160 protein-coding genes, 5 tRNA genes and 1 riboswitch (1 of these 166 cut by a window edge) are annotated in these 165,775 nt (G+C 31.9%); of the genes, 82 read left to right on the top strand and 83 right to left on the bottom strand.

Annotated features, from left to right (window positions below):
- Positions 1–703 precede the first annotated feature (703 nt).
- The 6 genes from thrS to ABD730_RS07885 all read left to right on the top strand — a co-directional run bounded on the left by thrS (position 704) and on the right by ABD730_RS07885 (position 8,254).
- Complete coding sequence (gene thrS / locus ABD730_RS07910) at positions 704–2,644, top strand: threonine--tRNA ligase (RefSeq protein ID WP_215925144.1); 1,941 nt, start codon at positions 704–706, stop codon at positions 2,642–2,644.
- Positions 2,645–2,679: 35 nt separating this feature from the next.
- Entirely contained in the window at positions 2,680–3,228 is a 549-nt protein-coding gene (infC, locus tag ABD730_RS07905) for a translation initiation factor IF-3 (protein WP_215925523.1), read from the top strand.
- A 75-nt stretch (positions 3,229–3,303) separates the two neighbouring features.
- Complete coding sequence (gene rpmI / locus ABD730_RS07900) at positions 3,304–3,501, top strand: 50S ribosomal protein L35 (RefSeq protein WP_215925145.1); 198 nt, start codon at positions 3,304–3,306, stop codon at positions 3,499–3,501.
- 101 nt (positions 3,502–3,602) lie between these two features.
- Entirely contained in the window at positions 3,603–3,947 is a 345-nt protein-coding gene (gene rplT / locus ABD730_RS07895) for a 50S ribosomal protein L20 (protein WP_215925146.1), read from the top strand.
- Positions 3,948–4,114: 167 nt separating this feature from the next.
- Complete coding sequence (locus tag ABD730_RS07890) at positions 4,115–7,378, top strand: amidohydrolase family protein (RefSeq protein WP_344713771.1); 3,264 nt, start codon at positions 4,115–4,117, stop codon at positions 7,376–7,378.
- 72 nt (positions 7,379–7,450) lie between these two features.
- A complete protein-coding gene (locus ABD730_RS07885) occupies positions 7,451–8,254 on the top strand; it encodes an HAD family hydrolase (RefSeq protein ID WP_344713769.1) in 804 nt (267 codons plus the stop codon).
- Here the strand turns inward: ABD730_RS07885 and ABD730_RS07880 are convergent.
- The 9 genes from ABD730_RS07880 to tgt form a co-directional block, all read right to left on the bottom strand.
- Positions 8,228–8,650 (bottom strand): secondary thiamine-phosphate synthase enzyme YjbQ, encoded by a 423-nt coding sequence (locus ABD730_RS07880; protein WP_344713767.1) that lies wholly within the window; start codon positions 8,648–8,650, stop codon positions 8,228–8,230. The genes ABD730_RS07885 and ABD730_RS07880 overlap by 27 nt on opposite strands.
- A 17-nt stretch (positions 8,651–8,667) precedes the next feature.
- Positions 8,668–8,946, bottom strand: a complete 279-nt coding sequence (locus ABD730_RS07875) for an EF-hand domain-containing protein (protein WP_115818022.1) — start codon at positions 8,944–8,946, stop codon at positions 8,668–8,670.
- 163 nt (positions 8,947–9,109) lie between these two features.
- Entirely contained in the window at positions 9,110–10,294 is a 1,185-nt protein-coding gene (locus ABD730_RS07870; RefSeq protein ID WP_334471685.1) for an asparagine synthetase B, read from the bottom strand.
- Between the two features lie 203 nt (positions 10,295–10,497).
- Entirely contained in the window at positions 10,498–11,532 is a 1,035-nt protein-coding gene (locus tag ABD730_RS07865) for an AI-2E family transporter (RefSeq protein WP_215925151.1), read from the bottom strand.
- 71 nt (positions 11,533–11,603) lie between these two features.
- Positions 11,604–13,136, bottom strand: coding sequence for a replicative DNA helicase (dnaB, locus tag ABD730_RS07860; RefSeq protein WP_334471672.1), 1,533 nt, complete (start codon positions 13,134–13,136; stop codon positions 11,604–11,606).
- 168 nt (positions 13,137–13,304) lie between these two features.
- Positions 13,305–14,258: an acetyl-CoA carboxylase carboxyltransferase subunit alpha gene (locus tag ABD730_RS07855; RefSeq protein ID WP_334471670.1), complete on the bottom strand. Its 954-nt coding sequence runs from the start codon at positions 14,256–14,258 to the stop codon at positions 13,305–13,307.
- A 143-nt stretch (positions 14,259–14,401) separates the two neighbouring features.
- A complete protein-coding gene (locus ABD730_RS07850) occupies positions 14,402–15,301 on the bottom strand; it encodes a DMT family transporter (protein WP_334471668.1) in 900 nt (299 codons plus the stop codon).
- On the bottom strand, positions 15,288–16,364 hold the full coding sequence (locus ABD730_RS07845) for an LptF/LptG family permease (RefSeq protein WP_344713761.1): 1,077 nt from the start codon (positions 16,362–16,364) through the stop codon (positions 15,288–15,290). Before ABD730_RS07845 ends, ABD730_RS07850 begins: the two co-directional genes overlap by 14 nt.
- Positions 16,365–16,421: 57 nt before the next feature.
- Positions 16,422–17,552, bottom strand: a complete 1,131-nt coding sequence (gene tgt, locus ABD730_RS07840; RefSeq protein ID WP_215925158.1) for a tRNA guanosine(34) transglycosylase Tgt — start codon at positions 17,550–17,552, stop codon at positions 16,422–16,424.
- A gap of 268 nt (positions 17,553–17,820) precedes the next feature.
- Here tgt and ABD730_RS07835 point away from each other — a divergent pair, with 268 nt between their 5' ends.
- Genes ABD730_RS07835 through ABD730_RS07825 form a run of 3 tightly spaced genes read left to right on the top strand, consistent with a single transcriptional unit; the run spans position 17,821 to position 20,319 of the window.
- Positions 17,821–18,666: a transketolase gene (locus ABD730_RS07835; protein ID WP_334471665.1), complete on the top strand. Its 846-nt coding sequence runs from the start codon at positions 17,821–17,823 to the stop codon at positions 18,664–18,666.
- 43 nt (positions 18,667–18,709) lie between these two features.
- Positions 18,710–19,663 (top strand): transketolase family protein, encoded by a 954-nt coding sequence (locus tag ABD730_RS07830; protein ID WP_215925160.1) that lies wholly within the window; start codon positions 18,710–18,712, stop codon positions 19,661–19,663.
- A gap of 56 nt (positions 19,664–19,719) precedes the next feature.
- Positions 19,720–20,319 (top strand): outer membrane beta-barrel protein, encoded by a 600-nt coding sequence (locus tag ABD730_RS07825; protein WP_344713760.1) that lies wholly within the window; start codon positions 19,720–19,722, stop codon positions 20,317–20,319.
- Positions 20,320–20,396: 77 nt separating this feature from the next.
- On the opposite strand, the gene ABD730_RS07820 is transcribed toward ABD730_RS07825, so the two are convergent.
- Positions 20,397–21,458: an FKBP-type peptidyl-prolyl cis-trans isomerase gene (locus ABD730_RS07820; RefSeq protein WP_334471664.1), complete on the bottom strand. Its 1,062-nt coding sequence runs from the start codon at positions 21,456–21,458 to the stop codon at positions 20,397–20,399.
- 137 nt (positions 21,459–21,595) lie between these two features.
- Between ABD730_RS07820 and ABD730_RS07815 the strand changes: the two genes are divergently transcribed.
- From ABD730_RS07815 to ABD730_RS07805, 3 genes are all read left to right on the top strand, one after another.
- The gene (locus ABD730_RS07815) at positions 21,596–21,973 is read left to right on the top strand and encodes an RNA-binding S4 domain-containing protein (protein ID WP_344713758.1); all 378 of its coding nucleotides are present in this window, start codon (positions 21,596–21,598) and stop codon (positions 21,971–21,973) included.
- 17 nt (positions 21,974–21,990) lie between these two features.
- Complete coding sequence (locus tag ABD730_RS07810) at positions 21,991–22,575, top strand: methyltransferase domain-containing protein (RefSeq protein WP_334471661.1); 585 nt, start codon at positions 21,991–21,993, stop codon at positions 22,573–22,575.
- A 93-nt stretch (positions 22,576–22,668) separates the two neighbouring features.
- Positions 22,669–23,172 (top strand): phosphoribosyltransferase family protein, encoded by a 504-nt coding sequence (locus ABD730_RS07805; RefSeq protein ID WP_334471659.1) that lies wholly within the window; start codon positions 22,669–22,671, stop codon positions 23,170–23,172.
- Here ABD730_RS07805 and ABD730_RS07800 read toward each other — a convergent pair.
- The gene (locus ABD730_RS07800; RefSeq protein WP_344713756.1) at positions 23,164–23,685 is read right to left on the bottom strand and encodes a shikimate kinase; all 522 of its coding nucleotides are present in this window, start codon (positions 23,683–23,685) and stop codon (positions 23,164–23,166) included. The two genes, ABD730_RS07805 and ABD730_RS07800, sit on opposite strands and share 9 nt — an antisense overlap.
- A gap of 129 nt (positions 23,686–23,814) precedes the next feature.
- On the opposite strand from ABD730_RS07800, the gene ABD730_RS07795 reads away from it, so the two are divergent.
- The 8 genes from ABD730_RS07795 (at position 23,815) to ABD730_RS07760 (ending at position 28,893) form a co-directional block, all read left to right on the top strand.
- Positions 23,815–23,887 (top strand) — tRNA-Lys (locus tag ABD730_RS07795).
- A 274-nt stretch (positions 23,888–24,161) separates the two neighbouring features.
- Positions 24,162–24,234, top strand: a tRNA-Lys gene (locus ABD730_RS07790).
- A gap of 57 nt (positions 24,235–24,291) precedes the next feature.
- Positions 24,292–24,375: transfer RNA gene (locus ABD730_RS07785), tRNA-Leu, on the top strand.
- A 154-nt stretch (positions 24,376–24,529) separates the two neighbouring features.
- Positions 24,530–25,429, top strand: a complete 900-nt coding sequence (locus tag ABD730_RS07780) for a MerR family transcriptional regulator (protein ID WP_334471269.1) — start codon at positions 24,530–24,532, stop codon at positions 25,427–25,429.
- A gap of 4 nt (positions 25,430–25,433) precedes the next feature.
- On the top strand, positions 25,434–26,888 hold the full coding sequence (locus tag ABD730_RS07775) for a phytoene desaturase family protein (protein WP_334471271.1): 1,455 nt from the start codon (positions 25,434–25,436) through the stop codon (positions 26,886–26,888).
- Between the two features lie 17 nt (positions 26,889–26,905).
- Positions 26,906–27,745: a phytoene/squalene synthase family protein gene (locus tag ABD730_RS07770; protein ID WP_334471272.1), complete on the top strand. Its 840-nt coding sequence runs from the start codon at positions 26,906–26,908 to the stop codon at positions 27,743–27,745.
- A 17-nt stretch (positions 27,746–27,762) separates the two neighbouring features.
- Positions 27,763–28,212, top strand: a complete 450-nt coding sequence (locus tag ABD730_RS07765; RefSeq protein WP_334471274.1) for a sterol desaturase family protein — start codon at positions 27,763–27,765, stop codon at positions 28,210–28,212.
- A 3-nt stretch (positions 28,213–28,215) separates the two neighbouring features.
- On the top strand, positions 28,216–28,893 hold the full coding sequence (locus ABD730_RS07760) for a lycopene cyclase domain-containing protein (protein ID WP_344713752.1): 678 nt from the start codon (positions 28,216–28,218) through the stop codon (positions 28,891–28,893).
- Positions 28,894–28,921: 28 nt separating this feature from the next.
- Here the strand turns inward: ABD730_RS07760 and ABD730_RS07755 are convergent, their stop codons facing one another.
- From ABD730_RS07755 to ABD730_RS07730, 6 genes are all read right to left on the bottom strand, one after another.
- A complete protein-coding gene (locus tag ABD730_RS07755) occupies positions 28,922–29,494 on the bottom strand; it encodes a TlpA family protein disulfide reductase (RefSeq protein ID WP_344713750.1) in 573 nt (190 codons plus the stop codon).
- Positions 29,495–29,573: 79 nt separating this feature from the next.
- The gene (locus ABD730_RS07750; protein ID WP_344713748.1) at positions 29,574–30,452 is read right to left on the bottom strand and encodes an anti-sigma factor; all 879 of its coding nucleotides are present in this window, start codon (positions 30,450–30,452) and stop codon (positions 29,574–29,576) included.
- Positions 30,453–30,524: 72 nt separating this feature from the next.
- Positions 30,525–31,196, bottom strand: coding sequence for a Crp/Fnr family transcriptional regulator (locus ABD730_RS07745; RefSeq protein WP_334471281.1), 672 nt, complete (start codon positions 31,194–31,196; stop codon positions 30,525–30,527).
- A gap of 109 nt (positions 31,197–31,305) precedes the next feature.
- Positions 31,306–33,576 carry a T9SS type A sorting domain-containing protein gene (locus ABD730_RS07740; RefSeq protein ID WP_344713746.1) on the bottom strand — a complete coding sequence of 757 codons (2,271 nt, stop codon included), beginning with the start codon at positions 33,574–33,576 and terminating at the stop codon, positions 31,306–31,308.
- 119 nt (positions 33,577–33,695) lie between these two features.
- Positions 33,696–35,963, bottom strand: a complete 2,268-nt coding sequence (locus ABD730_RS07735; protein WP_334471284.1) for an aconitate hydratase — start codon at positions 35,961–35,963, stop codon at positions 33,696–33,698.
- 274 nt (positions 35,964–36,237) lie between these two features.
- Positions 36,238–37,374 carry an acyltransferase family protein gene (locus ABD730_RS07730; RefSeq protein ID WP_344713744.1) on the bottom strand — a complete coding sequence of 379 codons (1,137 nt, stop codon included), beginning with the start codon at positions 37,372–37,374 and terminating at the stop codon, positions 36,238–36,240.
- 22 nt (positions 37,375–37,396) lie between these two features.
- Between ABD730_RS07730 and ABD730_RS07725 the strand changes: the two genes are divergently transcribed.
- Both ABD730_RS07725 and ABD730_RS07720 read left to right on the top strand, forming a co-directional pair.
- Positions 37,397–38,542 carry a hypothetical protein gene (locus ABD730_RS07725; protein ID WP_344713742.1) on the top strand — a complete coding sequence of 382 codons (1,146 nt, stop codon included), beginning with the start codon at positions 37,397–37,399 and terminating at the stop codon, positions 38,540–38,542.
- Entirely contained in the window at positions 38,542–39,144 is a 603-nt protein-coding gene (locus ABD730_RS07720; protein ID WP_344713740.1) for an SCO family protein, read from the top strand. The genes ABD730_RS07725 and ABD730_RS07720 overlap by 1 nt, the downstream gene beginning before the upstream one ends.
- Before the next feature lie 62 nt (positions 39,145–39,206).
- Here the strand turns inward: ABD730_RS07720 and ABD730_RS07715 are convergent.
- Positions 39,207–39,282 (bottom strand) — tRNA-His (locus ABD730_RS07715).
- A 59-nt stretch (positions 39,283–39,341) separates the two neighbouring features.
- Positions 39,342–40,064, bottom strand: coding sequence for a bacillithiol biosynthesis deacetylase BshB1 (bshB1, locus tag ABD730_RS07710; RefSeq protein ID WP_334471291.1), 723 nt, complete (start codon positions 40,062–40,064; stop codon positions 39,342–39,344).
- A 222-nt stretch (positions 40,065–40,286) separates the two neighbouring features.
- On the opposite strand from bshB1, the gene ABD730_RS07705 reads away from it, so the two are divergent.
- From ABD730_RS07705 to ABD730_RS07695, 3 genes are read left to right on the top strand one after another with little or no spacing between them, the layout of a single operon-like run.
- The gene (locus ABD730_RS07705) at positions 40,287–42,125 is read left to right on the top strand and encodes an SLC13 family permease (protein WP_334471293.1); all 1,839 of its coding nucleotides are present in this window, start codon (positions 40,287–40,289) and stop codon (positions 42,123–42,125) included.
- Positions 42,126–42,182: 57 nt separating this feature from the next.
- Positions 42,183–43,793, top strand: a complete 1,611-nt coding sequence (pckA, locus tag ABD730_RS07700; protein WP_344713736.1) for a phosphoenolpyruvate carboxykinase (ATP) — start codon at positions 42,183–42,185, stop codon at positions 43,791–43,793.
- A 56-nt stretch (positions 43,794–43,849) separates the two neighbouring features.
- Positions 43,850–44,533, top strand: coding sequence for a DUF2490 domain-containing protein (locus ABD730_RS07695; protein ID WP_344713734.1), 684 nt, complete (start codon positions 43,850–43,852; stop codon positions 44,531–44,533).
- Positions 44,534–44,536: 3 nt separating this feature from the next.
- On the opposite strand, the gene ABD730_RS07690 is transcribed toward ABD730_RS07695, so the two are convergent.
- The 4 genes from ABD730_RS07690 to ABD730_RS07675 form a co-directional block, all read right to left on the bottom strand.
- Positions 44,537–45,691, bottom strand: a complete 1,155-nt coding sequence (locus ABD730_RS07690; protein WP_344713733.1) for a trans-sulfuration enzyme family protein — start codon at positions 45,689–45,691, stop codon at positions 44,537–44,539.
- 135 nt (positions 45,692–45,826) lie between these two features.
- Entirely contained in the window at positions 45,827–49,078 is a 3,252-nt protein-coding gene (locus ABD730_RS07685; protein WP_344713731.1) for a cytochrome c biogenesis protein CcsA, read from the bottom strand.
- Positions 49,079–49,180: 102 nt separating this feature from the next.
- Positions 49,181–49,630, bottom strand: coding sequence for a large conductance mechanosensitive channel protein MscL (mscL, locus tag ABD730_RS07680; protein ID WP_334471302.1), 450 nt, complete (start codon positions 49,628–49,630; stop codon positions 49,181–49,183).
- A 54-nt stretch (positions 49,631–49,684) separates the two neighbouring features.
- The gene (locus tag ABD730_RS07675) at positions 49,685–50,074 is read right to left on the bottom strand and encodes a group III truncated hemoglobin (protein ID WP_334471304.1); all 390 of its coding nucleotides are present in this window, start codon (positions 50,072–50,074) and stop codon (positions 49,685–49,687) included.
- 115 nt (positions 50,075–50,189) lie between these two features.
- Here ABD730_RS07675 and ABD730_RS07670 point away from each other — a divergent pair, with 115 nt between their 5' ends.
- The 11 genes from ABD730_RS07670 (at position 50,190) to ABD730_RS07620 (ending at position 62,051) form a co-directional block, all read left to right on the top strand.
- The gene (locus tag ABD730_RS07670) at positions 50,190–50,972 is read left to right on the top strand and encodes a Rossmann-like and DUF2520 domain-containing protein (RefSeq protein WP_344713729.1); all 783 of its coding nucleotides are present in this window, start codon (positions 50,190–50,192) and stop codon (positions 50,970–50,972) included.
- An 8-nt stretch (positions 50,973–50,980) separates the two neighbouring features.
- Positions 50,981–51,514 (top strand): KdsC family phosphatase, encoded by a 534-nt coding sequence (locus ABD730_RS07665; protein ID WP_344713727.1) that lies wholly within the window; start codon positions 50,981–50,983, stop codon positions 51,512–51,514.
- Between the two features lie 7 nt (positions 51,515–51,521).
- Positions 51,522–51,833, top strand: coding sequence for a hypothetical protein (locus ABD730_RS07660; RefSeq protein ID WP_334471307.1), 312 nt, complete (start codon positions 51,522–51,524; stop codon positions 51,831–51,833).
- An 8-nt stretch (positions 51,834–51,841) separates the two neighbouring features.
- The gene (locus tag ABD730_RS07655) at positions 51,842–52,768 is read left to right on the top strand and encodes a geranylgeranylglycerol-phosphate geranylgeranyltransferase (protein WP_215925191.1); all 927 of its coding nucleotides are present in this window, start codon (positions 51,842–51,844) and stop codon (positions 52,766–52,768) included.
- 64 nt (positions 52,769–52,832) lie between these two features.
- Positions 52,833–53,426 carry a Maf-like protein gene (locus ABD730_RS07650; RefSeq protein ID WP_344713724.1) on the top strand — a complete coding sequence of 198 codons (594 nt, stop codon included), beginning with the start codon at positions 52,833–52,835 and terminating at the stop codon, positions 53,424–53,426.
- 73 nt (positions 53,427–53,499) lie between these two features.
- The gene (locus tag ABD730_RS07645) at positions 53,500–54,441 is read left to right on the top strand and encodes a septum formation inhibitor Maf (RefSeq protein WP_425583514.1); all 942 of its coding nucleotides are present in this window, start codon (positions 53,500–53,502) and stop codon (positions 54,439–54,441) included.
- Positions 54,442–54,487: 46 nt separating this feature from the next.
- A complete protein-coding gene (locus ABD730_RS07640; RefSeq protein ID WP_334471314.1) occupies positions 54,488–55,021 on the top strand; it encodes a mechanosensitive ion channel domain-containing protein in 534 nt (177 codons plus the stop codon).
- Between the two features lie 3 nt (positions 55,022–55,024).
- Positions 55,025–56,104, top strand: a complete 1,080-nt coding sequence (gene corA / locus ABD730_RS07635) for a magnesium/cobalt transporter CorA (RefSeq protein ID WP_334471316.1) — start codon at positions 55,025–55,027, stop codon at positions 56,102–56,104.
- A gap of 57 nt (positions 56,105–56,161) precedes the next feature.
- Positions 56,162–57,385 (top strand): DUF4272 domain-containing protein, encoded by a 1,224-nt coding sequence (locus tag ABD730_RS07630; RefSeq protein ID WP_344713719.1) that lies wholly within the window; start codon positions 56,162–56,164, stop codon positions 57,383–57,385.
- Positions 57,386–57,536: 151 nt separating this feature from the next.
- Positions 57,537–60,056 carry a PIG-L family deacetylase gene (locus ABD730_RS07625; RefSeq protein WP_334471320.1) on the top strand — a complete coding sequence of 840 codons (2,520 nt, stop codon included), beginning with the start codon at positions 57,537–57,539 and terminating at the stop codon, positions 60,054–60,056.
- 186 nt (positions 60,057–60,242) lie between these two features.
- Positions 60,243–62,051 carry a sodium:solute symporter family protein gene (locus tag ABD730_RS07620; protein WP_344713716.1) on the top strand — a complete coding sequence of 603 codons (1,809 nt, stop codon included), beginning with the start codon at positions 60,243–60,245 and terminating at the stop codon, positions 62,049–62,051.
- Positions 62,052–62,380: 329 nt separating this feature from the next.
- On the opposite strand, the gene ABD730_RS07615 is transcribed toward ABD730_RS07620, so the two are convergent.
- Complete coding sequence (locus ABD730_RS07615) at positions 62,381–63,226, bottom strand: DUF2911 domain-containing protein (protein WP_344713715.1); 846 nt, start codon at positions 63,224–63,226, stop codon at positions 62,381–62,383.
- A gap of 180 nt (positions 63,227–63,406) precedes the next feature.
- Here ABD730_RS07615 and ABD730_RS07610 point away from each other — a divergent pair, with 180 nt between their 5' ends.
- The 17 genes from ABD730_RS07610 (at position 63,407) to ABD730_RS07530 (ending at position 75,345) form a co-directional block, all read left to right on the top strand.
- A complete protein-coding gene (locus ABD730_RS07610) occupies positions 63,407–63,739 on the top strand; it encodes an ArsR/SmtB family transcription factor (protein ID WP_334471326.1) in 333 nt (110 codons plus the stop codon).
- Between the two features lie 15 nt (positions 63,740–63,754).
- Positions 63,755–64,225, top strand: coding sequence for a DUF6428 family protein (locus ABD730_RS07605; protein WP_344713714.1), 471 nt, complete (start codon positions 63,755–63,757; stop codon positions 64,223–64,225).
- Positions 64,226–64,248: 23 nt separating this feature from the next.
- Positions 64,249–64,863 carry an arsenate-mycothiol transferase ArsC gene (locus ABD730_RS07600; protein WP_344713712.1) on the top strand — a complete coding sequence of 205 codons (615 nt, stop codon included), beginning with the start codon at positions 64,249–64,251 and terminating at the stop codon, positions 64,861–64,863.
- A gap of 5 nt (positions 64,864–64,868) precedes the next feature.
- On the top strand, positions 64,869–65,921 hold the full coding sequence (gene arsB / locus ABD730_RS07595) for an ACR3 family arsenite efflux transporter (RefSeq protein ID WP_334471332.1): 1,053 nt from the start codon (positions 64,869–64,871) through the stop codon (positions 65,919–65,921).
- Between the two features lie 97 nt (positions 65,922–66,018).
- The gene (locus tag ABD730_RS07590; protein ID WP_344713708.1) at positions 66,019–66,675 is read left to right on the top strand and encodes a TetR family transcriptional regulator C-terminal domain-containing protein; all 657 of its coding nucleotides are present in this window, start codon (positions 66,019–66,021) and stop codon (positions 66,673–66,675) included.
- Positions 66,676–67,986 (top strand): ABC1 kinase family protein, encoded by a 1,311-nt coding sequence (locus tag ABD730_RS07585; protein ID WP_344713706.1) that lies wholly within the window; start codon positions 66,676–66,678, stop codon positions 67,984–67,986. It begins immediately after the preceding gene.
- A gap of 29 nt (positions 67,987–68,015) precedes the next feature.
- Positions 68,016–69,437, top strand: a complete 1,422-nt coding sequence (locus ABD730_RS07580; protein WP_344713704.1) for an SDR family oxidoreductase — start codon at positions 68,016–68,018, stop codon at positions 69,435–69,437.
- A gap of 318 nt (positions 69,438–69,755) precedes the next feature.
- Positions 69,756–70,028, top strand: a complete 273-nt coding sequence (locus ABD730_RS07575; protein ID WP_334471340.1) for a TIGR03643 family protein — start codon at positions 69,756–69,758, stop codon at positions 70,026–70,028.
- 55 nt (positions 70,029–70,083) lie between these two features.
- Entirely contained in the window at positions 70,084–70,767 is a 684-nt protein-coding gene (gene folE, locus ABD730_RS07570) for a GTP cyclohydrolase I FolE (RefSeq protein ID WP_344713701.1), read from the top strand.
- A gap of 3 nt (positions 70,768–70,770) precedes the next feature.
- Positions 70,771–70,998: a hypothetical protein gene (locus ABD730_RS07565; RefSeq protein WP_334471343.1), complete on the top strand. Its 228-nt coding sequence runs from the start codon at positions 70,771–70,773 to the stop codon at positions 70,996–70,998.
- Between the two features lie 7 nt (positions 70,999–71,005).
- Positions 71,006–71,692 (top strand): SDR family NAD(P)-dependent oxidoreductase, encoded by a 687-nt coding sequence (locus ABD730_RS07560; RefSeq protein ID WP_344713699.1) that lies wholly within the window; start codon positions 71,006–71,008, stop codon positions 71,690–71,692.
- 45 nt (positions 71,693–71,737) lie between these two features.
- The gene (locus ABD730_RS07555; RefSeq protein ID WP_344713697.1) at positions 71,738–72,226 is read left to right on the top strand and encodes a glutathione peroxidase; all 489 of its coding nucleotides are present in this window, start codon (positions 71,738–71,740) and stop codon (positions 72,224–72,226) included.
- Between the two features lie 6 nt (positions 72,227–72,232).
- Positions 72,233–72,397: a Lacal_2735 family protein gene (locus ABD730_RS07550; protein ID WP_334471348.1), complete on the top strand. Its 165-nt coding sequence runs from the start codon at positions 72,233–72,235 to the stop codon at positions 72,395–72,397.
- Between the two features lie 7 nt (positions 72,398–72,404).
- Positions 72,405–72,869: a TspO/MBR family protein gene (locus tag ABD730_RS07545; protein WP_344713694.1), complete on the top strand. Its 465-nt coding sequence runs from the start codon at positions 72,405–72,407 to the stop codon at positions 72,867–72,869.
- A 68-nt stretch (positions 72,870–72,937) separates the two neighbouring features.
- Positions 72,938–73,405, top strand: a complete 468-nt coding sequence (locus ABD730_RS07540) for an SRPBCC family protein (RefSeq protein WP_334471352.1) — start codon at positions 72,938–72,940, stop codon at positions 73,403–73,405.
- A 67-nt stretch (positions 73,406–73,472) separates the two neighbouring features.
- Positions 73,473–74,777, top strand: a complete 1,305-nt coding sequence (locus ABD730_RS07535; RefSeq protein ID WP_344713692.1) for a cryptochrome/photolyase family protein — start codon at positions 73,473–73,475, stop codon at positions 74,775–74,777.
- 208 nt (positions 74,778–74,985) lie between these two features.
- On the top strand, positions 74,986–75,345 hold the full coding sequence (locus tag ABD730_RS07530; RefSeq protein ID WP_215925216.1) for a nuclear transport factor 2 family protein: 360 nt from the start codon (positions 74,986–74,988) through the stop codon (positions 75,343–75,345).
- Between the two features lie 79 nt (positions 75,346–75,424).
- On the opposite strand, the gene murA is transcribed toward ABD730_RS07530, so the two are convergent.
- The 3 genes from murA to ABD730_RS07515 all read right to left on the bottom strand — a co-directional run bounded on the left by murA (position 75,425) and on the right by ABD730_RS07515 (position 77,793).
- Complete coding sequence (gene murA, locus ABD730_RS07525) at positions 75,425–76,741, bottom strand: UDP-N-acetylglucosamine 1-carboxyvinyltransferase (RefSeq protein ID WP_334471356.1); 1,317 nt, start codon at positions 76,739–76,741, stop codon at positions 75,425–75,427.
- 5 nt (positions 76,742–76,746) lie between these two features.
- Positions 76,747–77,406 (bottom strand): DUF4290 domain-containing protein, encoded by a 660-nt coding sequence (locus ABD730_RS07520; RefSeq protein ID WP_334471358.1) that lies wholly within the window; start codon positions 77,404–77,406, stop codon positions 76,747–76,749.
- Between the two features lie 93 nt (positions 77,407–77,499).
- Complete coding sequence (locus ABD730_RS07515; protein ID WP_334471360.1) at positions 77,500–77,793, bottom strand: DUF493 family protein; 294 nt, start codon at positions 77,791–77,793, stop codon at positions 77,500–77,502.
- A 170-nt stretch (positions 77,794–77,963) separates the two neighbouring features.
- Between ABD730_RS07515 and ABD730_RS07510 the strand changes: the two genes are divergently transcribed.
- The 5 genes from ABD730_RS07510 to ABD730_RS07490 all read left to right on the top strand — a co-directional run bounded on the left by ABD730_RS07510 (position 77,964) and on the right by ABD730_RS07490 (position 82,567).
- Positions 77,964–78,506: an AAA family ATPase gene (locus ABD730_RS07510; protein ID WP_215925220.1), complete on the top strand. Its 543-nt coding sequence runs from the start codon at positions 77,964–77,966 to the stop codon at positions 78,504–78,506.
- Positions 78,506–80,401, top strand: a complete 1,896-nt coding sequence (locus tag ABD730_RS07505; RefSeq protein ID WP_344713687.1) for a RecQ family ATP-dependent DNA helicase — start codon at positions 78,506–78,508, stop codon at positions 80,399–80,401. Before ABD730_RS07510 ends, ABD730_RS07505 begins: the two co-directional genes overlap by 1 nt.
- Positions 80,398–81,357, top strand: coding sequence for a methionyl-tRNA formyltransferase (gene fmt, locus ABD730_RS07500; RefSeq protein WP_344713685.1), 960 nt, complete (start codon positions 80,398–80,400; stop codon positions 81,355–81,357). Before ABD730_RS07505 ends, fmt begins: the two co-directional genes overlap by 4 nt.
- Positions 81,358–81,554: 197 nt before the next feature.
- Complete coding sequence (locus tag ABD730_RS07495) at positions 81,555–81,827, top strand: HU family DNA-binding protein (protein WP_179006479.1); 273 nt, start codon at positions 81,555–81,557, stop codon at positions 81,825–81,827.
- 185 nt (positions 81,828–82,012) lie between these two features.
- Positions 82,013–82,567, top strand: coding sequence for a YqgE/AlgH family protein (locus ABD730_RS07490; RefSeq protein ID WP_215925223.1), 555 nt, complete (start codon positions 82,013–82,015; stop codon positions 82,565–82,567).
- Positions 82,568–83,089: 522 nt separating this feature from the next.
- Here ABD730_RS07490 and ABD730_RS07485 read toward each other — a convergent pair.
- Together ABD730_RS07485 and ABD730_RS07480 are read right to left on the bottom strand one after the other, a co-directional pair.
- Positions 83,090–83,944 carry an aminotransferase class IV gene (locus ABD730_RS07485; protein ID WP_344713680.1) on the bottom strand — a complete coding sequence of 285 codons (855 nt, stop codon included), beginning with the start codon at positions 83,942–83,944 and terminating at the stop codon, positions 83,090–83,092.
- A gap of 66 nt (positions 83,945–84,010) precedes the next feature.
- The gene (locus ABD730_RS07480; RefSeq protein ID WP_215925225.1) at positions 84,011–84,403 is read right to left on the bottom strand and encodes an START-like domain-containing protein; all 393 of its coding nucleotides are present in this window, start codon (positions 84,401–84,403) and stop codon (positions 84,011–84,013) included.
- Positions 84,404–84,584: 181 nt separating this feature from the next.
- Between ABD730_RS07480 and ABD730_RS07475 the strand changes: the two genes are divergently transcribed.
- From ABD730_RS07475 to ABD730_RS07460, 4 genes are all read left to right on the top strand, one after another.
- A tRNA-Met gene (locus ABD730_RS07475) sits at positions 84,585–84,658 on the top strand.
- A gap of 52 nt (positions 84,659–84,710) precedes the next feature.
- Complete coding sequence (locus ABD730_RS07470; protein ID WP_344713677.1) at positions 84,711–86,081, top strand: tyrosine-type recombinase/integrase; 1,371 nt, start codon at positions 84,711–84,713, stop codon at positions 86,079–86,081.
- Complete coding sequence (locus ABD730_RS07465; RefSeq protein ID WP_344713675.1) at positions 86,078–86,734, top strand: hypothetical protein; 657 nt, start codon at positions 86,078–86,080, stop codon at positions 86,732–86,734. The genes ABD730_RS07470 and ABD730_RS07465 overlap by 4 nt, the downstream gene beginning before the upstream one ends.
- 40 nt (positions 86,735–86,774) lie before the next feature.
- Positions 86,775–87,194 (top strand): hypothetical protein, encoded by a 420-nt coding sequence (locus ABD730_RS07460; RefSeq protein ID WP_344713673.1) that lies wholly within the window; start codon positions 86,775–86,777, stop codon positions 87,192–87,194.
- Here ABD730_RS07460 and ABD730_RS07455 read toward each other — a convergent pair.
- The 27 genes from ABD730_RS07455 to ABD730_RS07325 form a co-directional block, all read right to left on the bottom strand.
- Positions 87,191–90,334 carry a type I restriction endonuclease subunit R gene (locus tag ABD730_RS07455; RefSeq protein ID WP_344713671.1) on the bottom strand — a complete coding sequence of 1,048 codons (3,144 nt, stop codon included), beginning with the start codon at positions 90,332–90,334 and terminating at the stop codon, positions 87,191–87,193. The genes ABD730_RS07460 and ABD730_RS07455 overlap by 4 nt on opposite strands.
- 16 nt (positions 90,335–90,350) lie before the next feature.
- The gene (locus tag ABD730_RS07450) at positions 90,351–91,376 is read right to left on the bottom strand and encodes a hypothetical protein (protein ID WP_344713669.1); all 1,026 of its coding nucleotides are present in this window, start codon (positions 91,374–91,376) and stop codon (positions 90,351–90,353) included.
- Between the two features lie 28 nt (positions 91,377–91,404).
- Positions 91,405–93,195 (bottom strand): GmrSD restriction endonuclease domain-containing protein, encoded by a 1,791-nt coding sequence (locus ABD730_RS07445; protein ID WP_344713667.1) that lies wholly within the window; start codon positions 93,193–93,195, stop codon positions 91,405–91,407.
- A gap of 18 nt (positions 93,196–93,213) precedes the next feature.
- On the bottom strand, positions 93,214–94,365 hold the full coding sequence (locus ABD730_RS07440; RefSeq protein WP_344713665.1) for a PD-(D/E)XK nuclease family protein: 1,152 nt from the start codon (positions 94,363–94,365) through the stop codon (positions 93,214–93,216).
- A complete protein-coding gene (locus ABD730_RS07435; protein ID WP_344713663.1) occupies positions 94,359–95,012 on the bottom strand; it encodes a hypothetical protein in 654 nt (217 codons plus the stop codon). Before ABD730_RS07435 ends, ABD730_RS07440 begins: the two co-directional genes overlap by 7 nt.
- Positions 95,013–95,017: 5 nt before the next feature.
- Positions 95,018–95,536, bottom strand: a complete 519-nt coding sequence (locus tag ABD730_RS07430) for a hypothetical protein (protein WP_344713661.1) — start codon at positions 95,534–95,536, stop codon at positions 95,018–95,020.
- Between the two features lie 3 nt (positions 95,537–95,539).
- Positions 95,540–97,357: an ATP-dependent nuclease gene (locus ABD730_RS07425; RefSeq protein WP_344713659.1), complete on the bottom strand. Its 1,818-nt coding sequence runs from the start codon at positions 97,355–97,357 to the stop codon at positions 95,540–95,542.
- A 4-nt stretch (positions 97,358–97,361) separates the two neighbouring features.
- Positions 97,362–98,501, bottom strand: coding sequence for a restriction endonuclease subunit S (locus ABD730_RS07420; protein WP_344713657.1), 1,140 nt, complete (start codon positions 98,499–98,501; stop codon positions 97,362–97,364).
- The gene (locus ABD730_RS07415) at positions 98,485–100,053 is read right to left on the bottom strand and encodes a type I restriction-modification system subunit M (RefSeq protein ID WP_344713655.1); all 1,569 of its coding nucleotides are present in this window, start codon (positions 100,051–100,053) and stop codon (positions 98,485–98,487) included. Before ABD730_RS07415 ends, ABD730_RS07420 begins: the two co-directional genes overlap by 17 nt.
- Positions 100,054–100,098: 45 nt before the next feature.
- On the bottom strand, positions 100,099–101,289 hold the full coding sequence (locus ABD730_RS07410; protein ID WP_215925240.1) for an FtsX-like permease family protein: 1,191 nt from the start codon (positions 101,287–101,289) through the stop codon (positions 100,099–100,101).
- A 2-nt stretch (positions 101,290–101,291) separates the two neighbouring features.
- Entirely contained in the window at positions 101,292–101,885 is a 594-nt protein-coding gene (locus tag ABD730_RS07405; RefSeq protein WP_215925241.1) for an ATP-binding cassette domain-containing protein, read from the bottom strand.
- Between the two features lie 42 nt (positions 101,886–101,927).
- Positions 101,928–103,556: a DUF4836 family protein gene (locus ABD730_RS07400; protein ID WP_215925242.1), complete on the bottom strand. Its 1,629-nt coding sequence runs from the start codon at positions 103,554–103,556 to the stop codon at positions 101,928–101,930.
- Between the two features lie 98 nt (positions 103,557–103,654).
- The gene (locus ABD730_RS07395; protein WP_215925243.1) at positions 103,655–104,032 is read right to left on the bottom strand and encodes a PH domain-containing protein; all 378 of its coding nucleotides are present in this window, start codon (positions 104,030–104,032) and stop codon (positions 103,655–103,657) included.
- A 39-nt stretch (positions 104,033–104,071) separates the two neighbouring features.
- Entirely contained in the window at positions 104,072–104,479 is a 408-nt protein-coding gene (locus ABD730_RS07390; protein ID WP_344713650.1) for a hypothetical protein, read from the bottom strand.
- A gap of 191 nt (positions 104,480–104,670) precedes the next feature.
- Complete coding sequence (locus tag ABD730_RS07385) at positions 104,671–104,898, bottom strand: hypothetical protein (RefSeq protein WP_344713648.1); 228 nt, start codon at positions 104,896–104,898, stop codon at positions 104,671–104,673.
- The gene (locus ABD730_RS07380; protein ID WP_215925246.1) at positions 104,891–105,271 is read right to left on the bottom strand and encodes a hypothetical protein; all 381 of its coding nucleotides are present in this window, start codon (positions 105,269–105,271) and stop codon (positions 104,891–104,893) included. Before ABD730_RS07380 ends, ABD730_RS07385 begins: the two co-directional genes overlap by 8 nt.
- A 100-nt stretch (positions 105,272–105,371) precedes the next feature.
- Positions 105,372–106,346: an endonuclease/exonuclease/phosphatase family protein gene (locus ABD730_RS07375; protein WP_344713645.1), complete on the bottom strand. Its 975-nt coding sequence runs from the start codon at positions 106,344–106,346 to the stop codon at positions 105,372–105,374.
- A 27-nt stretch (positions 106,347–106,373) separates the two neighbouring features.
- The gene (locus tag ABD730_RS07370; protein WP_344713643.1) at positions 106,374–106,883 is read right to left on the bottom strand and encodes a retropepsin-like aspartic protease family protein; all 510 of its coding nucleotides are present in this window, start codon (positions 106,881–106,883) and stop codon (positions 106,374–106,376) included.
- The gene (locus ABD730_RS07365) at positions 106,876–107,553 is read right to left on the bottom strand and encodes a flagellar motor protein MotB (protein ID WP_344713641.1); all 678 of its coding nucleotides are present in this window, start codon (positions 107,551–107,553) and stop codon (positions 106,876–106,878) included. The genes ABD730_RS07370 and ABD730_RS07365 overlap by 8 nt, the downstream gene beginning before the upstream one ends.
- Positions 107,554–108,909, bottom strand: coding sequence for a hypothetical protein (locus ABD730_RS07360; protein ID WP_344713639.1), 1,356 nt, complete (start codon positions 108,907–108,909; stop codon positions 107,554–107,556). It abuts the gene before it with no gap.
- The gene (locus ABD730_RS07355; RefSeq protein ID WP_344713637.1) at positions 108,906–109,262 is read right to left on the bottom strand and encodes a hypothetical protein; all 357 of its coding nucleotides are present in this window, start codon (positions 109,260–109,262) and stop codon (positions 108,906–108,908) included. The genes ABD730_RS07360 and ABD730_RS07355 overlap by 4 nt, the downstream gene beginning before the upstream one ends.
- Positions 109,263–109,273: 11 nt before the next feature.
- Complete coding sequence (locus tag ABD730_RS07350; RefSeq protein WP_344713635.1) at positions 109,274–110,479, bottom strand: hypothetical protein; 1,206 nt, start codon at positions 110,477–110,479, stop codon at positions 109,274–109,276.
- 2 nt (positions 110,480–110,481) lie between these two features.
- Positions 110,482–113,841 (bottom strand): hypothetical protein, encoded by a 3,360-nt coding sequence (locus tag ABD730_RS07345; RefSeq protein WP_344713633.1) that lies wholly within the window; start codon positions 113,839–113,841, stop codon positions 110,482–110,484.
- 6 nt (positions 113,842–113,847) lie between these two features.
- The gene (locus ABD730_RS07340) at positions 113,848–115,239 is read right to left on the bottom strand and encodes a hypothetical protein (RefSeq protein ID WP_344713631.1); all 1,392 of its coding nucleotides are present in this window, start codon (positions 115,237–115,239) and stop codon (positions 113,848–113,850) included.
- A gap of 10 nt (positions 115,240–115,249) precedes the next feature.
- Positions 115,250–115,663, bottom strand: coding sequence for a hypothetical protein (locus tag ABD730_RS07335; RefSeq protein WP_344713629.1), 414 nt, complete (start codon positions 115,661–115,663; stop codon positions 115,250–115,252).
- Positions 115,663–117,132, bottom strand: a complete 1,470-nt coding sequence (locus tag ABD730_RS07330; RefSeq protein WP_344713627.1) for a hypothetical protein — start codon at positions 117,130–117,132, stop codon at positions 115,663–115,665. The genes ABD730_RS07335 and ABD730_RS07330 overlap by 1 nt, the downstream gene beginning before the upstream one ends.
- 334 nt (positions 117,133–117,466) lie before the next feature.
- Positions 117,467–117,628: a hypothetical protein gene (locus ABD730_RS07325; protein WP_215925534.1), complete on the bottom strand. Its 162-nt coding sequence runs from the start codon at positions 117,626–117,628 to the stop codon at positions 117,467–117,469.
- 359 nt (positions 117,629–117,987) lie between these two features.
- Between ABD730_RS07325 and ABD730_RS07320 the strand changes: the two genes are divergently transcribed.
- Positions 117,988–118,659, top strand: a complete 672-nt coding sequence (locus tag ABD730_RS07320) for a hypothetical protein (RefSeq protein WP_344713624.1) — start codon at positions 117,988–117,990, stop codon at positions 118,657–118,659.
- 1,351 nt (positions 118,660–120,010) lie between these two features.
- Complete coding sequence (locus ABD730_RS07315) at positions 120,011–120,454, top strand: hypothetical protein (protein WP_334467417.1); 444 nt, start codon at positions 120,011–120,013, stop codon at positions 120,452–120,454.
- 34 nt (positions 120,455–120,488) lie between these two features.
- Here the strand turns inward: ABD730_RS07315 and ABD730_RS07310 are convergent, their stop codons facing one another.
- The 3 genes from ABD730_RS07310 to ABD730_RS07300 form a co-directional block, all read right to left on the bottom strand.
- On the bottom strand, positions 120,489–120,851 hold the full coding sequence (locus ABD730_RS07310; protein ID WP_344713622.1) for a hypothetical protein: 363 nt from the start codon (positions 120,849–120,851) through the stop codon (positions 120,489–120,491).
- A gap of 216 nt (positions 120,852–121,067) precedes the next feature.
- The gene (locus ABD730_RS07305; protein WP_334467413.1) at positions 121,068–121,733 is read right to left on the bottom strand and encodes a DNA-binding response regulator; all 666 of its coding nucleotides are present in this window, start codon (positions 121,731–121,733) and stop codon (positions 121,068–121,070) included.
- Position 121,734: 1 nt separating this feature from the next.
- Entirely contained in the window at positions 121,735–123,357 is a 1,623-nt protein-coding gene (locus ABD730_RS07300) for a tetratricopeptide repeat-containing sensor histidine kinase (RefSeq protein ID WP_344713620.1), read from the bottom strand.
- 512 nt (positions 123,358–123,869) lie between these two features.
- On the opposite strand from ABD730_RS07300, the gene ABD730_RS07295 reads away from it, so the two are divergent.
- Positions 123,870–126,632 (top strand): LamG-like jellyroll fold domain-containing protein, encoded by a 2,763-nt coding sequence (locus ABD730_RS07295; protein ID WP_344713618.1) that lies wholly within the window; start codon positions 123,870–123,872, stop codon positions 126,630–126,632.
- Between the two features lie 59 nt (positions 126,633–126,691).
- On the opposite strand, the gene hisS is transcribed toward ABD730_RS07295, so the two are convergent.
- A complete protein-coding gene (gene hisS, locus ABD730_RS07290) occupies positions 126,692–128,074 on the bottom strand; it encodes a histidine--tRNA ligase (protein ID WP_344713616.1) in 1,383 nt (460 codons plus the stop codon).
- Positions 128,075–128,307: 233 nt separating this feature from the next.
- Here hisS and ABD730_RS07285 point away from each other — a divergent pair, with 233 nt between their 5' ends.
- Positions 128,308–129,549 (top strand): ABC transporter permease, encoded by a 1,242-nt coding sequence (locus ABD730_RS07285; protein WP_334467408.1) that lies wholly within the window; start codon positions 128,308–128,310, stop codon positions 129,547–129,549.
- 210 nt (positions 129,550–129,759) lie between these two features.
- Here ABD730_RS07285 and ABD730_RS07280 read toward each other — a convergent pair whose 3' ends face one another.
- The 5 genes from ABD730_RS07280 to rpsF all read right to left on the bottom strand — a co-directional run bounded on the left by ABD730_RS07280 (position 129,760) and on the right by rpsF (position 132,452).
- Positions 129,760–130,236 carry a DUF6495 family protein gene (locus ABD730_RS07280; protein ID WP_215925260.1) on the bottom strand — a complete coding sequence of 159 codons (477 nt, stop codon included), beginning with the start codon at positions 130,234–130,236 and terminating at the stop codon, positions 129,760–129,762.
- Positions 130,237–130,342: 106 nt separating this feature from the next.
- A complete protein-coding gene (locus ABD730_RS07275; RefSeq protein WP_344713613.1) occupies positions 130,343–131,215 on the bottom strand; it encodes a glycerophosphodiester phosphodiesterase family protein in 873 nt (290 codons plus the stop codon).
- A 113-nt stretch (positions 131,216–131,328) separates the two neighbouring features.
- On the bottom strand, positions 131,329–131,790 hold the full coding sequence (gene rplI / locus ABD730_RS07270) for a 50S ribosomal protein L9 (RefSeq protein ID WP_215925262.1): 462 nt from the start codon (positions 131,788–131,790) through the stop codon (positions 131,329–131,331).
- Between the two features lie 12 nt (positions 131,791–131,802).
- The gene (gene rpsR, locus ABD730_RS07265) at positions 131,803–132,099 is read right to left on the bottom strand and encodes a 30S ribosomal protein S18 (protein WP_186845850.1); all 297 of its coding nucleotides are present in this window, start codon (positions 132,097–132,099) and stop codon (positions 131,803–131,805) included.
- Between the two features lie 2 nt (positions 132,100–132,101).
- On the bottom strand, positions 132,102–132,452 hold the full coding sequence (gene rpsF, locus ABD730_RS07260; protein ID WP_092443854.1) for a 30S ribosomal protein S6: 351 nt from the start codon (positions 132,450–132,452) through the stop codon (positions 132,102–132,104).
- Between the two features lie 201 nt (positions 132,453–132,653).
- Between rpsF and ABD730_RS07255 the strand changes: the two genes are divergently transcribed.
- Complete coding sequence (locus ABD730_RS07255) at positions 132,654–133,349, top strand: LytR/AlgR family response regulator transcription factor (protein WP_179339550.1); 696 nt, start codon at positions 132,654–132,656, stop codon at positions 133,347–133,349.
- Between the two features lie 276 nt (positions 133,350–133,625).
- Here the strand turns inward: ABD730_RS07255 and priA are convergent, their stop codons facing one another.
- The 7 genes from priA to ABD730_RS07220 form a co-directional block, all read right to left on the bottom strand.
- Positions 133,626–136,079 carry a replication restart helicase PriA gene (priA, locus tag ABD730_RS07250; protein WP_334467406.1) on the bottom strand — a complete coding sequence of 818 codons (2,454 nt, stop codon included), beginning with the start codon at positions 136,077–136,079 and terminating at the stop codon, positions 133,626–133,628.
- A complete protein-coding gene (locus tag ABD730_RS07245) occupies positions 136,079–136,504 on the bottom strand; it encodes a DUF2147 domain-containing protein (protein ID WP_334467405.1) in 426 nt (141 codons plus the stop codon). Before ABD730_RS07245 ends, priA begins: the two co-directional genes overlap by 1 nt.
- Positions 136,505–136,656: 152 nt before the next feature.
- Positions 136,657–137,202: a Riean_0653 family protein gene (locus ABD730_RS07240; RefSeq protein ID WP_344713601.1), complete on the bottom strand. Its 546-nt coding sequence runs from the start codon at positions 137,200–137,202 to the stop codon at positions 136,657–136,659.
- A gap of 37 nt (positions 137,203–137,239) precedes the next feature.
- A complete protein-coding gene (locus ABD730_RS07235; protein ID WP_344713599.1) occupies positions 137,240–138,934 on the bottom strand; it encodes a hypothetical protein in 1,695 nt (564 codons plus the stop codon).
- Positions 138,935–139,044: 110 nt separating this feature from the next.
- Positions 139,045–139,878: a hypothetical protein gene (locus tag ABD730_RS07230; protein ID WP_344713597.1), complete on the bottom strand. Its 834-nt coding sequence runs from the start codon at positions 139,876–139,878 to the stop codon at positions 139,045–139,047.
- Between the two features lie 12 nt (positions 139,879–139,890).
- Positions 139,891–140,322 (bottom strand): hypothetical protein, encoded by a 432-nt coding sequence (locus ABD730_RS07225; protein ID WP_344713595.1) that lies wholly within the window; start codon positions 140,320–140,322, stop codon positions 139,891–139,893.
- A 46-nt stretch (positions 140,323–140,368) separates the two neighbouring features.
- Positions 140,369–140,896 carry a hypothetical protein gene (locus tag ABD730_RS07220; RefSeq protein ID WP_344713593.1) on the bottom strand — a complete coding sequence of 176 codons (528 nt, stop codon included), beginning with the start codon at positions 140,894–140,896 and terminating at the stop codon, positions 140,369–140,371.
- A gap of 168 nt (positions 140,897–141,064) precedes the next feature.
- Here ABD730_RS07220 and ABD730_RS07215 point away from each other — a divergent pair, with 168 nt between their 5' ends.
- Positions 141,065–142,840, top strand: a complete 1,776-nt coding sequence (locus ABD730_RS07215) for a tetratricopeptide repeat-containing sensor histidine kinase (RefSeq protein WP_344713591.1) — start codon at positions 141,065–141,067, stop codon at positions 142,838–142,840.
- 1 nt (position 142,841) lies between these two features.
- The gene (locus ABD730_RS07210) at positions 142,842–143,576 is read left to right on the top strand and encodes a LytR/AlgR family response regulator transcription factor (RefSeq protein WP_344713589.1); all 735 of its coding nucleotides are present in this window, start codon (positions 142,842–142,844) and stop codon (positions 143,574–143,576) included.
- Here ABD730_RS07210 and ABD730_RS07205 read toward each other — a convergent pair.
- Positions 143,569–144,558 (bottom strand): YihY/virulence factor BrkB family protein, encoded by a 990-nt coding sequence (locus tag ABD730_RS07205; RefSeq protein WP_334467392.1) that lies wholly within the window; start codon positions 144,556–144,558, stop codon positions 143,569–143,571. The genes ABD730_RS07210 and ABD730_RS07205 overlap by 8 nt on opposite strands.
- A 73-nt stretch (positions 144,559–144,631) precedes the next feature.
- A complete protein-coding gene (nadC, locus tag ABD730_RS07200; RefSeq protein WP_334467390.1) occupies positions 144,632–145,489 on the bottom strand; it encodes a carboxylating nicotinate-nucleotide diphosphorylase in 858 nt (285 codons plus the stop codon).
- A 198-nt stretch (positions 145,490–145,687) separates the two neighbouring features.
- Here nadC and rlmH point away from each other — a divergent pair, with 198 nt between their 5' ends.
- On the top strand, positions 145,688–146,161 hold the full coding sequence (rlmH, locus tag ABD730_RS07195; protein WP_215925274.1) for a 23S rRNA (pseudouridine(1915)-N(3))-methyltransferase RlmH: 474 nt from the start codon (positions 145,688–145,690) through the stop codon (positions 146,159–146,161).
- A 43-nt stretch (positions 146,162–146,204) separates the two neighbouring features.
- Here the strand turns inward: rlmH and hpf are convergent, their stop codons facing one another.
- Together hpf and ABD730_RS07185 are read right to left on the bottom strand one after the other, a co-directional pair.
- Entirely contained in the window at positions 146,205–146,504 is a 300-nt protein-coding gene (gene hpf, locus ABD730_RS07190) for a ribosome hibernation-promoting factor, HPF/YfiA family (RefSeq protein WP_334467386.1), read from the bottom strand.
- Positions 146,505–146,664: 160 nt separating this feature from the next.
- A complete protein-coding gene (locus ABD730_RS07185; protein WP_334467384.1) occupies positions 146,665–147,624 on the bottom strand; it encodes a DUF4421 family protein in 960 nt (319 codons plus the stop codon).
- Positions 147,625–147,717: 93 nt separating this feature from the next.
- On the opposite strand from ABD730_RS07185, the gene ABD730_RS07180 reads away from it, so the two are divergent.
- The 3 genes from ABD730_RS07180 to ABD730_RS07170 all read left to right on the top strand — a co-directional run bounded on the left by ABD730_RS07180 (position 147,718) and on the right by ABD730_RS07170 (position 151,437).
- Positions 147,718–148,290, top strand: coding sequence for a non-canonical purine NTP diphosphatase (locus ABD730_RS07180; protein ID WP_334467383.1), 573 nt, complete (start codon positions 147,718–147,720; stop codon positions 148,288–148,290).
- Between the two features lie 284 nt (positions 148,291–148,574).
- Complete coding sequence (locus ABD730_RS07175; RefSeq protein ID WP_334467380.1) at positions 148,575–150,458, top strand: DEAD/DEAH box helicase; 1,884 nt, start codon at positions 148,575–148,577, stop codon at positions 150,456–150,458.
- Between the two features lie 178 nt (positions 150,459–150,636).
- Entirely contained in the window at positions 150,637–151,437 is an 801-nt protein-coding gene (locus ABD730_RS07170; protein ID WP_215925279.1) for a carboxypeptidase-like regulatory domain-containing protein, read from the top strand.
- A 154-nt stretch (positions 151,438–151,591) separates the two neighbouring features.
- Here ABD730_RS07170 and ABD730_RS07165 read toward each other — a convergent pair whose 3' ends face one another.
- A complete protein-coding gene (locus tag ABD730_RS07165) occupies positions 151,592–152,251 on the bottom strand; it encodes a TrmH family RNA methyltransferase (RefSeq protein WP_344713582.1) in 660 nt (219 codons plus the stop codon).
- A 151-nt stretch (positions 152,252–152,402) separates the two neighbouring features.
- Here ABD730_RS07165 and ABD730_RS07160 point away from each other — a divergent pair, with 151 nt between their 5' ends.
- From ABD730_RS07160 to ABD730_RS07130, 7 genes are all read left to right on the top strand, one after another.
- Positions 152,403–153,077: an SIR2 family NAD-dependent protein deacylase gene (locus ABD730_RS07160; RefSeq protein WP_344713580.1), complete on the top strand. Its 675-nt coding sequence runs from the start codon at positions 152,403–152,405 to the stop codon at positions 153,075–153,077.
- A gap of 135 nt (positions 153,078–153,212) precedes the next feature.
- A complete protein-coding gene (locus ABD730_RS07155) occupies positions 153,213–153,815 on the top strand; it encodes a TetR/AcrR family transcriptional regulator (RefSeq protein ID WP_334467372.1) in 603 nt (200 codons plus the stop codon).
- A gap of 21 nt (positions 153,816–153,836) precedes the next feature.
- The gene (locus ABD730_RS07150; RefSeq protein WP_344713577.1) at positions 153,837–154,676 is read left to right on the top strand and encodes a haloacid dehalogenase type II; all 840 of its coding nucleotides are present in this window, start codon (positions 153,837–153,839) and stop codon (positions 154,674–154,676) included.
- 7 nt (positions 154,677–154,683) lie between these two features.
- Positions 154,684–155,418, top strand: coding sequence for an SDR family oxidoreductase (locus tag ABD730_RS07145; RefSeq protein ID WP_215925284.1), 735 nt, complete (start codon positions 154,684–154,686; stop codon positions 155,416–155,418).
- Between the two features lie 75 nt (positions 155,419–155,493).
- Positions 155,494–156,333: a hypothetical protein gene (locus tag ABD730_RS07140; RefSeq protein ID WP_344713573.1), complete on the top strand. Its 840-nt coding sequence runs from the start codon at positions 155,494–155,496 to the stop codon at positions 156,331–156,333.
- 328 nt (positions 156,334–156,661) lie between these two features.
- Positions 156,662–156,847 (top strand): hypothetical protein, encoded by a 186-nt coding sequence (locus ABD730_RS07135; RefSeq protein ID WP_344713571.1) that lies wholly within the window; start codon positions 156,662–156,664, stop codon positions 156,845–156,847.
- Between the two features lie 53 nt (positions 156,848–156,900).
- A complete protein-coding gene (locus ABD730_RS07130) occupies positions 156,901–157,770 on the top strand; it encodes an RluA family pseudouridine synthase (protein ID WP_344713781.1) in 870 nt (289 codons plus the stop codon).
- 24 nt (positions 157,771–157,794) lie between these two features.
- Here ABD730_RS07130 and ABD730_RS07125 read toward each other — a convergent pair whose 3' ends face one another.
- Together ABD730_RS07125 and ABD730_RS07120 are read right to left on the bottom strand one after the other, a co-directional pair.
- The gene (locus ABD730_RS07125) at positions 157,795–159,027 is read right to left on the bottom strand and encodes a glycosyltransferase (RefSeq protein ID WP_344713569.1); all 1,233 of its coding nucleotides are present in this window, start codon (positions 159,025–159,027) and stop codon (positions 157,795–157,797) included.
- 73 nt (positions 159,028–159,100) lie between these two features.
- Positions 159,101–159,574, bottom strand: a complete 474-nt coding sequence (locus ABD730_RS07120) for a heme-binding domain-containing protein (protein WP_334467361.1) — start codon at positions 159,572–159,574, stop codon at positions 159,101–159,103.
- Between the two features lie 39 nt (positions 159,575–159,613).
- On the opposite strand from ABD730_RS07120, the gene ABD730_RS07115 reads away from it, so the two are divergent.
- Positions 159,614–160,177 carry an adenylosuccinate lyase gene (locus ABD730_RS07115; RefSeq protein ID WP_344713566.1) on the top strand — a complete coding sequence of 188 codons (564 nt, stop codon included), beginning with the start codon at positions 159,614–159,616 and terminating at the stop codon, positions 160,175–160,177.
- A gap of 58 nt (positions 160,178–160,235) precedes the next feature.
- On the opposite strand, the gene ABD730_RS07110 is transcribed toward ABD730_RS07115, so the two are convergent.
- The 4 genes from ABD730_RS07110 to ABD730_RS07095 all read right to left on the bottom strand — a co-directional run bounded on the left by ABD730_RS07110 (position 160,236) and on the right by ABD730_RS07095 (position 163,925).
- Positions 160,236–161,030: an ABC transporter ATP-binding protein gene (locus tag ABD730_RS07110; RefSeq protein ID WP_334467357.1), complete on the bottom strand. Its 795-nt coding sequence runs from the start codon at positions 161,028–161,030 to the stop codon at positions 160,236–160,238.
- Positions 161,030–161,656 carry a hypothetical protein gene (locus ABD730_RS07105; protein ID WP_344713564.1) on the bottom strand — a complete coding sequence of 209 codons (627 nt, stop codon included), beginning with the start codon at positions 161,654–161,656 and terminating at the stop codon, positions 161,030–161,032. Before ABD730_RS07105 ends, ABD730_RS07110 begins: the two co-directional genes overlap by 1 nt.
- Positions 161,657–161,668: 12 nt before the next feature.
- The gene (locus ABD730_RS07100; RefSeq protein WP_334467354.1) at positions 161,669–162,691 is read right to left on the bottom strand and encodes a FecCD family ABC transporter permease; all 1,023 of its coding nucleotides are present in this window, start codon (positions 162,689–162,691) and stop codon (positions 161,669–161,671) included.
- An 88-nt stretch (positions 162,692–162,779) separates the two neighbouring features.
- Positions 162,780–163,925, bottom strand: coding sequence for an ABC transporter substrate-binding protein (locus tag ABD730_RS07095; protein ID WP_334467352.1), 1,146 nt, complete (start codon positions 163,923–163,925; stop codon positions 162,780–162,782).
- A gap of 190 nt (positions 163,926–164,115) precedes the next feature.
- A riboswitch (cobalamin riboswitch) is annotated at positions 164,116–164,354 on the top strand.
- Positions 164,355–164,384: 30 nt separating this feature from the next.
- On the opposite strand from ABD730_RS07095, the gene ABD730_RS07090 reads away from it, so the two are divergent.
- Positions 164,385–165,775: the 5' portion of a TonB-dependent receptor plug domain-containing protein gene (locus ABD730_RS07090; RefSeq protein ID WP_344713561.1), read on the top strand. The gene runs 460 nt beyond the window's last position; the window shows 1,391 of its 1,851 coding nt (coding positions 1–1,391); the start codon lies at positions 164,385–164,387; its stop codon lies off the right edge, out of view.

Genomic DNA, 165,775 nt, shown 5'->3' with positions numbered 1-165,775 from the left:
GAATTATTCTAGTACTCTAAATGATTTATTCTCTTGTTTGAAAATAGCCGTTTCCAACTATCTTCTTACGCTGTCAATTCAATATGTTAATGAACTTTTCTTTACTTTTACTTAACATTGTTTCGCTAAGCGGGTGCAAATATAAAACCCTTTTTTCATTCTCACAAACTTAATTTGAAAAAATATTATTTATTTTTTCAAAGCTAAATCTGTCTGGAAATGAACGTCTGAAACTTGACTTGTTGTCTTTGTTTCGGGGTGCAAAAATAGAACCCTTTTTCATTCCTACAACACAATTATGCTTTTTATTTTCACTTTTATTTTAAAACCTTAATTTCGTGCAATTTAACAATCTTAAAAAGTTACTGTTTTGTTCTAGCTGATAGCAAACACTAGTCTTTAATGCTAAAAAACGGCTTTTAATAGCACAAGATCTTTTTAAATTACAACTATATTAGCGGTAGAAGCGGCATCCTTTTTTACTTCTATATATAATGACAAGATAAGAACATAGTATATGAGATTAGTATATTCTACTCTAAAGAAACTTAGTAAAAAAGATATAGCGGATGACGCGACACTTTTGCTACTAAAAAGCAAAAGTGAAATACCCTAAAAAAACAATGCAATATTTATAGAAACTTCACTTTGTCTATTCCTTATATAGATATATCTTTGTAGACTAAAATTTATACTATATATAATGATACAAATTACTTTACCAGATGGTTCTGTTAGATCTTTTGAAAAAGATGTAACACCTTATGAAGTGGCTGTAGATATTAGCGAGGGATTTGCTCGCAACGTTATCTCTGCAAAATTCAATGACACAACTGTTGAAACTACCACTCCATTGACCACCGATGGTAATCTTACTTTATATACGTTTAGAGATGATGATGGTAAAAAAGCATTCTGGCATTCTTCTGCCCATGTTTTAGCACAAGCTCTAGAAGAATTATACCCTAATGTAAAGCTTTGGGTTGGTCCTGCTGTTGAGAATGGGTTTTATTATGATGTTGACTTAGGGGAAGGTTCTATTTCTGAGAAAGATTTTAAAACAATTGAGAACAAAATGATTGAAATTGCTAGAGGCAAGCACGACTTTAAAATGCGTGATGTTTCTAAAGCAGAAGCTCTCTCCTATTATAAAGGTAAAAACGATTACAAAGTTGACTTAATTGAAAACCTTGAAGACGGCACTATTAGTTTTTGTGATCATTCTAGTTTCACTGATCTTTGTCGTGGTGGCCATATTCCTAATACAGGAATTATTAAAGCTGTCAAAATTTTAAGTGTTGCTGGCGCCTATTATAAAGGTGACGAAAAGAATAAGCAATTAACAAGAGTTTATGGTATTTCTTTTCCAAAGCAAAAAGAATTAACAGAATACCTACATCTTTTAGAGGAAGCTAAAAAAAGAGATCATAGGAAATTAGGTAAAGAATTAGAGTTGTTTACTTTTTCTCAAAAGGTCGGTCAAGGTTTACCACTTTGGTTACCAAAAGGTGCCGCTCTTAGAGAACGTTTAGAGAATTTCTTAAAAGCAGCTCAAAAGAAAGCGGGTTATGAAATGGTAGTTACACCACATATTGGACAAAAGGAGCTTTATGTCACTTCTGGTCATTATGCAAAATATGGAGAAGACAGTTTCCAACCTATTACAACTCCTTCTGAAGGTGAAGAGTTCCTATTAAAACCAATGAACTGTCCTCATCATTGTGAAATTTATAACGCTAAACCATTTTCATATAAAGAACTTCCAAAACGCTATGCCGAATTTGGAACTGTATACAGATATGAACAAAGTGGCGAGTTACACGGTTTAACAAGAGTTAGAGGGTTTACTCAAGATGATGCTCATATTTTCTGTACTCCTGATCAATTGGACAAAGAGTTTAAGGATGTTATAGACTTAGTATTATATGTTTTTGGGTCTTTAGGTTTTGAAAACTTTACAGCTCAAGTTTCATTAAGAGATCCAGAAAATCCTGAAAAATATATTGGAAGTGATGAAAACTGGCAAAAAGCGGAAGAAGCAATTTTAAACGCAGCAAAAGACAAAGGTTTAAATTATGTTGTTGAAACAGGTGAAGCTGCCTTTTATGGTCCAAAGTTAGACTTTATGGTCAAAGATGCTTTAGGAAGACAATGGCAATTAGGAACAATACAAGTAGATTATAACTTACCTGAGCGTTTCGATTTATCTTATAAAGGTAGTGATAATGAGATGCACAGACCGGTTATGATTCATCGTGCGCCTTTTGGAAGTATGGAGCGTTTTATAGCTATATTACTAGAACATACGGGAGGAAACTTCCCACTTTGGTTAATGCCAGAGCAGGTAATTATACTCTCAATAAGCGAGAAATATGAAAAATACGCAGAAAAAGTTTTAATTTCGCTAGAAAATGACGAAATTCGCGCCCTCACAGACAACAGAAATGAAACTGTAGGTAAGAAAATTCGCGAAGCTGAAATGCAAAAGTTTCCTTATATGATTATCGTCGGTGAGCAAGAAGAAAAGGATAATACAATAACTGTGCGCCAACATGGAGGTGAAGACCTTGGCACAATTAGTGTAGAAGACTTTAAAGAAATAGTAAAAGATAGAATTAGTAAAAGTTTAAAAACTTTTAAATAATATTAAGTTTAATTTAAAATACAGAAGCCATAGCAATACGTAGAAACAGAAAGAATTTTACAAGACGTGTATCTCAAGAAGATAAACACCGTATAAATTCTAAAATCAGATCTGAAGAAGTAAGATTAGTCGGAGATAATGTCGAAATAGGTGTTTATCCTATTAAACAGGCTTTATCCATAGCCGACGAACAAGGTTTAGATCTTGTAGAGATATCGCCAAATGCGAAACCTCCTGTTTGTAAAGTTATGGATTATAAAAAATTCCTTTACGAACAGAAGAAAAGAGAAAAAGCATTAAAGTCTAAAGCGACTAAAGTCGTTGTTAAAGAAATTCGTTTTGGTCCTCAAACAGATGACCATGATTATGAATTCAAAAAGAAACATGCTGAAAAGTTCTTAAAAGATGGAGCGAAGTTAAAAGCGTTCGTATTCTTTAAAGGACGATCTATTGTCTTTAAAGAACAAGGTCAAATTTTATTATTAAAGTTGGCACAAGATCTTGAGGAATATGGGAAGGTAGAACAAATGCCTAAACTTGAAGGAAAGCGAATGATTATGTTCATCGCACCTAAAAAGAATTAAATAAAAAATCACTATAGCTAAAGCTATAAGTGTATTTAAGATAATAAGCGAAACGTAAATTAAAAAGAGGAGAAAATGCCTAAAATGAAAACAAAATCGAGTGCTAAGAAACGTTTCAAACTAACTGGCACTGGTAAGATTAAAAGAAAGCATGCGTTTAAGAGTCACATATTGACAAAAAAATCTAAAAAACGTAAGCTAAAATTGACTCATGATGGTTTAGTACATAAAGCAGATGAGGACAATATTAAAACAATGTTACGTTTAAAGTAATACGGTTTTAATCGGTTAAAACAAATTATAAACCCTGGAGTTAGGCAAAATTATTTAGCAAGTGTCGATTTAGACCGCCTACTACAAAAACAATTAAAGAAATGCCAAGATCAGTAAATTCAGTAGCAAAAAGAGCCCGAAGAAAAAAGGTTCTTAAGCAAGCAAAAGGTTACTTCGGAAGACGTAAAAACGTTTGGACAGTAGCAAAAAATGCGGTTGACAAAGCGATGCAATATTCGTACAGAGACCGTAGAGTAAAAAAGAGAACATTCCGTTCGTTATGGATTATGCGTATTAACGCAGGTGCAAGACAGCATGGAATGAGCTATTCAAAATTTATGGGAGGATTAAAATCTAATAATATCGAATTGAACCGTAAGGTACTTGCCGATTTAGCAATGAATCACCCAGAAGCTTTTGAAGCTATAGTAAACAAAGTAAAGTAGGCTTTTAGCCAAATTAATAACAACATTTCGCTTATAAAATCCGATTCATTTATTTGAATCGGATTTTTTTATGTCTAATTATTAAAAACTAAACTGTTTACATAAGCGCATATGCATACAAAATTCCTTTTTTATTTTTAACTTACGCTTTAATTAAAATCATTTCCATGAAACGTATTCAGTTTATCGCAACCCTTATTCTACTCGTTACTTTTAATACGTATAGTCATAGTCAAGATAAAGAAAAACCCAAACCTTGGGATGTATCTAACCCCGAAGGTAACTGGAATTTTAAAGACCTAAAACTTTCAACCAATGAAGGGACTTGGATGAATTTGGATATAAGTCCTGATGGGAAATCTATTGTCTTTGATTTATTAGGCGATATCTACATCATGAACAGCAATGGTGGTAAAGCAAAAATACTAAGAGAAGGTTTGCCCTTTGAAATTCAACCACGATTTAGCCCTGATGGTAAACAGATTTCATTTACTAGTGATGCTGGTGGTGGTGACAATATATGGGTCATGAATACTGACGGTTCTGATGCTAAGCAAATCACAAAAGAAAATTTCAGATTATTAAACAACGCTATTTGGACACCGGATGGAGATTATCTTATTGCCCGAAAACATTTTACTTCTGGGCGTTCTTTAGGAGCTGGCGAACTATGGCTATATCATAAAACTGGCGGTAGCGGTTTACAGCTTACTAAAAAGAAGAATGACCAACAAGATGTTAACGAACCAACTATCTCTCCAGATGGGAAGTATTTATACTACAGCGAAGATGTTTATCCTGGTGGCTTTTTTCAATACAACAAAGACCCAAACAGTCAAATCTATGTGATCAATCGCTATGATATGAAAACGGGTAAAACAACAAGAATCACCGGTGGTCCAGGTGGTGCTGCACGTCCTCAAATTTCCAGAGATGGAAAAAAACTAGCTTTTGTAAAACGTATTCGTACCAAATCTGTTTTATATATTCATGATTTAGAAACAGGAGAAGAATGGCCTGTTTATGACCAACTAAATAAAGACCAACAAGAAGCATGGGCTATTTTTGGTGTCTATACCAACTTTAATTGGATGCCTAATAATGAAGACATTGTAATTTGGTCTGGCGGAAAAATTAATAAAATCAATATCAATTCGCTTAACGTATCCGACATTCCGTTTGAAGCTAACGCTACTATTAAGATTGCTAAAGCAGTTGAATTTGATACACCTGTAGCACCTGATACTTTTGACGCTAAAGTGATTCGTCATGCGACCACGTCTCCTGATGGAAAATCAATTGTCTTTAATGCGCTTGGTTATTTGTACACACAAAAATTACCAAATGGAAAAGCTAAACGGTTAACGAAAGGCACCGATTTTGAATTTGAACCATCCTTTTCACCTGATGGAAATACCATTACTTATGTAACTTGGAATGATCAAAACTTAGGTGCTATTTATTCAATTCCTTCAACTGGTGGTACTGCCACAAAACTGACTTCAGAAAAAGGCATTTATAGAAATCCGTCGTATTCACATAACGGTAAACATATTGTCTACAGAAAAGAAGGAGGAAACAACGAACAAGGTCGAACATTTTCAAAAAAGCCAGGTTTGTATTTGATGAATAGTGATGGGACAAACACCAAATTTGTAACCAAAGAAGGAGATTTCCCAATGTTTAATGCTGATGATACACGAATTATTTACCAAAATGGCGGACAATTTTTTGGGGCTTTAACTAAAGAATTGAAAAGTGTTGATCTTAATGGTTTTGATGAACGCACACTCGTAAAATCAAAACATGGTAATATTTTGGTACCAAGTCCTGATAGCAACTGGATTGCTTTTGTTCATTTACATAAAGTGTATTTAGCACCAATGCCTAAGTCTGGACATACTTTAGACTTAACTGATAAAAGCAAATATGTTCCAATTACGCAGCTTTCTAAAGATGCTGGGATTAATCTTCATTGGTCTAAAGACAGCAAAACATTACATTGGACATTAGGCAACCAGTATTTTTCAGTTAAAGCTTCTGAAGATGCTAAACTTGTTGAAAAAGGTATAAAAATAAATTTAGAAGCTAAAACCGATAAACCTTCAGGAAGAATTGCTTTAAAAGGAGCGCGACTGATTACTATGGAAGGTGATGAAGTCATAGAAAATGGCACCATCATTATTAATAGCAATATCATTGAATCTATTGGAAATACTTCAGACATCACAATTCCTTCCGATGCAAAAGTCTATGATGTTTCAGGAAAAACAATAATGCCAGGCATGGTGGATGCGCATGCACATATTGGTGGCTTTAGATACGGATTAACCACACAAAAACACTGGCAATTTTACGCGAATTTAGCTTATGGAGTGACGACGTCTCATGATCCATCTGCGCATTCTGAAACTATTTTTGCGCTTTCGGAATTACAAAAAACCGGTGAACTTGTTGGACCACGTCTCTACTCTACAGGATTTATTCTTTATGGAGCTGATGGCGATTTTAAAGCGGTCATCAATAATCTTGAAGATGCGCGTTCATCTATTAGAAGAACCAAAGCTTTCGGTGCCTTATCGGTTAAGAGTTATAACCAACCAAGACGCGAGCAACGACAACAAGTATTACAAGCCGCTAGAGAGGAAGGCATCTTTGTTGTTCCAGAAGGAGGCTCAACATTTTACCACAATATCACTATGGTAATGGATGGCCATACTGGTGTAGAACACAATATTCCTGTGGCACCTGTTTATAAAGATGTTTTAGAACTTTGGGGAAATAGTAATGTGGGTTATACACCAACACTTATTGTAAATTATGGAGGTATGAATAGTGAAGTCTATTGGTACCAAAAAACTAATGTTTGGGAAAATGAAAAGCTTTTAAAGTATACTCCAAGAGGTATTATCGATTCACGTTCTAGACATCGTGTTATGGTTCCGGATGAAGAATATGAGAACGGCCATATTTTGGTTTCTAAAACCACCAAAGCACTTAGTGATGCTGGTGTAAAAGTTAACCTTGGTGCACATGGTCAGTTACAAGGCCTTGGAGCGCACTGGGAGTTATGGTCACTTCAACAAGGAGGCATGGCCAATCATGACGTCTTAAAAGCTGCGACTATAAATGGAGCTAATTATATAGGTGCAGGTAATGATATTGGTTCGCTGAAAAAAGGAAAATTAGCCGATTTAATTGTGATGAATAAAAACCCCTTAGAAGACATTAGAAATTCTGAAAGTATTATTTACACCATGATTAATGGTCGATTATACGACACTGAAACTATGAATGAAATTGGAAATCACCCAAAGGAACGTACCAAATTCTATTGGGAAAACAATAAATATAACCAAGCGTTTCAGTGGCATGAGGAATCGCAAAGTTTTACACGAGAAACCTGCGGTTGCCATGTAGGCGCTCATTAAAACAAAAACCGATTCTATTGTGAATCGGTTTTTTATTTTATTTAATTTGAATACAATTTTTAAGAATACAATATGAAGGACGTTAAAATGGTAGTTACAGATATGGATGGTACTTTACTAAACTCTAATCACGATGTGAGTTCCAAATTCTTTGAGCTATTTAAAGACTTAAAACAACAAAATATCCAATTTGTTGCGGCAAGTGGACGGCCTTATTATAGCATTGTGAAAAAACTTCAACCTATAAAAAATGATATTATAATCGTAGCAGAAAATGGTGGTTTAGTAATTCAAAATCAAAACGTACTGCTTTCTAATCAGCTAAATCCAAATAGAGTATTAGAACTTTATACCTTGGTTTCAACTATTGCAGACGCCTACCCTATTTTCTGTACGCAACATCAAGCTTTTATTCTTAGGGCTTCAGATGATTTGGTAAAGACTTTTTCTGAATATTACTCAGACTATACCATTATTGATTCCTTTGAAGACATCACAGATGATGTCATTAAAATAGCATTGTATCACACCACAAATTCTGAAAAACATATATTTCCCTTTGTGAAACACCTAAAACCAGAACTCAATGTTGTGGTTTCAGGAAATCATTGGGTCGATATTTCTGAAGCTATTACTAATAAAGGAAATGCGCTAAGCTTTTTACAGAGGCAACTCAATATTACTCCTTCTGAAACTATGGTCTTTGGAGATTATAATAATGATTTAGAAATGTTGACATGCGCCAAATATAGTTACGCAATGGCAAATGCACATCCTAATGTTAAAAATGTGGCTAATTTTGAAACAGCATCTAATGATAATAATGGTGTAGAATTGGTTTTAGAACAACTAATTACCGAAAGCCGTAAGCACTAATTGCCTACCGCCTGCTCTATTTCTATGCTCACAAAGATAAATGCCTTGCCAAATCCCGAGATTTAATTGACCATTTGTGATAGGAATTTGAACAGAGGTCCCCATTAATGATGCTTTTATATGGGCAGGCATATCATCAGAACCTTCGTAAGTATGTTGGTAATAAGCCTGATTTTCTGGAACCATTTTATTGATGTGGCTTTCAAAATCTATCCTAACCGTTGGATCTGCATTCTCATTTATAGTTAAACTCGCAGATGTATGTTTAATAAACACTTGTAATTGCCCTACATTAATTTGTTTTAGTTCTGGAATTGCTCGTAAAATATCTGATGTAATCAGATGGAAGCCTCGTGAAAACGCTTGTAGTTTTATTTCTTTTTGAAAAAAATTCATATGGCTATAACATTTTTTTATTTAGATTCCTCTGTAATTTCATCAATAGCAGATTTAAATTCTTTCCAACTGATAAGGTCATCACCATCTTTATCGTAGCCTTCGATTAATTTTGAAGAGACCATACCACGAATAAATCCGGTAATTTCAGCATCCTTTAATAGTTTTACGATTTCAGCTTTATTGAGTTTTCCATCACCATCCTTATCAAAAAAAGCAAAAGCATCTTCAGGGGTTTCAAAGTGATTAGTAATTAAGATTTGAATTTTGTGGAGTATGGTTTCTTTTGATAACATTTGTTTTGAGAGTTTTATTAAATAAGTAATACTACACGTTTAAGTTAATAAAAAAAGGTCACTTTAAAGCGACCTTATAGTTAATGATTATATATTCTAACGTTTTGATTATCCTTATTAAAATTAAAAGTATTTAATATTGATTCACTAAATAAATTTTATATTATGTTTTCTGCTTTTTCTTTTTAGCTGCAGGAAACAATACATTATTCAATATCAATCGGTATCCTGGAGATGTAGGATGTAAATCTAATTCTGTTTTTGGGTCACCTACACGATGTGTATAATCTTCGGGATCGTGACCACCGTAAAAAGTGAAGAAACCTTTTCCTTTAATACCATGTATATATTTAGCCTCACCGTTGGTTCTGTTTTCTCCCATTACCAAAACATTAGATTTAATTTGGTCTCTAGTAAACGATGTAGTTTGTCCCATAAACCCTTTGACCAAAGCAGTATGATTTTGAGTTAACATTGTAGGGATTGGGTCCCATTTTGCAGAATACTCCATTAAAGAAAAATAATCTGTCGTCTTAGGGATTTTACGTTTTTGAGTCATATCTATTGACGAAAACTCATACACATTAGGACTACGTTCTAAAATATAATCTTTAAAAGCAAAGGTCTTACTAAAGTCAATTTTATTTTGATAGCCAGGATCACTCCCATCGCCATCAAACATCGGTTCACAAATATCTACTCCTTCTGCAGAAAGCGCAATATCAAAACTATCTGTTGCAGAACACATGGCAAACATGAAACCACCTCCAACAACATAATCTCTAATTTTAAGTGCTACAGCCAATTTAGCCTCAGACACTTTATCGTAGCCTAACTTTGTGGCTAATTCTTCGGCTTCTTTTTTATCTTCAATGTACCATGCTGCTGAGCGGTAAGCTCTATAAAATTTTCCATATTGCCCTGTAAAATCTTCATGATGTAAATGCAACCAGTCGTAAAGTAATAATTCATCATTTAAAACTTCTTCATCGTAAATGGTTTCGTAAGGAATTTCAGCATAAGTTAACACCATAGTCACCGCATCATCCCAAGGTTTTAAACCTTTTGGTGTATAAACTGCTATTTTAGGTGCTTTTTCTAACACAATAGCTTCTTGATTTACTGCAGGACTTGCAATATCTTCTAATATTTGAGCTGCTTTTGCATCTGAAATCACTTCAAAAGACACGCCTCTAATTTGGCATTCTCGTTGAATAATTTCGGCATCAGGTAATAAAAACGAACCTCCTCTATAATTAAGTAACCATTTTACCTTAAGCTCTCGTTCTAGTGTCCAATAAGTAACACCATAAGCTTTAAGATGATTATTTTGTGTTTCGGCATCCATAGGAATAAGGATATAGGATGCGTAAGCATTTATACTTAAAAATAAAGTAAAGATGATAAGAAATAGATTTTTCAAGTTCATAAATTTAGAACGGAATATAACCAAATTTTAGTCTGTTTAAGTCTTATTTAATAATCTTTTAAGACCTATTGAGTTGAATAAAATCTGAACAATGAATTTCTTTAAAAAAAACACATTTGAATTTAATCTAGCTGAGTCTCATTACCAGAAAGTAAACTAGCAATGACCTTAGTCCCTTCAAACTGCTCTAAGATAATTTTAATAAAAACGGTAATAGGAATAGCCATAATTAAGCCTGGAATGCCCCAAAGAAATCCCCAAAACATCAGCATTACCAATACTGCAATGACATTTATAGAGAAGGATTTTCCCATAAAAATGGGCTCCAAAATGGCACCAAAAGTCACTTGAACCATAGAAATAGCGAAGATAAAAAAGAACAGAGTACTCGTTGGATCCAATTCTACAAACGCAAAAATAGATAATAGAATTACAGAAATAAAAGAGCCTACCATCTGAACAAAATTAATAGCAAAAGCAAATAATCCCCAGAAAATAGGAAAACTCACATCAAAAAACACACACATTAATCCTGTAAACAAACCGGTTAAAGCACTAACTAAAACTTTTACCTTAATAAATTTAATAAGGTCTTTTTCTATTTTCATAAACGTTTTAATAGAAGTATGCTTTTGTTTTAATAGTGTATTATTAAGTAATTTATGAACGTTTATTGATTCTGCCAACCACAATACCACAAAGAATACTGTCATTAATAAAGCTGTTAGAAACGAATTTACAAATCCGAGAGTAGACCCTAGATTTTCTTTTTCAAATAATTGACCAATAAGTCCGTGTTCTTGTTCAATTTCTATTCCGAAGTTATCAAATAAATAGACTTTGAGATCTGCAATTTTTAATTCGGCTTTTGATAAAAATTCGGTATTGTTAGCTAATATTTGTTTGCTAGATAATTGCACCAGTTCTATACCTATTTTAAGACCAATAGAAACGAGTAATAAAACGATAATGATACTAACAATTTTTGGTACTTTTCTACGTCCTAACCATCGCATTAATGGTAGAAATAGCAAGGCTATAAACATTGAAAAAATCAATGGAATAAAAATAAAAGACAGAATCTTTAGTAAGTAAAACACTAAAGGAATTACAATAATTAACAACAAAATGTTTGTTGTACGTCTTTGGTCTAACATGAGGCAATTTGATTTTATCTAAAGCATACAAAGATAGGATAAAAAATAGTGCTCAAATACATAAAAAGCTGTTAAAAAGGTACACCATCATCTTCTGGTCCTCCAAAAGCATCCGAAGGAGATGGGAAATTATCAGGAGTAAATGTATTATCATTAGCAGCTTCATTCATTTTAGAATGAAATTCACCAAATGGTGTATCAAAATCATCTAAATTATCGAACTTACCTAAGTGACCAATAAATTTCAATCTGATGTTTTCTAAACCACCATTTCTGTGTTTAGCAACAATAAATTCACCTTGTCCTTCGGTTGGAGAGCGCTCTTCATCATCCCATTCATCAATCTTATAATATTCTGGTCTGTATATAAACGATACAATATCTGCATCTTGCTCAATCGCTCCAGATTCACGTAAATCGGATAATAAAGGTCTTTTACTTCCTCCACGCGTTTCTACAGCACGTGATAACTGAGATAAGGCAATAACAGGAACACTTAATTCTTTTGCTAAAGCTTTTAAGTTACGGGAAATCATCGAAATTTCTTGTTCACGATTACCTCCTTTTTGGCTTCCTCCTGCTGTCATTAATTGCAAATAGTCAATCATAATCATCTTAATACCGTATTGAGATGCCAAACGACGTGCTTTTGCTCTTAAATCGAAAATTGAAAGTGAAGGGGTATCATCTATAAATAAAGGGGCTTGTTCTAAGGTCTTAACTTTAACGTTAAGTTGCTCCCATTCGTGTTTTTCTAACTTACCTGTTCTTAATTTTTCTGAAGACAAACCTGTTTCACTCGAAATTAAACGTGTAATTAGCTGTACTGAAGACATCTCTAAAGAAAAGAAAGCCACAGGAGTATTACTATTTACAGCCACATTACGAGCCATGGTTAGTGTAAATGCTGTTTTACCCATACCAGGACGTGCAGCTACAATTACTAAATCACTAGGTTGCCAACCAGACGTTAACTTATCTAATTTATCAAAACCAGAAGGAATTCCACTCATACCTTCTTTATTTGAGATCTCTTCAATTTTCTTTTTGGCTTGAATAACTAAACTCTGAGCAGATTCTGTAGATTTTTTAACGTTACCTTGAGTCACCTCATATAATTTGGCTTCAGCGGTATCTAAAAGATCGAAAACGTCTCTGGTTTCGTCGTAAGCTTCTTCTATAATTTCATTTGAAATTTTGATTAAACTTCGTTGAATGTATTTTTGAAGAATAATACGTGCATGAAACTCAATGTGAGCAGAAGAAGACACACGTTGTGTTAATGAAATAAGATAAAAATCGCCACCAATCAAATCTAATTTTTGGTCCTTCTTTAATTGGCTAGAAACGGTTAATAAGTCGACTGGCTCACTATTCTCAAATAATTTAAAAATAGCCTCAAAGATATGCTTGTGCGCCTCTTTATAAAAAGCGTCTGGGCTTAAGATGTCAATTACTTCATCTACACCTTTTTTATCAATCATCATTGCACCAAGCACAACTTCTTCTAAATCAGGTGCTTGAGGCGGTATTTTTCCTTTTTCTAAGTTAATAATTGTGCTTTTATCAACTTTATAGCCTTGTACTGGATTGGGTTGTTTCATAAGTAACAAAAGTAGTCAAATAGTATTGACGATCTGATTATAAGTGGTTTTCAATCTTAACAGTTAGTTAACAATCTAACTGTTAATAACTCTATTTTATTGTTAATAGCGCCAAAAAAAACCGAAGCTTAAACTTCAGTTTTTTTTAGTTTCCTATGTTTAATGGATTCAGTCTTTATAGACTCCCATAGCATCGTATTTTGCCATACGTTGATTCACTAAATCTTTTGGTGATAAGTTTTTAAGCTCTTCATAAGATTTAATAATAGCATCTTTTACGGCAGAAAAAGTCTTATCTCTATCAGTATGTGCTCCACCAAGTGGTTCTTTAATAATAGAATCGACAAGCTTCATACGTTTCATATCTTTTGCTGTTAGTTTTAAGGCCTCTGCAGCTTGTTCTTTATATTCCCAACTTCTCCATAGAATTGAAGAACAAGATTCGGGTGAAATAACAGAATACCATGTGTTTTCTAACATCATTACACGGTCACCTACACCAATACCTAGAGCGCCACCAGAAGCTCCTTCGCCTATAATAATAGTAATAATTGGGACTTTAAGACGTGCCATTTCTAGAATGTTTCTCGCAATAGCCTCTCCTTGTCCTCGCTCCTCTGCTTCTAAACCTGGATAAGCACCTGGCGTATCGATTAAAGTAACGACAGGAATTCCGAATTTTTCGGCAGACTTCATAAGTCGTAATGCTTTACGATAGCCTTCAGGATTAGACATTCCGAAATTACGATACTGTCTGGTTTTGGTATTAAATCCTTTTTGTTGGCCAATAAACATATACGATTGGTCGCCAATTTTACCTAAACCACCAATCATGGCCTTATCGTCCTTTACATTTCTATCTCCATGTAGTTCTAAAAACGTATCTCCACAGAGTGCTTTTATATGATCTAATGTATAAGGTCTGTTTGGGTGCCTAGACAGCTGAACACGTTGCCAAGCTGTAAGGTTTTTATAGATATTCTTTTTAGTTTCAGCTAACTTTTTATCTATCTGTTTACAGGTTTCAGTAACATCTACATCACTTTCTTTTCCTATAATCTGACATTTATCTAGCTGCTCTTCTAATTCTTTTATCGGTAATTCAAACTCTAAATATTCCATACAATTTGAAGTTGTTTTTTGTTTCGTTAGTTTACAAACCTACGGCTTCTAAATTTATTTCTAATCACTAAATTTAAAGTAAGTTTTCTTATTGCGGATACAAAAATACAGATTATATAAGAAAATATAAAGACTTTAATCTGTTATACTTTTAGTTTGCCTTTCCTAATCTTGTAATTTTTAAAAACTGCATCAAATAAAACTGTGATTAACACAAGAATAGCTCCTATATAAAATTGAGGAGACATCTTTTCTGTTTCTGGAAATAAAAATAAAGCTATTGCAATTCCGTATAGCGGTTCTAAGTTATAACTTAAAATAACCGTAAATGGACTTATATAACGCATTACATCTACAGAACCAATAAATGCATATGCTGTACAGATAGATGCTAAAATGAATAAATACATCCAATCTGAATTTGATAATGTAAAGAACTCTGCATTAAATGTTTTACCTGACAATAAAATAAAAACTGTTAAAAAAAGTACGCCACTTATAAACTCGTAAAACGAAATAACTGTGGCATTATGTTTCTCAATAAAACGACCATTTATAACTGCAAATAAAGTAGAAAATAAAGCTGAAAACAGTCCCAAAATAATGCCGTTAACATACCCCATCTCGCTACTGGTGATTAAAACCACTCCCAATACCACTATAATACCAAAGATAATTTCGTAGCCTAAAATACGTCGTTTAAAAAATAAAGGCTCAATGAACGAAGCAAAAAAGGCACCTGAAGAAAACATTGCCAAAGCTATAGAAACGTTAGCTTGATTGATAGCTTCAAAAAAAGTAATCCAATGTAAAGCGATAATAACTCCAGCTGCAGAAAATTGTAAAAATGTAAGTCTAGAAATTTTAACATCTAACCGAATAATTTTGATGTAGATAAACATTAAAATTCCAGCGATAGCCATTCTGTACCATACGAGTTCTAGCGCTCCAATAGTAATTAACTCACCTAATATAGCGGTAAATCCAGCAATTATGACTAGAAAATGTAAATGTAAATAATGCTTAAGTTTAGCGTTTGGCATTTTGCAGCAGATATATAGCTAAAATACCAAATATAACATTAGGAAACCATACAGCTACTAAAGCCGAAAAATTAGACTGCTCTGCCATAACTCCAAAAACCTTATCAAAAAAGACATAAATCATAGCAATAGCAATACCAACAGCAAGATTAACTCCCATACCTCCGCGTCGTTTTACAGAAGATACGGCAACAGCAATAATTGTAAGAATAAATATAGAAACAGGAATACTCCATTTTCTTAATTTCACTACTTCATAACGGCCAATATTAGGAGAGCCTCGTCTTTTTTCTGCCGCAATAAACTTAAGTAAATCCCCATACGATTTTGTTTCTGCGGCATACTGAACAGGAGTCAAATCTTCGAGTTCAAATGGTAAATCCAGTTGTTTTCTATTTTCTCTTTCTACTGTTTCTATACTATTGTTAAAAGAACGCTTCATATAGTTGGTAAGCTGATATGTACTATCTTCTTCTGTGTAGCGAATATTACTTGCGAAAATTTTATACTTCATTTCGTTGCCTTCAAAATGTTCGTAGGTAAAATTCTGACCCGATTTATTTCTTGGTATAAAGTTACTCACATAGATATAATCATTGTCATTAATTTGTTGATAGACATCTCTTGTTTGCTGTACTTTCCGATTCTTTCTTAAATATTTAAATTTAAATTCATTAAACCCTTGGCTGGCTATTGGAGCTAAATACATCCCTAAAAACAGAGCGAAGCTAGCAACAATTGTAGCTCCAATTATATAAGGTCTTAAAAAGCGTGAAAACGAAACTCCTGAACTTAGAAAAGCAACGATTTCTGTATTATTAGCTAGTTTGGATGTAAACCAAATAACAGATAGAAATAAAAATAAAGGAAATAGAAGGTTTGCAAAATAAACCGTAAAATCTAAATAATAATATGCGACTTCTCCAAAAGGCACATCATTTTCTAACATTTTACCTACTTTTTCGGCCAAATCTACTGTAATTCCAATAGGAACAAACAGCAATAGCATCATGAGAAATGTAAGCAAATATCGTTTTAATATGTACCAGTCTAGAATTTTCAATTTTGTTATTTCGTCTTTAATTGTTTCGTTTTACTTATGCTTTTTTAGTTTCAAATACTACAAACGGTTATCCATTTGTTTTACCATTTTATCTTTCCATGTTCTAAAGTCTCCTGCAATAATATGTTTTCTGGCTTCTCTAGTTAACCAAAGATAAAATCCAAGATTATGAATGGTTGCAATTTGTTTCCCTAATAATTCATTAACAGAAAATAAGTGTCTTAAATACGCTTTACTATACTCTGTATCTACAAATGTAATACCCATTTCATCTATTGGCGAAAAATCATCAGCCCATTTTAGATTCTTAATATTAATAGAACCATGAGCCGTAAACAACATGCCGTTTCTAGCATTTCGTGTTGGCATTACACAATCAAACATATCTACACCTAACGCTATATTTTCTAATATATTGATTGGCGTTCCAACTCCCATTAAATAGCGTGGTTTATCTTCAGGTAAAATGCTACACACGACATCTGTCATGGCATACATTTCTTCTGCAGGTTCTCCCACAGAAAGTCCACCAATAGCATTCCCTTCTGCACCAGCATTCGCAATATATTCTGCAGATTGTTGTCTTAAATCTTTATAAGTACTTCCCTGAACAATCGGAAAAAATGTTTGTTCATAATCATATTTAAAAGGGGTCTTTTTTAGATGTGTTAAACAACGCTCTAACCAACGATGCGTCATATGCATAGAACGTTTAGCATAGTTATAATCACACGGATAAGGTGTACACTCATCAAAAGCCATAATGATATCGGCTCCAATACTACGCTGTACTTCCATCACATTTTCTGGCGTAAACACATGGTAGCTACCATCAATATGAGATTTAAACTTTACACCTTCTTCTTTAATCTTTCTATTAGAAGACATGGAATATACTTGATAACCTCCAGAATCTGTTAAAATATTACGATCCCAATTCATAAATTTATGCAAACCTCCAGCTTGTTCTAAAATTGGAGTTTGAGGTCTTAAATAAAGGTGATAGGTATTTCCTAGAATAATATCTGGGTTAATATCATTTTTCAATTCTCTTTGATGCACTCCCTTAACCGAAGCCACTGTGCCTACTGGCATAAAAATAGGAGTTTCTATAGTGCCGTGATCTGTTGTAATAGATCCTGCTCTTGCTTTAGTTTCTTTATCGTTTGCTACTCTTGTAAATTTCATGTGTATGTACTTATTATTTTTCAGTGGACACATGTTGTTTACTATTAATCATTTGTTTAACCAATAATAATTTTAGCATGTTTGTTTCCCGAATTGTAAGTCAGATGGCAAATATAAATAACTCAAAAACATTACTTCTTAATAAAATCCAAATAATCAATTAAAATTGTTAGCAAATCATACAATTCGTTAATAAGTGCACCTTTTCAACTTTTGAAAACCCTTAGTAAAAAGTTACTTTTGTACCATAAAACTTAAGCAATATAACATGCCAAACATTAAAGAATTAACTGATTTAACTACTCAAGTTCGTAGAGATATTTTACGAATGGTACACAAAGTAAACTCTGGCCATCCAGGAGGATCATTAGGTTGTGCCGAATTTTTTGTTTCTCTATACCAAGAGCTCATGGAAACTAAAGATGGTTTTGACATGGACGGAATTGGAGAAGATTTATTTTTTCTTTCCAACGGACATATTTCACCTGTATACTATAGTGTATTGGCAAGGTCTGGCTATTTCCCTGTTGAAGAATTAAATACGTTTAGACTTATAGATTCGCGTTTACAAGGGCATCCAACTACACATGAAGGGCTACCAGGCATCAGAATTGCATCTGGTTCTTTAGGACAAGGCATGTCTGTAGCACTTGGCGCAGCACAAGCAAAGAAATTAAACAATGATAATCACTTAGTATATAGTCTTCATGGTGATGGTGAACTTCAAGAGGGTCAAAACTGGGAAGCCATAATGTATGCTTCGGCTAAAAAAGTGGACAATCTAATTTCTACAATAGATTTAAACCAACAACAAATTGATGGTTCTACAGATGACGTTTTACCAATGGGCAGTCTAAGAGCTAAATTTGAAGCTTTTGGTTGGACTGTTTTAGATATTGAAAAAGGTAACGACATTGAAGCTGTTATAAAAGGTATGAAAGAGGCTAAATCCTTAACAGGAAAAGGGAAACCTGTTTGTGTTTTATTACACACAGTTATGGGTAATGGCGTTGATTTTATGATGCACACACACGCTTGGCATGGTAAAGCACCAAACGATGAGCAACTAGCTAATGGTTTAGCTCAAAACCCTGAAACTTTAGGAGATTACTAAAAAAAGTCTAATTAAACAGATACCCATTTTTATGGGCATTATTATGAAAACATATACATACACAGAAAAAAAAGATACAAGAAGTGGTTTTGGTGCTGGTTTAGCAGAACTTGGAAGAACCAATCCTAATGTTGTAGCACTTTGTGCTGATTTAATTGGATCTTTAAAAATGGACGAATTCATTAAAGAAAATCCAGAACGTTTTTTCCAAATTGGAATAGCAGAAGCTAACATGATGGGAATTGCTGCTGGTTTAACCATTGGTGGAAAAATCCCTTTTACAGGAACTTTTGCTAATTTCTCTACAGGTCGCGTTTATGATCAAATTCGTCAATCTATTGCTTACTCAGGTAAAAATGTAAAAATTTGTGCATCGCACGCTGGTTTAACTCTAGGTGAAGATGGAGCGACACATCAAATTTTAGAAGATATTGGATTAATGAAAATGTTACCTGGAATGGTGGTTATTAATCCATGTGATTACAATCAAACCAAAGCAGCAACTATAGCTATTGCAGACTATGATGGTCCTGTATATTTAAGATTTGGTCGTCCGTCTGTTCCAATTTTTACTCCTGCAGATCAGAAATTTGAAATTGGTAAAGCTATTAAATTTACTGAAGGTACAGATGTAACTATAGTTGCAACTGGGCATTTGGTTTGGGAAGCTCTAGAAGCATCAAAAGCATTACATGAAGCTGGTATTTCTGCCGAAGTGATAAACATTCACACAATAAAACCTTTAGATGATAAAGCTATTTTAGACTCTGTGGCTAAAACAGGTTGTATTGTTACTGCCGAAGAGCACAATTATCTTGGTGGTTTAGGAGAAAGTGTTGCTAGAGTTTTAGCACAACATCATCCAACACCTCAAGAATTTGTAGCTACAAACGATACTTTTGGTGAATCGGGTACTCCAGCGCAACTCATGGAAAAATATGGATTGAATAGTGATGCCATTCAAAATGCTGTTAAAAAAGTATTGAAAAGAAAATAACTTCATTTTGGCAACGTTTTTGATATTACACATGTTTAATCTTAAAAACGAACATTATGAAACATTTGAAAAAATCGGTTACCCTAACTGTAATTTTAGCTTTTATTGGATTTAGCATTAATGCACAAAATGAAAGTTTATTTGGTTTTAAAGGAGGTTTAAATTACAGTGCTAACGGAGATTATTTTGAATCTATTGGTGATAATGCCAAAAACCCTGATCGCAACGTAGGCTATCATATTGGTGTTTTTGGAAAAATAGGAAACAAGCTTTATTTAAGACCTGAGTTGATTTATACAGCAACAAAAAGTGACTATAATAGCAATGTGTTTTCGGTTAAAAAAATTGATGCTCCGGTATTAGTTGGTATTAAAGTGCTAGGCCCATTGAGTGTATTTGCAGGACCTTCGTTTCAATACATATTAGACACCGAATTTGAAGGTATTTCTATTGACAACGTTAATGATGATTTTTCTGTAGGATTAAATTTTGGAATTGGAGTTAACTTCAATAAAATAGGTATAGATCTTAGATACGAAAGAGGATTTAATACTAACGAAGCAACTTTTATAAACAACAATATTGGAGCTGGTGCAGTAAGTAGAATTGATACAAGACCAGATCAATTAATTCTAAGTTTATCTATAGGATTATAAACTTAATGAAATAAAAAAGCCGCTCAATAAATGAGCGGCTTTTTTTTACTTTTTACTGAACTAAATTTCTTTAAAAATTATTGTTCGTTATAATTAATTTCAATTGTTGCGTCTAAATAATCTGGAATACCATCATTATTAGAATCTGCAATAGTTACTGTGTTAATTGTAATTACACCATCATTAACAGATCTACTACGTTCAAACTCATTTGCCGCTAAAACTGGCTCAACTTCTCCCATATTTGTATCTACAGTATATGTTGTTGGAATCAATTCATCTATTGTTAAAACACTATCACCATCATCATTATTATCAATAAAATTAGAAAACGAATCTTCGTCCGTATTATCATCTTCTACGTCTAAATCTCCATCTAAGTCTTCTATATAAGATGGAATTCCATCATTATCATGATCTACAACTTCATATTGAAGTAATTCAAACTTAAAAATAAGATTATCATAAGTAGAACCTGTGGTAATAGCAGAAAAATAAGCTAAACCAGAAGGTATAAACATTACACCTAATCCAAAATCAGTATAGTTAACAACACCATCTACTAAACCATCTACAAAACCTGCTTTAAATGTAGGTAAAACAAGTTGCCATGCCTTTATTGTCCCAGCAACTGTAAAACCATCCGACTGCAAGTTTAATTCTATTGGTGTAGCTGAAGATTCAAAAACTTCTTCCTCTCCTCCTGCTTCTTCATTTACAGAGCTTCCTTCATATCTTACACGCAAAGCATCTGTAAATTTAGGTGCACCACCACCTCCTTGATTTAAACTTAAAACATAATATTTGTACTCTGTTTCAAAATAAGTTACTGTACGTGTTTCTACAACATCCATAAGAACGGTTTCGTTGTCTGGATTTACATGATTTCCATTAACATCTAAAGGTAATTCTGAAATTATGATGTCCGAATATTTATGATTTGAACCAGTCTCAAAAAAGCTAGAATTGTAATAATGTGTTTCAAGATAATTTACAATAGCAGCATCATCTATAACCTGTTGTTCTGTTCTATCTGCAATGACAATAGCTGTTCCTGTATCGTCATCACTACTACAAGAGATAAAGACTGTTATTAGAGTGAATAAAAAAAGGGTAATTTTTAAAGTTTTAATTTTCATAGAAATATATATTGTTCATGTTTAACCATCAGTAAGTTAACACACAAAATTCATTATTGCATATTTTTAAGGCGCAAGATACAATAATATAATATTTTTGTACTACAACATTAACGTAGTTTTTAGTAAATTAAGATATGCGAATTGACAAATATTTATGGTGCGTGAGATATTACAAAACACGAAGTATTGCGACAAAAGCTTGTAAAAAAGGACAAGTAAAAGTTAATGGCGTAGCAATAAAACCATCTAGAGAAGTTTTTCCAACAGATAAAATAGAACTTAGAAAGGATCAAATTATATATCAGCTTACCGTTAATGATTTACCTCCCAATCGTGTAGGAGCTAAATTAGTTGACCTATACAGAACAGATACAACACCAAAGTCTGCTTTTGAAGCTAAAGAGCTTTTAAAATATAGTAAAGACTACTACAGAAAGAAAGGTGTAGGACGTCCTACTAAAAAAGACAGACGCGATATTGATGATTTTTATAACGATGAAGAAGAAGAATAACTTACTCTTTTTTTAACATGGATAACTTAAACAAAAATTACTGGGAAAATAGATATACCAACAACCAAATTGGTTGGAATATTGGCGCCATCTCTACTCCGCTTAAAACTTACATTGATCAATTAAAGGATAAATCATTAAAAATTCTAATTCCTGGTGCTGGTAATAGTTATGAAGCCGAATATTTATGGAATAAGGGCTTTAAAAATGTTTATGTTTTGGATTTTGCTCAACAGCCTTTAGATAATTTAAAAAATCGCGTTCCTAAATTTCCTCAAGACCAACTTTTAAATGCTGACTTTTTTACATTAAGTAACAACTTTGATCTTATTATTGAACAAACCTTTTTTTGTGCACTAAACCCAATCTTAAGACAACAGTATGTTGAACAGATGCATCACTTATTAAAACCTAAGGGAAAACTTGTTGGCTTATTATTTAATTTTGAATTAACGGAGGAAGGACCTCCTTTTGGCGGAAATAAAGCTGAATATAAATCACTTTTTAAGAATAAGTTTAAAATAAAAATTCTAGAACCATCAATTAATTCTATAAAAGAAAGACAAGGTAAAGAACTGTTTTTTATCTTTGAAAGCCTTTAAGAGGCATTTGACTTACCTTAATTACAGTCAACTTAAATTGTTAAGCTACAAATTGTCGCTTATTGTAATTTTTAAATCTTGTAAAGAGCAGCTATGGCACTAACTAAAAACACCATTTTAAGTCATAAAGAAATAGAGCATAAAATAAAACGAATTGCTTATCAAATTTATGAAAGTAATGCCAATGAGACAGAACTCATTATTGCAGGTATTGAGAACAATGGTTATCTATTAGCAAAGAAAATAAAATCTAATTTAGATAAAATCTCAGATATAGAATCTACCTTATGCAAAGTCACCATAAATAAAGCGGTACCAACAGAACCTATTAAAACATCTATTAGTAAAGAAAGTTACACCAATAAATCGTTGGTATTAATTGATGATGTATTAAACTCTGGTAGCACTTTAATATATGGCATTAAACACTTTTTAGATGTGCCACTCAAACAGTTTAAAACTGCTGTTTTGGTTAATCGAAATCATAAAAAATATCCTGTTAAGGCTGACTTTAAAGGTATTTCACTTTCTACATCTTTATTTGAACATGTTCATGTAAATTTATCTAAACAACCTTACGAGGCCTATTTAGATTAAGTAAACTAAAAGTTCTTCTAAAACTTCCTGAGGGGTTTTATGGTCTGTATTTAACGTGTATTGCGCCTGACTGTAATAATGTGAACGCTCAAATAAATGTTTGCCAATAAACTCCATTAAATCATCTTCAGAATTTATGCTACTTATTAAGGGTCTATTTTCGCGTTCTAAGAATAATCGGGTTGTTAATAGAGGAATTGAAAGCTTTAAATAAAACGACTTCAAATTAGGGTGCCCTACCATAAGTTTCATGTTTTCTCCATAACAAGGTGTACCTCCACCTAATCCTAGCACAAGGTTTTTAGAAGAATTTAAAATTTCGGTTAAATATTCCGTTTCCTTTTTTCTAAAATAAATCTCTCCCTTTGTTTTAAATATTTCGGAAATCGATTTTTCTTCTTTATCAGAAATGTACGCATCTAAATCTAAAAAACTGTACTTCAAAGCCGTAGCCAATTCCTTACCAATAGTTGATTTTCCCGATCCCATATATCCTATTAAAACTATAATCATAACACTTACAAATTGATTATTAAACCCATAGGTTTGTTCACAACAAAAAAACAAAAAAAAAATTTAAAAAAGTGTTGTTAAATTAAAGAAAGCTTATATATTTGCACCCTCGTTAGAGAAAAGCATTATGACTAGTTAGCTCAGTTGGCAGAGCATCTCCCTTTTAAGGAGAGGGTCCTGGGTTCGAGCCCCAGACTGGTCACAAAAAAAAAGGTTAAGCGTAATGCTTAACTTTTTTTTTTGGTCTAAACGTAACTCACACTTTAAGATAAGCGATTATTTAGAAAATAAACTAACAAAAAAATAGTTAAAACACGCATTATCAAATCACTACAAAACGAATAATTACATATTAAATAAATATTCTAGGACACTTATAACCGTCATCAAATAAAAAAAAATATTTTTTTTTGATTCTGTTCTTTGTATTTATATAAAGGTTTTATATTTGCACCCTCGTTAGAAAAAAACATAACGACTAGTTAGCTCAGTTGGCAGAGCATCTCCCTTTTAAGGAGAGGGTCCTGGGTTCGAGCCCCAGACTGGTCACTAAAAAAAAGGTTAAGCGTAATGCTTAACTTTTTTTTATATTTACTTCATTATTTTGCGCACGTGGCGGAATTGGTAGACGCGCCAGCTTGAGGGGTTGGTGGACATTAGTCCGTGGAAGTTCGAGTCTTCTCGTGCGCACAATTACTTAAAAATCACATTTATATTCTTCACTAATAAATAAGCCTTCACTAGGTTTCTTTGCATTTTACAATTCTTTTTTTCATAATTTTTGTTAATTCTAAACTTCGTATTGGTATAAACCTTATTTTTGTTTAAACATTTTCAAAAAAAAATGAACAATATTAAAGATAGGTTTAGCATTAAAGATCTAGAAAACCTTACTGGAATTAAAGCACACACGATTAGAATTTGGGAAAAGCGTTATAATTTGCTTGAGCCCAAACGTACAGAAACAAATATTAGATATTACGACTTAGCTAATTTTCAAAAGCTTCTTAACGTAAGTTATCTTAATAATAATGGCTATAAAATATCTAAGATTGCAACCATTGATTCTCAGAAAATCCCGCAATTAGTTAGAGAAATTGCAACGGAATCAAATATGGAGAGCCATGCCATAAACGCTTTTAAGCTTTCCATGCTTAATTTTGACCAATCTCTCTTTTATAAGACTTATGATTCGCTTCTTAATGAAAAAGCTTTTCAAGATATTTTTTACAACATTCTTATACCCTTTTTAAAAGAAATTGGATTGCTATGGCAGACAGACACAATTACTCCTGCTCACGAACATTTTGTTTCTACACTTATCCGCCAGAAAATACTAGTCAATACCGAAAAAATTCAGGCCAAACAAATGCACACCTCCAATAAAACATTTGTGCTTTATTTGCCTGACAACGAAATACACGAACTCGGCTTAATGTTTATTAATTATGAGATTATTAGACACGGTTACAGGTCTATATTTTTAGGACCAAGTGTTCCAATACAAAGTCTTAGAGATATTAAAAACTACTATGATGAGATTATTTTTGTATCTTATTTTACTGTTAAGCCTGAAAAAGAAAATCTTTTAAGCTACATAGAAGAATTTGATGATGCCTTGTTAAAAAACTCTAATACAAGTTTCTGGGTTTTAGGAAAAATGCTAGATGGTATTGACAAAATGCAATTACCTGAACATATTAAACCATTCGATTCTATTAAAGCACTAATTAAAGAATTATAAATTAATGTCTAAAACAATATCCATAATAGGTTCTGGTTTTTCAGCTCTATCGGCAGCATGCTATCTAGCTAAAGCAGGACATACTGTTTCTATCTACGAAAAAAATGATACTGTAGGCGGAAGAGCAAGACAACTTATTAAAGATGGATTTACCTTTGACATTGGCCCAAGTTGGTATTGGATGCCTGATGTTTTTGAAAAATTCTTTAACGACTTTGGAAAAACCACCAGTGACTACTACCAACTAGACAAGCTCAGTCCTGCTTATAAAATCTTCTTTTTAGACGATGTAATTACCATAGGTGATCACATGGATAAAATTTGTGAAGAATTTGAACGTATTGAAGCAGGAAGCTCTAAACCATTAAGAAAATTTATAGCAAGAGCACAAGAGCACTACGATATTGCAATAAATAAAGTTGTACTAAAACCAGGTGTTTCACCTTTTGAGTTGGTATCTAAGGAAACCATTACAAGAGTAGACCAGTTTTTTAAAACCATAAGCTCGGAAGTTCGTAAAAACTTTAAAAACCCAAAACTTATTTCAACATTAGAATTTCCAGTATTGTTTTTAGGAGCAAAACCTAATCAGACACCTTCTTTTTATAGTTTTATGAATTTTGCAGATTTTGGCTTAGGAACATGGCACCCTAAAGGAGGTATGTATGAAATTATTAAAGCCATGCAAAGCTTAGCAGAAAGCATAGGTGTCTCTATTTATACAAACAGCAATGTTGAAAAGATAACGGTTAAAAACAATACCGCTGAAAGCATCACTGTTAATGAAAAAATTATTCCTTCTGATATTGTTTTAAGTGGCGCAGATTACCATCATACAGAAACCTTACTAGAAAAACAACACAGACAGTATAGCGAAGCTTATTGGAACAAACGAACATTTGCTCCTTCTTCCCTACTCTTTTATATTGGTTTTGATAAAAAACTACAAAATATAGAACATCATAATTTATTTTTTGACACAGATTTTGAAATTCACGCAAAAGACATCTATGACAATCCTAAATGGCCAGAAGATCCTTTGTTTTATGCCAATTTTCCTTCTGTTACAGATAAAACTATGGCGCCTCAGCATTGTGAAACAGGTTTTTTCCTCATTCCTATTGCGCCTGGTTTAGAAGACACACCCCAATTACGTGACCACTATTTTAATCTTATTATAAAGCGTTTCGAAAAAAGAACACATCAAAATGTTCAAAAACATATTCTTTTTAAGTCGTCTTTTTGTGTTAATGATTTTATAAGCGAATACAATTCTTATAAAGGAAATGCTTATGGTTTGGCTAACACATTAACGCAAACGGCCTTTTTAAGACCAAAATTAAAAAGCAAAAAAGTTAAAGACTTATATTTTACAGGGCAATTAACTGTACCTGGACCAGGTGTACCTCCAGCCTTAATATCGGGAAAATTAGTATCTGAACTAATTCAAAAAAATTAATTTTAATAACACACAGTATGAAATCAATTTTCGACAATGTCTCTAGAGAATGTAGTAAAGCAGTTACTAATGCTTATAGTACATCATTCTCATTAGCTACAAAAATGTTATCACATAGCATAAGGCAAGATATTTACAATATTTACGGATTTGTAAGATTTGCTGATGAGATTGTTGATACATTTCATGACTACAACAAAGAACAGCTTTTTAACAATTTTGAAAGGGATTTAGAAGCTGCTTTGGAAGATAGAATTAGCTTAAACCCTATTTTAAATTCCTTTCAAGAAACCTATCACAACTATGGCATTGACAAACATTTGGTAGATTCTTTTATGAACAGCATGCGACTTGATCTTCATAAAACAGATTATTTGACCCATGATGAATACGAAGAGTACATTTATGGTTCGGCAGATGTTGTTGGATTAATGTGTCTAAAAGTTTTTGTTAAAGGTGATACTGAAAAATATGAAGACCTAAAAGCATCTGCAATGAGCTTAGGATCAGCTTTTCAGAAAGTCAATTTCTTACGTGATTTAAAAGCCGACTTTGAAGGTTTAAATAGAACTTATTTTCCAGATACAGATTTAAATCAATTAGACGAAACTTCAAAAAAAGCAATTATATCTGATATAGAATCTGATTTTGAAAAAGGATTACAAGGCATAAAACGATTACCTTTAGAAGCTAAATTTGGAGTATTTATGGCTTATCGTTATTATAGTAAATTATTAGATAAACTTAAAAAAACTCCTGCTTTACAGATTAAATCGACTAGAATTAGAGTGCCTAATTACAGAAAAATAGAGCTACTTACAAGAAGCTATGTTAAATATCAACTGAATTTACTTTAAAATATAAATAGATAATTATGCAAACTATTTTTTGGATACTGATTTTCTTAAGTACATTCTTTATCATGGAATTCAATGCTTGGTTTACACACAAGTATATTATGCATGGTTTTTTATGGAATTTACACAAAGATCATCACAAAAAAGATCACGATAGTTGGTTTGAACGTAATGATGCCTTTTTTATTTTCTATGCCATTGTTAGTATGGTTTGTTTTTACTTATGGAGTTACGAAGCCATTTGGTATTGCCTACCTATAGGATTAGGTATCTTAGTATATGGTGCAGCCTATTTTATTGTTCACGATATATTTATTCACCAACGTTTTAAGTGGCTACGAAACATAGATAATAAATACGCAAGAGGATTGAGACGTGCCCACAAGATTCACCATAAACACTTAGGGAAGGACAAAGGAGAAAACTTCGGAATGTTAATTGTTCCTTTTAAATATTTTAAACAATAACTAATGAATTATCTGTATTTACTTTTAGATTTAGGGTCACTTTCTATACCTTTTATTTACAGTTTTCATCCAAAATTACAGTTTTATAAGCATTGGAAGTCTTTATTTATTGCCATCATAATAACCATGTGCTTCTATGTTCCATGGGATATTATATTTACACACTACGGCTTTTGGGGTTTTAATGACTCCTATTTTTTAAAGTATAGAATCTTTAATTTACCCATTGAAGAATGGTTGTTTTTTATATGTATACCTTATGCTTGTGTATTTACACATTATTCGCTCTTATATTATTTTCCAAACATGAGCGTTTCTAAAAAAACCACAAAAACTATAAGCTACATCTCATTAGCAATATTATCAATTACATTAATTTTTGCCTATGACAAATGGTACACTTTAGTTAATTTTATTTATGCTATTGGTTTAATTCTATTTGTTTTAAAATTTAATATTAAACTTCTGCAAGAATACTACGTAACCTTCTTAGTAATGTTAATTCCTTTTTTTATTGTAAACGGACTATTAACCGGGAGTTGTATTGAAAATGAAGTTGTATGGTATGACAATAGTCAAAATCTTGCTTTTAGAATTTTCACAATTCCTATTGAAGACATGGTGTATGCGTTTACACTTATACTTACCAATTTATACCTTATGAAACGTATTAAGCTATAAAAATATACAACTATAGCTTAAAACCAAGCTAATCTATTAACGTGTTAAGCATTTCTCTAACTTTGTCGCTATTCCAATCTATAGCACTAGATTCGTCTACAACAATTTCTCCTTCTTTATTAATAATAAAAGTTCTTGGTATCGTCTGAGTTGACAAGGTTGAAGGCACTTGATTTAATGGATTATACACTTCAAAATTAAACCCTTTTTTTGTTTTAAATTTTTCTACAGTTTTAAAATCATCACTAGTAACAAACATAAATTCTACTTTAGCGTTGTAGTCATTATATAACTCTTGAAGACTTGGCATTTCTGCAATACAAGGCGGACACCAGGTTGCCCAAAAGTTTATAAATACAACTTTTCCTTTAGTATCATTAAAACTAACAACCTTATTAGTATCGGATATTAACTGCCAATCTGTATAGCTTACAGACACCCTGTCTTCTTTATTAATAAGTGATGATTGATTCACGTAGCTCAACCCTTTATGAAGCGTTACCTGAATAGCACTTCTTGTTTGAGGTATAATAAGTAACAAGATAACCGCAATACCAATTATATTAGAAATTATAGATTTTTTCTTATTTGATTTTTTCATATCCGTATTAATATAAAATAAAGAAGCGCAACACCATAAATTTGGTATCACGCTTCAAATCTAACAAATTTAATCTAACTTAACTTTTTGTTACGGTTCCTGAAATAACAGAAACGGGTCCTACTTCCATTGAAATGGTTGTACGTACAGAAGCTTCTTCTGGTACTACATGCGCTAAGGGTTTTAACGTAAAAGGTGTTGGACTATTATCTGGTACCGGTTCAACAGAAATCACGATTGTTGCACCACGCAAATCGGTTGGAAACGTCATTCCTGCAGGAGCGTTTTGTAAATAATCTTCACCTGGAAAATCTGGTCCATTTCCGGCATCTCCTTTAAAAACTGAAGTAGCTGCATTATCATCTGCTAATGTTGGGTCTGTAAATGTTCCTGTACTAACTGGTGTACCATCTATGACTGCCCAACCTTCGTATTTCCAACCATCTGTTAGCGTTGGTAAATCTAATCCTGCAACAGCACTTCCACTAGAGTTGTCTAAAAACCAAACTCCACTTTCCTCGTTAGTATCATCTACATCTGTTGGTGTTGCTAAAATATAGTTACCTGTAGAAGTACTAAAATCTGCAACTATACCATTAGAATTTACACTTGCCAAAGTTCCGGAAAAATCACCTGCTAAAATTTTTGTAGCAGCTGGAGCGGGATCAGAATCTACTGCAGGTTCAATAGACAATACAAATGTAGTTGCCATAGCTAACTGTTCTGAATTTACATTAAATGTTTGAGGAAAATCTACACTACTAAATGTTCCTGTAGATACTGGAGATCCATCTACAATAATCCATCCTTCATAAACAAAATCATCACCTAACGCTTCTAAACCATCAAGGTTGAGGGTTAAATTTGAATTTACTGAGCTTGTGTTATCATCATCACTACTACACGAACTGGCAAAAATCCCTAATGCCAATACCGCTAAAATCATTTTTTTCTTCATTGCTTTTTTAATTTTAAAATTATATTTCAAAATTAAACGACCACAACTTCTTTAAATGTTAGATAGCTAACACTATGCTGATTTTTTTAAGATTCTTATTTCTTTTCTGTTAAAATCTAAGTAATTTTCCTCTTTTAACTCATTAAGCAGAATATTTATTGTTGGTCTCGATGTACCTATAAGCGAAGCAATATCTTTTTGAGTATAGGGATGCTTAATAACATAATCTCCGGTTTTGTCACAGTCGTAACCAAAATCTACACAAAGTTCATCTAGAAATTCAATTAAGCGTGTTTTAGTATCTTTAAACAATAACAATTGTAACCTACGCTCTAATTTTTTAAACTTTAAACCAATGAATTTATAGACTTTAAAACTAAAATTTTGATTGTCTCTCATTAAATCGTGCATGGTATCAACACTTATAGGACATATAGAAGTTTCGTTATCTATGGACTGTGCAAATTCATCACGCTTATCATCTCCTAGAATAGCTTTTTCACCAAATAATTCACCTTTAGTAAGAATGGCTTTTACGATTTCATTTCCATCTTCACTGTAATAGCCAATTTTAACTTTTCCATGTTCAATTAAATAAACTTTATTGGCAGCATCTGCTTCAATATAGATATAGTCTTTCTTTTTGTACGAACAAAAATTATGTTCGTTAGTATAAATCTTGACTTTATGAGGACAGAGCACCTTAAAAAGATTAACATTATCAAAGAACCATAGTGACTGCATTTAGAAGGTGTATTTGTTAGATAGCATAATTGTCGAGATAAAAATAGCATCCTAACATAAAAAAGCCCTTGATTTCTCAAAGGCTTTACTTTTATAAAAACGTTAGAGATTACTCTTTAATAATCTTTTTTGAGCCCCATTGTCCTTTATCATCTTTAGCTTTCACGAAATAAACACCATTTTCTAAAGACGATAGATTGAGTTCTAGTGTTAAAACGTATTGTTCCTTTTGCGTTAATACTATTTTTCCTAAAATATCAAAAACAATAACTTCAACGTTTGATTGTTCTGAACTAAAACTCAAACTCACCACATCTTTTAAAGGATTTGGAAATAGTATATATTGAGAATTAAGACTATTTTCTGTTAAACTTAGAGGAGCTACAAATTCAGTATTAAAAGTATTTGTTATTACAGGCGCATTAAAATCGAAAACAATAGCTGCTGTATTAGGCACTATATCACCTATTTCATAGCCTGCTAATGGCTTTATCTTATAGTATACAAATCCATGACTATTAGGTTCGTCAGTAGTTTCATCGGCCAAATTAATATTATTGAATTGCCACGTTAAGGCATCAAAATCGCGTTCAACTACGTACGAATGACTTGCGCTTAACATTTGAAATGTAGTTTTGTCTAACTTTGGATCTAAAACATTTTCTATGGTTACATTTATTGCACTAGCAGTCCCCACATTTTGAAACCTAATCGTGTAATATAAATAATCGTCTTCTGTAAAACTTACATGTTCAATCTCTGGTCCATGAGATTCGTTAATATCATTGGGATCATAAGAACCTATAATAATTTCTGATAAACTAGAGGAATTATTTTCAACGACCACATCACTGGAAGATGTTGTATACTCTGCAACATTGGTGATCATATCTCCTAAATTCGCAGAAGTGGATACTAATAAATCAATATAAATTACTTCACTTTCACCAGGCAATAAGTTTATAAAATCTAAGGTAAATCCATCTACCGTTGGTGTAATTGAATTACCTGTACTCAACCCTATTGCTCCAGAATAGGTTACCAAAGGATCCTTAGTAAACGCTACAGTGCCAGAACTGACTGTGGATTCTCCATTATTTTTTATAACAAGCATATTTCTATATGTAAATCCTGGTCTAGGAGCTGACCAATATGATAGTAAATTCACTGAAATATCATCACAAGTATCTTGTACTATTAAATTCATCTCTGAAATTTGAACACACTCTGAGTTTATACTGCTCTCAACTCTTACATATATAACTTCATCACTAGCTATATAATTTTGAGGCGAAGCTATAGCGTTTGCACTACTTTCGGCATCAACCAAAGTAGTATAGTAACTAATATTATATTGATACGTGCTTAAACCAGATAACAGCAAAGTATTTTTACTTGTTAAATCAAAAGCACCAATGCCATCAGTAGAGGAGCCGCTTGTATTATCACAAACAATATAATCTAATTCTGTATTTGGAGTTGGTTCTGAAATGGATAATAATTGAAATTGGGTAATGCTTAGATATGGATCGCAATTAAAATTAGTGTTATTTGGATCATATACCCTGGCATAAATAGTTTGATTAGGCGACAATGCCGTATAAGTAGAAGCATTCGTTATTGGATTATTTAGATTACTAGCATCATTATAGCTAACAAAATAATTAACCACTGCTAATTGTTGTCCGCCAATAATTTGAGCATCATTTGTAGTTAAATCAAATACGTTGTCCGTTGCATCAATAGAACAATCTCCCATATTAGGAACCCAAATAGCAAATAAAATCGGAAAATCGGGAATAACCTCTAAAGGAATAATATCTACACATGAACCATCATTTTCTTCAATACGTAGATATAATATAGTTACATAGTCATATACTTGATAATAAGTAATATTGTTATTATTACCTAGAATAGCGTCACTCTCAGTATAATAATATCTAGTTGTTATATTAGAAGCGTTAAATAAATAGTAATGGCTCTGCAAATCATCAATAAAAAAATCATTACACTGAACAAATTCATAGTTGTTATTGTATAGGTAGTCACTCTTTAAGATTTGAACCCAACCTATAAGATTACTATTATCAGAGAACGTTGCTACAACTTTATAATATCCAAGTCCATTGCTATTTCCAGTGATTGTTAATAAAGGATCCGTTGCACCAACAATTTCTTCGTTTGCAGAACTAATTGAAAATCCATAATACCATTGATAAGTAATATTTGTATCTGTTGTATTTATTACAGTTCCATCAAGCTCAAGAGAACCAGTTTCACATAAATATAAAGTAGATGGTAGTTCAATGGTTTGTGCCAAAATTTCATTGGTTTGCAATAACAAGATGAAACTTAAAAAGAGTAGTGTTTTTTTCATAAATTTATATTATAAGAACGAATATACTCTTTTTAATTTAGGGTTAATCCTTTATTAATTGGCATAAAAAAATCCGTTAGAATTTCTAACGGATTTTTATAGTTTATATCACTTAATTATTAAGAGTTTTGCTTTTTAATTAAATTTAAAGCAGAACCTTCATTATACCAATCAATTTGTGCATCATTATAAGTATGATTCAATGCGATTACATCTTTACTTCCATCTGCATGAACAACTTCTAAATGTAATTGCTTATCTGGTGCAAATTCATTTAAATCTATAAAGTTGAAGGTGTCATCTTCTTGAATTAAATCATAATCAGCTTCATTAGCAAAAGTTAAACCTAACATACCTTGTTTTTTAAGGTTTGTTTCGTGAATACGAGCAAAAGATTTTACGATAACTGCAGCAACACCTAACTGTCTTGGTTGCATAGCTGCGTGTTCTCTAGAAGAACCTTCACCATAATTATGATCACCAACTACTATTGATTTTACTCCAGCTGCTTTATACGCTCTTGCTGTATCTGGTACACCACCAAATTCACCTGTCAACTGATTTTTCACAAAATTAGTTTTCTTACCAAAAGCATTTACGGCACCTATTAAAGTGTTGTTGGCTATATTATCTAAATGACCTCTAAAACGTAACCAAGGTCCAGCCATAGAAATATGGTCGGTAGTACATTTTCCGAAAGCTTTAATTAATAACTTAGCTCCTGTAATAGAATTACCAAGAGGTGTAAAAGGCTCTAATAATTGTAAACGCTCAGATGTTGGACTCACAGAAACCTCTACTTGACTTCCGTCTGCAACTGGCGCTAAATACCCATTGTCTTTTACTTCAAAACCTTTAGGAGGTAATTCCCATCCTGTAGGCTCATCAAACATAACTTCTTCTCCATTTTCGTTAATTAACTTATCCGTCATAGGATTAAAGTCTAAACGTCCTGCAATAGCTATTGCAGCTGTAATTTCTGGTGAAGCTACAAAAGCATGTGTATTTGGATTTCCATCTGCACGTTTAGCAAAGTTTCTGTTAAATGAGTGAACAATACTGTTTTTTGGTGCATTTTTAGGGTCGCTATATCTTGCCCATTGTCCAATACATGGACCACAAGCATTCGTAAATATTTTAGCATCTAATTTTTCAAAAATTCCTAAAATACCATCACGTTCAGCTGTATAACGTACTTGCTCAGAACCAGGATTTATTCCTAATTCAGCTTTCATTTTAATGCCTTTATCTATGGCTTGTTGTGCAATAGATGATGCTCTTGATAAATCTTCATAAGACGAGTTCGTACAAGAACCTATTAATCCCCATTCTACAGCTATAGGCCATTCATTTTCATTTGCAATTTTAGACATATCTTTACCAACTGGTGTTGATAAATCTGGAGTAAAAGGTCCATTTAATAAAGGTCCTAATTCAGATAAATCAATATCAATTACTTGGTCAAAATATTGTTCTGGGTTAGCATATACCTCTTCATCAGCAGTTAGGTATGGTCTAATTTTATTAGCTTCATCTGCAACATCAGCTCTATCTGTAGCACGTAAATAACGCTCCATAGAATCATCGTAGCCAAATGTTGAAGTCGTTGCTCCAATCTCAGCTCCCATGTTACAAATTGTTCCTTTTCCTGTACAAGACATAGATGTTGCTCCAGGTCCAAAATATTCTACAATAGCACCTGTTCCACCTTTAGCTGAAACAATACCTGCTACTTTTAAAATGACATCTTTTGGCGCTGTCCAACCAGAAAGTTTCCCCGTTAATCTTACTCCTATCAGTTTTGGAAATTTAAGTTCCCAAGCCATTCCCGCCATAACATCTACAGCATCAGCACCACCAACTCCAATAGCAACCATTCCTAGTCCACCAGCATTTACAGTATGAGAATCTGTACCAATCATCATTCCTCCTGGAAATGCATAATTTTCTAATACAACCTGGTGAATAATCCCAGCTCCTGGTTTCCAAAAACCAATACCATACTTATTAGAAACAGATTCCAAGAAATTAAACACTTCACTACTCGTGCTATTTGCATTCTTTAAATCGGTAGCAGCACCATCTTTTGCTTGGATTAAGTGATCACAATGCACTGTAGTTGGTACAGCCACTTTAGGCTTACCTGCTTGCATAAATTGCAATAATGCCATTTGAGCAGTTGCATCTTGGCATGCCACACGGTCTGGAGCAAAATCTACATAATCCTTTCCTCTTGTAAAGGCTGTAGTAGGTTTTCCGTCCCATAAGTGTGAGTATAATATTTTTTCTGAAAGTGTTAATGGTTTACCAACAATGTCTCTAGCAGCATCAACGCGCTCTGTCATGTTAGCGTAAACCTTTTTAATCATATCAATGTCAAAAGCCATATAGTATATTTAAGGTTGATAATTAGTTTGTTTGTGTCACAAATTTACGAATTATAAAGGGTTTTAAAAAATATGTAACAAAATTGGGATTTTGTTGAATTAAATACTAGCTTAGTGTGTTTTACTATCAATTCAGCATTTTTAAATATAATTTATTATGCATTTAATAATTCTATAGCAACTTAAATATCAAATTAATAATTACGCTTATTTAGAATAATTATGAATTTGTCACTTACCTATATAATCTTCAAAATATTATGTAAAGAAAAAACTAATTGAAGTATGTTTTGAGCTTTGAAGTGTCCCTTAAATTAGTCAGAGGTCTTTCAAATAAACGATAAACAAAATATGCGCAAATGAGCGTCAAGCTTAAATACGTTAAGATATAAATTAGAATATCAAATTTAGGTAAGTTATCAGTTGGCAAATTGTATTTCATTAATTGCAAAATAATAGAATAATGTAAAACATAAATAGCATAAGATGTTAAGCTAATAAACGTAATTGGCCTACTTATTAGTTTTGGGGCTTTCTTTAATTCACTTAGCATTGGCAATGCCAATAATATAGCTATTGAATTGAGTGGTAAATACCATAAGTTCCAAAATGTAGAGTGCGTTTCAATAAATATATACTGTAAAGGAACTGCAATATTTATAACACCTAAACTTAACACACTTAATCCCATGGCTATATATTTACTTTGTTTCCAAAATTTTGGCTTTACCATAGAGATATAAGCAGCAAAAACGCCATAATAAATAGCATCTATTCTATAAATCACTACTGCTTTTAAATGGGAATTCCAATGATGCATTGTTTTTACATCATCATTAATTGCATAAAGCCATTTAGTTAGTATAAAAATTAAAATAATAAGGAACGTTACGCATAAAAACTGTTTCGATTTTGACAACTTTGTCTTTATAAACAGTGTAAAATACAACAACAAAGGTCCTATTATATAAGCAAACTCTTCAATAGACAAACTCCAAGACTCTACAAAAAAAGAAGGCATTTCTGTAGTCAAATTTTGAAGAAATAGAAAATATGTCCAAAGACGATCTGGTAAAGCCAAACCTAAATAAACGGAGATACCTATGTTTATAATTAATGCTAAATAATAATTAGGAAGTGTTCTAAACCATCGTCTCACCCAAAAATACGAGAGCGATTTAAAATTAAAATTATCAGAGGTATAAAGACGGTAAATAATTCGACCTATAAGGAAGCCACTAAGTACAAAAAATATTTCTACGCCAAGAACTCCTGCAATCCCCATTAAATCTGGAATCACTCCTTGTGCATTTGGCACTATCCAAGATACATGAGAAAAAACAACTAGTACTATTGCCATAGCCCTCATTAGATCTAAACCAAAAACACGTTTTTCACTATGTGCTTGCATAAAATAATAGTACTTTTATTGTGTGAACTCGAAAATACTAAAATATTCAGTTTTATTATTGCTTGTTGCCATAAGTGTTGGTGGAATTTATTATTTAAATCTTCCTAGCAGGCATAAAGCCATTATAAAAACGCGTATAAATCACACTTTTGGCTTGGTTGATAACACTTGGAATATCACAAATAATGACCAAACATTATCGCTTATTACACCAACACTTGTTGTCGACCAGATATACAAATCTATGGAAGGCCCTAAGGTAATGCGCTCCTTTCAAATAGATTCTAAAACGGATGATTTGGTTTGGATAACTTCATTTGAAACCAAGGCCATAAGTACAAACGAAGTCGATACACTCTCCAACGATTATATATGCCATACAAATATTGATTTTTATGATGGCGAACATTATTCGCGCTGGAATTTAAACGAACGCATTGGACAACACTATCCAAGGTTAACTTCAATGAGCAACGGCATTGAAAAGTATAACTTTCCTGATGGTTATGGTTTTCCTGTATTTGGAAATGAAAATTTATTTTTATCCACACAAACTCTTAATCATAATATAAAAAGTGATCCGTTTTCTGTAAAACATCAAATCAATTTAGGCTATAAACCGCATAGTAAAACGATGAAACCGCTACAAAGCAAAACGGTTTTTATTATGTTACCTTATAATACAGATAATCCTTTTCAAGGTCCAACCGAAGCCAATCCTAATATGTGCTTACCGGTTGAAACAGGAAACCATAGTTATAGTAACGATGAAGGAGAAAGCCTTTCTGGTCATTGGGTTGTGTTCCCCGGCAGAAAGCGATATAGTTATGATATTACACATCAACTTCAGCTAAAAGACAGCACAACATTGCACCATATTGCTACACATTTACATCCTTATGCTGAGACATTAACTTTAAAAAATAAAACCAAAGACACAGTAATATTTACATCTATTGCTGAAAATTATACTGATAAAACAGGTTTAAAACGTGTGTCGTCTTTTTCGAGTGCAGAAGGTGTAATGTTGTATCCAGATCATGCTTATGAATTGATACTAGAAGTTAATAACACATCTGGAAGCGATCAGGATATGATGGCGAGTATGTTTCTATTTTTATACGACAAAGAAATGCACGAACAACTAAAAGCTTACAAAGTAAACTAATGAAGCAATTACTATTTGTCTTACTAGCTATAGTACTTATGGGTTGCCAATCGAATGTTGAAGAACTGCCTATTTTAAGCTATAAAATTAACTCTGAAGGCGAAAAAGAAACTTATTCTATTAAATATTCTAATTTTAAAGACCAAGACGGATTACATGTTTCTGCTGAAACCATTCAGAACAAAATTATTGTTGCTAATTTCTTTTTTACACGGTGCCCAAGTATCTGTCCGCCTATGCGAACAGAACTTATTAAAGTTGCTGAAGAGTTTATAACTAATGATGCTGTTCTACTTATATCTCATACCATAGACCCTAAAAATGACACAATTGAAGTCCTAAAAAACTATTCTGAAGCTACAGCAATACCAAATCATAAATGGTTGTTTGTAACCTCTAGTGAAGAAAACACTAAACATTTAGCCGCTCAATTTATGACAAACTTTAAACCTAACGAGGATGGTACAGACTTTTACCATAGTAGTTACATTGCTCTTTTGGATCACAACCAAAACATACGTGGGTTTTATAACAGTTTAATTCCTGAAGAAGTTACCCGTTTAAAGAAAGACATCAAAACGCTTTTGACTTCTATTAATTAAAAGTAGCATTTAAATTCACTCCACAAAAAAAGCCCTTCATTTCTGAAAGGCTTATTACTTTTGGGTGGAAGACCGGGTTCGAACCGGCGACTTTCGGTACCACAAACCGACGCTCTAACCAGCTGAGCTACAACCACCATTTTAAATTGGATTGCAAAGATAATTTATTTGTTATCTCTTGCAAACAGTTTTTGAAATTATTTTAAATCAAATAACGATTCTACGGCCACATAACGCTCAACTGTATAACTCTCAGCATGTTCCACTCCAATTAATCTCCCTAAATTTCTTGCCCTATACTCTACACTATCTGTAAAGTTCTTACTAGATATCGGAGTTTCAGGCTCTTTACTATTAGGATCAAAGAATTGCGTTTTATAAGCTAATACTGATGCTACCTTTTTATCTATAAAACCAGAAACATCAACAACAACATCTGGCTCTAAATCTTTCCACTGTATATAATGGTATACGGCTTTTGGTCGCCAAGCTTCTTGTACTTGACTTTCATCTTTATAAATGGTTTCAATTTTTTTCAATCCACTAAGAAAACAAGCATCACTAACTAATTGGCTTCCTTTTGGGTGATCAATATGCCTATCATCTATAGCATTACAAATAACTAGCTCAGGTTTGTAATAGCGAATCATTTTAATAAGTTCTAATTGATGTGCTTTATCGTTAACAAAGAAACCATCAGCAAATCGCATATTAATTCTAGATTGTACTCCTAATATTTTAGCAGCATTAAAAGCCTCTTCATCACGTGTTTCGGCTGTTCCTCTAGTCCCTAATTCACCTCTTGTTAAATCTATAATACCTACTTTTTTTCCTTTTGAAACTTCTTTTGCTAAGGTTGCTCCACAGCCTAATTCAACATCATCTGGATGTGCACCAATAGCCAAAATATCTAATTTCATACGTCTTTTAGTTTTTTCTAAGTATCAAAAATATTAAAAAGAAGGTAGATAATCGCTTTCTTTTTAATTCGCAAACGGTTTCGATTGCATAAATCTTTTATTTTCTCAAATTTTAGTGGTCTAAATTGAAAAATCCGCAATACTTCTAAAGTATGACTTTCGTCATGAATATTGCTTCCTATTGACTCTATCTTTACGCTATTATTCAAAGATAACGTCCTTATGACCTTAATGTTAGCCATTCTAATTATTACCATTTCCTTATTCATTTGGGGTAAATTCACACCAGATATTATCGCACTTCTTTCTATGTTAAGCTTGTTTGTCTTTGGAATTTTAGATTTAACAGAAACATTAAGCGGATTTAGTAATCCAACCGTGATTATGATTGCTGCTCTATTTATTATAGGAGAAGGACTCTCTCAAACAGGTTGGACTGCTTTGGCTGGTGAAAAATTTATAAAAATGGCTGGCAAAAGCAAAATGAAGCTTTTATTAATAACAACTTTAGGTTCTGGATTACTATCTGGAGTCGTAAGTAATACTGGTACTGTAGCAACACTAATGCCTGTAACCATTGCATCTGCTTGGAGTATTGGTACCTTACCTTCTAAATTATTAATGCCCGTAGCTTTTGGCTCAAATACTGGTGGTCTGCTAACTTTAACAGGCACTCCTCCAAACATTATTGTAAATAATACAATGCTAGAAAGTGGTTTAGAAGGGTTTTCTTTCTTTGAATTTGGACTTATAGGATTACCGCTATTATTATTAACACTACTCTACTTTAAATATATAGGCTACAGACTTTTGCCTAGCAATAAAACCAATAATAAGCCTGTTAATGTTAGCACTACACTTCACCAATGGATTGAAGCATATAAAGTAGATGGCGACTATTATAGATTGAGAGTAAGATCTGTATCTCCATTCTTAAATACCAAATTAGGGGATTGGAATCTTGAAAAAGATTATGGTATTACCATATTACGTATTAAACGTAGACATCCAAACCGTCTAAAAGGTAATCATCCTTTTATTGAACTTCCGACAGACGACACTGAATTTTTATACCACGATATTATTACTGTTAAAGGTAATACTGAAGCGATTAATACCTTAATGATAAAATTTAGATTAGGTCTCTTACCATTAGAACCTATTGCTAATGAATTACGAAACAACCTCATCAATCAAGAAGTTGGTATGGCAGAGGTTTTGGTAACTCCGCAATCTGCACTTGTAGGACGAAATATAAGTTCAGGGCATTTCTTTGAACGTTACAACGTACAACTTATGGCTGCGTCTAGAAATGCAAAACCTTTAATAGACAGAGAAATTACAGTAAAGGCAGGTGATGCGTTTTTAATTAGAGGGCAATGGAGCGCTATTGATGAGTTAAAAAAACACTACGAGCATTTGGTTATTTGTGGTAGTCCTGAAGGCATGGCTAAAACGGTTACAGACCTTACTATTAAATCGTATATCGCATTAGCTGCCTTATTATTAATGATTGCATTATTAGTATTTGAAATCGTACCAGGAGCAGTTGCTGCATTAATATCTGCTGGCCTAATAATGATTACCGGTTGTGTCCCAATGGTAAAAGCTTACAAAGGTATAAGCTGGATAAGCGTTGTAATGATTGCAGCTATGATACCAATGGGAATTGCATTACAAAAAACAGGTACAGCAGAACTGATTGCTAACGGTTTGGTCGCTTCATTAGGAAGCTTACACCCTGTTGTTTTATTAGGAGGTGTGTTTTTACTCACTACAACTTTTAGTCAAGTTATTAATAACTCAGCCACAGCAGTATTAATGGCGCCTATTGTAATTATTGCAGCAAACACGCTTAACATCTCTGCAGCTCCTTTTATGATTGTAGTAGCGATTAGTGCTTCAACAGCATTTTTAACACCAGTAGGTACAACGACAAATGCTATGGTAATGACTGCAGGTGGCTATAAATTTATGGATTACTTAAAAGTAGGTGCGCCATTGCTTCTACTCTTCTTAATAACCTCTTTACTATTAGTGCCATTAATTTGGCCATTTTAAAAGGAACGTGGAATTAAAAAATTATAAATCATGGAAACTTTATTAAACAATTCAATTATGAAAACTAGAGACCTTACTAAATATGGACTTAAGGACACCAAAGCTCATTGGAATCTTTCTCCTGAAAAACTACAAGCCATTACTATTGAAAAAGGAATGGGAAAAGAAACTGCGAACGGCACTTTAGCTATAAATACAGGAAAATTCACAGGACGTTCACCTCAAGATCGTTTTATAGTTCGAGATGAATATACTGTAGATAAAGTTTGGTGGGGAAAAACGAACAAAGCAATTTCCCCAGATAATTTTGATAAACTACAATCTGAAATCACTAACTATTTAAGTGGCAAAGAAATTTATGTTAGAGATGCTTACGTATGTGCTGATCCTGAATATAAAACCAATGTAAGAACTGTAACAGAATATCCTTGGTCTAACATGTTTACTTATAATATGTTTTTAAGATCTGATGAATCTGAATTAGAAAATTTTAAAGAAGAATGGTTGGTACTTTGTGCACCAGGATATGAAGCACCAGATCCTAAAGCTGTTGGATTACGTCAAGGAAATTTTTCAATTCTTAATTTTACTAAGAAAATTGCTTTAATTGGTGGTTCTGCTTATACAGGTGAAATTAAAAAAGGTATTTTTTCTTCATTAAACTTTATTCTTCCGGTTGAAAAAAACGTTTTACCAATGCACTGTTCTGCTAATGTTGGCGAAGATGGAGACACAGCTATTTTCTTTGGTTTATCTGGTACAGGTAAAACAACCTTATCTGCCGATCCAAACCGAAAATTAATTGGTGATGATGAGCATGGTTGGACAGCAGAAAACAATATCTTTAATTTTGAAGGTGGTTGTTATGCAAAAGTGATTGACTTAACTGAAGAAAAAGAACCCGATATTTTTAGAGCCATTAGACCAGGTGCAATTCTTGAAAATGTCATCTTCAAAGACAATGGAGAAGTTGATTATATGGACAGTAGCATTACACAAAACACACGCGTAAGTTACCCTATTTATCATATAGATAATATTCAAAAGCCATCTTATGCTGGTAATCCTACCAATATTTTCTTCTTAACAGCAGATGCTTTTGGTGTATTGCCACCGGTTTCAAAATTAACACCAGGCCAAGCGGCTTACCATTTTATTTCTGGTTACACCGCCAAGGTAGCAGGTACAGAAGCTGGTATTACAGAGCCAGTACCATCTTTCTCTGCATGTTTTGGAGAACCATTTATGCCATTACACCCAACAGTTTATGCTGAAATGTTAAGTAAAAAAATGCAAGATGCAGGTGTCAATGTTTGGCTAATAAATACGGGTTGGAGCGCAGGACCTTATGGAGTTGGTTCTCGTATAAAACTAAAATATACAAGAGCTATGATTACGGCGATTCTTGAAGGGAAATTAGATAATGTAGATTTCGAACAACATCCAATATTTGGCTTATTTATGCCAAAATCATGTCCTAATGTACCTGACGACATATTAGACCCAATGAATACTTGGAAAAATAAAGGCCAGTATGTTAGTAAATCTATTCAACTTGCACATTCTTTCCATTTGAATTTTGAAAAATTTGCAAGTGAAGCATCTCAACAAATCATTGAAGGTGGTCCATTAATTGATGAACACCATCATTTAAACGACCATATTTAATAATTCCATGACTGAAAAGAGCCCAGAAATGGGCTCTTTTTCTTATACAGTCTATTATGAAAAACACCCTATACATCGTATTCGCTTTCATTATATTTCAAGCGCAATTGCATGCACAAAACACAGGAGAAAATAAATTAGGATCTTGGTATGAAGTGACATCATCTAACAAAATAAGTGATAAATTTAGTGTAAGCGGCTCATTCACTAATTGGAACTATGAATTACCCGCTAATAAAGCACACTTACTTTTAGGAATCATAGGGCTGAATTATCATTTTAACCCAAAATTATCCATTGGTTTAAGCTATGCTTATGGTGATATTGATTCATCATTTGAAGTCAATGATATTCCCCATACCAGAGACAATAGAATAATTGAACAGTTAGTCTTTAATCATAAAGCAAACACTATTGGTTTTTCTCATAGGTTAAGATTAGAACAACGGTTCTTAGCATATCCTACAGAAAACCTATTAAAACATAGAATACGTTACCGATTTAAAATTAAAATACCACTAAATAACATGCTCTTTATTTCATCCTATGATGAAATTCATTTCAACTTAAACGCTTTTGATTTTCAACAAAATAGAGCTTTTATGGGTCTGGGTATTTTAATAACCAACACTATAAATACCGAAATTGGTTATGCAAGACATGCTTTTAAAACTAAAAACTTCAACAGACTGTCTCTACAACTAAATTTAAAATGTGATTTTAGACAAAAAACACTTTAAATATTAGTGCTTTGTACTATTTATAGCTTGTTCTATGTCGCGTTTTAAATCCTTTACATCTTCAATACCTACAGAAAATCGAATTAACTGATTGCTAAGTCCAATAGCATCACGCTCATCTTGAGTTAATAATGCGTGAGATGTTAAATGCGGAGATAACACAGTACTCTCAACACCAGCCAAACTCATAGACGATTTAATAAGCTTGAGTTCTTTTTGAAATTGTTGTGAATCGATGCCATCTATCAATTCAAAAGACAACATAGCTCCAAAACCTTTCATTTGTGACTTAGCTAACTTGTAATCTGGATGCGACTTTAATCCTGGATAATAAACCTTTAAAACCTTTGGATGTTTTTCTAACCATTTGGCCAACTTCATAGCATTTTTGGTTTGTGCTTTTACACGCAGCCCTAAAGTTTTCATACTACGTTCTAACATCCAAACAGTCATATCACTTAGACTTCCGCCAAGATTCTTACCAACATTCCATATGCGTTCCATATGTTCATTAGAGCTTGCTACAGCACCAGCCAAGATATCGCTATGACCTCCAAAATATTTGGTTGCAGAATGCATTACCATATCAATACCTAAGTCTATAGGATTTTGATTTACTGGTGATGCAAAGGTATTGTCAATAGAGGTTAAAATACCTTTAGATTTACCCAGTTTTGCAATCGCTTTAATATCTGTGATAGTCATTAAAGGGTTGGAAGGTGTTTCAATATGAATCAATTTTGTGTTCGGCTGAATGGCTGCTTTAAAATCTTCAACTTGATACCCATTGGTAAAGGTGTATTCTATACCATATTTAGGAAATTCTTCTTTTATAAAATTTAAGGTTCCACCATACAACGTATTCTGAACTACCAAATGATCTCCTTGTCGTAAAAAGGCTAAAAACATCGTACTAATTGCTGCCATACCAGAACCAAAAATCATAGCCGATTCTGTATGTTCTAAAGCCGCAATTTTTTGGGCTAAATATTCTTGATTAGGAGTATTAAAATACCGAGGATATCGTTTGACATCCACATCTAAAAACTCATAAGATGTACTTAAATATATAGGAGATACTGCTCCTTTAAATTGTTCGTCCTTAACTTCACCTGTATGTGTGCAAATGGTATTTAAGCCTAGTTTATTTTTAGTCATAATTATGTTTCTAAGAGATGTAAATTTAGTAAAAATGGATGCAACTCATTAGAGAACTCTCAACAAAAAAAATTGGTTGATAAATACTCATATCTATCAACCAATTTTAAAAAAGTATTCTAAAGTCTTTACGTATTATTTGTAATGTCTTTTATATTTCCTGTAAGACAAGAATCCTAATATCGCTATAATACCAATAGTTATGGCAATAAACTGAAAACTTAATATTTGGTCTCCACTAGCATAAGAATGCAATCCTGACAGGTAGAAATTAACACCAAAATAAGTCATAAGAATACTACCAAAAGCGATAATAGACATAAGATTATAGATCCATCGACCTCGTAATCCTGGAACTAATCGCATGTGAATAACAAAGGCATAAATCATAATACTAATAAGTGCCCAAGTTTCTTTTGGATCCCAACCCCAATAACGTCCCCAACTTTCATTGGCCCACATTCCGCCAAGGAAATTTCCAATAGTTAACAATACTAAACCAACCGTTAATGCCATTTCGTTGATTATGGCTAACTCTTTAATATTAATGAGCATTCTATCCTTATTCGCTTTGTTGGTGAAAATCATTAAGACTAATGAAACCACACCTAAAATCATTCCTAAGGTAAACGGTCCGTAACTTGCAACGATTACAGAAACATGTATCATTAACCAATATCCTTGTAATACAGGTTGAAGATTTGCAATAGCTGGATCCATCCAATTCCAATGTGCAATCATTAATATCATAGATGTTACAAAAGCTCCAGCTGCAACAGTTAAACTAGATGTCGTAAATTTTCCTAAAATTGACTTAGAGGTTCCTGTACTATCTTTTTTCTTAGTAACACCTACAATAAATCCAAACAACATGGTAGACCAAGCGACATAAATCATGGACTCATAAGCATCACTCCAAGGTGCATGACCTGACAAATACCATCTCCATATTAAACCTAAAGTATGCATCACAAACAACAATGCTATAACACCTAGCAATACATTTATTGCAACCTTAAGGCCTTTACTTTGGTACTTAAAAATCTGAATAATAATTAAAACAAATAATAATGTACCAGCATACATGTACCAACTAAAGAGCTGTCTAAATACATCGTAATCGTTATACAGAATTTCGGAATTAATTTTCTCGTCAGATAACATGACTTCACTTCCAAAACGCTGTTGTGTTTTTTTAATGCCTTCTAGTAATTCTTCTGCTTTAGAATAATCTCCAGTTTGTTTGGCATTATTTAAAGTGACTAAATACGCACTAAAGCCATTATTTATAAAATTACCGTAAAGCGTATCTTCAATTTTTTCTCTATAGTTTTGCTCTCTAAACTCTAAAGAAGAAATCCATTTATTATTATCATCATTAGGAACAGGAAATATTTTAATAGACCTTCCTTCTATAGCATTATATAATAAATTAACCCTAGAATCTGCCTCTTTTACTTCTTTTTGAAAGCCATTAGGCACTTGTGTTTTGTAAGCTTCTTCTAAATAAGGTGCTAGTTTATACCTACCTTCTGGCGTAAAATAATCTACTAATCTCGAATATTCTTCACCATAATCAATACCTATTATTGACCGTATTGAATCTGCTTTTCTTGGTTTTAAATAAATGATTGGCACATTGTACCAAAGCATAGGACTTTCTTGAATAGATAAAAAGACTTGGTCTGCATCAAATTCTTCATAAACATCACTTTTACTTAATTTACGAAGCATCTCTGAAGCATAGGTATGCATTGGCATCATACGACCACTATAATCCTGAACGACCATTTTAGAAAACTTCGCGGCATGTTCTTTGGGTGTAATATGCACTCTAAGTATTGAGTCTATCTGTGCTTTATCTGTTTTCTTTTGGTGGTTATGACCATCATCTTCTGAATGCACTTGAGCAAAACCAGAGAAACTAATTAAAAGCAAAATCATGGTCATCATTTTTGCTTTCTTCTCTTTTAATTTAGCTAGTCTTTTTCGGATATCATCAAAACGCGTGTTCTTTACAAATAAAATAGCCATCATTGATAAATACAGTAATATATAACCTGCATAAGTAATGTATGTTCCCCAAAAATCATGATTTACAGAAAGGACTGTTCCTTTTTCATCGGGATGAAAACTCGCCTGAAAAAAACGATAACCTTTATGATCCAAAACATGATTCATGTATATATGGTAATCAAAATCTCCGTCTTCTTTATCAAACACAGTTATTTTACTTTCGTAAGAAGAATAGGCTTTTTCCGTACCTGGATATTTTTCAGCAATAAAATCATTAAGTTTAATTTCGAATGGTAGTTTTAACAACTTAGGGCCATATTGTAATGCTATTTCTAAACCACCTACTTTAAATTCTTTCAAAGCGGTATAATTACCAGGACCACCTAAAACACCTACTTTTTTAGTATCACCATTTGCAGTTACACTTAAGACTAGGCCATCTGGATCTGCATTACTTTTTAGAAGCTCCGGCTTTTTTACAACTCCAAAATCACCTTTTACAATAGGTTTTGGCAATACAAACTGCATGTTACCAATAATATATCTAGACCTTAGGATTAAAGGCTGTAAACTATCTTTAATTAACTTGCCTGTAGCACGAGTTGCCATAGTCATGTATTCTCCATCATAAGGAGAGTTAATGAAAAGCCCATCTTCCGTTTCAGTAATATTAATAGCTCCTTCTTGAAACTTATTTAAAGACACTAAAACATTGTGAAGATTAGCTACTGTACCATCCTCTAAAAAGTGATTATGGGCTCCGCTATCGCCTGCCTCTACAACTTTTAAATAGCGCTTTCCAGTTTCATTAGGAATGATATCTTCCTCTGCACCATGAATAAATTCCTCGAGTTTAACAGTTACTTCGGTATCACCATAATCAAAGGTTTTTTCAAAATCATTATCTAATCGTGGAGAAAAATCGACTTCTTCTTCTATTCTTCGTTGTTGTAATTGGCCATTAATTTTATAATCACCAATAATTCGTCCTCCTATATATGTTTTTTGAGAGAAAAACTCACTTTCTGTTTCGCCTTCTCTTATAGGCATCATACCTTCAAACCCTATATAACGTGTCACAAAAGCACCGAACAAGATAAGTATGAAGGATAAGTGCAAAATTAAAGTGGCCCACTTTTCTTTTTTATGCAAACGGAATCTGAAAATATTACCTATAAAATTAATTACAAAAAACACCATTATGGCTTCAAACCACCATGCATTATATATTAGCGTTCTTGTATATGGTGTTGGCGATGTATCCATGTTTCTATCTAGAATAGTACCAACTGCCATTGCAACAGCAAAGGCAATAAATAAAAACGCAGTAAGTTTAGTGGAGAATAGGAAATTAGCGATCTTCTTTTGCATAACTATAGGCTTTTTTAAGCTCGCGCAAAGATAGGATATTTTAGTGATTTGGAAATGAGATTAAAATACTAAAACATGTTAAATTTATACATATTTACAAACCTAATTCCTTGTGTTAGATTTAAGCATTCTATTTTGCTCTTCCATTAATTCTTTTAAATCTGACAAGAGCTGAATATCCTTTGGTGTCACCACTGTTTTATCTTTAGCATCATGGGCTTTATTTCTAAGTCTATTCATAAACTTTACAATTATAAAAACCGTAAATCCAATGATTAAGAAATCTAAAAACACTTCAGATAATTTTCCATAAGCTATAGCAACTTCACTAGTAATAATCTCGCCAGAAGCACTATTTATAGCCTCTCGTAACACTAATTTTTTATCACCAAAATTAACTCCGTCTGTCAATAAGGATAAAGGTGGTAAAATAACTTGCTTTGCTAAAACATCTATAACTTTATTAAAGGCCGCACCAATGATGATACCTATTGCCATATCCATCATATTGCCTTTAACTGCAAATTCCTTAAATTCTCTAATCAGTTTCATCTGTGTTTTGTTTTAGATTTTAAAACACAAATTTATGAAGATGCCTATAAAAAATCAGGCCTTTCTTGCTGCAAAAATATTCATATACATAAAGGTGCCCATTTTACGTGCTCTACGCTTAGCATTTTCGGCATAGTCGCCTTCAAATAACTCATCTATAGTTTCAAACCAAAGATTTAACCATAAGCCAAAGTGCAACTCGGTAATACTATGATTAAATGCAGCATCAACTTTAACATGTGCTTCTAATGGATTACCATAATATTTAGTTTTTAGGAATAAACTCGATTCCCAAAATGTGGTTAAATGTTCTAAATGTTCGTCCCAATTTTTAATAGTTTCATTGAAAAATGGTCCTAATTTTTCATCTTTTCTTACCTTTTCGTAAAATTTTGATACCAATAGAAAAACATCTTCTCTATTTTTTATGTCTGATTTACCCATAGAAATTAACATTTACAATCTACTAAATAGACTCATTCTTTTAATGTTACCCAAAGTTATTCTTTTAATCCCATTCTAGTGATTCTAAAATAAGAAATCTTAGTATTTTTACAGCATGATATCAGTTGTATTACTAGGTGCTGGCAACGTAGCCACACATTTATATAAAGCCTTTTTAAAATCTGAAACCGTTTCAGTTGTCCAATGGTATAACCGTACGCGAGCATCAATTTCGTCTTACGCTAATGATGTTGATATTACAGACTCGCTAGACGAATTAAAGGAAGCCGACATTTACATTATTGCTGTTAGCGATGATAGCATTTCACAATTGTCTTCTGATTTACCATTTTCTAATCGTATGGTGGTTCATACCTCAGGAAGTGTTGCCATGCACGATTTAGATAAAAAGAATAAGATTGGTGTTTTTTACCCTTTACAAACTTTTTCTAAAACGGCTGAAATAGAATTTTCGGAAGTTCCTATTTGTGTAGAAGTTTACGAAAAGGAAAACCTTACACTATTAAAAGATTTAGCCAAAGCAGTAGGTTGCAAACCTCATAAGATTACAACCGAACAGCGACAAACACTTCATTTGGCAGCTGTTTTTGTTAATAATTTCACCAACCAACTCTACAGAATTGGTCATGAAATCTGCGAAACTAAAAATATAGAATTTAAAATACTGCACCCTTTAATTGAAGAAACGGCAAAGAAAATTCAACAAATGTCTCCCTATATGGCACAGACAGGACCTGCCAAACGAAATGATAAAAAAACAATAAAGCGGCAACTAAAACTGATTGAAAAAGAAGAACACGAAGCCATTTATAAATTACTGGCAGCCTCTATAAAAAAGACGCATAATCTAACCTCTAGACCAGTAACAAAAAAATAGATAAACCAATGAACGACGATAAAAGTTACAAAGAATATTTAGCAGACATTACCACCTTTATTTTTGATGTTGATGGTGTCCTAACCGATGGCACAATCACAGTAACCACAGAAGGCGAAATGTTAAGAACTATGAATATTAAAGACGGGTTTGCACTAAAAACAGCAATTGATGCCCATTTTAATCTTTGTATTATTTCTGGAGGCTCTAACGAAGGTGTAAGAAAACGTTTGGCTGGATTAGGTATTAAAGACATCTTTTTGGGAGCTCATAATAAAATTGAACAACTCTATTCGTATTTAGATCAACACAATATTTCAAAATCACAAGTGTTGTATATGGGAGACGATATTCCAGATTATCCCGTAATGAAACTAGTTGGTTTGCCGTGTTGTCCGCAAGATGCTGTTCCAGAAATTAAAGCCATTTCAAAATATATTTCACATAAAAATGGAGGAAAAGGTGCTGTAAGAGATGTGATTGAGCAAGTCCTAAAAGTACAAGGCAAATGGAATGGAAATTTTAATGCAAAATATGACTAAAGCATAGATGTCAAGCAGAAGAAGACATAGCACAGGGTTTGGATATATTGGCTTTGGAAATAGTCAGGCTACATTTAACCAAAGGTCGTCAAAACCTTTTTCTAAATATAAGGATAAGCTAGATCTTGAAGCACATCTACATTACAAAATGCATTTTTTGCATAAAGATTTAACAAGAGAAGACAAACAAAAAATTAAAGATAAAATACGACAACAAGAACGTAAACTCTTAAAAAGAACAGTAATTATTAGCACTATTCTTTTTATTATCATTGCGATTACCACATTTTATTTAATCACTAAAATTTTATCCCACTAAGCTTTCAAATGATTCACTTTTTAAATTTAATCCGTTGGAAAAATTTACTAATGATTGCTCTAATGCAATATTTAGTAAAATATGCCCTTTTATTACCATTTCACGAAAGTCATAGCGTATTAACCACCTTAAACGATTTTAACTTTTTCCTTCTAGTATTAGCTACACTTTGTATTGCTGCTGGAGGCTACGTTATTAATGATATTTATGATGTTGAAACTGACAAAATAAACAAACCCAACCAAGTTATTATCCATAAGCATATTTCCGAAAAAAATGCATATACTTTATTTATCATACTTAATATATTAGGTGTTGGCTTAGGGTTTTATATTACTAACGAGATTAATAAATCCGGTTTTTTTGCTATCTTTTTTATAGCTTCTGCATTGCTTTATATTTATTCGACTTCTCTAAAACAAATAGCCTTAGTTGGTAATATTGTCGTGTCTATTGTGGTGGCATTAAGTATTTTATTGGTGGGTATTATTGAGTTAATCCCTGCAATAAATATAAATAACAAAGCTGTCCAATTAACATTCATTAATATTATTAGAGATTACGCCATTTTTGCTTTTATGATTAATCTTATCAGAGAATTAGTAAAAGACATTGAAGATATTGATGGCGACTATAAAGCAGGAATTCAAACGCTACCTATTATTTTAGGAAGAGAACGTGCTAATAAAATTGCATTTTTTCTGTCTCTTATTCCTATATGCGCTATAACTTACTACGTAATTACCTACTTATTTAAGCAACAACTTGTCGTTGGCTATTTTTTAATATTAGTTATAGCTCCGCTAATTTATGTGAGTATAAAATTATTTAGTGCCCAAAAGAAAGCACAATACAAACACATTAGTTTAGTTTTAAAATTAGTAATGCTCACAGGTATGTTGTCTTTATTGCTATATAATTTTATATTAAAATAACCCTTATTTTATCTTTATATAAAACTTCTTTTTTCGTAACTATTTTAATATAAAACCATCGCTAATGCTTAATGACAAACTCAAAGATTTCAATATCATTCTTGCTTCTGCTTCGCCACGTCGTCATGCTTTTTTAAAAGCAATGCATCTTGACTTTGACATTCAGTTAAAACCTGTTGAAGAAATTTATCCTGAAGACTTAAAACGTGAAGAAATCACTGATTATTTAGCAAAAATAAAAGCGACACCTTTTACAGAAAATATTCAGCATAAAGACATTCTTATTACAAGCGATACAATTGTTTGGCTAGACCATAAAGCCATTGGCAAACCTAAAGATGAAGACGATGCTTTTTCTATGATAAAATCGTTGAGTAACAAAACACATGAAGTTGTTACTTCTATCTGTTTTACATTAAAAACAGAGCAACACCTTGTTAATACAACAACAAAAGTAACTTTTAAGGCTTTAACAGATGAAGAAATTTGGTACTATGTTAAAACCTATAAACCACTAGATAAAGCTGGTGCTTATGGTATACAAGAATGGATTGGAGCAATAGGCATTACAAGTATTGAAGGTTCTTATAACAACGTTGTTGGTTTGCCAACACATTTACTTTACGAAACGTTAAATACCATTGTCAAAGGTTTTTAGAGTCTTACCTTTATTATACTTTGAAATTATGAGGCAAAATGTCTTAGTTTCAGAATCTAAAAACATTCAAGTCATGGAGAAACATATAAAACGTAACTTTTTTTACCTTTTAATTCTAGGAGTAACATCTATTATTACATCTTGTACAGAAAACAAGACCAAAACATTAGAAACAGCTACGGTTTCAGAACCTAAAACAGAAGAGGTAGCACCAGCACCTAAATTATCAGAAGAGTTTAAAGCGTATTGGTATGATGGTGAAGCCGAAATAACATCCTACAAATTAGAACAAGCTCGCTATGGCGAATTACGAGAAGGCACAGCTGTTTTAGTTTATGTCACAGAAGATTTTCTACCCAATGTACAAGTCAAAGCAGACAACTATAATGAAACTAATATTCCTGTTTTAAAATTAAATGCGACTAAAAATTTTAATACGGGCATATATCCATACTCTATAATGCAGAGTACGTTTTATCCCGTTACTAATAATCAACATGCCTTAAAAATCTCTGCTTCTATACAAGAATGGTGTGGACATGTTTATATGCAATTAAATAATCGCAATACTTTTGAAGTACAATCACATTCATATTTCCAAGGGGAAGCTGACGAAAACTTTAAGCTAGATAAAACATGGACCGAAAATGAATTATGGACTAAATTAAGAATAGATCCCAAAAGTCTTCCTGTAGGGCAATTAGACCTAATTCCGGCATTAGAATCTACAAGACTTAATCACGAAGCCTTAGAACCTCAAAAAGCTTTTACCAAATTAGAAAATAATAGTTACACCATTTCGTATCCTGAGGCAAACCGAACTTTAAAAATAAATTTCAATCCTAATTTTCCTTTCGATATTATAGGTTGGGAAGAAACCACAACTAACGGAATAGGTACTTCTAGCGCAACCTTAACTACAAAAGCTACAAAATTAGAAACCTTAAAATCTGACTATTGGAATAAAAAAAGCAACGCAGATTTAAACCTTAGAGAAACTTTAAAATTACAATAGACTTTATAGTTTCTGAATTATATTTGTGTAGCAAAATAAGCCTTACATGAGTTCAATATTTTCCAACTATCAAGACAAATTTATTTATACGATTATATTATTAATCGTATTGTTTATAATTAGGACAATTATTGTAATTACTGTAAAAAAAATAGGCGAAAAAAGCGGTACTACAGAAGCACGAGCAACATTAATTGGTAGATATGTAACTGTCGTTTTTGTTCTTATAGCTATTTTAATAGAAGCCTTTATTCTTGGCGCAGAAACACGAGATATTACACTTGTATTTTCTTCTGTATTTGCCGTTATTGGTGTGGCCTTATTTGCTATTTGGTCTATTTTAAGTAACATCACTTCTGGTGTAATTATGTTTTTTTCTTTCCCATATAAAGTTGGTGATAAAATAAAAATTCATGATAAAGACTATCCACTAGAGGCTATTATTGAAGATATTAGAGCGTTTCAAATTCATCTTAGAGAGGATAATGGAGATTTAGTAACCTATCCAAACAATCTCATTCTTCAAAAAGCTGTAACTTTATTGCAAAAGGATGCTTTAGACGACAGTAGTATTTTATAACTTATGAAGAATAAACCAATAAAAAAACGCACACATAATTATAAAAAACATATTGGAAAAGCTCCGGGCACTTTAGTTTATACTGGTGTAAAAACCGAAAAACTACTTCATATTGAATCCTTTGATTATACCAAAGAAACATTAAATGAAAGCATCCTCACCAATATTGAAGATGCCAAAATACACAAAAGCACAGATTCTGTTACTTGGATAAATATTGATGGGTTAAACTCCATTAATGAGATTGAAAACATAGGTAAACAGTACGAATTACACCCTCTTGTTCTCGAAGATATCGTAAATACCACACAACGTCCTAAAATTGATGAGTATGACGACTATCTATTTATTGTACTTAAAATGCTGTATTATGACAACGATGAAAACATTGTTATAGAACAAGTGAGCTTCGTTTTAGGAAAAAACTACGTCCTTTCTTTTCAAGAAGCAGAAGGCGATGTCTTTGATACAGTAAGAGAACGCCTGCGCCATGGTAATGGTAGAATACGCGGTCTAAAATCAGACTATTTATTGTATGCCTTAATTGATGCTGTTGTAGATCATTATTTTAGTATTATTGAAACCTTAGGCAATAAAATTGAAGATTTAGAAAACGATTTGTTTGCCGGAAACACAAGAGAAAACATCAATATTGAAGTACAACAATTAAAGCGAGAAATATTAAAAGTACGTCGTGCTATTTTTCCGCTACGTGAAATTATTAATCGGATTGAAAAAGGCGAACACCCTTTAATCTACAAACGCACTATTACCTATTACAGAGATATTTATGACCATTTAATTCAAGTGTCTGAAAACATAGATATCTACCGTGAAATGATTTGGAGTTTAATGGACATGTATATGACAACCATTAGCAATCGAATGAACGAAGTAATGAAAGTACTCACCATAATGTCTTCCATTTTTATCCCATTAACCTTTCTTGCAGGCATATATGGAATGAACTTTGAATACATTCCTGAACTAAAATATAAAAACGGTTATTTTATACTTCTAGGTGTAATGTTTGTTCTGTTTATTGGATTGCTCTTTTATTTTAAACGTAAAAAATGGCTCTAGAAGCTTTACAAAATCAAATTTCCCTTTATTTAAACGCATCTTTAAAAATTAAATAGAATGATCTGCACATTATACGCACACCAATTAGGCTTCGATAAAATCATAACTATTTTAAAAACTAATATTCCTAAAGGACAAATCACCTTTTCAGAATTAGATGGCTTTAAAATCGCAGAAATACAAACAAAAGGCGGCCTGTTCTCTTCAGACCACATTGTAAAAATTTCATACAGAGAACGGCTTCAACCTGATTATCAAATCAGCGATACAGAACACTGCCCGCTAAACGAGAATTTAAAAGGACTTTATGGCTTTGCGTCTTCCCTTCCTACAACCAATGAAAACATTAAAAGTTTATTTTTAAGAAAAATCCAAACCCTTAATTCTGAGTTTTCAATTTTTCAAGAAAAAGGTAAAACCAAAAATCTTAAAGACATCATTAGTCAATTAGCAGATGAATTTGACGCGATTGTTTTCGCTCAACCGCAAACCATAATTTCTAAAGCAGATGGACAACACTTTTTAGACAAACACCTAAACTTAATTATTGATTTAAACGGACATTGTGAAATAAAAGAGCTTAAAGTTGTCATAGATTCTAAATATTATGATGGTGAAATAGAAGAAATCACAGAAGACCAAAAATCTCGAAAAGAAGAAAGTGAACTCATCCTAAAAAATCACCACATAAAAATTAACGCCAACCTTCCTTTTATAGAAAGTGAAAATGCCACCACCATAAGAACGGCAAAAGAAATAGCGCAAAGAGTAACCATTTTAACCATTACCAATTTGGTTGCTTTTAATAATATTTCAGGTGACGACGCACTAAAAATGATTACTGATTTTGATTTACTAGATATAGTAACTCCTGATGAAAAATCATTTCTAGAGAATCCTACTGACCAAAAGAAAAACCAAGAAACATGGAAATGTGAGTGCATTTGGACCTTAATGTGGGCATTAAAAATTGTAGACGATCTTGGTTTCCCAAATCAGATGGCCGATTTAAACAATATTCCATTCGAAAACTATCCAATTGGTCCAGATAAAAATCCAAACGACTTTATTAATGCACAAACAGAGGTTAGAAGTAAAACCGAAATACTAAACGCTAATGACCTCTACTACAGAATGGATTGGGCTTGTGTAGATGCTAGAATAAACGGTAAAGAAATTACAGAAATTCATAACGGAATTGTCTATGAAAGACATTATGCGCTCAATTGGCTCATTAACTACATGAGTTCTGATTGGGATGATGTAACATGTGACACCTAAAAATTAAAGTCTATAGGAGTCATTATTGAGACATTTGTCACCGTTTCTATCAAAAGCGTTAGTATCTTAATCGCAACGTTAAAAAAATCTAAAACAAAGTTCAGAACCTACTAACTTTTCTATATTTGAAACGAAACTAACTAATAACCTCATGTACCAACTTAGACTTTGTCTATTGCTTTTTATAAGCTCCATCGTTTCATTACAAGCGCAACAACCTAAAAAATACAATTCTTCAGAAATTTACGAAGCGGTTCAAAAGCTCAACGTTCTAGGATCCGTCTTGTATATCGCAGCACATCCTGATGATGAAAACACGCGTTTAATTTCTTATATGTCTAATGAAGTTAAAGCACGTACAGCTTATTTATCGTTAACTCGAGGAGATGGAGGACAGAACCTTATTGGTCCAGAAATCCGAGAACTTTTAGGCGTTATTAGAACCCAAGAATTGTTAGCCGCAAGACGTGTTGATGGTGGTGAGCAACGTTTTACCAGAGCCAATGATTTTGGATATTCTAAACATCCAGACGAAACTTTAGAAATCTGGAATAAAGATGATGTATTATCAGACGTTGTTTGGGCTATTCGTGAATTTAAACCCGATATTATTATTAACCGTTTTGATCATAGAAGAGCTGGTCGTACGCATGGTCATCACACCGCTTCGGCCATGTTAAGTATGGAAGCTTTTGATTTAGCAAATGATGCTTCTAAATACACCTCACAATTAGAATTAACCCAAACGTGGCAACCTAAACGCTTATTTTACAATACCTCTTGGTGGAGATACGGAAGTCAAGAAGAATTTGACAAATTAGACAAAAGCAATATGATAAATTTTGACGTTGGTGTTTATTACCCAAGCAAAGGCATGTCTAATAACGAAGTGGCGGCTTTGGCAAGTAGTCAACATTTATGTCAAGGTTTTGGACGTTTGTCACAACGAGGCTCTCAACAAGAATATATTGAGTTTCTAAAAGGTGAACCACTTCAAAAAAATGAAGATATCTTCTCTGGAATAGATGTGTCTTGGAACAGAATTGAAGGCGGAAAGGCCATTGGAAACATTTTAAAGTTGGTAGAAACGCATTTTAACTTTAAAAACCCAGCATCACATTTACCACAACTTTTAGAAGCTTATAAATTGCTTCAAAATGTAAAAGACGAGCACTGGAAAACCGTTAAAACAAAAGAATTAAAAACAATTATCGAAGCTTGCTCTGGATTGTACCTGGAAGTTTCAGCTAAAACCCCAAATGCAGCACCAAATTCTAATGTAACGTTAGATATGGAAGTTTTAAACCGAAGCAATGCCAATATTAATTTGGTCTCTTATAGCCTTTCAACATTAGAAAGAGGCATTACTAAAAATATAACTTTGGCTTCAAACCAAAAGCTAAACTTTGAAGAAAGCATAACAATTTCAAACAATAAAAATTACACAACACCATATTGGCTAAACAAAAAAAGCTCCTTAGGCATGTATAACGTGGAAAACCAAAATTTAATCGGTTTACCAGAAACACCAAGAGCCGTTTTTGTTGATTTTAACTTAATGATTGAAGGCACACCTTTAAGCATTAGAAAACCTGTAATTTATCGTTATTCTAAACCAGATAAAGGCGAATTATATAGACCTTTCGAAATTATTCCAATAGTTTCAGCAAGTATAAGTGATAAGGTTTTCATCTTTGAAAACGACCAACAAAAAGAAATTGAAGTTACTGTTAAAGCTGGAAAGAATAATATTGAAGGTTATGTACAAATGGCATATCCTAAAGGTTGGAGTGTCTATCCAGAAAAGCAAAAAGTTGAAATCGCTAATAAAGATGATATTCAAAAAGTGGTATTTACAGTTATACCTCCAAAAAACCAAAGCGAAGGTTTAATTACACCAATGGTGAATATTGATGGTGAATTTTATACCGATGAACTCATAGAAATCGATTATGCTCACATACCATTTCAAACGGTTTTAATGCCAAGTGAAAGTAAAGTCGTAAGGTTAAACATTGAAACACGAGGTAAAAACATTGGGTATATTGAAGGCGCTGGAGATGTAGTCCCTGAAAGTTTAAGACAAATTGGTTATAATGTGACTATTATTGAACCAGAACAAATTTCACCAGAAAACTTAACTAATTTTGATGCTATTGTTGTTGGCATTAGAGCTTATAACATTGTTGAAGACTTAAAGTTTAAACAAAAATTCTTGTTAGAGTACGTAAAAGAAGGTGGTAATTTAATCATTCAATACAATACCAGTAGAGGTATTAAAATAGATAACTTAGCGCCTTATAACTTAAAATTGTCTAGAGACAGAGTTACGGATGAAAATGCTGCTATTCAAATCTTAGAACCAAATCATCCAATTTTAAACTTTCCAAATAAAATTACGAGTAAAGATTTTGAAGGTTGGGTACAAGAACGCGGCTTATATTTTCCTAATGAATGGTCTAAAGAATTCACACCATTACTGGCATCAAACGACAAAGGCGAAAGTTCAAAAAAGGGAGCACTATTGGTTGCTAAATACGGTAAAGGCAACTATATTTATACAGGTTTAAGTTTTTTTAGAGAATTTCCTGCTGGAGTGTCGGGTGCTTTCAGAATTTTTGCTAACTTACTATCCGCAGAAAAAGCCGATAAACCGTCATTTAAAAACTGATGATTTTTAGCTAATATTAGATAACAAACCCCTAACAACTAACTAAAAACTAAAAAGATGCGCAACCAAAACCAACCACAACCAAAGCAAAAATGGAGTAAAATGTATACTGCTGTTTTAATAGCAAATGCACTTTACATTGTCTTATTTTACTTTATTACCGCTTCATTCGCATAAAAACATATAATGCAGCAAACTTTAGATTGGATTGATTGGACGGTTTTAATAGCAACTTTAGCCACGATTGTTGGTTATGGAACTTGGAAAACTAGAGGTCGAAAAAATGCACAAGATTACATAAAAGGAGGTAATACTTCTAAATGGTGGACCATTGGTCTATCTGTAATGGCTACTCAAGCAAGTGCAATTACATTCCTTTCTACAACAGGTCAGGCATTTTCTGATGGCATGGGCTTTGTCCAGTTTTATTTCGGACTTCCAATTGCCATGGTTATAATTTGCTTGGTATTTATCCCTCTCTATCATCGACTTAAAGTTTACACAGCTTACGAGTTTTTAGAAAATCGATTCGACCTTAAAACCCGAAGTCTTACAGCCATTCTCTTTTTAATTCAACGAGGTCTTGCAGCAGGAATTACCATCTTTGCTCCTGCTATTATACTCTCTGTTGTCTTAGGTTGGAATATTATTACCCTTAACATCATTATTGGTGTTTTAGTTATTATTTATACTGTCTCTGGAGGAACAAAAGCCGTAACCGTAACACAAAAACAACAAATGTTTGTCATTTTTGCAGGAATGATAGCCGCTTTGTTTATCATCATTAATTTAATCCCAGAAGAAGTTTCGTTTATAGACGCCATTGATATTGCTGGCGCTACAGGAAAGATGAAAGTCTTAGATTTTTCATTCGATTTAGAAAATAGATATACCGTTTGGACTGGTTTAATTGGAGGTACATTTTTAATGCTCTCCTACTTTGGCACAGACCAAAGTCAAGTGCAACGTTATCTTTCTGGTAAATCTATGAAAGAAATGCAAATGGGCTTATTGTTTAATGGTATGCTAAAGGTACCAATGCAATTCTTTATACTACTTGTAGGTGTAATGGTATTTGTGTTTTATCAATTTAATCCTTCGCCCTTAAACTTTATAGACAAATCTGAACAGACTGTTTTAGTTTCTGAATTTGGTGACGATTACAGAAGGCTTCAAGATAAACAAGCCGCATTATTTACTGAAAAACAAAAAGTGAGTTTGGCATTATCTAAAAGCACTGATGACAGTTTAAAAAACGAACTATTTCAATTAGACAGTATTGAAAAAACCTACCGCTCTGAATCAAAGTTTTTAATAAAAAAAGCTATTGATTCTGATTATACCTTAGCATACAATAAGCTTAAAAGTGAAGTTGACGCTTTAAAGTCTAACCCTAAAAGTGAAGCATATATCACAAAATCGGCTGCACTTACAGCACTATACAAAGATGCCGCTAAAGACACACAAACCAACGACAGAGATTACATGTTTATTAGGTTTATTTTAAATAACCTACCAACGGGTTTAATTGGTTTATTATTAGCTGTTATATTATCTGCAGCAATGTCTTCAACAGCTTCAGAAATTAACGCATTGGCAACCATTACGTCTATTGATTTATACGGTAGAAATCAAAAGGAAGACAAAAGTGAAGAACACATGGTAAAAATGACCAAATGGTTTACGTTTGGTTGGGGAATTGTAGCCATTATTATTGCTTGTTTTGCAGATCTTGCTGAGAATCTAATTCAACTTGTTAATATTATAGGTTCTATTTTCTACGGCAATGTTTTGGGTATCTTTTTACTCGCTTTCTTCTTTAAATATATAAAAGGGAATGCTGTATTTTTTGGTGCACTAATAACACAGGCTATTGTCGTTATTGGCTGGTGGCTAGATTGGATGCCTTACTTATGGCTGAATTTATTTGGTTGTATTGTTGTCATTACAATTGCCCATCTATTACAAATGCTATTACCAAAAAAAGCCGTATAATTAGTCCTATAAGCTATTACGTTTACATCTGACTTATCTACTATTCTAAATTTTAATTCTTCACTATAGCGCCTTTATAAAACCTAGAAAAAGTTAAAACTTTTAGTCTATAGTTTTATGTTACGATAGCACTTTTATCTTTTAGTATGACAAGAATAAACCAAGGCTAAGTTTCCCTATTCTAAAGCAAGTTAAGAATGCCACAACACTTTTTTAATAATAGCCTTAGATTATAACCAACATTAATTCAAACAAAAAAACGCAACTTTTTGTTTACTATAAGTAACCCAAAAGCTGCGTTTGTTATTTTATGTCTGAAAGCTAGTAAATTACTTAGCTCCCCATTCTTTTAAAGAATCTTTATTCATTTTTATATAATCAGCATTGCCTGCTTTTTCTGCTTTAGCTAAAGATTCTTTAGCTGTTGAAATTGCTTTCTTTTTATCTCCAAGAGCAGCATACAATAACGATTGTTTTCTCAATTGGTAAAACTTAGGATCTTTAGTCATAGCCATCGCCTTATCCATCCATTCTTTAGCTTGTTCTAAATCTTTTCCTTCAGATAAGTTATAAACCGCTGCAGCATAATAATCGTTAGCTGATGGTCCTGCCATTGCTTTTTCAATAGAAGCCGCTACTGTCTTAGCAGTTGGAACTTCAAATTTTAAATTAGCCATAGTATTCTCCCAGATAAACCCTAATTCTGCAGAACCACTTTTTAAATTATCAAAAGTAATCGTAAATGTTTCAACTTTCATTGGTAACTGCATGGTTTCAATCTTCACTTTTGCAGCAACTTTTGCAGCATCAATAGTTTTTGGTGCTCCCCAATTGTTAGTGTCAGTATAGAAAATAACCTCCCAAGATTTTTCAGAAGGTGTAATAAAAATAGCGTAAGCACCAGCTTTTAAAGTGTTACCAGCAACAACTACGTCATCACTAAATGTAACCATTGTGTTTTTATTAGCTCCTGCTCTCCATAATTTACCATAAGGTACAAGGTCTCCAAAAATAGTTCTCCCATTCATGCTTGGACGAGAATATTCTAAAGTAACATCTGTTAAACCAACGACTTGTTCAATTTTTGTAAAAGGACTTGGTTGTGGTGTTTTAATTTGTGCATTTACCGAAAACATTAAAGTTAAAGCAAATGTAAATAGTACTAATTTCTTCATTTTTTATAGTGTTAAGTGTTTGTTTTTAACTGTTGTAAAATTACAACTTAAGCTATGCTATAAATGTTAAGGAATCCTTAAAATGAAAACTAACATTTTTAATAACGATTTCTTAACACGCAATATTTAGGATAATAACAGTATTAATCGTAATATTGCAATATAATAATATAAAGACTTATGGGTTTAACCAAATCAGAAATTTTCACTCCAGAACAAAATGAGCTCTCAAGTATCGCTAAAGCTTTTGGTCATCCGGCGAGAGTGGCTATTCTTCAGCATTTATTTAAAATAGATTCTTGTATTTGTGGGGATTTGGTTGATGAAATTGGTTTAGCACAACCTACCATTTCTCAGCATTTAAAAGAGTTAAAAAAAATAGGACTTATAAAAGGAAACATTACAGGCACCAGCATTTGTTACTGTATTGATAAAGATAATTGGTCACAGATGAAAACCGTACTTTCTGTATTCCTTAATCAAGATATAAATGAAAACAATAACTGTTGTTAAATATAATATTGCCTTATGAAATTATCAGAAATTAAATCAAAATTACAAACCTTAGACACTATAGCGTTTCAATTACCAAACGGCACTTTAGTACCAAATCACTTTCATGTAACAGAAGTCGGTAAAATATCGAAGCATTTTATTGATTGTGGCGGCACCGTAAGAACTGAAAACGTAGCCAACTTTCAGCTTTGGGAAGCAGACGATTACGACCATAGGTTACACCCTGAAAAACTACTAAGCATTATTGAACTTTCTGAAAAAATCTTAAACATTGAAGACTTAGAAATTGAAGTCGAATACCAAGGAGACACGATTGGAAAATATGGTTTAGACTTTGATGGCACACATTTTTTATTGACGACAAAATTGACAGATTGTTTAGCTAAAGACAAATGTGATATTCCTGAAAAGAAACCAAAACTTAAACTATCAGAATTACAAAAAGAAGCTCCGTCTTGTGCGCCTGGTTCAGGATGTTGTTAATCGTTAATATTTCGTAAAAAGCTATGCTATACCAACCTATTAAAACCCAAATAGAACAGCTAAATACAAATTCTATTTCCAAAGAACGCAAAACTATTTTACAACCACTTATAGATTTTGTACAATTAAAAGTAACTAATAAATCTAGGGTTAACTTAAATTTTATTTGCACACATAACTCCCGTCGCAGCCATTTATCTCAAGTTTGGGCACAAGTAATGGCGTCCTATTTTGAAATAGATAATGTGTACTCTTATTCTGGCGGAACAGAAGCTACAGCCTTATTTCCAATGGTTGCAAAAACTTTAGAAAACACAGGATTTAAAATTGAAATGCTTTCTAACGGAACCAATCCGGTTTACAGTATCAAATATTCTAAAAACGCACATCCTGTTATTGGGTTTTCAAAAACATTTGATGCTCAGTTTAATCCAATTTCAGAATTTACTGCAATTATGACCTGCTCTAACGCAGATAAAGGTTGCCCATTTATTGCTGGTGCCGAAAAACGAATTCCAATAACCTATGAAGACCCTAAAGCTTTTGATAATGCGCCTCAGCAATTAGAAAAATATAACGAGCGTAGCCTTCAAATTGCGACTGAACTAAAATATGTGTTTTCTAACATCGTAAACTAATTACAATGACTGCAATCAAAAAAAAATTAAGCTTTTTAGATAGCTATCTTACCTTATGGATTTTTATAGCTATGGCTATTGGAGTTGGTATTGGCTTTTTTGCTCCATCTTTTCCAGAGCTTGTAGAATCTTACAGTAGCGGAGCTACCAATATACCTATTGCTATTGGTTTAATTTTAATGATGTATCCTCCATTGGCGAAAGTTAATTATGCCTTATTACCAAAGGTGTTTAAAGATGTGAAAATTCTATCTATATCTTTAGTTTTAAATTGGATTGTTGGCCCAGTATTAATGTTCATCTTAGCGATTACATTCTTACAAGATTACCCTGAATACATGGTTGGCTTAATCCTTATTGGTTTGGCTCGTTGTATAGCCATGGTATTAGTTTGGAACGATTTAGCTGAAGGTAGTAGTGAATATGGTGCCGGACTCGTGGCTCTCAATAGTATTTTTCAAGTCTTTGCTTATAGTTTCTATGCTTACCTATTTATTACGGTACTTCCACCCTATTTTGGCTTTGAAGGAGCTATTGTAGATATTTCCATTGTTACGATTGCCGAAAGTGTAGCGATCTATTTAGGTATTCCGTTTTTACTCGGTATCCTTTCACGCTTAATATTGGTAAAACTCAAAGGTGAGGTCTGGTATACTAAGAAATTTATACCAGCCATTTCACCAATGACCCTAATTGCCTTGTTATTTACCATCGTGGTTATGTTTTCACTTAAAGGCGAGTTAATTGTAGAAATCCCCATGGATGTCCTCATTATTGCGGTTCCCTTATTAATCTACTTTACGCTAATGTTTATTATTGGCTTTTTTGTCAGTAAAGCCATGGGAACAACTTACGATAAAACAGCCGCTATAGCTTTTACAGCTGCGGGAAATAATTTTGAACTAGCCATTGCTGTAGCCATCGCTGTCTTTGGATTAAACTCAGGTCAAGCCTTCGCTGGTGTTGTTGGTCCTTTAGTAGAAGTACCCGCTTTAATTCTCTTGGTTAGAGTCGCATTTTGGTTGCGTAAAAAATATTATTTACCTCAAACAACGTAACAAAACGCAAAAGTATCAGAAATTGGTGTTAAATTTTGTTTAACCATAATATAAAATAGTTAAACATAACGTATCTTTACATTGTAAATTAATTACAATGGCAAAAAAGAAAAACATAAAAGCATCTGATCTTATATCCTTTTACATGGATTATGTTCTAACACATAATCACAAACCCAGTTCGGTATATGCCTTTGCTAAAGACCACAATTTTGAAGAACAAAAATTCTATGAATACTTTAGTTCCTTCGAAATTTTAGAACAATCCATATTCAAAATATTTTTTGATAACACATTAGCTGTTTTAGAAAAAAGCGAAGATTATCAATCTTTTGATGCACGAAACAAACTCCTCAGTTTTTATTATACGTTTTTTGAAATATTAACGGCTAATAGAAGCTATGTGGTCCATGCTTTAAACACGAATAAAAACCAATTAAAGTCTCTAAAAACGCTATCACACTTAAAGAAGAGCTTTACCAATTACATTGATCATTTAGACATTAAAACCATTGATCTTAAGGAAGAAAAACTCGAAAAATTAAAAAACAGAGGTCTCAAAGAATCCGCTTGGTTTCAATTATTAGTCACCCTAAAATTTTGGTTAGATGATACTTCACTAGCCTTTGAAAAAACAGATGTGTTTATCGAAAAGTCAGTTCAGGCAAGTTTTGATTTAATAGATACCACTCCTTTAAAAAGTCTTATTGACTTTGGTAAATTCTTATATAAAGAAAAAATACACTCCAACTAGATGAAAACAATAGATAGCATTCCGATGACCAAAATATCTAGAGCTTCAAAATTAGTTTCAACTGGAGCTAAAGTTGGTGTGAATTATTTAAAGTATTATGGCGACAAAATGGTAAATTCTAAAGAAGATGCCAAAGAACGCCTTAATCAAAATAACGCAGAAGATATATACGACAGTCTTAAAACACTAAAAGGTAGCGCCTTAAAAGTAGCGCAAATGCTAAGCATGGAGAAAAGCATTTTACCACAGGCTTATGTTGAGAAATTTTCATTGTCACAATTCTCTGTGCCACCACTATCTCCTCCCTTAGTTATAAAAACATTTAAAAAATACTTTGGAAAACATCCCGAAGACATTTTTGACACTTTCAACGCAACTTCAGTAAATGCTGCCAGTATAGGCCAAGTTCATATGGCGGAAAAGAATGGGAAAAAATTTGCTGTGAAAATCCAATATCCTGGAGTTGCAGAAAGTATAGCATCAGATTTAGCTTTGGTAAAACCCATTGCTATTAAGATGTTTAATATTAAAGGAAAAGACTCCGACAAGTATTTTAAAGAAGTTGAAAACAAACTCACCGAAGAAACCAATTACATTTTAGAAATTGCGCAGAGTAAAGAAATTGCAGAAGCTTGTAAACATATTCCAAATTTAGAATTCCCAGAGTATTACGAAGCATTTTCATCTGAGCGTATTATTACTATGGATTTTATGAAAGGAGAACACCTTTCAGAATTTACAGCACATAATACAGATCAAGTAAAAGCAAATAAACTGGGTCAGGCATTATGGGATTTCTATATGTTTCAAATTCATACGTTAAAGAAAGTACATGCCGATCCTCATCCTGGAAATTTTTTAATCGCTAAAGACGCTAAACTTATTGCTTTAGATTTTGGATGTATGAAGATGATTCCTGAGGATTTTTACGTTCCTTATTTTGAATTAGCAGACAAAACTTGTATCGAAAATCCAACACGGTTTACCGAGAAGCTTTATCAACTTGAAATTTTACGACAAGATGATTCTGAAGAAGAAATCAAATTCTTTAGTGCAATGTTTCACGAGCTATTAAGCTTATTTACTCAACCTTTTCACTCTGAAAGCTTTGATTTTTCAGACCCTGCATTTTTTAATCAAATTACAGAAATGGGTCAGCGCTATTCTAAAAGCACAGAACTAAAAAATATGAACGGAAACCGAGGTTCTAAACATTTTATTTATATCAATAGAACGTTCTTTGGACTTTACAATTTAATGTTCGACCTTAAGGCTCAAAATATTAAGATAAATAATTTCAAAAATCTTTAGATGCAACAATTCGTAAAAACCAATCTATAATGCGCATACTCATTACTGGCACAACGGGCTATATAGCCAAACGATTAGCGCTTCAATTATTAGAACAAAAGCATGAATTGATTTGTTGTGTCCGTGATTTAAATAGAACTCCAGACGAATTACAAAACCATCCAAATTGTTCTTTTATAAAGGTTGATTTTTTAGAACCTGACCATGTTCAAATTCCAAAAGATATAGATGCTGCCTATTATCTAATTCATTCTATGGCAACATCGTCTAATAATTTTGAAACTTTAGAAGAACGTTGTGCGTTAAATTTTAAACATTTAATGGCGTCTACCAATTGCCAACAAGTAATTTACTTAAGTGGTATTGTAAATGACTACTCACTATCTAAGCACCTAAAATCTAGACTTCAAGTAGAACAAACCTTAAGCTCTAAAACCTATGCCCTAACCACATTTAGAGCAGGTATTATTGTTGGTAGTGGCAGTGCGTCTTTTGAAATTATTAGAGATATTGTAGAAAAATTACCTATAATGGTAACACCACGATGGTTAAACACTAAAACACAACCATTAGCCATTAGAGATATCCTTACCTATCTATCTGGTGCACTAGGTAAAACCGAACTTTATAATAAGGCGTATGATGTTTTTGGTCCTGAAGTCTTAACTTATAAAGAAATGTTACTTCAATTTGCGGAAGTTAGAGGCTTAAAACGTTATATCTACACCTTGCCTGTTCTGTCTCCAAAACTATCATCGTTTTGGCTGTATTTTGTAACATCAACCTCTTTTCAGTTGGCTTCGGCATTGGTAGATAGTATGAAAGTGGAAGTCATTGGTAAACCTAGCGACATCAATGATCATATACAGATAGAACCAATGGCTTACAAAACAGCTGTAGATTTAGCTTTTCAAAAAATTGAACAAAATGCAGTGATTTCGAGCTGGAAAGATGCTGTAAGCAGTGGTGTGTTTAAAGATCAATTATCTAAGCATATAGAATTGCCTCAGTTTGGTTGTTTCGAAGACTTAAGACATCGTCCTGTAAAAGACGAAGCATATACCCTCAACAAAATTTGGAGTATTGGTGGACGTAATGGTTGGTATAGCTTTAATGGCTTATGGCGCATCCGTGGGTATATGGATAAGATTTTTGGTGGTGTTGGATTACGACGAGGACGCACACACGATACCGATTTAGAAGCTGGAGATCCTCTTGACTTTTGGAGAGTATTACTTGCCGATAAAGAAGAAAAGCGCCTATTACTTTTTGCAGAAATGAAGCTTCCTGGCGAAGCTTGGTTAGAATTTAAGATTGTTAAAGGCATCCTTTATCAACGAGCTGTTTTTAGACCAAAGGGACTTTGGGGACGTTTATATTGGTACATGGTCTTACCATTTCACGCCTTTGTTTTCAATGGTATGATTAATGCTTTAGCTAATAAATCTTGAAATATATGTGCCGTTGACGAAAGTTCTCGTATATTAAAACGACATATATTTAACAATTTCATCACATATTACCACCTATAAAACGTGTAAAACGCTAATACTCTGTTAATTTTTGTTTAGACATAGTATTAAAACATTAAACATTTTGTAGATTTGAGACACTATACTGAGTAGTATTTAGCAGAACTATAAAAGTATCGCAACTGACAAAATTGACAATATTTAATTTTGGTATAGAAATTGAAATTAACATATGAGATTCTAACCGTAATATTAGATAACAATTATTAAATAAAACCGTTTATCTTATTAGAGGTAATGAATTTAGATATTAGACAAATTGATAGGATTATTGAAATGGCATGGGAAGACCGAACACCATTTGACGCTATTACGTTTCAATTTGGGCTAAAAGAACAAGAGGTTATTAATTTAATGCGAAAAGAATTAAAACCAAGCAGTTTTAGATTGTGGAGAACAAGAGTTCAAGGAAGAGCAACTAAACACAGTAAAAAAAGAACGTTTGACGAAGGCAGATTTAAATGCTCTAGACAAAGAATAATAACAAACAACTCTATTTCAAAACGTTAACACGTGCTTTGATTTAAGTTTGGAGTACTTAAAGACAGCACATTAAAAAGATTCTATGATTACAGAAACAATTTCCAAAACAAATGGTCAGAAACTCAGTATTGAAGACATAGGTGACGATCATTTATTTACAGGTTTAGACACACCTATGAAAGCTAATGCTTTTGAAATGTCTAATACAGAGAAAAAAGAACGTATCTCAATTTTATTTTCAGAAATAATGGATGTCTTGGGTCTCGATTTAACAGACGACTCGCTACAAGGTACACCAGATCGTGTTGCAAAAATGTATGTTGAAGAAATATTTTCAGGTTTAGATCCTAAAAATAAGCCTGAGATCGCACTTTTTGATAATAAATATCAATATAATCAGATGTTAGTAGAAAAAAATATTACCTTCTACTCAAATTGTGAGCATCATTTTGTGCCAATCATTGGAAAAGCACATATAGCTTATAAATCATCTGGAAAGGTTATTGGACTTTCAAAATTAAACCGAATAGTTCAATATTATGCTAAACGTCCACAAGTTCAAGAACGTTTAACAAATCAAATTGCAAACGAACTTAAAACGGTTTTAAAAACCGAAGATGTTGCTGTAATTATAGATGCAAAGCACTTATGCGTATCATCTAGAGGCATTAAAGACGACACATCTGCTACAGTGACAACATATTATGGAGGCGAATTTAATAACGCTTCAAAAATTTTAGAATTACAAAACTATATAAACAATTAAGCTATGGGAACATTAGAAAGAGCTATAGAATTTGAAAACAGAAAATTTTCTTTCAAAACAACAAGTGACAGAATTTTAGCAGCGAGAGAGGCTAAAGACCTAATTTTAGAGGTAAACGAATTATATAAAGAAAAGAAAGATGCTAAACTTATGGATTTAATGAAGCGTCTTACGGTTATAAAACAAAAAATCGAAAAACGTTTAAAAGGAAGGCCACTAACCGCTTCATAATTTAATAATGAAGAGGCTAGTAATTATAGGAGGAAGCAAAGGTATTGGCAAGGCAATTGTTATAGCTTTGCTTTCTTTTTATGATGAAATTATAAACATCAGCAGAACAGCACCAAAAGAATCCTACCCTAATGTAATACATTACAGCTGTGATATTCTTAAAGATGAACTACCAGAAATAGACATAGCAGATGGCTTAGTGTATTGTCCAGGAAGCATCAACTTAAAGCCCATTAACCGATTAACTGTAGACGATTTTAAAAATGATTTTGAAATCAATGTTATTGGAGCTGTCAGAGCAATTCAGAAATACTTACCAGCCTTAAAAAGTGGAAAGCAACCCTCAATTGTACTTTTTAGTACTGTTGCTGCCAAACTAGGTATGCCCTTTCATGCCAGTGTAGCTGCTTCAAAATCTGCTGTTGAAGGTTTAACAAAGTCCTTAGGTGCAGAATTAGCACCTGCAATAAGAGTTAATGCTATTGCTCCAACTGTTACACATACAGAATTGGCCTCAAAATTACTACGTAACGAACGTATGATTGAAAATATGAATGAGCGCCACCCACTAAAAAAGTACTTACAACCCGAAGAAGTTGCTGGTATGGCTGCCTTTTTGTTATCCGACAAAGCAGCATCGCTATCAGGTCAAATATTTGAAATGGATTGTGGCATTGTAAGTTTCAAATTATAGAAATAGCATTACGTAAAGTAACTATATCATTAACACCTTATCAAAATGATGACAACAGCAACACAATCACTTTACGATATAAAAATTAACAGTTTACAAGGTAAGCCTATAAATTTACAACAATTTAAAGGTAAAAAAATGCTGTTTGTAAACGTCGCTTCTAAATGCGGATTTACATCACAATATAAAGATTTACAACATTTACAAGACACCTACAAAGACACATTAATTATTATTGGAGTGCCCTGCAATCAATTTGGAAAACAAGAACCAGGAACCCCTAACGAAATACAAGAATTTTGTAAAATTAATTATGGTGTCACATTTTTAATTACTGAAAAAATTGCCGTTAAGGGTGAGAATCAACACCCTTTATATGCTTGGCTGACTAAAAAATCTCTTAACGGTAAACAAAATTCGACCGTAAAGTGGAATTTTCAAAAATATTTAATAGACGACAATGGTGAATTTTTAAATTACTACTATTCTATCACAAGTCCTACAAGTTCAAGACTCATAAAATACTTAAAATAGATTACTATGTTCGGATTATTTAAAAAGACATCGGAGGCGGAAAAACTTCAAAAACAATATGAAAAACTTATGGCTGAATGGCATAAGCTTTCTACAACAAATAGAGCTGAAAGTGACAAAAAATATACTGAAGCTCAATTAATTGCTGATAAAATTGATAAATTAAAATAATCTTACCTTGAAAAAAATCTACCTTTTCATATTATTTCTAATTATTAATTTTGGCGGACTTGCTCTTGGCAATTGGTTTATGGGAGATGCTGTTACAAGCGAATGGTACACCAATTTAAATAAAGCACCTTGGACACCTCCTGGCTGGGTTTTTGGAGCGACTTGGACACTGATTATGATTTGCTTTTCGGCATACCTAAGCTATTTATTTACAATTCGAAATTCTAAATTTGTAATATTTGTTTATACTATTGCTGTGATTTTAAATGTAAGTTGGAATTACATATTCTTTAATCAACAACTCACAAACTTAGCTTTAATCAATATTACATTATTAACACTAGTCATAGCATATTTCTTTATCACGTTTTGTGATGATGAATTAAGTAAGTTAAAATACCTATTACTTCCTTATATTATTTGGCTCTGTATTGCAACCTCCTTAAATGGTTACGTTGTTTTTAATAATTAATTGGAACGTCATTTCACTCTTGTGTTTATAGACACAATTCTACTAGTTTTCTACACCTATAACATATCATGAAAATATATACTTTACATAAAAAACAAAACCTACCAATCTCAGTGGAACAAGCTTGGGAGTTTTTATCCAGTCCTGCAAATCTAAAAGTGATTACTCCAGATTATATGGGTTTTAACATTCTTTCTGGAGCAGACAGACCAATGTTTCCGGGACAAATTATTCAATATATTGTCACACCCGTTTTAGGTATTAAAACTAAATGGGTTACAGAAATTACACATGTTAAAAATCTTGAATATTTTGTAGATGAACAACGCTTTGGGCCTTATGCTCTATGGCATCATAAGCATTTTATAAAAGAAATTGAAGGTGGAGTTGAAATGGAAGATATTATAGATTATAAATTACCATTGGGAATTTTAGGGCAAATCGTGCATCCGTTTTTAGTGCAGCCAAAATTGGAAGAGATATTTAATTACAGAACCAAAAAATTAGAAGAATTATTTGGAAAACATAAAGGTTAGAAACTAATTTATAGCACAAAAAACAAACTTTTACAGCCTTCAATTAAAAATTAAATCGGCATTTTAAATGAGTAAAAAAACAAATATATTTTGGTTTAGAAGAGACCTAAGATTAGATGACAATCTTGGGTTTTATGAGGCTTTAAGAGGCGAACATCAGGTACTTCCCATTTTCATATTTGATACTGAAATATTAAACAAATTACCCAAAAACGATGCTCGCGTGGCATTTATTCATCAAACGCTTCAATCGATGCGACAAATATTACAAGATGAACACGATAGTAGTATTGCCATTTTTAAAGGTAAACCTGAAACAATATTTAAACAGTTAATTAAAGACTATGAAATTGAAACAGTTTATACCAATCACGATTACGAACCTTATGCAACAGAACGTGATCATAAAATCAAGTCTTTATTAGAAACCAATTCTATTAAACTTAACACCTATAAAGATCAGGTTATTTTTGAAAAAAATGAAGTTGTAAAAAAAGACGGAAATCCTTATTTGGTCTACACACCTTATATGCGGACTTGGAAAAAAAAGTTTCAGACTATTGACTTAGAAATTTACGATACCAATTCACATTTAGATAATTTAATTACACATAGTAGGTTGCCTAATCTTAGTCTATCAGATATTGGTTTTGAAAATCCTAACCAAAAGATTTTACCTTATGTTCTCACTCCTACTTTAATTCAAAATTATGAAGCCACTAGAAATTTTCCATCAAAAGATGCGACTTCACATTTAGGACCACATTTAAGATTCGGAACTGTTAGCATCCGAAAAACAATAAAAAAAGCAATTGCAGAACAGAATGAAATCTTTTGGCAAGAATTGATTTGGCGTGAATTTTTTATGCAAATTCTTTGGCATTTTCCACATACTATAGACAACGCCTTTAAACCAAAATACGATCGCATAGATTGGCGAAACAATGAAGACGAGTTTAAAAAATGGTGCGAAGGCAAAACAGGATATCCTTTAGTAGATGCAGGCATGCGCCAATTAAATGAAACTGGTTTTATGCACAATAGAGTACGAATGCTAGTTGGTAGCTTTCTATGTAAACATTTATTAATAGACTGGCGATTGGGAGAAGCTTACTTTGCAGAAAAGCTACACGACTATGAAATGGCAAGTAATGTTGGTAATTGGCAATGGGTTGCTGGTTGCGGTGTAGATGCAGCCCCTTATTTTAGAATTTTTAATCCAACAACTCAAATTCAAAAATTTGATAAAAATTTAGAATATATAAAAAAGTGGGTTCCTGATTTTCAGGAATTAACATATCCAGCTCCTATAGTAGAACATAAAATTGCTAGAGAACGCTGCTTAGAAACATATAAATCTGCTTTAAATTAAAATTTTAATTCCTTCAAACAATAAAACAATATAAAATGCGTTACTAATTATAAGACTATTAAGGTCTTAAACCGAAATAACCATTTCAACAAACAATTTTAAAAGCTCTGACTAGTCTTCAGGGCTTTTTATTTTAATGGCTAAAAAATAAGATATTACTTCAAACTTTTTGTTAACTTTAAAGCACTAATTCAAAAACAAGAACATTATGAATACTTGGGGAGTTGCAAAAAAATGGAAAGAAATGTGTGAGAAAGGCAAAAACTTAGAATGCATTAACGAGCTTTATGCAGAAAATGTAGTGAGCAAAGAAATGCCTGGTATGCCTGGTGAAGTTGTAACCGGAAAACAAAATGTTTGGAACAAAAGTAAAGAATGGATTGATAGTGTTGAAAATATTCACGCCAGTAGTATTAGTAACCCTCTTGTAGCTGGTAATTTTTTTACAGCAAAAATGGACTTTGACTGTACATTTAAAGAAGGCGGAAGGCAAAAAATGGAGGAAGTTTGCGTATATGAAGTAAAAGACGGCAAAATTACAAGTGAGCAATATTTTTATACCATGTAAAATAGTATTTATATCCTAAATCTAAAAAAGCTTCAAGATATACACTTGAAGCTTTTTTATATACTTTAATTAAAAAGGGTTAATTACCGTCTACACGTTCAATTTTTGCTCCAATAGCTCTTAAACGCTCATCAATATTTTCATAACCTCTATCAATCTGTTCAATATTATGAATTATAGATGTTCCTTTTGCAGATAATGCTGCAATTAATAAAGAAACTCCTGCTCTAATATCTGGAGACGTCATGGTTGTTGCCTTTAATGTCGATTTAAAATCGTGACCAATTACAGTTGCTCTATGTGGATCGCAAAGAATAATTTTTGCTCCCATATCTATCAATTTATCAACAAAAAACAAGCGGCTTTCAAACATTTTTTGATGTACAATTGCACTTCCTCTCGCCTGTGTTAAAACCGTTAAAATAATACTTAACAAATCTGGTGTAAATCCTGGCCAAGGAGCATCTGAAATGGTTAAAATAGAGCCATCAATATAACTTTGTACTTCATAACCCTCTGTATGTGCAGGAATATGAATATCGTCACCTTGGCGCTCTACTGTAATACCTATTTTTCTAAATACATTTGGTATCAGACCTAAGTCATCCCAACTTACATTTGTAATGGTTAATTCGCTTTTTGTCATTGCAGCCAAACCAATCCAACTACCAATTTCAATCATATCTGGTAACATCCTATGCGTTGTTCCGCCTAATGAATCAACACCTTCAATAATTAACAGATTAGAACCAACACCAGAGATTTTAGCACCCATGCGATTCAACATTTTACAAAGTTGTTGTAAATACGGTTCGCAAGCGGCATTATAAATAGTTGTTGTTCCTTCTGCTAAAACAGCAGCCATAACAATATTAGCTGTACCAGTTACAGAAGCTTCATCTAAAAGCATGTATGTCCCTTTCAGTTTTTCTGCCTCTACTCCATAAAACAAATCTTCCTTATTATAGCGAAACTTTGCTCCAAGGTTGATAAAACCTTCAAAATGGGTATCTAAACGACGACGACCAATTTTATCACCTCCTGGTTTTGGTATATACCCTTTTCCAAAACGTGCTAATAATGGACCTACAATCATAATAGAACCTCGTAATCCTTTTCCGTCTTCTTTAAACTCTGCAGATTCTAAATATTTTAGATTTACTTCGTCTGCTTTAAAGGTATAAGACCCTTTTCCTAATTTATTGATTTTAACCCCTAGCTTTTTTAATAAAGCAATAAGTTTGTTTACGTCAATAATATCTGGAATGTTATCTATCTTAATTTCTTCGGCAGTTAAAAGTACTGCACATAAGATTTGTAAAGCTTCGTTTTTTGCTCCTTGAGGCTGAATTTTCCCCTTTAATTGATGACCGCCTTCAATTTTAAATGTACTCATACGTTTTAGTAACGTTTTCTGTTATTAGAATATTTTTTCTTATTTGAATGATTATTCTTTTTGTTTGAATTGTTTTTACCTCCATATTTAGACTTGGCACGCATCAAACTAGAAGAATCACTTAAATCTTCTTCATTATTTTTTAGATCTAATTTTCCATTAGAAAGCTCATACAAGTGATTAAAAATTACAGCATCTTCAACGGTATCTTTATTCCAATTAAGAAAACACTTTTTCATGTGATTTGCAATCGTAAACTTTAAAGCTTCTTTTAGATCACCTTCTTCCCAACCAACAGCAACATCTATCATTGTTTTTATATTATTACCATAAAAACGGTATTTAGGATGATTTTGTGGGTATTTTAAAGGCTCTGGTCTTGCTTGTATTTCCTCTTTTGAAGGTTCTCCATAAGGTGAATCTACATCAATATCAAAATCGGCCATAATAAACAATTGATCCCATAATTTATGCTGAAAATCTGGCACATCTCTTAAATGTGGTTGTAGATTTCCCATTACAGCTATAATTGCTTTGGCTATTTTATTACGTTCTTCTTTTGTTTCGCGAGACTTAGCATAATTAATCATCTTTTGTAGATGACGTCCATATTCAGGTATAATTAAATGCTCGCGCTCTGTGTTGTATTCTAAATCGTCAATCAAAATTGTAAAATGTGTAGTGTATAGTTTGTAAAACCTGTAGTCGTTTTAGGTTTTGTTGCAAAGTACAAAAAAATACGAAGCTTAATAGAAATTTTATAAGGAAATTACTCCTTCAACATTTTCGGCGACTTCCTTATATTTAGCGATAACTGCTTCGGGATTTTTCATTCTAACGTTTATAGATACACTAGTATATTTTCCATTCTTTGATTCTGTAGTCGTAATAACAGCTCCTAAATTATCAAAAAGGGCTTCAATATGATTAACTCCTGAACCTTCAGATAGTATAATAAATTTGTATAAGTATTCCGAAGGCCAAAGGGCTGTATCGTAAAGTTGTGATTTTAATTTTTCGTAAAACGCGTCTGTTTTTTTAGAATTATCCATAATGAAATTTTTCAGATGTAAAGATACGTTTAAAACTTAAAAACTAAAGATTAAATCTATTCTCGATACAATTTGCAACTTAAAAAAAGTCAAAATATATAACGGATTTTTATATTCTATTTTTATTACCTTACTTTTATCCTCTGTTTTATTTCAAAAAAAATACCAATTTGAGTCCAAAAAAAATTGTCATCGCAGGTGGTCCTGGTACAGGAAAAACCACCATTATTAATGAGTTAAAAAAACGTGGTTTTTTATGTTATGATGAAATATCTAGGCAAATCACTTTACAAGCAAGAAAAGATGGTATAGAACAGCTATTTCTTACAGAGCCTTTACTCTTCAGTGAAAAACTGTTAGAAGGCAGAACGCAACAATTTAAAGATGCCACTAAAGAATCTAATCCTATTGTTTTTTTAGACAGGGGCATTCCCGATGTTTTGGCATATATGGATTATATTGGAGATACTTATCCTGAACATTTTGTAAAAGCATGTGAAACTTATACTTACGATGCCATTTTTATTTTAGCTCCTTGGCAAGAAATTTTTACTAGCGATAGTGAACGTTACGAAAATTTTGAAGAAGCCATAGAAATCCACCATCATTTATTAGACACATATAAGCGATTTGGTTATCAATTAATTGATGTTCCTTTTGGAAATGTTAAAACTAGGGCTAATTTTATTATAGAGTCCTTAAATTTGCAGTAATGCATCCTATAGAAGTTTTAGAGCGGTATTGGCATCATACGTCTTTTAGACCGTACCAAGAAGACATTATTACTTCGGTTTTAAACCGTGAAGATACCTTTGCGCTATTACCAACCGGAGGAGGAAAATCGATTTGTTTTCAAATTCCTGCTCTAATACAAGATGGCATCTGTATTGTTATTTCGCCTTTAATAGCCTTGATGAAAGATCAAGTAAACACCTTAAAGGCTAAAGGTATTAAAGCCATTGCTTTAGCTTCTGGTATGTCTTACAAAGATTTAGACACACAACTAGACAACTGTATTTACGGCAATTACAAGTTTTTATACCTCTCACCAGAACGTTTGCAACAAACTTTAGTACAAGATCGCATTCAACAAATGAAAGTGAACTTAATTGCTGTAGATGAAGCACATTGTATTAGTCAATGGGGAAATGATTTTAGACCTGCTTACAAAAACATTTCAATATTACGACAAATGCATCCACATGTTAATTGTATAGCGTTAACAGCTACTGCAAAACATAATGTTGTAAATGATATTGTTAAAAATCTCGATTTTATAAACCCTAATATATATAAAGCCTCATTTGCAAGACCAAACATTGCCTATAATGTCATTCATACTGATGATAAATTATTTCAACTCGAACATTTATTAAAAAAGCACCATGGATCTTCTATCATCTATGTTAGAACCCGAAGAGCAACAACTGATATTCATAATTTTCTTAATGCCAAGGGTTTTTCTTCAACGTTTTACCATGGTGGTATAACAAATAAAGAAAAGCAAGAACGCTTATACGAATGGGCTAATGGCCAAAAACAGATTATGGTTGCTACCACTGCTTTTGGAATGGGAATTGATAAAGCTAATGTAAAAACCGTTATTCATTTTAATTTACCAGAAAGTTTAGAGAGTTACTATCAAGAAGCAGGAAGGGCCGGAAGAGATGGCACATTATCTTATGCTATTATTTTAAAACAACATATAGATGAAGACCGTCTTCGTAATCAGTTTTTAAGCACCTTACCTTCTGTTGCTTTTGTAAAAACAGTGTATAATAAGTTATGTAATTATTTTCAGATTTCTTACGGAGAAGGAGAAAACACATTACATCAATTCGATTTTAAGTCCTTTTGTAATCAATATAAGTTAAATGCCAATATTACTTACAATGCTTTGTTGCTGTTAGACCGAAATGCTATTATTACACTAACGCAGCTATTTAATTTTAGAACAAAAATTCAATTTATAACCACAAATGCTGTTTTATTTAAATACTTAGAAACACATCTAGATTTAAATATTTTGGTTAAGGTACTTTTAAGAACTTATGGAGGTATTTTTGATTATGAAACAAAAGTAAACCTCAGTTTAATCATTAAAAAAGCAAATCTGTCAGAAAAACAAGTAATAGCCCAATTACAAAGGTTAGAAAAAGACGAGGTCATTAGTTTACAGATGACAAATACAGATTCTGAAATTACCTTCTTACAACCTCGTGAAGATGATATAACCATTAACCCAATTGCAAGAACTATAGAACAGCAGCATACGTTAAAACACCAACAGATTGAGTCTGTTTTAAATTATATTAAAAATGATTCCGTTTGTAGAAGTCAACAACTCTTACGCTATTTTGGAGAAGAAACAAACAACGTTTGTGGCAAGTGTTCGGTTTGTATAGCTAAAACAACGCCCATAGAAAATGTTTCAATTGAAATGGTTTCGCTTCAAATTACAAAAGCCTTAGAAACAAAAACCTTATCTTCAAGACAGTTATTACAACATATTAAATGTTCTGAAAAAATATTATTACAAAGTCTTTCAGAACTTATTGAACTTAATAAAATTAAACTAACACCAGCTAATACTTACACACTTGTATGACGAAAACACGTGACTTACGAATTGTTTTTATGGGTACTCCAGATTTTGCGGTAGCCACATTAAAAGCCTTAATTGACCATAAATATAATGTTGTTGGTGTCATTACTGCACCAGACAAACCTGCAGGACGAGGCCAAAAACTAAGAGCATCTGCGGTAAAACAATTTGCTTTAGAACATCATTTGAATATCTTACAGCCTACAAATTTAAAAGCAGAATCTTTTTTAGAAGAATTAAAGTCTCTAAATGCCAATCTGCAAATTATTGTAGCCTTTAGAATGCTTCCAAAAGTAGTTTGGCAGATGCCAGAATACGGAACATTTAACCTTCATGCCTCCTTATTACCTCAATATAGAGGCGCAGCACCAATCCATTGGGCCATTATTAATGGAGAAACAAAAACAGGCGTAACCACATTTTTTATAGATGAAAAAATCGATACAGGAGCTGTTATTTTAAGTGAAGCAACACATATAGGCCATAAAACAACCGTAGGCGATTTGCATGATGAGTTAATGGCTATTGGTAGCGAGCTAGTTATTAAAACCGTTAAACAGATAGAAGCAGATACCGTAAGCACAACCATTCAACCTCAAAACGAAGACTTAAAAACAGCATATAAACTTAATCGTGATAATTGTAAAATTGATTGGTCACAACCAATTAACACTATATATAATAAAATAAGAGGCTTAAACCCTTTTCCAACAGCTTGGTGCTATTTAGAAAATGATGATAAAAAACCTTTATCTGTAAAAATTTATGGTGTCGAAAAAATAGAAGAAGCACACAACCTTGAAGCAGGACAATTAATAGCTAGTAAAGATGAACTAAAAGTCGCATGTCAAGGAGGTTACCTAAATATTTTAGAAATTCAACTTCCTGGAAAGCGAAAGATGGATGTAAAATCACTTTTAAATGGGTTTAATTTTTCTGAATCCGCAAAACTGCTGTAAACCCTTATTATCATTGGTTTTACAAAAAATCCGATGAAATACACTCGCTTTATTAACAAATGCCCTAAGTTATTAACAAAAACCCGTATTTCCCTTGCTATTACTTGCGTAGCTGAATTTTCCTAATAATTTTGTCTAAGGATTTTAAGAACAATAATTTTAAAACCGAATTTTTAACAATTTAAATTTAATATTTTATGAACAAAACAGATTTAATCAACGGAATGGCAGAGAATGCTGGAATTACAAAAGCAGCTGCAAAAAAAGCATTAGACTCTTTATTAGTTGATATCGAAGGATCTTTACAAAAAGGTAATAGAGTATCTTTAGTAGGATTTGGTTCTTGGTCAGTTTCTAGAAGAGCTGCAAGAGACGGAAGAAACCCACAAACTGGAAAAACTATCAAAATTAAAGCAAAAAATGTAGTAAAATTTAAGGCAGGTTCTGACTTAAGTAATGCTGTAAACTAAGATTTTGTTTGTTTGAAATACAGAACCTGCTCATTGAGCAGGTTTTTTTTTATCCAATTTTTAAAAAATTTCAACCCAAAAAATGAACATCTTATTATATACTATTACACATTTATATTACTATTAAGTTGTTTTTTTAACAAAAAAAACATAGATTTAATAATATTTAAAACTGAAAACTAAAAATGAACAAACCCGAAAAAGGCAATTTACTAATTGCTGAGCCATCTATTATCGGAGATATTTCATTTAATCGTGCCGTGATTCTTTTAGCAGATCATAACGATTTAGGTTCAGTTGGGTTTATTTTAAATAAACCTCTAGATTATAACCTTAGAGACCTTATTGAAGGAACAGAATCTGAATTTCCGGTATATAATGGCGGACCAGTAGAGCAAGATAACCTCTATTTTATTCATAAATCACCAGAGCTTATTCCAAATAGTATCGAAATATCCAATGGTATATTTTGGGGAGGAGATTTTAGTGTGGTACTCAACTTAATAAATAAAGGAAAAATTTCAACTGACGATATTCGCTTCTTTTTAGGATATTCGGGTTGGGATGAACAGCAATTAGATAACGAATTAGAATCTAACGCTTGGTTAGTATCTGAAAACATCTACAATAAAGAAATTATATCAAAGCCTTGTAATTCTTTTTGGCGCGATAAAATGTTAGAACTCGGTGGCGACTATAGTATTTGGTCTAATGCCCCAGAAAATCCTAGTTATAATTAAAGATTAAGGCTGAACTTGAAGTTGAAATAGATTTTCAAGAACGTTTTTCTTCATTGAGGCTAAGTCCTTATACATTATACCTCGATCAAAAAAAATACTTCACTAGCGCAAAATACTAATGCCCGCAATTATTTATTTACACGCCCAAATAATCATTTAACGGTGTAGATCCAACAGTGTCGGACTCAACGATTTTAAGAAATAATGAGCAAGACTTATCATTACATAAATATATCAAGGATTAGATGATAATTCCTACAAAATTCCAAAGACAATACTGCATTAGCGAATGGTGCTTTAGCAAATGCGATAGCATTCACGAATTCAAACGTAAGCAATAAAACCCCATGAGTAATTCCTAATAAATCGTTTTGATCTTTTGGGTAGCCTGTCCAGAGCGAAATCGAAGGGTTTGCATCAAAGCAAATGTGAAAGTATTCATGACTTCTTCTTTAATAAAATAGAAATAACAGGAACTAAAATGAACAAATAACAAACCATTCTAATAATTCACAAACATCTTTAGGATAGTAAACGCAGTTTAGCATTAAGTTTAGTCACCAAACTCTGAGCAAAAGTACTGCCATACTCTTTTTTACGATACTTCGTAATTGGAACAATCCCTTTAATAACATTAGTAATAAACAACTCATCTGCTTTTTGAAGTTCAAACGGACTAATAGAAGCTTCTTCTACAACCACATTAACATCCTTTGCTAATAGTTCTAGTATTTGCTTTCTCATAACTCCCTTAAGACAACCTTCCTCTAAAGGAGGGGTTTTAATTTTACCATCTTTAACTAAAAATAAGTTGCCATTTAATGCTTCAATAACACTTTTGTTCGTGTTTAAAACCAAACAATTATCAAAATCATTTTCTTTTGCATAAATACTACCAATAACCTGAATAGCTTTATTATTAGATTTTAATCCAGATAATAATCCTGGTGCTACAAAATAATCTTTATATAAATCTACAGTATAGTTGGCATTAACATCAATAGTATAAAAAGGGTTATCGTGTGGTTCTACACTAATATTAAATTGCACTTTTGATTCATTTGATGGTAAATATTTTCCGCCTTCACCTCTATCTACATTTAATCTCACACGTGCAGACGCCTCAGATAAATTATTAGCTTCAATCGTTTTTAAAATTTCGACTTCTAGAAACTCCATTGTAAAATTCATAGGGATATCCATTCTAAGAATTCGCATTGAAGACATGAGTCTAAAATAATGATCCTCCCAAAAGAAGATTTTGCCATTAATGACTTTTAATGTTTCAAAAAGTGCATCTCCATACTTGTATCCTCTATTATCTACTCTAAGTTTAGAATCTAATTGAGAAAGCAGTTTACCGTTAAAATTTATCATAAAAAAATCTCGATTTAGTTTTAAAATTAAATCGAGACAAATATATAATAGAATATGTTGTTTTACTTATGCCGAACCTAAAACTTGTTTAAGGCTAGAAATTTGGTTCTCCCAAAGCATCTTTCCTTCGTCAATTTCGTCTTCTTCTGCAAAGTCTGTAATCATTAAAGAGACATCTTTTGTAATTTCATCTACTTGAATACGAATTTCAAAATAGTATGCAGCTCCATCTTCGTCGTCACTTATCCACCTAAATTTAACACGTTCTCCACTTTTTTTACTTAATAATTTAGCTTGTTCTTCTGAGCCATCCCAAATAAAAGTATATAGTTCTCCACGAGAGTTGACATTATCTGCAAACCATTCCGATAAACCAGAAGGTGTTGATATGTAAGTATATATAAGTGCTGGTGATGCCTGAATCACAAACTCCATTTCGTATTTTTCTTTATCGTCCATATTACATTGTATTATGTGCTCAATATATACATTTTATAGGTGAGTTCTAAAGATTAAACTAAAATTATTTTTTTTAGTTTTTATTGTTTGCTGTAGTGGAATTTGTTTTTATATTTGCAGCCGCAATTATGTATATGTCTACAGCCAATATGTAAGCATAAATTTATTGATTGTGAATTATGGCGAGGTAGCTCAGTTGGTTAGAGCGTTGGATTCATAACCCAGAGGTCAGGAGTTCAAATCTCCTTCTCGCTACATCTTAATAGTTTGCAAATAAACGGTTTAGTTCACTCTAAACCGTTTTTTTATGCATACAATTAATGAATTTATTACCTTTGAACACGATTTAGAACACGATTTAGAACACGTTTTGGCACACAAAAAAAATTTTTCTATCCCTAAAATTTATACAGCTAATGGCGATTTAAATAAGCGTTGGTATGTTTATTTTTCTTTCAGAGATCCTAAGACTAACAAGTTAAAACGTCAAATAAACATTTACGGCACAGCAAATGCCTTTACAAATAAAGAAGATCGTTTAGCTTTATTATCGCTTTATCGCAAAAGACTATTAAGGCTTTTGCAAAATGGTTACAATCCATATATAGATAATACAGCGCTTTACAAAGCGCAACTAAAAAAAAGAGAAAGCACAATAACACCTCAACCAGCAATTGAGAAAGAATATGCACAGCCTATAGCATTTCCTTCAAAAATAAATAAGAAAGAAACTTTAGCAACCTCAACGCCTACAATAGAAAAAGAAGAACCTAAAGAGGCTAGTATGTCTTTACGCGAAGCTTTTGATTTTAGTTTAAATCTAAAAAAGAATCAAATTAGCAATAGATCACTTAAAGATTATGAATATACTACAAATGCCTTAGTGAAATGGGTAAATACAAATTGCCCTACAATTAAAACCATAGATCAGTTTGATAAAAAAGTAGCGCAGAAGTTCTTAAATCATATTCTAAGTAAAACGAGTCCAAGAAACAGAAATAATTATAGGCTCAATTTAAGTAGTTTATTTCAAGTCTTAGAGGATAATGAGATTATCACATATAATCCCATTAAGAAAATAAACGCTTTACGTAGTATTCCTAAACGTAATAAATCCTATAGTACAGAAGAACATAAAAAGATTTTCGAGTATTTAAAAAATGAAGATCCACTGCTCCTACTCTATATTAAATTTATCAGTTATAATTTTTTAAGACCCGTTGAAGTCTGTCGTCTAAAAATTAAAGATATAAATATTGAAGACCAGACCTTACAGTTTAAAGCTAAGAACAAGCCTCTAAAAAAGAAGCTTATTCCCAAAAAAATAATTCAAGAACTACCTGACTTGTCTAAATTAGACCCAGAATTTTATTTATTTACACCTATAAAAATTGGAGGGGAATGGAATACTAATGAAACCAACAAAACAAATTATTTTTCTAAGCGCTATAAAACTGTTGTAAAAGATCACTTTAAATTAGATAAAGACCAAACGCTTTACAGCTTTAGACATACATTTATATCTATACTATACCATGCATTACTTAAAGACTCATCTCCTTTTGCTGCTAAAAGTAAGTTAATGGAAATAACAGGCCATACTACCATGAGTGCTTTAGAAAAATATTTAAGAGGCATTGATGCTAAATTACCTGATGACTATTCTGATTTATTATGAGCCAAACTAACGACATATTAGAATTAAGTACTCAAATATTACGTCCTATTATCTTTTATATTTCACAAGAAATGTTAGAAGGTTTAGAAACGGAACATGCAGAAATACTGGAGAAAATAGAACTCACAAATTCATTAATGCTCCTTGATATTAACGGAAATCCTCTTTTCTTTGAAAATAAAATTGAACATATAGAACTTCTAAAAAAAGAAAAAGTACTAAAATCGAATACATTAAAACTTATTGAATTTAAGGCTAAATATGATATTGAAGCCTTTAAATATCATTTTGAAGAATACATCAATGATTTAGAAGCTTGGATAGAAGCCTCAGATTATATTAGATTAAATGCTAAAACCGAAGCTAGAAATTATTTTGAGGAGATTCAACCTTACCTTCAATTGCAATACGACAATTTAAAACAACATCATCAAGAATTGGAACAACGCTTTGCTAACGTCATATTTAAACCGTTACAAACGGAAGTACTTGTAAAATCCAATATAAATGTCCCTAAGTCTCAAACTTCAGAAAAACCAAAAAAAGGAAGAAAAAAACGGGTTTTACCTAGTGACGATGAAATTGATAATTACCTATTAGAAACCGTTTTCGGTTTAGATTTATTGAAAATAAACAATAAAAAACCGAAATAAATCGTAATTTTACGTAAAACAAACGTTTATTTTACGCTAAATGAGAGACAATAAATTTTACACTTGCGCGTATTGTTTTAAAGAATTTGAACCAAAACGGAGACGTGTACAGCGATATTGTAGCAATACTTGTCGTTCTAAGGCATATCATGCCCGAAAAACGGAATCACAAGTACTTACAACACCATCCTCAGAAGTAACTACACCTACTCCACAAAATGAGAATATGTCATTAGCAGGTGTTGGAAATGCTGCCGCTGGAGTTCTCGCTGCTAATGCTATTAAAAGCCTTTTAACGAAAGAATCTAATAAACCTGCCACTAAAGGGGATCTTACTCAATTATTGGAAAAATTAAATAGTCGTTATCATTTTATAAAAAACATGCAACCTAACGAATTTGGACAGTACCCTTATTTTGATATGGTTGAGGGGGTGGTTGTTTATATGAGGAACAATTAGATATTATTTTTTTTAAAATTTTCAGCTTGCTCAAAGATCTCCTTAAAAACCTCATCTTTAGTGATCGGAGGATAATCGTTTTCAGCTAAAAGAATTATTAAGTCTACTTTTAGCTCTGCTTTAATATCATCTCTTTGGTTCCAGTCTGTATATTTTGCTTTATCATCCACAACTTTCTTAACCTCCTTTGCTAAGTGTATTAATTTATCGTCTGGATAATTAAAATCGTATTTATGTGCTATAGCCTTTAGAATATCATAAAATGCTTTTTCTTCAAAATCGATACCCATGTCTTGAAACGACTCTTTTTCTTTTCTAAGCTCATGATATAAATCTATAATTTCATCTGTAAAATCTTCCAGAACGTTACTTTGCAGAATATCTTGTTCGCTACGCTCGTTATATTTATCTACTATAGATTTAAACTTTTTAGAGAAATCAACCCCTTGCATTTTATTTGTTTTCTTTAATTCATCAATAGCTTTCAGTAGCAGCTGTTGCAAGAGTTTAATCTTAGTATTGGGCAATTTTATTTTCTCGATTTTTGATAAATAGGCTTCATCAAAAATATCTATTTCATTCTGCTGGTCTTCTCCTAATTTAAAGATCTCTTCTACGCCATCACTTTGCAACGCATCTTTTATCATTTCGCGCACTCTAGCATTCATCTGTGCTGTATCTGGTGCGTTTCCTTTAGTAAGTTTGTATACAATAGAACGTATGGCTAAATAAAAATGAATATGGTCTTTCTGCTCTTCCGTAAATGCATCAGCACCACAACAGATATCGTAAGCTGCTTTTAAGCGTTTTACAATATTCATAAAACGGGTTTCTATATTCTTGGTACGCTGTACAAACTCAGCTCCTAAGTTTAGGCATTCTAGCTGTTTTACTCCTTTTCCTGAGAAATAATTAGAAGCATCAAACTTATGAAACAGTTTGGCTAACAAATCTAATTGGTCTTTTACAACTACGATAGACGTTTCAATATCTTCAAAATTCTGACCATCAACCGCAGAATACTGCTTTAACGCTAAATTCATCTGCTTTTTAAATCCAATATAATCGACAACTAAACCTTTAGATTTGGTCTTGTACTTTCTATTTACTCTAGATATCGTTTGAATTAGATTATGCTGTTGTATGGGTTTATCTATATACATAGTATCTAGAAAAGGGACATCGAAACCAGTTAACCACATATCTACTACAATAGCAATCTTAAAGTTCGATTTTTCGTTTTTAAATTGTCGGTCTAATTCTTTTCTATCCTCTTTTGTACCTAGTAAATCGTACATTTCTTTTGGGTCATCTTTACCTCGTGTCATTATCATTTTAATGCGCTCCATTGGTTTGATTTCCTTTTTCTCCTTTTCGGTAAGTGTAGACCCTTCCTCAAAGGCTTTTACCTCTGCCCATTGCGGTCTTAAAGCTACGATCTCTTGATATAAATGAAACGCTATAGGTCTAGAACTACACACAAACAAAGCTTTACCTTTTATGGTTGCCCCCTCCTCTATTCTGGTTTCATAGTGCTTTACAAAATCTTCAGCTACTGCTCTTAAACGGTCTGGATCACCAATAACGGCATTCATATTGGCAGACGCTTTTTTACTTTCTTCTATTTGGTAATCGTTAGCTCCTTCTTCTGCACACAATCTATAATACTCTTCTATTTCATAAAGCTTCTTGTTTTCTAAAACCACTTTGGCTGCACGACCTTCATAAACAATACGTACCGTGATTTCGTCTTTTTCGGACTCTGTCATGGTATATGAATCTATAATGTCTCCAAACACATTTAAAGTCGCATCAATTGGTGTACCTGTAAACCCAACATAGGTTGCATTTGGTAAGGAATCGTGTAAATACTTAGCAAATCCATAGGTTTTTTTTACGCCATCTTCTGTAACCGTTACTTTTTGGTCTAAGTTAATTTGACTACGATGAGCTTCGTCTGAGATACAAATCACATTAGTTCTATCGGTTAAAACCTCTAAGTCTTCTGTAAATTTATGTATAGTTGTTAAAAATACACCTCCACTTTTTCTGCCTTTCAGTAATTCTTTTAGTTCTTTTCGGCTTTCTACACTTATAATATTGTTGTCACCTATATATTGTTTTGCATTTGTAAATTCCGCTGATAATTGATCATCTAAATCGGTGCGGTCAGTTATAATAATTAGTGTAGGACTTTTAAAATGTGGACTACGCATTAACAGTCTCGACAAAAACAACATCGTAAAACTTTTACCACAACCTGTAGCTCCAAAATAGGTTCCGCCTTTACCGTCCCCTTCTGGTTTTTGGTGCTGCCTTATGTTTTCTAACAACTTAGTAGCCGCATAATATTGCGGATAACGACACACAATTTTTAACTCATGCTTGTTAGAATCTGGAAAATATATAAAATGATGTATAACTTGTCTTAATCTATTTTTATTAAACAAGCCTTGGATTATAGTATACATACTATTGATACCATCTACTTCTTTGTCTAAGCCTAATACTTTTCGCCAAGCATAATAAAACTCGTAATTAGCGAAAAACGAGCCCATTTTATTATTTACACCATCGCTAATGATACAAAAGGCATTGTACTTAAATAGTTCTGGAATATCACGTCTATAACGTGTGGTTAATTGCACATAAGCATCATGTATTGTGGTGTTTTCTCTAATTGCCGTTTTAAACTCAAAGACCACTAAAGGCAATCCATTGATGTATAATATACCATCTGGAATACGCTTTTCATATCCGTTAATTTCTAACTGGTTTACAATTTTATAGGTGTTATTATCTGTATCTGAGTAGTCTATAAGATGAATATATAAGTCTTTTTTAGAACGGTCTTCACGTTCTAGCTGAAACCCGTTAGAGACGAGTTTCATGATTTGCTTGTTAGACTCGTACAAATCAGAAGCACTATATACTTCTAGTTTACGAATAACCGTATTGATTTCCGTATCTGTGATGTTCTCGCTTTTATATTGGCTTTGTAAATAGCTTTTAATATCTGCTTTAATAAGCACATCTTCGGGCTTACGTTCAATAGTATTTCCTAACACATGTGGAATACCTTCGTGACCTAATAACTCTATAAAAACGTTTTCTAGTTGTGCTTCTGTGAATTTGCTCATTTTAACTATAACTAACTTAGTTCTCTAAATATAACTCTTTTGTAGAAGTTATATGAGGCTCTTTAATTTCTTTAATGCCAATTTCTTGTTCTTTTACAATAGCAGCAATACTCACCAAAACATTAATGCCATGCATACTATCTGGGTTTTTAATTCCTAAATACATCTGTTGAGTAAATTCACTTGTAATCTCAACATTAGCAGCTATGATATTTTCTCTTGTGCCAATAGGATAATGTTTAAAAGCGTCTTTATTTATAAAGAGACTATTATTTGAATGATCTAATAAATACACATCACAATAATCTGCTCCTGGTGGAGTAGCTAATTGATCTATAGCAAAGCCTAGGCTTCCTGTACTATCCACTAAACTACTTAAATCTGAAACTAAATTAATTTGTTCATTGGTGCTTTCTATCAAATCATTATCTCTAAAGGACGACACTGTATAATACCATTTTACTGTATTTTGAGGTAAAACAAAAGGCAGTGTAACTCTAGACTTGCCTCCTTTAAACATAGCATTAGAACCACTATTCACATAGAAATGCTGATTTTTAGTCACTTCCTTTACTTTATATGACTCGCTTTTAACATATTCTTCTTGTCTAACCGTATATGTTGTATCTGTTAAAGTACGTTCTTTTACTGTGGTATTAAATGAAATTAAATCTTCTGAAACTGGAATTCTATCTATTTTAAAGTTACATATACGCCTTGCTAATGACGTATTTTCAAATTTAAAAATATAAATCCCAGTCCTTTTTATCACAACCTCCTTCTGATTAATAGTTATAACATTAAAGTCTGAGTACACTTTAGAAGCCTTATATTCAATTATTTCAAAATTCTTGAGTTTTTTACCACGTTCTTCTGAGTAATTAATAATTATCTTATCCCCTTCTGCAAAACCATAAGCCATGTGATGCGTTGACATTGGCGCTATTCTAAAATTTAAGTCAGCAACGTTTATTGGACTTGTTTCTGCTTTTAATTGGGTTGAAAAGGTGAATAATAGTAACAGTAGGTAAATCTGTTTCATTTTTAATTATTTAATTTTAGTATTAAGTTTATAATTGTTCGTAATAAGTTTTAATTTTAGCAGCCATTAGCTTACGTCGTTCTACAAGAAAATCATTATAATCTAAATGCGTTGCCTTATGTAATGTTTTTGGTATATCATTTAGCAAAAGGTTTTCTTCTAATCCTATTTTAGAATCTAAAGTACTAATATCAAAAACGCCATCTTCAATTTGTGTTGCAACCTTAGCTATGTAATTTTGTGGTGTTAACATGCCCACTTTAATATTAGTAGCTTGTTCTGTGTACACAAAATTTGCTACTTGATTATATTGCTTTGGTATAAACCCATTTTGTGCTAAGTATTTTTTTGGAAAAATATGATGTACATCGCCGCGCTGCTCAATTAAGCTACTAATTTTCATGCTTTTTGATAAAAATGCTGGTGCATTACCATAACATTGCGCTGCTAAATACACATTATAGGCATTGTTATTAACACTAGAAGATTCTAATTGATTTACCAGTGAAAATTCCCAAAATCCCTGTCCCAAATGGTTTTGTTCCATTTGCTGTAAATATACCTTAACACCTTTCTCATTAATTTGTTTGATGTCTTCATCAATCATAGATTCTACAGACCCTGAATAACGACCAATAAGTAATGACATTACTAACCAACGCTTAACATAGTGTTGAATCTCCGATTCTGGCATACGCTCATTCCGTAGTTTTAAATACAAAGCATAGGAAAAGTTTAAACTGTTTTTTGAAGCGATTAACTTCTGACTTATTAAACCTGCTGACTTTACCAACATAATAAAACGTTGGTAACTGGTTTGGTTAACAAAATCTGTTAAGCCTTCTGATAGCAGATTATAACTACATTCTGCAATATCGCTCTCATACGTTCTAGTTTCAAAATTACGACCAGACAGCAACGCTACTAAATCGCTAAATTTTCCACGACTAAATTTATAGGTAAATGCCACACGTAACACATCTATATAATCTGGAATGTACAAATCGTCACTACCTGTTGCCATCCATTTAGACGCTTTGTAATAGTCGCTATTAGCGAATACAGTATCGTTATCTAAAATGTGTTTGTTGAAATCTTTATCCACTAATAGTCTACAAAAATAATCGACTAATTTTCGCATTTTATTTCCGCCATAAACCTCATCGGAAGCTATTTTAGACATCACGAAGTCTGCATTACTCAGCACCACCCCTTTTTGGTTGATACGAATAAAGATATCGGTTACTGTATCTATATCTAATGAACTATCTAATTCTATAATACCAACTTGTTTGTTTTTAATACGTTTTAAGCTTTCTATACGCTCTTCTATTAAATCCTCATCTACCTCAGGGTTTAATTTTAGATATTCTCTAATGGCTTTGGTTATAGAAATCTCATCATTAATTATTGGATTAATATTGTTTATCCATTCTGGGCTTTTTTCAAAAGCCTTATTTAAAACCTCAAACTTTTCGGTAATTGGGTTAAAAGCAATACGTATATTAATTTCCTTATAGTTTTTATTTAACACACGTTGCCCAACCACAGCAGCTGTTAATGCTGTAATACGTTGTTGACCATCTATTAAAACTTTTTTACCTGCAGACAATTCACCATTCTTTAATTTTACATCTGGATTACGCCATGTTATAATATAACCCACAGGATAACCTTGATATAAAGAATCTATTAAATCTCTAACTTTTGCGCTTTTCCAAACAAAAGGGCGTTGTATTTCAGGTATCGCTATTTCGCCAGATTTTATCCAACTTAATAAGGTTTCTACAGGTTGCTGGTGTACTGAATATTTTGCCATAGTTTAAAACGTGTTTTATTATTTTTTATTAGCAATTAAAAAATCTTCTATTTTTTTAAATATGGACAATAAATGTTCTGTTTCAATTTTCTCAGCAATAAACTCAGCCAAATTATTAAGCGGTAATTCATCTTTTACAAGATAGAAACCAATACCTGCAAAATGGGCCCAGCCAGAATGTTTTCTAGTATAAAAATCCTGTGTAAAACATTGCTTTTCCTCAATTGTAAAATCAATCTCTTTATACATACCAACATCTATTAAAGCCTCGCCATTTAGCTCTACAACGATCCAAATTCTCTTTTTACTATCAATATATAACTGATCAAAGACTACTGTAAACATTAAATTGGGCACTTTGATACTTTTATAGTATCTAAATCTATTCCCTGTATTATTTAACTTTAAAAAAGGTGTGTCACCATTTAAAATATGACAAGCCTGTTCTACTTCTTGCTTTATATGGTCTTTAAATCTATTTAAAAAACGTGCTGTATAATGTATTTCATCTCTATTTTTTAAATAAAATTCAATTTCTTTGGTATTCATTATATCTGTACTTAAGTTAATAACATTTTGATACAAGTCTTTTAAAAACACTATATATTTCTCGTTCGCCTCTAACAAATATCCTCCAATATTTTGCATCACTTGATTTAGTAATTGTAAGTGCGTAATGTTTATAAAATGAAGGTGATTAATTTTAGAAATTGGCTGAATTGATAATACAATACCGATTTTATATTCTTCCTGTTTTTTTGTACTTGTCCAATAATCATTTAAATCATTATTAAGATTATGGTATACTTTGTTTTCAACAATAATGGCTTGTTCTTTGTTACTTAATATCAAATCTATTCTACCTCCTTTATTTGTTGGATATTCCGTTTCTGACACAAAATCAAAGAAATTTTCTAATCCTGTTTTTTGTTTACCAAGATTTGTTTTATATACGCATTCCAATAAACTACTAATAAACAAGTCTTTAAATTTATGCACTTCATTTACATTAAAATAAAACGCATAAATATTAGACAACACATTCTCGTAATGTGGTTGTTTAGCGATGCCTAAAAAGGTTTTGGGTTTGCCTTTAATTTTAGGGATTTCGTTTTTATCTAAAAACGCTTGTAATGACTCTAAATCAATCTTTTCTTTTCCTTCTAGCATGTCACCTCCCAGATTATAAGTCTTGTTTCCATATTAATTTGGTCTGCTAATATGTCTTCCTCAAAAATAATGTTAGCATTAAAACTTAAATTCAACTCATACATTTTTTCAATAAAACGAAAATCAAAATTTGAAGTTCTCATTTCACATAACTCTGTTATTAAATTTGGTGTGATTCTATAATCTGCAGGAAATCGCTCTAAAAGTTGAGATTGTAATCGATGCCCTAACATTTTAGCATCTGCAACACAGATAAAATACGCTTTGCGCTTGGTAAAATATGTATCTAGTCCTAAACGAATCATATCGTTTAGGGTTTTAATTAACCTTTCTGTTTTATTTATTGAACCTTCATCATTGCTATTTTGTCTAAATAAACCAAATTCTGCGCATAAACTTAATTTATCAACAACTAAGTCCATTTTAGGTTTTTGCTTTCTTTTAGTCCTAGGAAGCACTGGTCTCGGTATATAAGTACGTAAATCTATTCCGCTTTCTAATTTTATGTCATAATTCTGTAAAATTCTTTCTTGCTTTAATGCTGTAAAAAAATCATAACGCACAGAATCTTCTCCCATTTCTAATAAAGCGATGTGATTGCAACGCTCTGTAAATAATTCCTCAAACTTTTTAAATACATCTTCCATAATAACTATCGTCTGTCAAAATTAGTCAGTTCCCATTGTGCGATGCTTTGTTTGTCTGCTTTAGCTTTACGTCTTATATCTTGTATAATTTGCATATAGGTATCTGAACATGTTAGCTGTGTCCAATTCACTAAAGGTTGTTTGTATAAGCGTTGTTGTATAATTCTGTCTACAGGGCAATGTGGTGGTTCTGGTATGATACCCAAACACCAGTAATATTTTAAAGCCAGATTAAGTAATTTTTGGCTTACACCAATATTAATAGGGGCTTTTAGTACATGACTAAAGTTTTCTGTAAATCTACTTAAGGCTTGTATATTTTCTAGATGAATGGTATCCTCCATTATTGATGTTTTGTATTGACTTAAAATGGTATTCTCTACATACCCTCTAAGCATGTTTCTAAAATGGGTACGGTCTGTTTCTTTGGTCTTAGGTTTGTAAATACCTGTGTGCTGAAACGCACCACCAAAGGTAAGTAACCAAATTTCTTCTATTAAAAAGGCTTGTTGTTGATTTTGCATATTTTAAAAAGGTAAATCGTTATCTACTTCTAGTTTTGACAATCCTAAAGGATCATCGACTTTTAAACCTAAAAAATCTAAAAGGCTTTCTGGAAAAAGTTTTTCATCGAAACTAAATTCTTCTGTATTTAACAACTCCCAAATGGCAAGACTACTTTTGTCATTAGAATCATAACCAATTACACTTTCTAATTTCTTAACATTAAAATGAATCTTCTCTATACCTGCATTTTCTATTAAATTATAGTTTGTAGTAATCATTGCCTTTTTATCGCTCTCTGTATAGATAGCATCTTCTTTTAATAAGTCCAGTGTCAAAAATCCTGAAATGGCATTAATAGACAATTCGATTTCTTCAAAATCCCAATCGTTAATTACAAAATAATCGACCTTAAAGTGTTTGCATAATTCAATCAAATAATTTGCTGTAGCTTTTCCGTGATGACAGACAATTGCAATATTCTCAAAATTCATAAAAGTATCTGCATACCTTTCTTTATTTACTATTGCATCATCATTGGCTATAAACTCTAAAACCTTTTGTTTTATAGCGTATTTATAAACCAAAACATCATTAGGACCTTCAACCAAAATGACTTTTTTGCTAAATAAAATCTTACTCAAATTGGGCTCAATAGTTTTAATAAACTCATTGTACTTTGAATAATTGATAAGTTCACCTGTATCGTCATCTGCAATATTTACATCAAAGTCGTCTAGACTATTATATTTTTTAACCGTTTGGTTGTTCTCATTAATTTCTAATCTAATTAATCCCTTAGTATCAAAAGGGTCAATCATTTTATCAGAATGTGTTGTGTATATAACTTGATGGTCATTTTCTGCTAAACCGCATAACACCGTTTTATAAAAATATTCTTGATGGTTTTCGTGTAAAAAACTTTCTGGTTCTTCAAATAAAAACAAACATTTATCATTGTCATTAAATTCTGAAATAGATTGAACCACAGCCATTACAAACATAGAAATATAACCATCACCAAAATGACTAATAGGCACTTGATTTTCTACATCTCCATTTAAGCCAACCTTAAATAGCATTTTTAGGAAAATATCGTGATAATTAGGTAGACCAAAACTAACTGAACAATCATCATTACGCAGATTGCTTGAATAATTTTTCTTAATAAGACTTATAAACCTATTTAACTCTGAATCTTCTAAAACCTTATCTGTACTTGCTTGTACTTCTTCTTCAAATACAGCTTTTTTATTATTCATTGGGACATCAGAATCTACAATCTTTTTGATATGTTTCGCTAAAAAAGACCTAAGATTTCCCCAATTTGTTTTATTAGTGTTTATTTCTTCTTTAATTTTATGGAAATTAATATAGAAAATATTGAAATATCTAGTTGCCCCAAATGCATCATAATTTATATCGTCCTTAGGTGCGCCATCATAACCTTGAATTTGTGCCAACCCATTTAAAGATTCTATTTTACTTCCTTCAATTTCCTCGCCATCAACAAACATTTTTAAACGATGATAGCCTGTTAAACTTGCAAACTTTTCACCATCAAATTTTGGTTCTCTAGTACTTGTTGCATTTAGAAGTATAAAAGGCACATTATCCATATCCCTATTATGAAAATCATCTTGCGAAAACGTATCTTTAGAAACAAAATTAACTTGCAAACCATATAAAATAGCGTTCAACAAATTTGTTTTACCACAATTATTATAACCTACAATAGCAACTGGTTTTTTATAAGTAGCATCTGGAAACACAAAATCCTGTCTATCCTTAAATGAACGATAATTTTCTACTGAAATGGCATTAATTCTGATTTCTGACATTGATTTAAGCTGTTTTTGACATTTTAGCTAACATTAAACTTTCCAAAGCTCTAAGTAGTTGTGTTTGAATTTCATTAATTTTAATTCTCTTCTGAAGAATTTCAACCTTGTTATTAAACTGACTTCTTATCTTTTTAGATGGATAGACAAAATTTATTTCGTTTAATAAAGATTGGGTAATAAGAGGCTGACCTGTTCCTTCTCTTCTTTCAGAAATATTTAAACTTTGCAATAAATATAAACAATAGGTCAATTCTTCATTTATTGAATTTCCACTTATCGCATTGTCACTAATCCAACATTTATTGTATTCCAAATAAAGACTACCACAATAAGCACCAACTCTACCCACTATTATAGTCGATTCTGCATTATAATTATTCACAAAATCAATAATACCATTACCACCATACACAGAGTATTCTCCTTTGATATTGGGTTTTTTCTTTCCATTTTTAAATTCTATTACTCGTTCTAACTGTTCAACCTCCCAACCCAAAGGAATCTCAGAATCCAACTCGGCATTATAAACCATCTCACCACCAGAAGATTTATAAGGCTTACCTTCTGCATTAGGAAACTCGAAATCTACAAACCAATGTTTATACAAGGCTTGTGCGGTGTCTTCTAGTTTTTGGTTTAGGGTTTCGTTTAGTTTAATACGATTGACGATGGTGTTGTATTCTTTAACTATTTTGCGTTGTTTTTCTATGGATGGGATTGGTAATTCTACTTCACCTAATTCCTCCCATTTAAAACCTCCTCTAATTGCACTATCACATCTAAAATCTGCATATCTATCAAATTCAGGTCTTCTAAACCACATCATTAAATACTCAGGATTTAAAATATTTTCATCAATAACTTTAAAAACAGTATAAGCAGGTGATACAATTATTAATTCATCACTATTTTGATGTACAACTGGTAATTTATGCACTCGAATAACTGACATAAAATCGCAAGCAAAATGATTTTTAGGCACTAATTTATATTTAGATAAATCTACACCAACGATATTGGAAGTAGATTCTCTAAATTCTTTGGTCATACTTAAACCTCTTAAATTTGTTGTTTGTAAATCTTTATTTCTTACATCAACTCTTGTTATGTAATCACCTAGTAATTTATAACTTGATTTCATAACCCAGTTCTTTAAAGACGTTTAATAATTCGGTTTTAGATTGCGCTTCTTCTTTTAAAAGTTCAGTAAATTCGGTTTGTAAACTTTTCATTTTTTCATCAAAATTGATGTTCTCGTCTCTGTTTACAAATTCTATAAACTTACTTGGCACTAAAGAATAATCCTTTTTCTGTATTTCTTCAATTGAAGCCGAATAACAATATTCTGGAATATCTTTATAGTCCTTTTTACTTTGTTGCCAAACGTGATAGGTTTTACTTGCTCTATTAATTTCTTCCTGAGAAAACTGAATGTATTTCTTTTCAAAAGGAATACCTACTTGCCTTAAATCCATAAATAGGATTTCATCTTCTCTGTTTCTGTAGTTTTTCTCTACGTCATTCAGTTTTACTTGACGCTCTTTTTTATTGTTGTTTATAATCCAAAGTGTGACAGAAATATCTGTGGTATAAAATAAGTTACGTGGTAAAATTAGAATTGCTTCTACTAAATTATTCTCAATGAGTTTTTTACGTATTTCGTATTCAGTTCCTCCACCAGATAAGGCACCATTAGCTAGTATAAAACCTGCAATTCCATTGTCTGAGAGTTTAGAGACCATATTTAGTATCCAACCATAATTGGCGTTTCCGGTTTGTGGTACCTCGTAGCCTCGCCAACGTGGGTCGTCTAGCAACTCGTCTGCTGCTCGCCAATCCTTTTGGTTAAAAGGTGGATTTGCCATAATATAATCTGCCTTTAAATCTGGGTGTTGGTCTTTGGCAAAGGTATCTGCGGGCACATCGCCTAAATTGGCAGAAATACCACGTATGGCAAGGTTCATTTTTGCTAGCTTATAAGTGGTTGCTGTGTATTCTTGCCCATAAATAGAGACGTCTTTTTTGTTACCATTGTGGCTGTCTATAAATTTCATAGACTGCACAAACATACCACCAGAACCACAGGCAGGGTCATAAATCTTCCCTTTGTAGGGTTCTATTAACTCTGCTATAAGATTTACAATACTTTTTGGGGTGTAGAATTCGCCTTTTCCTTTCCCTTCTGCTATGGCAAACTTGCTTAAAAAGTACTCGTACACACGCCCAACAATATCTTGTTGTTGGTCTTTAAGGGTGTCTATATTGTTTATGGTGTCTAGTAAAGCGGCTAGCTTGCTCACGTCCATATTTAAACGCGAGAAGTAGTTATCTGGCAAGGCGCCTTTAAGCGATGGATTGTTTTTTTCTACAGTATATAAAGCGGTATCTATTTTTAAAGCAATGTCGTCTTGTTTGGCATTGGCAATGATGTAGCTCCAACGGGACTCTTCGGTTAAATAGAATACATTGTCTTGCGCATAAAACTCCACCATATCTACAAACCGTTCTTTGCCATCGTCTATGAGCTCTTGACGACGTTTCTGGAATTTATCACTAGCGAATTTTAAGAATATTAAACCTAGAACAACGTGTTTGTATTCTGAACTTTCTACAGTTCCTCTAAGTTTATTGGCAGAATCCCAAAGGGTTTCTTCAATGGATTTTGTTTTTTTTGGTGTTGCTTTTTTAGCCATTTAATGGGTTTGTATTTTTTATTGCTTTAATTAAAAGCTTTATTTCTACCTAGTTTTTGTTACGGTGTTTTTTATATTATTAATAATATAAACATTATAAATACTCACTAAAATAATAGCGAGCACACAACCAATTATCACTATTTGGTTATTACTTTCTGAAAAATCGAAAAATGTATTAAATTTTTTAATATACTCAGAACGTATATAATAACTAATAGCAATACCAAAAACAACTGCTATTACAGTTGTTACACTTATAACAATTTGGTAAAATTTAGCAATACTTTGGTACGTGTAACCTATGGTATAAAGGTTAACAATGACGTCTTTATTTTTTTGAATTATAAGATTAAAACTCAATAAAATGAAAGCGATTGACAATGCTATAATGACCAAAGCAATACCAGTTATAAATATTAATCCTGATTTAAAAAAGAATGAGAGTTTGCTAAATTCTAACTTCTCTTTACTTATATCGTAATTGTTATCATTAAAATAGCGAAGTATGTTCTCGTCTGAAGGATTATTAAATTCAACTAAAACTCTACTAATCCGTGACGTATCTGCACGACCGAATTTTGTATTAGCATAACTTAAAAATGCTTCGGGCACTAATATGGAATTTATCTTATTTGAAAATCCCACAATTTTTGAACTGTAAACTTCTGTGTTACTATTACCAGACACTTTAAGGTTAAATGCTATCTGCGAAATTGTATTTTTAGATAATACTGGTAAACCTTGACTTTCTGCAAATCCGAAATTATAGAGCGTTAAATAAGATTCTGGAATAACTATGGGTACAAAATTTTCTGTTTGGTTCCATTGCCAATCTTCAGATTTCACATCTAGATAATCATCTGGTATACTTTCAAAAAACAAGTCGGTTTGAAAAAGAGGTATACTTTCCGATTGATTAGAAAATGCTTTTATTTTAAAATTAGCATTATTAAAAACAGATATATTTTTGACAAATGGTTGTGCTTTTAATTCCTCTAACTCGTTCGGTTTAAAGTATATTTTTTGTTTATCAATAGATTTAAATACCGAAACCTGTTTACTAATTACAGCGGTTTTGGCATTAAAAACATCGGTTTTTTCGTTTATTAAAGGTTTAACATCTATAAATAATTGAATAGTAGATACAATAATAAATACACCAATGAGTAAGGTTAACATATAACCAAACAATTGTGTTTTTACGAGCGTTTTTTTTTGTAATTTTTTGAGCATAATTACAAATTTATTGTTGTATCAAAATTAAAGGCAAATACTTCATCTAGAGCCGTCATTATTATACCTGCATTTTGTTGTTTGGCTTCTTTTTGAATTAAAGCTGAGACTATTTTAATGTTGGTAGGATCGAGATGACTAAAAGGCTCATCTAACAATATAAAATGGAATGGTTGGCACAAGGCTCTAATTATAGCAACACGTTGCTTTTGCCCTAACGACAGATTTTCTACTAAACTATCTCTTTTATGTCCAAGGTTAAGATGGTTAATAAGCGCATCTATTTGGTCTTGAGTCTTATGGTGTGTTAAATTATTTTTGAGTATTATATTTTGAAATACGCTAAGACTAGGAAATAATTTATAATCTTGAAAAACATAACTTAGTTTTGTTTTTCGTAAACTAATCACGTTAATTTCTGTATCAGAATTGTAGTTTATCTTTCCTTCATAATTAGTACTGCTTCCGTAAATAAAATTTAAAATAGATGTTTTGCCGTGACCCGAATTTGCCTTTATTAAATAGTTTTTTCCACTATTAAAAACAACATTAGGTTGCATGTATATGTCAGAGGTAGAAACTTCGTCCTCTGACATATAAGATGGTTTTATGTTATTTAAAATAATAGTCATAAAAAATTATAATCCCATATAACTATTATAGCTTCTATCTATAAGGCTTAACATATTATTTAAACTGTTTTTATTATTGTCTTTCGTTTTTAAATCTAATTGCATCGTGTAATTATCAATTTGTTTTAACTCTAAAGATGAAGCAAATTCACTCCACATATCAAAAACCCTACCTTCTCTACTATTCTGAGCTTTAGTAAGTTCTTTTTTTATGGTATTTGGATAAGTATCAAAATCTAAATTCATAGAGGCATAAAACGCATTATTCTTGAAATTTGAAACTTGATTTGACATTAACAAACTACCTGATTTTAATCCGCCATCTTTAAACGCTTTTACACTTGCTTTATCGTTAGTAAAATAACACGTATTAGAATTAAAAGCTAAGTACATGTCGTATCTATTATCAATTTTAATTTCATAATAATCACTTCGCTTTTGTAAATCATTTTCAGGAAGTTTTTCAATAATTTGCTTTATATACGTGTTAGAAGATATATCAAAAGCTAATCCCATAATTGGTAAAGGTTCTGTTTTAGTGACAGTATCAGAGTAGTAATTTTGATAAGTATATTCGACTTCCTTAATATCTATTAAATTAAAAACTGCACTTCCCTTAAAACTTCCAATAAATTCTTTAAGTGTAAAACCCATTTCGTTTTCGAACTTATTTTCCATTTTATCAAAATCATTTTCTGATTTTAGCATATTATAGTATGCCATAGGGTTCATTGATACACTCGCATTTGCCAAACTATTTTCAGGTAAAAAACTTAATAAATCAGAATTAAAATTAGTGTTAAGAATTGGATCTTCTTCTACCATTTTTTTCACATCATCGTTAGGAAATAGTTTCCATTGCATAGACATATTATTGTTTTCAAAATTTAGATGAGCAGCCACATAATTATCTGCAATATCAAAATCTAATTCACGCATCATACGTTTATATTGGTAATTGTCTTCTAAGAGGTTGGTTGAAAACCAAAGACTAATATCTTTTTTATTATTGTAAAATGTAGTAAAATCTTTGTTTTGTGTAATTTGATTATTTTCTTTTAACCCAAAAAGTGTATTTATGGTTAAATCGAAATTTTTTCGACTTTCATAGTTTTTTGAAGTCAAACAAATCACCTTATTTTTATCCCAAGCAAAAGCGACATCTTTATTTACGATGATGTATTTGTAAGATTTTTCATTTTCCACATCAAAAGAAACACCTCCTTTATCTAATAAATCTTCAATGAAAACTGTGAATTTTTCTTCATTTTTGAGATCCAGTGCCATCGCATAATATTGCTCGTCTTTAGCCTCGTTAACATAAAACATGAGTAAATCGTTGGTGAAATCTAATCCCGTTTCTGTAGGATCATCTATAACGTTTTGCATCATTCGTGACACTTTTTTGTTTTCGTTTCTAATTTCTTTTTTAAAGGTTTTAAATAAATCAAATTGCTCTAACTCATTTAATTCTCCTTTTTTAATTAAACTATAAACATCAACAACTGTAACGACATTTGTGCTCTCTGGTATAATAGATAAACTACTAGGTTTACTACTGCATGAAGCAAGCATTATAAGAGCTAAACTTACTATAATAACTTTAATGAATTGGGTAGGTTGTAATAATTTCATGTATTAAATTGTTTTTTTTAATTGCTTACGCGTTAAAGATAAAAAATCGGTGCTGCTATAATAATTTTTCTAAATTATTTTAAATAAGAAAATGGAACTTACATCACCTTTTCTGCCAAATACTTCTGCACTTCATATACATCAATACTCTTATTAAACTTTTTGCTTACCGATGGAATGTTCTCGCTTGAAATCCAAATTTTTAGTTCGGCATCTAAATCAAAAGTCCCAGAAGTTTCTAAAGAGAACCGAGAGATACTTTTGTACGGCATGGACTTGTACTCTACCTTACTCCCCGTAATACCTTGCACGTCTATAAGAATAAGACGCTTGTTGGTAAACATAAACACGTCTCTAAAGAGTTTAAAACCAAGTTCTATTTGCTCGTTATTGGTTAATAAGCGTCCGTATTTTGTAGTTAATTGTTCCGTTGAAGCTTGGCTTGCGTTACCAAGTATTTTGTTAAGTAGTCCCATAGTTTTTGGTTGTTTTTTTAAAAGCTCTAATATTGAAAGTTAAAGTTTTTCGTCATAAGATTTTATAACCAAACAACTGCCATCTTTCACTACAACTTCGTACAGCATTGAATGCTCGTAATCTTTCCAGGTCATACCCTCTAATTTTATAAAATTTTCATTATTAAAGTATCTCACCCAATTATTGGTTTCTGAACTAGGCTCTATATATGCCACACGATAGCATATCTGCTCTTCATCATCTTCTTTATTTGTAAGATAACATGCTACATGTCTATCATAATTATCAAATTCTACAACATAGGTGATATATTCAGTTCCATCTTCTGTAACATCTAATATGTAGTCACTGTTATTTTGAATTATCTTAGATTTAGATACTCCTATTTGGGCACTCACGGTTAATGTTGTAAATATTAAAATTATTAATGTGATTACATTTTTCATGAAAAATAAAGGTTTTATGTTTAATTAAATATGATAGCACTTTCTCTGTAAAATTATTCAGTTTTATTTTAAATTATAAAGCTAAATAATTAAAATATCATTTGATTACGGTAAACCGTATTCAATAATTTTAATAACATAAACGTGATATTTTTAACAATTAACAGTAATGTTTTCTAATTGTTTATTGCTTATTTATACATCCTAGACAATTGTTGAAGTCGAAATCTTAATACTATTGCCATTATAGGTAAAACAACCAATAAAAATGGAAATAGTATACAAAAGAAAAAGAAATTCACTTCGTAATATGAAGTGCCTGTAAGGTTCGCCAGATTTATGGTGAAATCAGTACAATAGACATATAAATTACCACCTACATAAATCATCCAATCTATTAATGAATCAATCTTACTCATTTCGCTGATTTTTGCTGGTTTTTAATTTTCTAATTGCTATGGTGTAGTCTATAATTTTCACCAGTGAATACCACATAATAAATGGAAAAAGTATAACTAAAAAAAGAATATTAGCAGCCATATAATTTCCTGTAGAATGTAAAGTTTGAATGGCTCCAAAATATATTTTATCAGTAATATAAAAGTAATCTTTTAAAAACTTAACATGATGTTGTTTACAGTAACTTGTATTGTTATGCGCTATCCAACTACACTTTTGAGGACTCTTAACATCTGAGTTTATCGCCGTGAAACCGTAAGCAGTATAAGGTTTTTCCGTTATAGAATAGCGATAAGATTCATTTACAACTACCATTATAATATATGGTAGCAAAAGCAGACATATGTTTCTAAAAAGTCGCATATAACAATAATTAATTTATTAAGTTTATTCTTTTTCGGTATATCTCTTAATACACCAATACTTTTAAAAGTTAATCATTATTATTACTTTCTATATTAAATTCTATAAAAACCGGCAAGTGATCTGAAATCCTTCTTGCTGGAGCTAAGTTCTCACAATTTTGAATATAATCCACAACTCCCGTGTTAACTGCTTTAACTTGTTTGGAATAGTAAATGTTATCGATTGCATGACTCCGATAACTCCCATAACCACATTTTCGTTTTAAAGTTGTTTTTTGGTTTATTACTGCAGATTTAAAACCTTGTACGTATAGGTTGTTCCATACCTCATGTTTTTCATTAAGGTTAAAATCGCCTACAATTAATAGCTTATCTGTATTTAATCGCTCTTGATAATTTTTAAAATGAATGATTTCTAATTCTGGATTATCGTCGTGCTTCCGTGAGTGAAAATTAACAACATGAAACTTATAACCTGTGCTTTTTTCCTTAAATTCTGCAATATATGGTTCTCTCACTATTTCTTCGGCTAGCTCCTTATCTAAATAAGCGCGTCCTTGTATATCTATTTTGCTCGTTTTCCATAAATAAGCATAGCGCTCACTCATATAAACAGATGGACTTTTTGTGGGATCACTTATTCTATAATCCCATTTAGCACCTTTTCTATTTAATTCATCTGCTATTTGTGCCACTTTTTGTGCACCAGCAGGATGTTTAGCCACCACCTCTTGAATGGCAACGATATCAAAGTCTTTTAAAACATCTACTATGAAGGCAATTTCTTCTGCATTTTTAGTTTGACCAAGGTCTTGGATGTTCCAAGTGATTAGTTTTAGGGTGTTTTTAAGCTGTAAAACACTTTCCGCTTGATTAATGTCCTGATCAGTATACTTAACACCATTAATAACTACTGGCTTATAAATAAATTTAGTTTTACTCTTTGCCCCTCCATCCCCCTCTCTTGAAACACAGGATACAATTAAAAATAAAAACAAGAATAAAAAAAAGCTTATTCTCTTATGAATAAAATTAGAAATCATTTATGGTTGGTTATTATCACAAAAATACTATTCAAAAATTATTTGATTGTTTTTGTAATCAATAGTTAATTTACCAAATTTTGATAAAGCAGATTGCCCTAACAACAATGGAGCCTCTAAATTATGAACAACTGAAGCTTCAACATTATATATCGTTTTAGTTCCTATTCTCACTTTCTTAAGATTAAGTCTCGTACCTTCCGATATGTTACCTGTAGCATCTTGATATTGAACTTTCCCTAAAAAATCTTCCTCACTTAACCTACCTTGTTTTAGTAAAAAAAGGACTTCTGTTTCTGATATTGAAATACTACTTGCTCCTGTATCAAAAATAATATCCATATCAACATCGTTTATCTGAATAGGAACATAAAAAACACCACCCTCTTTCGTCATTTCAACCATATTCTCACTTTTTATACCATCCCTATTATAAGCTCTTGTTGAGTTAAGGTTTGAGTCGGACGAAGAAATAGCTCTTTTACAACTAAAAATCAAGGATAATACTACAAATATTAAAAATTTACTTTTACTCATATTTATTAGTTACTTTAGGTATTATTTGTATTGAAAATCTCTTATTGTAAGACTCTACATCTTCTGATTTTTTGTAATTACCAATACTTCTACTTTCACGACAAAGACCGTTATATCCACTTCCTGAAATTAAAACTTCTACATTATCTTTTCTGAAATTTATATTATTGTCAAGCCATAAATCATATACCGCTAAAGCTCTTTCATATGATTTTTTATAACCATCTGAGTTATTTTTACTATATCTTTTATCATATGTATTGGCCATATTTCCCTCTATAACTAATAGATATGAAAAGTCTTTATTATCGTTCTGAAGTTTTTCTAAAAACCCTTTTATCTTTTCTCCTATCTCAATAGTTGTTTGCTTATGCTGTTCTAATACTTCTGATTTCCCAGGATCAAAAATCTCTATACCTCTAAGATTTTTAGCTACAAACTTTTTACATTCTTCTAAGTATATAAAATCTCCATCTTCCTCTAATGGTTTAAATTGCTCTTCTAACTGAACTATTTTTTTTAGGTCTTCTAATGTAGTTGCCATTTTTTGTTGATCTAGTTTTAAATAAACAACGGTTAAAACAAATAGAACAAGCATTACGAAAAATAGTGTTGTCATTAAATCAGCGTAGCTAACCCAGAAAAAATCACCTTTATCCTTCTTTGACATTTACAGTATATATTTATATATAAAAAGACCACAAGTTGCCATGATTACAACTGAAGTAAAAATTAAAACAGACAATAACAGTTTTGGTGTTTTAAAATGCAATGGCTTGTCTGCTATTTTATCCATCAGTTGATTAATCGTTTTATCGTGATCTTTAATGCTCGCTTTTAATACCCCAACCTCATTTGGCAAACTTTTTATTTGTCCTATACTATCATTCACTTTTAAAACATCTTGTTGTATTGCTGCTATATTATGGCTTTCATCATCAAAAACTTGTTTTGTCTTTTCTTTTAAGTCTTTAAATAACTTTTCAAATCCAGAGTTAATTTCAACATCCTTCTCATTGAAATTTTTCATTCTTAACTCAAATGATTTTTTAAGTTCATCTACCATTGCTCCTGTGGATGAATCAAAGTCGGCAACCTTATTACTTATGGCTTGTTCTCTTTGTTCGAAACTAGAAAAATGAGTTTGTAAGTATTTTGATCCTTCTGAAATATTTTTAGCATTTACATCAAAATTATCGATCAGCGCCCCTATGTCTCCTACCTTATCTAATTGAACGGAAACCGTATGATTTAATCGTTCTGTATTTTTTAGAAGTCCATTAACATTAGTTAAATACTCCGATAATTCTTTTAACTTAGAAAAAGAGCTATTTATTTGTTTCATCACATCGATATTGTATCTAGCCATATTACCAACATCAATTCTTTTTAACTCCTCTACTACCTGAAGTTGACTTTCAAAAGAACTACGAACTTCTTTAATAATGCCATCAAAATGCCCCATATTAATTGCAAAACCTTCGTTAAACTTCAGCAAATTTGCTTGTAAGGTCTGTAAACTTGAAGCTGTGTTTTTTGAAAGTATTGGTAATAATTGGGTTTGTATAAAAGTAAAAAAGTTGTTTTTATCATTTTCTGCCCCTTTCCTAATGTTATAAAACAAAAGTGAATTTATTGTTGTTAAGAGTAGCCCAATTGCACTTGCTATCATTGCAATTTTAACCCCAATAAGTAAAGCATCTACACCTTTCAATGTATTATCTGCATTCATTGATTCTACTCCCCCACTAATTGAATCACTTAAGCTTGGCATTGCTATCAAACCAATAATAATTCCTAACATAGTTCCAAAAAGACCTAAATAGAGTGGTATTGGAAGGTTACTCGTTATGGCACTCTCTTCATTATCTATGTTTCTATCTACAATATCCTTAATTAAATTAAAGTCGCTAATTGCTCCTTTATTTCTTAAGAGATAACTATTAATAGCACTAATAGTATTATGAAATGAAGAACTTACATGACCTGAAGTTTCAATAAGTGAAATTTTTATTTTATTGCTCATAAGTCTTCTTTGTTAAATAACATCAATTCATCATCTTCATCTTTATTCTCTTCATAAATATCTTCAGCATCAGTCTGGTTTATAATATTAATTCGTTCTATTTCATTGTATGTATTCTCCTCTTTATTTCTCTCTAAATTAAAATCATCCTTATTATTTAAAATAGTATCAGCATCGATTGAAGATGCTATGTCTTCATCAATTGTTAATTCGATCACATCTATATTTGAATTTTTAGGAATAATTTTCTTAAAAGCTAGTATTCTATTTAAGTTTTTATAAAAAAGAATCAATTGAAAACATACAATAATGCTTACAAGCACCATTATAATAATATCATGTTTACCTCCCATATAATTTATATTTATTGAAATTTAATCAAAGCTTTATCTGACTCACTTACCACCCATTCTCCATTTACAAATCGCGCAATTCCTTTACGTTCTGTTATAATCGTTCTTTGAAAGTCTTGATTACTATTGGCATTATTACAAACTCTATATAAAAAATCATCTGGTGAATTTATTATTTGCCGCTTCATAAAATCGCTTACTAAGACAACTTCGAATTCCGCAGAAGTTTTAGTGCTATCTATATAAGTAAATTTAAAAACTGTTTCCTGATCGAATACCTCTTTAGTTGTATTTACAAAGACTCTATTAGGGTTTGGCTTACCAGAATAAAAACTGATTAATACAGGTTCTGAAACTGGTGCGTTCCACACCCTAGTGTTTTCTGCTTTATTTTCGGAAGAAAAAGAAGAAGAAGAAGAAGAAGAAGAAGAAGATGATGATGATGATGATGAATTAAAATTTTGAATTGGAGAAGACTGAACTTTACTTAATTCATCTTTCAATTTCTTATTTTCTTTACTTAATCTATTTATTTTATTATTCAGTTCAGGAATCTTAAACCTTTTTTCGGCAAGCTCTTTTCTTTTTTTTTCTATTGAAGCTTCTAATCTCCTGATGTTATTTCCCTTATTTATAGATCTAAAAATAAAAACTATTAACAAGGTTAACAAAAAGACAATTGAAGCATTAGTTAAATTTAAAATGGACTCACCTCTATCAGGAATAACCTCACTTTTAGAAGTTAAATTAGTAACACTACTTTTTTCCTCAACCTTTAAATTAATATAATAATCAATATCTTTTCGTAATTTCAATAAAGACTCTGAATTAATTAATTGCTCTTCTTTTACATCACTTAGTATAAGCTTAATAGAATTAAACAAGGTATCTAAGTCTTTTTCTCCACTTTTTATATCGTTTATCTTTAACGAAACCTTTTCTAAAGTCTTTGTGAATTGATTTTCTAAATAAATTTCTAAAGAATCAAAAGGCAATGGTGAATTAATAGAGCTTACATTGAGCCGACCCTTTAAATTCTTGAAATAATACGAGCTATCCTTCTGGTTTAAAGGAACCGATTCTAAATAGGCTTTGGTTACAACAGCATTCGCATAGTCAACAATAGTAATCCATTGTTCATTAGAAATAGATTTACTTTGACCGTGTAAAGAACCTAAGAATAAGAAACTAATAATTATACAAATTAAATTTCTCATAGCTATTCTTTCGTTACTAAGTTATATGCTAGCTCACCCAAGCTCCCTACTAATGGATAAAAGAAAAGTGTTTCTGCTATATCTTCCTCATCATGGTTTTCCAACTCTATAATCTTGTTATTAATACCCATTTTCATCGCATTTACCTTTTTATCTGCTAAAAATTGTTTAGTAAATTTTAATATGCCATTGTCAATTCCAAAATAATCTTTGAATGAAATGTGTTCGTTTAAGCGAAAAAACAACTCAAGAAAACACTCATAATCATTTATCGAGTCACTTTCCAATGATTGAATATCTTTATAAGTCCATTTTTTAGATTTACTCATTAAAGTATTATGATTAATTAATACTTCTTTTATTTCATTAATATTTACATCATTGTTTTTATTAAAATAAATTGCTCCCTTGCTTGCTATTTCCTTTGGGTTATCTTCCAATAAAATTTCTATGGACACGTTTTCAGAAGTACTAGAAACATCTGAGAAAACAAATTCAGCTATACTTTTTAAAGTGTTTTTTGCTTTAGAAGCATCTATGATGGTCAATAGCTTTGAAGCCGTACCTGAGAAAGATATAGAAACAGGTATTTGTAGTTTCCTTGATTTAAAAATATGAGCTAAATGATAAATATGAGCGACATAGAACAATAAAAATATAATTTTCAAATCTCGATCTGCCTTTAAAGATTCTAAGAAGCTAATAGGTAGTTTTCGCTCTCTAATTATAGGATTGTTTTCTAAACTAAAAAGGACGTTGATAGCATCATTAGACTTATTCTTAGATATAATATTGTTCATAACGGTTCCTAAATCCGCTAAATTATTATTCTTCAATTCATCATATAATTTTACTTTAAATCTTTTTACAAATCCATTAATATTAATATTTCGTTTATAATTATCTCCAAAAATCGCATCACCTGCAAACTTGTAAGAGCTAAATAGTATTGGCTTTTCCCCTTCATATATAGCTATATCAGAAGTTCCGCCACCTATATCAATAGAAACCATTGGCTTTTCTAAAGCTGCTTTTCCCTTCTCATTTATATAATAATAAAATGGTGTTAAACTTTCACAAACCTTTGATATGCTAACATCACTTCCTAAATATTTTAAAATAATGTCATTCCATTTACTCTCTAAATCATTCAGTTCATAAACCATCATACTAGCAGGATATGACCAAATAATCTTTGTTTGTTTCAAGTCTCCATTATTCAAAAGAATTTTATTTCGAATCAATTTTATTAATTGCTCGAAAAAACTTCGCATAACCTGACTACTGTTAGCGTTTTTGTTCCATTTTAAATTTGTTTCTATCTCAGTATTTAAAGCAAACGATGTTTTTTCATATTGAAATGGAATGGCAATATTAGACATTGAGAACATTGGTTGTGTAAAATTCGCAAGTTTATGGTAAGCGATTACAGTTCGTTGAGGAAACTCATAGATACTATCTTTTTTTATAATATTCGGAAGTAAATCTACCTTACAAAACTTTAAAAAAGATTCATCAAACTCTTTATCGTTTATAAGATGCCCTATATGCTTACTTTCGGCGCTTAACAACTCAAATGGCTCAGAAATACCATCATTTTTCGAAAACTCAACATGAGTATTTGTAGTCCCAAAATCAATCGCTACTGTAAATTGATTTAAACCACCAGTAACTTTAGATTCAAAATTGGGGATTAATATGCCACTAGCAAAATCATGCTTTATTTGTATATAATCAAAATCACTATTGACAACCAAACCAAACATATCTATATTTTCTTCATCTTTAAAACGCCTTTGCGTTTCTTGTACAGAAGTTACCTTTTCATTGTATGACTTGTAAAAGTTAATACTGTATTTATTTCCTTGAAATATTGGTAACGAGTCGGCATCATAAAAAGCAACATTGTATTCAGGCTCAACCGTGTTACCAAACTTATAAAAAGGTGTAATACCTAAGTTTATTCTATTTTCTACAATAGCTCCTTTATTTAATTCTTCACTAAAATCGGGTTTATGAGCTTGAGAAACAGGATTATAATAAGTCCTTTTATATGTTATATGCTTATTATTTTGAACAGGAAGTCTTAGATAAACATCGACATGATTATTAGCTAAAATTTTAACTTCGAACATTTTTTCTCCATTAATAATTTTATCTAAAAAATCTAATGAAAAATACTCAAAAAACAGAGGTTTTAAAGGGATTAAGAAGCCATGTTCATTATTCTCTTGGCCATTTATAAAATAATAATTATCTATTGGCAAATGTGTTTTAATTAATACGGGTTCAAGAAAGTCACTTGCTACCAGATATGGATATTTCGCACCATCAAAAGGTAATTTTCTTTCTTTTATAGATTCTACAATATAACTAGGGGCTTTATTTGAACTTTCCCAGTTAGCAGAAACATAACGAAATCCTTCTGAAATTGTATCGTTAGGAAGAACTAGAAGAGGTTTAGATTTCTCAATGTTTTTGGGAGAATTAAGAATAAAATCACTTTTAGAAATCTCCCTTAAATTACCTTTACTTCTTTTTAAATTTACATTTAAAACCTCTACAATTTCACCACCGCCATCAATATTCAAGTCAAGTAACTCATCATACATTCCTTCATTTTGATTAAGAATTTTACTTCTTAACTCATCTGACAGAAGAGGAAATATTTTTTGTAAATAATCATTAAAATTTTTAAAATTTACAGTAAAATTAGGAATGGTTTTACTTAATAAAAAAAGGTACTCAACATAAGAAGTATCTCGTTTATGTAATGAACAATAGTCATCATCAAAAAAGGTATCACCAGCTGATGTAAAATCTTTAAGATGAAATTTATTTGCAGAAGTAAAAAATATAGAAACTGGAGACGTACCACCTATAATATTCAATGGATTGTGACCTAGCTTATAATTCAATAAATAGATTTTATGCATCTTATCAAAATTATAAGCTGCACTATCTTGCTTCAAATAAAGACGTAAACTTTCACCCAATGCTCTATGACCTTCGTGCGAAGAATCTAACAAGTTGGACAAATCATGCTTTGGGTCCCAGCTAATAATCTCTATTTTATCTTGATATTTTTCAAAATCAAATAAAATCTGACCAATATCTAATGCATCTGAAACCATTTTATGATATATGGTATCACCCTCTAAATCTCTATTAACAACCTCTTTAAAGGCAGTATTAACTAAGTCTATTCTAGCAAATGGACTTGGAATTGAAGTGATCTCTTTACTAGCATGCTCACCGTTTGGATCCTTAATAGCAGCAATAGCTTTGTCATTAAGAGGCGTTGAATTATCCCACCCATAAACATCTGCGCCTTCATGAAATCTAAATACTTTAACACTCATAACTTTCTATTTTTCTTGAATTAACAAATTAGTGGTATTGTAAAAAATATCTATAAACCTATCCTCTATGGTCTTTCCCCTTTCATCATATTTAAGAGACTTATTTAAAAACTCAATGAATCGCTCATAATTTTTTACACCTTTCCAATTAGAACGCTTTAAGGGAATACCATTAATAGCGTTAAATATCTCACTATTAGTCAACTCTAATGTAAAAGGGGAAAAACCTCTTTCATTTGAAGACATTTGCACCAACCAAGTCCAAAAACCTTTATTAAATCGTTTTAATTCTTGATAAAACTCAGTATTTAAAAAATTAGAATTCAAACCTAATTCTGCTGAGAATCTTTGATCAAATGTTTTAGAAAATTTATTCTCTAAATACAAGTTAAATAAGTAGTACTGCGATAAAGGCTTAAATAATATATTTTTTGTATTACCGTCTAAGTCTGGAAAACTAATATTCTTTGAGTTTTTATTTATACCAAACTCTCTTACTTCATTTTGATCTGTCACAGATTCATTTGCAAAATCCAGAATAGCCATTGCAGAAGCTAGTTCAATAAAGTGTGCATCATTTTTTTGAGACGTACTACCTTCATTATTTTCATAATCCCTATTAATATCATCGCCGATATAATACATTCTATTGACATCATTATTTACACCATGTTCATAGTAATGTAACGCCGCCTTGGTCTTAGAAATAAATGTAGACTTTTCAATTTCACTATTCTCATCTTTTCTAACCCCAAAATAAGGTAACACAGAAATAGCACCAATATTTGATTTTTTAAGCAATTGATGATTATCGAGTTCTGAAGAAGCTTGTCTTAAGTTTTTCAATAAAAGGGGAAAACCAGAAGCTCCTGTACCGCCAAAAATGGAAGAAATAATAAAAATCCTATCATTTTGTGAAAAACTTGAGGCGAATGTTTTAAAATCATCTGAATGTTGAAATTGATTTAATACCACACTTCCCATATTAGGATTCCCTTTAAATCCAACATCCATTGTAGCTTCCAAGTTTTTTTCACTAAAAAGCATCGATGTCAACGCTCTATTAGTTCTATCCATAGAAGCTAACCCAATATAATCCTTAAATTTCTTATCAGAATTTAATATTTTAATTCTAAAATTAGGTGTTTGTGATTCTATTTCTGTTTTAAAAAATTGATTAGAAGTGTTAGTATCAAATGACAGCGATTTTCTTATTTTTTGATAAGACCTTAGAGTATTCGTTGTAAGACTTACATCTCCATTTGCGGCATCAGGATCAATAATAATAGGTATTATTTTTTCCGAGTTACATTTTACTCCAGATGCTAATAAATAAGTTAGAGATTTTAAAACTCGAGAACCAGTACCTCCAATTGCAAAAATATATAGTTTAGACATAATTAGATTTTTAAAAAGGGATATGAGATGAATTTGAACTTTTCCATTTCAAAAGTGACGACCATATCAAGAAAAATAGTGCCCCAAATAAAAAGTTTATTAAAGAGAAATAGATTAAATCTTGTGAATACTCTGGCACTGGTGGCGAAATTGACAAATAATCATCAATAATAGTATTACTAGCTATCATATAAGCTGAAATTGCGCTTATTATAGAAACAACTAATAAAAACAATGACCATATAGTTAATTTTGCTGTTTTTGGTCTATCAACAACATAATAATAAAGAACCACAAATAACAGACTTACTATTCCAGTAATTATAAATACCCAAATAGCAAAGTCTAACCTCAATAAATCCTTATAAAACGGTTCCGAATTTATTTTAAAAATATCATATAATAATTTAATACTTTGTCCCATTATTTTCTTTGTTTATTTTTATAAATTATAATTCCAACGATAAAAAGGATTAGAAAAACAACCAACCAACTAACAATGGTTCCTAATCCTGAACTAGATTTTTCTTGATTAATTTTTAAAGTTATTTGAAAGTATTTATTACTATTTCCTGATGTTTTTTGAGCCTCAGATATCCCTTCTACAATGTGTTTAAAACCAAAAGTTTGAGATTGCTTTAATACATTCGTTTCAATATCTCTATCATCTTCCCTTGGTTTAACAGAAACATTATCTACCCAGTTTGGTATATTTTTATCTAATGTTATCTCAATATTTCCATTATAAGTATTAGGTAAAGACAATAACAAAACATGTGTACTACTTTCAGTACGTGAAATATCACTTGGGTTGATATTTTTTAAAGTACCATCTTTTAGCCGTATTTGATTATCATCTATTTTCCCAACATCTAAAATCTTAATCTTATTATTATTTAAAGTATAGTTTTCAAGATCAACCAAATAGTCTTCAGAAATAGGTATATCATCAAGATTAATAGAAACAGCCAGTTGAACACTTGAACCTTGATTCAACGCATTTTCTATCGTTACAGTTTTGCCCTTTGATGAGTTTAAAGCAAACTGTCCTTTATTTAAAGTAAAAGGAAGTGCTGAAAATTCACTAATTTGTATTTCAGATGGAATTCTCTGATAATTATTTTTAAGATTATATCTTTTTAGCTTTGGGATAACTTCCTTTGTATAATTATCTACATTATTCTCATTCCCAATAATAAAAATATAATAGGGTCTTTTTTTAATATTATAATACTTAGCGTTTTTGATGTCATAATATATGCCTTCAAATTCACTTTCAAGATGTAAGATATTAGTAGCTAAAGTCTCTGAATTAGGTACATTTTGAAATGCGCTAGCAATATTCATTCTTAATTGATCTAAGCCAGTCTCTACATCTGTACTTTTAGGTGAATAAATAAAATCTGCGATAAACACTATTATTTCATCTTTCTTCCAATCAAGTAAGATTTTTTTGAATAATTCATCAAAATCACTAGTACCTCTTCCTTTTTTATAAAGACGTTTTAATGACTTTTCATCTATATTATCTAAATTATCTTTAACACTTACTGACTTAGTTGATGTATTATTTATAAGGAAAAAGTCAATATTATCTTCGTTGTAGTTTGTTTTAGAAGCTATGATTAATTCATTTACAGCATTTCTAAAACCTGTATTTATTATTTTTTTTTCTGGTAGATAACCATACATGCTTAAAGTGTTCTCCAAATAGAACTTTACTTTTGCTATATGGGTTTTGTTCTCAAATATTTTTTGATTAATATTCGAAGTATCATCTTCTAAAACTATATCATTCTCTTTGTGATTAATTAAAACACTAGAATCTTCGCGTGGATTTCGTTCACAAGAAAAAATGACTACTAAAAATATGAGTATATATAATTTATTCATAAGGCTTGTAAAAAGCTTTTTTATTATGTTAAGTGCTCAAACTTAAATCCATTATTAAACTAATCCTTACGGTAAACCGTAATCCATCAAAAAAAAAATGACCTTAAAGAATTTGTAATCACATACTAAATGATTTTTCTCATGGTAAACAAACCTAACTGAAATAACAATATTCACCTTACGGTTTTCCGTAAGCACTCTCAAATAATAAAAACAAAGTCTTCATATATTGCTGATATGATTAATTGTAAATAATAAAAAAGAGGAATGATATTTTGGTTAAAATCATTCCTCTAAAATCATAATTAATTTAACATCAGCTAACAATAACATTTTAAGTAACTACTGGATCTGGTGGCGGAGGTGGTGGCGGAATATCCTCTCCTTCATCACAACAAGCTTGTGGAGCTATTTCATCAACTAAACTCTCAGGGTTGCACGAAAAGAATGCTGTACTGAGGAAAACCGTAAAAACTATTACATATATTTTTTTCATTTTGTATTAGATTAAAAATTAAACAATAGTGTTGCTGTCCGAGAAATTCTCAGAGCTATAGTTGCTTAGCAACACTTACTAAATTTTTGAAGAGACGTCTCTTCGCTGGGAAGATTGGAGAGCAGAAGTAAAACAGAATTATTTCTTCCCAAAGAATAGCTCTATTTCACTTTGCTTCTCCATTAATAAAATTGAATTTTGTAAACCTTATTACACCTAAGGTGGTATTCAATTCTAAAGCAAAAGAATAAAGTTCATAATGGAATGTATGGAAATAGCATAGAAACTTTTTGGAAAAGAATTTCCATGCTATTTCCATTGCTAATTTGTAGATTTAACAGGGAAATAAAATAAATGACATGCAAGAAAAATTACTTTTAAAAGCTTTTGAAAAAGCAAAGAGTGAAGTGAATTCAGATAAAATTTTTACGAGAGCAAGACATTTATCGGAAAAGATTTATGAGACAAATCAATTTACATATGGAGAAAGGAGTTTAACAGAAAAATATAAAGTAATCTATAGTGATCCAAAAAGTGATATTAACCTTAGGAAAGAGGTATTGGATGCTTTAAGTAAATATTTGGATTATGACAATTATTATGAATTCACAAAAAAACATGAAGAAGCATCTTCTGAAAAAAATGCATTTACATTTTTAAAAAAGCATAGAGTTATAATCCTAGTAGTCCTACTACTAATTTCTAGTATGCTTATCTATAATTACACAACGAGACAGCGCTGGATGGTTTGGCAAAATGATCATTATGTAGAAGTTGATTTCGATGTAAAAAAATATAATGTTAATCAACTAAAAATATACAAAGAAGAACGTATACTTTATTTTAAAAAAGTTGAACCAACATGTGATTACTCTTTTTTTAATGAGAATGGAAGTGTTTTAATATGGTATGGAAAAAATAAGGATAAGGAATTAGAATATTTCACTGCTCTAGGACTTCATCCTGAGACTAGCAAAACACTAAAACCAATAACTCAATATATGATAAACAAATATATTTGTTCTAAATAATTGCTTAACAATTTACTATCATTACTCTTAAACACTGCTATCTTCCACATTAGTACTATATGCTAAATGGAGTATATTTATTTATATTACTTAACTAATAATTGTTGTCAATTCGTTTAATCATAGCCATCAAACAATGTTTTTTGATAAATATCCCCATTGAATTTATTCTCGAATAAATTTATAGTGCTTTGGAATGTACAGTTTTATTGCAGTTTTATTGCAATTCTATTACGGTTTAATTTGGGGCGGTTCACGGTTTTATTGCGGTTTTATTGCGGTTTTATTGCGGTTTTATTGCGGTTTTATTGCGGTTTTATTGCGGTTTTATTGCGGTTTTATTGCGGTTTTATTGCGGTTTTATTGCGGTTTTATTGCGGTTTTATTGCGGTTTTATTGCGTAAATATTTTAGTTTCATTGGTTAGTTACAAGCATATTATTGCGTTTTTATTAAAATCTTATTATCAATTTAAATAACTAATCACACGCATACTAAGCCCGACTAAGAACCGAAATAACCTGTTACCATAAACTTATTTTCTCTCTTAATTGACAAATACCCTCTACAAACCTCTTCACATTTCAATTCTAAATTTTAACCCACTCACAATAAAAACTTCAAATAAAATTTTATAAATTTGAGTCATATTATTTTTAACAAAAAGTGAACACGAAACCGAACACGTTTTGGAACACGATTAAGAACACGGTATTTTTTAACAATTTGATTATCAGCGATTTAAAATTTTTAAATTTCTTCAAATTAAAATTCATAACCCAGAGGTCACGAGTTCAAATCTCGTTCTCGCTACAGCAGTAAAAGTCTAGCACGAAAGTGCCGGACTTTTTTTATGCGCTGCACTGAAGCTTTGCTTCAAAGTGCATAAGCATAAAAAAAGGCCAATGCAATGCCCTAGCATTGTAGACTTTTACTATTGTACAGCTCACCCGCGAAGATTCACTGAAAGTAAATCAAAAAATATATAAAGCACAAAAGCATAAAAAAAGGCCATAACAATGCCCTAGCATTGCAGACTTTTACTATTGTACAGCTCACCTTGCGAAGATTCACTGAAAGTAAATCAAATCATTTAGAAATCGTTAAAGCATAAAAAAAGGCCAATGCAATGCCCTAGCATTGCAGACTTTTACTATTGTAAAGCTCACACTGCGAAGATTCAGCGAAGCTAAATCGAGCACAAATAAAAAGCCAATAGCGGTGCTCCAGCACAACTAATATTCCCCATCATATAACTCAACCATACCTAAATGATTAATATTTAAACGATTTAAGTTAAAGTCATGAAATTTATACCACTATATTTAAATTGAATTTTAAATAGTAATCTTATGAAAACAACATATCCCTTTTTAGCCTTAGCACTATTGACGCTTTCTTTTTCTTGTAAAAATGAAACCTCAAAAGAAAGCATAGACACTAGAAACCCAATGAACGAAGAACTTACCGATACCAGAAATTATGAAAAGGACGGCAATTTTGAAGAAGACGTTTATACCTACGAGGAAAAAACCGGTGACATAGACCAAAACTGGAATCTAAACAACCCAGAACGACAAATGCGTTTATTTGCGCAATTTGAAATGAGTGATGATCAACAACAACGTTATGAAACGGCACTCGCCAATTGGATGGATTCCAATACAGGAACCCCTTATAAAAACCTTTCGGCTAACGACCGTATCAACGCAGAAGCTAATATCTTAGAGACTATCCTAGATAAAGAACAGTTTAACCGTTATAAGCAATGGGCTAATGCTAATGACAAACGTTAGTTACGCCCTTGCGAGGACACAGAACAAAGCAATCTCAATTAAGCAACTCAAGCTGTTCGGCTCCAACCCTATAACAACGTTCCTCTCCAAGATACAACGGATTACCATGCTTCTCAGACCAAAAGCCATTTAATAAGTCCTTAGTAATGCATTTATAGACCACAACCCCTTTATAAGTAAGATCATCATCACCTTTATAATTAAAATTAATAACCAAAATGTTGTCCTTATAAAAACCAGTACCAAATTGCTCTTGATTAGTATTAATTAGCCACTTTGCCTGTATTCGGTTGTGCTCATCTAAGGCTAATTCTAATATACCTTTGTAAGCTATGCCATTTTCGTCTTGGTTGCTTCCTATGATGTTGTAGGTGCCTGGTAATTCGTTTATAGTCATTTGGTGTTTTTGTGTCGTTTGTTTGGGTTTTATCCACTATATAAAAAGAAACGTTTTATAAATATACTTCTAAAGAATATAAAAATAAAAAGTGCACATTTAAAAATGTGCACTCTACCCTCTTCCTTAGAATAATATATTAATAGCAAATAACAATGTGCCGTAAAGTTAAAAATGATTTATCTAATTACCTTACGGTTTTCCATAATCGGAAAATTAAATAAGCCCTAAGTCTTTTACAATGGCCACTAAATGTATGGCATTATTAGCTTTAAACTGCACTCTAAGTTTATTTAAATGTTTTTCTACAGAACTTAAACTGCTTGGAGATATCTCATGATGCTTTAGAAACTTACTAATTTCTTCTTGAGATAAACCATTAGAAAGTTGTTTTAGCAATACAATGTCGTAGTCTCTTATTTCTAAGTCTGTACTAGGACTCAAAGCGTGCTCTATTTGTGGTGAAATGTAAATACTGTCATTGTAAACCGATTGAATAGCTGCCTTTAACTCATTAAGACCTTGTCGGCCTTTGCATACATAAGCATTAGCCTTATGTGTTTGAATTAAAGTTCTTACCCTTTGCAAACGATCCTCTACTGAATACACAATAATCTTTAACTCAGGATATTCTTGTTTTAATTGTTTTACCAAAGCTTCACCAGAAGCATAAGTTTGAGATCTATGGTCTGTTTTAAAAGACAAATCTGTAATTAACAAATGATAGGGCTCTGCTATTTGATACGCACTTTTAACTTTTAAATAAGCATCATCACAGTACTGTACTTGTGTTACATCTGTAATGCCAAGGCCTTCTAAAACCGTGCCCACACCTTTATTGATACTCCCTAAATCATCGGATATTAATACTTTTGAAAACATATTAAATTATAACTTGTGCTTTAAAGCCTTTATTAATTTCTGAATCAAAAGTAATTGATCCGTTGATAGATTCTATACGGTTTTCCGCATTTTGCAAACCATCGCTTTTAATAATGTTACTACCAACACCATTATCTTTATAGTCAATCGTTATTTTTTTATGGGTTTGACTAAAGTCTAAAACAACAATAGAGGCTTTACTATGTTTACGCATATTGGTCATTAACTCTTGTAAGACCCTGTAAAGAATTATTTTTTTTATATCAGACAAGCCATTCCAGTTAATGTTCGAACTGTTTTTAGTAATCACATTAACAGCCTTGGTTCTATAGCTCGATAGTAAATCTAAAATTTGCGCATTAAAATTACCCTTCACATCTATAACACTATTTTCTTTTGAAATATCTCTTGTTCTAACATAAATATCTTCTAAATCGTCTAAAAGATCTTCATTTACATGCTCGCTATTCTGAAGTTTAGTCATTACATGATAAACGTCATTAGCGACTTCATCATGCACTTTTTTAGAAATACGAGTTTCTGTATTATAGACTTGTTGTAATTTTTCTTTTTTGTACTTATCATTAAGTTTAAGCACTACAAATACAGTTAATAGTATTACAAAGCCTGCTATAGATTGAACAACCAGACGTTTAAATTTCTCTTTCTCCTTTAAAATTTCATTTTCATCTGCACGTTTTTTCTCTTTAAAAAATTCATACTTACTTGATGCAAACTGATTTTTAAACACCTGATTTGCCAAATTAATACTATCATTCAATGTCTTAAACCTAATAACCTCCTCATCATTCTTCAATGTCATTTTAAACCCTAAAACATGAGCTTCATAATATTTATTTCCGCTAGTCTTGGCCAAGGTTAACGCCTTATCCGTATATGCTAGTGCCTGACTTTTCTGATTTCTATCACTATAATACTCCGCTAGATGTAAGTAACTGGTAATTAATCCTGAATATGATTCTACAGCTTTTCTCATACCCAATCCTTTTTCTAAATTGCCTAAAGCTTCAGGATGATCAATTTTGGATTGCGCGTAACCCAAATTATCATACAGCCTGGCAACTTTAGTTTTAGATTCATTTTCAATACTAAAATCTAAAACACTCAAATAATCCGCTATAGCATCTTTATACCGCTCTAGCTTAAGATAAACATTAGCACGGTTTTTTATAACCGAACTCTTAGTATTAAAAACATCTGCAATAGCAATGGCCTTATTATAATAATTTAAAGACAAGTCATTGTTTTCTAATTTCTCATTAATAAGTCCTAAATGATTATACAATGCTGCTCGAGATTCATTTTCTAAAGAATCCTTTATACTAGAATGGTCTAACAGTTTTAGAGCTTCAACGGCATAATTCTCACTTTCATGTAAAAGTCCTTTTTTCCTAAGAGCAATAGAAATTAAACGCAAATCATATATAGCACCAATAGTATCTAACCGTTCTAATTTAGCATCTTTAGAGTTTAAATAGAATCTAAACCCTTTTGTTAAATCCGAAATATTTTTGGGTTTTAAAATTAAACGCCTGTAGTCTGTAGTGTCTTCTTGTTGTTGTCCGTAACAATTTTGATTAGCGCTAATGCTGAATAATAACATTAGGAGAAGGCAAAAAAAAAGAGAAGAAATTTTAGTTGAAATCATTCCCCTAAAATAATAATAAATTTAATATTAACTAGTCCTACCTACTGATGGAGTTGCAGAATAGAGATGAAGTAATAGAAGCATAATATCTTCTCTTTTTTTCAATATGCTTGCAGTTCTATTTTCATCTACCAACCTCTAAAAGTTAGATAAAAAGAATGCTAAACTGAAAAAAAAACAAAACAGTTACATCTATTTTTTACTCTATAAGGAATTATAAATCCCATATCGTATAACTACATGAAATTAAACATAAATCCATCAATTTAAAACGGAAACATCAAGTAACATTTACAAATACAGGCGAGACAATACAAAAAACACGACTCATTTAGTCTACCAGAACAAGGCTTAAAACGGCAAAAACTCACAAAAACTACATTTAATCGGATTTATTTGCATTTTATAGATAAAAATATTATGTTTGTCGAATAATTTAGTCCCAAACTAAATAAATTTAACCACTTATGGATCGTGTTCATATTATATTGAAACGCTTTACATTATGCTTATTGCTTATGTATGCGTTTAACGCTTTCTCTTACAACACTTTAATTACAGATAATAAGATATCTGAATATGAAGATTGTAACGACAAAGACAATAATTCGGATTTTACAGATACTTTTAATACAACAAGTATATCATCTGAACCACCTGTAGATATAGACGGAAAATTCCAGCTTTATTTTGACGGTGTTGATGATTATGTTGAAGACGCCTCACTATTAAGCGGATGGCAAGAAGTATCATTAATGGCATGGGTAAAAATTGATCCCTCAGGACCAATGTTTCAAACCATAGTTGGTCAAGATAATTTTTCTTTATTATTAGTCTTTAACCGTCTAGTTGTTAAAACTAACGGTAGCTCTATAAGCACCCCCATGATATTACCCTCCAATCAATGGGTGCATATTAGCGCAACATATAGTAATATTGAAAACAGACTAAAACTATACGTCAATGGTGAAGAAGTAAATAACATTTACCTTAACGGCGGCCCTCTTAATACAGATAGCACACCATTTTATGTTGGGAGAAGATATTACGGACCAGATGAATGGCATTTTAAAGGACATATAGACGAAGTAAGACTTTTTAACAAAGCGCTTTCTAATGAACAAATCCAAAAAATAGTATACCAAGAAATTGAAAATAATGGCAATGTTCGCGGTACAGAAATCCCCATAAATATCAGTAGCTTATCTTGGTCTAATCTCATTAGATATTACCGTTTTGATAGTTATAGAGGAAATATTACAGACAACTTAACTACGCCAGCTATTGACACAGGTACAGGCGCAACACTCCACAACATTGCCACTAGTCAGATTGTACCTCAATCAGCACCAATGCCATTCGTTACACAACGTAGTGGCAGCTTAGATGCTGCAGTTGAAAATACGGCCGATGGAGTTAATGGAGATGATGTCATAACTTACGATTGGTCTATTGTTAGAGTAGAACACAATAATGTTACCTATAGTAGTAGACAAACGCATTTAGGTTTAATTATTAATGAAAACGATGCCAGTTCTAATCCCATAGAATATCATGTTACAAACGATTCAGAATTGAACGTATCTTGGTATTTAAAATTAGATGGCTTTATTGATCTCGAAGGCGAATCACAATTGGTACAAGGTGAAGATAGCATCCTCGATTCTGCAAGTATTGGTAAAATAGAACGTGACCAACAAGGCACTGCAGATACTTATACTTACAACTATTGGTCTTCTCCTGTTAAAATGCAAAATTCAGCATCAAATAATTTTAGGGTTATGGATGTCATGAAAGATGGTTCAGATCCTAACAACCCTATCAATATCAACTTTTCATCTTCTGGTTACGATGGTGCTGCAACTAGTCCTATTAAGATTGCTGACTATTGGATATGGAAATACGCCAATCTACCAACTAATACATATTCAGCATGGCAACATATTAGAAAAACAGGTACCATACTACCTGGTGAAGGATTTACCATGAAAGGCCCAGGGACCGGCTCAATTACTACACCACAAAATTATGTGTTTTCAGGTAAGCCAAACAATGGCGATATTAACCTTACATTGGCAGCTAACAATGATTATTTAGTAGGAAATCCATACCCTTCGGCTATAGATGCCCATGAATTTATTCGAGATAATGGTCCAACATTAGACTATGACAATACTCCAGTTCCAGACTCCACTCCTTTAATAAGTGGTACGCTTTATTTTTGGAATCATTGGGGAGGAGGTTCTCATTATTTACAAGATTATCAAGGTGGATATGCTACTTACAACTTTTCTGGAGCAGTAGCTGCCGCTTATAAAGGTAGCAATCATCCAGACGTCGCTCCAGGTGGTGCACCTACAAAAAAACCAGGACGTTATATTCCTATTGGGCAAGCGTTCTTTGTTACTGGCGAAAACCCTGGTACTATTAATTTTAACAACGGGCAACGTGTCTTTAAAACAGAAGATAATTCTTCTGTATTTATAAGAAGTGCGTTTAACAATACAACTCCAACTAGTGAAACTAATAATACTGATGATGGTGATGACAGAATGAAATTTAGAATAGGATTTAATTCCGTAAATACCATTCGTCGTCAATTATTATTAACCATAGACGATAATGCAACTCCAGGTGTTGATTGGGCTTATGATGGCAAATTAAACGAAACCCAAATAGATGATATGTTTTGGGTAATAAATACTGATGCTTATATCATTCAAGCCAGTAATGAAGCAGACATTAATACCACATACCCTTTAGGAATTAAAACAGATATGGATGGTATCAATTCAATAATGATTGATGCATTAGAAAATGTTCCTGACGATTTTAATGTGTATTTACATGACATAGAACTAGATGTCTATCACGATTTAAGAGCTAGTAATTACGACATTTTCTTAAATGAAGGAGAATATTTAGATCGTTTTGAAATTACATTTGGTACACCAGAACAAGTATTAGGTATTGATGATCAAATAGCAAGTCATATAGATGTATTATACTCAAATACTATTGAAAAAATTGTACTTGTTAATCCAAATCAATTACACGTAAAATCTATGACTTTGTATAATATGCTAGGTCAATCTGTTTACACAATTAACAACATAGCACAACGTAATTATTCAGAATATAAAATAAGTAATTTAAATGTTGGTACTTATATCATCAAATTACAAACCGAAACGGGTTCCTTAGTAACCAAAAAAGTATTAATAAAATAGTTGATTGTTTTTAGTTAGTGATTAGAAAAGTCTCAGTCTACTCAAAACTGAGGCTTTTCTTATTTTAACACCTCTAATAACTCATCAAAGGACAATTTATTTTGCGCTCCAGAATCCATATTTTTAAGCGTGAATAACTTAGCCTTGACTTCCTCTTCACCAACCAAAACTACAAACGGAATATTACGACGATTCGCATAATTCATTTGTTTTTTCATTTGCTTACCTGAAACTGCGGCATCTGGAAATAATTCTGATTTTACATTAGCTTGTCGTAATTTAGTTACAGCATTCAAACTAAATAACGCTTCTTCATCGCCAAAATTAATAAAGAGTACTTTAGTAGATTCTGTAATGGTCGATGGAAATAATCCCAATTCCTCTAACACCAAATAAATACGATCTAAACCAAAGCTAATTCCTACTCCACTCATATCTTTAAGACCAAAGATTCCAGTCAAATCATCATAACGACCTCCACCACCAATAGAACCCATTTTTACTCCTTCTGGAGCTGAGACTTCAAAAATGGCTCCTGTATAATAATTTAGTCCTCTTGCTAAAGTAACATCAAGTTGAAGTTTTGCCGTTTTTAATTCTAAGTTGGAAATAGCTGTATTTATAAACTCAAGTTCTTCTATGCCTTTTAATCCAATTTCGGAAGTACTTAAAATAGATTTTAAACTTTCAATCTGATTGCCAAAATCTCCTTTTAAAGTAAATAATGGTTGAAGCTTCGTAATCCCATCTTCCGAAATACCTTTACTACGCATTTCGTCTTTTACTTTCTCCTCACCTATTTTATCTAACTTATCTAAAGCCACTGTAAAATCGATAAGTTTATCTTGCGCTCCAATAACTTCTGCAATGCCTGATAAGATTTTACGGTTATTAATTTTAATCGTAACACCTTCTAATTTTAATGCCGAAAATACAGCATCATACAACTGTACAAACTCGACTTCTTGAAACAAGGATTTAGAACCTACAACATCGGCATCACACTGATAGAACTCTCTAAAACGTCCTTTTTGTGGACGGTCTGCACGCCAAACCGGTTGTATTTGGTAACGCTTAAAAGGGAATTCGATGTCGTTTTGGTGTTGTACAACGTATCTTGCAAAAGGGACTGTAAGATCGTAACGTAATGCCTTTTCTGAAATTTTAGAAGTTAGTATAGCTTCCGACTTAGACTTATAATCTTCATCTGAAATTTTTTTCAAAAACTCACCACTATTCAAAATCTTAAAAATCAAACGATCTCCTTCGTCTCCATATTTTCCCATTAAGGTCTCCGAGTTTTCAAAACTTGGAGTTTCAATAGGTTGAAATCCAAAAATTTGAAACTGTGCTTTTATCGTTTCCATGATATAAGAACGCTTTGCAACATCTTCTGCGTTAAAATCTCTTGTGCCTTTTGGTATGCTTGGTTTTTGTGCCATATTAATCTCCCACGAAAGTGGGAGTCTTTTTAAGTGAAACTCTATTTTATAAAAAAAACACTTCGACTATCCTCAGTGTGACTTCAGCCTTAAAACTATGAAGTTTCTAGGATGAAGTCACAAAAATATTATAATTTTTAGAGGTCTTACTAAGATAATTGGATTTTATAGTAACTTTATGCTACTTAAGTAGTCTTATACTTAAAACAACCCAACTAACGTATCCAAAAACTATGTTTTCATTAGCTAAAGAGAATATTAGAATTGCTTTCGACTCTATAAAAAGTCAATTATTACGTACCATACTAACGGTTTTAATAATCGCTATAGGTATTATGGCACTGGTTGGGATTTTAAGTGGTGTATCTGCATTAGAAAATACTATTACTGGTAATTTCTTATCTATGGGTTCTAATACTTTTAATTTTCAGCGTTACGAATTTACGGCACAACGCCAAAGCAGTAGAGAACGACAGAAAATAAATCCAGTGATTAGCTACCGAAATGTAAAAGATTTTGAAGAAAATTATAACTTTCCGTTTACAAAAGTAGCTGTGTCTTTCTTTGGGACTTCTTCTGCCGAAATAAAATACGAGAGTAAAAAAACCGACCCTGAAGTAGCTGTTATTGGAGCAAATGAGTTTTTTATTGAAAACTCCGGTTTAGAAATAGAAAATGGCCGTTCTTTAAATGTATTTGATGCAAAAAACGGAAACTCTGTTTGTGTGATTGGTAGTGATTTACACAAAGCCCTGTTTCCTGAAGACAACCCTATTGGCAAAACAATTAGCGTTAGAGGCTCTAAATTTAAGGTCATTGGCGTATTAAAAGAAAAAGGATCTACATTTGGCAACAATCAAGATTTAAGAGTGATTATGCCTATCCAAAAAGCACGTTCCATCTTTACCAATCCAAATATTAATTACAATTTAAGTGTTAAGGTTGATAAAGGAGACATGCTTGAAGCTGCAAAAGAAGATGCCATAATAACTTTTAGAAACATTAGAGGCCTTAACCCTATTGAAAAAAATGATTTTGGAATTAAGGGAAGCGATGATTTATTAAACCAAGTGGCACAAAATACAGCAGCACTTTATGTAGCTGCTTGGATAATTAGCATTATTACCATTTTTGGATCTACCATTGCCTTAATGAATATAATGCTCGTTTCTGTTAGTGAACGTACTCGTGAGATTGGTGTAAGAAAAGCGCTTGGAGCCAAGAGCAAAACTATTGCCTTTCAGTTTTTTATGGAAACCATAATCATTGGTCAACTTGGTGGTCTCTTAGGAACTATTCTTGGTATTTTAATAGGATTAGCAGTTGCCAAAGGATTTGATCTCGAATTCTCTACACCTTGGGTAGCCATGATTTGGGCTACAAGCATTGCTTTTGTTGTGGCTATTGTTTCTGGTTTATATCCTGCCACAAAAGCTGCAAAATTAGATCCTATTGAGTCTTTACGTTATGAATAAAGACTCGTAAAGCCAAGAGTCTTATTCTAATAAAATCCTATTGATAATTGAGTTTAGCAAATGTCACTGATTCCAGATTTTTGATATTAAACACTTTTTTCCCATTTTATTTCTAAATGAAATAACGCATATAACAAAGCCTTTCTATATCATTGTTAATTACAAATCAAAAGAAAGGCCTATAAATAAAAGTGATTAAACTAAAGGGGTTTATGCTCCTTTTACCAAATTAGCAAAATAATTAAATAATTCCCCTTTTGTGATATTGGCTCCAGCCTGAATCATTTTAAAAATATCTAAATGCTTATCGTCTGAATAGTCTTTTTTAGCATTAAAGAACTCAACAGAATCTGATAATAAATTATCTCGTAACCAGTTAAAACCTTCTTTAGTTGTAAAATCGACAGCCTTATTTTGGATTCTTAGGGCAATTAAACGCATACTCTTTTCATTGCACTGAAAAAGATGTATTTGCTGTGGCGAGATATGCTCTAAATATTGCACTTTATTTAATACTCCTAGCCATACTAAATCACTAAAGACGTCTAATTCTTGTTCTGCAACTTCTGGTTTATTCTTTTTTATATCTTCCCATTCGTCTGCAGTAATGGATTGTGTTGCTAAAAAGTTGATGAATTCTTGGTGTAATTCTTCAAATTGTTCTTTTGTTAATCTTGTGTATTTCATGACAAATTTATTTGTCTTTCCGCACTTATGCGGAATTTGTTTAATTATTATTTACTTTTTAATGAGCATTTCTACTGTGCGTAATACGACTGCTAACACTTCAAATTTAATTATTGATCGCTTTATAAGCTTCAAAAGGTCTATCTGTAGCTATGATATCTGCTCCTTTTTCTTTCCACTGAACATATAATTTATCTCCTCTTGCTTCTGCACTTTTATCTAAGTTTCCTAATGTACCTAGAATACAAACGATATTTTTATCGTGTAAACTTTTAAAAAGTGCCGGATCCGACAAACGTGTCCCTGTAAAAGCCAACATATTTTTAGTAGGAATATTAGTTTCTAATAACCGATTTAGCTCGTCATCATTTCTAGCTGAAACGGACAATAATAAATCTGGTGCTATTTTATAAGCGGTTTTAGCTTCTTCAACATTGTAAGTAATTATAATACAAACATCTTCAGCTTTAAATTCTCTAATCGTTTTAATAACGGCTTCTTGACTTACAGATTTTTTAATATCTACTGTTAGAATGACATTATTTTTTACACACCATTGTAAAACTTCTGAGAACAAAGGAATTTTAAAGTCGGTTTTATTACCATAATCATCCTTTAAATTAAATTGCTTCAATTCTTGGTATAATAATTCATCTACTTTCCCACTTCCTGTTGTTGTTCTATCTATCGTTTTATCGTGCATTAAGACTAATTTCCCATCTTTGGTCTGAGCGACGTCAACTTCATAGACTGCAACAATGCTATCACTAACATATTTCAGTGTTTCTATACAATTTTCTGGATAATTTATAAATCCTTTTCCACCTCTATGTACACTGATATTTGGATACTCTGAATTTGAAACCTTAAAGAGTTCTATTAATTTAGAAGGCTGTAGTTCTAAAGTGTCTGTTGACGTTTTAGTTTGTTTACAAGCCCAAAAAGCACAAAGCGCAAAAATTAAAAGAAACTGTTTCATATTATAAATATTGCAATGCTTAAGCGGTTTAAATCTTATATTCTATTCAAAAAATAAGTTATAAAAAAACCGCTTAGTAAACTAAACGGTTTTTAATAATTGTAATAAAAAGATTATGCGTCAGCGACAACGTCGAAAGTTAAATCAACTGTTACTGATCTGTGTAATCTAATTGCAGCTTCATACTGACCTAAACGCTTAATATTACCACCTGTGATAGCAATAAACTTTTTGTCAACTTCATGACCAGCGTTTTTAATAGCAGCAGCCAAATCTATGTTGGTAATAGAACCAAATAATTTGTCTCCAGCAGTAGCACCAGTACCAGCTTTAGCTGTAATTTTAATATCTAAACCTCTTAAAGCTTCAGCAGTTTTTTCAGCTTCAGCAATAACAGTTTTTTCTTTATAAGCTCTTTGCTTTAAAGTTTCTGCTAATACTTTTTTAGCAGAAGAAGTAGCCATTATAGCTTGTCCTTGAGGAATTAAAAAGTTTCTACCATAACCGTTCTTAACAGATACAATATCGTCTTTAAATCCTAAATTTTCAACGTCTTGTTTTAATATAAGTTCCATTGTTATGATATTTTATTTTAATAAATCTGCTACGTAAGGCATTAAAGCTAAATGTCTCGCTCTTTTTACAGCTACAGACACTTTTCTTTGATACTTTAAAGATGTTCCTGTTAAACGTCTTGGTAATAACTTGCCTTGTTCGTTTACAAAACCTAATAACCAATCTGCATCTTTATAATCTACATACTTGATTCCAGATTTTTTGAAACGACAATACTTCTTATTTTTAGAAGTTTCTATGTTCAAAGGAGTAAGATATCTAATTTCTCCGTCCTTTTTTCCTTTTGCTTGTTGTTCTATTGATGACATAATTACGCTTTTGCTTTTGCTTTAACTTTCATTTTTTCTCTTCTTCTCTCAGCCCATGAAATAGCATGTTTGTCTAATTTCACAGTTAAGTAACGCATAAAACGCTCATCACGTCTAAATTCTACCTCTAAAGGTTCGATAACTTCACCAGACACCTGGTATTCAAATAAGTGATAAAAACCACTTTTTTTGTTTTGAATTGGGTAGGCTAATTTTTTTAGTCCCCAATCTTCTTTTGATACCATCTTAGCTCCTTTAGAAACGAGGAAATCCTCATATTTCTTTACTGTCTCCTTTATCTGGTCTTCAGATAAAACGGGATTTAAGATGAAAACAGTTTCATAATGATTCATAATAAATAATTTTGTTTATTGTTAAAACGGCTGCAAAAATACATATAAATTCTATATTTGACAACGTTTTTCTAATCTAATATTAAGACTACATTATTGCCTTAAAAATTATGTTAAATCTTACGGTTTGTCGGTAATATTTGTTTTTTAACCGAATTTATCGTACTATTGTCGATATCTTAACCTAAAATAAATAATGTTATGACTTTAAACTGTGTAGTTGTTGATGATTCTGCGATTCAGCGCCTCTCTATAGTAAAGTTAATTGAGAATCATTCCTCACTTAACCTTATTGCAGAGTACAGCAGTGCGTTAGAAACAAAAAACGGTCTTAATACACATAAAGTAGATCTTATCTTCTTAGATATAGAGATGCCTGTATTAAACGGTTTTGAATTACTAGATGTACTCAACAACAAACCCCAAATTATTTTTGTTACTGGTAAAACCGAGTATGCTTTTAAAGCATTTAACTATGATGCTACCGATTATCTTCAAAAACCAATCACTAAAGAACGTTTTAATGTCGCTGTAGAAAAAGCTATTGAGCAACACAAATTAAAACTAGACTTTAACGAAACGGATGGCGAACATATCTTTGTAAAAAGTAACCTTAAAAAACGTAAAGTTTATATTAAGGATATTAAATGGATTGAAGCGCTTGGTGATTACGTAAAAGTAGTAACTGAAGAAAACAGCTTGGTAGTACTATCTACAATGAAAGCTTTTGAACAAGAGTTACCCGAAGGTAAGTTTTTAAGAATTCACAAATCCTACATTGTGAATCTCGATAAAATTGACCGATTTAACAGTAAAAATGTTGAAGTTGGTGCTTATGAAATTCCTTTGAGTCGAAATAAAAAGACCCAATTAGTAGATGCTTTAAATAATATGTAAGAATATTATATTTACATATAAAGCATTACATTATAAATTATAAAAAATCCCAAGCAAATGTTTGGGATTTTTTAGTTCTTAAAATTTATAAACTAAGAAATTATTTAATTTTCATATCCTTAAAGCCACCTTAATAAGGACAATACCCATCAAGAATATTCAAGTTTCTTTAGTGTAATTCATGTTATTTAGAAAAAAAATAACAATCTATAATAAAAAATTAGTCCCATAGGTTGTATCCCTGAGGAGGCTTTATGAGTATTTTAAAATTTGGATTTAATAATTATCCACATTAATAACAACTCTCACTGACCTAAAATCTTTTACTGCATTAAAGCTATTATCTATTTTCCTAATCGCTTCTTTTGTTTTTGCCAAGGATTGTTTTTGTGGAATTTTTACCAAGATGTTTTTATGATATAAATTTCGAATTCTTGATACTGGCGGAAATTCTGGACCTAAAACATTAGCTTTAAATAATTGCTTTAATGATTTTGCATACCAATCTGCAGCCAAATTCACTCGATTATAATCCTTATGCTTGAAAGTAATTTTAATTAACCTAAAAACTGGTGGATATTTAAAATTATAACGCTCATTCATCTGCTCTGCAAACATCTCCTTATAAGCATTAGTAGATACTTGTTGTAAAATATTATGATGCGGATTATACGTTTGAATTAAAACTTTCCCTCTTAAATCCGTACGACCTGCTCTACCAGACACTTGTGCCATGAGTTGGTAACTACGTTCGTGTGCTCTAAAATCTGGAAAATTAAGCAAGTTATCAGCATTCATAATGCCAACTAACTTTACAAATCTAAAATCTAGACCTTTGGTTAGCATTTGCGTTCCAACCAAAATATCAACTTCGCGTTGTTCAAAGCTGTTAATTATTTTCTCGAAGCCATATTTTCCACGTGTGGTATCTAAATCCATACGCGCCACTTTCTTATCTGGAAATAACACTTTGACCTCTTGCTCTATTTGCTCTGTACCAAAACCTTTAGTATCTAATGTAGAGTTACCACAAGCCTGACAACTTTTTAGCATAGCCGAATTATATCCACAATAATGACAACGCAACTGATCTCTGTATTGGTGATATGTTAAACTGACATCGCAATTAGGGCATTGAGGCGACGTTCCGCAAGTTGTACATTCGATAATTGGCGAAAAGCCACGACGATTTTGAAATAATATAATTTGAAATCCTTCTTCTAAAGTTTCTGTCATTTCTTCGATTAATCTATCGCTAAAATGACCTTTCATGCGCTTACGCTTATATTTATCTGCCAAATCTACCAGCTCTATATCTGGCATTAACACATTGTTATATCGTGAATTTAATTCCACCAATCCATATTTACCTTGACTGGCGTTAAAATAACTTTCTAGACTTGGAGTTGCAGATCCTAAAAGGGTTTTTGCTTGAAAGATATTTGCTAAAACAATTGCCGCATCTCTTGCGTGATAGCGTGGTGCAGGATCAAATTGTTTGTAGGACGACTCATGCTCTTCGTCAACAATAATTAATCCTAAATTACGAAAAGGCAATAATAATGACGATCGTGCGCCGATAACAACCTGTGCTTTTTCGGAATTATTAAGCATATTTTGCCAAACTTCTACCCTTTCATTTCCTGAATATCTCGAATGAAAAACAGCGACTTTCTCACCAAAATAATCCTGAAGTCGGTTTACCAATTGTGTAGTTAATGCAATCTCTGGCAATAAATACAAGACTTGTTTTCCTAAATCTAATTGTTTTTGAATGAGCTGAACATAAATTTCTGTTTTACCCGAAGAGGTAACTCCATGTAATAATGCCACTGATTTTTCTTTAAAAACAGCCTCAACCTCATCACATGCCTGTTGTTGAGCTTCACTTAATCGTTTAGCATCTGAATCTCCATCGCCATCAAATTGAACCCGATCGACTTGAATGTGATATTCCTCTAAAATATGTTTATCAATTAAGGTTTTAATTATCGAAGTAGATGCTCCACTGCGTTCTGCTAAATCTGAAACTTTAATTGGTTGCTTCAAAGAGGCTTCCATTGTAAATAAAGTAAGTACAACTTCGCGCTGCTTTGGTGCTCTACTTAATTCTTCTAGCAACTCTTGTAGCTTTTCTTGAGATTTATGGTTGTGATGTAACTTGACGTACCGCACTAATTTTGGCGTGTACTTTTCATACATTTCTTCTTGTAAATTTAAAACACCCTTTTCTACCAAGCCATTGATAATTGGCAGTACGCGCTTTTTATCTAATATAGATACAACATCATTTATCTTTAATGAAGATTGATGTTGTAGCGCTTCATAAATTAAATATTCTTCGTCTTTTAATTCAGACGCTTCAATAACAACTTTTTCATTTCTAGAGATTATGGTTTCGCTTTCTAACAAAAATGCATTTGGCATTGCCGCTCTCATTACTTCTCCTAAACTACACATGTAATAATTAGCAATCCATTCCCAATGTTGCAATTGTGTTTCTGTTATTACAGCTGTATCATCTAAAATTTGATGAATCGTTTTTGCATCGTAAGCCGTTGGTGGATTTTGATGGATTGTATAAACTAAAGCCGTATAAATTTTACTTTTCCCAAAAGGTACTGCGACTCGCATTCCTGGTTTTAAGAATTGAGATTCTGCCTCAGTAATATGATAGGTAAATGCCTTTTGAAGTGGAATTGGTAAAATGACGTCTATAAAATGTAGCATTATTTAATACGTTTCCAATATTGAGTTTTATAGAAAAAAGCGATATATCCTCGTACTTGAAGAGTATCGTTATTGTCATCAAGTTTTAATTGACACTTATACACTTTTCCATTTTCAGGATTTAAAATCTCACCATCATTATAAACATCATCATCTTTAGTTAAACCATCTATAATTTGAAGGCCAACAATAGGTTTGTCTTTATCCTTTCCTTTACATTCTGTACATATTGGGTTTTCAACCTTTGGTTTAATTAATTCTATAATTTTCCCATAAATTTTTCCTTCAGACTCATAAATCTCAACTATCGATTTTGCCTGACCTGTATTATCGTCAATTGTTTTCCATTTCCCTGTTATAGATTGTGCTGAAAGGCTACAAAACAGGAGAAGCATAACAAAACTTGTAATATATTTTTTTAACATCGTTTGATCTTTCTTAAATTAATCTAGCTACTTATTAAATAACATAACTGTTAGCAATGGTATATATTTCAAAAGTAATAGGTTTAATTAAGAAAACCATCTCTAATTGAGATGGTTTTTTAAGGACTAGCCACTTTTTGGATAGTTTATTATTACTCGGTTACATATTCAATTTCATTAAAAACACCATCTGTAACGGCGTAGGTGATATTTGAATTGTCATCATCAATAGAAACAAATTGAAACTCACCAGAAACGACTCTATTAATCTTATCAATGGCCGTTATTTTTACATAAGCCTCCATATTTGACTCTGAACTAAGATAAGTATCATTTGTATTTTGCTCGTTATAATAGCCAGCCACCGTTAAGTCTCCCTGTTGGGCATAATACTCTCCACCTGCGACAACCATATCAAAATCTAAACCGCCCAAAGCAAGACTTACAACTCTTGCATTAAAACCATCATCAAATGTTGTAGCTCCAATTCCAAAAACAAAAACAGAATTAGATTCTACCAATTGCGCATACACTCCTGTTAAAATACTATTACCCTCTACCACAAAATCTTCACCATTAACTTTAGCTGTTAAATAAGCACCACTTAAGTCATTTGGTTCATTAAAATCGTCACTATTGTTACTAGAACAAGCTACTAACACACTTAATGACACCAACATAAACAGCAGTCTTTTCATCTTTTTAATTTTGCAACAAACAGCTAAGCTCTCTATTTTAATCTTGAGTAATAGCACTAAACAACTGTACTATCTCTCTTGCATTTTCTATACTTGATGCTTCAATAACAATTTTATTACCATAGCTTTTTATCTCACCATCTTTATAGGTTTTTATAATTTTTTCAAAATACTTCGTATTCATTTCTACTTGTACTTTTTTCCCTGAAGTTGTCATTACCACACTTTTAGAATTAATATCCTTAAGCCCAAATTCGTACACTTCTTCTTCACTCTTTTTAGCATTTGAAAAAATATGAGTAAGCTTAACAATATGAGCTTCTTTATCTACAAGTTCTATAGATTGCTCATAGTTATCTTCATTAATTTTAACAATTCCTATAGCTTCTGTGAGATTTTCTAAGCCTTGTTTTTCATCAATATCATTAGTTTCTTTTACCATATCTAAACAGCTTTTAATAATATTCTGAAAAGCTTCTTTAGCAATCATCGCTTCTTCAATAGAGTTAACATATATCCTTGTATCATCATCATAGTTTTGTAATACTCCATTTTCTACATGTTTTATAAACTTATTTTTCTGATTGGCATTTAAGGATACAAACAGTAAATCCTTTTGAGAATTATAATCTATATTATCACTATTTATATCAATAAAATTAAAGGTGTAACTATGATCTTCATTAGCTTTACTAGTCACTAACTTTACTTCTAAATCTGTAACACAATCGTCTGTAATAGCTTGTGTAAAAGCTTTGTCTTCTGATGCAACTTGAGCTATAACACTATTTAAGTAACTAATAGCATCAGATCTGGTGTCTATTTTTGGCTTAGAACTTTCAAAAGCCTCTTCTGCCAAAGGAATAATAGCCTTCAAAACTTTGTAAATATCTTTTCCATTTTCTATGCTTGTGGCATAAAATTCCAACTTATTTATAAAACTTTGCTGAATATCATTTTCAAAAGTTTTGATATTTTTTATGTTTCTTCTTGTTGAAACCTCAATATAAAACTCATCACTTTTAATTTTAAAATCTATGCTATTAGGATTTAAAACCGCAAAGTTAAATTCGTAATCCTCGTTTGAAGATTTACTCTTAGCGTTTACTATGGTCTCCAACTTAGCGTATCCGTTTTGCTTAGAGTCATTGCTTAGCTTTTGTATGTATTGTTTTTTAGAATAATCTACTTCTGCTACATTATCCATTAACCATTGCAAATGGTCTGAATACGTATTAAGTGACAGTTTATTTTTTTCTAAAGTTTCATTTAACGGAATAATATTTTTTATAGCTTCTGAGATATGTCTTCCATTATCAATATCTTTTGCGTACAAAAAGAGCTCATCGATATAACTTACTTTATCTCCTCCGTCTTCATTTTTTTTAATCAGTTTTTGTTTTCCTTTAATAAACAATTGAACTAGGATAAGATCCTTCTTAGTAATACTCCTTACAGTATTAATATCAATATCAGAAAAACTAAATTCGTAATTAACAGCTTCTGTTTCTCCTTTAGAATTTACTTCTGTTATTGTCAAAACAACATAACCAGAAGAAATAACTTTCATTTCTTGACTGAATTGCGCTTTTGAGGCCTCGACAGTTTCAAAGTTTGAAGCAATAGCCTCTACTTGTTCATTGAAATTTTGTGAATTAACGATAGAAAAAAAAAGAATAAGACACAATGTTAATAAACTACTTTTTGACAGATTATTAGTAGAATTGTTCATTTGTTGGTTGGTTTATTTTTTATGATTAAGGCTGAAAGTTAGTCATATACTCCTAGAAATCAAAATAATCGGAAATACCTTAACGATAAGAAAACAACTAATAATTTATTTTACAATTTAAGTAGCTTACGTAATGAAGAAGAGTCTTTCTTTTTTTCTAGTTTGTGAGTTCTACTTTTACGACGAGAGGTTTTTTCTATGGTTTTTAAAGATGTGTTGTCTTTTATTACTTCAACCTGTCCTATTTTTGAAATATTAGCAATAGTACCACCTGCTTTTTTATCTGAAAGCGCACGTAACCTAGCTACTTCTACATCATAATCGCTTATATATATCTTATCGTAGAGCGCAACGGCTGCACTAAAATCTTCTTGTTCTTCATATATAGAAGCCAATAACAACAATTCGTGTCTCGTTGCTTTTTCATTTTCTTTATTAGGATTAACTTCTAAACTTTTAAGAACATCAGCTTCAGATGCTTTAATATTTCCTAAATTAAATTGTAACTGAGCGCGCATAAAATAAGCCATTGCGTTTGGTGTTAAAGCGACCATTTGATTGTACTTTTCTAAATCACTTTCTTTTGCGTTTTCTCGCGCAATTAATTTTTGACTAGTTCTTTGGTAATCGAGGTGTTTAAAATACACATCACAGCTATAAATTAATTCGTATTGCATTGCAAATAGTAATGCTTTTCGAGCTAACTGGCCTTTATAATATTTTTTACTGACATCTGGTTCTACAATTTCTGCATCAATTTGTACAGCATATTTAGGAAGCGTCTCCCTTAAACACGCTTTAAATGTATTTTCTGTAAGTGTACGTTTTAGACTTTCTTCCTCTAAACAAGAGCACACATCTGCCCTAAAAGCAGCCTTATAAGTTTGGGCATTTACAGACAGAAGACCAAAACAAAATATTACAAACGCGATATAAGAATTCATAAATATTGGTTTTTAATTATCTTCATCATCTTCTGTTCCCATGAAATAAGCTTTTACAGAAAGCATACAAAACCTCAATGCCTTTTTTGTTCTATTTAAATTAAAGGTCGCTTTTGCTTGTTTCATAAAAGGAGCATCGCTAATCGCTTCTGCTATATCTGGCACTTCCTGCCAAAGACTATCTGCATCTCTTTCTGCATGCTCCATTAATTCATCTTCAATTTCTGCAGGCACTTCTACACCTACTTTTGTTAAACTATCATACACAAAAACCTTATGATACAATTCAAAAGAATGCTTTACAAAATTATCTACACTTGTTATTTTAGATTTTCGTTTTGGTGGTTTAATTCGTTTATATTGAGACCAAACATTCATTGGCATAAAAAGACCTATAAACAAGCCTATAGAAATATAACGAGACAACCTACGGATTGATTTCATAAAGTATATATTACTGCGTTATTACATGATTTTTGAAATTTCATTTTCAATCATAATTAATCGTACCATTCATAGTTAAAATAGTTCCTGTATCTACATTAATAACAGTGGTGTCATCAAACTTCACTTCTTTTGCGACTTTATCTGTACTAAACCCTACACCACAATCCATATTATCTGCGGCACTTGTTGGAGGTGTAGAACATACATACCTATACTCTTCACCATTTTTAAGAATAGTCATTGAAATTGTTTTATCAACAACAGCATTATCATCAAACTCTGCTGCAACAATGATAAAACCATTAGAAAAATCGGTTGGATTAGGCACACCATTTTCAAAGGTTGTATTTTCATCTGCAAGCACCACAGAACTTGAAGTTCCTGTTGAGCCTAAAGCATCTGCATTAATATTTCCAACGGTTAAAGTGCTGCCTATTTCAGAAGTATCTGGTCCAGACAACTGAATAATTCCATAAACAGTATTATCTCCTGAACTATCATCGCTGCTTGAGCAGCTTACAGTTAGCAAAGCAATTAAGGCGATGTTTAGAATACTACGTTTCGTTTTCATTTTTTTTGAATTATTAATAAGTTAATTACATCTAAAGGAATAACTATTTATAGTTATAGGCTATAATCAACCTATTATCGTTGGTTTTGAATTTATTAACGTTGATTTTGTGGCTTATTTTCAACAATTAATTACTATTTTTAAGCCAGCTATTAACTAAATCACTAGATGAAAACATTACTGATTACCATCTTTTTACTAATTTCTACGTTTTGTTTTTCACAGAATAAAATGATTGATTCGTTAGAAAATGTAATTCAGAATTACAAAAACAAAGACACCACTTATGTGAACTTAAGAATTAAGTATGTTGCAAGAAAAATGTTTTTAACTCCTGCTGATACCACATGGACAACTTATGTTAATAAAACATTAGCAATTTCTAAACAACTTAATTACCCCAAAGGCATTGCCATTTCTTATAACAATTTAGGAATTATAAACCATTACTTCTTGTCTGACCCTTTAGAAGGCTTAAACTATTACCAAAAGAGTTATGCCATTTTTGAAAAAGAACAGAAATTTAAAAAATATGAGGTTGGTGTACTTACCAATATCGGACTTATATATTATGAGCAACAAGAATATGACAAAGCCCTAAAAAGTTTTAAAACGCTATTAATTAATCCTGAAAACAAAAGTAAATTCAGCACACAGTTTTATATTGGCAATATCTATGGAGATCAAAAAAAATTAGATTCTTCTATCTATTATTATAAAAAAGCACTTGTAGGTGCAGAACAAAATAAGCACACAATATTTATTGCAAACATAAAAACCAATTTAAGCATTGTACAAGCTAATGCTGGATTTTTGGAAGACGCATTAACAAGTACTAATGAAAGCTTAGATTTAATAGAACAACACAATATTGAAGGCTTACGCGTCACTGCTTACACAAATGCAGCCGAAGTACATTTACAAAATAAGAATATTGAAAAAGCCGAATATTACGCCACTAACAGTTTAAAATTAAATGAAGCCTTAAATAGTTTATCGACACAAAACACGGCTCTAAAAACTTTAGCTAATGTGTATGCCGAAAAAGGAGATTATAAAAACGCATTACTCACCTACCAAAAACATATTGTTTTAAGAGATAGCTTGATAAATGTAGATCGAAAACTTGAAATATCTCGAAAAGAAATTCAATACGAAGCCGACAAACATAAAGCTATTTCTGAAGTCGAAATTGAACGTCAAAAATCCATCAAAAACGCCTCGCTTATTGGCGGTTCCGGATTAGTTCTAGCCTCTTTAATCGGGTTTATATTGTACAGAAGAAAGCAAGAAGCCGTTTCAAAATCTAAGGAAGCCGAATTTAACGCAAAGGTGTCTGATACCGAATTAAAAGCCTTACGCTCGCAAATGAATCCGCATTTTATCTTTAATTCGCTTAACTCAATTGGTGATTACATTTTAAAAAATGACACACAATCTGCAAGCGACTACCTGAGTAAATTTGCCAAGCTAATGCGTCTCACTTTAGAAAATTCAGAAAAAAAAGAAATCCTTTTAAGTGACGATATTTCTTTGCTTAAAACCTATATGGATATTGAACGTAAACGCTTCAACTCTAAATTTAATTATACTATTACTATAGATCCTAACCTTGATGCTGAAAACATTTTAGTACCACCAATGATTCTCCAACCGTTTATTGAAAATAGTATTATTCATGGTTTAGCACAAAAAGAGGGTGTTGGACTTATAAACATTTCCTTTAAAACAGAAAAAAACATGCTTATTTGTAGTGTTGACGATAATGGTATTGGTCGTAAAAAAGCCACTTCAACTAATAATAAATCTATGGGAATGGCAATTACCAAAAGCAGGATTGAAATAATTAACAAACTCAAAAACACCAATGGCACTGTTGAAATTATTGATAAAACCGAAGGCACAAGAATAGATGTTTCACTACCAATAGAACTGGCATTTTAGCATGATAAAAACGATAATCATAGATGATGAAGCTCATTGCTCAGACCGTATTTTAAGCCTTACCAAACAACTCCCAAACACGTTTAATATACTTGCTGTAATTGACACCGTAGATGACGCTCTAAAAATGGTACCACAATTACAACCCGATTTGGTGTTTTTAGATATTAAAATTCACGATAAAACAGGATTTGATTTTTTACAAGAATTAAATGATGTAAACTTTAAAATAATATTTACGACCGCTTTTGACAATTACGCTATTAAAGCCTTCAAATTTAGCGCGTTCGATTATTTATTAAAACCTATAGATTCTGACGATTTTAATCATGCTATTACACGTTTAAAAGCAGATTTATTACATCAAAATATGGGACAGCAACTTCAAAATTTGTTTAAAAACCTAAAACCAGACCAAAAGAAAGTTATTACCATTCCCTCATTAACAGGATTTGAAACTTTAAAAGTTGAAGATATTATTCATTTAGAAGCCGACACTAGTTACACACATATTTTCACAAAAGAAGGTAAATCAATGGTCTCAAAACCTATAAAATTCTACGAGGATTTATTAGGTGACAATGCATTTTTTAAAACTCATAAATCACATTTAATAAATATAGATCACGTTAAAAAATACTATAAAGGCAAACAGAGTTATGTACTAATGTCTAATGACGCACAAGTTCCAATTTCGGTAAGACGCAAAGATGAATTTTTGAAACATTTTACTTAATCAAGCTTTCAAAATCCTTTTGTTTAATTTCTTTTTTTGCTCTTGGATGCTTTCTTAAAAATTGAAGTGATGCATTTAATTCATAACCTAAAAGTAAAATATTAGAGTTAAGCCATAAATAAAGCAATAAAATTAATAGAGCTCCAATAGAACCATAAAGCTCATTGTACTGCGAAAAGTTTTCTATATAAATCCCAAACAAAAAGGATGTTAACATTATGAGTAAAGTTGTAAGTAACGCTCCAACGGAAAAGAATTTAGATGCCTTTCCTTCTTTAGTTCCAAAATAATATAATGTAGCCGTTGCTAAATAGGTCATTAAAACAAAAAACAAGTACTTTGCAAAGATAATCCAACCTACACCTTTATCACCTTCGGTAATGGCATGACCGCTTAATCCTTCATACAAAGGTTTAATCACATAAATCTGAAAATACCCAAACACCGCAACAGTTAACAACAAAAGAAACGCGAGAATTAATGCTACACCAATAGCATAGATATATTGCTTAAATATATTTCGATACAATTGTTTATGATAAGACGTTTCAAAACCTGAAAAAACAGCATTTACCCCATTTGCCATTAGAAAAATAGACAGTAAAAATATAGAAGAGATTAAACCTCCACTGGTATTGCTACTCATATCTTGAAAAATACTATCTATAAAAAACTCTGAAGTTTGCGGTGGTAATATAGAATTTAAAAAATCTAAGAAATCGCCTCTAAATCCATCAATAGGAATATGTGGTATAATGATAATTACAAAAAGTAAAAATGGAAAAATAGCTGTAAAAAAGCTAAAAGCAATAGCACTAGCTCTAGTTGTTAGTGCGCCATTAATAATACCTTTTATATAAAGTTCTAACAAATCGTATACAGACAAACCTTCAAATCCAGGTAATTTAATCTGCTTAAAAAAGCGCACAATTAAATTCAGGACTGGAATTTTATTTAATTTATCTTCTGTGGATTTAGACATAATTTGGCGCTTAGCCTTTAGCTTTATAATTTTATAAAAAAGGATTAAATACTGAGATTGAAATTACAAATCCTTAAACCGCTTTTAGACTCAAATCTTTATTATATACCGAATGCGTCAAGGCACCAGATGAAATAAAATCGACACCACATTCTGCATATTTTCTAACTGTATTTTCATTAATTCCTCCAGAAGACTCTGTTAAACATTGGTTTCCAATTAGCTTTACAGCTTTACGAGTATCTTCATAATTAAAGTTATCAATCAGAATTCGGTAAACACCACCACAATCTAATATTTCTTTAATTTCTTCTAAATTTCTAGCCTCAACAATAATTTTTAAATCACGATTTGTATCTTTTAGATATTGCTTAGTTTGGTTAATTGCTTTTGCAACTCCACCTGCAAAATCAATATGGTTATCTTTTAACATAATCATATCGTATAAGGCAAATCTATGATTTTCTCCACCTCCAATTTTTACAGCCCATTTTTCTAAAGCTCTAATACCTGGAGTGGTTTTTCGAGTATCTAAAATTTTTGTTCCTGTACCTTCTAATAAATCTACAAATTCTCTAGTTTTTGTAGCTATGGCACTCATACGTTGCATAGCATTCAACACTAAACGCTCTGCTTTAAGAATAGATTGCGATGCACCTTCTACATAAAACACAATATCTCCATGTTTTACTTTTTGACCATCTTCAATTAATGTCTCTACTTTCATGTTCTCATCAACATAGGCAAAAACTTGCTTTGCAAATTCAACTCCAGCAATAATACCTTTGTCTTTTACTAGTAATTTAGCTTTTCCTTGAGCAGAAGCAGGAATACATGCTAAAGAACTATGGTCGCCATCACCAACATCTTCTCTAATGGCATTAGCTATTATCAACTCTATTTCTTTATCAAACTGTGCTTTTGAAATCATCTGAATACATATTTGTTGTAAAAATAGGAATTGAAAGGTAAAAAATATCAAAAAGTAAATGTCAAATTATAAAGGGACAAACTTTTTGAATGCTTTTAAATCCTTAAATTTGAAATTCAATTAGGCAGATTTTGCCACCTCGAGCGCAGTCGAGAGGTCATTAAACCAGGTCTCGACTGCGCTCGACCAGACACTACAATGCAAATAAAACTTATAGCCATAGGCAAAACCGACAATAAAAACTTAATTGCTTTAATTGCTGATTATTCAAAACGTTTAGGGCATTATATAAAATTTGAGTTTGATATTATTCCAGATTTAAAAAAGGTTAAAAATTTATCTGAAGCACAACAAAAGGAAAAAGAAGGCGAATTAATTTTAGCAAAAACGCAAACTTCTGATGTTTTAATTTTGTTAGATGAAAATGGGAAACAATTAGATTCCGTAGCGTTTTCGAATTACTTACAAAAACATATGAATTCTGGAATAAAAACCTTAATCTTTGTTATTGGTGGACCTTATGGATTTTCGGATGCCGTTTACCTTAGAGCTAACGGAAAATTAAGCTTATCTAAAATGACATTTTCGCATCAAATGGTACGTTTGTTCTTTATAGAACAATTGTACAGAGGGTTTACAATCCTTAGAAATGAACCCTATCATCATCGCTAAAAACTATAAACCCTCTGGTATTAAACGTCGAAACGTTTTTCAATTAGTGTGTTTTATAAACTTCTTTACGTTTTTTAAGTTGTCTTGTTAAATCGTTAATCGTTTCATTCATTGCCATTTCATAATTTTTCTCGTTCGATTTCGCAAAAATACGTGGACCAGGCAAGCTTAACTCTATATTACAAATCTTACCCGTTTCATGATCTTTTTCATCATGTTTAAAATATACTTGAGCTGAAATTAGAAACTCGAATTTATTAGCCAATTTTTCTAATTTTTCTGTTGTTAATGCTGAAAGTGTCTCGCTTGCATCAATGTTTACATATTGAAAATTTACCGTCATAATCTATCTTGTTTTAATGAATTATTCTTTTCACTAAGATACAAGATTTAGTCAATTCTACGACTGATAATTATCATAATAAATTTATAATTTTTTTAATTTATCCTGTCAAAAACAACTATAAATAGAGCAAATAAATTCCGGTTGTATCATTTAAGGCTTACCCTTTTTGCTTAAACTTATAACCCACAGCTAGTTTCGCTTTAGTAAGGTTTAATCCGTAATTATTCCCATAATCAAAATCTGTATTATAAGAACCATTACTGTAAGTTAAACTAACATAAAACTGTTTAAAATTATAACTTAAACCTATTAGAAAGTCTAATTTATATAACATTGGACTAGAGGGCATATAACTTTCGTCTTGTGTTGTGATTTTTTTACTCACTAGACCTATTCCTGGCATTACATTAACAGTTGCCGTAATATCCTCTGGAAGTTTGAAATAAGAAATGAGTCCGCCTAAAACTCCAAATGCAAGACCTTGGTACCTTTTAATATTTCCACGGTCATTAAAATAAGGACTTGTTGATTCATCTAAAACACTAGAATTTGCAGAAAAGTAATCAAAACCTCCAAAAGCCCCTATTCCTCCTGTTATATAGATATCTTTATTTCGTTTTTCAAACAAACCGGCCTTCAAAAGCGCATAAGAAAACTCTATATCATCAAAAGTGTATAAATAATTTAAACCAATACTTACAGAACGTATATCACTTCTAAAAGTCGTAGGTTCATCAAAATCATTTTTTACATTAAACCCCCTGTAGGTTTGTGCATAAACATTGACGTAGTATTGATCCTTTAAAATAGTAGTTCCTTGTAGATCAAACTTTTTTGTTTCTTCTTTATTTGAATTTTTAATATTAAATGCAATATCAACTATAACTTTACTATTTGCAAAACCGACACCCAAACCATATCTATTATTGGGCACAAACTTTACTTTAGAATCATCATCTTTTATACTGAATTTATTAACTTTAAAATTGGAAAACACACGAATAGAATAATTTTCAATATCTCTATCAATAAGTAAAGAATCTAAATCCTCAATATCTTGTGCGTTTAGAGCCAAGAAACTGAAACAAAAAACTAAAAGTAAATAAAGCCTTATCATTACAGTGATGTTAAAATGTTTTATTTTGACAAATGAGATTAAAATAGATTTCTATTTTTACAAAAGCTAAATTACATTAAATAAGACCATCATATGCAACTTGTTTTCGCAACTAATAACTTAAATAAACTCAAAGAGGTTCAAAGTATGTTACCACAACACATTAAACTTTTAAGTTTAAAAGATATTGCTTGTGATGAAGATATCCCAGAAACCCAACCTACAATTGAAGGTAATGCCATACAAAAAGCCGAATACCTAAAAAACCATTATGGTTACGATTGTTTTGCTGATGACACAGGTTTAGAAGTCGACGCTTTAAACGGTGAGCCAGGCGTATTTTCAGCACGTTATGCTGGTCCGCAACGCAATGCTGAAGATAACACTAAAAAATTACTTACAGAACTTAAACATAAAACCAACCGTAATGCACAGTTTAAAACCGTCATAGCATTACATCTTAATGGCAAACTACATACGTTTACTGGAATTTGCAAAGGTATTATTACAACTCAAAAACATGGCGATGGAGGTTTTGGATACGATCCCGTCTTTAAAGCCAATGGTTATGACAAAACATTTGCTGAAATTTCTTTGGAAGAAAAAAATAAAATAGGCCATCGAGGAAAGGCAGTTTCTAAACTGGTAGAGTTTTTAAAAAACTAATACAAAACAACGGTTTGTAAAAACCTTATCATTAATCATTATCGAGTGCGCCCCCTTCTCAACCAAAATAACATACTGAATTAAAACACATTACCAAACATAAAAGCAACAAAAGTTGATTATCCAATTAATTGTTGTAGCTTTGCACCTTGCAAAAAATCCATGATTGGATTTTGTATATTCCTCAGAGTGAGGATGTGTTACCTAGAAGTTTAAGTGTTTAGTATGTCGATTCGCTTCTTTTGTAACACCAAAAGAATATAATCGAATACATATACTCAAGAATGAGCACATTCCAAGAATTAGGTCTTAATGAAGACCTTATCAAAGCTATTACAGACTTAGGTTTTGAAAAACCAAGTGAAGTACAAGCAAAAGCAATCCCTTTATTATTAGAAGAAGACAAAGACTTAGTTGCTTTGGCACAAACTGGTACAGGGAAAACCGCAGCTTTCGGATTTCCGATGTTGCAAAAAATAGATATTGATAGTAGAACCACACAAGGTCTTATCTTATCTCCTACTCGTGAACTTTGTTTACAAATCACCAACGAACTTAAACTTTACGGTAAATATTGCAAAGGCTTAAATGTAGTTGCTATTTATGGTGGATCTAGTATTTCTGATCAAGCAAGAGCCGTAAAACGTGGCGCACAAATTATTGTGGCAACACCAGGTCGTATGAAAGACATGATTAGCCGTAGAATGGTTGATATTTCTAAAATACAATACAGCGTTTTAGATGAGGCTGATGAAATGCTAAACATGGGATTTAAGGAAGATATTACTGATATTCTCTCTCATACACCTGAAGACAAAAACACATGGTTATTTTCTGCAACAATGCCAAAAGAAGTGGCAACCATTGCAAAGAAATTCATGTACAACCCTACAGAAATTACTGTAGGTAATAAAAATGAAAGCACAAGCAACGTAACGCACGAATACTATTTAGTAAACGCTAGAGATCGTTACCAAGCCTTAAAACGTTTGGCAGATGCTAATCCAGATATTTTTTCTGTAATTTTCTGTCGTACAAAAAGAGACACACAAAAAGTAGCCGAAAACTTAATTGAAGATGGTTACTCTGCAGGTGCATTACACGGAGATTTAAGTCAGAACCAAAGAGATTTGGTCATGAAATCTTTTAGAAATCAACAAATACAGATGTTAGTTGCAACAGATGTTGCTGCACGTGGTATTGATGTCGATGATATAACACACGTTATTAATTATCAACTTCCTGATGAAATAGAAACCTATACACACCGATCTGGTAGAACAGGACGTGCTGGTAAAACAGGAGTGTCTATGGTTATTGTTTCTAAAAGTGAAGTGAGAAAGATAAAAAGTATAGAACGTATTATTAAGAAAGATTTCGATAAAAAAGAAATTCCTTCTGGAAGTGATATTGTTGAAGTACAATTAATGTCTTTAGCGAATAAAATTCACACAACAGAAACAAATCATGAAATTGATAAGCATCTAGAAAGCATCAACGAACTATTCGCAGATACTGATAAAGATGAATTAATTAAGAAATTTTTCTCTGTAGAATTTAACCGTTTCTTTAACTACTATCAAAAATCGAAAGATTTAGGTGTTGTAGAATCTCGTGGAAGCGATAGAGATGGCGGACGTGATTACGGCAAGCAATCTAACGACTCTCGTTATTTTATTAACGTTGGTAGTAAAGATGGTTTTGACTGGATGAAATTGAAAGATTTCTTAAAAGAACAATTAGAATTAGGACGTGACGATGTCTTTAAAGTTGATGTTAAGGATAGCTTTTCTTTCTTTAATACCGAAAAAGCATTACAAGAAAAAGTCTTAGCCTTTTTTACAGATTTTAAACACGAAGGTCGTTTTGTTAATGTAGAAGTTAGTGAAGACAAAGGCAGAAGTCGTGGTGGCAGAAGCGGCGGAAGAGGTCGTGGTGGCAACGATAGACGTTCTGGCGGAAGTCGTAGACGTGACGATAAACCAAGAGGAGACAGACGTTCTTCTAGTGATAGACGTCCTTCTGGAGGAGATAGACGCAGCAGACGATCTGACGATACAAGAAAAGACAGAGGAGATCGAAGTTTTAACGATTCAAAAGGAGATAGACGATCAGAATCTAGCGGATCTGTTTCAGACAGACCAAGACGTTCTAGACGAAGAGATTAAGTTATCTAAATACAATAAACTCAAACCAAAACTTAAAGCATTACTTTAGGTTTTGGTTTTTTTTATGATAAATTACAAATCAACAATCAACTTCTAAAAAGTTAATATTAAGTCAAAAATAAATGTGCAATATGTTAAATCCGTTTAGTTTATTACCTTTACTGCGTAACACAAGTACATGCGCCATTTATTAATTCTATTTTTATGCTTAACTACAGTTAACAGCTATAGTCAAGACAGCACAGCCACAACAACGCCTACTAAAGTAAAAGGTACAATTGTTAGTGCCTCTACAGAACTACCTTTAAGCGAAGCAAATATTGTAAACATCAATCAAGTTATAGGAACTGCAACAAACGATGATGGAGTATTTGAAATAAAAGCAAAAGTTAACGATACATTACATTTATCTTACTTAGGTTATAAATCTATTAAAGTTAGAGTTACCAATGACTGGTTAAAATTTGGAGACACCAAAATCCAAATGACAGAACTCGCTTTAGCGTTAGAAGAAGTTACTGTAAAGCAACTTGAATTAACAGGTTACTTAGTGGTAGATATGAAACAAGTTCCTGTAACCTCTAATAACCGTTATCGTATTTCTGGTTTACCTGGCCAAGGTTACGAAGCTGGCAAACCTAATATTGCAACCAAAGTTTTAGGTGCTATTTTTAATCCAGCAGATTTCTTATACAATATGTTTGGCCGAAAACCTAATGAGATGCATAAGTTAAAGAAAATGAAGGAGAATGATGAGATTAGAAATCAATTAGCAAAGCGCTTTGACAGAGAAATGCTACTTGTTTTATTACAAGTGACTAAATTCGATTTAGACGAAATAGTGAACCAATGTAATTACTCTAAAGATTTTATAAACACAGCTAATGACCTTCAAATTTTAGATGCCATTAGTGAATGTTATGAAGAATACAAAGTAATTAAGCGTAGTAAAGATCGTTCAAGTGCTAAGAAAAACTAAACTTTTTGAGCACTCATTTTATACCCTTATCACCTATTTAAAACGCTTATAAAGCCGAAGCACAAAGGCTTATACTCAATTAATTTACTCTACTGCTCAGCAATAACAATCTCGCTTCCATTAATACTAGCGCATAACAAATGTAGTTACAGCCCTAGGATTTCTTGGCATAAAACCGCTCAACAATAGCATCATAATCCTTAATCGTTTTCTTAATCCAATCAAAACGTTTTTCTATAACTTCGTCTTCAGTCAATTGCCAATCTATTTCAGATTTTCGCAATTGTGCTGTAACATGCTGAAGTATTATCGCTGCCGAAACTGAAATATTTAGACTTTCGGTAAAACCAACCATCGGAATTTTAAGAAAACAATCGGCTTGATTAATTACTTGCTGAGATAAACCTTCGGTTTCCCTTCCAAAGAAAAAACAAGACTTCTTTTTAATATCAAAATCTATTAACTCGCAATCGTCAATATGTGGAGTTGTTGCCACAATCTGATAGCCATTTGCCTTTAAATCTTTTATACAATCTGTAGTAGAAGTATACCGATTAAGATCTACCCATTTTTGAGCTCCCATCGCTATTTCGCGATCTATACTTTTAGAATTAACTTCTTCTACAATATTTAATTCCTGTATCCCAAACACATCACACGATCGCATTACAGCACTTGTATTATGTAATTGATACACATCTTCTGTTGCAACAGTAAAATGTTTGGTACGAAATGGTAATACTTTTTTAAAACGTTCACTTCTATTTTCGGTTAAAAACGTTTCTAAGTATTCTAAAAGTTTTAAGTCTTGCATAATTCAAAAATAGGAAAATGAAATTGAAATCTAACAGTCATTTAAACGAATGACAACACAACCTCTAGCTGCACTATTGCAAAAACTCAAAAACAAACAAATTGCCCAGACCTAGGTCTTAACAATAATAGAAAACTTGTATTTTTATACAATGAAACATATTGTAGTATTAACAGGAGCAGGAATAAGTGCCGAAAGCGGTATAAAAACTTTTAGAGATGCAGATGGCCTTTGGGAAGGACATGATGTTATGGAAGTGGCTTCACCTGAAGGCTTTACACGCAACCCAGAATTAGTTCTTAACTTCTACAACCAAAGGCGACAACAATTAAAAGAAGTAAAGCCTAACCAAGCACATAACGATTTAGTTACCCTTGAAAACGATTACAAAGTCACCATAATTACCCAAAATGTAGACGACTTGCATGAACGTGCCGGCAGTACTAATGTTGTTCACCTTCATGGAGAATTACGAAAAGTAAGAAGTACAGGAAACCCAAATGATATCAGAGAATGCACAGAAGACATTAATCTTGGAGATATGTGCGATAAAGGATATCAATTACGTCCGCATATCGTCTGGTTTGGTGAAGCAGTTCCCGAAATTGAAACTGCTATTAATATATGCTATACCGCAGATATTCTTATCATTATTGGCACAAGCATGCAAGTTTATCCTGCTGCAAGCCTAATAGATTATGTACAGCCAAACACTACTATTTATTACATTGACCCAAAACCAGCCATAACAAATAATAGCAGAGTTACTGTCATTGCCAAATCTGCAACCGAAGGAACAAAAGAACTCATAGAGCTTTTAAAGTAAATAAAAGTTTTCACCCAAAACTTCACTTCTAGATTAATGATATAAGTTGTTATTAAACATACAATAATCTATGAGTAATTCTATAGTCAAACAAAAAAAACATACTAACTAGTATTTTTTATATATATTTGTGCTATGGAACAAAAACAAAAATCCGAACTCACCAAACAAGTAATTCTTAACGAGTCTTTTAAATTGTTCTATAGAAACGGGTTTAAAACGACTAGTATTGACAAGATCATGAAAGCAACTAATCTTACCAAAGGTGCTTTCTACCATCATTATAAAAACAAAAAAGAACTCGGTGTAGAAGTTATTAGTTCTAAAATACAAAAGCGAGTTTATGACGGTATGATTACGCCATTGTATCAGGATGGAAATGCTTTAGAAATTTTAGAAGATACATTTTCAAGACGATTAAAATCATTTTCATTGTTTGATAAGCAGCACGGCTGCCCAATGAATAACTTTATTAATGAAATTGCTGATGAAGAAGAAGCTTATCAAATCGCTTTAAAGCGAATTATTGAAGAATGGAAGGCTGCTTTAATTCATTTAATAGAAAGAGGAAAAAAGGAAAACACAATCAATAAAAAATACGCAAACAATGCCATTGCTATTTATTTAATCAGCGCTTTTGAAGGCATCAGAGGTATTAGAAAACTATATAATGATGATGATATTTTAGACGATTATATTTTGGGACTACAACTATATATCGACCAATTAAAAGCTTAATTACCAAACATACTACATAGTATGTTTATAAAAGAAGAAGAAAAAAAGAAAAAAAACATGGCCACAAACAACAGAAGAAATTTTATTAAAAAATCTGCAATTTTAGGTTTAGCAGGAGCCACCATTCCACAATTTGGGTTTTCGGCCAATACTGAAGATCAAAATGTAACACCCAAAAATTTAACTCGCCCTAAAGTCTTATTCTTTGACGTCAATGAAACATTACTAGATCTTACGGCAATGAAAGAAAGTGTAGGTAAGGTTTTAGGTAATAGAAGTGATTTATTACCATTATGGTTTACTACTATGCTACAATATTCATTAGTTGAAACAGTAGGAAGACAATATAATGACTTTGGAATTGTGGGAGCAGCAGCTTTACAAATGGTTGCAGCAAACCATGGAATTACAATTTCTGAAGGCGATGCAAGAGAAGCTATATTAGGACCAATACGCTCACTGCCTGCACACCCTGAAGTCAAACAAGCTTTAGATGAATTAAAGCGCGCCGGTTATAAATTAGTATCGTTTACAAACTCTTCTAATAAAGGTGTAGAAACACAATTTAAAAATTCTGGATTATTAGATTATTTTGAAGAACGCTTAAGCATTGAAGACATGGGCAAATTTAAACCGCATTCTGATGCTTACGATTGGGCAGCTCGAAAAATGAAAATTAAACCAAGCGAATGTTTATTAGTTGCAGCTCATGGTTGGGATATTGCAGGTGCCATTTGGGCAGGATGGAGAGGTGCTTTTGTTAGCAGACCAGGAGCACAATTATATCCTTTAGCACCAACACCAGAAATTAACGAACCTAATTTAAAATTAATAGCGGAACAATTAATCGCTCTAAAATAAAATAACAATGACCCTAGAAAATAAAGTTATCATCGTAACAGGTGCTTCAAGAGGCATCGGTAAAGAGATTGCTATTCAATTAGCTAAAAATGGTGCTAAAGTTGTTGTGAATTATTCCAATAGCTCTAAAGAAGCTAAAGAAACGGTAGATACAATTACCAAAAATAACGGATCAGCAATCGCAATTAAAGCCGATGTTAGCCGTAAAATAGACGTCACAGAATTATTTGATAAAACCATTTCAACTTATGGCAAAGTAGATGTATTAGTAAATAATGCTGGTGTTATGATTTCAAAACAATTAAAAGATAACACAGAAGACGATTTTTCAAAACAGTTTGATATTAATGTAAAAGGCATCTTTAATACTTTACAAGAAGCATATCACAAGTTATCAGACAACGGAAATATCATTAATATTTCTTCAAGTACGGTAAAACTAATGTTTCCTACTTACGCATTGTATTCAGCTTCAAAAGCTGCTGTTGAACAAATGACACGTGTCTTTTCTAAAGAAATTGGCAGAGGAATATCTGTAAATGCTCTTGCTCCTGGCGCTACTGAAACAGAACTTTTTATGAAAGGTAAATCACAAGAATTTATTGACAAACTTAGTAATATGAATGCCTTTAACAGACTTGCACAGCCTTTAGACATAGCAAAAGTTGTCTTATTTTTAGCTAGTGACGATTCTAAATGGATCTCTGGTCAAGTTATTGGTGCCAATGGTGCATTGGTGTAATATTTAAAAGCTTTAACAAATTTACAATCCCTTAAAATATTTTATTAAAACAACCACTAGAACAAAACATACCTAATGAAAATCTACACACTAACAATTATGACCTGCTTAATTTTAAGCGCTTGTAATACTAACAGTTCAAAAACAGAAACTGAAGCTAAAAAACCCGAAACTAAAACAGAAAAAGCAAACAAAACATTTGAGAATAAAGGACATGAATTAGTTTATAACCTCACTCAAAAAACAGGGAATTACCAAACACTTCTCAATAAAAAAGATGTGGTTTACACCTACACCTACCAAACTCCAGATGGAAAAAAAGATGTGAGTACTGAAAAATACATCTTTAACGGTGAGTTATCTTACGGTGCTTATACACAACACGAAAGAACTCTTCCTAATCTCGAAGGATTAATTGAACAAGGTTATGATGGTAAAGAGTTTTGGCTAAAACATAATAAAACCATACTAAACGACACCACCTATTTGAAGCGTGTAGCTTTTAACAGACCAACAAATTTTTATTGGTTTGCTATGATGCCCAAACTTTTAGACCCTGGATTACAATATGACTATCTAGGTGATATCAAAATAGATGAAAAAGATTACGATATTGTAAAAGTATCTTTTACTTCAGAAAACGATAAACCTACAGATATTTACCAAATCTATATCAATAAAAAAACGCAATTAGTAGATCAATTTCTTTTTACTGTTGCAGATTTTGGAGCTATGGAAACTCCTAATTTAATGCGATTGGAATACGAAAAAATTGATGGTATTTTAATTCCAACCAAACGAAAGTACAAAAAGTCTAATTGGAATGCTGAAGTAACAGAACTACCATGGATACACGTTAATTGGACTAATATTACGTTTAATAATAATTTGAAAATAGAAGATTTTCAAAAATAAATACTATAAACAATAAATTGAAAAAGGAAAATTGATTACGCTTATTTGAACATCTACTATTAAAATAGAGCAACCCTCTATAATTAAGGCGTTTTTAGAAAATAGTTAAAAAAAACTATCTCATAAAGTACTATTTGATTAATAGTTCTGTTCATTTTCACAAAAAAGTCATTATTAAATAATGGCTTTTTTTTATGTCCTAGTTTTAATCTATTGAACTTGCAACAGCTAACATTTTCAGTTAACTTCGAACAATTGCACTAAACACTTTTGTACCAGTGTAACAAATTTTAATTTTGAATTACTAATATTTCAAAACCACACATAAATGAAAACAATAACGAAGAAAAAAACATTGATACTTTTATCTATTGGAATATTTATGATTGCTGTTTCTCAAACACTGTCTCATTACATACATTTAACGGATTTAGGTAAAGGGTCTACTATAGGTATTGGAATAGGATTGCTTTTAACAGCTTTATTCTTTGGCAATTTAAAAACTCGTAAATAAACATATCATAACTTATCTAAATAAGTAACATACTTTAAACACAACAATATAAGATTATCAAAACCACTGAATCACATATTGTACCCAAACGCTGTGCTTCTATTCGTCTTCAAGAATATGGTGTTGGAATTTTTAATGCATTTCCCACAAAATCAGCTTTAAAAAAAGCTCTAAAAAAAAATTATATTTCTGTTAATGGTGTTACTGCCACTTCTGCAACATATATAAATGGTGGTGAAACAATTACACTATCCGTTCCTAAAAATGAGCCTCCAAAGAAGAGATTAATATTTAAACTGACTGTTTTATTTGAGGATGATTATTTAGCTGTTATCCATAAACCAGGTGGAATTTTAGTTAGTGGCAATCACTTTAAAACTATTGCCAATGCATTAATTCAAAATCTAAAACCAAGTCCTTTAGAAGATGCTACACAACCACAACCTGTTCATCGCTTAGATTTTGCAACCACAGGTATTTTATTAATAGGAAAAACAAGCAGCAGCATTCGCGCTTTAAATAAATTATTTGAAGATAGAACGATTAAGAAAACCTACTATGCCGTTACGATTGGTAAAATGAAAACCGAAGGTAGTATTACAACTGAAGTTGATGAAAAACCCTGTAAATCTAACTACAAAGTACATCAAACCGTTTCTTCTCAAAGATTTGAACAACTCAATCTCGTTGAATTAGAACCTTTTACTGGACGACGACATCAATTACGGAAGCATTTATCTGGTATAGGAAACCCTATTTTAGGGGATAAAGATTACGGAAAGAAACCACTTATTTTAAATGGAAAAGGTTTATACCTCCACGCCTATTCTTTAAAATTTACACACCCATTTACAAACGAAGCCTTTTATATTAAAGATGAATTTCCTCTAAACTTTAAAAAACTATTTGACGTTCTACAATAGAAAAAAGGCAAAAACAAATAAAAATTAACCATTCTTAGCTTCAATCCATTTGCTCATATATTTAGTGCTTTGCATAGATTGATGCATAAATAATTGTCCTATAAAGTTATTTTCTCGATGCCCACTTATATTAATAGAAAGCGTTTCTATCTTAGATTTCAATCCTTCTTCTAAATTCTCCTTATTAAACCGTTGATTTAAAATTGTAAATCCATTTTGCTGTTTCGTATGCCATATCTCAGAATTAGAATATAAGTCTATTGCTCTTTCTGCAAAAGCATCAGGACGATCTACTATAAATCCATTCTCATCTAAATCGCCAAACATACCTTCGGCAGCAATGCTTGTCATTACACAAGGAGTCCCATTTTTCATAGCATCTATTAGTTTTCCTTTTAATCCTGCACCAAAACGTAATGAAGCCAAACAAACTCTAGCTTTTTGCATCACTTCATTGACATCTTCAGCAAAGCCTTTAATAAAAAAACCTTCTTTTGGTTTATTAAGCTGTGTTACTTTTTGAGATGCATAAGCGCCATAAATATGAAGCTCTGCCGTTGGTAATTGCTTCCTTATTAACGGCCAAATAGTTTGTTTTAAATACAAAACAGCATCATAGTTTGGAGCGTGAATAAAATTACCAATGGTTATAAAATGTTGGCGTTCTTCAAATGTTGGCAACTGATTAATTTCAACTTTAGAAATAGGATCTAATAAAAACGGTAAATAATAAAGTAAACTTTTGTCAATTTTAAACTGTTGCGTTAGAATTTCAATCTCTACTTCAGAAATCATTAAACTTAAATCGCAACGGTAAATACTCGCAATTTCACGCTTAGTAGTATCGTTTTGTAAATGCTCTAAGCCAACAGCTTTATTTTGCTTTAATGCTACTTCCCTAGCTTTTCTTAAACCATGAAAATCTTCGGTATCTAAAATCCTAAGAGCATTTGGGCATTGTTCTAAAACACGCCATCCATATTGCTCTTCAGTCATAAAACGATCAAACAATACAATATTGGGATTTAGGGCTCTTACAAAGGCATCAAAAGACGAATCATTTAATAGAATTGGTTTTATTTCAACATTAATACGACTTAAATCGAATGTATTAGCAGACGTTTTAGCTGCCGAGCAAAACGTTACCTCATAGCCTTGTTTTTGAAATTGAGCAATCAATTGCAACATACGACTACCTGCCGCAGAGCTTTTAGGCTCTGGCCAAACAAAACCGATAATGAGTATTTTTTTTCTCATGAGAAAATTCTAAAAAACTGTATCACTACAAAGGTAAGAGTAAAAAGCAGTGACGTTTTATGATATAATTAGTTTATTGAGGTTCTTTTAAAAACACATAGTTTAAACGTGCCATTTTTGCCCAAGCAACCATGGCATCTATTTGCTCTTGCGATAATTTAGCTTCGCTATGTGCCCAAGTATAACTATCTAAAGGCATTTCTCTAGCCTCAACCATTTCAATCAATTCTTCGAGTTTATGATCTTTTCTCTTATCATCATAATCGTTCCATTTAGATAAATTCAAATGTTTTGAACCATGTTTTACATGATCTGCCATCCAATAATTAATAGGTGTTATTTGGCTATACCATGGGTAACGTGTACTATCGCTATGACAATCTATACACGCATTTTTTAGAAGCATTTTTACATCATCTGGTGGATTAGTCTCCTCAAAAAAAGCTGCAACCGAAGTTAGATCTCCTTCATTTTTTTCTGGCCCAAAAAACTGAGCAACTATAAATACAACTAAAAGTAAACCGCCTATTTTTTTGAGAATCTTCATTTTTAATTAATTTTAGACTTCTAAATTAATCATTTTCTATTGACCAAAGCAGAACTCTATAAAGAATTAAATTATGTAAATCATTCACGCGAAAAGCGATTAAAATATGCCTATCTCGTTATTGATAACCCAGAAATAATCACACCTCTTTTAGAAATTTTATTTGATGTAGATGATAAAATATCATGCAGAGCGGCTTGGGTTTTTGAGTTTATGTGTGGTGAAAAATTAGAGGCTATTATTCCACATCTTAACACATTTACCAAAAACATATCAAAAGTTCACTTAGATCCAGCCGTTAGACCTGTTGCCAAAATTTGTGAATACCTCATTAAAGCCAACTATTCTAAAACGGACCATTTAATTAAAACCCATCTAACAGAAACACATAAAGAAAAAATCACAGAAGCTTGTTTTGATTGGATGATTAGTGACCAAAAAATTGCACCAAAAGCTTATGCTATGAATGCGCTATACTTACTAGGACTTGAATATGATTGGATACACCCTGAATTGATAATTATTTTAGAGCGTGATTTTCAGATACAAAGTTCAGGTTTTAAAGCTCGTGCCAAACAGATTTTAAAAAAAATTAAACGTTAGCACTACAGCAACAAAAATTTATTGCAAAGCCACAAAAAAGCCAAGTTAAAAACTGAAACTATTTAGAGACTCTAAAACTTCCTGATGTATTGTCAAAAACAATTAAATCCTTTGGAAAAAGCGAATTAAAAACCCCTAAAGTAATTAAACGACAAGGTTGATCGCACACGACTTTATCCTTTTGCATTACAATCATGGTATCACATAATTGTATGGCCAAATCAATCTCATGAGATGAAAACAGAATGGTTTTACCTGTTTCCTTAGTTAATTTTTGAAGCAATTTTAATATATATGCTTTATGATACATATCGAGATGTGTTGTTGGTTCATCTAAAACAATCACATCTGTATCTTGAGCTAAAGCACGAGCAATCATTACTTTTTGCAGCTGACCATCGCTAAGCTCGTAACATTTTTTATCTTTTAACTCAGAAATATTAACTAACTCTAACGCATTATTAACGATAGTTAAATCGTCTTCAGAAAGATTACCTATCCAATTGGTATAAGGATGTCTTCCCAATACAACCAATTCAAAAACCGAAAGATTTTTAGATAATAAAGGCTCTGTTAATACAATACTCAATTGCTTTGCAAGCGCTATGGTTGATGTTGATTTTAAATCTTTACTATTAAGCAATATTTTACCTGACAAAGCAGGCTGTACCTTAATTAAGGTACGCAATAAAGTGGATTTACCAATACCATTGGCTCCTACTAAACCAATAAGTTGTCCTTTTTCTAATTCAAAATTTATGTTTGAGGCAACAACAGTTTCAACCTTTTTGGTGTTGTAACCAATGGCTAAATCCTCTACTTTAAGAATGATATTGTCTTTAGATTGTAACACTAATAGATTAATTGATTAGCAATATTATTTTCATAACAAATTGAAATATAATGAATAGCCATTACAATTTGGACATTTGTGTTTTTTAAATCAAAATCTAAGGTATTATCAGAGGTGTATTTTAGCATTGATGAATGATTAAAATCGCCTGCTTTTATTGTGGTATCATAATATTGCTTGACCATAGAATTATGTTTGGTAACACGATTTAAAAAGTCATAATATTTACTATTTCGTTTAGGCACAAAATACTCATAAGAGCCTTCGTTGTTTCTACTTCGCTTTTGTTTTTTTATTTCCCATATTTCATCAAAAGTAGATTTTGAAATAGAATTAAATAATTGTTTTATTTTTTTAGGACTTATTGTGGCAAACCCCGAAGCTTCCAATCTTTCAATTTTACTTCTAAATGTTAAATGAAAATCTTCTTCCTTTAAATCCATAATATCCTTAATAAAAAAGGTTCTTATAGTTTCAAGATCTTTTAACTCTTGAAGATTAAAAACGGCTTGAAGTTCTTTAGTAGGCTGATACGTTTTACAGCCTAACAATACTGAAAATGATAAAGCAATAAAACTAATCTTAATTGTATTTCTCTTCCAGAAATTTACAGTTTCTATTATCATGTTTTAAATAAACTAAAACATCATTCTCCGCTGTCTTACTAATAACCAAATTACCACAGGTGCACCAACTAAAGCCGTAATTGCATTAATGGGTAACATATAATCACTTGTTGGAACTTGCGCTATACTATCGCAAATAAGCATTACAATAGCTCCAAATAAAAACACAGCAGGCAATAATATTTTATGATTTGAGGTCTTAAATATTTGCCGAGTTAAATGTGGAATTGCCAAACCGATAAATGCGATTGGACCAGCAAATGCAGTAATGGTTCCGGCAATTAAACTCGTGGCAAAGATAATAATGAATCTACTTGATTTCAAAGACAAACCTAAGCTTTTTGCGTAGTTATCGCCTAATAATAAAGCATTCAGCCCCTTAATAGAAAAAACGCTTAGAATAATTCCTAGACTATAAATGCCAAAGAAAATTAAGATCTCTTCCCAAGATAAATTACTTAGACTACCAAATCCCCAAAAGATATATTGTTGTAATTGTTCTGCCGAACTAAAATAAGAAAGCACACTCACAACAGCTGCTGTAATACTTCCAAACATTAAGCCTATAATAAGAATTGCCATTGTATCTCTTACTTTGCTTGAAACTGCCAAAACTGCTAAAAGCACTAAAAAGCTCCCCAAACTTGCCGCAATAACGATACTCCATTTAGAAATTAAAGCCGTTGCAAACAATCCGCCAAACAGTCCAGAACCTAAAATCACTAAAGCAACACCCAAACTAGCACCAGAACTAATTCCTAAAACAAAAGGACCTGCTAAAGGGTTTCTAAATAACGTTTGCATTAACAATCCTGAAATTCCCAAACCAGAACCCACCATAATTGCCGTAATGGCTTTTGGCAACCGCACTTTTGTAATAATTACCTGCGAAGTCATATTATCTATATTTCCAAAAAGACTTCCAAAAACTTCAGAAAATGGAATACTTACAGAACCTAAACTAATGTTTAGCACAAAGCAACATAGTAAAATTACGATTAGAATTATAAATGAATATGTATGGCTAAATTTCATTTGTTTGTTTTGGCATTCTAAAGAATAAAGCATCTCTACATTTGTAATTAAACTCTTATTACAAAAACGTGTCGCCCTATCTTTAATGCTATTTTAATTTTTCAAAAAAGTAAGGAGTATAATCAACGAGTAATTCTGGATGCGCAATTTTAATTAAATCTTTTAACACTAAATCTGGTCTTGCGGTTCCTAATTCGTAATATAAAACTCCGCCTGTTCCGCCTTTTTTATTGACAAATGTATATATACTTTTATTTTGAAAAGCTTTAAAATTAGCATAAAGCGGGTTTGCTTTTTCTAACTGCTCTAAACTACCATAATACGAAGGGCTTAACCACAAATCAGCATCTTTAGCTTTGACTAAAACCGCTTCAAAACTTAAAGATAAACTGCCATTTCCTGTTGTTTCACTCCAAAGGTAATTTACATTAGCATCCTTTAAAAATTGAGCTTCAGGACTAGAACCTTTAGGCAAATACCACACATCTTTGTACATAGCTCCACTTAAAACAGTAGGATTTGTTTTTGCTTTTTCTGCAATTTCTTTAGCTGCTAAATATTCTTTTTCAATGGTATTAAATATAGAATCGGCCTCTTTTTCTTTATTAAAAAGTACTCCAAAGAATTTTATCCATTCTGCTTTTGCTAAAGCAGAAGATTCTGCCCAATCTCCATTATAAATCACTGGAATACCAGCTTTTTTAATCACTTCAAAAGTTTTGTTTACACCTTCTACTCCAAAACCAACCACCACATTGGGGTTGAGTTCTAACAATACTTCTGTATTAATACCTTCATTTTTTCCTAACTCTCTAACCTTTCCTTCATCAATTAATTTTCGAGTTTTTTCTGAAGAAATATAATCTGTACTAGGAAAACCAATTAAGGTTTCTTCAACGCCTAATAATTCCAATGCCGGAATATGAGTCGTAGATGTCACCACCGTTTTAGTAATTGGTGTAATAATAACCCCATCATAATCAGCTTTATTATAAGTGGTTTTTGCAGCTTGTTCTTTTGTAAGTAATAAATAGGTATATGTTTTTTCTGCCTCTGGCCATGCCTTAGTAATCTCTATTGTTTTACTATGATCTGATTGCGAAATTTTAAAACCTTCAGCATATTTTAAAGCGATGTCTTTTGTTTTCGTTTGTGGTAAACTGTTGTCGTTTTTAGTTTCATTTTTACATGCACTAACGATAAGCAGAAGAATTAAGAACTTAATGATTTTCATATGTAACCTTTGTAACTAATATTTAAGTATTGAATTTTTAACTTTGTTAAAACTACAGTCATGAGAGACGATTCAAATTTAACACTATATATCGTTGCAGGAATAATCATTGCACATTTTTTAATCGGCTTCATTTATTTAATCTATAAAATGAATAAGAAAAAGGACGATTAATCTCATAACTTATTCTATTTTTGCGCCGAAATTAGGTTCTAGTCGTTAACCGATTAGATTAAAAGGGAATCAAGTGAAAAGAGGCACGATTAAAAATCGGAACTCTTCATTCTTGTACTGTTCCCGCAACTGTAAGCTTAGTCACATTAGTGTGATGCTTGTTATTACCTTCAATGTCACTGTCCTAAAACTTAGGGATGGGAAGACCAATAGCAAGACGCAAGTCAGGAGACCTGCCTAATTCAACAAAAAAAATCAAACTTTCGGGATAAAAGTGATTGCAGAATGATACGTGTAGTACTCTTATTTTTATTGCTATTATTTGGTAGCGTTGCTAAGGCACAAACATCCACTGATTCTATTCAGAAACTGGATGAAGTTGTATTAAGTGATGTGAAATTAAAGCGCTTTGCTCATGGCTACAAAGTGACTGTGCTTAATGATTCTTTACTTCAACAAAATAGAAGCTCATTTACCGATATTTTACGTTTTAATTCTAATCTCTATTTTAAAGAAAATGGTTACGGCATGGTGTCGTCACCATCATTTAGAGGCACTAATGCTTCACAAACGGCTGTGATATGGAATGGGATTTCTATTAATTCGCAACTCACTGGGCAAACCGATTTTAATACCATTAATACGAGTAATTTTAAAAATGTGGTGATACGTTCTGGCGGAGGATCCGTTCAATATGGTAGTGGTGCCATTGGTGGTAGTATCCATTTAAATAACACCTTAAGTTTTAGTCCTCATTTTGACAATACTGTAACCTTATCTTATGGAAGTTATAACACTAAAAATCTCAGTTATTTGTCGTCTTATGGCAAAAACAAATGGTCTTTTAATATCGGGCTGAATTATATTGATTCTGACAATGATTATAAATACCTAAATACAGACAAACGCAATACAAACGGAGCGTATTACAATGGAAGTATTAATGCTAACGCCGGTTATGTCTTATCCAATAAAGATGTCTTAAAACTTTATCATCAAACGTTTTTAGGAGAACGCGAATTTTCTGGAACCATAAGTTCACCTTCTTTAGCGAAATACGAGGATCAAAATTTTAGAACCATGTTAGAATGGTCGCGTCAAGGTGATAAAGCATTTTCAAAATTAAAAGTAGCACATTTACAAGAGCACTTTAAATATTTTGGAAATAAAAACACGGAGAATTATACCTTCGGAAAGGTAAACACTTACCTCATTAACTATACGGCAGATATTGATTTATTAACTAATTTAAAATTGAAACCGATAGTATCTTATAATTATTACGAAGGCAGTGGAAGTAGTTTTGGTGATCCTAACCGGAAAGAATTTTCAACGACGGCGTTACTTCAATATACTCCTAATAAGAAATGGCAATATGGATTAAATTTAAGACAGGATGTAACTTCAGGCTTTGAAAGTCCGTTGTTGTTTTCTTTTGATGTAGCCTATGAGATTTCCAACAATTATAAATTAAAATTAAATGGGTCTAAAAACTACCGTGTACCTACATTTAACGATTTGTATTGGCAGCCTGGAGGTAATTTAGATTTAGTACCCGAAAATTCTTATCAAATTGATTTAGGACAAGACATAACATATAAAAATGCTAAACTTAATCTAAACGTTTTTTATATAAAGACCACCGATCTTATCCAATGGAAACCTAATACTTCAGG

It is taken from the genome of Winogradskyella damuponensis, assembly GCF_039538385.1.
GTDB lineage: Bacteria > Bacteroidota > Bacteroidia > Flavobacteriales > Flavobacteriaceae > Winogradskyella > Winogradskyella damuponensis.
Note: the sequence above shows the minus strand (reverse complement) of the source record. Positions and strands in the feature narration are given on the sequence as shown.

What these genes read in the sequence shown, in the direction of transcription:
- thrS (WP_215925144.1), top strand. Translation starts at nt 704, where the DNA reads ATGATACAAATTACTTTACCAGATGGTTCTGTTAGATCTTTTGAAAAA.
- rpmI (WP_215925145.1), top strand. Translation starts at nt 3,304, where the DNA reads ATGCCTAAAATGAAAACAAAATCGAGTGCTAAGAAACGTTTCAAACTA.
- rplT (WP_215925146.1), top strand. Translation starts at nt 3,603, where the DNA reads ATGCCAAGATCAGTAAATTCAGTAGCAAAAAGAGCCCGAAGAAAAAAG.
- ABD730_RS07890 (WP_344713771.1), top strand. Translation starts at nt 4,115, where the DNA reads ATGAAACGTATTCAGTTTATCGCAACCCTTATTCTACTCGTTACTTTT.
- ABD730_RS07885 (WP_344713769.1), top strand. Translation starts at nt 7,451, where the DNA reads ATGAAGGACGTTAAAATGGTAGTTACAGATATGGATGGTACTTTACTA.
- ABD730_RS07880 (WP_344713767.1), bottom strand. Translation starts at nt 8,650, where the DNA reads ATGAATTTTTTTCAAAAAGAAATAAAACTACAAGCGTTTTCACGAGGC.
- ABD730_RS07875 (WP_115818022.1), bottom strand. Translation starts at nt 8,946, where the DNA reads ATGTTATCAAAAGAAACCATACTCCACAAAATTCAAATCTTAATTACT.
- ABD730_RS07870 (WP_334471685.1), bottom strand. Translation starts at nt 10,294, where the DNA reads ATGGATGCCGAAACACAAAATAATCATCTTAAAGCTTATGGTGTTACT.
- ABD730_RS07865 (WP_215925151.1), bottom strand. Translation starts at nt 11,532, where the DNA reads ATGTTAGACCAAAGACGTACAACAAACATTTTGTTGTTAATTATTGTA.
- dnaB (WP_334471672.1), bottom strand. Translation starts at nt 13,136, where the DNA reads ATGAAACAACCCAATCCAGTACAAGGCTATAAAGTTGATAAAAGCACA.
- ABD730_RS07855 (WP_334471670.1), bottom strand. Translation starts at nt 14,258, where the DNA reads ATGGAATATTTAGAGTTTGAATTACCGATAAAAGAATTAGAAGAGCAG.
- ABD730_RS07850 (WP_334471668.1), bottom strand. Translation starts at nt 15,301, where the DNA reads ATGCCAAACGCTAAACTTAAGCATTATTTACATTTACATTTTCTAGTC.
- tgt (WP_215925158.1), bottom strand. Translation starts at nt 17,552, where the DNA reads ATGAAATTTACAAGAGTAGCAAACGATAAAGAAACTAAAGCAAGAGCA.
- ABD730_RS07835 (WP_334471665.1), top strand. Translation starts at nt 17,821, where the DNA reads ATGCCAAACATTAAAGAATTAACTGATTTAACTACTCAAGTTCGTAGA.
- ABD730_RS07830 (WP_215925160.1), top strand. Translation starts at nt 18,710, where the DNA reads ATGAAAACATATACATACACAGAAAAAAAAGATACAAGAAGTGGTTTT.
- ABD730_RS07825 (WP_344713760.1), top strand. Translation starts at nt 19,720, where the DNA reads ATGAAACATTTGAAAAAATCGGTTACCCTAACTGTAATTTTAGCTTTT.
- ABD730_RS07820 (WP_334471664.1), bottom strand. Translation starts at nt 21,458, where the DNA reads ATGAAAATTAAAACTTTAAAAATTACCCTTTTTTTATTCACTCTAATA.
- ABD730_RS07815 (WP_344713758.1), top strand. Translation starts at nt 21,596, where the DNA reads ATGCGAATTGACAAATATTTATGGTGCGTGAGATATTACAAAACACGA.
- ABD730_RS07810 (WP_334471661.1), top strand. Translation starts at nt 21,991, where the DNA reads ATGGATAACTTAAACAAAAATTACTGGGAAAATAGATATACCAACAAC.
- ABD730_RS07805 (WP_334471659.1), top strand. Translation starts at nt 22,669, where the DNA reads ATGGCACTAACTAAAAACACCATTTTAAGTCATAAAGAAATAGAGCAT.
- ABD730_RS07800 (WP_344713756.1), bottom strand. Translation starts at nt 23,685, where the DNA reads ATGATTATAGTTTTAATAGGATATATGGGATCGGGAAAATCAACTATT.
- ABD730_RS07780 (WP_334471269.1), top strand. Translation starts at nt 24,530, where the DNA reads ATGAACAATATTAAAGATAGGTTTAGCATTAAAGATCTAGAAAACCTT.
- ABD730_RS07775 (WP_334471271.1), top strand. Translation starts at nt 25,434, where the DNA reads ATGTCTAAAACAATATCCATAATAGGTTCTGGTTTTTCAGCTCTATCG.
- ABD730_RS07770 (WP_334471272.1), top strand. Translation starts at nt 26,906, where the DNA reads ATGAAATCAATTTTCGACAATGTCTCTAGAGAATGTAGTAAAGCAGTT.
- ABD730_RS07765 (WP_334471274.1), top strand. Translation starts at nt 27,763, where the DNA reads ATGCAAACTATTTTTTGGATACTGATTTTCTTAAGTACATTCTTTATC.
- ABD730_RS07760 (WP_344713752.1), top strand. Translation starts at nt 28,216, where the DNA reads ATGAATTATCTGTATTTACTTTTAGATTTAGGGTCACTTTCTATACCT.
- ABD730_RS07755 (WP_344713750.1), bottom strand. Translation starts at nt 29,494, where the DNA reads ATGAAAAAATCAAATAAGAAAAAATCTATAATTTCTAATATAATTGGT.
- ABD730_RS07750 (WP_344713748.1), bottom strand. Translation starts at nt 30,452, where the DNA reads ATGAAGAAAAAAATGATTTTAGCGGTATTGGCATTAGGGATTTTTGCC.
- ABD730_RS07745 (WP_334471281.1), bottom strand. Translation starts at nt 31,196, where the DNA reads ATGCAGTCACTATGGTTCTTTGATAATGTTAATCTTTTTAAGGTGCTC.
- ABD730_RS07740 (WP_344713746.1), bottom strand. Translation starts at nt 33,576, where the DNA reads ATGAAAAAAACACTACTCTTTTTAAGTTTCATCTTGTTATTGCAAACC.
- ABD730_RS07735 (WP_334471284.1), bottom strand. Translation starts at nt 35,963, where the DNA reads ATGGCTTTTGACATTGATATGATTAAAAAGGTTTACGCTAACATGACA.
- ABD730_RS07730 (WP_344713744.1), bottom strand. Translation starts at nt 37,374, where the DNA reads ATGCAAGCACATAGTGAAAAACGTGTTTTTGGTTTAGATCTAATGAGG.
- ABD730_RS07720 (WP_344713740.1), top strand. Translation starts at nt 38,542, where the DNA reads ATGAAGCAATTACTATTTGTCTTACTAGCTATAGTACTTATGGGTTGC.
- bshB1 (WP_334471291.1), bottom strand. Translation starts at nt 40,064, where the DNA reads ATGAAATTAGATATTTTGGCTATTGGTGCACATCCAGATGATGTTGAA.
- ABD730_RS07705 (WP_334471293.1), top strand. Translation starts at nt 40,287, where the DNA reads ATGACCTTAATGTTAGCCATTCTAATTATTACCATTTCCTTATTCATT.
- pckA (WP_344713736.1), top strand. Translation starts at nt 42,183, where the DNA reads ATGAAAACTAGAGACCTTACTAAATATGGACTTAAGGACACCAAAGCT.
- ABD730_RS07695 (WP_344713734.1), top strand. Translation starts at nt 43,850, where the DNA reads ATGAAAAACACCCTATACATCGTATTCGCTTTCATTATATTTCAAGCG.
- ABD730_RS07690 (WP_344713733.1), bottom strand. Translation starts at nt 45,691, where the DNA reads ATGACTAAAAATAAACTAGGCTTAAATACCATTTGCACACATACAGGT.
- ABD730_RS07685 (WP_344713731.1), bottom strand. Translation starts at nt 49,078, where the DNA reads ATGCAAAAGAAGATCGCTAATTTCCTATTCTCCACTAAACTTACTGCG.
- mscL (WP_334471302.1), bottom strand. Translation starts at nt 49,630, where the DNA reads ATGAAACTGATTAGAGAATTTAAGGAATTTGCAGTTAAAGGCAATATG.
- ABD730_RS07675 (WP_334471304.1), bottom strand. Translation starts at nt 50,074, where the DNA reads ATGGGTAAATCAGACATAAAAAATAGAGAAGATGTTTTTCTATTGGTA.
- ABD730_RS07670 (WP_344713729.1), top strand. Translation starts at nt 50,190, where the DNA reads ATGATATCAGTTGTATTACTAGGTGCTGGCAACGTAGCCACACATTTA.
- ABD730_RS07665 (WP_344713727.1), top strand. Translation starts at nt 50,981, where the DNA reads ATGAACGACGATAAAAGTTACAAAGAATATTTAGCAGACATTACCACC.
- ABD730_RS07660 (WP_334471307.1), top strand. Translation starts at nt 51,522, where the DNA reads ATGTCAAGCAGAAGAAGACATAGCACAGGGTTTGGATATATTGGCTTT.
- ABD730_RS07655 (WP_215925191.1), top strand. Translation starts at nt 51,842, where the DNA reads ATGATTCACTTTTTAAATTTAATCCGTTGGAAAAATTTACTAATGATT.
- ABD730_RS07650 (WP_344713724.1), top strand. Translation starts at nt 52,833, where the DNA reads ATGCTTAATGACAAACTCAAAGATTTCAATATCATTCTTGCTTCTGCT.
- ABD730_RS07645 (WP_425583514.1), top strand. Translation starts at nt 53,500, where the DNA reads ATGGAGAAACATATAAAACGTAACTTTTTTTACCTTTTAATTCTAGGA.
- ABD730_RS07640 (WP_334471314.1), top strand. Translation starts at nt 54,488, where the DNA reads ATGAGTTCAATATTTTCCAACTATCAAGACAAATTTATTTATACGATT.
- corA (WP_334471316.1), top strand. Translation starts at nt 55,025, where the DNA reads ATGAAGAATAAACCAATAAAAAAACGCACACATAATTATAAAAAACAT.
- ABD730_RS07630 (WP_344713719.1), top strand. Translation starts at nt 56,162, where the DNA reads ATGATCTGCACATTATACGCACACCAATTAGGCTTCGATAAAATCATA.
- ABD730_RS07625 (WP_334471320.1), top strand. Translation starts at nt 57,537, where the DNA reads ATGTACCAACTTAGACTTTGTCTATTGCTTTTTATAAGCTCCATCGTT.
- ABD730_RS07620 (WP_344713716.1), top strand. Translation starts at nt 60,243, where the DNA reads ATGCAGCAAACTTTAGATTGGATTGATTGGACGGTTTTAATAGCAACT.
- ABD730_RS07615 (WP_344713715.1), bottom strand. Translation starts at nt 63,226, where the DNA reads ATGAAGAAATTAGTACTATTTACATTTGCTTTAACTTTAATGTTTTCG.
- ABD730_RS07610 (WP_334471326.1), top strand. Translation starts at nt 63,407, where the DNA reads ATGGGTTTAACCAAATCAGAAATTTTCACTCCAGAACAAAATGAGCTC.
- ABD730_RS07605 (WP_344713714.1), top strand. Translation starts at nt 63,755, where the DNA reads ATGAAATTATCAGAAATTAAATCAAAATTACAAACCTTAGACACTATA.
- ABD730_RS07600 (WP_344713712.1), top strand. Translation starts at nt 64,249, where the DNA reads ATGCTATACCAACCTATTAAAACCCAAATAGAACAGCTAAATACAAAT.
- arsB (WP_334471332.1), top strand. Translation starts at nt 64,869, where the DNA reads ATGACTGCAATCAAAAAAAAATTAAGCTTTTTAGATAGCTATCTTACC.
- ABD730_RS07590 (WP_344713708.1), top strand. Translation starts at nt 66,019, where the DNA reads ATGGCAAAAAAGAAAAACATAAAAGCATCTGATCTTATATCCTTTTAC.
- ABD730_RS07585 (WP_344713706.1), top strand. Translation starts at nt 66,676, where the DNA reads ATGAAAACAATAGATAGCATTCCGATGACCAAAATATCTAGAGCTTCA.
- ABD730_RS07580 (WP_344713704.1), top strand. Translation starts at nt 68,016, where the DNA reads ATGCGCATACTCATTACTGGCACAACGGGCTATATAGCCAAACGATTA.
- ABD730_RS07575 (WP_334471340.1), top strand. Translation starts at nt 69,756, where the DNA reads ATGAATTTAGATATTAGACAAATTGATAGGATTATTGAAATGGCATGG.
- folE (WP_344713701.1), top strand. Translation starts at nt 70,084, where the DNA reads ATGATTACAGAAACAATTTCCAAAACAAATGGTCAGAAACTCAGTATT.
- ABD730_RS07565 (WP_334471343.1), top strand. Translation starts at nt 70,771, where the DNA reads ATGGGAACATTAGAAAGAGCTATAGAATTTGAAAACAGAAAATTTTCT.
- ABD730_RS07560 (WP_344713699.1), top strand. Translation starts at nt 71,006, where the DNA reads ATGAAGAGGCTAGTAATTATAGGAGGAAGCAAAGGTATTGGCAAGGCA.
- ABD730_RS07555 (WP_344713697.1), top strand. Translation starts at nt 71,738, where the DNA reads ATGATGACAACAGCAACACAATCACTTTACGATATAAAAATTAACAGT.
- ABD730_RS07550 (WP_334471348.1), top strand. Translation starts at nt 72,233, where the DNA reads ATGTTCGGATTATTTAAAAAGACATCGGAGGCGGAAAAACTTCAAAAA.
- ABD730_RS07540 (WP_334471352.1), top strand. Translation starts at nt 72,938, where the DNA reads ATGAAAATATATACTTTACATAAAAAACAAAACCTACCAATCTCAGTG.
- ABD730_RS07535 (WP_344713692.1), top strand. Translation starts at nt 73,473, where the DNA reads ATGAGTAAAAAAACAAATATATTTTGGTTTAGAAGAGACCTAAGATTA.
- ABD730_RS07530 (WP_215925216.1), top strand. Translation starts at nt 74,986, where the DNA reads ATGAATACTTGGGGAGTTGCAAAAAAATGGAAAGAAATGTGTGAGAAA.
- murA (WP_334471356.1), bottom strand. Translation starts at nt 76,741, where the DNA reads ATGAGTACATTTAAAATTGAAGGCGGTCATCAATTAAAGGGGAAAATT.
- ABD730_RS07515 (WP_334471360.1), bottom strand. Translation starts at nt 77,793, where the DNA reads ATGGATAATTCTAAAAAAACAGACGCGTTTTACGAAAAATTAAAATCA.
- ABD730_RS07505 (WP_344713687.1), top strand. Translation starts at nt 78,506, where the DNA reads ATGCATCCTATAGAAGTTTTAGAGCGGTATTGGCATCATACGTCTTTT.
- fmt (WP_344713685.1), top strand. Translation starts at nt 80,398, where the DNA reads ATGACGAAAACACGTGACTTACGAATTGTTTTTATGGGTACTCCAGAT.
- ABD730_RS07495 (WP_179006479.1), top strand. Translation starts at nt 81,555, where the DNA reads ATGAACAAAACAGATTTAATCAACGGAATGGCAGAGAATGCTGGAATT.
- ABD730_RS07490 (WP_215925223.1), top strand. Translation starts at nt 82,013, where the DNA reads ATGAACAAACCCGAAAAAGGCAATTTACTAATTGCTGAGCCATCTATT.
- ABD730_RS07485 (WP_344713680.1), bottom strand. Translation starts at nt 83,944, where the DNA reads ATGATAAATTTTAACGGTAAACTGCTTTCTCAATTAGATTCTAAACTT.
- ABD730_RS07480 (WP_215925225.1), bottom strand. Translation starts at nt 84,403, where the DNA reads ATGGACGATAAAGAAAAATACGAAATGGAGTTTGTGATTCAGGCATCA.
- ABD730_RS07470 (WP_344713677.1), top strand. Translation starts at nt 84,711, where the DNA reads ATGCATACAATTAATGAATTTATTACCTTTGAACACGATTTAGAACAC.
- ABD730_RS07465 (WP_344713675.1), top strand. Translation starts at nt 86,078, where the DNA reads ATGAGCCAAACTAACGACATATTAGAATTAAGTACTCAAATATTACGT.
- ABD730_RS07460 (WP_344713673.1), top strand. Translation starts at nt 86,775, where the DNA reads ATGAGAGACAATAAATTTTACACTTGCGCGTATTGTTTTAAAGAATTT.
- ABD730_RS07455 (WP_344713671.1), bottom strand. Translation starts at nt 90,334, where the DNA reads ATGAGCAAATTCACAGAAGCACAACTAGAAAACGTTTTTATAGAGTTA.
- ABD730_RS07450 (WP_344713669.1), bottom strand. Translation starts at nt 91,376, where the DNA reads ATGAAACAGATTTACCTACTGTTACTATTATTCACCTTTTCAACCCAA.
- ABD730_RS07445 (WP_344713667.1), bottom strand. Translation starts at nt 93,195, where the DNA reads ATGGCAAAATATTCAGTACACCAGCAACCTGTAGAAACCTTATTAAGT.
- ABD730_RS07440 (WP_344713665.1), bottom strand. Translation starts at nt 94,365, where the DNA reads ATGCTAGAAGGAAAAGAAAAGATTGATTTAGAGTCATTACAAGCGTTT.
- ABD730_RS07435 (WP_344713663.1), bottom strand. Translation starts at nt 95,012, where the DNA reads ATGGAAGATGTATTTAAAAAGTTTGAGGAATTATTTACAGAGCGTTGC.
- ABD730_RS07430 (WP_344713661.1), bottom strand. Translation starts at nt 95,536, where the DNA reads ATGCAAAATCAACAACAAGCCTTTTTAATAGAAGAAATTTGGTTACTT.
- ABD730_RS07425 (WP_344713659.1), bottom strand. Translation starts at nt 97,357, where the DNA reads ATGTCAGAAATCAGAATTAATGCCATTTCAGTAGAAAATTATCGTTCA.
- ABD730_RS07420 (WP_344713657.1), bottom strand. Translation starts at nt 98,501, where the DNA reads ATGAAATCAAGTTATAAATTACTAGGTGATTACATAACAAGAGTTGAT.
- ABD730_RS07415 (WP_344713655.1), bottom strand. Translation starts at nt 100,053, where the DNA reads ATGGCTAAAAAAGCAACACCAAAAAAAACAAAATCCATTGAAGAAACC.
- ABD730_RS07410 (WP_215925240.1), bottom strand. Translation starts at nt 101,289, where the DNA reads ATGCTCAAAAAATTACAAAAAAAAACGCTCGTAAAAACACAATTGTTT.
- ABD730_RS07405 (WP_215925241.1), bottom strand. Translation starts at nt 101,885, where the DNA reads ATGTCAGAGGACGAAGTTTCTACCTCTGACATATACATGCAACCTAAT.
- ABD730_RS07400 (WP_215925242.1), bottom strand. Translation starts at nt 103,556, where the DNA reads ATGAAATTATTACAACCTACCCAATTCATTAAAGTTATTATAGTAAGT.
- ABD730_RS07395 (WP_215925243.1), bottom strand. Translation starts at nt 104,032, where the DNA reads ATGGGACTACTTAACAAAATACTTGGTAACGCAAGCCAAGCTTCAACG.
- ABD730_RS07390 (WP_344713650.1), bottom strand. Translation starts at nt 104,479, where the DNA reads ATGAAAAATGTAATCACATTAATAATTTTAATATTTACAACATTAACC.
- ABD730_RS07385 (WP_344713648.1), bottom strand. Translation starts at nt 104,898, where the DNA reads ATGAGTAAGATTGATTCATTAATAGATTGGATGATTTATGTAGGTGGT.
- ABD730_RS07375 (WP_344713645.1), bottom strand. Translation starts at nt 106,346, where the DNA reads ATGATTTCTAATTTTATTCATAAGAGAATAAGCTTTTTTTTATTCTTG.
- ABD730_RS07370 (WP_344713643.1), bottom strand. Translation starts at nt 106,883, where the DNA reads ATGAGTAAAAGTAAATTTTTAATATTTGTAGTATTATCCTTGATTTTT.
- ABD730_RS07365 (WP_344713641.1), bottom strand. Translation starts at nt 107,553, where the DNA reads ATGTCAAAGAAGGATAAAGGTGATTTTTTCTGGGTTAGCTACGCTGAT.
- ABD730_RS07360 (WP_344713639.1), bottom strand. Translation starts at nt 108,909, where the DNA reads ATGAGCAATAAAATAAAAATTTCACTTATTGAAACTTCAGGTCATGTA.
- ABD730_RS07355 (WP_344713637.1), bottom strand. Translation starts at nt 109,262, where the DNA reads ATGGGAGGTAAACATGATATTATTATAATGGTGCTTGTAAGCATTATT.
- ABD730_RS07350 (WP_344713635.1), bottom strand. Translation starts at nt 110,479, where the DNA reads ATGAGAAATTTAATTTGTATAATTATTAGTTTCTTATTCTTAGGTTCT.
- ABD730_RS07345 (WP_344713633.1), bottom strand. Translation starts at nt 113,841, where the DNA reads ATGAGTGTTAAAGTATTTAGATTTCATGAAGGCGCAGATGTTTATGGG.
- ABD730_RS07340 (WP_344713631.1), bottom strand. Translation starts at nt 115,239, where the DNA reads ATGTCTAAACTATATATTTTTGCAATTGGAGGTACTGGTTCTCGAGTT.
- ABD730_RS07335 (WP_344713629.1), bottom strand. Translation starts at nt 115,663, where the DNA reads ATGGGACAAAGTATTAAATTATTATATGATATTTTTAAAATAAATTCG.
- ABD730_RS07330 (WP_344713627.1), bottom strand. Translation starts at nt 117,132, where the DNA reads ATGAATAAATTATATATACTCATATTTTTAGTAGTCATTTTTTCTTGT.
- ABD730_RS07325 (WP_215925534.1), bottom strand. Translation starts at nt 117,628, where the DNA reads ATGAAAAAAATATATGTAATAGTTTTTACGGTTTTCCTCAGTACAGCA.
- ABD730_RS07320 (WP_344713624.1), top strand. Translation starts at nt 117,988, where the DNA reads ATGCAAGAAAAATTACTTTTAAAAGCTTTTGAAAAAGCAAAGAGTGAA.
- ABD730_RS07315 (WP_334467417.1), top strand. Translation starts at nt 120,011, where the DNA reads ATGAAAACAACATATCCCTTTTTAGCCTTAGCACTATTGACGCTTTCT.
- ABD730_RS07310 (WP_344713622.1), bottom strand. Translation starts at nt 120,851, where the DNA reads ATGACTATAAACGAATTACCAGGCACCTACAACATCATAGGAAGCAAC.
- ABD730_RS07305 (WP_334467413.1), bottom strand. Translation starts at nt 121,733, where the DNA reads ATGTTTTCAAAAGTATTAATATCCGATGATTTAGGGAGTATCAATAAA.
- ABD730_RS07300 (WP_344713620.1), bottom strand. Translation starts at nt 123,357, where the DNA reads ATGTTATTATTCAGCATTAGCGCTAATCAAAATTGTTACGGACAACAA.
- ABD730_RS07295 (WP_344713618.1), top strand. Translation starts at nt 123,870, where the DNA reads ATGGATCGTGTTCATATTATATTGAAACGCTTTACATTATGCTTATTG.
- hisS (WP_344713616.1), bottom strand. Translation starts at nt 128,074, where the DNA reads ATGGCACAAAAACCAAGCATACCAAAAGGCACAAGAGATTTTAACGCA.
- ABD730_RS07285 (WP_334467408.1), top strand. Translation starts at nt 128,308, where the DNA reads ATGTTTTCATTAGCTAAAGAGAATATTAGAATTGCTTTCGACTCTATA.
- ABD730_RS07280 (WP_215925260.1), bottom strand. Translation starts at nt 130,236, where the DNA reads ATGAAATACACAAGATTAACAAAAGAACAATTTGAAGAATTACACCAA.
- ABD730_RS07275 (WP_344713613.1), bottom strand. Translation starts at nt 131,215, where the DNA reads ATGAAACAGTTTCTTTTAATTTTTGCGCTTTGTGCTTTTTGGGCTTGT.
- rplI (WP_215925262.1), bottom strand. Translation starts at nt 131,790, where the DNA reads ATGGAACTTATATTAAAACAAGACGTTGAAAATTTAGGATTTAAAGAC.
- rpsR (WP_186845850.1), bottom strand. Translation starts at nt 132,099, where the DNA reads ATGTCATCAATAGAACAACAAGCAAAAGGAAAAAAGGACGGAGAAATT.
- rpsF (WP_092443854.1), bottom strand. Translation starts at nt 132,452, where the DNA reads ATGAATCATTATGAAACTGTTTTCATCTTAAATCCCGTTTTATCTGAA.
- ABD730_RS07255 (WP_179339550.1), top strand. Translation starts at nt 132,654, where the DNA reads ATGACTTTAAACTGTGTAGTTGTTGATGATTCTGCGATTCAGCGCCTC.
- priA (WP_334467406.1), bottom strand. Translation starts at nt 136,079, where the DNA reads ATGCTACATTTTATAGACGTCATTTTACCAATTCCACTTCAAAAGGCA.
- ABD730_RS07245 (WP_334467405.1), bottom strand. Translation starts at nt 136,504, where the DNA reads ATGTTAAAAAAATATATTACAAGTTTTGTTATGCTTCTCCTGTTTTGT.
- ABD730_RS07240 (WP_344713601.1), bottom strand. Translation starts at nt 137,202, where the DNA reads ATGAAAAGACTGCTGTTTATGTTGGTGTCATTAAGTGTGTTAGTAGCT.
- ABD730_RS07235 (WP_344713599.1), bottom strand. Translation starts at nt 138,934, where the DNA reads ATGAACAATTCTACTAATAATCTGTCAAAAAGTAGTTTATTAACATTG.
- ABD730_RS07230 (WP_344713597.1), bottom strand. Translation starts at nt 139,878, where the DNA reads ATGAATTCTTATATCGCGTTTGTAATATTTTGTTTTGGTCTTCTGTCT.
- ABD730_RS07225 (WP_344713595.1), bottom strand. Translation starts at nt 140,322, where the DNA reads ATGAAATCAATCCGTAGGTTGTCTCGTTATATTTCTATAGGCTTGTTT.
- ABD730_RS07220 (WP_344713593.1), bottom strand. Translation starts at nt 140,896, where the DNA reads ATGAAAACGAAACGTAGTATTCTAAACATCGCCTTAATTGCTTTGCTA.
- ABD730_RS07215 (WP_344713591.1), top strand. Translation starts at nt 141,065, where the DNA reads ATGAAAACATTACTGATTACCATCTTTTTACTAATTTCTACGTTTTGT.
- ABD730_RS07210 (WP_344713589.1), top strand. Translation starts at nt 142,842, where the DNA reads ATGATAAAAACGATAATCATAGATGATGAAGCTCATTGCTCAGACCGT.
- ABD730_RS07205 (WP_334467392.1), bottom strand. Translation starts at nt 144,558, where the DNA reads ATGTCTAAATCCACAGAAGATAAATTAAATAAAATTCCAGTCCTGAAT.
- nadC (WP_334467390.1), bottom strand. Translation starts at nt 145,489, where the DNA reads ATGATTTCAAAAGCACAGTTTGATAAAGAAATAGAGTTGATAATAGCT.
- rlmH (WP_215925274.1), top strand. Translation starts at nt 145,688, where the DNA reads ATGCAAATAAAACTTATAGCCATAGGCAAAACCGACAATAAAAACTTA.
- hpf (WP_334467386.1), bottom strand. Translation starts at nt 146,504, where the DNA reads ATGACGGTAAATTTTCAATATGTAAACATTGATGCAAGCGAGACACTT.
- ABD730_RS07185 (WP_334467384.1), bottom strand. Translation starts at nt 147,624, where the DNA reads ATGATAAGGCTTTATTTACTTTTAGTTTTTTGTTTCAGTTTCTTGGCT.
- ABD730_RS07180 (WP_334467383.1), top strand. Translation starts at nt 147,718, where the DNA reads ATGCAACTTGTTTTCGCAACTAATAACTTAAATAAACTCAAAGAGGTT.
- ABD730_RS07175 (WP_334467380.1), top strand. Translation starts at nt 148,575, where the DNA reads ATGAGCACATTCCAAGAATTAGGTCTTAATGAAGACCTTATCAAAGCT.
- ABD730_RS07170 (WP_215925279.1), top strand. Translation starts at nt 150,637, where the DNA reads ATGCGCCATTTATTAATTCTATTTTTATGCTTAACTACAGTTAACAGC.
- ABD730_RS07165 (WP_344713582.1), bottom strand. Translation starts at nt 152,251, where the DNA reads ATGCAAGACTTAAAACTTTTAGAATACTTAGAAACGTTTTTAACCGAA.
- ABD730_RS07160 (WP_344713580.1), top strand. Translation starts at nt 152,403, where the DNA reads ATGAAACATATTGTAGTATTAACAGGAGCAGGAATAAGTGCCGAAAGC.
- ABD730_RS07155 (WP_334467372.1), top strand. Translation starts at nt 153,213, where the DNA reads ATGGAACAAAAACAAAAATCCGAACTCACCAAACAAGTAATTCTTAAC.
- ABD730_RS07150 (WP_344713577.1), top strand. Translation starts at nt 153,837, where the DNA reads ATGTTTATAAAAGAAGAAGAAAAAAAGAAAAAAAACATGGCCACAAAC.
- ABD730_RS07145 (WP_215925284.1), top strand. Translation starts at nt 154,684, where the DNA reads ATGACCCTAGAAAATAAAGTTATCATCGTAACAGGTGCTTCAAGAGGC.
- ABD730_RS07140 (WP_344713573.1), top strand. Translation starts at nt 155,494, where the DNA reads ATGAAAATCTACACACTAACAATTATGACCTGCTTAATTTTAAGCGCT.
- ABD730_RS07135 (WP_344713571.1), top strand. Translation starts at nt 156,662, where the DNA reads ATGAAAACAATAACGAAGAAAAAAACATTGATACTTTTATCTATTGGA.
- ABD730_RS07125 (WP_344713569.1), bottom strand. Translation starts at nt 159,027, where the DNA reads ATGAGAAAAAAAATACTCATTATCGGTTTTGTTTGGCCAGAGCCTAAA.
- ABD730_RS07120 (WP_334467361.1), bottom strand. Translation starts at nt 159,574, where the DNA reads ATGAAGATTCTCAAAAAAATAGGCGGTTTACTTTTAGTTGTATTTATA.
- ABD730_RS07105 (WP_344713564.1), bottom strand. Translation starts at nt 161,656, where the DNA reads ATGATAATAGAAACTGTAAATTTCTGGAAGAGAAATACAATTAAGATT.
- ABD730_RS07100 (WP_334467354.1), bottom strand. Translation starts at nt 162,691, where the DNA reads ATGAAATTTAGCCATACATATTCATTTATAATTCTAATCGTAATTTTA.
- ABD730_RS07095 (WP_334467352.1), bottom strand. Translation starts at nt 163,925, where the DNA reads ATGAAAATCATTAAGTTCTTAATTCTTCTGCTTATCGTTAGTGCATGT.